Here is a 230,686-nt window from a genome sequence, read left to right as displayed (position 1 = left end):
CTCGCATCTTTCGATTCTGCCCGGAAAAGCGCTCGAGAGATGAGCACTTTCGCTGGGATTCTGGGATCACCGACAAACCATCGAAGGGATGAGCCACATGCTCCGCGGAATGGCGACGACCACCTACTACGCCGACGACCTCGAGGCCGCGTGCCGCTGGTACGCCGACCTGCTCGGCATCGAGCCCTACTACCGGGTGCCGGGCGGATACTACGAATTCCGGATCGGCGATCACCAGCACGAACTCGGCATCATCGCGCGCGCCTACGCACCGCCGTCGGCGAGTAACGCGCCCGGTGCGGGCGGCATCGTGTACTGGCACGTCGACGACCTCGATGGCACGGTCGCGCGGCTGCTGGAGATGGGCGCGACCGAATATCAGCCGATCACCGCGCAGGGCGACGGCGAAGGCTTCGTCACGGCGTCGGTGATCGATCCGTTCGGCAACCTGCTCGGCGTCATGACCAACCCGCACTACCTCGAGGTGGTCGCGAAAACCGGTGCGGTGTAACGGCTCAGTGCGGGAACCAGCGTTCGAGGACCTTGGCCACGCCGTCGTCGAGCACGCCATCGGCGACTTCGTCGGCCATGTCCCGGATTTCGGCGGGCGCGTTCGCCATCGCCACCGAATGCGCCGCCCAGCGCAACATCTCGCGGTCGTTGTGGCCGTCGCCGATGGCGAGCGTGGCCTCGGGCGGAACCCGCAGCGCGGTGCGCAGCCGTTCCAACGCCCAGCCCTTGGAGACGCCGCGCCGCGAGACCGTGAGCCACGGACCGAAATCGCCGTGCACCAGACTCGCGTCGGGCAGCTCGAATGTCGCGAGCAGTCCCACCATGTCCTCCAGCGAACCCTCCGGCCACCAGCCGTTCAGTCGGGGAGTCGGCGCACTGCTCAACTCCTCGTGATCGACCAGCAGGTATTCGCCGATGGAGAACTCACCGGGGCTCGTCCCGGTCGCCCATACCCCCACGTCGACCCGTTCCACCGCGAAGATCATCTCCGGGAACAGCTTTCGCAACGCCGCGACGGCCGGCGCGGGATCGAAGGACTGCACCGCGACAGGCTCACCGCGCGCGACATCGACGTGCACCGCACCGTTCGAACACAGCGCGTGCCCGTCGACCAGCCCCAGTTCCGCGAGCACCGGCTTGGTGGTCAACAAGGTCCGACCGGTGGTCACCACCACGTGCGCGCCCGCCGCGACCGCGGCCCCGACCGCGCCGACCACGCGCGCACTGATCGGCGACCCCGGTTCCAGCAGTGTGCCGTCCACGTCGAGAGCGATGAGGCGAGGCCCTCCCCCGAGAACATCCATCCGAATATTGTGCAACGCCATCTCCCGCGACGTCACCCGTACGAGCCGCTCACCACCTCGAACGTCGCTCCGAGACTCCGCTTTCCCTCGACACCGTTGTGCGGTGCGGCGCGTCCGCAAGCGGCTCACCGGGCGCTCACAACACGTCGCCGAGCGTCCGTCGCAAGCGATGCGAATACAGCGGTCGTGTCACATCGCGCTGCGTCGACCTCAAGCGGAACGGTTGCCGGGCACAGTAAGTGGTGGGCGATCCGGGGTGATCGCGGATACCTTCGCTGACATGACGACGGTCCATGGAGGCCAGCGGGTAAGCCTGCCCGGGGGATGTCGACCACGCCGAGTTGCGCGACCACCGTGACGTGCGAGGCTCGCGGCGGTTACTTGCCTCGCGCTCCTCCCATACCTCCGGCGCCCATCCCGCCGCCGGGGCTACCGCCGCCGATCTTTCCGCCTCCGCCCGCACCGCCACCGAGACCGCCGCTCGGTTTACCTCCGGGCGCGCCACCGGGTTTCACACTGTTGCCGCTCGCACCTCCCGGTGTGGCGCCCGCGCCGGGAGCACCGCCGCCGCGGCCGGACGGCCCGCCCGTGGCCGACTGGTTCGGCGCACCGCCGGGGGCTGCGCCGCCTCCGGACGCACCGGAGGTGGGGCCGCCGCCCGTGCCGTCGCCGGACCTGCCCGGCGTCGATCCGCCCGCGGCTCCTGTGCCGCCCGAAGGGGCACCACCCGAGGTTCCCGTTCCGTCGGTATCGGTGCCGCCGGCGTGATTGCCATCGGCGGCTCCCGGCCCGCCGGACTCCCCGCCGTGACCGCCACCACTGTCATCACCACCGCCGGTCCCACCGCCACCGGTCCCGCTGGAGGACGCGGAGCCTTTGTTCGACGCGCCCCCGGAACCCTCACCTCCGGGTGCACTGTCGACCGAATCAGCCTGTCCCGCTGATCCTTCCGAAGAATGCGCTGCCGACTGTCCGCCCGACTCCTTGTCCCGCGACGCGGGCAGCGACACCTCGGGCACCTTCGACTCGTGTTCGGATATCGGCTTTCCGGAGTTGGTGTGCCCCGATTCCTCCTCCGGCGGCTGCTGTTTCGGGAGGTGGAAGGGCAGTGGGTTGACGAAGGTTGCCGGGTTCGCGTAGAGCATGCCGTGTCGTACGAGGGTGCGGGGGTCCGGTCGGTGTCCGCCGCGCGACTCCTCGATCGACGGGCCCATGGGAACGAGCGGTTTCGCGGAGGCGACCAGTTGGTCGAGGCCCCCGAGCGAGCGAGGGGTTCGGGGCAGCGGGATGCCTTGGCGGACAAGGCGATCCAGGGTGCTGTCGCCGCTCGGGTCGTAGAGCGTGTTGTCGGCGAGGACATCGCCGCCGGGCAGGAACTCGAGGAACGGGGAAACCCCCTGCTCCATCGAGCCGCCGAATACCGTGACCGCCGACATGGCGAGCGCGGAGGCGACCGCGGCGCTGGAGAACACCGCGGTGCGGGGTGCGCGGCCCTCGGTTTCGGCGGGGGCGAAGATGCGGGCGGCGAAATGCGCCGCGCCCGCCGCGCTGCACTGGCCGGGATCGGCCGACATCACGACGGGCCTGCCGAGTTCGGTGAGGGTTTCCGCGACTTCGACGGGGCGTGCGGCGCCGCCGACGACGAGAACGCGGTCGATATCGGCGAATCCGCGTCCGCTGGCACGCACGCAGGACCGGACGAGGCCGAAGGATCTCCGGATGTGGGCGACTCGCAGATCCCTGATGTCGCGGGCGGGCAGTGCGGATGCCATACCGTCGGGTGCGAAGCTCCTGGCGTGCCTGGCGATGATCGCGCCGAGCGGGCGGCCGCCGTATTCGTGTGCGCGCATCGGCTTTCCGACGATCGGATGGTCGGTCCAGTCCGGTCCGACGCGCACCACGGTGACGTCGAGACTGTTGCCGCCGAGGTCGTAGACCAGCACGAATCCCGTATCCAGCGGCCCCTGTTCGAATTCCAGCCATTCGGCCGCGGCCACCGGTTCCGGCGCCAGCAGTATCTCGCGCGCGCCGGACAGGTCGAGTGCCTGCCGCAGCAGGGCGACCTGCTTGTCGGAGTAGACCGCGGGATAGGTGACGACAGCGCCCTCGGCAGGCCCCGCGGCGTCGCGGAGTCCACGGGCGACCGCCGCCACGAGGTTCGCGGGCGACCATACGCGTCCGCCGATCTCGACCGGCGCCGGATCGCGGCTCAGGTCCGCGAATTCCGTTCCCGCCATATCGAATCGCCGGTCCGCGTCGTATTCGCCGTCGTAGGTGAGCACCGTGCGCCGCGTGCGCACGGCAGGACGTAGCCGCCTGTCGTGTATCGCGGCGGATACGGAGTTCACCGAACCGATGCTGAAACCAAGCCCTGAAGTCATCGCTATCCCGTCAACGCACCGTGACCACGTCCGGCGCACGAAGGAGCAGGCGGGCCGCGGTCGTCTTCCAAACAGCGCGTACAGGTTAGCTGTTCGTTGGAGAATCCGGATAGGTAATCGACATGAATCCGCAGTACTGGACGGAAAGTCCCGATTATCCCTGGTAGATCACCCACAGAAACCGACCATTCGCCTCCGAAGGCCGGTAATCGCCTACGCGAAGCCCGATTCCGCTATCTGTCAGCGATCACATATGCGGAATCCGGACGGGCGATTCCGTAGACGCCGGCCGAATCGAAAAGCTGGACAGCACACACCAACCAGTCGGTAACTAACCGATTGCCAAATCCTGAATTCACGGCTGGCAACCTGCAGGCACACGAAAATCCCGACACCCGAGACGGGTACGACGACCACCGGCGAAACTCGAAGGCCGCGAAAACCGGCAAACGAGACGTATTCGGAGCCAAGGAATCCGGAAGAGGTGGAATGCGAAAGATATTGTCGAACTGGAGCTTTCGCGACTCAGACTTTCGCCAACAGTCGACGGAACCCACCGACCGGCTTCACCACCGCTGCCCCACCCGGACGAACCTCGGGCCGCCGCGCACGCACCAGCCGATCGAAATCCGCCGCACCACGGACGGGTTCGGCCAACCGCCCCGCATTGAAATCCTCCGCGAGCGCCCGTACCGTCTCCTGCGCACACGACTTGTTCGTCCCGATGAACCCGGTAGGCCCGCGCTTGATCCACCCCGTGACGTAACTTCCGGTCACCACCGCGCCATCGGCCCCGTCGAGCACCCGCCCACCCCGATTCGGAATGACACCGGCCCGATCGTCGAAGGGCAGATCCGGCAGCGGCGCCCCCCGATACCCCACCGAGGTCAAGACGAGTCCCGCATCGATGCGTTCGACCACACCGGTCGACCGCGCGACCACACGCCCGTCGCCGTCCGCCACCAGTTCGTTGCGCACCACATCGAGACCGGTCACCGCGTCCGCGCCGAGCACAGCGGTCGGCGAACAGAGGTAACGCAGCACGACCCGCTTGCGCGCACCGAAGGCCCGACCGGAAACCCCGCGCAGCAATTCGATCTTGCGCCGCACCTGATACGGCAGATCCCCATCGGACACCGACAGGTCGCCCGCCACGGCGATATCGATGTCCGCCCCGAGCAAGCCGACGAATTCCGGCACGGTGAAGGCGGATTCGGCGGGCCCGCGCCGACCGAGGATCACGACTTCCTCGATGGCGCTGTTGCGCAACGCATCCAGTGCGTAGGGCGCGATATCGGTGTCCGCGAGCACGCGCGGATCAGCGGTGAGGATGCGCGCCACGTCCAGCGCCACATTGCCGTTGCCGACCACGACCGCGCGACGGTGCGAGAGGTCGAAGACGTCACCGGCGTGCTCGGGATGCCCGTTGTACCAGGCGACGAAGTCGGTGGCCGAGACATTTCCGGCCGTGCCCTCCCCCGCGATGCCCAGTTTGCGATCCGAGGACGCGCCGACGGCGTAGATCACCGCGTGGAAGTGGTCGAGCAGATCCGCGTGCGAGAGATGCCGCCCCACTTCGACATTCAGGTACGAGCCGAATCCCGGCTGCGCCGAGATCACGTCGAACAGTTCGCGCACCCGTCGCGTCGCGGTGTGATCGGGAGCGACACCGTGCCTGGCCAGCCCGTAAGGCACCGGCAGCCGGTCGAAGACCGTCACCGCGACACCGGGTTGGGTGAGCAGTTCGTCGGCGGCGTACATCGCCGACGGCCCCGATCCGACGACGGCCACCCGCAGCGGCCCGCGCTCGGTGTGCACGCGCGCCGCGGGTACGGGAGGCGCCAGCAGGGGACGCGGGCGCGCGGTCCGGTAGAAATCGGCGTTGATCTCGATGAACGGCCGCTGTTCCGCGGTGAGCTTCGTCGCGGAGGTGATGGCGTCCACCGGGCAGGCGGTGGCGCACGCGCCGCAGTCCACGCACGCCCGCGGGTCGACGTAGAGCATCTCGGCGGTGGCGAAATCGGGTTCGTCCGGCGTGGGGTGGATGCAGTTGACCGGGCAGGCGTAGACGCAGGAGGCGTCGCTGCAGCAGGACTGGGTGACGACGTAGGGCATGCTCGATCCGTCGCTCAGGCTGCGCGGCCGCGCAGCGGCTCGGACCGGTACCTGGTGGTGTGTCCGTCGATGTCGAGCAGTTTCCAGACCCGGCGTGCGACCGGGTTCATCAGGCCGATGTTCTTGGCGAGGGTGCGCACGTCACCGAAGAAATCGGCGAATTCCCGCTTGGCCTGATCGCTTCCGTAGAACAGTTCCTTGCGGACGTGGTCCGGAATGTCGAATTCCTTCCAGAACGACCGCGGCGGCGTGTAGATCGACCGGCCGAGAATCCACATGACGAGCGGCATGGCCAGCGACAGCACGAATTTGTTCGCCGCGCTCTGTTCGGGCACGTGCTGTTGCAGGAATTCGTGGGCGAAGGAGATGTGCCGCGCTTCCTCCGCGACGTGGATGGCCATCACCCCGCGCATGATGGGGTGGACCTCCTCGCCGGAGCGCAGGATCGCCTTCTGGATGTGGTCGATCGGTTCCTCGCCCGCGAGCACCGCCATGAAGAACAGGTTCGGGAACAGTGCCGCGACGGGCGCGCCGAGGTATTTGAACTTGGAGACCAGCGGACCCATTCCCGGTACGTCGAGCCCGATCCGGTTCACCATTTCCTGGAACATCAGGGTGTGGTTGTGCTCCTCGATCATCTCGTGGGAGCAGTACCGGAATTCGGGCGAGCCGTTGGGCAGGCCGAAATTGTGCGTGACCATGCCGCTGATGAGAATGGATTCGAATTGCAGGCCGACCTTGGCGACATTGGCCTGGCGGTATTTGCCGATGGCGATCTTGCGGTCATCGGGAAGCGCCCGATACCACGGGTGGCGCCCGATGGCGTCACCGGAGATCGGGAGGATCCAGCGTTCGGGTCCGGCGTCGGGATCGAAATCGGGTGCGTCCCAGTCGATGTCGCCGAAGGGGTCGAAGTGCCTGTGGACGGACCCTTCCGACAGCAGCATGAGCTTGGACGCGTACTCCCGCGCCTTCGCCAGATCGGGATCGGTGGCGGACGTCACGGCTGCCGACATCGTCGTCACTGCCTCTCCTCGGGACCAATTACCTGTACCCAATGGTTACACCAACAGAGAGTTACGTCAACCCGGCCTAACCCTACCGGCCGCCGACACGGCGATGCCCGGTCGGAACCTCCCCCGACCGGGCATCGCGAACACTTCCCGCCTACTGCGCGGGCAACTCGGGGACCCGGGTGGCCCGCGCGTACACGGTCTCACCCTCCTCCAACTTCAGCGCCGCCGCGTCACCCCGAGTGACCTGCGCCGCGAACAGATCCCCCGTGGCGCCGTTGCGCAACTCGACGCGCACCTCGAAGCCGAGGTGCACGACCCGCTCCACCGTGGCGCGGGTGACGCCCGCCGATTCCGCGGTGCCCTCGCTCTCGGCCTGCGCCATCGCGGCCTCGCGCCCGACGCGGATGTCATGCGGGCGCACCAGATGACCGTTCAGCCTGGCGACATCGCCGAGGAAGGACATCACGAACTCGTTGGACGGCCGGTCGTAGACATCCTCCGGGCTGCCGAACTGTTCGATCCGGCCCTTGTTCATGACCGCGATCCGATCGGCGACATCGAGCGCCTCCTGCTGGTCGTGGGTCACCAGCACGGTCGTCACATGGACTTCCTCGTGCAACCGTCGCAGCCAGGTCCGCAGATCCGCGCGCACCTTCGCGTCCAGCGCGCCGAACGGCTCGTCCAGCAACAGCACCTGCGGGTCGACCGCCAGCGCGCGCGCCAACGCCATGCGCTGCCGCTGGCCGCCGGAGAGCTGGGCCGGATAGCGGTGCTGGAAGCCGTCGAGTCCGACGATGCCGAGCAGTTCGTCGACCCGCTTGGCGATCTCGGCCTTGGGCCGCTTGCGGATCTTGAGTCCGAAGGCGACATTGTCGCGCACCGTCATGTGCTTGAACGCGGCATAGTGCTGGAACACGAAGCCGATATCGCGCTTCTGCGGCGCCACCCTCGTCACGTCGCGGCCCGCGATCACCACCACGCCGGAATCCAGCGATTCCAGCCCGGCGATGGAGCGCAGCAGCGTCGACTTGCCCGAACCCGACGGCCCGAGCAGCGCGGTGAGCTCACCGGAGGGGATCTCCAGGGAGACGTCGTCGAGGGCGGCGAAGGAGCCGTAGTTCTTCTTCGCGTTGGTCACGGTGATCATTTGGCGGCCCGCTTGCGTTCGAGGACGGTCATGAGGAGCAGCACGACGACAGCCATACCCATCAGCAGGGTGGCCGCCGAATACGCGCCGAAGGTGTTGTGGTCGTTGATGTAGCGCCCGTGCACGAGCAGGGTGAGCGTCTGCGACTGGCCGGGCAGCGCCGAGGACACCATGATCACCGCGCCGAATTCGCCGAGCGAACGGGCGACGGTCAACACGACGCCGTAGGTCACGCCCCAGCGGATCGCGGGCAGCGTGATCCGCCAGAAGGTCTGCCAGCCCGACGCGCCGAGGGTGGCGGAGGCCTGTTCCTGGTCGTCGCCGATCTCGTGCAGCACCGGTTCCACCTCGCGGACCACGAACGGCAGGGTCACGAAGATGGTGGCGATCACCATGCCGGGCAGGCTGAAGATCACCTTGAACCCGAGGCTCTCGAGTCCGCCGAACCAGCCGCCCGCACCCCACAGCAGGATCAGCGCGACGCCGACCACCACCGGCGACACCGCGAACGGCAGGTCGACCACGCCCTGGAGCAGGTTGCGGCCGGGGAACTTCCCGCGCACCAGCGCCAGCGCGGTCACGATGCCGAACACCACGTTCACCGGGACCACGATCAAGACGATGAGCGTGGAGAGCTGGAACGCGGAGACGGCGGCGGGTGTGCTGATGGAATCGATGAACGCGCCGATGCCGTCCTCGAAGGTGCGCCACAGAATGATGATCAGCGGCAGGACCAACAGCACGAACAGGTAGGCGAGCGCGATCGTGCGCAGCGAGATGCGCGTCAGCGCGGACACTTTCATCGGGTCGCCTTCTCCTTCCGCGCGCTGCGGTCCGCGAGCAGGCGCAGCGCGAGCAGTGTGACGAACGCGATCGCGAGCAGCGCCACCGAGACCGCGGCGGCGTTCACGGGGCGATCGATCTCGATCTGCTTCTGAATGTATTGGGAGGCCATCTCGGTCTTGCGCGGAATCGCGCCGCCGATCAGCACCACCGAGCCGTACTCGCCGATGGCACGCGCGAAGGCGAGGCCGCCGCCGCTGATGATCGCGGGCGTCAGGGTCGGCAGGATGATGCGGCGGAACGTGGTCCAGTTGTTCGCGCCCAAGGAGATCGCGGCCTGCTCGACCTCGCGGTCCACCTCGATCAGCACCGGCTGCACCGAACGCACCACGAACGGCAGGGTGACGAAGGTCAGCGCGACCACAAGACCCGGCTGGGTGGCGTTGAGGTGGATGTCGACCGGGCTCTGCGGACCGTAGAGCGAGAGCAGCACGATGCTGGCGACGATGGTCGGCAGCGCGAACGGCAGGTCGATCAGCGCGTTGACGATGCTCTTGCCGGGGAACTCGTCACGCACGAGCACCCAGGCCACGAGTGTGCCCATCACCACATTGATCAGCGCGACCACCACCGAGACGAGCACGGTGATGCGCAGTGAATCCAGCGCGGCGGGTGCGGTGACCGCGTCCCAGAAGCCGGACCAGCCGTCCTCGAAGGAGGTCACGGTCAGCGCGGCCAGTGGGAGCAGCACGATGATGCTCAGCCACAGCACCGCGGTGGCGATGCCGAGCGGGCCGACCGAACCGCTCACGCGTAGCCAGGACGGCACCTGGAATCCGGTGCGGCCGTTGGTCGAAGTCGTCACGACGGGCGCGGAGGTCGCCGCGTCGGGGGAGGAACCGCTTGATTTCTCGAGTTCGACGGATCCGGGCGTGCGCTCGGCCTCGTCGGTGCTGCTGTCACTCACAGTCGTCCACTATCCCGTGTTAGGTGGTGACGCCGCCCCCGTCCCGAAGAAGGGGACGAGGGCGGACGCCGCCGAGAACTGCCAGGCCAGAGGCCGTTTCTCTTAGTTTGGTGGTGGCCGCTTACTTGGTGGCCTTGTCGTAGATCACCGCGACCGTGCCGGTGTTCGGCGCGAACAGCTCCTTGTCGACCGTCTTCCAGCCGCCGAGGTCGGCGATGGTCCACAACTTCTGCGGGGTCGGGAAGTCCTTGCTGAAATCGGCGGCGACCTTCGGGTCGACCGGGCGGAAGCCCGCCTCGGCCCACGCCTTCTGACCGGCCGGGGTGTAGAGGAAGTCGCGGAACGCGGCCGCCTTCTCCGGGGTCTTGCTGTTCTTGAGCACCGCGACCGGGTTCTCGATCTTGAAGGTGTGCGGCGGGATCACGTGCTCGATCTTGTCGCCGTTGCGCTCGGAGAACAGCGCCTCGTTCTCGTAGCTCAGCAGCACGTCACCGGTGCCCTGCAGGAAGGTCTCGGTGGCTTCGCGGCCCGACTTGGGCTGCACCTTGATGTGCGCGGGCGAGATGAGCTGGCCGAGGTAGTCGAGACCGGCCTGCGGGTTCTTGCCGCCGTCGGACTTCGTCGCGTACGGCGCGAGCAGATTCCACTTGGCCGAACCGGAGCTGAACGGGTTCGGTGTGACGACCTCGACGCCGGGCTTGAGCAGATCGTCCCAGTCCTTGATGCCCTTGGGGTTGCCGGGACGGACCACGATCGCCACGACCGAGCCGAACGGAATGCCCTTGTTGGCGTCGGCGTTCCAGCTCGCGTCGACCAGTCCGGCGTCGACGAGGCGGGTGATGTCGGGCTCGACCGAGAAGTTCACGATATCGGCCTCGGCGCCGTCCTTGACCTTGCGCGACTGGTCGCCCGAGGCGCCGTAGGAGCCGTTCACCACGACGTTCTTGCCCGCGTCGGTCTTGTTGAAGGCCGGGACGACCTTGTCGAAACCGGGCTTGGGCACGGCGTAGGCGTACAGGTTCAGGGTGCCGCCGCTGCCGTCGGCTACTTCGCCGCCCACGGTGTCACTGGCTCCGCCGCCGCATGCGGTGAGGGCTACCGCCGCGATCGCGGTGAGCGCCGCGGCGGTGTAGCGGCGGCGCCTGCTGAGCCAAGATGTGCGAGACATGGGGGTGGACCTTTCCTGCGGAGCGTCGTCGACGGGAATCGCCGACGACAGAGCTGAGGGAAATATCGGGTAGACCTACCGTGGAAGACGGCAGTCGGCGCGTCTGGGCCCGGTGGACCGTGGGAGATAGGACAGGTCTGCGGAAAAGGTGCACGCCAGTCTACGGGGCAGAAGGGCGCAGACGTGCCCGACAGATCAGCGACAGAGAATGTCGGCGACCGCGAGGTTACCGACAGCGATCAACGCCAATTCATGGCGGACCTGCGGAACGGCTCTCGAAGACACGGGCCGACTCTAGCAGAGCAACCGCACCGCCCTCGACTCGAAGAAAATAGTCGCCCGTAGCCGAGAATCGTCCCATGACCTGGGGCGCAGCCGACACTCCGAGTGCGAAACGCCGACCACCGGATGTGAAACCTCGGTGACCGCGACCGAAGCGCGGCGGGGCAGACCGGGATCGAACCACGGCCCGCGACTCGCGCGGGCGATAACAGACCGCGTCGTCCGGAAATTCTCCGGCATGCGAAGGAAAAAGCCCGACTGTCACACCGCGTCGCCGAATGGGTGGTCGCGCGGAACAGGACCGCGCGACACGGGCGAACGGGGGTACAGCCGGGCAGACTGCCGGTTCCGGGGTGGCGCGTGCGGACGCCACCCCGGAACCGGTCAGATGACCGCGCCGACGTCTTTGGCGACGAGGTTGTCCAGGGCGCGCTCGGCGACCGCGGCGATGGTCATCGACGGGTTGCAGGCGGCGGTGTTGCCGGGCATGAGGGCCCCGTCGAGGACGTAGAGGCCGCGCTGGCCGTGGACGCGGCCGTCGAGGTCGCAGACCGTCCCCATGCTCGCGCCGCCCAGCGGATGCCAGGTGGAGGGGAACAGGGCGTTGGTGTCGATCAGGTTGGTGCCGGGTCCGGCGATCTTCTGCACCGTCGGTCCGATGAACTTCTCCTGGATCTCGTGGTCGCCCTCGTGCGGCCAGTGCAGGACGGCGTCGTCGGCGGCGGCATCGTAGGCGAAGTTGCCGCGCCCGGTGCTCACGCCGTAGCCGACCAGCATGGTGCTCATCGGATCGACCTGCAGCGGCGGCAGCGAAGCCTGGATGACGGTGTGCGCCGCGTACGGGTCGCCGTCCCAGACCTTGCTGCCGTAGACGACCGGACCGCCCTGTTCGGTGCCGAAGCCCGCGGCCGGGTTGTGCCAGACGTAGATGCGGTCGGCGTTGGAACCCCAGCCCTGGCCGAGGCCGTCGGGCAGGTCGGGAATGAGCCCCTTGGCGCCCGCGCGCATGAGCAGGCGGGTCGTGTTCATGGTGCCCGCCGCCATCACCAGCGTGCCCGCGGTGATGATCTTGTTCTCCAGTACCGCGCCGGTGTTGTCGAGTACCTGCACGTTCACCGTCCAGCGCCCGTCGGCGGCGCGCTCCACATCGGTGACCTCGTGCAGCGTCTTCACCTGAACGAGTCCGGTGGCCTCGGCGGCGGCGATGTAGGTGACGTCGACGGTGTGCTTGCCGCCGTTGTTCACGCCCATGGCGCCGTCGCCGTTGGTGTAGGACGCCTTCATCTCACCGCGCAGCTCGGCGAGCGCGTAGTTCCAGTCGATGGGCATCGGGATCTTCGACAGCGGCAGCCCCTCCTGCTTGACCCGATCGGCGAACACCCTGGCCGCCTTGTACTGCGGGGCCGCGATCAGCTCGTCGGGAGCGGTCGCGAGGCCGAGCATCCGCGCCACCCTCGGGTAGTGCACCCGGTCCATCTTCGCCCAGTCGAGTTCCTGCGGGAAATGGGTGTTGAACACCGCCTCGTTGGGCTGCAGTGACATGCCCTGGTAGACCAACGACCCGCCGCCCACGCCCGAGGCGCACAGGGTGGTCATGTTCTCGCCGGGGATGGCTTCGATGAGTCCGGTGTAGCGGTCGAACAGCAGCGGCTGCCCGAACAGGTTCGGGCTGGACTTGTACCAGAGCAGCCGCTTGTCCAGCCCGGACGCGCGCGGGAAGGTGTCGGCATTGGGTCCCGTTGTCCAGCGCAGACCACGCTCGAGCACCAGGACGGGCACCCCGGCCTGTGCGAGCCGCAGGGCGGTCACTCCGCCGCCGAAGCCGGACCCGATGACGACGACGCGATGGTCCTCGCGGGTCAGGGGAACGCTGTTGACGCGAGCCGCGATACCGTTGGTGGAGCCGGTGGTGCGCGCACTCACCAGCAGCGCACCGGCCGCGGCGGCCCCGGTCAACAGTGACCGACGCGTGATTGATGGCATAACCAGACTTTCGTGACGAGGGATCGGCCGTGCCGACGTCCGCCGCCCCCTCGGCGCGGCACGTGTGGCGCCGGCGAACGTCCTACCGGACAGTAACGTCCGGTTGGTTCGGTAGTCTGCGCGATGACGGCGGTCACGTCAAGACCGTAGAGGTGATCATGGACACGTCGACATGGACCGATGACCAAGATAGCCAAAAGGTAACGAATCTCGCCAACCGACGAATAGCCGACCCGTAGCCCTATCGTTGAGTCAGCGCCTCGTAGGCACGGCCGGAGACCACTCCGGCCTGCGGGCCGCGCACAAGGGAAGGGATCGAATCCATGCCTGTGTGTACGACGCGTGACGGGGTGGAAATCTATTACAAGGATTGGGGTTCCGGACGCCCCGTGGTCTTCGTCCACGGTTGGCCGCTGAACGCCGACGCGTGGGACGACCAGCTGAAATACGTGGCCGACAACGGTTTCCGCGGGATCGCCCACGACCGGCGCGGCCACGGCCGCTCGGCGCAGCCGTGGGACGGCTACGACTTCGACACCTTCGCCGACGATCTCGACGACCTGCTCCGCACGCTCGACGTGCGCGACGCGACCCTGGTCGCGCACTCCATGGGCGGCGGCGAACTCGCCCGCTACATCGGTCGCCACGGCACCGAACGGGTGCGTTCCTCGGTGTTGCTCTCCGCCATTCCGCCACTCATGCTGAAGACCGACGACAACCCCGAAGGTGTTCCCGAGCAGGTGTTCTCCGATATCAAGGCGGGCATACTCAGCGAGCGCTCACAGTTCTGGCGCGACACCTCGGAAGGCTTCTTCAGCGCGAACCGGCCGGGAACCAAGGCGACGCAAGGCAATCGCGACGCGTTCTGGTTCATGGCCATGCACGAATCCGTCGAAGCGGGCATACGCTGCGTGGACGCGTTCGCCTACACCGATTTCACCGACGACCTGAAGAAGTTCGACATCCCCACGCTGGTGGTGCACGGCGACGACGATCAGATCGTGCCGATCGACGCGACCGCGCGCAAATCCGCCGCGCTCATCCCCGACGCCACCCTCACCGTCTACGAGGGCGGATCGCACGGCATCGCGCTCGTTCCCGGCGACAAGGAACGATTCAACAAGGATCTGCTCGCGTTCCTCCGCTCGTGACGAAGTCGCGCGGAAAGTTTGCCCAGACATTCGCTGAAAGATTGCCACTTCCGACCACAAGGGGCGTTTCATACCGTTTCGTCTGGTTCTGCGGGTGCGGTCGGTTGCCACAACCGACCGCACCGACGCCCCTCTCCCCGCCTCCCGCCCACCCGTGGGCGTAGTCCGAATCCGCCTCCGGTAGGAGTCGCGAACCACTCGCGGCACGATGTCGCGCACCGGTCCGCGCCGATACGCTCCCGGTGAGGACGCCGCCCTCCGGTCCGGAGGGGGGGACCGGAGTGCGTCGCGGCGTCGTGGACGAAAGACGCCGTGCTCGGCGGGATTCCGGAGGCGCCACCGATGGCAGAGACAACACCGAGTGCGGGGGTCACCTCGACGCGACTGCGCGCGCACGGAGTCACGGGCACATTGCTGCAAGCGGGCGATCCCGCCGCCACCGAAGCCGTGGTGTTCCTGCACGGTTCGCCCGGCAATGCCGGAGACTGGTCCGACTTCCTCGGCCCGACCGGCGAATTCGCCCGCGCGGTCGCCTTCGACATGCCGGGATTCGGCGACGCCCGCACCTTCGCGGGCTTCGACCACCGCGTCGAGGGCGACTACCGCGACTTCCTGATCCACGCGATGGACGAACTCGGACTCGCCCGCGTGCACCTGGTCGGCCACGATTTCGGCGTGCCGTGGGGGCTGGCGTGGGCCGCCGCCCGACCCGAGCGACTCGCCTCGCTCACCCTGATCAACGCGGGCGCGATGCAGGACTACCGCTGGCACATGTACGCCCGTGTCTGGCAGACGCCGCTACTCGGCGAGCTCACCCAGCGGATCAGCAACCGCCGGGGCATGCGCATACTGCTGCGCCGCGCGAATCCGCGTCTGCCGGTGGATTTCATCGACCGCATGTACGACAAGTACGACGCGCACACCCGCGCGACCGTCCTGTCCCTCTACCGCGCCGCCCGCGACCCCGAGGCGATGCTCACCGAATCGCTGGCGACCCTGCCGACCACGATCCCCACACTCGTGCTGTGGGGCGGCGACGATCCGTGGCTGCCCGCCCGGCACGCCGAACTCCAGTCGATGATCTGGCCCGACAGCCGGATCGAGGTGCTGCCCGGACTCGGCCACTGGTGTTTCGCCGACGATCCGCGCGCCGTGGCCGACCTGCTGCTGCCGTTCCTGCGCGCACAGGTCGGGCGGTCCGAACGGGCGGGCGGGAGCGGTCAGGCGCCGAGCGCGCCCGCCAGATAGAGCCAGGAGTCGTGCAGGTCGGTCTCGAACTGTCCCCAGGTGTGCGCGCCCTGCGGACGGTCGACGTGGACAGCGGGCACCCCGAGTTCGGCCAGTCGACCCGCGAACGCGCCGGTGCAGGAGTCGGCGATGGCCTCGACCGGCGGGAACGGCACGCCACCCTGGTCGATCGCACCGGGACGACCCGAGGCCGACGACAGGTACACGGTCTTGCCCGCCAGCGCGCCCGCGCGGGCGAACGCGTCGTGCGAGCGCCACACCTCCCCGCCGGGCACACCCCACATGTTCATGGGGTCGGCTCTGCCACGCACCAACTGAGCGGAGACCAGCGCGACGCCGAGAGGATCGGTGGACCACGGACACCCGCTGAAGGCGGCGACACCTCGGTAGCGATCGGGAGCCTGGATGGCCAGGTCGATCGCGGATCCGGCGCTCATCGACACGCCCGCGATCGCGTTGCGGCCCGTGGCGCCGAGCTCCGGGTCGAGCGCGGTGGGTAGTTCCGAGGTCAGGTAGGTCTGCCAGCGGTGGCGGCCGACGACCGGGTCGTCGGCGACCCAGTCGGTGTACATGCTGTACGCGCCGCCGATGGGCATCACCACGTTCACGTGCTTGTCGGCGAAGAACGCGGCGACATCGGTGTCGTCCCACCACGAGATGCCGTCCTCGCCGCCGCCGATGCCGGTGAGCAGGTACAACGTCGGCGCGGGTGCGCCCGCGGCCTTCAGCACCCGGTTGCGCACCACCCGGTCCATCGACGGCGAGTAGACGTCGATCAGATAGGCCGATCCGCCGAGCGGCGCTTCACCCACCACCTCGGGACCCTCCGTCCGCGCGGCCGCCGGACCGGGCGCGATGATGCCCGCGAGCACGAACAGCGCGGCGAGCGCGACGGAAAACCATGTACCCCTCACCTTTCCGGCATACCGCGTTCGCGCGCCGATGAAACACCCTTATCCGAATCGGCCCACACCGTGTGCGCCGGTGGAGGTCTCGCGCCGCGACGGGCAGACTGGGGCGCGGCACAAGGATTCTCGTCGCACCGAGGGGGACATCGCACCATGACCACCAGCCCGGACCGGCTCCGCACCCGGCTCCCCGGTATCAGCACGCGCGCCTGGGAACATCCGGCCGATCGCACCGCGTTGGTCGCGCTGCGGTCGCTGACCGGATTCGACACGGTGCTGCGGACCCTGTCCAGTCTGCTACAGGAACGCCAGCACCGGCTGCTGTACCTGGCGACGGCCGTGCGGGTGGACGAACGCCAGTTCCGCACCCTGCACCACCTGCGGCAGGACTGCGTCGAGATCCTGGACGCTCGTACCACACCGGAGATGTACGTCATCCAGAGCCCGACCGTGAACGCGCTCACCATCGGCATGGACACCCCGTTCATCGTGCTCACCACCGGACTCATCGAACTGATGGACACCGAGGAACTGCGGTTCGTGATCGGGCACGAGCTCGGGCACGCGCTGTCCGGACACGCGGTCTACCGGACCATGCTCATGCACCTGCTGCGCATCTCCGCCTCCGTCGGCTGGATGCCGGTCGGCGGATGGGCGTTGCGCGCGATCGTGGCCGCGCTCATGGAATGGAGCCGCAAATCCGAACTGTCCGGTGACCGGGCGGGTCTGCTGTGCGGCCAGGACGTCGACGCCTCGGTGCGAGTGCACATGAAGACCGCGGGCGGCGCGTGGGTACACGAGATGAACCACGGAGCGTTCCTGGCCCAGGCCGACGACTACGAGCGCTCCGGCGACCTGCGCGACGGCGTGCTCAAACTGCTGAACCTGGAATTGCAGTCACATCCGTTCTCGGTGCTGCGCGCGGCGGAGTTGCGGCGCTGGATCCAGTCCGGGGAGTACGAGCGCGTGCTCGGCGGCGACTACCCGCGCCGCGACCAGGATCGCAACGCGCGGATCGCCGACGAGGTGCGTGCGGCGGCGCGCACCTACAAACAGAATTTCGACGCCTCCGAGGACCCGCTGATCCGCACCGTCCGCGACCTCGGCCGCGACGTGGGTTCCGCGGTGACCGCTGTGGGTCACGAGGTCGGCGACACCGTCACCAAGATCGGCAAGCGCCTCAACGACTGGCGTACCGGAACTAGCGAGTGAGCAGCCAGGCCACCACGACGAGGAGCAGCAGGGCGAGCAGGGCGAGCTGAACGCGCGATCGTGGCATCAGCGCGCACCACTGCGCACAGGCTGACGCGGGTCGACCGCCGGACCGGCGACCACAGCGGCGGCATCGGCCAAGGGCGGCGTCTCGACCGCCGTCGCCCCGACCGTCATAGCGCCGACCGTCATAGCCCCGGCCGCCGACGCGGGCGCCGCGGCCTGTGCCCGATCCCGCCCGAGCAGCCGCATGACCTCGCGCAGCGTCCGGTCCAAGGCGACCGCGATCGCGAAACTGAGCGGCACCATGCCGACCAGCACCACGAAGAACTGCGGGATGAACGGCAAACCCGCCACCCACAGCTCGAAGCCGTCCCACCAACCCGCAATGCGATGCACAACCCCAGCCTAGTCTGTGTTCTGCCGCGCCCGACCACCCCGCAGCGCCCAACCACCCGCCGCAGCCGACGATCTGTCGCACCCAGCGATCCGCCGCACCCGGCCACCCGCCGCGCTCAGCCACCCTGCCGCACCCAGCCACCCGCCACACCCCGAAATCCGCCACACCCAGCCCCCGCCACGACCAGCAATCTGCCACATCCGGCCACCCGCCGCGCTCAGCGATCCTGCCGCCCAGCGATCCGCCACACCTCGAGATCCGCCGCACCCGGCCACCCGCCACACCCCGAAATCCGCCACACCCAGCCCCCGCCGCGACCAGCAATCTGCCGCATCCGGCCACCCGCCGCGCTCAGCGATCCTGCCGCCCAGCGATCCGCCACACCTCGAGATCCGCCGCACCCGGCCACCCGCCACACCCCGAAATCCGCCGCATCCGGACCCGCCGCGACCAGCGATCTGCCGCATCCGGCCACCCATGGCGACCGTCGATCGCGGCATCCGGCGACCCGCCGTATCGGACGCACCGCCTGCGGTGGACGGCAAGGCACCGGCAACCTCACTATTGAGCTATGGCGTCCGCAACCGATGACCTCACGATCGATGAGCCCGACGACCTCCCGGTGCCCACCGCGCTCACCGGCGCCACGCACGGCGCGTTCCCCCGCATCGATGACTACGCGTTCCTGTCCGACTGCGAGACCAGCTGCCTGGTGGCGAGCAACGGCGCGGTGGAGTGGATGTGTCTGCCCCGTCCCGACTCCCCCAGCGTCTTCGGTTCGATGCTCGACCGCAGCGCTGGCCATTTCCGCATCGGCCCCTACGGCACCAATGTGCCCGCCGCGCGCCGCTACCTGCCCGGCGGGATGATCCTCGAGACCACATGGCAGACCCCGACCGGCTGGCTGATCGTGCGCGACGCGCTGGTCCTCGGCCCGTGGCACAACAACGACCAGCGCAGCCGCACGCACCGGCGAACGCCGATGGACTGGGACGCCGAGCACATGCTGCTGCGCACCGTGAAATGCGTCAACGGCACCGTCGAACTCGAGATGAGCTGCGAACCCGCCTTCGACTACCATCGCGCGCCGACCCGCTGGGAGTACACCGGCAAGGTCTACGAGGAGGCCACCGCGGTGCGGCGCAACGACCCGGCCGCGGGCCCGACCCTGGTGCTCACCACCGACCTGCGGCTCGGTCTCGAAGGCCGCGAGGCCCGCGCGCGCACCCGCATGCAGGAGGGCGACGAGGTGTACGTGGCTCTGACCTGGTCGGAGTTGCCCGCGCCGAAAACCTTCGCCGACGCCGCGCAGAAGATGTGGGCCACCACCGAATGTTGGCGGCAGTGGATCACCCTCGGCAACTTCCCGGACCACCCGTGGCGCAACTACCTGCAGCGCAGCGCGCTCACCCTCAAGGGACTCACCTACAAACCCACCGGCGCGCTCATGGCGGCGGCCACCACGTCGCTGCCGGAAACCCCCGGCGGACAACGGAACTGGGATTACCGCTATACCTGGGTTCGCGATTCCAGCTTCGCGCTGTGGGGCCTGTACACCCTCGGCCTCGACCGCGAGGCCGACGACTTCTTCGCCTTCCTCAACGACGTCACCACCGACGACGACGGCGAAGCGGTGCCGTTGCAGGTGCTCTACGGCATCGGCGGGGAACGCGACCTCACCGAACTGGAACTGTCGCACCTGCGCGGCTACGACGGCGCGCGGCCGGTGCGCATCGGCAACGGCGCCTACAACCAGAACCAGCACGACATCTGGGGCACCATGCTCGACGCGGTGTACCTGCACGTGAAATCGCGCGGTCAGGTCCCGGAGACGCTGTGGCCGCTGCTGGAACGCCAGGTGCACGCCGCCATCGCCAACTGGCGCAATCCGGACCGCGGCATCTGGGAAGTACGCGGCGAACCGCAGCATTTCACCTCGTCGAAGGTGATGTGCTGGGTGGCGTTGGACCGCGGCGCGAAACTCGCGGAGATGCACGGACAATTCGAGCGGGCCACCGAGTGGTACACCGTCGCCGACGAGATCAAGGACGACATCCTCGCCAACGGCGTCGACTCGAGCGGCGTGTTCACCCAGACCTACGGCGGCGCCACCCTCGACGCCTCCCTGCTGCTGGTGCCGCTGGTGCGTTTCCTGCCCTCCGACGACCACCGGGTGCGGGCCACCGTGCTGTCCATCGCCGACCGGCTCACCGAACACGGCTTGGTCCTTCGATACCGCACCGAGACCACCGACGACGGCCTGACCGGCGCCGAGGGCACCTTCACCATCTGCTCGTTCTGGCTGGTGTCGGCGCTGGTCGAGATCGGCGAGGTGCGCCGGGCCAGGAACCTGTGCGAACGCCTGCTCGGCTACGCCAGCCCGCTGCGCCTCTACGCCGAGGAGATCGATTCACGCAGCGGAAGCCACCTCGGCAATTTCCCGCAGGCGTTCACCCATCTCGCGCTCATCAACGCCGTCACCCACGTGATCAGGGCCGAGGACTCCCGGTCGGCGGGCGAGTTCCAGCCCGCGCACACCCCGGCCACCCATCCGCGCTGACCACCACGCTCACACGCCGGTCGAGCTGAACACAGGGCTCACACGCCGATCAGCTGGTCGGCGCGATCGCGGACCCCACGCAGCGTGCCGAGGCGGCCGTCGAGTTCGGCGATGCGTTCCACGCGGCGGTCGCCGTACTTGCCGAACGCCTCCTCCGCGGCGCGCAGCGCGTCCTCGGCGGTGCGCATGGACTCGGTCGCGATCTCGGTGAAATGGTCGCGCAGCGCTCGCTGCACGGCGCGCAGCCGATTCCTCGACTCCTTGCTGACCTGGAAGATCACATCGTCCATCAACCGCGCCACCGCTACCTTGGCCTCGGCACGGCGCCGGACCTTGCGGTTCTTGCGGTCGTCCCACAGCGCGTTCACGCCGAGCAGCACGCCCGCGCCCGCCGAATACCAGTTCACCAGCGACATTCCGAGCAGGCTGGTGGCGAGGCCGACCATGAGGATGCCGCCGTAGGAGCCGCGCAGCGCGGACAGGAACTGCTGGGTCACACCGGCTTTGGCGCTGTCGAGCGGCTCCAGCGGGGCCACCGGCTCCAGCACGTCGCCCGGATTCTCCAGGCGCAGGTCCGGCAGCGGCGGCGTGCGGTTGTCGGCGGGGAACTTCGAGGCGACCTGATCGCACAGCTCGACCGAGCGGTAGTGCGCCATCACGAAATTCTCTTCCACCGCCTCGCAGATGCGGGCGTCGAGGTCGGCGCCGAACTCCTTCCAGCCGCGCGCCGGGTCGGTCTGGGTGATCTCGGCCTCGGCGTCGCGGACCAGGCTGCGCAGCCGGTGCCGCAGATCGTGCTCGATATCGGCCATGAGTTCGGTGCTGCCGTCGACGAGGGTCACCTGCCAGTTCGCGGTGCGCTGGCGCAGTTGCTCGGCCTGATCGCGCGCCGCGGCGAACTGCTGGGTGATCTGCGCCTTGCGCCGCGGATCGCGCAACGCCTCGGCCTCGCCGTGCAGCGTCACCGCCAGATGGTCGCTGACCAGCCGGATATCGCGGACAGCGGCCTCGATCGCCACCGAGTCCGCGCGGGCGACCACGTAGTCGCGCAGGTGATCCATCAACTGCGGCATGCCCGATTCGATATCGCGCTGGTAGCCGCCCGCCACCTGATTGCCCGCCGCGCGGCGGTGCAGCAGCGCGGAGACGGGAGCGACGGCGAAGCCGAGTCCCGCGGCGTCGAGCAGTTCCCGATCGCGCTGCTGCACATGGGCCCAGTGCGGGAACAGGTCGATCTTGTTCAGCACACAGATGACCGTCGGGCACAGATTGCGCACCCGTTCCAGATGGGCGATCTGGTCGCGGGTGAGTTCCGCGTGCGCGTCCACGACGTAGAGCACCGCGTCGGCGGCCGCGATCATCGACCATTTGACGTGTTCGTCGGCGGCCGCGCCGGGCGCGTCCATCACCACGATGCCGTCGGCGAGCAGCGGACTCGGCTCGGTGAACTCCACCCGGATCACGCCTTCGGCGCGCAGCGCGGGACCGGGATCGAGCGGGTCGACGGGCTGGCGCTCGGTGCGCCCGCCGCCGACGGCCTTGACCAGCGTCGCCGTCGAGCGCGGGCCGTATTCCACGATCACGGGCACGCTCACTGGACTGTCGGTAGCGCTGACCTGCGCGCCGACCAGCCCGTTGACGAGCGTGCTCATCCCGTTCTTCGGCTCGCCGATCACGACGAGGCGCACTCGCGGGTCGCCGACCCTGGCCTTGACCATGGTGAGGCGGCCGGTCAGATCGTCACGTCCTGCCGCTCCGGTCATCTCCCGCAGTTCGTCCAGGATTCCGATGAGCGGGGCCATCGCGTCCGGATGTTTGACCGTCACGGACTCCACCCCGGCTGCGGCAGACAAGCCTGCTCCTAACTCTCGTTCACTTTCCCGTGGGGCGACCGCCGCAACGGCGCGTCCTCCTCGCGTCGCCGCCCGGTCAGATCAGCGTGTGATCCAGTGTGCCGTGCGCGGTGTGGACGTCGTACAGCCCCCCGTGCGGCAGCAGGTCGGCGGACAGGCCCGCGGCCGAGGCCGTGGCCAGGTGGTCGGTGTCGAGTGTGACCGGAACAGCGATCGGGTGGTTGTGGTACCCGTGTGATGAATCCCACTGCTCACTGATCGGTTTGGTGCCCGCGGGCGGCTTGATCGGGGTGACCGGAGCCGGATTCGGCACCGAATAGGTCGGCGCGGGCACTTCGACGCTCGGCACGTCCACCGTGTTCGGCTGCGAGGGGACGTGATTCGGCACGGTGTGCGTCGGCTGCGACGGCACCGACACCGTCGGCACCTCGACGCTCGGCGCGTCGACGGGCGGGCGGGTGGTCGGCAGGTTGTGCGTGGTCGGAACTTCCCGCGTGCTCGGCACGTCGACACCGGTGCGCGGGGTGGTCACGTCGTGGTCGTCCGGCGTGCTCGGCTGGGTCGGGCGGGTGGTGACGGGCGCCTTCGTCACGGTGATGTCGGTATCGGTCGGCGTCTTGCCGTCGATGCCGGGAATCTTCGTCGGCGCCGAACCCGGAGTGCTCACCGTGTCCGAATCGGGAACGACGTGGCGGGTCGGCGGCGCGGCGGAACCGGGATCGAAAGTGGTCGGCGCCTTGGTGACCGGAGTCGCGGGGGTGCGCGGCAGATCAACGGTCTTGTCGATCGGGTCCGGCTTGACCGGAACGTGCGGCACGGGCTTGACCGGCGGGTGCTGCTGTTCGTACAGCACCGGCACCGCGGCGGCGGGCGCGGTCAGCGGCGATGGACCCGACGGCGGCGCGAGCACGTTCGCGATCGGCGAGGAAGCGGCCTCCGGCTGGATGGTGGTCTGCAGCGGCGTCGCGGCGACCACGGGCGCGGCCGCCGCCGCGGGCACGGCCAGCGCGGGAGCGACAGCGGGCGCCACCGGAGCCTGGGACATCGCGACCGGTGCGGGCGCGGGCGGCGCGGCGAAGGGCGAGGCCGCGGCGGGAGCGGCCGCCGCCGAGCCGAGCGGACCCGCGGCGCCGGGCACGCCACCCGTCGATGAACCCGATCCGAATGCGCCGGAACCGATTCCGTGCTGATCGCCTGCTTTCCCCCCGCCGGTGGTCGTCGACTTCGAATCCAGCCAGTCGGACAGATTGTCCAGCTGGTCACCGATATTCGAGCCCGCGGCGGTCTTGATGGTCAGACCGGCCGACGCCTCGATCTTCATCTCGGTGGTGAGGTACGCGCCGTTGGGACCGACGCCGAAATCGACCTCGAGTTCGGTGTAGAGCGAGGCGAAGGCGTCGACGCCGACGTAGACGCCGAAATCGTCGAATCCGTCGAACAGGTCGGCGGCATGGGCGCCGTCCATCGGCTGGGGCTGCGCCCACGGCGCGAAAGTCGAATGGCCGTAACCGAGTTGCGCGCTCGGGGACGCGTCCTCGTCCTGGGTGTCGGTGAGTTCGCCGACCCGCGACTTGTCCACCACGGCGGGATGCTTCGGCAGCCCGAACAGCGGTGAATTCGGGTCGGTCAAGAAATTGCCCGCCTCCGGCAGGCCGAAGCCGAGCCCGGGCGCGGGCGGCGGGGTGGGTGCGGCGTCGGACCACCATTGCGGCAGTTCCGCTTCCGGGGCCGCGGCGGACCAGCCCTGGGCGCCCGAATCGGGCGCGACGCCGAGGAAGCTGGGCGCGCCGGGGAAGAAGTCGGTGCCGTACGCGGCGGCGGTGTCGGCGGATTCGCCGCCGAGCGACAGTTCACGCGGCGCCTCGGCGGCGACGGTCAGCGGCGCTGCGCCGTGCGCGGGCCCCTCGTGGGCGGCCAGTGTGGTGCGTGACGGTGCGATCGGGACCGAATACGGTTCGGGATCGGGGAAGGTCACCACCGGGCTCGGTAGATCGGGTTCCGGATCGTTGTTGCCCGACCATCCGGTGTGCCAGCTGTCGAGGCGCTGATCACCGGGGTGGGATGGAACGCCGCCGCCGTTGGAGGCGACCAGCGCACCGCCGGTCACATAGGCGCCCGCGCGCGCGACCCGGGCGACCCCGTTCGCGACACGGAAGGCGGTGTCTCCCGACTGGTCGGGCGCGTCGGCGTCGTCCCCCTCGAAGGGCAGGTCACGGCCGTCGAAGGGCAACTCACTCGACATCCAAACTCCACATCTCGGATTCCAGCATCCTCACCGCGCCGGGACGACCGAGTGAAGATCACCCAACGATATTTCCGGCGAACCCAACTGTCACATTCTCGGGCAACCTTGCCATTTCCGACAGTCGAACGAAAGCCCTGACTTTTCGGGCAACCCGCTGCGTTCGTCCCGTCGCCCGTATGTCCTCACCTGGAAATATTCGGTGGACGGGACGTAGCGTCGCGAGCCACCGCACATCATCGCCGGTAAGTCTGAGAAAACGCTGACCATTATCCGAGAACATGCTGACCGCCACCGGACAGCATTACAAGATCACCCGAAGTGCCCGCGCTACTTCTTGTCCTTCGGCTTGTCGGCGGCGGCGTCGGAGGACAGCGCGGCGACGAAAGCTTCCTGCGGCACGTCCACCCGCCCGATCGTCTTCATGCGCTTCTTGCCCTCCTTCTGCTTCTCGAGCAGTTTGCGCTTACGGCTGATGTCACCGCCGTAGCACTTGGCGAGCACGTCCTTGCGGATGGCGCGGATGTTCTCGCGGGCGATGATCTTCGAACCGATCGCGGCCTGGATCGGCACCTCGAACTGCTGACGCGGAATCAGCTCGCGCAGTTTGGTGGTCATCTTGTGGCCGTATGCCTGCGCCGCGTCGCGGTGCACGATCGCGCTGAACGCGTCGACCGCCTCGCCCTGCAACAGGATGTCCACCTTCACCAGCTGCGACTCCTGCTCGCCCGCCTCCTCGTAGTCGAGCGAGGCGTAGCCGCGGGTGCGCGACTTCAGCGAATCGAAGAAGTCGAAGATGATCTCCGCCATCGGCATCGTGTAGCGCAGTTCGACGCGGGTCTCGGACAGGTAGTCCATGCCGCCGAGATCACCGCGCCGCGACTGGCACAACTCCATGATCGAGCCGATGAACTCGCTCGGGGAGATGATCGTGCACTTCACGATCGGCTCGAAGACGCTGCGGGTCTTGCCTTCCGGCCAGTACGACGGATTCGTGACGACGTGTTCGGCGCCGTCCTCCATCTCCACCCGGTAGACCACGTTGGGCGCGGTCGAGATCAGGTCGAGGTCGAACTCGCGTTGCAGCCGTTCGCGGGTGATCTCCATGTGCAGCAGACCGAGGAAGCCGCACCGGAACCCGAAGCCGAGCGCCACCGAGGTCTCCGGCGTGTAGGTGAGCGCGGCGTCGTTGAGCTGCAACTTCTCCAGCGCGTCCCGCAGGTCCGGGTAGTCGGAGCCGTCCACCGGGTACAGACCCGAATAGACCATCGGGCGAGGTTCGCGATAACCGGTCAGCGGTTCGGTCGCGCCGCCGCGCGCCGCCGTCACGGTGTCGCCGACCTTGGACTGGCGCACATCCTTCACACCGGTGATCAGATAGCCGACCTCGCCGACGCCGAGACCCCGCGTCGGCTTCGGCTCGGGCGAGACGATGCCGATCTCGAGCAGCTCGTGGGTCGCGCCGGTGGACATCATCTTGATCTTCTCGCGCGGGGTGAGTTTGCCGTCCACCACGCGCACGTAGGTCACCACGCCGCGATAGGTGTCGTAGACCGAGTCGAAGATCATGGCGCGCGCGGGCGCGTCGGCATCGCCCACCGGCTGCGGCACCGTCGAGATCACCTTGTCCAGCAGTTCCGGCACGCCGACACCGGTCTTGCCCGAGACCCGCAGCACCTCGTCGGGCTCGCAGCCGACCAGGCGCGCCAACTCCGCCGCGTACCGGTCGGGATCGGCGGCGGGCAGGTCGATCTTGTTCAGCACCGGGATGATCGTGAGGTCCTTCTCCATGGCCAGATACAGATTGGCCAGGGTCTGCGCCTCGATGCCCTGCGCGGCGTCGACCAGCAGCACCGCGCCCTCGCACGCCTCGAGCGCGCGCGACACCTCGTAGGTGAAGTCGACGTGACCGGGCGTGTCGATGAGGTGCATGACGTAGTCGACGCCGTCCACCTGCCACGGCAGCCGGACGTTCTGCGCCTTGATCGTGATGCCGCGCTCGCGTTCGATGTCCATCCGGTCCAGGTACTGGGCGCGCATCGCCCGTTCCTCGACCACACCGGTGAGCTGCAACATCCGGTCGGCCAGCGTCGACTTGCCGTGATCGATATGCGCGATGATGCAGAAGTTCCGGATCCGGGAGGGATCGGTGAACGTCGTGTCGGCGAAGCTGGCGGGCACTCCACTCCTCATGGGTATCGGCAAACTGCCGTCCATCGTCCCATGCGCGCCGGGCAAGGACGCCCCTCGGTGCCTCCGTCGGCCCGCCCGCCGCTGTCGCGAGGTCGCGAGGTCACCGCAGCGAGCCCGCGAAATCACCGCCGCGAACCCTGGCGGCCGCCACGCGGACCCGTAGCGCGACCTGCCGAAATCACGGCCACGTAACCCGGCGTCCGGTACGCGAGCATGTGGCGCGACCCGCTGAGAACACCGCGGCGCAACGGTGCGGAGGTCACCCGGATACGCGTCGCGACCTGCCGGATCGCGTCGCGCGTGTGAACTCGTGACTGCGCCGTTATCCTTCGATGATGGCCCGAACCTGGAACTCCATAGGCAAACAACTCGGCATCATCGCCAAAGAGCAGGGGCCGAAGGCCGTACGGCAGCAGGGGCCGAAATTCGTCGAGAAGCTGGTCGGCGGCCTGAGCGGACGGCGCGGCTCGAGTGCTCCCGGAGCTTCGGTGCGGCCGACCGCGTCGAAGCCGGTGCCGACTCGCGAACGCGCGCGCCAACTCGTGTACTGCCCGCAGCTGGACGGACGCGCCGATCCCGGTGAGATCGTGTGGACCTGGGTGCCCTACGAGGAGGACCCGAACAACGGCAAGGACCGACCGGTCCTGGTCGTCGGCCGCGACAAGCGCACCCTGCTCGGCCTCATGCTGTCCTCGAATCCGCGCCGCGCCGACGACCCCGACTGGATCGGGATCGGCAGCGGCAGCTGGGACCACGAGGGCAGGCCGAGCTGGGTCCGGCTGGATCGGGTGCTCGACGTCCCCGAGGACGGTATCCGGCGCGAGGGCGCGATCGTGGCGCGCAAGACCTTCGATCTGGTCGCGCACCGGCTCGTCGCCGAATACCAGTGGAGCTGACCGCCCTCAGGTGAGCATGTCGCGCGTGCGTCCGAAGAGGGCGCCGTAGACCAGCGCGCCGAGCGCGCCGCCGATCAGCGGGAACACCACGAACGCCCATACCTGTCCGCCCGCGCCCTGCTGATAGAAGGCCACGCCGAGACTGCGCGCCGGATTGACCGAGGTGTTGTCCACCGGGATCGAGATCAGGTGGATGACGGCCAGCGTCACACCGATGCTCAGCCCGGCCAGCGGCACGTCGGAGATCTGGTCGGTCGAGGCGAGCACGACGAACACCAGCAGCGCGGTCAGCATCACCTCGACGATGATCATCGCGGCCATGCCGTAGCCGTTCTGCACGACCACCTCGCCGAGCGGCCCCTTCTGCGCCGACGGACTGTGCGCGCCCCACCCGTTGGCGCCGAGTCCGTCGAGCTTGCGGTCATAGGAGGGCAAATTCTTGGCGACCGCGAAGAGCACGAGGCCCGCGAGGAATGCGCCGATCATCTGGGCGATCACGTAACCGGTCGCCACCACGGCCGAGATACGCCCGAGCAACAACTGCCCGAGCGTCACCGCCGGATTCACGTGACAGCCAGAAATCGGGCCGATCGAATACACCAGGAACATGAGGGTGAGGCCGAAGGCGAGCGCGACACCGAGCGCACCGACCCGCTCACCGGCCAGAACCGCAGTGCCGACACCACCCATCACCAGCACGAACGTGCCGAGCGCTTCGGCTCCCCACTTCTTGGCGTCGGGCACCGGTCCTGCCTCGGCGACCTCCTCGACAACTTCCTGAGCCGTGGGCGACATAGGCGCAGTCCCTTCGAGATCGGACCCCCGGCGGGGCCGTTGCGAAATTTCTGGGTACTGCTCAGAAGGCTACGAGTTCATATGGCAACCTCGCGGCAAAACACGCACTATGCCAGTCGTGTGATTTCCACTACGACCTCCAGATCCGTCGATCCGCCGCCGGAGAAGATCCCCTTCAACGGCGGCACATCGGCGTAGTCGCGCCCGACGCCGACCGACACGTGCTGTTCGTTGATGGCGATGTTGTTGGTCGGGTCGTACCCCCACCACGCGCCGGTCCACGCCTCGATCCAGGCGTGCGACTGCCCCGCCACCGTCGCGCCGATCTCCGCGCCGGGATGCGGATGCAGATAGCCCGACACGTAGCGGCTCGGAATGCCCATGCCGCGCAGCAGCACCAGCGTCAGATGCGCGTAGTCCTGGCACACGCCCTGCCGGTCGGCGAACGCCTGCACCGCCGAGGTGTGCACCGAGGTCGTGCCGGTGATGTATTCCATCTCCTGATGCACCCACTCGGCCACCCGCACCACCGCCTTCGCGGGCGGCACCCCCTTCGACAGCTGCTTGGCGACCGAGGCGAGTTTGCGGTCACGCGGCACATACTCGGTGGGCGCGAGCATCTCGTCGAAGCGATCCGCCAACCGCTCGTTGCGCAATTGCTCCCAGGACAGTTCCTCGGCGGGTCCGGCGAACGGTTCGGTCTCCACCACCGACGCGCCCGTCACCTCGAGTTCGGTATGCGGGGCGTGCAGGTCGAAGGCCGTCACCGCGGTGCCCCAGTAGTCGGTGTAGCGGTAGGAACGGGTCGCGGGCACCGTCTCGACCCGGTTCAGGATCACGTTCTGCCTGCTGTCCGCGCGCGGAGTGAGCCGCGCCTCGTTGAACGAGCGGGTCACCGGCGCGTCGTACACGTAGCCGGTGGTGTGCACCACCCTGATCCGCCAACTCATAGCTCGCCCTCCACCTGCACTCGGCTGTCCTGACTGCTGCGCAGGTCGGTCCACGCCACCCAGGGGGCCGCGTGGAAGTACTGCAACGCGATCGCCTCGCTGACCTCGCGGCAGGTGCGCTGCAACGACAACAGGCGATTCTGGAGGTCTTCGAGCAGCACGCCCGGCGGCAAAAACTCCAACTCGCTGCGCGCACGGCCGAGCAACCGCTGGGCCTCGTGCCGCGCGCCGACCCGGCTGCTCGGACGCTGATCCAACTCCGCGAGACAGTTCTCCGCGACCCGCACCGAATGGAAGACCGAACGCGGGAACAGCCGGTCCAGCAAGATGAACTCGGCGACCCGGTGCGCGTCCAGCGCGCCGCGGTGGGTGCGCAGATAGGTGTCGTGCGCGCCCGCCGAACGCAGCACCGTCACCCAGGCCGGTGACGACGTCCGGTCACCGGCGCGCGAGAGCAGCAGGCGCACGGTCATGTCCACGCGTTCGATGGAGCGGCCGAGCAGCAGGAAGCGGTAACCGTCGTCGCGGCTCAGCGTGGAATCCGACAGGCCGGCGAACATGGCGGCCCGGTCCTTGATGTAGTGGAAGAACTCGTGCGGGCCGACACTGCGCGCGGCCTTCTCGGTCGCCGCGAGGCCGATGTAGGTGGCGTTCAAGCACTCCCACATCTCGCTCGAGGTCACCTCGCGCGCGCCGCGGGCGTTCTCGCGGGCATTGGAGACCGAATCGATGATCGAACCGCCGTGCTCGTGGCTGAAGGCGACCAGGTCGGTCACCGACCACACGTCGAGTTCGCCCTCGGGCGGTTCGATGCCGAGGACCCGCAGCAGCACCCGCGAGGTGCGGTCGGGGTCGACGGTGGCGTCCTCGAGCAGTTGGTGCACCGCCACGTCGAGGATGCGGGCGGTGTCGTCGGCGCGCTCGACGTAGCGGCCGATCCAGTACAGCGATTCCGCGTTGCGGGCCAGCATCAGCGCACCTCACCCTCGATCGCGGGTCCATGCGCCCGGCGCCGCTCCTGACTCCGGCCCTGCCCCTCGCCCTTATCCCATCCGTGGCCCTGGTGCTGGTGCGGGCGCCTGCCGTGTACCAGGCCCAGGTCCTGCACCTCGTGCTGTGCCTGGTCCTCGTGCTGTGCCTGGTCCTGGTGCTGCCCGCGGCGCCGGCTATGGTCCTGGTGCCGGCCGTGGCCCTGGTGCTGGTCGTGTACCAGGCCCTGGCGCTGCACCTGATCCTGCACCTGCACTTGGCGCCGGTCCTGGCCTTGGTCTTGATGCTGACCTTCGCGCTGGTTATGGCCTTGGTGCTGGTGCAAGCGCAGGCCGTGTCCCTGGCCTTGGCGCCTACCTTGCCCCTGGCGTTGCTCCTGCTGTTGTTGCTGCTGCTGTTGATTCGCTTGTGCGGCGCTGAGATCGCGGCCGAGTTCGAAACCGTCGGACTGCGGCGGGTCGCTCACCAGTTCCTCGCCCGCGAGCTCGCGCTCCTCCGGGGAGGCGCGCCCGGTCAGCACCCAGGTGTCCTTGCTGCCGCCGCCCTGGCTGGAGTTGACGACGAGCGAACCCTCCGGCAGCGCGACACGGGTGAGACCGCCGGGCAGCACCCAGATGTCGTCGCCGTCGTTCACCGCGAACGGGCGCAGGTCGACGTGCCTCGGCACCAGCTCGTTGCCGATCTTGGTCGGCACCGTGGACAACTGCACCACCGGCTGGGCGATCCAACCGCGCGGATCGGCCTTCACCTTGCGCCGCACCGCGTCCAGTTCACGCTGGGAGGCGTCCGGCCCGATCACGATGCCGTAGCCGCCGGAACCCTCGACCGGCTTGATCACCAACTCCTCGATCCGGTCGAGCACCTCGTCGCGTTCGTCGTCCAGCCAGCAACGGTAGGTGTCGACGTTCGGCAGCACCGGCTTCTCGTTCAGGTAGTACTCGATGATGGTCGGCACATAGGTGTAGATCAGTTTGTCGTCGCCGACGCCGTTGCCGACCGCGTTGGAGATCACCACATTGCCCGCGCGCGCCGCGTTCAGCACACCCGCGATGCCGAGCACCGAATTCGGCTGGAAATGCATCGGATCAAGGAAGGTGTCATCGATGCGGCGGTAGATCACGTCGACCTGGCGTTCGCCCTCGGTGGTGCGCATGTAGACGAAGTTGTCGCGGCAGAACAGGTCACGGCCCTCGACCAGTTCCACGCCCATCTGCCTGGCCAGCAGCGAATGCTCGAAGTAGGCCGAGTTGTAGACCCCGGGTGTGAGCACCACCACGGTCGGGTCCGCCTCGTTCGGCGCGGCCGAGGCGCGCAGCGCGTTCAACAGGAAGGACGGATAGTCGCCGACCGCGCGCACCCGGTGGGAGAAGAACAAGTCGGGGAACACCCGCGCCATGGTGCGCCGGTTCTCCATGACGTAGGACACACCCGACGGCGAACGTAGATTGTCCTCCAGCACACGGAAATCGCCGCGCTCGTCCCGGATCAGGTCGATGCCCGCGACGTGGATGCGCACCCCGTTGGGCGGCACCAAACCCGCCGCCTCACGGTGGAAATGCTGGCACGAGGTGACCAGCCGCTTCGGGATGACCTGCTCGCGCAGGATGTTCTGCTCCCCGTAGACATCGGCCAGGAACAATTCCAGCGCGACCACACGCTGTTTGATCCCGCGTTCGAGCTTGTTCCACTCCGCGGCGGCGATCACCCTCGGCACCAGGTCGAGCGGGAACGGCCGCTCCTGACCCGACAGCGAGAACGTGATGCCCTGATCGATGAACGCCCGGTCCAGCGCGTCCGAGCGGCGCTCCAGATCCGCGACGTCGATCGGCGCGAGCGCGGCGAAAATCCCGCGGTAGGGCTGTCGCACCCGGCCCGAATGATCGAACATCTCATCGAACGCACCCGCGTATCGACCCGGCTTATAGCCCTCGAACAGGCCCGATGTCACTGCGCGGCGGTGTCCGTCGACCTGCCCGTTCGACCCCTTCGGGTTCGGTACGGTTGATCGGCCCGAACGCGGCGGGGAGGCGGAAGTCATGCAAAAATCGTGCAACACCCGCCTGCAATGGAGTGTGAGACACAGGTAAATTTCTTGCATCACCTGGACGGCACGCAACGAAAGTCCGGTTGACGCAACGGTTGGTTGTAAACGGTCGATTACCCCGGTCGCGGTACCGACCTCGCGGTGGTATCCGCGTCGATTTCGTCCGCCGGAGCACGACTGGTAGCCTTGACCTTCGGCGTGGCGTTATCGCGCGCGAAAGCTTAGTCAGAGTAATTCTGCCCGGCACATCACTCAGCGACAGGAACACGAGGAAACAGGCGTGGCCAATATCAAGTCCCAGATGAAGCGGATCCGCACCAACGAGGCGGCGCGCCTGCGCAACCAGTCGGTCAAGTCCGCTCTGCGCACCGCGATCCGCAGCTTCCGCGAGGCCGCCGAAGCGGGGGACAAGGAAACCGCCGTCAAGCGTCTCCGGTTCGCCAGCCGCAAGCTGGACAAGGCGGCCTCCAAGGGCGTCATCCACGCCAACCAGGCCGCGAACAAGAAGTCGGCCCTCTCACTGGCGCTCAACAAGATCTGATTCCGGTATCGGATGATCCGATACCGCGCGTTCGCACGCCGCCGTGGCCTCGAAGACCACGGCGGTTTGTTGTATCGAACGCAACAACTGCGGTGATGCCGCATCCCCTGACGAGTTCACCCGGCAGTAGCCGGCTTGTCGGTGCGGGCGGCTACGATTCCGCGCATGGTAACCGTGTACGCGAATCAGACTGTGGTCAGGGCCGAGGATCTTCCGGACGTCATCCGGGCGGCCGAGGTGTTGGGGTTCGGGCTGAAGATCGAGAATGTCCTGGTCCCCGACGAGGACGGCGGCTACTCACCGGAGTGGATCGTCACCCGGGAGGACGAGGTGCCCGCGTACGAGGAGTGGGACGGCCGGTACGAGGAAACCGAGGACGAGGACGGATTGGTGCTCACCGCGGCCGAGTGAGTCCGCGCGGCACAGATCCGGTCCCCTTCGACCAGTAATCGTCGCCGGCCGGGGATCCGTCGAACGGGCGGACCCCCGACCGGCGACATCCGCGACCGCAGCTGTCAGCGGTGCCCTTCGAAGCCGCGGTCCCTCGAAAAGCCACGACACTCGGCAGCCGCAGCCTCGACGACCAGGAACCGGCGTCAACGCGCCCCTTCGGATAACCGCGTCTGCGATGGCCGCAGCACTCCGATGGATGATGCCCTTGTCGAAGTAGCCGCGGCACCCGCAATCACTGCCCTCGGTCAACAGCAGTCTCGGTGACCGCGCCTCCGAGTCGGAGTCCATCGAGCAACGGCAGCCCTCGAGTGGTCACGCCCTCCAGTGACCACGGACCTTCAGCGACCGCAGCTCTCGAATACCCGCAGGCGGAGGTGACCGCCCTTCCGATCGGCAGATTGTTCGGGTGCCGCGATGCGGACGGTGGACTCGGCCCGGCGTGGATGTGCTCACGGTGACGCTGCCGTGCGGGCAGTCCGCGACGCCGGGGGACTGAGAGTCCCCCCGTGGGGTTGGTCGATCGGCTGCCACTCGGTGGCCGCAGCCTCAGTTCACGCAGGGCACGCTGTCGCCCGCGATGGCGGCGTCGAAAGGGTTTCCCGCGTCCGGAGTCGGAAGGTGCGAAGTCGGAGGCTTGGTACGCGCTGCGGTGGGGGCGGTCGTCGTCGCCGAGGATTGTGCGGGGGCCGAGCGCGCGGGCGCGACCGTGGGGGTCGCGGCGGCCGTCGCCGGAACCAGTCCGGGCGGGGGTGCGAAATCGGCGCCGAGCACCACCTTGATGCGGCCGGTCGTCACCGAGGACGAGGCGATCACCGGTAGTCCGCCCAGTGCCTGGGCGAGTCGGCCCGCGTCCACCGAACCGCCCGGGCCGTAGTAGACCGCACCGGCGTCGCGGTCGGCCGGTGACTGCCGGACCGTTCCCACCGGAAAACCGCGGGCGGTCAAGGCGCTCGACAGCGCGGACACCGAACCCGCCATTCCCGCGTCGACGATATCCACGACCACACTGGACTGCTGATACGCCGGGACGGTCGCGGACGGCTCGGATTCGCCGAAGGCCGCGCGCACCTCGCGCCGGATGGCGGCCGGGTCGACGATGTTCACGTCCTGGCCGTCGATCACGTCGTAGCGCAGCACCGGCAGGGTGCGGAACTCGACGGTCGGGTTGTCGGCCGAGCCGACGGTGCGCAGGAAATCGGTGACATTCCAGCCCTCGGACAGCACCACGTTGCGGTGGGCGACATCCATGAGCGCGGACAGTTTGCCCATATCCGTGAACGTGCCCGATCCGCGCAGTTCCAGTGCCACCGCGGTGAGGAACGCCTGCTGCCGGTGGGTTCGGTCGAGGTCGCCGTTGGTCAATCCGTGGCGCTGCCGCACGAAGGCCAACGCCTGCGCCGGGTCGAGACGCTGACGCCCCGCCGGGAAGTCCGCGCCGGAGAATTCCGAATCGAGCACCGGATTGTTCAGGCAGACCTCCACACCGTCGAGGGCTTTCGCCAGATCGTAGAAACCGGCGAGCGTGACCTCGGCGAACCGGTCGATGGGGACACCGGTCAGGGCACGCACCGCCTGGACAACCGAGGCGCGACCCGCCTCCCGCCCGGCGTGCTCCAACGTGACCGGGTCGGTGACGCCTCTGGCCTCCATCTGGCCCTGCACCGCGGCCTTCTTCAGACCGTAGGTCTCCTTGATCTTGACGTGCGAATAACCCGGGATACCCGAGACCGCCACATAGTCGTCGCGCGGAACGGATACCGCCGTGATCTTCGACATGTCGGCCGGAATGTGCACCAGGATCAGGGTATTGGCGTTGTAGCCGCCTTCGTCGCTGTCGCCCGCGTGCAGCTGGTCCAGGATCTCGGCGGGTAAATCCTTGCCGTCCCGGTCCTTTCGCGTGTCGAGGCCGATGAGCAGGATATTCATGTCGCCGTCGAGCGAATGCGGAGCGTCCGCGCCGATCGCGTCCGATCGCAGGAATCCGCCGTCGAAACCGTTCGCCGCCGCCCATCCCACCGCCACGCCCGCCAGCACCGCCGCCGACAGCATTCCGGCGAGTGTCCTGGTGATCGCACCCGCTACCCGACGCGTCCGCACCTCGCGTGGGCCAGCCCGCCGAGTGGACCTGTCCTCAGGCCGCTCGGCCGGAGCGAGACGCGGACTCGGCGTCGTGATGTCTTCGTCCATGGCCGACTTCCAGTGTGACACGCACCGGTAGCCGGACAGTTGCCATCACGAATGCCGATCCGGTGTCAGCTCGCGCCGTGCAGGTCAAGGATCCTGGACAACGCCTGTTCCAGCGCGAAGTTCGCATCCGCCGCGCCACCCTTCACATCGGCGTTGAGCGCCGCGACCACTTGGAGCGCGGCCCCGATGCCCGCCGGATTCCATCCCCTGGCCTGCGCCTGCGCCTTCTTCACCTTCCACGGCGGCATCCCGAGTTGCTGGGCCAGCTTGAACGGGTCGCCTCGACCGGCCGAACCCACCTTGGCGATGGTGTGCACCGAGTCCGCGAGCGCGTCGGCGAGCAGCACGTGCGGGACGCCTCGGTCGGTGGCCCACCGCAATGCTTCCATGGCCGCCGCCCTGTCGCCGACCACCGCGAGTTCGGCGACCTCGAATCCGGTGACCTCCGCCTTACCCGAGTAGTACCGCCGCACCGCCGCCACGTCGACCTTGCCCCCGGTGTCGGCCGCGAGTTGCGAACACGCCGCCGCCAACTCCCGCAGATCCGAACCCACCGACTCCAAGAGCACCTGCACCGCCTCACCCCCGACCCGCAACCCGGCCGCCCTGAACTCGGCGCGCACGAACTCGACCCGCTCCGCCGCCTTGCTCACCTTGGCGCAATCATGGGTGAACGCCCCGGCCTTCTGCAACGCGGGCGCCAACGCCTTCGCCCGCCCCCCACCCGAATGCACCACGACGAGCACCACCCCCTCCGGCGGATCGCTCACCGCCGCCGTGATGACCCCCACCGCCTCCTTGCCCGCCTCCGCCGCCGACTCGAGCACGATCACCCGATCCTCGGCGAACAACGAAGGACTCAACAACTCCGACAACTCCGCGGTACTCGCGTCCCCCGCCCGCAACCGATCCACCGGCACCGCATCCGGGTCGGGCGCCGTCGCCCGCACCCGCGCGACCACCCCCGACACCGCCCGATCGATCAGCAGCTCTTCCTCACCGAGCACCAGATGCACCGCAGGGACACGTTCGCTCACGGCAGCGATCCTACGATCCGTGTCCGACACCCGCGCCGACCACCACGGAAACCGTCCCGCCGCCTCGGTCCGCGACCGCCGGGCGCGGCGCGCGATGCGGGTTCGGTTGCGGCTGGTGACCGTGCGCGGGCCGGAGGCTGGGCCGAGGACCACGATGTCGCCGTGGTTGTCGGTTCTGAGCACCGTCGCGCCCAGTTGTTCGAGCTCGGTGAGGATGCCGGGGTGCGGATGGCGGAAGGGGTTGCCCGCGCCCGCCGAGACGATCGCCAGTCGCGGGGACACGGCGGCCAGGAATTCCCTTGTGGTAGTGCGTGACCCGTGATGCGGGACCTTCAGTATGTCGGCGCGTACGGCGGTCGGGTCGGCTCCGGTCAGGCGGCGTTGGGCGGACGCCTCGATATCGCCGGTCAGCAGGATCCGGCCCGCCACGGTGGTCGCGGCCACCACGACCGAGCGGTCGTTCGCTTCGACGCCGCCCTCGCCAGGTCGGTTGGATATCGCGGGTGCGAGGACCTCCAGTCTCAGTGCGCCGAGTTCGAGCAGGCGCCCTTCGGAGAGTTCCAGGATCGGAATGCCCGCTCGGTCGGCGACCGCACGGACCTGGGCCGCACCCTCGGCCTCCCCACGCCTGTCGCCGCCGCGCTCGTCCCCCGGTGCTCTACCGCGTCGTTCACCGCCACCATCGCCACTGCCTGCCTGCGCGTTGTAATCGGCGGGCCTGTCGGCGGTTGATGTGTGGTCGGGGGTGATGTCCAGTTCGTGTGGTGCGACAGCGATCGCCGCGACCGTGCGGTTTCGTAGTGCTCCGGTGAGTCCGGCTATGTGGTCGGCGTGCGGGTGGGTCAGTACCAGGAGGGGGATGCGGTCTACGCGGAGGCGATCGAGGCAGGCGTCGATCAAGCGCGGGTCGGGGCCGGTGTCTACGACGACGGCGGAGTTCGTGTCGGTCGACAGGGCGAGGGCGTCGCCTTGACCGACATCACAGGCCGCGAAAGCCCAGCCTCGGGGCGGCCAGCCGGGGTGCCAGAGGTGGACGGGGACCAGGATCGCCGCACATCCGAGGAGAGCGGTGACGGCGAGTCGGCGTATCGCCCGCACACGCAGACCCAGGACGAGCGCGATGGCCGATACGGCGGCCACGATGCCGCCGAGCGTGCCTCCGGGGACCGTCACCGAGGCGCCGGGGACGGTCGCGGAGTGTTCGGCGACCGTCAGCAGCCACCACAGGGGTGGGGCCGCCGCACGCAGGACGATCTCGGCGACGACGGGTGACAGCCATGCCGTGGCAGCGCCCGCCGCGCCTATGACGGTGACCGGCGCGACAGCCGGGGCTACGAGGATATTCGCAAGTACCGCGACAGGATTAACGCGGCCCGACAGTGCGACCAGTATCGGTGTCGTCACGACGAACGCAGCGGCCGAGACGGCGACCAGTTCGGCGGGCAGCCGCCACCACCCGTGTGCCCGCAACCGGTCCGACCAGCTCGGCGCGAGGAGGATCAGCCCGGCGGTGGCCACGACCGAGAGCGCGAACCCGGCGCTCACCGCGAGCTGCGGCTGCCATGCCAGCAGGCCGATCACCGCCGCGCACAATGCGGGCAATGCTTGTTTGCGCCGTCCGGTGACCAGTGCCAGCAAGGTGACGACACCCATCGCGCCTGCCCGCAGCACGCTGGGGTCGGGACGCGCGACGACCACGAACATGATCAGGGCCGCGCCCGCGGTGACGGCCGCCACCCGCGGACCGAGCCCGATCAGCCGGACCACGAACAACACGACGGTGAGCAGAATCGTGAAATTCGTTCCGCTGACCACCGTCAAGTGCTGGAGCCCTGCGGTCTCGAAATCCGTACGCACCGAATCCGACAGCGCGGAGGTGTCGCCGACCACCAGCGCGGGCAGCAGTCCGGCGGCACGGTCGGGCAGCGCCTCGGACGCCGCGGCGGCCAGGTGGGCACGCACCGATATCGCCGCGCGCTGCCACCACGGCAGGGCGCCGACCGCGCGCGGCGCTCCCGTCGCCCGCAAGGTCACCACCGTGAGGTCGCGGAACCGCGCGGGCTCCACCCTGGCGCGGAACGCGATCGCCCGACCGGGCGGCACCCGACTCCACGAATCGCCCTCACCGAGGATCACCACCGCTCCCCCGGCGCCGAACTCGGCCCCGCCCTGCTCGAAACTCACCAGCCCCGCCCGCACCACCCACATCCGCTGTCCGCCGAAAGTCCCACCGCGCACCGCCTTCGGATCATCGCTCGGCGTCACCACCACCGACACCGACTTCCCGATCGCGTCCCGCAGCGGATGCTCGGCCACCCGGTACTCCCGCCACGCGGCGGCCGAGGCGAACCCCGACGCCAACAGCAGCACCGCCGCCGCCACGCTGACCCAGCCGACCCACCCTCGCCGCCGCGCGGCCCACCACACTCCCGCAGCCAGGAATACCGATACACCGGCCAGCCCGACCCCCACCCGCCACCCGCCCGTGACCGCCGCGATGGTCACCATCCAGCAAGTGAGTGCCGCGGGGAACAACCGCGCATCCAGCAACTCGACACCGCCGTCGCGTTCGGCGCCCTCGATCCCGTCCCTCCACCGACGCGCACGCGCACCGATCCCACGCCCGATCCGGCTGTCGCCGAACGACTCTCGCCGCCCTGTGGCCCGCATTGTCACGCCACCACCAACCGGAGCAGATCCACAGGCGATCCAGGTCCCGCCGAGCTGATTCCAGGTGCAACTCGACGGCCCGATCCGCTGCCCGCCTTGTGTTCAGCCGAACATCTACCGGATCCGACAGCGCCGGAACGTGTCCCGCGCCTCGCCGATATCGGCATCGCGCACGACACGCTCTGCCTCGATATCGCCGCGCCGCGTTGACGTTGCGGCCGTCTGTCCGACCGATACACCGCCGGGCCGGTCGTACCTCGTTCCGGCACAAGAGGTGCGCAACCACGAGTGCCGCTCGACGACACCCCGCTCGGCCTACTAGTCCCCGGCCAGACCTGACCGCGCCGCACGCCGCGTCTGACCGCGACCGCCGACAGCCCGTGACCGTGGTCGACCGTCGGGTTCATACCGTCACCAGTTCGCGCAGGCGGGTCAGTCGGGCCGGGCCGATGCCGTCGATATCGCCGAGCTGTTCCACATCGGTGAAGCGTCCGTTGGTGGTGCGCCAGGCGACGATGGCGCGGGCGGTGACCGGACCTACACCGGGCAGGGCGTCCAGGTCGGATTCGGTGGCCTTGTTGAGGTCGACGCGGGCGGTGGGGCCTGCGGGGTGCGAGGCGCCCGAGGTGGTGGGTCGAGAGGCGGCGTTGATCGTGGTGCTGCCAAGTTGCGGGGTCGCGCGGTCTGGCACTGCCGGACCGACCAGGACTTGGTCACCGTCGCCGAGGCGCTGAGCCAGGTTCAGGCTGGTCAGGTCGGCGCCGTCGAGAGCGCCGCCCGCCGCCGTGATCGCGTCGGCCACGCGGGCGCCTGCGGGAAGGTGCTTCAGACCACCCGTGCGGACCAGACCCACCACACTCACCACAAGTTCCCCCGTCGCCGCGGGCGTCGCAGCGGGTACCGCGGCATCCGCGCCGTTTCGCGGGACGTCGGCGCGCGGCACATCGGCCCGACCGCTCGGCGCGGCCGCCGCCGAACTGGTGCGGACCGACGGCACCGGCGGAACAGCCTGCGCGACAGGCTGTTCACGAAACACCACAACCGCGGTGATGATCGCGGCGAGCAGACCCACCAGCGCCAAGGTGACCACGCCCCGTCGCCCCGGATCCCACCGTGCGCCATGAAACCGCTTCGGCACCAACCGCTCCCACCGCCGACCCGCGCCAGGACCGTCAGCGGACTCCCGCGGTGCGGACCCCCAACCCTCATCCTTCGCCGCATCATCCATCCACGCACGCGCCCTTTCGGACACTCCGGACCGACTGTCCGTCTCGCCGAACCGAGCCGATTCCACCGAGTCGCCATCGATATCGGCGCGCCCCCCGGCGTCTTCGCCCGCCGTGAATCGACCATCGGATCTCACGATCCGAGTCGCCCCCGGCGGCGCGCTGTCAGCATCCCGATCGCCGATCCCGAACTCACCAGGAAGGTGTCGACGGTCGTCCCCGGCGTTTCGGGTCGACTCCGCCGCCCCGTACTCGAAGTCACCTGTGTGGACGCGATCGACGTCTCCGATCCACGGCGGAATCGCGGGTTCGCCATGAGTGTCCGCTCCGTCGCGTCCGCTTTCCGGCGCCGCGTATCGAGGGTCGGCGCCGACGAATCGTGTCGGAGTGTCCGGCTCGTCCGGGATCGTCGCGGGCAGTTCATCGAGATCCCAGTTCCCGCCGGGGAGTACACCGATCGCCGGGCGGAACGAGGCGGGCGACACGTCCGGCGGCCCGGTGGTCTCCCCTCGGTCGACGCGCATATCGGCACGGCTGTGGCGTGGTGCTCGACGGTGTGTGTCGAGAGTCGTGACCGGTGACCTGCGGTGGTGCGCGATGGTCGGCGGCGTTCCGGTTCGGCCGTTACCGCTTTCCGAGGCCAGTACGCCCAGTCGGCGGCGGATGCGCTCGCGCTCGTCGTGTCGTGACATGGGGGCGACGCTAGGCGGGTCACGCGTCGAACCGGACAGCTCGACCTGGGCTTTCGGAATGCCTGTGGATATCGGGACACCTGTGGATGAATCCCGATACAGGCCGCCTACACGCGGCGCATGACGGAGACGACCTTGCCGAGGATGACCGCCTGGTCGCCGTCGATGACCTCGTAGGCGGGGTTGCGGGGTTCGAGGTGTACGTGGCCGTCGCGGCGGCGGTAGACCTTGACCGTGGCTTCACCGTCGATCATGGCGGCGACGATCTCCCCGGAGTGCGCCTCCTGTTGCCGACGGACCACGACGATGTCACCGTCGCAGATGGCGGCGTCGATCATGGAGTCGCCGCGCACGCGCAAGCCGAATACCGTACCGCGACCGACGAGTTCGCGCGGCAGGGTGAGGCTGTCGTCGGTGTGCTCCTCGGCGAGGATGGGCGTGCCCGCGGCGATGTCGCCGAGCACCGGAACGTCGACGGAGTCCGAGGAGTCCGCGCGCGGGGCGGAACTCTCCAGGAACATCCGCACGTCGATCGGGCGCGACACGGTGCCGCTGCGCCGCAGAAAGCCCTTCTCTTCCAGGCTTTTCAGGTGTTTGGAGACCGAGGAAGTCGACCGCAACCCGACCGCGTCACCGATCTCGCGGGTGCTCGGGGCATACCCGTGCCGAATCACCCACTCGCGGATCGTCACGAGAATGCGCTGCTGACGAGGCGGCAGCGTCGAGGTGTCGATATGCTCGTAGGCGTGGTCGTATCCGGTCACCCGGAAATGTTAGAGGCCAGGATGAATCCGCTCGCCACGAGGCACACCGGAGATTCCGCGAGGATGCGTGGACGGATACTCACACCGGCTTCGCGAAGCAGTTGGACAGTGGAAGTACCTCGTAGGGCGGGAAGAGCGGGATGCGGTGGTAACCGCTGCGTTCGTAGAACCGGACGGCTTCGGGTTGCAGGTGGCCGGTTTGCAGGATGAGTCGGGGGCGGCCCGCGGCGCGTGCGGCGTCTTCAGCGGCGGTGAGCAGCAGGGACGCCGCGCCGGAGCCGCGATGCGCGGGGCGCACGAACATGCGCTTCAGTTCGAGATCGTCACCGTTCCAGCGGAGGGTGGCGTGGCCTACCGGTTCGGCCGAGTACACGACGAAGGTGCGGTGCACGGTCGCCGGGTCGACGGCGTTGGGGGTGTTGCCCCGCAGGGATTCAGCCAGATAGGCGTAGCGCGGGCCGACTTCGGCGGCCATCTCGTCGCGCAGTGTCACCGCGTCGGGGTGGTCCCATTCGACGACGGTGACGCTCAGTGCGGGCCGGATCGGCGGACGCGCGGAACTCGTCATGATCGTGATGCTAATGATCACCTACGTGAGCGGCACCTGTTGCACTCGACACGATTCGAGCCTTTCCCGATCGGGACGCCCCGCTCACCCGGCGCCATCTGTCGGCAGATCGCAGCCTCCGGGCACCACGAGTACTCCGACCGCGCCGACGCCGAGGTGCACGCCGAGGGCCGGGCCGAATTCGGCGACGATGAGTTCGCGGATGTCGGGCAGTTGTTCGCGCAACTGGCCGCTGACGATGTCGGCCGCCTCGGGCGCGCCGAGATGCTGCACCGCGACGGCGGCGCCGTCGGTGCCCGCCGCCTCCACCGCTGCCGCGACCAGCCTGCCGTACGCCTTGGATCTGGTGCGGACCTTCTCGCGCAGTTCGAGGCGTCCTTCCACGATCTGCAACAGCGGTTTGGTGACCAGTTCGCTGCCGAAGAAGACCGCCGCGCTGCTCAGTCGACCGCCTTTGCGAAGCTGTTCGGTGCGGTTGACCAGGATGAAGGTGCGTGCTCGCCGCGCCGCTGTGACCGCGGCCTCGTAGACCGCGTCCAACGCGGCGCCCGCGCGGGCGCGGCGGGCGGCGGCCAGGGTCGGCAGTCCGGTCGCGAGTCCGGCGCCGAGAGAGTCGACGACGCGCACGCGGTCGGCGGCGTCCATGTCGCGCACCGCTTGGACGCCCGCTTCCCAGGTCGCGGACAGTTGCCTGGACAGGTGCACGGCGACCACGCCGTCGCCGCGGCTGCGTTCCAGCGCCTGTTCGTAGACTTCGCGCAGTTCGCCGGGGGACGCGGCGGAGGTGCTCACGGTGTCCGCGCTGTAATCGATCTCGATCGGATCGACGCCCTCGCGCACCGTGCGGTCGCCGACGAGCACGTGCAGCGGCGCGACGACGATGCCCCACTCGGCGGTGAGTTCGGCAGGCAGGCTCGAGGACGAATCGGTGACGACCACGACGGCCACGGACTACCGAACCTCCTGCAAGGTCTTCACCATCGCGGTTGCCACGGCGCTGTGTCCGGCCCAGCCCCAGTGGATGCCGTCGGGGTTGGCGTCGCCGGAGAAGATGTTGTCGCGCACCGCTTCCGCGAGGTCGACCAGCGGCACGCCGCTGCGCTGCGACCATGCGCGCAGCGCCCGCACCGCGGGTTCGCGTCCGCGATGCACGCGCCCGTATGCCTCGCAGTCGTGCACCGAGGGCAGTACGGCGACGAACGGCAGTTCGGGGCGCAGTTGCGCGAGCGCCGCCCGCGACTGTTCCAGGTAGTCGACGCTGACCTTCGGCGGCAACGCCACCGGACGCCCGAGTTTGGACAGCCGAGGTTGCAGCCAGTTGTAGGTGTTGCGCACGATCCGGCGCAGCCACGACGGGCGCACGTACCGGATGAGTTCGCGCAGCGCGGTCGGCAGCGGCGACGGCAGGGTGTCCATGCCGCCGACGGCGAAGACCACGGCGCCCGCGTTCGGCACCGTCGCCCACACCCTCGGATCGCCGATGAGCGCCCAGTAGCCATCGCGGCAGGTCCAGCCGATGCGACCGACCAGTTCCACGTCCCACTCCAGTTCCGCGCCGACCAGATTCGGCCAGATCCTCGGATGGTCGGCGGGCAGTCCGCCTTTCGGCCCGAAGTAGGACAGCGAATCGGCGATCACGAGCAATACCGGTCGCCCGGATTCCCGCCCGGTCGGCGCGGTCCGCTCCGCGGCGACAGGCGTGACGCTCTCCGCGCCCGATTCGGCCGCCTTCTCGGGAGCATCGTCCGGTACCGACCGGACGGCATCTTCAGTGGGCATCACTTCAGAGGACATCGGGAGCTACCTTCGCCGCTGCGTTCCACACATCGAGGCGCCAACCCGGCTGTTCGATGCCGGGACCGTGACTGCTCAACTGCACCCAACTGGTATTGGCCAGCCCACCGAGAATGGGCCAGTTCCGCGGCGGCAGATCCAGCAGCGCGGCCGTCAAGCCCGCGATCAGCCCGCCGTGCGCCACCAGGATGATAGTCCGGCCAGGCCAATCCTGCCGCCGCGCGAACAATTCCTGGACAACCGGCAGCGAACGCGCGCCGACCTCGAGTTTGCTCTCCCCGTTCGGCGGGCGATATTCGGCGTCGAGCCGCCACGCGACCCGCGCGCCCGGATAATCGGCGTCGACCTCGAGGTGGGTCAACCCCTCCCAGTCACCGAGGTGGGTCTCCCGCAGCCGCCGATCGAGGACCACCGGCACCTCGGTGTGCTCGGACAACGCCGCCGCGGTGTCGTGCGCGCGCTTGAGATCCGACGACACGATCGCTATCGCATTGCGCGAAACCAGTTCCCGTGCCGCCTCCTTCGCCTGCCGACGCCCGAGTTCGGTGAGATCGGTGTCGATCTGGCCCTGCATGCGATCCGCGGCATTCCATTCGGTCTGCCCGTGGCGCAACAGGATCAGTGTGCGCACGCTCGCGTACTTGTTCATCGTGCCTCCGTGGTGAACGAGCTGAGATATCCGGCGATCCGCTCATTCACTCGCGCGCGGATCGCCGATCCCGTCCACCGGGACCACCGGACAATCCTTCCAGAGCCGTTCCAGCGCATAGAAATTACGCTCGTCGTTGTGCTGGATGTGTACGACGACATCGACGTAGTCGAGCAACGCCCACCGGCCCTCGCGGGTGCCCTCGCGCCGCACCGGCTTGTGCCCGGCCTCGCGCAACCGCTCCTCGACATTGTCGACGATGGCGTTTACCTGGCGTTCGTTCGGCGCGGAGGCGATCACGAAGCAGTCGGTGATCACCAACTGTTCGGAGACGTCGAGCACTACGACGTCGGCAGCCAGCTTCTCGTCCGCGGCGCGCGCGGCGACCTGCGCGATCTCGACCGACTCGACAGATGCCGTCATTCAGTTACCTTCCGCTCTGCGGGCACGTAGAGGCGCCGCTTCGATATGTACTGCACCACGCCGTCCGGGACGAGGTACCACACCGGCCGGTTCTCGGCGGCGCGGCGACGGCATTCGCTCGACGAGATCGCCAAGGCCGGGATTTCGATCATGGTCACCGCGTCGCCGGGAAGATCGCGTAGATGTTCCCGCAGATGATCGGTGTTCAGCTCGTACCCCGGTCGACTCACCCCGACGAACTTCGCCAGTTCGAACAGTTCGGACCAATCCTGCCATGTCAGGATGTTGGCCAGCGCGTCCGCACCGGTGATGAAGTACAGCTCGGCGTCCGGATGCTTGGCCCGCGTCTCGCGCAGGGTGTCCACGGTGTAGGTGACCTTGCCTCGGTCGATGTCGGCGCGGCTGACCGAGAAGCGGGGATTGGACGCGGTCGCGATCACCGTCATCAGATAGCGGTCCTCGGCGGGGCTGACCTGCTTGTCCGCCTTCTGCCACGGCTGACCAGTCGGCACGAAGACGACCTCGTCGAGGTCGAACCGATGGGCCACTTCGCTGGCGGCGACCAGGTGGCCGTGATGGATGGGATCGAAGGTCCCGCCCATGACGCCCAGCTTGCGGCCGGACCGCCCTGTCTCTTGCATGAGTGTCGAGCTTAACCGGTGCCCCGCGGCGGCCACACGCGACGACGGCCCGCCACCGTTGTCACGGTGACGGGCCGTTCGCGGACACTCAGCTGGAGACGATGTCGCGGATGCCGGGCTTCAGCACCGAATCCAGCTTCGACCACGGCACGGTGATGACGATGTCGCCCGCGGCATGGCTGGCGATCTCACCGAGGTGGATCTCCATGCCGCCGGGGGTCGCCAACCACAGCCGGTAGTTGAACTCGGTGGCCTCGATGCCGCTCTTGAAGTAGGTGTCCCCCGCGCGGGTCTTCGGCACCTCGATCGCGGCCTGCTCGGCCAGCGCGTTCAGGCCCGCCTGGGTATCGGTGAACAGGTCGCGCAGGGTGATCGCCGCGCCGGTGTCGGCATTGGTCACATGCGATTCGTAGGCATTGTTGGGATGCGCGGCGCCCTCGCCGTAGGTGCTGACGACGAGCAGGCCGCTGACCACCCTGGTACCGATGTAGGTGACCTGACCGTGTCCGGGTTCGAGGGTGAAGGTGGTCTCCACCCGGTCGATCCAGGTCTGCGCGAGCGCCCGCATGGCGTTGTTGAACTCCGTGCGGGCGGCGTCGGACCCGCCGGTGACCTGCGGTACGTCGATCCGGTAGCCGGGTCCTTCCAAGCGCACCGACGCCGCGCTGAAACCGCCTGCGTGCTGCGGCGCCTGCGCGACCGGCTGGGCGCTCGCATTCGATTCCAACCCGGCCGCGCAGGCGGTCAGTGACGCGGTCATCATCCCGGCGATGGCCAGTGCGGCGGCGAACTTCCTCATGTCGAACTCCGAATACTCGATGTGCCGGGGCTTGTCCCCCTTGTGGAGTCCACGATGCGCGAGCGCGCCAAAGACATTCCAAACATCCGCCAATGGCGGCTTCACTGTTCGCGTGCCCGCATATTCGCCAGCTGCCGACGGGTGTGGGCCAGTTCCGCGGTTACTTCGTGACTCGGGTCGAGTCGCTCGAGTTCGGCGACCAGGTCGCGCAGTGCGGTGAGCGCGCGCTCCTCCCCCGATTCGGCGCCGCCCCAGAACTCGAGCCAGGCAGCCGAGCGGAGACAGCGCGCGCGGGCCGCCACGCGGTCGAGTTCGCCCCACAGGTCGGCCGCGCGCAGGTAGTCGACCCGAGCCTGATCGTCCTCCCCGCAGGCGTCCAGCGCCGAAGCCGCCGCGGCGGCCAGTTCGGCGCGCAACCGCACCTGCTCCGGCCGGTTCTCGATCAGTCGCGCGGCCTCGGCGAACTGCCGCGCCGCCTCACGATGACGCCCGACCATGGTCAGCGACTTGCCGTACTGGGAGCGCAATACGGCCATCTCGGTGCCGGGATAGGGTGCGGCGCCCGCCGCGATCGGCTGCTCGAACAGGGCGGCGGCCGCACCGTGACGACCGGCGCGGAAGTGGGCGCGGGCCGCGACGAAGGTCAGGTGGGTCGCGTCGGCGTCGGAGATACCGTCCCAGCGCGCCGCCGCCCGCAACGCCGCGTCGGCGAGTTCCTCCTCCCGCCCCGCCTGCCCCGATATGACCATGACCAGCTGCGATCCCAGTCGCGCCAGATGCTCGGCGGGCAGTGCGCGCGCACCGAGCGTCAGCGCCTCGCGCAACTGCCGCTCGGCGAGTTCGGGGTCGTCCAGCAAATGAATCGCGGCCTGTCGCGCGAGTTCCACGGCGGCCTCGGCCCGATCGGCGGCTGCGGTGTCAGACACGGCAGCCGGACCCGCCGCTGCCGAATCCGCGCGGGCATGCTTCGGCATCCTGACGCTGCCCGCCAGGTCGCGCGACGCCATGTCCGACGCTGGATCCGCACTCGGCGGACCCGCTGCCGAGCCCACATCCAGCGGGTCGAGTGAGCGCCCCCTCGGAGCAGGCGACGCAGCACTCACGTCGCCGTCAGCGGGCACCCCGCCCTCCGGCATTCTCCGCACCATGGCTGAGGATCGTCGACACCGCGCCCAACGATTTCCTTAAGGAATTCTTTCGGGCACGGCTCGGCGACAGCCCGATCGGCATACAACTTCGTTATCGCGCGGGCGCGCCGAAATGTGACAATCGGCCCGCCCGAACACCGCGAGGTGCGGAAATCGCTCAGGGACGTTTGGTTTTGGGCAGTTTGGCGACGATCGCGTCATAGGACTGATCGACGAGTTCACGGACCTCGTCATCGGGGACCGCGCCGCCGAGCCCGACCTTGTTCCAGCCGTAGCGACCGATATACGGCGATACCGAGACATCCTCGGGATACTGCGCGACCAGTTCGTCGGCTTCGAGGCGGGACGCGCCGCATTTCAACCCGACCGACTCGGGGCCGAGGAAAGCGAAGATCTTGTCGCCGACCTTGGCCACGACATCGCCCTCCCACGGCTCGTCGCGGCGCGCGCCCGGTTTGCTCAGGCAGTAGGCCAGCACCTCGGCGCCGTCCATATCCGTCTCCTCACACCGGCAGCAGTCGGGAGACCACTTCGGTCAACTGTCGGGCCGAACGGCATTCGTGCATTTCGATGACTTCGCGGTAGCGGTCGGCCGCCGAATCGCCCGAACCCCACTGGTTCAGCGGTTCCGGATTGAGCCAGTGCGCGTGCTTGGCGACCCCGACCAGCGACCGCAGCGTCGCCAGTTCCGGATCGCGGTAATTGGTGCGCGCGTCCCCGAGGATGAGCAGCGAACTGCGACTGGTGACGGCCTCGGGGAATTCGGTGACGAACGTGCTGAGCGCGTGGCCGTAATCGGAATGCCCGTCGTAGCCGACGACCTGGGATTCGGAGAAGATCTTGCTCATCGCGCTGTCGAGTTGGGTGTGCGGGTCGAAATACTTCGTGACCTCGTCGGTGCGGTCGACGAAGGCGAAGATGCGCACCCGCGAGAACTGTTCGCGCAGCGCGCTCACCAGCAGCAGCGTGAAATTGCTGAATCCGGCCACCGAACCCGACACGTCGCAGAGCAGTACGAGTTCCGGCCTGCCCGGCCGGGGTTTGCGGTTCACCAGATCGATCGGCACGCCGCCGGTCGACATGGATTTGCGCAGCGTCTTGCGCAGGTCGATCTCCCCACGCCGCGCGTGCCTGCGCCGCACCGCGAGTCGCGAGGCCAGAATGCGCGCCAGCCGCTGCGTGCCGCGGCGCAGTTCGACCAGTTCGCGTTCGGAGGCGCGCAGGAAGTCCACGTCCTCGGCCTGCCGCGCGACACCGTAGGTGGCGACGCGCTCGCGGCCGATGCGTTCGGCCACCCGCCTGCGCGTCTCGGCCTCGACGGTGGCACGGAACGCGTCGATGCGTCCGCGCGCGGCCCGGCGCGCGATCTCGGCATCGAATTCGCTGGTGTCAGGGCCAGCGGCGAGTCCTGCCAGGATCTTCGCCAGCAAGGTTTGCGGCTGCACCTCCTTGAGCGCCTGATACGCCGAGAAGGACGGTCCGCGCGCGGACTGGTACTGGCCGAGTTGTTCGACCAGTTGCGTTGCCAACTGTTCGAGAGCTTCGCTCGTGTCGTCCCTGGACAGCAGATCGGCCAGCAGGTCGCGCAACGCCTGGATGTCGACCTGGCCGGTGGGCGTGCGCGGGATCTCGATCTCCTCGGCTCCGGCCACGCGTTTCCCGATCGCGACCGGGAACCACAGGTCGAACAGGTCGTCGAAGGTCGCGCGGTGGGTGGTGCGGCGCAGCAGCGCGCACGCCAGTCCTTCCCGCAGCACCTCGCGGTCGAGCAGGTCGAGCACGGTGACGACCCGGCCCGCGTCCACCGTCTCCGAGGGGCCGACCGGGATGCCTCGGGTCCGCAATGCCTCCACGAATCCGACCAGGTGGCCCGGCAGTCCGTGCGGAGCGGCCGCGGACGCGAGGTCGCGGCCCGATCCGGCGGCCACGACTAGGCCAACTTCAGTTCGGCCAGCGCGCGCTGGTGATCACTCTGATGTTTCAGCACCACGCCGAGGGTGGCGCGAACGGTGTTGTCGTCGAGGTCGTGCATGCCGAGGGCGAGCAGGGTATTTCCCCAGTCGATGGATTCGGCCACCGAGGGCAGTTTCTTCAGCTGCATACCGCGCAGCACGTGCACGATCCGCACCAGTTGCGCCGCCACCGCCGCCGAGAGTTCGGGCACCCGGCTGGCCAGGATGCGGCGTTCGAGTTCCTCGTCGGGGAAATCCAGGTGCAGGTACAGACAGCGCCGCTTGAGCGCTTCGGACAGTTCGCGGGTGGCATTGGAGGTGAGCACCACGAACGGGCGGCGTTGCGCGACGATGGTGCCGAGTTCGGGCACGGTGACCGCGAAATCGCTGAGCACCTCGAGCAGCAGACCTTCGATCTCGACGTCGGCCTTGTCGGTCTCGTCGATGAGCAGCACGGTGGGATCGGTGCGGCGGATCGCGGTCAGCAGCGGCCTGGCGAGCAGGAATTCCTCGGTGAACACGTCGGCCTTGGTCTCGGCCCAGTCGTTCTCGCTCGACGCCTGGATGCGCAGGATCTGCTTGGCGTGATTCCACTCGTAGAGTGCGCGCGCCTCGTCGACGCCCTCGTAGCACTGCAAGCGCACCAGTTCCGCGCCCGCGGTCTGGGCGACGGCGCGGGCCAGCTCGGTCTTGCCGACGCCTGCCGGTCCTTCGATCAACAGCGGTTTGCCGAGCCGGTCGGCCAGGAACACCGAGGTGGCGGTGCCCTTGTCGGCGAGGTAGCCGGTGGTGGCCAGCCGCTCGATCACATCGTCGACCGAGCCGAAGATCGGCTCCTGGGTCGTGCTCTGCTGCGAAGCCACGTGGTGTCCTTCCCTAGGCGAACAAACGGGGGGATCCGTTGTCGAGGCGAGGACGAATTACCCTCGACCGACCGGTCCGTATCACACGGGACGGATCTGACCGTCGCCCCACACGATCCATTTTGTCGAAGTGAGTTCGGGAAGCGCCATGGGGCCTCGGGCATGCAGTTTCTGGGTGGAGATGCCGATCTCCGCGCCGAAACCGAACTGCTCGCCGTCGGTGAAGGCCGTCGAGGCGTTGACCATGACTGCGGCGGCGTCGACGCGTGCGGTGAATTCGCGGGCCGCGGCCAGGTCACCGGTGACGATGGCCTCGGTGTGCCCGGTGCCCCAGCGGTCGATGTGCGCGACGGCCGCGTCCAGATCATCGACCACCGCCAACGCGATGTCGAGGCTGAGATATTCATCACCCCAGTCCCGGTCGTCGGCCGGGGTGAGGCCGGGAAGGTCGCCGTGCACGGTGACGCCGTGCCGCTCCAGCGCCTCCATCAACCTCGGCACCGCCGTGGTGGCGATGGCGTCGTCGATCAGCACCGTCTCGGCCGCGTTGCACACGCTCGGCCTGCGGGTCTTGGCATTGATCAGGATCTGCTCGGCCATGTCGAGATCGGCGGCGGCATGCACGTAGACGTGGCAGTTGCCGGTGCCGGTCTCGATGGTCGGCACCGTGGCATCGCGGACCACCGCGTTGATCAGGCCCGCGCCGCCGCGCGGGATCACCACGTCGACCAGGCCGCGCGCCTGGATCAGGTGGGTCACGCTGGAACGGTCCGCACTCGGCAGCAACTGCACCGCGTCGGCCGGGATACCCTGCGCGACCAACGATTCCCGCAGCACCGCGACCAGCGCCGCGTTGGAATGCGCCGCCGAGGAGGAGCCGCGCAACAACGCGGCATTACCGGACTTGAGCGCGAGGCCGAAGGCGTCGACGGTGACGTTCGGGCGGGCCTCGTAGACCATGCCGACCACCCCGAGCGGCACCCTGACCTGCCGGATCTCCAGACCGTTCGGCAGTGTGGAACCCCGGACGACCGTGCCGATCGGATCGGGCAGGCTCGCCACCTGGCGCAGACCGGAGGCGATGCCGTCGACGCGGGCCTTGGTGAGACGCAGCCGATCGAGCAGCGCCTCCTCGGTGCCGGCGGCCTGCGCGACGCCGATGTCCTCGGCATTCGCGGCCAGCACCGTGTCGGCCGCCGCCAACAGCGCGTCGGCGGCGGCGTGCAGCGCCTCGTTCTTCTGCGCGGCCGTGAGCCGGGCGAGCGCCTTGGACGCGACGCGAGCCTTGCGCGCGGCCTCGTGCACCACCTCGCGGGTATCGACCTCGGTCGTCGTTCCTGCCGTCATACCAGTACAGCCTACTGATGCGCCGCACCGCGATTTCCACCGCCGTACCAGGTCGCGAGGACATGCCGGGGCGAACCGAGGCAGGCGTATCCCGACTGTCGCCCGCGATGTCGACAGCCCGAATCACCCCGCGACGCCGACCGCACGGGTTCGTGGCCCGGACAGGCGTCGAGTCGTTACCGTCGGCCGCTATGACCACAGGAAGCGACCTGCCTTCGATCGCCGTGCTCGGCAGTATCAATATGGACCTGGTCACCACCACCGACCGTCGTCCCGAACCGGGCGCGACCGTGCTGGGCACCGGATTCGCCACCGTGCCCGGCGGCAAGGGCGCCAATCAGGCCGTGGCCGCGAGTCGCGCGGGGGCGCGGGTGGAATTCCTCGGCGCGGTGGGCGATGACGTCTTCGCCCCCGAACTGCGGGGCACGCTGATCGCGGCGGGGGTCGGGGTGCGCGGGTTGCGCACCGTGCCGGGGCCCAGCGGTGTCGCGGCGATCGTGGTCGACGCGAGCGGTGAGAACAGCATCATCGTCGTCGGCGGCGCCAACGCGAGTTTCGCCGAGCCGACCGAGCGGGATCTCGCTATCGTCGCCGAGGCCGATATCCTGCTGTGCCAGTTGGAGATTCCGATCGCCACGGTGGCGCGGGCGGTCGCGCACGCGGCGGTGAACGGCACAACTGTGCTGCTCAACCCGTCGCCGGTGACGCGGCTCCCGGCGAATCTGTGGGCCGATGTCGATGTGGCCGTGGTCAATTCGGGCGAAGCACGCGAGCTCGGCGCCGCTCTGGACATCGTGCCGCACGTCGTGACCACCCTCGGCGGCGACGGCGCACGGTACCGGGGACCGGACGGGCAGGCGGCGTCGTGTCCGAGCCCTCGGGTCGAGGTGGTCGACACCACCGGCGCGGGCGACAGTTTCACCGGTGCGCTCGCCGCGTCCTGGCATCGCGGTACCGACTACGCGCTTGCCTACGCGTGTGCCGCCGGTGCGCTGGCAACCACCCGGCTCGGCGCGAGCGCGTCGATCCCCACGGCCGCCGCCATCGAATCCCTGCTCGACCAGCCGAGATTCGCACGGGAAACGCCGAAGAAACACTGAATATCCTTCGGCGATTCGCCCTCTCTTCAGCGGAAGCGCCTCCGCCCGCGAGCACACGGTGGTTCAATCACAGCGATGTGTGCTCTCGGATAGCTATATCCAGTGAAGGGAGTTCTGCGTGATTCCCACTGTCGCGGAGCAGGTGCAGTTTCGCGTCGACCGATTCCAGTACGGCAGGGTGGTCGGCGAATGGGGCGGCAGACATATCGCACACCGCGGGACGCCCGGCGCCGACGCCGTCCGACTCGACGGCACGGACTACCTGCGGATCGCCGACGACGAACGCATAGCGCACGCCATCTGCGCGTCCGTTACCGCCGCGCCGGGCGGTTCCGGCGAATCGGCGCTGGCACGCGCACTGGCCGACCATATGCGCGCACCCGCGGGCGTGCTGTGCCAATCGGGGTGGCAGGCGAATATCGGGCTGTTGCAGACCGTCGCCGACCCGCGCACACCGGTCTACATCGACAGCCTCGCGAACATGTCGCTGTGGGAGGGGGCGAAAGCGGCGGGCGCGCCGCTGCATCCGTTCCGCCACAACTTCCCCGGACATCTGCGCGAGGAGATCCGCACCTACGGTCCCGGCGTGATCGCCGTGGACGCCATGTACGGCGCCACCGGCAGCCGCAGCCCCCTGGCTCAGCTCTGCGATGTCGCCGAACAGACCGGAAGTCTGCTCGTGGTCGACGAATCGCACACCCTCGGCACCGACGGACCGCTCGGCGCGGGCGCGGTGGTCGCGCTCGGACTCGCCGAACGGGTGCCGTTCCGTACCGCGAGCCTGTCCAAGACTCTCGGCGGGCGCGCCGGAATCGTCTGCGTGAACGGCGTGGACTTCGTCGACTACTTCACCGTCGAGGCGTATCCTCGGGTGTTCTCCACACCGCCGCTGCGCCACGAGATCGCCGGACTCGCCGCGGCGCTCGAGATCGTGCGCGCCGACGACTGGCGGCGCGAGCGCCTACGCCAGATCGCCACTCGCGTTCGAGATGCCCTGAGCAGCATGGGATTCGATGTCGGCGCCGTGGCCGCACCGCTGGTCGCACTGCCCGGCGGACCCGATCAGCGCGCCTTGGCGATCCGCGATTTCCTGGCCGAGCGCGGCATATTCGCCAAAGCGCTCTGCCCGCCGATGACCCCGCGCCATCGCACGCTCGTGCGTTTCGCGCTGCACGCCGGACTCAGCGATATCGATGTGGAGCGCGTCGTGCTCGCCTGCGAACAGGTGCGCGACACCTTCGGCACGCTGCCGCCCGCCCCGGTCGCGGCGCGGCCCGATGTGTCCGCCACCGCCGCCGACACCGGGCGCTGAGCCCACGGCCCACACGGTGCCCTCAGCCCACACGGTGCCCTCAGCCCACACGACACCCTGCGCCGCCACCCACACGACGTGCTGAGCCCACGCCCGCGGCATGACCGCCCATGCCGTCGGCGAGTGCGAGCAGTCTGGCGCCAGCGTAGACGGAATCCTCGTTGTTGCCGCGGACGAGACCGCGGTCGCCGCGCGCTGCGTAGCGGAGAACAAGTGTCACGGTCGCAGCTCGATCACTGTCTTGCCGACACGGACCGGCGTGCCGAGACCCACAGTTCTTTGCACCACCACTTGCACGGCGTACCGAGGCCCCCCGCGACTCGCCCCGCGCCGAACACGCAGGCACGCGCTGTGAATTCGGCCGCGTATACCGTCCGGCACGCACCGGTACACCTATGGTTGACGACCATGCCAACCACTGCGGAGCGCATACCCGCCGACGGCGCGGAACAGGCCGTCGACCATATCGACGCCGACATGATCGCGCTGTCCTTCGTGGACAACGCGGGCATCACCAGGGTCAAGACGGTGCCTGCCGCGCGGTTGCGGCACGCGGCGCGCTTCGGTGTCGGCGTCTCCCCGTGTTTCGAGACCTTCACCTTCGACGACGCCATGGCGGTGGGCCGCTACCTGGGCGGACCCGACGGCGATCTGCGTATCGTGCCCGATCTCGGCGCGCTCACGGTGCTGGCCTGTCAGCCGGGGTGGGCGTTGGCGCCCGCCGACAAGTACACCCAGGACGGCGCGCGATTCGTGGGCTGTCAGCGTGGCTTCGCGGCGCGTCAGGTGGCGGCGGCGGGTGCGGCCGGGTTGCAGCTGTCGATGTCGTTCGAGACCGAATGGTCGCTGGGGCGGGGTGATACGGCGGGGTTCGTGCCTGCGTTCGAGGGGCCCGCCTACGGCATCCAACGCCTCGGACCGGTCGCCGACTACGCAAGGGACCTCGTCGCCGCGCTCACTCGACAAGGGCTGACGGTGGAGCAGTTCCATCCGGAATACGCACTGGCCCAACTGGAGATCTCCCTCGCGCCGGACGATCCCGTCGCGGCCGCCGACGCCGCGATCCTGCTGCGCCACACCATCCGCCAGGTCAGCGCGGCCGCCGGGTGGCGGGCCAGCTTCGCCCCTTCTGTCGATCCCGACGGCGCGGGTTCCGGTGCGCACCTGCACTTCTCGGTGCACGACGCGGACGGTTCGCTGTTCGCGGGCGGCGCCGGCCCCTACGGCATGCGTGCGCCGGGCGCGGCCTTTCTGGCGGGCGTGCTGCGTGAGCTGCCCGCGCTGGTCGCCGTCGGTGCGGGTAACCCGGCGAGTTTCCTGCGGATGCGGCCCTCGCGGTGGGCGGGGGTCTGGCAGTGTTGGGGTCGTGAAACCCGGGAAGCCGCACTGCGTTTCGTGACAGGGGTGCGCGGCACCGAGCAGTGGGCGGCCAATGCCGAGGTCAAATGTCTCGACGCGACCGGCAACCCGTACCTCATCGTCGGCGCGGTCATCGCCGCCGGACTGGCGGGCGTCGCGGAGAATCTGCCGCTTCCCGACGAAATCACGGGTGACCCAGCACATTTCGATGCCGCCGCCGCGGTGCCACGCCTGCCCGAGGACGCGGTGCAGGCCGCTCGGCGACTCGCCGACTCCCACGTCCTCGCCGCCGCGATGGGTCCGGAACTGCACGACGCGCTGCTCACCGTCCGCGACGCCGAGGCGCAGCGCTGCCGGGAAGCGACGCCGCACGAACTGGTCGAGTCGACGCTGTGGCGGTTCTGAGGTGATCACCGACGGCGTCGCACTGCTCGACCAGCACTGTCACGGCGTCCGCACCGAGGATCTCGATCGCGCGAACTTCGAGGCGAACCTCGGCGAGGGCAGGCGCGGACACATCGACTCGGCCCTCGGGCTCGCGGTGCGCCGATTCTGCGCACCCGTCCTCGACCTGGAAGCGCACGCGAGCGCCGACGACTACCTCGCCAGGCGCGCCGAACTCGGCTGGCGCGAGGCATCGACTCGACTGTTACGCGGCGCGGGCGTGACCACCTGGCTGATCGACTCCGGCTTCTGGCCCGAACCCGATGCGGCACAGCATGATACGACCTTATCGCGGGCGCGGAATTCGGGCAGACACCCGTTGCGCGACAACGCGGCCCCGATCACCGCGCCGCACACCGACAAACTGGCCGCGTTCGGTGCGCTCGCGGGCACGGTCGGGGAAGTGGTGCGCCTGGAACAGGTCGCCGAACAGGTCATCGCCGAACGCCGCCACTCCCCGCTGCTGTTCGCCGAGATCGAGAACACGCTGCGCGAACGCGCCAACGACGCCGTCGGATTCAAGACCGTGGCCGCCTACCGGTGCGGACTGCATTTCCCTTCGGTCGAGTTCCCGCCATCCACCATCCCCGCCGATCACCGCATCACGGATCCGGAACTCATCGGCTGGCTGGTCGGCCTCGGCGCGCGACTCGGCGCCGAACTCGGTCTGCCCCTGCAGATCCACACCGGGTTCGGCGATCCCGATCTGCGCCTCGACCACGCCGACCCGTTGCTGCTCACCGACTTCCTACGCGCCACCGCCGACACCGGACTCACCGTCGTCCTGCTGCACTGCTGGCCCTTCCACCGCAACGCCGCCTACCTGGCGCACCTGTTCGACCACGTGCACCTGGATCTCGGACTGACGATCCCGCACGTCGGCGCCCGCGCGGGCGCGGTGCTCGCCGAAACGCTGGAACTCGCGCCGTTCGGCGCGCTCGGCTACTCCTCCGACGGTTTCGCACTACCGGAGCTGCACTATCTCGCGGCGCTGCTGTGGCGCCGCGGACTCGGTCGACTGTTGGACGATTGGCTGGCCGAGGACCTGATCACCACCGTCGACGCCGAGGCGATGGTGACGGCGATCGCTTCGGGCAACGCGCGCCGGATCTACCCGGTCGATCGCGTGCGGGTAGCGGGATAGCCGGACGCGGGCGGCTTCGCGGATCCGCCCTACTCGCGTCACGATCCGCCGTACGGCCCGGGCAGGTGCCGACCGGGCGGGGCCGCGCTGCGGGCAACGCACCGAACCTACCCGGTCGATCGCGCGCGGGTAGCGGGACAGCCGACGCGGACGACCTCCCGAATCAGCCCTACTCGCGTCACGATCCGCCGTACGGCCCCGGCGGGGCGCGCCGCGGACAACACGCCGGACTTACCCGGTCGATCGCGCGCGGGTCGCGGGACAGCCAGACGCGGACGACCTCCCGAATCAGCCCTACTCGCGGTCACGGTCCACCGTACGGCCCGGACAGGTGCCGACCGGGCGGGGCGCGCTGCGGGCAACGCCCCGGACCTACCCAGTCGATCACGTGCGGGTCGCGGGACAGCCAGACGCGGACGACCTCGAGAATCCGCCTACTCGCGTCACGATCCGCCGTACGGCCCAGACAGGGCGCGCCGCGGACAACACGCCAGACCTACCCGGTCGATCGCGTGCGGGTCGCGGGACAGCCGACGCGAACGACCTCGGGAATCCGCGCTGCCTTCGTCACCGTCCGCTGCACGGTCCGGTGGCGGCCCGGGCGGAGCGGGTACGACACCGGACCACCGTGATCGGTCGCGAGGAGGGCACAGCGGACAGGCGGGGAGGGCGCACCGGCGGAATATTCGCGTGCGCGGAGGCGGGCGTCCTCTCTACCGTGATTCGAGTAGTACACCGAGAGGATCGAACAATGTTTCCCGTCGAGTTGTCCGGAACGCGGGCGCGGACGTTGATGTGGGCCGACGAGCACGAGATCGACCCCGCCGCGCTGCGGCAACTGCGCGCCATCGCACGACTCGACCGGGTGCACGGCGTGCGGGTGATGCCGGATGTACATGTCGGCAAGGGCACAACGGTCGGCTCGGTCATCGCGATGCGCGGCGCGGTGGCGCCCGCGGCGGTCGGGGTCGACATCGGCTGCGGGATGGAGAGCGTCAAGACCGACCTCACCGCCGCCGACCTGCCCGACGACCTGGTCTCGCTGCGCCACCGCATCGAGGCGGCGGTGCCGGTCGGATTCCAGGCGCACCGCGATCCGGTGGATGTCGCGAAGCTCGGCGCGCGTTTCGGCGCCTCGCACGGGGAACTCGCGCGCGGCGTCAACGACTGGCGGCGGTTCTGGAAGGAGTTCGGATCCCTGCACCCCGACGTCCAGAATCTGGAGAGCAAGGCAGGTAAGCAGATCGGTTCGCTCGGCGGCGGCAACCACTTCATCGAGGTGTGTCTCGACGAGCACGACGGCGTGTGGATCCTGCTGCATTCGGGCAGCCGCAACATCGGCAAGGAACTCGCCGAGCGCCACATCGCCGTGGCGCGCGCGCTGCCGCACAACCGCGACCTGGTCGACCGCGACCTGGCGGTATTCGTCGCGGACACCCCGGAGATGGCGGACTACCGCCGCGACCTGACCTGGGCGCAGGAGTACGCGGCGCGCAATCGGGCGGTAATGCTCGCCCTGGTCTGCGGCGCGGTCCAGGACGAGTTCGGTGAGCGCCAGGTGCGTTTCGAGGAGCCGATCTCCTGCCACCACAACTACGTGGCCGAGGAGACGATCGACGGCGCGCCGATGCTGGTCACCCGGAAGGGCGCGGTCCGCGCGGGCGACGGGGATCTCGCGCTGATCCCCGGTTCCATGGGCACCCGCTCGTATGTGGTGCGCGGCAAGGGCAACCCGGATTCGTACTGCTCGGCCTCGCACGGCGCGGGTCGGCGGATGAGCCGCGCCCAGGCCAAGCGCCAGTTCACCGTGGCCGATCTCATCGCCCAGACCGAAGGCGTCGAGTCGCGCAAGGACGCGGGCGTAGTCGACGAGATCCCGGCCGCGTACAAGGACATCGACGCGGTGATCGAGGCGCAGCGCGACCTGGTCGATGTCGTGGCGACGCTGCGTCAGGTGCTGTGCGTGAAGGGCTAAGGAGTGTGCGGGGCCGTGGTCGCAGCGGCCCCTGTACTCGGTCGCGCTTGGTCGATCCGGCCGCAGGTGGTCCGTGATGTCGGCGGGGTTCGCGGTGGTTGCCCGTCGAAGGCGCGATCCCCGCGCGGCTGTGCGGTGTCGGCGGGGCTCACTTCCCAGTGGGCGGTAGATCCTCGGCGCGGAAGCGACAGCCCGTCGATCCGACGATGACCGCGGCCTTCAAGGTGCCGAACTTGATCTCGTTACCGTCGTCCGGCGAGTGCAGCACGACGTCGTGGTCACCCGGCCGGTCGATACGCACGGTGAGGGTGGTCATGCCGTTGCGGGCGGCGATGTCGCGCGCGATGCGCAGCACTTCGCCCCACGCGGTTTCGGGAATGGGGGTGTCGGAGACGAAGCGATCGGTGGTCATCGACACACCCGTGGTCTCCAGGTAGGGAGAAGGGCATCCGAGTGTGCTCTGCTCACGATTGCTCCTGGTATACCAGTTCAACTCCGGTGCAATAGTTTTCGCCGCGTCGGTGATCTCGCGCACCACGGCCGCCAATTGTGCTTCACTGTCCACGACCGAAGGCAGCGCGCGCATCCGTTCCTCCGCGTGCGCGATCTCCTCGGCGCTCGGTTTGGTGTTGTACGGATCCTGCACACAGCCTCCACATGCACTCAGGATCGCCGCACCCAGCACTGCGGCCAGCGATCGCGTCATCACGTTCGTCATGTCAGCGCACCACCTGGTCGGGCAGGCCCGCCAGGATCACGGCCATGTTGTAGGTGGCGGTGCGCAATTCACCGTTGCCGCTCGGCCGCGGATATTCGCTGTGACCGTTGGCGTCCTCGCGGTGCACGCCGTCGCTCGTGGTCGCCTCGCGTGTCGAGATCTGCTCGAGACCGGTCGTCACCGGGTCGGGTCCGAAGACGCCGAAGCCGTCGGCCCATGCGATCGGGTCGTCGGGGGCGCGCATGACATAACCATGTCCCTGCGCCAAGCCGAGGTCGGGTTCGTCGTCGGCGTTGACCCCGGGCGAGCCGTAGAAGACCGCGTCGTCGACCGGGCCGTCGGGACCGAGTTGCTGCAATGCCAGTGCTGTCGTGTAGGAACCGTAGGAGTGCCCGAGGGCCGTGATGTGCGGATCGGTCTTGTTCGACGCGGCGTCGAGCCCTTCGTAGAAGCTCGCCAACTTGGGTGCGCCGTCCTCGGCGCGACCGGTACCGGCGGCGGAGGCGAGATCCGGCGGCGGCTCGTACCCGAGCCACGCGATCGTAGAAACCTTCTCGCCACCACGACCGACACGGTCCAATTGCTGCTCTGCCTCCTCCTGAAGTGCTTTGGCCTCCTTCGTCATCCCACTCATGGACTCCACCGTCGTGGACACCCCGGGCGCTGTGACCGAGATGTGGTCGGCGTTGTCGGGATCCCCGACGGCTATCGCGGCCATGCCGTTCTCGCCGGACCTCATATCGAGCATCAGCAGCCGGGCGCCCTTGTCGGGATCGTTCGGATTGAGGGGGTGGTCCTTCAAGATGGACTCGATCGTGTCCAGGTCCTTCAGTTTCGCCTCGACACGGGCGAGTTCGGCTTTGTCGGCCGAATTCGGGTCGGGGGAATTCGGATCGAGGTCGAGCGGGCCGTACTCGTTGTCCGCGAGGCGATCACGCAATTCGGTCTGCTGCCGGGTCAGGCGGGTGCGCTCGTCATCGATGAGATTCACATTGGCTTCGTGGCGGGCGCTGGACGGGATGCCGTCCCGGTTGCCGATCCATTCCGGATGCTGCTCGATGACCTCGTCGCGCTGGCGCTCGCCGAGCGCGTCCCAATATTCCTTGTACTGCTGCGGTGTCGCGTTCTCGGGCGGCGCGAGGACCGTCAAACCGCCCTGGGAGGCGCCCGCGGCGGCGGCCGCCGTGACATCGGTGGCGCCCTTGTCATCGATCGTTCCGTCGGCGGCCCTGTTGAGCACGTCGGCGGCATCGTCGACGATGTCGTCGGCCTGACGCATGACCGCGCGGGCGGCGTCGATCAGCTCCAGCCGGATCGCCTCCACCGAGGCGGGGTCGGGCGCGCCGGGCCGGTCGGCGATGGTGACATGTCCGGCATCCCAGACCTCGAGCCCGTTGGCCTCGGCGGTCCGATCGATGGTCTCCAGGGTCTGTTTGAGGTGTTTGACCGCTGCCCTGGTCTGGGTGGTCAGCTCGCGCACGGCGCCGAGGACCGCGGCCTCGTCGACCAGGCTGTCGGTGGTGACGGTGAAGCCGCGGCGCGCGGCGTCGGCGGCCGCGCCCTGCCACCCCGGGAGGGCGCCGATGTCGGTGAGTTGACGATGCACGTCCTGCACCGTGGTGATGCGCTGGGACAGCGACTGTTCGAGCAGTTCGAGCGCCAGTTCGTTCCACCAGCGTATGTCGGGTAGCAGCACCGTCGGATTCCCCCAATGAACAAGACGCGCTCGGACGGCAGTGGTACTGCGCGTCGCAGTGCACACTGTATCGTACGAGATCATCAGCGCCTGGCTGCTGGAACGGCACGCGAGGCCGACCCCGGGGGGCACCGTGGCAGAGTCTGTTTCCGTCGATCCACAGCAGTTGCGCACGGCCGCCGGTCGCCTCGACATCGTGTTCGAGGAGTCAGGGACGGCGTTGCGGGACACCGATCGAGTCATCGCCGAGTGCGGACCGGCATGGAAGGATCCCGCCGCGACCGCCTTCGGCCGGTTCACCACCTATCTGGAAGGACGCCGCACCCAGTTGCAGCAAAGTGTCGCGGGACTGTCGGAGTCGCTCGCGACCACGGCCACCGGTATGGAGACGCAGGACGGATCGTCGAGTTCGGCACTGTCCCAACTGACCTCGCGGTCCTCGAGCCTCGATCTGTGAGCTCGCCCGACCCGTTCGCGATGTCGCAGTCGCCGTAGTTTCGGCGGATGTCGGTCGGTTCGAGGCGGGCGCCTCGAATCCGCCGCGAAATTCGACCGATTTTGCCCGAAGTTCGGCCGGTGCCACAGCCGCCCCGAAACGTGCGCCATCGAGACCGCTACCCGATGGCGACCGAGAATTCGCCCCCACGACTTTGTCGGTGGGGTAGGGCACCATGGGGGCCATGACTTCGGCGAGTGAGACCTCCGTGATCGATACCGCCGCGCCCGACCTGCGGGAACGGGCGGAACACCTGCTGCGTGAGCTGGCGGGTCCATCGGCGCGGCTGCGCGAGGACCAGTGGGTCGCCATCGAGGCGCTCGTGGTGTCGCGGCGACGGGCGCTGGTGGTGCAGCGCACCGGGTGGGGCAAGTCGGCGGTGTATTTCATCGCCGCGAAACTGCTGCGCGGGGCGGGGCGCGGTCCCACCGTCATCGTGTCTCCGCTGTTGGCGCTGATGCGCAATCAGGTGGCCGCGGCCGACCGCGCGGGCGTCGTCGCGGCCACCATCAACTCCGGCAATGTCACCGAATGGGACGAGATCCACCGGCGGGTGGCCGCGGGTGCGGTGGATGTGCTGCTGGTCAGTCCGGAACGGCTGAACAATCCCGATTTCCGCGATCAGGTGCTGCCACGGCTGGCCGCCGACGCCGGACTCGTGGTGATCGACGAGGCGCACTGCGTCTCGGACTGGGGCCACGATTTCCGCCCCGACTACCGGCGCATCCGCACGCTGATCGCCGACCTCGGCGCCGACGTGCCGGTGCTTGCCACCACCGCGACCGCCAACGACCGGGTGGTCACCGATATCGCGGGCCAGATCGGCACCGACACCCTCGTGCTGCGCGGCACCCTCGACCGGGAATCGCTGCACCTGTCGGTGCTGCGCTTCGACGACGCCGTCGAACGCACCGCCTGGTTGCGCGATCATCTCTCCGACCTGCGCGGTTCCGGGATCATCTACACCCTCACCGTGGCCGCCGCCCACGATCTGGCCGACGTGCTCAACGAATGCGGCCACCACGTCGCCGCCTACACCGGCCAGACCGACCCGACCGAACGCGAGTCGCTCGAGGTGGCGCTGCTCGCCAACGAGGTGAAGGCACTGGTCGCCACCTCGGCGCTCGGCATGGGGTTCGACAAACCCGACCTGGGTTTCGTGGTGCACGTCGGTGCGCCGTCCTCGCCGATCTCCTACTACCAGCAGGTCGGGCGCGCCGGACGCGGCACCGATCGCGCCGAGGTGATCCTGCTGCCCGGCCCCGAGGACACCCGGATCTGGAGCTATTTCGCCTCCGTCGCCTTCCCGCGCGAACATATCGTGCGCACCGTCCTCGACGCGCTCGACTTCGATCGCCCCCTGTCCACCGCGGCGCTCGAGCCGCGCGTCGAGTTGAACCGCTCCCGCCTGGAGATGGTGTTGAAGGTGCTCGACGTCGACGGTGCGGTGCACCGGGTGCGCGGCGGGTGGATCACCACCGGTCAGCAATGGGTCTACGACGGCGAACGCTACGAGCGCTTGTCGGCGGCGCGCGAAGCCGAACAGCAGGCCATGCTCGACTACCAGGGCACCGCCGACTGCCGCATGAATTTCCTGCGCCGCCAACTCGACGACCCCGGCCTGCCCGACACCGAAGCCCCCGGCTGCGGCCGCTGCGACAACTGCACGGGCGTGCGCCCCGACGCGGGCGTCGACGCCGCCTCGCTCGCCGCCACCCGCGCCCGACTCGACCGTCCCGGCCTCGACCTGGCCCCGCGCAAACAGTGGCCCACCGGACTCGGCACTCTCGGAATCCCGCTGTCCGGCAAGATCACCCGTGGCCCGGAAACCGGCCGGGCCCTCGGCCGACTCACCGATCTCGGCTGGGGCCAACGCCTGCGCGCCCTCCTCGACGCCCCCGACGACCCCATCCCCGACCGGGTTTTCGACGCCTGCGTCGCGGTGTTGCGCGAGTGGAACTGGGCGCAGCGCCCGTCGGCCGTCCTCGCCCTGGAATCCCCCACCCACCCGGTCCTCACCGCCACCCTCGCCGCCCGCCTCGCCGAAGTGGGCCGCCTCACCGACCTCGGCACCCTCCCCCGCCGCCCCGACCGCCCGCCGGTCTCGGCCGCCAACTCCGCGCACCGCGTCGCGGCCCTGCACGACAGCTGGGAAATCCCCGACCTCTCCCCCGCCACCGGCCCCATCCTCCTGGTGGACTCCCTCACCGACACCGGTTGGACCTTCACCGTCGCCACCCACACCCTCCGCACCGCGGGCGCACCCCCCATCCTCCCCTTCGCCCTCGCCTCGGTGACCTGATCGTGTCCGGCGGGTGGGGCGGCCGGGAAAGGGATAGGGTCGGTCGGGTGGCAGGCAAGTCCGGGACGCCCGCGGTGGAATTGGATGTCGGGGAGCGTCGGGTGCGGATCTCCAATCCGGATCGGGTCTATTTTCCCGAGTCGGGTGCGACGAAACTCGACCTGGTCGAGTACTACCTGAATGTCGGGGACGGGATCGTCAACGCGTTGCGGGATCGGCCCTGCATGTTGCATCGGTTTCCGAAGGGGTTGGCCGGGGACAAGGTGCATCAGAAGCGGTTGCCCGCGGGGGCGCCCGACTGGGTGCCAACGGTGCGCGTGTTCTTTCCGCGCTACGGGCGGCATGCCGACGAATTGTGCGTCGGTGAATTGGCGGATGTTATTTGGGCGGTGCAGATGTCGACGGTGGAATTCCATCCGTGGAATTCTCGGCGCGCCGATACCGAGCGCCCCGACGAATGGCGTATCGATCTGGATCCGATGCCCGACTGTCCGTGGTCGCGGGTGCGGCGGGTGGCCGGTGTCGTGCACGAGGTGCTGGACGAATTCGGGGCGGTGGGCTGGCCGAAGACCTCGGGCGGCAAGGGGCTGCACGTCTACGTGCGTATCGCGCCGGATCACGGGTTCGCCGAGGTGCGAAGAGCCGCACTGGCTTTCGCGCACGAAGTGGAACGCCGCGCACCGGATGACGTGACCACGACGTGGTGGCGCAAGGACCGCGATCCGAAACTCCTGTTCGTCGACTACAACCAGAACGCGAGGGACCACACCATCGCCGCCGCCTACTCGGTGCGCGGAGTCCCCGCCGCGACGGTGTCCACCCCGGTGCGCTGGGACGAGATCCCGGATATCGATCCGCGCGATTTCACCATCGCCACCGTCCCCGCCCGCTACCGCGAACTCGGCGATCTGCACGCGGGCATCGATGACGCGGTCTTCGACATCACTCCCCTGATCGAACTCGCCGACCGGGAACGCCTCGAGGACCCGCCCGACGACGAGTGAGCACCTCCCCGACCACCCTCGCGGGGAGGCGATCGCGCGCAAGCAGTGCTTCGACAGGATCGCGGGCGCGGCGCCGTCGATCGGATGCGCCGACCGAGGCGACGGTCTCGCGGCCGGGCAGTTCGCGATCTCTGGGCAACCGCGCCGATGGCCGATCGTGCGATCCGAGATGCCTCACCTGGTGCGATCGGGTGTGGAGGGCGAATATCGATCCCCGTGATTCCACCTCCGAGTGCCGCCTGTGACGCATCGCTCACGTGGCCGCTCATATGACACATAAACAGCCTATGAGCTGGACTTATCGTGCTCGGCGGCGACCATTGCCGCATACGTGATGGAGGCGCGGTGAAAGGCGAAGGCGAGGTGGAGCGCCCGGTGCCGGACCTCGCGCCGGAATGGCGTACGGCGCGCGGTGTAAGTTCGCCCGTGACGGGTATCGGCCCGTTCGAGTCGTCGGGTGTGCGCCCGGTCGGCTTCGGTCGGTGTTCGGCGAGGAGGTCCGCGCGATGAGCGATCCAGTCGTACCTGTGGCGATCGGGCCGGACGGGGCCAATACCGTGCTGTTGGAGAAGGCCGTGGTCGAGGGCGGCGCCGTGGTCGGCGCGCGCGAGGAGGCCAAGGGGCTGATCTGGGTCGGCGGGCCGAACGATTTCCCGGCGGAGTTGCCCGCGTCCGTGGAGTGGGTACAGTTGCCGGCGGCCGGTGTCGAGGACTGGTTCGCCGCAGGCGTCGTCGAGCGCTTCCCCCATATCCGATTCACTTCCGCCGCAGGCGCTTTCGCGGCGAGTGTGGCCGAGCACGCGCTCACGCTGCTGTTGGCCGGGGTGCGGTATCTGCCGGAGCATCTGCGCGCGGACCGGTGGCGGCAGCAGGATTTCTTCCCGCACGTCGGTTCGCTGCGCGGCAAGACGGTGACGATCGTCGGCGCGGGCGGTATCGGCCGCGCGCTCATTCCGATGCTGACACCGCTCGGCGCGCACGTGATCGCGGTGAACCGCTCCGGGCGCCCGGTGACGGGCCACGGCATTCCGGACACCGTCGAAACCGTGTCCGCCGACCAACTGGGCAAGGTGTGGTCCCGCACCGATCACGTCGTGGTCGCCGCACCCGCGACGGCCGCGACCCACCACCTGATCGGGGCCGACGCGCTGTCCCGGTTGAAGCCGTCGTCCTGGGTGATCAATGTCGCACGCGGACCGCTCATCGACACCGACGCCCTGGTGGAGGCCCTGCGACGCGGCGCCATCGGCGGCGCGGGACTCGACGTCACCGACCCCGAACCGCTCCCGGACCGCCACCCGCTCTGGTCGCTGCCGAATGCCATTGTCACCCCGCACGATTCGAACCCTCCGCAACTGCGGCTCGCCGCCTTCGCCGACCACGTGGCGGAGAACGTGCGCCGCTTCGTCGCGGGCGAGGAACTGCTCGCCCCGATCGATCCCGCCCGAGGGTACTGACCGGCCGCGTCGGCGGGGCCTGCCGGTTGTCAACCCGGCTGTAACGCGGAGCTCTCGATCACTGTGGCACCCGGCCGACAGAACGGGCGACGCTTGGTCGAAAGAGGTTTCCGCACCGGCGAAATCGCATAGCGCCGGGTTCGGGTGGGCGCTGCTGCCGACAGCAGGCAGCCCCGCCTGATTCATCGACCACGCCGAGCCTTCGAAGGACACCGCGGGACAGATAATGTCGGATACACCGAACACATCGCTCGGCCCACGTCACTTCGACGCGCACGCAGAGATCTACGACCGAGGCCGACCACCGTATCCGCGAGCACTGTGGGCGCGCCTGCGGGAACTCGACCTGCTGCGTCCCGGAGTGCGCGTGATCGAATTGGGCGCGGGCACCGGACTGGCCACCGGCCCCATGCTGGCGGCGGGCGCGGCGGTGACCGCCGTCGAACCGGGCCGTGAGCTCGCCGATCGCCTCCGCGCGCGACACCCGCGAGCGACCCTGCTCCTCGACACCGCCGAGAATGTCCGGCTACCGACGTCGACATTCGATCTGGCCGTCGCCGCGACCTCGGTGCACTGGTTCGATCTGGACACCGTACTGCCCGAACTGCATCGCGCCCTGGTATCCGACGGCTGTTTCGCGGTGTGGCGCAATGCCTTCGGTGATCCGAACGTGCCGGTTACCCCGTTCAGGGAGCAGGTCGAGCGGATCGTCGCGCGCCGGGGTGAACGCGACAACCGGCCGGGACCGGGCGAACTCGACACCGACATGTGGGTGGATCGGCTCACCGACTCCGGTCACTTCGAAGCGACCCACATCGAGCACTTCCGCTGGTCGATCGACCTGGGAACCGACCGGATCCGCGACCTGTTCACCACCTTCAGCGACTGGCGGCCTGCCGAGGTCGATGAGGCCGCGTCGGCGGTGCGCGCTCTGGGCGGCGTGGTGACCGAGCACTACCTCACCCCGTTGATCGTATTGCGTCGCGCCTGAACACCCCTTCCATCAATGTGCCATTGACAACTGGCACATTGATAAATGATCCTTGGCTCATGACACGGTCAACGAAGACCACGGTCGGCGGCCCCTCACCGCGGGCCGTCCTCACCGCCACCGCAGCCGAGTACCTGCTGCGGCCGCTGAACTGCGCGGTTCCGCTCAATCCGCCGGGCGTGTGGTTCGCACGCACCCTCATCGCCGCGCTCATGGCGGCGGGCGGACCGGTGCCGTCGGGCACCTCGGTCACCGCGGTCCGGTCCGGTGCGGTGCGCGGGGAATGGGTGCGGGCGCGCGGCGTGGAATTCGGGCCGCGCGTCGTCTACTACATCCACGGCAGCGCGTACGTGCTCTGCTCGGCGCGCACCCATCGCGCGCTGGCGGCGCGGCTGTCGAAACACACCGGACTTCCGGTCTTCCTCACCGACTATCGGCTCGCGCCCGAACACCGCTTCCCCGCCGCGGCCGACGACGTCGAAGCCGGATACCGGTGGCTGCTCGACCGGGGCGTCGACGCGCGCGACATCGTCGTCGGATGTGATTCGGCGGGTGGACATCTCGCCCTCGACCTACTGATCGAGAACGGCCGCGCCGGACGACCGCAGCCCGCGGCGGTCGCCATGTTCTCTCCGCTGCTCGACCTCACCTTCGCGCTCGCCGCCGAACGGGAACGCCGCCGCCGCGATCCGCTGATCTCCGCGCGCGCCGCGGCACGCATGCCGCGCGAATACACCCGAGGCCTGCCCGCGGACACGCCGCGGCTGCGGCTGCGCGTCCCGGACGGCATCGACCTGCCGCCGATCCTCGTCCAAGCGGGCGGCGCGGAAATGCTGACCGCCGACGCCCGCGCGCTCACCGCCATGGTCAGGGCCGCGGGCGGCGCCTGCGAACTGGAGATCTGGCCCGGTCAAGTACACGTCTTCCAGGCGCTGCCGCTGCTGTCGCCGGAGGCCGATCCGGCACTCGAACGCGCCGCGGACTTCCTGCGCACGGCCATCGCCGCGCGCCCGGCGACAGAGAAGGTGAGCTGAGATGTTCGGACTCGACGCACTACTGCCCAGGGCCCGCCGCACCCACAACGCGCGCGCGGTGGTGACCGGCGCGGGCAGCGGTATCGGCCGCGCCTTCGCGATCCAACTCGCGGCCCGCGGCGGCACGGTGATCTGCGCCGACATCGATCAGGCGCGCGCCGAGCAGACCGTCGCGCTCATCGAGCGCGACCACCCCGGCGCCGCGCACGCCTTCCGCTGCGACGTCTCACGGCGCGAGGACGTGGAACTGCTCGCCCATGTCGCCGAGACCACCTTCGACGGCCCGGTCACCCTGCTCGTGAACAACGCGGGCGTCGGCATCGGCGGCAAACACGTCGGCGATATCGGCTTCGCGGACTGGGAGTGGGCGCTCGGCGTCAACCTGTGGGGTGTGGTGCACGGCTGCGAGATCTTCGCCCCGCAACTGCGCGCGGCCGGACGCGGCGGCATCATCAATGTCGCCTCCGCCGCCGGATTCGCGGCCGCGCCGTCGATGGCGGTCTACAACACCTCGAAGGCCGCGGTGGTCTCGCTGTCGGAGACCATGGCCGCGGAACTCGCAGGCACCGATGTCGCGGTGACCGTGCTGTGCCCGACCTTCGTCAAGACCGAGGTGGTCGGCGACGGTCGCATCACCGCCGGATCGCGGCAACTGGCCGAATTCCTCATGCGCTGGACCGGTTTCACCCCCGAACAGGTCGCCCGCACCACCCTCGACGCGCACGACCGCGGCAGACTCTACGTCCTGCCGCAACTGGACGCGCACGTGATCTGGCGGCTCAAGCGCTGGTTCCCCGCCCAGTACACCTTCGCCCTCGGCCTCCTGGATCGGCTGCTGCCGCAGGAGGATTCCACCACGAACGACCGCTCGGTCACCGACAAGACGGGAGTCTGACATGGCCATCGCCATGGACTTCGAGGACATGCTCCGCAAGATCAAGGATCGGCAGTGGGCGCTGGCCGATATCGACTGGGACGCGCCGGGCGCGGAGACCATCTCCCCCGAACTGCACGCCAAACTCGCGCCGTTCATGGCCGATCTCATGTGGATCGAGAATGTCGGCGCGCGGGGATTCGCGGCCATGGCGAAGAAGGCTCCGACCGAGACGCTGCGCGAGATCTACCGGTATTTCCACGCCGAGGAACAGAAGCACGCGAACGCCGAACTGGCGTTGATGCGGCGCTGGGGCATGCTCGACGGCGACGAGATCCCGCAGCCGAATATCAACGTGAAACTCGTCATCGACTTCCTGGACAAATACTCCGACGACATGTCGCTGTCGTTCCTCGGCACCGTGATCCCCATGCTCGAGGTGGCCTTGGACGGCGCGCTCGTGAAATTCATCATGGACGAGATCGAGGACCCGGTCTGCCAGGAGGTGTTCAAGCGCATCAACGCCGACGAATCCCGGCATCTGGCCGTGGATTTCGCGGTGATGGATGTGCTCGGTCACGCGGAGATGCGCAAATTGCTGATCGAACTGGTCGGCGGGTGGGTCAAGCCGACCTTCCTGATCGGCGTGCTCAGCTATGTGCCGCTGTTGAACAAGATGCGCGACAACATCGTGGCGATGGGCGTCGACGAGGAGAAGCTCTACAGCGCGCTGCGGCGTTACGGCAATGTCGGTGAGCGCAGCGAATTCGCCCGCAGGCTGCCCATGTACCAGATCGTGAAGACCCACGGCGGCTGGGTGATCGACCGAGGACACCCCTATCACCTGTTGGCCGACACGCTGGTGAAGATCACCGCGCGGATGCCGAAAGCGTTGCTGCGCAAGGACCCGACGTGGTCGAAGGCACTCACCTACGAGCCCGCGGCATGAGCGCGCCGGATCGGCCGCTCGACGTCGCGGTGATCGGCGCGGGCTTCGCGGGCATCGGCGCCGCCATTCGACTGAAGCAGCGCGGCATCGAGAATTTCCTGGTCTTCGAACGCGGTGACGCGTTGGGCGGCACCTGGCGCGACAACACCTATCCGGGCGCAGCCTGCGATATTCCCTCGCGCCTGTATTCCTACGGTTTCGCGCCGAATCCGGACTGGTCGCACACCTATTCCGACAGCGGCGAAATACTCGGCTACATCGAATCGATGGTCGAGCGCTTCGGGATCCGACCGCATATCCGCTTCCGCAGCACCGTCACCGGGATCGAATTCGACGAGACCGCCGGACTGTGGGACGTGCGAATCGCGGGAATCGCGGTGCGGGCACGCGCGGTGGTGCTCGCCTCGGGACCGCTGTCGGAGGCGAGCCTGCCGAAGATCCGCGGCATCGAGGACTACGCGGGACATGTGATCCACAGTGCCCGTTGGGATCACGACTACGACTTCACCGGCAAGCGGGTCGCGGTGGTCGGCACGGGTGCGAGCGCGGTGCAGATCATTCCGGAGCTGGTGGAGCGTGCGGCGTCGGTGAAGGTTTTCCAGCGCACACCGGGCTGGGTGCTGCCGCGCGTCAACCGCCGCACCGGCGCGCTCACCAGGCAGATCTACCGCCGGGTGCCTGCCACCCAGACCCTCGCGCGAACCCTGTGGTTCTACGGCCACGAGTCGGTGGCGCTCGGCGTGGTGTGGAATACGCCACTGACCAGGGTGGTCGAGTTGGTCGGCAAGGCGCAGTTGCGCAGGCAGGTGCGCGATCCGTGGTTGCGCCGCCAGCTCACCCCGGATTTCCGCGCCGGCTGCAAACGCCTGTTGATGACCGACGACTACTACCCGGCGTTGCAGAAGGACAACTGCACGCTGATCACCTGGCCGATCGCACGCCTCAGCGAACAGGGCATCCGCACCGCCGAAGGGATCGAGCACCGCGCCGACTGCATCGTGTTCGCCACCGGATTCGACGTCTCCAAGACCGGGACGCCGATTCCGGTGATCGGCCGCGACGGGCGGGTGCTCGCCGAGGAATGGTCGCGCGGCGCGTACGCGTACAAGAGCATCGCGGTGTCGGGCTATCCGAACCTGTTCCTCACCTTCGGCCCGAATTCCGGTCCCGGCCACAATTCGGCGCTGGTGTACATGGAGGCCCAGATCGAATACCTGGTCGACGCGATCGAGACGATCCTGGCCCGCGACCTGCGGGTGCTCGACGTGCGCCGCGACCGTCAGGACCGCCACAACGCCACCATCCAACGCAGGCTCGGCGCGACCACGTGGAATTCCGGCTGCCGCAGCTGGTACCTCACCGAGGACGGATTCAACGCCACCATGTTTCCGGGATTCGCGACCCAATACGTCGAACAACTGCGTACCTTCGACCTCGGGGACTACGAAACCGTGCCGTTCGACGCGAAAGTCGCTCTGGCGCGGTCCTGAACGACGAGCGCCCCCTGTCCTGCGACTACACTCGCCACGATCGAGTCGCCGGGCCGAGGGCGCCCCAGGGGTGAGGAGGTGAACGCGCAGGTGGAGTACCGGATCGATGATCTGGCTCGCGCCGCGGGCACCACCACGCGCAATGTGCGCGCCTATCAGGAACGCGGCCTGCTGCCGCCGCCGGTCGGCAAGGACGGGCGAGCCAGCATCTACGGCCGCGCCCACCTGGAACGTCTGCGCCTGATCGACGCGCTGCTGCAACGCGGATTCACCACCGCGCACATCGCCGACTTCATCACCAGCTGGGAAACCGGCAAGGACCTCACCGAGGTGCTCGGGCTGCAGGACGCCGTCACCGCGCCGTGGGCCGAGGAACAGACCTTCGAGGTGTCGCGCGAGTTGATCGGCACCGTCCTCGGTTCCGAGGACGACGCGCTGCTCGATCGCCTTGCCGAGATGAATCTGGTTCGCCTCGAAGGCGATACGGTCGTGTTCACCGACACCCCGCTGCTCGCCTCCTTCGCCGAACTGCACGAGTACGGCATGGAGTTGCCCACCCTCATCGAGATCTACGGTCAGGTCGCCGACCGCATGCACGATATCGCCGCGCTCATGATCGCGGCCGCGCGCGAACACATCGTCGACGCGCACGGTCCCGGCTGGCTGCCGGAGACGAGCGCCGAGATCGCCGACACCACGGCGATGCTGCACAAGATGCGCGAACTCGCCGTGACCTCGGTGCAGAGCACGCTGACGCGGTCGCTGGACGCCGCGTTGCGCCGCGAACTCGGTGATTACCTCGCCACCGCCGCCGAACGCGAACGCACCCGAGCGGACGCGCCGGAACGCACCGCCTGAATACGCGTCACGGCGTGAACGCGCCTCACCGCACCGCGTGCGGGGTGTTCAGGCGGCCGTCTTCCCGAATCCGGTGCGGCCGAGCAGTTCGTCGCGCCGGGCCAGGTGTTCGGGGCACAGGTACCGGATGCCGGGCCGGATGAAGGCCGGATCCAATCGCTGCGCGAACGTCAGGTTCTGCTCTCGCCAGCAGTCGCCGCACACCAACGTATTCATGGGGCACCTCATTCCGCTCGCATGACGCGTACCAATACTTTCCCAATTCCGCGCTCCCCCATCCACATAACGACTCAACCGTTATCTTTCTCGCGGCTCCCGAGTTTCCGGTCCGGCGTGTCGAGACCGTTCGGACACCGACTTCCGGCCCGCTTCCGCAGCCGGTTCGCGTATTCGTTTCGGGAATACGCAGCGCGATCGAGCTATTCGTTCGCAAGCTCGACTCGGCGACGCACCCCGCGTCGCATACCGACCGGTTACCAGCGAATACGACATGGATCCACCGGTATTGCACCGCATATACGGATTCGCGGCGCGTACTCCTACCCGTTCCCCGTCGCGCGGCTATTGTTCGGCACGGGTCGCCGCAGGCCCGTTCACGACCGCGTTCCGCGCGAGGGAGGCCCGCACCGTGCAGCCGATGAAACAGCCGCCGCTCCCGCTCGTCCGCACGGTCGAATTCCTGCGCGGCGCCCTGGCCGCGCTGCACCGCCGACTCGTGCCGGGACATATCGCGCTCATGGAGATGTTCACCGCGGGCTGGCTCGCCCAAGCCGTCGCCGCGGCCGCCGAGCTCGGCATCGCCGACGCGCTGGCCCGAGGGCCGCGCACCCTCGCCGAACTCGCCGTCGCGGTCGACGCCGACGAGGACGCGCTGCGTCGCCTGCTGTGCCTGCTCACCAGCCACGGCGTGTTCGCCGAGGACGCGAGGGGCCGCTACCGGTCGACCCCCGCCGCGCGGGCGCTGCGCACGGACTCCGAGGTCTCGCTGCGCGATGTCATCCTGTTCTTCGGCACCGACTTCCATCGCGGCCGCTGGACCCGGCTCGTGGACGCGGTCCGCACCGGCGCGCCGATCGGCGGCGCGTCCGCGTTCTTCGACCTCGTCGCCGAGGACCGCGCACTCGGCGCGAGTTTCGACCGCGCCATGACCAGCATCGGCGGACTGTCCACCGAAGCGCTGCTCGACGCCTACGATTTCGCTCGCTACGACACCATCGTCGACATCGGCGGCGGCGAAGGACGGTTCATCGCCGAGATCCTGCGCCGCGCACCCCGATCCCGAGGCATCCTGTTCGACATGCCCGAAGTGGTCGCGGGGGCACCCGAACGACTCGCCGAACTGGGCGTAGCCGACCGCTGTTCCATCGAGAGCGGCTCCTTCTTCGACGCCGTACCCACCGGCGGTGACCTCTACGTGCTCAAACACATCGTGCACGACTGGGATAGCGAACGCATCGCGACGATCCTGCGCGTCCTGCGCACGGCCATGCCGCCCACCGCCCGGCTGCTGCTCGTCGAACTGGTCCTGCCCCACCACAATCGACCGCACCCCGGCAAATACATCGATCTCGAGATGCTGATCAACACCGGAGGCCGGGAACGCGACGCCACCGAATACCGAGACCTGCTCGCCCGCTCCGGTTTCACCCTGCTGCGCCACATCGCCACGGTGGCACCGGACCAGCTACTGGAAGCCGCCCCGAACTGAGTCCGCACGGCGCCCTCGATCACCGCTTCGGTCAGGTGACGTCCAGGGCGCGCCTGCATCGGAGGATGGCGGCGGCGGCGATCTCGATGTCGGTGACGGTGGTGGCGGCGTCGCAGACGCTGACGCGCATGGCGCGATGGCCGTGCCACTCGGTTCCCGCGACCCAGCAGGTGCGATCGGCCTGGACGGCGGCGATGACGGCGTCGGTGGTCTCGTCGTCGTCGAACCGGACGAGGACCTGATTCAGGACGGTCGGAACGAGCACCCGCGCTCCCCCGGCGGCGAGCAGTGCGGCCATGCGCGTGGCGTGCGCGCACAGCGAGTCGACCAGGTCGGCGACCCCGCGGCGTCCGCGACCGGCCAGGATCGCCCAGACCTCGGCCCCGCGGGCCCGCTGCGACATCTGCAGGCCGAGATGAGCGGGTGCGCGTTCGGCGTCGGTGGACAGATACGCGGCGTGCGAGGCCACGGCGCGGCGCAGGTCCTCGGGGTCGCGGCAGATCGCGATCCCGGAATCGTAAGGGGCGTTGAGCCACTTGTGGGCGTCGGTGGCCCACGAGTCGGCCGACTCGACGCCCGCGACGAGATGCCGTTGTGTCTCGGAGGCGGCGGCCCACAGGCCGAACGCGCCGTCGACGTGTACCCAGCCACCCCGATCGCGCACAACGGGAATCAGCTGATCGAAAGGGTCGCTGTGACCGGTGTCGACATTGCCTGCTTGCAGCAGCACCACGGTGCGGTCGTCGACGGCGGGGAACCGGTCGACGAGGACCCGGCCGCGGTCATCGGTGGGCGCGCGCTCGATCTGGTCGGCGCCGAACCCGGCGGCACGCAACGCCTTGACCACCGAGGCGTGGATCTCCGCGGAGGCGACCACCCGCAGCGCGGGAGCCCCGGCCAGGCCGCGCCGCTCGACGCTCCATCCGGCGCGGTGCAACAGTGCGTCGCGGGCGGCCAGTATGCCGGTCAGATTGGCGATCGTCGCACCCGAACAGAACGCGGCGACGGCCGTGTCCGGCAACCCGAGCAGTTGGCAGGACCAGCGTGCGGCCAGTTCGTCCAGATGCGCCGCGACCGGCGACATCACCGGCAACGCGACATTCTGATCCCACGCGCCGACCAGCACCGCCGCGGCAGCCGCGACGGGGTCGGTACCGCCGTTGACGTAACCGAAGTAGCGGCCCGCGGTGGAGACCACCGTGGCCGGTGAACCGACCTCGTCCAGCATCGCCAAGACCTCGTGCGCGGGTACCGGCTCCCGCGCCAAGTCACGCGGGAACCTCGCCAGATCCGATACCGCTTGCCGGGTCGGGAACACACCGCGATCACGACAGCCGTCGATATAGGTCGCGGCTCGCCGCGCGGCATCGAGCACGAGGCGGGACTTCGCTGACTGAGGATCGCCGCCCCGCTGGTCGGTGCTCGGCGCTGGAGAAGACATGCCAACCAGTCTCGGCAGCCGACTCTCACGATCAAAGAGCCACTCGATATCCGCCGGCCTGCAACGCCGAGGTCAGCCGGTGAGCACCAGGGCTTGGGCGATCAGGGTGAGGTAGAGGGTCAGGATGAACAGCACGGCGGGGACGACCGGGTAGTCGGTGTCGGTGGATCGGCGGAAGGTGAGAGCGCAGGTCGCGGGGATCAGCAGCAGTGCCAGTGGTAGCCAGGCGATGAGGTTTCGGGGCGCGGGTTCTTGCCACGGGCGGATCAGGGCCGAGTCTGTGATGACGGCGACGGCCGCGCATACGAGTGCGGCGGCGGTACTCCCGTTCGCGCCAAGGCGGTTCGAGTAGTACATCTCGCCCGGTCGGTCTTCGCGCGAGGTCTTGCGGGCGAATTCGAACTGGAGGAATGAGCCCGCGAAGATCAGGGCGACCACGGCGGCCACCGGGCGGGCGGCGACCTCGCCCGTGTCGATGGCCGACAGCACGATATACGCCGTGACCAGCAGTTGGACCGGGTAGGTGACGGCCAGGTTCAGCAGGATGTCGGTGCGTACCGGCGCCGAAACGCGTTCCAGTGCCCACAGCAGCAGGCCGTAGCCGAGCACCGCGGCGATCGCCACCGCCGACACGGCAGAGAGCGTGCTGCTCGCCGCCACCGACACCACCGCGATCACGGCCATCGCGGCGCGCAGTTCGGTGGCGCTGACCGCACCGGTGACCAGCGGGCGGTCCGGGTTGTGCACGCGGTCGTAGTCGAGGTCCTTCTGCTCGTCCACCATGCGCAGATACAACAGCACGATCGCGACGACGGCGATGCGCATGGCGGTCGCGCCGGACGGCCGCCACGCGGTGTCCGGGGCGGTCACCAGGGCCGCGGTGGCCTCCAATGCCAGCACCCACAGGATTCCGTAGAGCAGGTAGTGCGGTTTGTACATGACCGCGGTGAAGCGCAGGACACGTCGGATCGAGTGCAGTGGACCGGTTTTCGCCGCGGGCGCGGTCACCGGATCCACCCGTCCCAACCGGTCAGGTCGGCGGCGGGTGTCCGGGCGGGCGCGGGCGGCATCGGGCCGGGAGTGAGATGCGCCACCGGGAGCATGGCGACCTGGGTGACCTCGTCGAACGGGATGCCGAGCAGGTCGGCGACCTCGCGCTCGTAGGCGAGATGAGCGGTGGTCATGGTCGAGCCGAGTCCTCGGGTCCGCAACGCCAACATCAGATTCCACACCGCCGGGTAGATCGAGCCGTAGAAGCTCGCGAGCCGCAGTGCTGATGGCTGGTCGGGCGGGCGACCAACCGAGCAGACCAGGATCAGCGCGGGCACCTCGTGCAGGCGCTCGGCGAGATACCGCCCCGAGGCCAGGTCGGCGCGCTGATCAGGACGCGGGGTCCGCGCCGCCAGATACGCCGCGAAACCCTTGCGGTAGTACTCCGCGATCCGCTCTTTGAGTTCGGGATCGATCACGACGACGAACCGCCACGGCTGCCGATTGGTGCCGCTGGGAGCGTGCACCGCGATCTCGAGGCAGTCCGACAGATCCTGCCGGTCCACCGGACGGGTCAGGTCGAGGCGACGCCGGAACGCGCGCGTGGTTGTGAGCAGGTCGGCGTCGGTCATCCAGCCGCTCCGGTGGCTGCGGCGGCGTCGGGCTCGGCGAATTCCAAGTCGATGCGGGCCGCTACCGCGTCCGCTTGGTGGATTTCGCAGCGGACCACCTTGGCGCCGAGGCCGGAATCGGTGATCTCGGCGCGGCATTCGGCGGGCAGATCCAGTTCGACGAAGGCGTCGAAAGTGCTTGCCACGCAGACCAGTCGGGTGGCGACGCCGACGGTCGCGAGTGCGGTCTGCCGCGCGGCCTCGATGAGCAGGCTGCCGGGGACGTGGTCGAGGCGGTGGTCGAACAGGGACGGATGCGACAGGTCGGCGACGACCGCGGCGCGGGTGCCCGCGCCGTCGGACATCGGCGGGCCGATCACGACATTGCGCGGGCTCTCGCGGCCGACTTCGACCGCCGCCGCGCGCGGGCCTGGCGCGGATTCCGCGATGTGGTCGCCGAGCCCGAGGCCGTCGCGGAATCCGGTGCGCAGCGCCGACCATTGCGCGGAGGTCATCCAGGAGAAGGAGCCGTCGACGGTGAGCATGTGGTGCTCGCCCCGGGAGATGTCGAGCACCATGTCCAGTCCGTGCAGTCGGTCGCCGCGGCGGTGTTTGCGCGGGACGGTGACCTTCATCACCAGGTCGGCGGGTAGGTCGCCGACCGTCCACGCGGCGGTTTCGGAGCCGGTGCCGTTGAAGGTGCGCACGATGAAAGCCGATTCGACGGGCACACCGTAGAACTCGTGGGTGAGGGCGATGGCGGCCTGGCGGGCGGCCTCCATCACCAGCAGCGGGTCGTATCGCGCGCCGAGCGGTCCCGCGTGGTCGCCGTAGTAGGCGTGCATCCTCGGCAGTTGCGCGCCGACGAGGAATTCGTCGGCGCCGACGGCGCCCAGCGAGGTGACGAACACCTCCGCGACCGAGCACCGGTGCGCGAGCTCGCGCGCGATTGTGCTCGCGTATGTTGCCGTCACGGCAGCGGTAGATGTCACGGCCGACCCTCCAACCAGTCGTTCACGGTGACGGGGCGCAGGGTTTGCGACTGCGTTCCGGTCCGCATCGGAAGTACATGGGACCCGAGCACGATCGCCGACCACGGGTCGATATCGATGTCTCGCGCCCAAGCGTCGTAGAGCAACCGCGCGCAGTCGTCGTCCGACCACGTACCGCCCGCGGCGCCGGTGTCGGACCGCAGCCGCGCCAACGCGTCCGCACGGTCGAAACCACGTTCCGGCGTACTCGCGTACAGGTCCTTCGCCAGTCGCGCGGCGTGCGCCACCGCGTCGGAACCGTGGTCGGCGGCCAGGATGCCGGTCCTGGTCCGCTCGTCGAAGTAGATGGCGAATTCGCGCAGCACGTCGGCGGGATCGTCGGGTGAGTGCACCAGATTCAGCAGGTAGCTGTGTCGGCCGAGCACGTACCGCAGGTGTTCGGGGCGGCGCTTGCGCGGATCGGTGGGGCCCTTGGCCTCGGTGAGCCGCACCGAGACCGGGATCCGGCCGTCCTCGCCGCGCACCAAAAGCACGAGCGCGTCGGAGATGCCGACCAGCAGATCGGCCAGGCGGCGGCGTTCGGGTGAGGCGATATTCCACGCGAAATACCACAACGCCCGGGCCAGATGCCGGTCGACGGGCACGCGGTACGCGCCGACGACGGGGAACCCATTGGCGCCGAGCCATTCCAGCGTCGGTTCGACCGCTCTGGCGACGATCGCGTCGGGTTTGAGCAGCAGCATCGCATGCCGTCGGGCGAATTCGGTTGCGTCGACGCCTGATTCGCGCAACTGGTCGACGGTTTCCAGCACGTAGGTATCGGTCCGGTACGCCTCGACCTTCGCGGGGGTCGGGGTCAGGCCGGTCAGCAGGGCGGATAGGTCGTCGGTCACGGGTGACCGCCGAGATCGCCTGCCGCGAGCACGTCCTCGATCGAGGGCAGCGGCAGGCCGAGGTAGCCCGACTCCAGGCAGTGGTCGAGCAGCAGGCGCAGGTAGTCCTTGCCGGTGGCGGGCGGCGGGGCGTCGAGCAGAGCGGTCGCCTGCGCGGTGTCGAAGGTCAGGCGGCGCTGGAAATAGCTGGTGTAGAGCGATCCGATGCGGCGATAGTACTCGGCTTCGATCGGCTCCAGATCGGCCTCGTCGAAACCCGCCGCGGGGACGAAGGTCGCGATGCGGAAGGACGGGTATTCGGCGAGCACGTCGGAGACCTCCCGCAGCGACAGGGTGTCGCGGCCGACCGCGTGCAGGGTGCGCCCGCGCGCGGCGGCGGGGTCGAGGACCGCGGCGGTGATCACATCGGCGACGTGATCCACCGGCGCCAACGACAGGGTCGCGTCGTAGCGGCCGGGCAGGGTCCGCAATTTGCCCTCGACCATGAGTTTCACGACGGTGTACAGGTTCTTGTACTCGCGGATCGTTCCGGTGCGCACGTCGCCGGTCACGATGCCGGGGCGCACGATCGTCCAGTCGAGGCCGCGCTCGCCCGCCGCGCGCACCAGCCCCTCGGCGCGAAACTTACTGTGCTCGTACTCGTTTCCGAACGACTGGCCTGCGTCCGCATCGTCCTCGGCGATGACGCCGCCGCGCATGCCGCAGACGTAGGCGGTACTCACGTGCACCAGCGGAACCCGCAACGCCAGCGCGAGTTCGATCGCGTTCGCCGCGCCGCCCACGTTCAGTTCCTCGTAGGCGCTCGGTGTCGCGTCGAAAGCGGTGGTCGCCGCGCAGTGCACGAGGACGCCGACCCGGCCCGCCAAATCCTCGGCATCACTCGCCGACAGGCCGAAACCGGGCAGGCGGATGTCACCGGTGACCGCCGTACCCGCATCGAGCACCGTTCCGTCGTTCCTGACGATGTCCGCGGTGCTGTGCAGGACCGCCGCCACCGGTCGGCCCGCCGCGAGCAGCCGGGCGACGACCTCGGCGCCGACGAGTCCGCTCGCACCGGTCACCAGGACCGTGTCCCGCGCGTTCACGAGCGCGCCCGCTCGGACAGGCTGCCCTCGACCAAGGCGATCACCTCGCCGACCCGCCGCACCCCGATCAACTGCTCCGGGCGGTACCGAGGCAGTCCGAAAGCGCGTTCCAGCGCGACCGTGAGCTCCATCAGGCGCAGCGATTCGAACTCCAGGTCCTCGATCAGGCGGTCGGTGTCGGCGAGAGTGGTCGGCGTCCGCGGAGCCATAGCGGTCACGAGACGACGCACCTTCGCGGCGATCACGTCCTCGGCGGCCACGTTCTCGGCACTCACAGTGCCTCCCCTTCGCGCAGATGCGGTTGCTGTCCTCCGGAGGCGAGCAGGTCGCGGGCTTCGTCCAGTGGCAGTTCGGAATTCAGGTAGCCGGCCAAACGCAGCCAGTCGTAGCCGATGGCCAGGGTGCGCCGCCACTGCTCGCGGGAGTCGAAGGAAGCCGGAAAACCCTGTGTGACATCGGATCCCGAGGCCAGGCGGCGTACGGCGGCGACGAGGTCGTCCAAGGTGGCGAGGCCCGCGGAGGTGTCGCCGCCGTCGGCGAGCAGCGTCGAGAAACGCACGCGACGGGCCGCCTCGAAGCCGGGTAGCACTCGCTCGTGGCAGGACGCGGGCAGCAACCGGGTGATGGTGTCGGTGGCGGCGACATCGGCGGGCAGCGGGTGCACGCCGAACGCCGACAACAGGACACGCACGGCCATGGCGAGCAATCGGTGCGCGGCGATATCGGCCACCGCGCCCTGACCGTCCTTGACCGCGCCCGCCAGATCCTCCCTGGCGTTCTCGAGCACGATATTCGACCACACCAGCGCCATCCCGCACTCGGTGAAACGGTCGGCGGGCAGCGAGGTGAGCGTCACGTCGCGCTCCTCGCGCGCCGCGCCGGTGAGTCCGAGCACCGGGGCGAGCGCGGCGGGCACGGGGGTGTACGGCCGCACCGGTTTGCACATGGCAAGCGCCGGGTCGATCACCGCACCGCCGCGCCTGCGCAGGCCGACGAATCCGAGCCGCACGAATTCGGCCAGATACCCGCCGATCCCGCGCTGCCGAGCGGTCACGTCGCGCACCGAATGCCGGAACACCACCGAACGCCACGCCGCGGCGGCGTCCTCGGACAGCGCGAAGACGTCGCGGTCCGCGCGCAGAACATGCACGCGTCCGCCGATGGACCAGGTGGTGACCTTGTCCCGCCGATCGAACAGCACCCGATGCGGATCGTCCTCGACGTCGATACCGAGTTCGGCGATCAATTCCCACAACTGATTCCAGACCGTCCGTGCGGCGAGCGCGCGAGCCTGGTCCCCGCCCAGTATCCCCGTGCCAGGCGGGGTGGAATCGCGCCCTGATCCGGCAGCGGCAAACGCGGTATCGGAACCATGCGTCGGCACGGTGCCGGACATCGAACCGGTCTCACCCACAACCGCATTGCCGACATCGGCCGAAGCTCTGGCGGCGAGACCGCTCGCGGCCGCAGTGTCGGGACCGCTCGCGGCCGCGGTGTCGGGACCGCTCGCGGCCGCGGTGTCGGCATCGCGTACGGGAGCGACAGGCACGGTGGCGAGCACGACGTCCCAGGTCGCGGGGTCTGCCAGGTCGCGGTAGCGGGGGACGATCGGGTTCGGGGCGGGGCGATCGAGTTGGCTCGGCAGCCATTTGGTTTCGAGGTAGGTTTCGCCCTGGCGGGCGGCCCAGGCTTTCACGGCTTGGGTGAGTCCGTCGCGCGCCCATTCGGCGGCCTCGGCGGTGGCGTCGAATGCCTTCAGCGCCACGGCGTATGTCAGAGCATGGGTGGCGCGTTCGGTCCACCAGTTCGCGATCAGTTCGGCGAAGTCCTCGTGCGGGAGGAGTGCGCGCAGGGATTCGACGTCCACCGTGCCGGGCCGCAGGACGGTCGCCCGCAGGAAGCGTTGACAGCGGTTGAGGAGGTCCTCGTCGGGGGCGGTCGCGACCTGTTCCAGTTGGCGCCGCAGTTGCGCCACCGAGCGGGTGCGCACCTCGACCCTGCGGCCGTCGACGAACAGCACCGTCGGCAGGGTCGGCAGATCGTCCGCGCCGGGCGCGACCGCGAGGAAGTCGATGTCGGAGCCCTCGTTGCCGAAGCCCTCGGCCAGTGAGCCTTCGAACAGCAGCGCCGAGTCGGCGGGGACGGTGACGGCCGCCATGGCTTTGTCCAGCAGGTCGCGCACGCGTTCCGGCGGGAGTCCGCTCGGGGTGTCGCCGTCGGCGCGGTGGGTGAGCGCGCCTTCGAGCGCGCCGTCGCGCAACAGCTGCCACATGTGCCGCCTGCGCGGTTTACCGCTGGAGGTGCGCCGGATGACGCCGCGCGGGCCGGTGACGATCTGCACCGTCTGCGCGGGGCCGAGTTCGCCGCGGATCACTTTGCGGGCCTGCGCGATCCATTCGCCGGGCGGCGCCTCGGCGAACAGCGCGACCCCGCCCGCGCCCGCCTCGGTGATCGCGACGGCGGCGAGTTTGCCCTTGGTCAGCCCGGTTTCCTGCGCCACACGGGATTCGATGTCCTCCATGAAGACCGAACGCCCGCGCACCTTCAGACTCGAACCCATCCGGCCGAGCACGAAGACCTCACCGCGATGAAGGAACCCGGCGTCACCGCTGTACAGCAGCCCGTCCACGATGCGGGTGGAAGAGCCTGCGTCACCGACGCCACCGGAAACACCGGGATCGACGGGAGCACGCGAATCACCTGCCGTGTCAGTGTCACTCGCGATACCGGAGGCACCCGACGCGGCGAGCTCGGGCGCGATGCCGAAATCAGCCGCCGCACCGGAGTCGCCCGCAGTGTCGGAACCACCCGTCGAACCCGCGGCGGCATAGCCCATCGCCACCGAATCACCGACGACGACGAGTTCGCCCAGGGTTCCGTCGGGCAGTTCCACACCGTCCTCGTCGACCACGCGGACCGTCGATTCGGGCGTCGAGAATCCGAGGCCGGTGATCCAGCCCGCACCCTCCACCCGGTGATCGTCATCGAGGATCGCTTCGGCGAGCACCGGAACCGGTTGCCCGAAGCGCAGATTCGGGTTGTCGATGCGCAGGGCGGTAACGGGGCGACCGAGTTCCGACGAAGTGACCATGAGCGTGGCCTCGGCCAGACCGTAGGCGAGGGTGTAGGCCGAGCGCGAGAAGCCGAGCGGCGCGGTGAGTTCGGCGAAGGACTGCAGGTCGGCGACCTCGACCGGTTCGGAGCCGACGGCGAGGGCGCGCCAGCCGGACAGGTCGAGGTCGGCGATGTCCTCGGGGCGCACCCGGTGCGCCACGTAGCCGAGCGCGAACGACGGCGAGGGCGAATGCTGGGCGTGCGACATGGCGCGCAGCCAGCGCGCCGGATCGCGCACGAACTGATCGGGGCGCATGAGGTACAGATCGCCCTGATTGGTGACGGTGGTCAGGAACGCGCCGACCAGGCCCATGTCGTGATAGAGCGGCAGCCAGGAGACCAGCGCCTCACCGTCGCGCCAGTCGATGAGCGCGGAGATCATCGCGATATTGTTGGCCAGATTCCGCCAACTCACCCGCACTCCGCGCGGTGTGCCGGTCGATCCCGACGTGAACTGCAACAGCGCGCACTCGTCCGGCGCGCCGAATTCGCGGGTCGCGGGCGCGGGCGGCAGGGTGCGCGCGTCGATCACCAGCGGTTCGTCGGTGCGGCCCGCACGCACGACGGCGTCGCGCACGAAGGACTCGAATTCCGGCGAGGTCACCACCAGGCGCGGATTCGCCTGTTCGACGATGCCCGCGATATGGGCCACGATCTGCGCGAGGTCGCCGAACATCGGCGGCGCGACGGGGGTGAACACGCCGCCGCAGGCCCACACCGCGTAGAACGCCGCCACGCACGGGAAACCGGTGGGCATGATCACGCACGCGCCGTCGCCGCTGTCGAGTCCGGCGGCGCGCATCACCTCGGCTATCGCCCAGGTCTGGTCGGCGATCTCGCGGTACTCGCGGAATTCCCAGCCGTCGTGCTCGTCGGCCAGGTGGACGCCGACGCCATGCGCCGGGTTCAGCAACCAATCGCGCACTGCCGCAACGTCTTTTGCGGCGAATATTCGGTCAGAATTCATCGTCCCGCCCTTCTTCGGACAGCACAGTAACGGTTCCGGCGGTCCCGTCCACCCGAATTCGCATACCGGTCCGTACTTTCTTCGTGACGTCCTTGATCTGCACCACCGTCGGCACCCCGAGTTCGCGCGCCACGATCGCCACGTGGGTCAGCGGGCTGCCGCGCTCGATGACCAAGGCCGACGCCGACGGCAGCGCGGCCACCCAGCCCGGGTCCGTGCGATAGGCGACGAGCACGCCGCCCGCCACATCGCGCGGTTCGGCAACCACCACCGCCGCGCCCTCGACCACCCCGGCGGCCGACGGCGTGCCCGCCAGCACGGTGCCCGCGGTCGCGGCAGGCGTGTCGGTGACCGGCACCCAGCCCTGCGCGGCCAGCGCGGCGGAGGCGAAGTCGGCGCCGTAGGTGATGAAGCGCGCGGGCGCGACCAGATCGGCGTCCTCGGATCGGCGCCCCTTACGGGCGGTGACCAGCGCACGCAGACCCGAGGTGTCCGCGCCCTCGTAGCAGCCGCGCAATTCGTGGACGGTGAGGGAGAACACGTCATCGAATTCGGCGAGCACCTCGCGCGCCACCAGATCGCGCGCCATTGCCCGGATCATCCGCTTCACCATCCCGAACGCTCTGGTCCGGCAGAACCGCAGCCGCTCCCGGTGCGCCGCGCAGCGCGAGACTTTGCCCCGCAACCGCTCGTAGATCCGGCGGCGCACCCCGCTCAGATGCTCATCGAGATACGCCTGCGCGTCGGCGCCGCCGTGCGCGGGCGCGGTGTCGGCGACCCGCCCGAGCGCGCTGCGCAGCATGACGAACAGGCTCGCCGGATCCTCGCGCAGATCGGGGGTCTCCAGTTTCAGCTCGTCCAAGCTCCGATAACCGTACTTGACGAGATAGTCGTCCACCGCGGCGAGGAATTCGGTACGGCCGGACTCCCGCAGCGCCGCGAGCACGCGTTCGGGCGCGGTGCTGTTGACCAGCGCGGTCAGCTCGGGATCGGCGTGCACCAGGCGGGCCAGTTCGGTCATCGCGCGCGCCGGTTCCGCGGACTCCACATCAGCGCCCGGCCCGACCACCGCGTACAGGAACCATTCGGGCGCCTTCGGCAGGAACAACTTGGTCAGCAGGTACATCAGGCCGGTGCAGGTCAGCAGGATGGCGTCGAGCACCATCAGCGGACCCCAGCGCCGCACCAGATCCCGGTCGACCGTGCGGTAGGCGGCATACGCCTGTTCCCCGGTCAGCGAGTCGTAGTCGAGCGCGTCGTACTCGTCGTAGACACGGTAGAACTCGGCGGCGAACTCCTCGACCATGGCGTCGATGCCGAACAGGCGACGCGCGTAGGTCACGGTGGTGACCGCGCGCGAACGCAACCGCGTCACCGGATCGGGAAAGGTGAACGGGCGCAGCGTCTTCGCCAGGTCGTCGGCCAGCGGCTCGGCCACGCCGAGCGCGGCCTCGAGCACCTTGCGGTTGAGCGGGTAGCCGGGCGCGATGCCGACCATCCGATACCAGTGCAGCAGGTTGTAGTACACGCGACCGTGGAAGTACCCGAGCAGTACCGGCGTCCACGCCTCGGTCTGGCGCACCTGCTCCGGCGGCACCCGCAGCGACCGCGCGTACCCGTGGTAGACGCGGCCGTAGATGTCGGCGGCCGTGGTGTAGGTCAGCGGAGAGGTGATGCCGCTGAAGCTCTCGATGATGTTCGAGTTGTCCCAGACGCGCAGCTCACCGTCCGGGACGGACTCCCCCGCGCCGCGCAGGTCGGCCTCGGGCGTCGGGTCCGGTGCGCAGGCCGCGACGGTGGTGACGGGCCTGCTCTGCAACAGCCAGAACCCGGTGTCGTCCACCGCCCACTCGATGTCCTGTGGCGCGCCGCGCTCGATCTCGACCTTACGGGCCAAGTCGGTGAGTTCCGCGATCTCCTCGGAGGTCAGCACCGCGCGCGCCCGCGCCTGCTCGTCGACCGCGCGGACCTCGCAGCCCTGCTGCCCGGACGGCGCGTAACTGCGGTCCTTGTCGCCGACGACGGTCTCCAGTATCGCGCCGGTCGCCGCGTCCACGACGGTCGAATCGGCGTCGACCGCGCCCGAGACCAGTCCCTCGCCGAGCCCGTACACGGCGCTGATCACGAACTCGCCGCGCCGCCCGGTGACCGGATTCGCCGTGAACACCACCCCGGCGGCGCGCGCGTCGACCAGGCGTTGCAGTACGACGGCGGGGGCGACGGCGCGCGGCAGGTCACGCGCGAAGGCGTAGCCGACGGCGCGGTCGGAGAACGCCGAGGCCCAGCAGTCGCGAATCCGGTCGGGGATCGCGGCGGCGGGCACGTTCAGGAAGGTGTCGAACTGGCCTGCGTAGGAATGATCGGCGCCGTCCTCGCCGCCCACCGACGACCGCACCGCGACCGCGACGTCACCGAGTTCGGCGCGGGCCCGCTCGACCACCTCGCGCACCGCGTCGGGCAGCGCGGCCGCCGCGATCCGCTCGCGCAACGCGGCCGCGGCCACGAGCGCGGCCGCCGGATCGGTGACGGCACGGAATTCGGCGATGGATTCGGCGAGTGCGTTGTCGTCGGCGAAACGGTCGAAGACCTCGACCCCGAGCGCCACCCACTCCGGAACCCGGAACCCGCCTCCGCGCAGCGCGTACAACCCGCGGGCCTTACCGCCCGCCGATGCGTCGATCTCCGCCTGGTCGGACCACGGACCAAGTACCTGCACGCCATCTCCCATCCACCCCGGTCACCACGGTCCCGACAGGGCCGCGCGGCTCGAAGGAGCCGCGCGAGAACCGGGTTTCATTCCGGTATATCCGATTACTCGTCGCGGCGTCGGTCCGCAACACTGCGATGCGGGTTCACAACTCCACATCGCATTCGTGGTGATTCCCGTTATGCTCGTCGCGTCTCGGTGAGCTCGGTGAGGATGTGATTCGGCGTGGGATGGACGTTCACTCCGGACGAATTCGCGCATGTCTGGCGAGAAACCGAAGTGGATCGGCACCCGTACCCGTTGCGTGTCCTCGAGACCCCGCGCACCGAGGACGCCGCCGAGAAGCTCCGCATCACTCTCGCCGAACGACTACCGCGCGGCGGTGACCCGGATCTGACGGCGTGTCTGCGCATACTCGCGCACCCGCACACCCGCATCGTCGCCATCGGCGGCGCGCACACCGCGGGCAGTGAGATCCGGCTGCTGGCCTGCACGGTGTTCGACCGTGCGGTGCTGGCTGTCCAGGAGCCGGGCAACCGCCCGGATTTCGGTGGCACGGTGCGTATTTCGATCGGACACAGCAACAAGCTCGGCGCTCGCGTCGCGGCGCTGCTGCCGAAAGCGCCCGCGGGTCGGTTCCCGGCGCGCGCCGCCGAAGCCGACGCGGTCCGCGACAGCGAGACCGTCGCGCGGATTCCGGCGGCCGCCCCGATCCGGCGACTGCTGCTGAAACCGCATACCGCGGAAGGACATATCCGCATCGAGACCAGGCTCGACCGGTCCGAGCCGACGCCGCCGATCCACTACACCTGGATCGACGTCGCGGGCGACGGCCGCTACCTCATCAAAGCCGGTGAGATGGTGCACGTGGTGCCCGCCTCGCCGGAACAGATCGGGGTGCAATTGCAGAAACGCATTCCGGCACAAGCCCACTGAACACCGCCGCGAGCGGCAGACAGTGATACCGCCGCGTGCGGGAGCCACTGAATACTGTCGCTAGCGGTCGTGCAGACCACTATTGCTTACCGCGGACAGACCTTCGGGATACGCTGAGGCGGACCGACCGATAACGGGGGTGCGCATGACTATCGAGAACAGCCGTGCCGATATCGCGCGGTTCAAGCAGGACGCGCAAACAGGCACCATCAAGTTCGATCCCGAAGCCGCGCGGCGCTGCGCGCAGGTGTACGAGAACCAGGCCGACCGGTTGCTCACCCTGCGCCAGAACCTCGAATCGGTGGCGGAGCTGGAAGGCTTCGGCGGATTCGTCTCCGCCCAGCAGTTGCAGGCCGGTTTCGCGCACAAGGCGCGCGACGCCGCCGCCCTGCTCGACCACTACATCGAAGCCGCCTACCGCATGAAGGAGGCATTCCTGATCAGCGCGGGGCTCTACGACGAGGCCGACGCCGCCAACGCCGCCGCCCTGCGTGCCGTCGAGTCGAGGGTGGTGCGCTCGTGACCGGGAACGATCCGAACTACATCAACGCGATGGAACATTTCGAGTCGATGACGCACGAGGAGATCTACGCCAAGGCCCAGCAGATCGACGCCGCCGCCGTGCTGCGCGCGTCGACGACCTGGCTCGAGGTGGCGGGCACGCTGGCCGCCACCTTCCCGATGGCGCGCGGCAACGCGGACCGGGTGATGAACGGCATGGCGTGGGAGGGCGCGGCGGCCGAGGCCGCGTATGCGAGCACCCGCAGTTTCGCCGCGTCGGTCGACGAGCTGTCTGCGGTACTCGGTCAGGTCGGCGCGCGGCTGGGCGCGGTCGCCGCGGCCGCCGAGGCGACCAAACTGGCGGTCGCGCCGCCCGGCGGTGTCGGGCCGATCGGCGCCATCGCGCAGTTGCTCGAGGCGGCGCACGTGATCGACGCCCAGATGCTGCGGGAGGCGCTGCGTCAGGAGGCGGTCATGGCGATGAACATGATCTACAAGCCCGCCTACACCGCGGCCGGTACGGCGGTGCCCGCGCTGCCCCCGAACCCGCAGTCGCCGACCGACGGCCGGTCCACCGCCACTCCGCAGCCCGGCTACCGGGAGCCGCAGCCGTACACGCCGCCCAGTGGTGATGGAGCACAGGGCATTCCGCGCGACGAACAGCCGCGCGTACCGGAGAACGCCGCACCCGCTCCACGCGCACAGGAGCCCGTCCCCGCGCCACCCACCACGCAAGCGCCACCCACCACGAGCCAGCCGCCGTCGACGACGCAGGCGCCGCCGACCACCCAGGCACCGCCCACTCCGCAGGCGCCGCCGACCACCGAAGCGCCACCCACGACCCAGGCGCCCCCGACCACACAGGCGCCGCCCACCACTCAAGCGCCACCACCACCGCCCCCGCCGACTCAGGAAGCGCCGCCGCCGCCATCCACCCAGGCGCCACCACCGCCTCCACCCGCACCGGCCGCCCAGCAGCCCGCGCCCGGCACACCGCTGCCCGATCCTGGCGGCCAACCCGGCGTCACCGGACCCGTCCCGGACAACCAGAGTCAGTCGGCGCCCGCCGAGTCCACGACGAATCAGCCGGGGGTCATGCCGCCGACCGGACGGTAGGTTCCACACCCGCGCGAAGAACCGCCACCGCGACTCGCGACGGTCGGCGGCACGGCACGGCCGACGTCATGCGCGAGCTGATCCGCGCTGTCGGGCCGCCTCCGCTCCAGCGAGAGCCGGCCCGGACACCGACGCTCGAGCGCGCGCCTTGTTCCGCGTGAACAGGACGGCACGGACGGCACGGACGGCACGGACGGCACGGACGGCACGGACGGCACGGACGGCACGGACGGCGAGCGTATGTGGACCTGCGCACGTCTTCTGGGCATCGTCGGATCGGGATCATCCGTGGCGGCGAGCTCGGTCCGGCGGGGACACGGAGGTGGCCGAATACCCGCGACGACCCGTGGCGGAGGAAACGGGCATTCGCGGTTCGACTCGGTCCCGGCGCCTTCGTCGGACACCATCGCGGCGCGCCGGGAGTCGGGCGGCTCGGCCTTGACCTGGAGCGCACTCCAAGTCATAGCGTGGTGGCACACGGATTCGTCGAAATATGAGGAGAGCACTCCATGGAGCTCGGCATTCACGTTCCGATCTTCGACATCGAGGGTGGCACAGGAGCCATCGCGAGCGAGCTGGCCAGGGTCGGCGCGGCGGCGGAGGCCGCGGGCGCCACGTGGCTGTCGTTCATGGACCACTATTTCCAGATCGAGCCGACCGGACTGCCCGCCGAGGCGAACATGCTCGAGGGGTACACGACGCTCGGGTTCCTGGCCGCGCACACCTCGAGCATCGAACTCGGCCTGCTCGTCACCGGCGTGACCTACCGGCATCCCGGCCTGCTGGCCAAGATCGTCACCACCCTCGACGTGCTCTCGGGCGGACGCGCCGCCCTCGGTATCGGCGCGGCCTGGTTCGAGCGCGAACACCTCGGCATGGGCGTGCCGTATCCGGCGATCTCCGAACGCTTCGAGCGGCTGGAGGAGGCGCTGCGGATCTGCGCGCAGATGTGGGATCCGCGGGACAACGGGCCGTTCGAAGGCAAGCACTACCAGCTGGCCGAGACCCTGTGTTCGCCGCAGCCGCTGCACCGGCCGACGGTAATGATCGGCGGCAGCGGTGAACGCAAGACCCTGCGACTGGTCGCGCAATACGGCGACGCCTGCAACCTGTTCGGCAGTTCCCCCGCCGACGTGGAGCACAAACTCGACGTCCTGCGCCGCCACTGCGACGATCTCGGCCGCGACTACGACACGATCCGCAAGACCATCCTGCCCAACAACCCGAGGCCGACCCCCGAGACCCGCGACGAATTCGTACGCGGCATGGCCGATTACGCGAAACTCGGCATCCACTCCGCCATCATCACCCCCACCACCGGTTCCCCCGCCGCGTGGATCGACGGCATGGCGCCCGCTGTCCCGCTGCTGGCCGAACTCGGCTGAGCCCGCGCGCTACCAGACTCGATAGGGCACGGTGGCGGTGTAGGCGTTGGTCCGATCCACGACCACCGTCAGCCGCAGCCGCCACTGCCCCGCGAGCGGTACCCGCACCGATTCGGCGCTGAAATAGTGGGGCCCGAATTCCACGGGCTCCACCCGCCGGAACGCGATATCGATCGGCCCCGCGTCGGCGTCCGCCCTGGTCAGCTGCCCGCTGACCCGCGCGGCGCCGATGGCGGCGCCGGAACCGTCGCGCAGTCGCACCGTGATCTCTTGATCGCCCGCGCCCGCCCCGTCGACCGAAACGTCGGCGCGGACCGGGCCGAGGTCGGCGACCATGGTGACCGGCGGGTCGTAACTGTCGCGCGCGGGCGTGACGCCGACCAGGATCGCGGTCACCGTGACCACCGCCACTTGCAGCGCCACCTCGACGCGCAGCAGCCGCGTGCCGTCGCCGGATCGCCGCACCGCGGCGCGCACCGCCACCGCGACACCGAGCACAGCGAACACCACCACCAGTTTCAGCAGCAGCAACCGACCCCACGACGTGGTCCACAGGGCCTGCACGGGCGTCACCGAACGCCACGTCTGGTAGGCGCCGGTCACCGCGAGCGCCACGATCGACGCCGCCGCGTACCGCCCGAATCGGGTCAGTATCCCGGCCCGATCCGGATGCCGTCGCAGCAGCAGCGCGACCAGTAGTCCGCCGATCCACACCGCCATCGCCGTCAGGTGAATCACCGTGGACACCACCGCGATCGGACGATCCGCACCCGCTGCGGCGTGCCCGGCGACCGCTGTGCTCACCACCACGACAACACCGCCGACCCCCCAGGACGCACCGCCGCCGACATCCCGCAACCGCTCACCGACGACAGCGATGATGCCCGCCGCGACCGCACGCACCAGCGCCGCCGCCCCAAGCGTCGACCCCGCCGCCTGCCACCACACCTCGGGATCACCCCACCCGGCGGCGCCCGCGAGCCGCGCGGGCACCGCGAGGAACGTGAGCACCGCCGTCACCGCGACCGTGACCGCCCCGACCCGGACCAGCCTGCCGAGCGCCGCCGCACGAATCCCCGCGGGCCACACCGACCGAGCGATCAACGGCGCGCCGACAGCGGCCGCGATCCCGAGATAACTCAACGCCGCCAGCAGGCGGATAACGGTGTCGACGGCGGCACGCAGCGGATCGGGCGGCGGCGCCGCGAGTGTGAGATCGGGCGGCACGCCCACCCCGAAGACGCTGGACCCGCTGACGGTATGCCCGTCGGCCGACAACACCACCCACCCGAGCAGATAGGTACCGCGCGGCAGATCCGGTGGCAGCCGCACAGCGACCGTCCGCCCCCCATCCGCCGTCGACACCTCCCCCGCGTCGACCCGAACCCCATCCCGATCGGTCACGGTCACCGCCCGCTCGGCAGCGGTAACCCCCTCGTCGAACGTCACGGTCACCCGCTCGGGCGCCACATCGACGCTCGCCCCGTACGCGGGCACCGTCCCCACCACCACCGCATGCGCCCCCGCAGGCCCCGCCACCCCCGCGAGAACCACGAAAACCCCCAGCACACACCCCAACACGCGCCTCACGTCGCGCACCCGCGCGATAACCCCCGAAGTCGCCGCCGAACCGAGAAACGCGCGGCCCGTCACCATCCCGCCAACCGCATACGGGTGACGCGTGCTCATCGACTCCGCGTGCCGCGGATCAGGGCCAGGCCCGCCAATACCAGTGCCGCCAATGCGGTGGCGGTGGCGGCGCGAACGCCCCAGTCGGTGCCGACGGATTCCGATCGGGCCGCGAGTCGCGGTTCTGCCGTCTCGTGGGAATGGCCTGAGTCGTTGACCTTTTCGGCTTGGACGCGGACGACGGGGGCCGGTTTTTCGGGGACGGAACCGTCGGTGCTGCGTTCGATCCAGGAGACCACCGTTCCGTCGCTGTAGGTCTGCAACGTCGGGAGCACGAGTTCGCGGGTGTTGGGGAGTGGGCCGAGGAGTAAGCGGAATTCGGCGAATTCACCGGGGGCGACCGCGATTCCGGGCTGGGCGGTGAAGGTCACCGAGGTGACGGTCTCGGCGACCTTGCCGCCGTGCCCGTTGTCGATCGGGGTGGGGAGCGCGATGCGGCGTTGCGCCACATCCCAACCGGGTGTGGTGGCGTTGCGGACCACCGCCAACGGCTGTTCGGCGGGCAGGTTCACTTCGAGTCGCACGGTACCCGCCGTGGCTGATTCGGTGGGCACGCGCAAAGTCACCACCGAGTACGCGCCGGGCGCGGCATCGGGAGCGGAGGCCGTCACATGCGCGGTCGCGGTCCCCCACCCGGTGAGAAACGCCACCGCGACCAAAGTGGTCGCCCACCGAAGTCCCGACCTCACGACTCAACCCCTTCGGCAGACGGCGCACGCCCACTCGCGATTTCCGCCACCACAGACTCGGACTCGGCTTCTCCGGGCTTTGCCGCCTCGGTCCCGACCACCACGACCCCGCGCGCGGCCGCGGGTACCCCGGACTTAGCCTCCGCTGCGCCTTCCCGCCCCTTCGGCGCTCGCCGCCCTGCCTGCGCCGCGTCGGTTCCAACCTCCGACGCACGGGTCCCGGCTTCGGCGTCCTCGGCGTTCGCCCCCGCTTCTCCGCTCGCCACGATCACCTCGCGTTCCCCCACTACGATCCCGGTCCCCGCCTGCACGGTGGAAGGTCCGGTCCGTGCCGCATCGTGCTCGATCTCCGACACCGTGCTTCCGTAGCCCGCGCTGTCGACCTCGGTCACGGTGTCCCGCACCTCGTAGTCCGCAGCCGCGGTGGCGAATCGCGCCGCGTCCAGAGTGTGTACGGCGACTCCGACGCGTGCGACGAGCACCGGACCCACGTGCTCGCCGATTCGGCGCAGCGCGGCTGTCACCGGCTCGGTCACGCCGATCACCGGCAGCGGCTCGTCCATGTGGTCGGTGATGGGATCGGTGTCGGGGGCTTCGGCGAGTGTCGTGGCGCGCACCGAGCCGAGGATTTCGGCGATCACCGCCGCGCCGGATCTGGGCCGCGCCAACCGCACGGGCAGCGTTCGCGCCGACCCGAACAGGGCGCGGGCGGCGGCGACCGAGATGTCCGAGGGTAGAACGAACGGCGCGGCGGCGTCCGGTGTGAGTCCGGGGTAGAGGGCGGGGTCGCGCTGCCCGGTTTCGGCGAGGCCGAGAAGGGCGCCGACGGTGACCGTGCTCGCGGGTGTCACCAGCGGAAAGCCGAGGCGCCCCAACCATTCGTCATCGAAGTACTTCGACAAGTATGACCGTCCCGAGTCCGGGGCGACGACCACGACCACTTGGTCGGCGTCGAGGGTCCGCGCGACCCGCAGCGCGGCGGCGATCGAGGTGCCCGAGGAGCCGCCGAGCAGCAGGCCCTCTTCGCGGGCGAGCCGGTGCAGCAGGGTCAGCGACTCGGTGTCGGGTATGCGCTCGAACCGGTCGACCACCTCGGGGTGGTAGGAGGACGGCCATTCGTCCTCCTCGGTCCGCGGGTGCAGGTAGTGCCCGACGGATTCGACATACCAGGCGCGCCCGTCGCCGCCGCCGTACACCGACGAGTCCGGGTCGGCCGCGATCACCGTGACCGCGCCGCCGGACACCTCTTTCAGGTATTCGCCCGCACCGGAGATGGTGCCGCCGGTGCCGACCCCGGCCACGTAGTGGGTGACCCGCCCGCCGGTCTGCGCCCAGACCTCGGGGCCCGTGGTGCGGTAGTGCGCCGACGGATTCGCCGGATTGTCGTATTGGCTCGCGAACCAGGCGCCCGGCGTCGCCTCGACCAACCGCAGAGCCACGCTGCGCAGATGTTCGGGATGCCCGATCGGACGGCCGCCGGGAGTCACGTGCACCTGCACGCCGTAGGCCCGCAGCAGTGCGATCTTCTCCGCGCTCGACTTGTCCGGCAGCACCACGATCACCCGGTACCCGCGGGCGACGGCGAGTGCGGCCAGCCCGATGCCGGTATTGCCGGAACTCGCCTCGACCACGGTGCCGCCCGCGCGCAGCGAACCGTCGGCCTCGGCCGCGTCAAGCATCGAGCGCGCCGCTCGATCCTTCACGCTGCCACCGGGATTCAGGTATTCCAGTTTCACGTAGACAGTCGCGGCGATGCCGTCGGTGACCCGATTCAATCGGACCAGCGGGGTTTCGCCGACGGCGCCGGCGAGTGAGTCGAAGCTCCCCGCGCGGTGCGGTTCGATGACGGTCATGCGGCAGCCTTTCCGGATTCGCCGAGCAGTCGCAGGATCGCCCGCCGCGACCGCAGATATTCGGGATGGTCGTGATCGCGCGGACGCGGCACGTCCACCGTGAGGTCGCGCAGCACCTTCCCCGGACGCGGGGAGAACACCACTACCCGGTCGGCGAGCCGCAGCGCCTCGTCGACATCGTGGGTGACGAGCACCGCGGTGAAACGGTCGCGCTCCCACAGTCGCGCGATCTCGGTCTGCAGGGTGGCTCGGGTGAGCGCGTCGAGTTTGCCGAGCGGTTCGTCCAGCAGGAACAGCCGAGGCCGATTGACCAGGGCGCGCGCCAACGCGACGCGCTGGGCCATGCCGCCGGACAGTTGCGCCGGATAGGTGTCGCGGAAGCCGTCGAGCCCGACCAGCGTCAACGCCTCCGACACGCGGTCCTCGTCGGCGGCGAGCGTGCCGCGCGCCTGCGGTCCCAGCGCCACATTCCCGTGCACGGTGCGCCACGGGAACAGCGTCGGATCCTGGAACATCAACGCGCGGTGCGGATCCGGGCCGGTGATGGACACCCCGTCGACGCGGATCGCACCGCGTGACGGCCGCTCCAACCCGGAAAGCAACCGCAGCAGCGTCGATTTGCCGCAACCCGAAGGCCCGAGCAGCGCCACGAACTCACCGGGCGCGATCCGCAGCGACACCTCGGTCAGCACCCGGAGGCGACCCAACTCCTGGGCTCGCGTCGGTATCGGCGCCGGTTTGCCGAGCAGTCGCTCCAACACCGTCCGCCCGCGCGCGCCCGCCACCTGGAACTGATGCGACACCCCGTCGATATCGACGGCGCTCCCTGATTCGCTCACCATCGCACGAGATCCTTCTCCCAGATCAGCACCCGGTTGCGGATGCGGAACAGCACGAGCATGAGGGTGCGGCACACCACGACCATCAGCACGATCGCCGCGTACATGCGCGGATAGGCCGCCCAGCCCTTGGTCCACTGGATGTACCAGCCGAGCCCGTTCTTCACCCCGAGCAGTTCCGCGACCGCGAGCGCGCCGAGCGACGCGCCGAGTCCCATGAACAGTCCGGTGAAGATGCTCGGCAACGCGCCGGGCACGGCCACCCGCCAGATCAGGAAGTTGCGTGACGCGCCCAGCGTCTGCGCCACATCGAAGTATCCGCGCCCGACCCCGGCGATTCCCGCCCTGGTGAGCACCGCCACCGGAAACCACACCCCGAACGCGACCATGAAGATACTGCCGCTGTAGGTCGTGGGAAACAGCACGAGAACCACCGGCAGCAGGGTCGCCGCAGGCACCGGACCCGCCGTCTGCAGCACCGGATTACCCCAGTACGAGGCCAGTTTCGACCAACCCATCGCGATGCCGGTGCTCAGACCGGCGACCGCGCCTATGCCGAACCCGATCAGCAGCAGCACCAGCGAATGCCAGGTACTGGACGCGAGGATGCCCGCCTCCTCGTAGAACACCAGCAGCATGTGCTGCGGCGAGGCGAAATGCGGCGGTTCCAGCCAGCCGGTCTTGGCGGTCGTGTACTCCCACACCAGCACCCACGCCCCGGTCACCGCGATCCACGGCGTGTGGTGGCGCAGCCGCAAGGTGACCTCGCGGCGTCGATACCCCCACACCGCCCACCCCGCCAGCGCCACCGTCCACGCGCTGCACAGCAGGCCGACCGCGAGCGGCGCGGCCGCCTGGAGTTCGTCGGGCAGCGCCAAGGTCACCAGGGCGGTCACTGCCCACAGCGCCCACGCCACGGCGAATCCGAGGGTCGGCGGATAGCGACGCGGCGCGGGCGCGACCCGTTCGCCTGCGGGCGCCACATCCGGCACGGTCGCGGTCACGCCGCTCACCAGGTCAGCGCGAGATCGGCGTACACCTTGTCGGCCAGCGCGTTCGGGTCGGTCTTGCGGTCCAGGTAACCGGTCCTGGCGAATTTCGCGATACCGGGGGTGATTTCGTCCTTCAGCCGGATCGCCGACGGGTTGTAGCCGTAGGTGTTGAGAATGGCCTCGACCACGGGCTGTTCGGCGGCGACGTACTTGTGCTCGACCTCGAGCGCGGCGGTCTGCGCGATATTGGCGCCCACCCACCTGCTGCCTTCGGCCCACGCCGTCACCAGCGACCTCGCCACGTCCGGGTCCTCGCGCAGCAGCCGCCCGTTGATCGCGGTGGCGCAGCAGTACAGCTGGCGGTTGGCGCCCTGCTGGTTGTTGGTGAGCTCCCTGGCCTTGCCCTTCAGCGTCGGCAGCAGACCGTTCGGGTCACTCGCCGCGATGGCCGCGACATCACCCCTGGTCAGCGCGTCGGCCAGCTGATCGGCGGGGAAAACCCGCCAGTCCACGTCCTCGCTGGGGTGCAGGCCCGCGTCGAGCAGATCGAGGGAGAAGAACGACATCGCCGAGTCCCCGATGGCACCGACGCCGATCGGCTTGCCGCGCAGTTCGGCGACCGAGGTGAGCGGACTGTCCTTGGTAACCACCAGCCGCAGACATCCTTCGTGCAGACCCGCCGCCAATTTCGCGTCGATGCCCTGTTCGATGGGTTTGAGCCAGGAGAAGAAGATCCCCGGCGCCGCGTCGAGTTTGCCCGCGCCGACAGCGTCCTTGATCTCGTCGCCGCCGGTCTTGATGATCTCGACGTCGAGCCCGTGCTTCTCGAAGATCTTCTGATGGTGCGCCACATACAGCGGGCCCTCGCATACCCCGCCGCCGTAGCCGATCTTCAAGGTGCGGTTAACATTTCCCGCTCCGGGAGTCCGGCGGGCGGTCAGCCAGGCGGCCAGGCCGCCGCCCGCCACCACCGCGGTGGCGATGCCCGCGCCCGCGAACAGCCTGCGCCGCGACAGCGCGGGCGATTCCGGTTCGACCGGGGTCGCGAGGTCCTCCTCGTCGTCGTGACTCGCGACCGCCGCGTTCGTCTCGTCCGCCTCTGGTTGCGGCTCGTCCTGCTGACCGTCTGTGCTCGACATCGGCTCTGCCTTCTCGTACCGGAGAAATGAGGCCGCGCGCCCACGTGAATCTTCTGCCGGTCCCCTCGGCTGCTCCTCGACCGTGGGCGCGCGTGCACCCAGATTCGCAAGCCGAACCCCGGGACGACAGGGTTGCGGTCAGCGCGATCGAATTCGGCGCGCGACTACACGCTGACGAGGTCGTCGGCGTGAATCACGGGCCGCTGCATGGTGTCCGGGAGTTCGGTGGTCGAGCGCCCGAGCATGCCGGACAGTTCGGCGCTGTCGTATTCGACCACCCCGCGCGCCACCACGGTGCCGTCGGGCGCCACCAGGTCCACCACGTCACCGCCGTGGAACCGGCCGCGCACACCGACGATGCCCGCCGCGAGCAGCGACCGGCGGCGGTGTGCGACCGCGCCCACCGCGCCATCGTCGATGAGGATCGCGCCGCGGCTGTCGGCGGCGTGGCGCACCCAGAACTTCCTGGCCGACAATCGAACCGGGCGCGCGGCGAACGCGGTGCCGACGGTGCCCGCGCTCAGTGCCGTCGCGGCGTCGGCGGCGGCCGCGAGCAGTACCGGGACGCCCGCGTCGGCGGCCAGGCGCGCGGCCGACAGTTTGGAGGCCATGCCGCCGGTGCCGAGCGCGCCGCCGCTGCCCGCGATCACCCCGTCGAGGTCGGCGCTGCTGCGCACCTCAGGAATGAAATTCGCCTGCCCCTTGCGTGGATCGCCGTCGTAGAGGCCCGCCACATCCGAGAGCAGGATCAACGCGTCCGCGCCGACCAGGTGCGCCACCAGCGCGGCGAGCCGGTCGTTGTCGCCGAAACGGATCTCCTCGGTGGCGACGGTGTCGTTCTCGTTCACCACCGCGACCGCGCCGAGCGAGCGCAGCCGGTCGAGGGTGCGCTGCGCGTTGCGGTGATGCTCGCGGCGGGAGAAATCGTCGGCACTGAGCAGCACCTGCCCGACCGTGCGCCCGTACCGGGCGAAGGACGTGCCCCACGCGTGCGCGAGCGCCAACTGCCCGACGCTCGCGGCGGCCTGCTTGGTCGCCAGATCCCTTGGCCGCACGGACAATCCGAGCGGCGCGAGCCCCGCGCCGATGGCGCCCGATGACACCACGACGACATCGGAGCCCGCCCGCATCCGCGCCTCGACCGCGTCGGCGAGCCGATCCAGTCGCGCGGTGTCGAGTCCGCCCTTCAGGCTGGTCAGCGCGGACGACCCGATCTTGACGACGACGCTGCGCGCGCCCGCCACCGCGGCACGGGCCGGACCGAGCTCGGCGGAAACCATATTGGTCGATGAATTCACCTGTGTCACAACACAACTCCCTGAACCACAACCGACAGGTAGATCGGGTCGGCAACCGACCCGGCTATTCCTCGTCCGCGCGCACCAGACCTCGGCGCACCCGCGAAGCATGTTTGCGCTCGGCGGCGCCGACCCGCTCGTTCTGCTCGAGCCGGACGTCGGTACCGCGACCGGTGGGCACCTGGTCCACACCGGCGGAGATCTGCGGCTCCCAGTCGAAGGTGACATCGCCGATGGTCACCGGCGCTCCCGGTTCGGCGCCCTGCTTCACCAACTCGGCTTCGACACCGAGGCGAGCCAGACGATCGGCGAGGTAGCCGACAGCCTCGTCGTTGTCGAACTGGGTCTGCCGCACCCACCGCTCCGGGCGGGTGCCGCGCACGATGAAACCACCCGGCTCCTGCGGATCGGCGATCACGCTGAAACCGGTCTCGTCCACCGCGATCGGACGGATCACCGGCCGCTTCGGCGCCTCCGGCGGATGGTCCTCCCGGTACCGCATCACCAGATCGGCCAACGCGAAACTCAACTCGCGCAGGCCCGCCCGGCTCACCGCCGAGATCTCGAACACCGGCCACCCGCGTTCGGCGAACTCCGGCGCGACCATCTCCGCCAGTTCGGCCGCGTCGGGCACATCGGTCTTGTTGAGGATCACCACGCGAGGGCGGTCCGCCAGATCGCCGAGACCGGCGTCACCGCGCAATGCGGGACGGTAGGCCGCGAGTTCGGCCTCGAGCGCGTCCACGTCGGTGACCGGGTCGCGGCCTGGCTCCAGGGTCGCGCAATCCACCACGTGGGCGAGCACCGCGCAGCGCTCCAGATGCCGCAGGAAGTCGAGGCCGAGACCTCGACCCTCGCTGGCGCCCGGAATCAGGCCGGGCACATCCGCGACGGTGAAAGTGGTGTCGCCGCTGAGGACCACGCCCAGATTCGGGACCAGCGTGGTGAACGGGTAGTCCGCGATCTTCGGCTTGGCCGCCGACAACACCGAAACCAGGGAGGACTTGCCCGCCGAGGGGAAGCCGACGAGACCGACATCGGCCACCGACTTCAGCTCGAGGACCAGATCCTTCTCCTCGCCCTCCTCGCCGAGCAGGGCGAATCCCGGAGCTTTGCGCGCTTTGGAGGCCAACGCGGCATTACCGAGTCCGCCGCGGCCACCGTGCGCGGCCGTGTACCGGTTGCCCGCGCCGACCAGATCCACCAGGATCTCGCCGTCCTTGTCGAGGACCACGGTGCCGTCGGGCACCTTCAACACCAGCGGACCGCCTTGTTTGCCGTCGCGGTGACCGCCCTCGCCGGGTTTGCCGCTGCCCGCCTTGGCATGCGGATGGAAGTGGAAGTCGAGCAGGGTGTGCACATTCGAGTCGACCTCGAGAATCACATCCCCGCCGTTGCCGCCGTTGCCGCCGTCGGGTCCGCCCAGCGGCTTGAACTTCTCGCGATGCACCGAGGCGCAGCCGTGGCCGCCCTTACCCGCGCGCACGTGAAGTACGACACGGTCGATGAATTTGGACATACGCCGAATCAACCTCCTTCTCGGTTCTGCGCTCCGCGGGGGGAAACACGAAAACGGGCCAGGGTGTTGCGACCCTGACCCGCTCTACGCTGTCGAAGTGGTGGGGCGGTCAGGCCCCGACCGGCTCCGCGGCGACGATATTGACGGTCTTGCGTCCACGCTTCACGCCGAACTCCACCGCGCCCGCCGCGAGGGCGAACAGGGTGTCGTCGCCACCGCGGCCGACGTTGACGCCGGGGTGGAAGTGGGTGCCGCGCTGACGAACCAGGATCTCACCCGCCTGGACGGCTTGGCCGCCGAAACGCTTGACGCCGAGTCGCTGCGCGTTGGAATCGCGACCGTTCCGCGAGCTGGACGCGCCCTTCTTGTGTGCCATGGCAGTTCTCCTCGGATGCTTACTTGATGCCGGTGACCTTGAGAACCGTCAGCGGCTGACGGTGACCCTGGCGCTTGTGGTAGCCGGTCTTGTTCTTGAACTTGTGGATGCGGATCTTCGGGCCCTTGGTGTGCTCGACGACCTCGGCGGCCACGGAAACCGCGGCCAGCGCGGCGGCATCGGTGGTCAGCTCGGACCCGTTCACGACGAGAACCGGGGCCAGCGCGACGGACGCGCCGGGCTCACCCTCGATCTTCTCGACCTTCACCAGGTCACCGACCGCGACCTTGTACTGCTTTCCGCCGGTCTTGACGATCGCGTACGTTGCCATCGGTCGGCTTCCTCCACTCGATGTCTACTCGTGCTCGTTCGCGCCGCGGGAGTGCGACGCGACCGTGCCGTAGCTGGTTTGCTGTCTTGGCTGGTTGCTGCGACTGGGGGCGTGAGGTGATGCCCATCGCCAGGCAGCGACCAACCGAGGTTACCAGACCCCGACACCACAACCCAATTCGCCCTTCGGCAACCATTCGGCGAACGCGCCGGTCGAGAGCCGATCCGCACCGAACGGTGTCGAATCGGGCATCTCGAACAGAGCGGGCCGAGCCGATTCGAGCCGAGGCGGCCGGACTCGGTCGCACCGAGCAAGCGGACCGGGTCGAGCCCGAGTGGCCCGGTCCGAACCGAGCAGCGCCACGCCTGACCGCACCGAGGTATCGGGCAAGGCCGAGTCGGGCACCGGGCAAGGCCGAGTCGGGCCGGGCGTGCGACCGAGTCGAGCACCGTCGGTCCGAACCGAGCGACGCGCCGGGCGGTCCGGGCCTACCGGACCACCGAGGACGTGTCAGTCGTCGACCGGCGGACCGGCGGGCCTGCCGACCGCGCGCCGCCGTGGCTTGCGCGCGAGCAGTTCCGTCGGCACCGGCTCGTCCGGGTCGAGCACCGGCGCGGACGGCTGGTCGTTGCCCGACACCACGAACACCGCGCCGCCGCTGTCGGCCGCGGGCGCCGCCGCCGACCTGGCCACTCGGCGTCGGCGAGCGGGCCGCCCCGGTTCGGGAGCGCCGTTCGTGCCCGAAGTCGCGGGATGCGTCGCGCCGGACCCGTTCTCCGTGGCCGTCTCCAACCCACGCGCCGTTGTCGTGTCCGAGTCGCGCGCCACCGGCGTCTCCGCGCCGCGTGCCACCGGCGTCTCCGCGCCGCGTGCCACAGCCGTCTCCGCGCCGTGTGCCACAGCCGTCTCCGCGCCGTGTGCCACAGCCGTCTCCGCGCGGCGGGCCACGGCCGTCTCGGCCCTGTCCGCCGCAGCCGACTTCGACCTGCGCGTCTCGGCTGTCTTGCGCCGGTCTCCTCGAGTCGCTTTCGCTGCGCGCCCCACAGGTGTCTCCGCCGCGGTGTCGACCGTGCGCACCTCCGAGACGACCGCGACCGACTGCTCGGCGCCGACCTCGGCGGAGACCCCGTCGCGGACGACGACAGCCTCGGCACCGGCACTCAGCGCATTCGCGGCGAACTCCGCGATCACGGCATCCTCGGCGGCGACGACCGCCTCGGCAACCGTCGTGGAACCTGTCACGACAACCTCGGCATCGCCTGCGGCGGAGCCGGATTCGGCGCCCGACGCCGCGGCGCCGACCTCGGCGTGCGCCGCCTCGGCCTCGCCCGCCTCGGCGATATCCCCTGTGTCCAGGTCGGATTCGTCTACATCGTCGTCGGAATGCTGATGCGCCGCCATCGCCAACGCGACCGGATGCGCGCGCTTGACGGCCGCGTCCTCCTCCGACACCTCCGGCACGGGTGCGGTGGCCACCGCGGGCGGTGTCGGCGCCGCGCCCTTGTCGCGACCGCGCCGCCTGCGCGAACCGGTCTCCTTGCGAGCTCCGCCGTCCTCGGACGCCGACGGCTCGACGGGATAGGTGTGCACGAGGATGCCGCGACCGTGGCAGTGCTCACAGGTGGTGGAGAACGCCTCGACCAGACCGGTGCCGAGCTTCTTGCGGGTCATCTGCACCAGACCCAGCGACGTCACCTCGGAGACCTGGTGCCGGGTGCGATCGCGACCAAGCGCCTCGGTGAGCCGACGCAGCACCAGATCCCGGTTGGACTCGAGCACCATGTCGATGAAGTCGACGACGATCATGCCGCCGATATCGCGCAACCGCATCTGGCGCACGATCTCCTCGGCCGCCTCCAGGTTGTTCCTGGTGACCGTCTCCTCGAGATTGCTGCCGCCGGAACCGGTGAACTTGCCGGTGTTGACGTCGATGACCGTCATGGCCTCGGTGCGGTCGATCACCAGGGTGCCGCCCGAGGGCAGCCAGACCTTGCGGTCGAGCGCCTTGGCCAGCTGCTCGTCGATCCGGTAGGTCTCGAAGACGTCGACCGAACCGGCGTCGTGCCGGGAGACCCGCGCGAGCAGGTCCGGCGCGACCGTGCCGATGTAGCGCTCGACCGTGCTCCACGCGCGCTCACCCTCGATGACCAGGCGCGAGAAGTCCTCGTTGAACAGGTCGCGGATGACCTTGACCAGCAGGTCCGGCTCCTCGTAGAGGGTCTTCGGCGCGCCGTTCTCCTTGGCGGCCTGCTCCTCGATGGTGCGCCAGGTGGCCTGGAGTCGCTCCACGTCGCGGGCCAGCTCGGCCTCGGCCACGCCCTCGGAGGCGGTGCGGATGATCACACCGGCGTCGGCGGGCACGATATCGCGCAGGATCTCCTTGAGACGCTTGCGCTCGGTATCGGGCAGCTTGCGGCTGATGCCGGTGGACGTGCCGCCCGGCACGTACACCAGGAATCGTCCGGCCAGACTGATCTGGGTGGTCAGCCGCGCGCCCTTGTGCCCGACCGGATCCTTGGAGACCTGGACCAGCACCTGGTCGCCCGGCTTGAGCGCCTGCTCGATCTTGCGCTCCCGGCCGCCGAGCCCGGCGGCCTCCCAGTTCACCTCACCGGCGTAGAGCACGCCGTTGCGGCCGCGGCCGATGTCGACGAAGGCCGCCTCCATGCTCGGCAGCACGTTCTGGACCCGGCCCAAGTACACGTTGCCGACCATCGAGGCCGACCCGGTGCTGGTCACGAAGTGCTCGACCAGGATGTTGTCCTCGAGCACCGCGACCTGGGTCGCGGTCGGATGATCCTGGAAGGTCTTCTCGCGCACCACCATCACCCGGTCGACGGACTCGCGCCGGGCGAGGAATTCCGACTCGGTGAGGATCGGCGGGCGACGGCGACCGGCCTCGCGACCGTCGCGGCGGCGCTGACGCTTGGCCTCGAGCCGGGTGGAGCCGGTGATGCCCTGCACCTCGTCGGCGTTGGCGGCGCGTCCTCGGCTCTTGTTCCTCGGCTCGCGCTCGTGCACGACGGTGTTCGGCGGGTCGTCCTCGGCGGCGGTTTCGGCGCCTTCGCCCTCACCGGCGACCTTGCGGCGACGTCGGCGACGGCGACGTCGGCTCGATCCCTCGGGCAGGCCGTCGCCGTCCTCGCCGTCGGTGTCGTCCGCGCCGTCGACGGATTCGGCGGCGACGTCCTCGGAGTCATCGACATCGTCGGCATCCGAGGATTCGGCGGCGTCGGTGTGATCCTCGTCGCCATCGGCGTCGGAATGCTGCTCGCCACGTCCGCGCCCGCGCCCGCGACGACCGCGCCGCCTTCGCCTCGGCTGACCGTCGGCGTCGCCGGATTGATCGGCGCCGCCGTCGTCGGTGTCGTCGTCACCGGTGTCGGACTCGTCCTCCACCTCGACCGGCGGCTCCTCGACGCGTCGCGCCTCCCGCTCGGCCCTGCGCTGTTTGCGGGTCTCCTCGATCGCCGCCGCGTCCGGCGGGAGGAACAGCGGCGCGGACACGGCCGCGGACTCGAACACCACCGGCGCGACCGCGACATCATCGGTGCGCTCGGCATGGGTGAACAGGCGCAACGGCTGCTGCGCCGCGGCGACCGAACCCGTCCCGCCCGGCTGCGCAACCTCGGGGGCGGAGAAGAGCAATCCCGCCCGCGAGCCCGGCGCGTCGGCCCGCGTCTCGACCGCCGATTCGGCGTCGACCGACTCGGTGGTCTCGACGGCGAAAGCATCGGCGCCACGGCGAGCGGCTTCCGTGCCGCCGTGAGCAGCCCCGGCGTCGCCACCGTGCGCGACCTCGGAACCACCGCCGCGAACGGCCTCGGAAGCACCGCTGTGCGCGGCTCCGGTGTCGACCGGGGCGGCCACCTCGGCCGCCCGGGTGGACGCCGAAGCGGCGGCGACATCACCCGCCGCCGGTTCCGCGCCTTCGGCGGTGTCGAGCGCGTCACGGACCGATTCCGCGACGGCACGGTCCACGTTCGACTGCGCGGAGCGCGCGTCGGCGCCCAATTCGGTGAGTTTGGCCAGGATTCGTTTGCTCGTCACTCCCAGCCGCTTGGCAAGCGCGTGAACTCGGATTCGCTCCGGCAATTGTTCGGCATCCTGTGCTGTTGTGTGCTGCGGCTCTTGATCGGCCACGAAGTCTCCTCGGGCCCCCGGGCGCGTCCCTCCCGGTACGGAGTGACGCGGCCAACGCGAGGGCGCTGTCCGTCCACCGCACGCCTGCGCGTGCGGTCCTATGGTCTCGCGCAGCGCGTCCGGTCGATACCCTGTTGTCTCGTCTCTCGGGACCGACCGGTCACGCGGCGCCTGGCTGTTGGCTGAACTCCACGGCCCGAGCGCTCATCCAGCGTGCCGACGCGGGCATCGACACCCGAGAACGGGCATCGACATCCGTGGCAGCGATGATCGGCATCCAACCGCGGTGTCATCCGGTTGCCTCGATCACCGATAGTTCGCGTACCTGCGCGAACAGTCGGAACCGTTGGTAACCAACCCCAGTATCCCACATCGCGCGCGCACGATTCGCCATCGGCGCTCGACCGCGAGGCGAGCGCGCCGGTCGCGGACCGGGAAACGCGGCGGCGCGACGAAGGGCGGCCCCGGTCGGATCGGCGCTGTTCAGGCCCGGCCGTTGGTACCGGAGTCGGCGGCCGATCAGGCCGGGAACTCGGGGAACCAGAGGGTGATCTCGCGCTTGGCGGACTCGGTGGAATCGGACCCGTGAACGAGGTTGTACTGGGTCTCGAGGCCGAAGTCACCGCGGATGCTGCCGGGGACGGCCTTCTCGACCGGATCGGTGCCGCCCGCGATCTGGCGGAAGGCGGCGATCGCGCGCGGCCCCTCGAGGATGGCGGCGACGACGGGACCCGAGGTGATGAACTCGATCAGGGAGCCGTAGAACGGCTTCTCGGCGTGTTCGGCGTAGTGCTCTCCGGCCAGCTGCTCCGACACCTGCTTCAGCTCGAGGGCGACGATCTTCAGCCCCTTGCGCTCGATCCGGGCCAGCACCTCGCCGACCAGGCCACGGGCCACGCCGTCCGGCTTGATGAGTACCAACGTCTGCTCAGTCACGGCGCACAGCCTATCGGGCGTCCCCGCCGGGTACCGAACCAGAGCGGCCGGGTCCGCGCGGACACGCCGCGCGCGCCGCCGCTACTCCGGTCGCGCGCGCTGACTGGGCAACATGCCCGCATCCATCCGCCGCCGCACATCGTGGCGCAGCACCAGGATGAATCCCCAGACCACGGCGAAGACGATGCCGATGATCCCGATCGACAGGTGGATGAACGCGCCGAGGATCACCAGGACCTGGAGTCCGAGGTTGAACGGCAGCGCCCAGGAACGGCGTTGGATGCCGGCGCCGAGCACCATGACCGTCGCCAGCGCCACCAGGTAGGTGCCGGAGAACCAGGTGATCCCGCCGCCCACGTCGGCGACCACCGGCAGGGCCAGCAGTACCACGATGGCCTCGAGGACCAGGGTGCCCGCCATCACACCGCGCAGCCCCTTCCAGGGATCGGGCGCGGCGGGGGCCTGCTCGGACTCGGGCCGTTCGGTCATGCTCGGACTCCTCTCCGCCGCGGCGGCGCTCACGCCGGGTCCTTGCCGAACAAGGCGCGGGCGGCGCCCGCGGTCGCCACCGACCCGGTCACCACGACTCCCGCGCCGGAGACCATCTCACCGCTGTCGCCAACCTCCTCGGCGATCGCGATGGCCGTCTCGATCGCGTCGGCCAAGGTCTGCGCGGTCACCACGCGCTCGTCGCCGAACCGCTGCACCGCCAGATCGGCCAGCGCGTCGACCTCGAGCGCGCGCGGGGCGCCGTTCGTGGTGACGACGATCTCGTCGAACACCGGCTCCAACGCCTCCAGCATGCCCGCCGCGTCCTTGTCGGCGAATACCGACACCACACCGACCAGCTTGCGGAAGTCGAATTCCGCGCTCACCGTCGCGGCCAGCGCTCGCGCGCCCGCCGGATTGTGCGCGGCGTCGATGAAGATCGTCGGCGCGTTGCGCATCCGCTCCATCCGCCCCGGACTCGTGACCGCCGCGAATCCGGCCCGCACGGCATCGATATCGAGCTGCCTCGACGCGCCCGCACCGAAGAACGCCTCCACCGCCGCCAGCGCGAGCACCGCGTTGTGCGCCTGATGCTCGCCGTGCAGCGGCAGGAAGATCTCGTCGTAGACCCCGCCGAGCCCCTGCAACTCCAACTGCTGGCCACCGACCGCGATCCGACGCGCCAGCACCCGGAACTCCGACCCCTCGCGCGCCACCGCCGCGTCGGCCGCCACCGCCCGGCGCAGCAGCACATCCATCGCCTCGGGCTGCTGTTCGGCGATCACGGCCACGGTGTCGCGCGGAATCAAACTCTCCGGCGCACGTTTGACGATCCCCGCCTTCTCCCCCGCGATGGAGGTCAGGTCGTCGCCGAGGTATTCGGTGTGATCGATCCCGACCGGTGTGATGACCGCGACCTGCCCGTCGATCACATTGGTGGCGTCCCATGACCCGCCCATCCCGGTCTCGATCACCGCGACATCGACCGGCGCCTCCGCGAAGGTGGCGTAGGCCATGGCGGTGAGCACCTCGAACTTGCTCATCCTCGGCCCGCCCGCCGCCGTCGACTGCCGGTCGATCATCTCCACGAACGGAAGCAGTTCGCGATAGATCTCGACGTACTTCGCCGGACTCACCGGCCGGTTATCGATGCTGATCCGCTCCGAGGCGAGCTGCAGGTGCGGACTGGAGATCCGGCCGGTGCGCCGGTGCAGCGCGGTCAGCAGCGCGTCGATCATGCGGACCACCGAGGTCTTGCCGTTGGTGCCCGCCACGTGGATCGCCGGATAGCCGTGCTGCGGCGAGCCGAGCAGGTCCATCAGCGCCGACATCCTGGTCAGCGACGGCTCGATCTTCGTCTCCGGCCAGCGCTGGTCGAGTTCGGCCTCGACCAGCGCCATCTCCGCCAGATCCACCGGCGACGGACCGGAACCGAGGCGGGTCGACCCGGTCTCGTCCTGGTACTGACGCTCCGGCTCGTCGTTCATCGGGCCGCCAGTTCCGCCAGCCTGACCCCGATCCGCTCGACCTCGGCCGCGGCCACGTCGCGGCGCGCCTTGATCTTGTCGACCACGTTCTCCGGCGCCTTGGCCAGGAACGCGTCGTTGCCGAGCTTCGCCGCGGTGCCCGCGAGTTCCTTCTCGGCCGCGGCCAGATCCTTCTCCAGGCGGCGGCGTTCGGCCTCCAGGTCGACGGAACCCTCGGTGTTCAGCCCTACCACGACGGTGGCGCCGCTGAGTCGCACCTCCAGCGAGGCGGTGCTCTCCTGGCCGGGCTCGAAATCGGTGAGGCGCGCCAGATTGGTGATCGCCGCGCGCAATTCGCCGAGTCCGGACGCGTCGAGACCGTCGAGGCGGGCACGCACCTTCTGCTTGTCGGCCAGACCCTGATCGCTGCGGAAGCGGCGGATCTCGGTGATCAACTGCTGAGCGTCGACCAGGCGGCGCTCGGAATCGGCGTCGGCGGGCACGCCCGATGGCTGCGGCCAGGTGGCGACGACCACCGACGCACCGCCGGTGAGCGCCTGCCACAGCGCTTCGGTGACGAACGGGATCACCGGGTGCAGCAGCCGCAGCACCGCGTCGAGCACGTTGCCGAGTACCACCCTGGTGGATTCGACCCGCGCGTCGTCGCCCGCGAACTGCACCTTCGCCAATTCCAGATACCAGTCGCACAGCTCGTCCCACGTGAAGTGGTACAGCGCCTCGCACGCCTTGCCGAACTCGTAGGCGTCGAAGGCCGAATCCACTTCGGCCAGAACAACTTCGAACCGGTCCAGGATCCAGCGGTCGGCGTCGGTGAGTGCGGCGCGGGCGGGCAGTTCGCCGGGGCGCGCGCCGTTCATCAGCGCGAACTTGGTCGCGTTGAACAGCTTGGTGACGAAGCTGCGCGAGGCCAGCGCGTGCGGTTCGCCCACGGACAGATCGCCGCCGGGCTGGGCGCCGCGCGCCAGCGTGAACCGCAGGGCGTCGGCGCCGAACTCCTTGATCCAGTCCAGCGGGTCGATGCCGTTGCCGCGCGATTTCGACATCTTCTTGCCGAACTGGTCGCGGATGAGCCCGTGCAGGAACACGTCGTGGAAGGGCACCTGCGGGGCGTCGGCGCGCTTGCCCGCGGTGATGGCGGAGTCCTCGGCCACGAACATGCCGAACATCATCATCCGCGCCACCCAGAAGAACAGGATGTCGTAGCCGGTGACGAGCACGTTCGTCGGATAGAACTTCTCGAGTTCGGTGGAGTTGTCGGGCCAGCCCATGGTGGAGAACGGCCACAGACCCGAGGAGAACCAGGTGTCGAGCACATCCGGGTCCTGCACCCAGCCCTCGGGCGCGGACTCGTCGGGGCCGACGCAGATCACCTCGCCCTCAGGGCCGTACCAGATCGGGATGCGGTGGCCCCACCACAGCTGGCGCGAGATGCACCAGTCGTGCATGTTGTCCACCCATTCGAACCAGCGCGGTTCCTGGCTCGGCGGGTGGATGACCACCTTGCCGTCGCGCACGGCGTCGCCCGCCGCCTTCGCCAGCGACTCCACCTTCACCCACCACTGCATGGACAGGCGCGGCTCGATCGGTTCACCGCTGCGCTCGGAATGTCCGACGCTGTGCACGTAGGGCCGCTTCTCGGCCACGACGCGACCCTCGCGCGCCAGCCGCTCCCGCACCGCGACCCTGGCCTCGAAACGGTCCATGCCGTCGAATTCGGTTCCGGTGCCGACGATTCGGCCGCGCTCGTCCATGATGGACGGCATCGGCAGATTGTGGCGCAGGCCGAGTTCGAAGTCGTTGGGGTCGTGCGCGGGTGTGATCTTCACCGCGCCGGTGCCGAATTCGGGATCGACGTAGTCGTCGGCCACGATCGGGATCTGCCGTCCGGTGATCGGATGCTCGATGGTGCCGCCGATCATCGAGCGGTAGCGGGGATCGTCCGGGTGCACGGCCACGGCGGTGTCGCCGAGCATCGTCTCCACCCGGGTCGTGGCCACGACCACGTGCGGTTGCGCGTCGTCGAGCGAGCCGTAGCGCAGGGAGACGAGTTCGCCGGGGATGTCCTCGAACTTCACCTCGATATCGGAGATCGCGGTGCGCAACACCGGCGACCAGTTCACCAATCGCTCGGCGCGATAGATGAGCCCGGCGTCGTAGAGGCGCTCGAACATGGTCTGCACCGCGCGCGACAGGCCATCGTCCATGGTGAACCGGTCGCGGCTCCAGTCGACGCCGTCGCCGAGCGCGCGCATCTGCCACTGGATGGTGCCGCCGGATTCGCGCTTCCAGTCCCAGACCTTGTCGATGAACAGTTCGCGGCCGAAATCCTCTTTGGTCTTGCCGTCGACGGCGAGCTGCTTCTCCACCACCGTCTGGGTGGCGATACCCGCGTGATCCATACCGGGCAGCCACAGCACCTCGTAACCCTGCAAACGCTTGCGCCGCGAGAGGGTGTCCATCAGGGTGTGATCGAGGGCGTGGCCCATGTGCAGACTGCCGGTGACGTTCGGCGGCGGCAGCACGATCGAGTAGGTGGGCTTGTCGGAGGAGGCGTCGGCCGTGAAGTACCCCGCGGCTACCCAGCGCTCGTACATCTCGGCCTCTACCTCGCCGGGGTTCCAGCTCTTGGGTAGGGCATCGGCACGATTACGCGAGTTGTCAGGGGCTGTGCTGGTCACCCCGGCATTCTAGTTGCGGGCGACCTCGGGCTCCCACGAGGCCCCGGCGCAAAAGGCCCGGCGCAAAAAAAGGCGGAGCCTTCGGTGGATGAGGGACACCGAACACTCCGCCTACACCTGTCAGCTTACCGGTGTTCGCGTGCGCGGCACCGAATCCATAAGCAATTCTCAGTTTCCGGCATGGCACTGCCTATCGTCGCTTCGCGGCGGCGGTGCGGCCGTCACCATGTCGGTCGGACACCCCCGATGCCGGTCCGGCGCGTCGCGCGCGAGTCATCACGGTAACCGACGAGCGCCACCGATGGGCGCCGAACCGCGCACGCGGCGGTTTCTCCCACCCGAAAGTAGTGAACGACGGATTTCCGCTGTGAATTCAGGGTTTTCCCGGTTGCCGAAACAGGCGCGACTCGGGACTCTGGGTAGGATGAGCCCCCCGTTGGACGCCGTACCCCTATATCCCGCCGAACCGCGACTTCCCGTGACCCCGCGCCGAATCCTGCGACCCGACGCCGTGCACGACCTGCGCGGCCGCCCCGTCGACGAACTGCGATACCCACCCACCGCCGCACTGATCTTCGCCGGAATCCCCGGCGCGGGCAAGAGCACCGCGCTGCACAAGTTCTTCGGCGCGAGCCCCGAGGACGAGGCGCCGCCGCGCACACCGCAAGGCGCGCTCGTCCTCGATTCCCACCACGCGCGAAATCGCTGGCGGCACAAGCTGGGCCGACTGCCGTACCCGCTGTGGCGCCCGATCGTGCACGTCGCGCACTACGCGGGCATACGCGAGGCGCTGCGCGAAGCGAGCGGGCCGGTCGTGATCCACGACTGCGCGACCTTCGGCTGGGCACGAACCATGATCGGACGCTGGGCCGAGAAGTACCACCGCGAAATGCACGTGGTCCTGCTCGACGTGCCCGCCGACGACGCGATGGCCGGGCAGCGCGCCCGCGGGCGGCGGGTGAACGGGGTGTCCTTCCGCCTGCACGTGCGCCGCTGGCATCGACTCGTCGGCGCGGTAGCCGTCGAAGCGCTCGCCGCGCGCTGCGCCTCGATCGTGATAGCCGACCGATCGACTGTCAACACCATCGGCGCCGTCACCTTCACCGCTGCGCCACCGGACCACAGCGCAACGGAACCACGTCGGGAACGGACGGTCGTCACAATGGAATCGGTTTCACGGCAGTTGGATTCAACGTCGGATACGGATCCGACGGACGGCGGGGCGAGCGCGCGGGACACCGCGTAACGCGGCGACCGGATCGCCCGCCCGCTCACGATCTCAGCGGTGTATTCAGCGGGCCAGCACGGTCAGCGCGCCGGGCGCCGCGCGCAAAACGGCGGGCAGGACGCCCGCCGGTTCGCCGTCGGCGGTGGCGGGGGCGCCCTCGGCGGTGAGGCGGACCTGTCGGGTGCGGTAGCGGCGGGTGGCCGGGTGGTCGATGCGCTTTCCCGCCGACAGGGCCGGGAGCAGTTTCAGCATCTCCCAGCGTGACACCTTGCCGACCACCGTCACGTCGAGGAAACCGTCGTCCATCTCGGCATCGGGACAGATCAGCATGCCGCCGCCGTAGGTGCGGGAATTGCCCACCGCGACCATGACGGCCTCGGTCTCGATCGCGGTGTCCCGCGCCGGGTTGTCCAGCGCGCCCGGCGCGAGGCCGGTCAGTTCGATCCGGTACGGCACGGCGAGTCCGCTCGCGAGTTCGGCCAGCGCGGCCAGGCTGTAGCGAGACGGGCCCTTCGGCCTGCGCATGGCGTTGGCGCGCAACGTGACCCGGGCGTCGAATCCGGTACCGGTGACGGTGGCGAACCACATCGGCTCGGCGCCGGTGGCTTCGATGCGGCCCAAGTCGACCACGCGGGTGCGGCCCGCGAGCACCAGATCGGTCGCGGCCGCCGGATCGTCGGTTGGCACGTCGAGCGCGCGGGCGAGGTCGTTGCCGGTGCCGCTCGGCACGATGCCCAGCGGCACACCGGTTCCCGCGACCGCCGCGAGCACCACGTTGATCAGGCCGTCGCCACCGACGCACACCACGGCGTCGGGCCGGTTACCCGGATCGGACAGCGAGTCGCGCACCAGCCGAACCGATTCCGCCGCCGACGGCGCGCGGATCTCGGTGACCTCGACACCGCGCTCGGACAGCCTTCCCACCGCGGCGGCGGCGCTGTCGTGACCACGGCCCGCGCCGGAGCGGCGGTTGGTGACCACGAGCGCCGATCGCACGGCGGTCACCGGATCAGCTTTCCGGGATTCATGATGCCGACCGGATCGAGTTCCCGCTTGACCGCGCGCAGCACCCGCACCCCGAGTTCGCCGATCTCGGCGGTCAGCCAGGGTCGGTGATCGGTGCCGACAGCGTGGTGGTGGGTGATGGTGGCGCCCGCCGCGACGATGGCGTCGCCTGCCGCGCGCTTGGCGATCCCCCACTGGGTCAGCGGATCGTCCGTCTGCTTGGCGACGACGGTGAAATACAACGACGCGCCCGTGGGATAGGTGTGCGAGATGTGGCACATCACCACCGGCGGCGTGCCTTGCCCGGACAGCGAATCGGTGAGCGCGGCCGTGACTTTCGCCTTCACCTCGGCGAGCGCGGACCAACTCGTCGCGGTCTCCAACGTCTCGCAGAGCACGCCGAGGTCGAGCAGCGCGTCCCGCAGGTACGGCGCCGCGAATCGTCCGTGCTCCCACTGCTCGGCGGGCGCGGACCCCAGCGCGGCGCCACCGGCCGCGAGCAGTAGCGCCTCCGCCTCGGCGACCCGTCTCTCGATATGCGCCCGCGTCCCTTCGAAGGTGGTGATCGCCAGACAGCCTTGGACCGAACCGCCACCGATATCGCCGGAACGCGCCAGGTTGAGCCCGGTTTCGGCCTCGTCGGACAGGCGGAGCACGGTCGGGGCGGCGCCCGCCTGCACCACCGCGCGCAGCGCCACGGCGCCGGTGGCGAAGTCGGGGAACGACCATGCCTGATGCACAACGGTTTCCGGGCGCGGACGCACGCGCACGGTGACCTCGGTGAGCACACCGAACGCGCCTTCGGAGCCGACGAACAGTTCGCGCAGATCGGGTCCCGCGGCCGAGGCCGGCGCGTGCCCCAGCTCCAGATCGCCACTCGGCGTGGCGATTCGCAGTCGCTGGACCATATCGTCGAACCGGCCGTAGCCCGCCGACGCCTGCCCCGAGGATCGCGTGGCGGCGAACCCGCCGATGCTGGCGAATTCGAAACTCTGCGGGAAGTGGCCGAGCGAGAGTCCGTGCGCGGCAAGCAGTTCCTCGGCACGCGGCCCGGTGACGCCCGCGCCGAAGGTGGCGGTGCCGCTCACCGGGTCGACCGCGTGCAGGCGGTCGAGGCGGCGCAGGTCGAGGGCGATCACGGTGGCGAAACGGCCGCGGTCGGGTTCGACGCCGCCGACCACGCTGGTGCCGCCGCCGAAGGGGACGACCGCGACGGCGTTGTCCGCGCAGTACGCCAGCACCGCGAGTACCTGCTCGTGATCGGCCGGGAACACCACGGCATCGGGCGCGTCCTGAAGGCCGTCCAGTCGGCGACGTAGCAGGTCGGGAGTGCTTTTTCCGCCCGCGCGTACCAGTCGGTCGTGATGGTCGGTCGAGACGTTGCCCACACCGACCACCGCGACCAGACCGTCTCGTTGAGCCGGCGTGAGCGCCGACTCGCGGAGCGGCACGTCGCCCTCATCGCGACGCACCACCGGATCACCGGAGATACCGAAGACCTGAGCGAGCAGACCACGGATCTGCGCCGAAAGTGGCTGGTGTCCAGCCGGAATTCCCCAGGCGTCCCACACCATACTCGCTGCGGGCGGCTGTGCGCCCTGGTTTTCGCGGGCGGGTGTATCGCCGTACCGGGTATCGACCATGCGTTACAGTTTGACATAGAGTGTCAAGAAGTAAGAACAATCTTGGTGAAACCCGGCGAATCGGGGCGCTCGCGTCCCACGCCATCGAGACCCGGCGGTGACCATGTCGAACCCAGCCACGGACGAACCCGACCTCTCGGCCACCGACCTGGCGATCTTCGACGCCGCACGGGCCTGCGTCGCGGAGTTCGGGGTGCGCAGGACCACGCTCACCGAGGTCGCAAGACGAGCCGGGGTGAGCAGGCCGACCGTCTACCGCCGCTGGCCCGACACCGGCGCGCTGATCGCCGAACTCCTGGTCCGCGAGTTGCGCGCGATCCTCGCCGACACCATGCCCGCCACGGGTGACGCGCGCGCCAGACTGGTGCGCGGCATCGTCACCGGAGCCGCGCACATCCGCTCGAACCCACTGTTCGGCAAGATCTTCCGCACCGACACCGACCTCATGCTCACCTACGTCTTCGGCAGACTCGGCCGCAACCAACGCACCCTCGTCGACCTGTTCGCCACCACCATCGCCGCGGGCCACACCGACGGCTCCATCCGCGCGGGCGACCCGACCCGCATGGCGACCATGCTCCTGCTCACCGCCCAGTCGGCGGTCCAATCCGCGGGCACCGTCGCGGACCTGCTCCCCGCCCCCGCCCTCGACATCGAACTCACCCATGCACTCGAGGGCTACCTGCGACCGGATCACCCGTGAACCCGCGGCACCACGAAACCGCAAGTCCTCGTAGCTCCCCCACGATCGGGAGCTGCGTCGACTCGCGTCCGCCACGCACCACCGCACCCGCTGCACCGTCGAGGCCCATCGCCTTCTCTCGTACTGGAAAGGACTTGTGATGAACCCGAACTCGGCGACCGGTGGCGATTCCGCGCCTGACACTTCTCGCAACTCGGCCGCCGATACGGCCCATGATTTAGTTCCCACCGAGGTCAAGCGCGCGACCCCCGCCTCGGCACTCGGCCCCGCACCGACCTCGCACTCCACCTCCGACGCGGCTCGCCATCTCTCTCTCGGCGCGGCCCCGAATTCCGCGGCCGACGCGGCCCATCGCCCAACGCCCGGCGCCACCGCGAACTCCACGCCCGACGCGACCGACCCCTCCGCACTCGACGCGGCCCGGCGCGACCGCGAATTGCGCGCCCTCGGTGACGCACCCGAGGTCGATGTGCTCGTGGTTGGCGGCGGCATCACCGGGGTCGGCGTCGCCCTGGACGCGGCGAGCCGCGGTCTGCGTACCGTGCTGGTCGAGCGACACGATCTGGCGTTCGGCACGAGTCGGTGGAGTTCGAAGCTCGTGCACGGCGGGCTGCGCTATCTGGCGAGCGGACGCGTCGGTATCGCGCACGAGAGCGCGGTGGAGCGCGGCATCATGATCGCGCGCACCGCACCGCATCTGGTGCGCCCACTTCCGCAGGTGGTGCCGCTGCTACCCGGACTCGGGCGCGCCGAACGCACGCTGATCCGCGCCGGATTCCGCGCGGGCGACCTGCTGCGGCGCGGGGCGGGCACCCCGGCGTCGCTGCTGCCGAGGTCGCGTCGGGTGACCGCCGCCGAGGCGCTGCGCCTGACCCCCACCGTGCGCCGCGCCGGGCTGAGTGGCGCCCTGCTGGCCTGGGACGGTCAACTCGTCGACGACGCAAGACTGGTCGTGACCGTGGCGCGCACCGCCGCCGCACACGGCGCGAGCATCCTCACTCGCGTCGAGGCGCTCGAGGTGACGGGCGACGCGGCCGTGCTGCGCGACACCCGCACCGGCGAGACCATGTCGCTGCGCGCGCGGGCGGTGGTGAACGCGACGGGCGTGTGGGCCGACCAGGTCGACCCGAGCATCGAGTTGCGCCCCTCGCGCGGTACGCATCTGGTGTTCGACGCCGCCGCGTTCGGCGCGACGACCGCCGCGTTGACGGTTCCGGTGCCGGGCAGCGTCGGCCGTTTCATCTTCGCCCTGCCCGCCCCGCACGGTCGGATGTACCTCGGCCTCACCGACGAGGACGCGCCTGGCCCGGTCCCCGACGAACCCGCCGCCACCGACACCGAGATCGACTTCCTCCTCGACACCGTCAACACCGTCCTACGAGAACCATTGACCCGCAAGGACATCCGAGGGTCCTTCGCGGGCCTGCGCCCCCTGCTGCGCACCGAGGCGGGCGACACCGCCGACATCTCCCGCGAGCACGCGATCCTGCACGCCCCCACCGGCGTGATCACCGTCGTCGGCGGCAAACTCACCACCTACCGCCGCATGGCCGAGGACGCGGTCGACGCCGCCGTCCGCGCCGCGAACCTCCCCGCCCGCCCGTGCGCCACCCGCCGAATTCCATTGGTAGGCGCGGTCTCCGGGGCAGCCAGGGACCGCGTAGACGCACCGCCGATCCTCATCGAACGCTACGGTTCCCAAGCGGGCGCCATCCACGACGCCACCCGCACCGACCCCACGCTCGCCGAGCCGGTCGCCCCCGGAATCGACGTCACCGCCGCCGAATTCGCCTACGCGATCACCCACGAGGGCGCCCTCGCCCCCGAAGACCTCCTCGACCGCCGCACCCGAATCGGCCTCGTCCCCGCCGACCGCGAAGCCGCCCTCCCCGCCGCCAGAGCGGCCTTCGCCACCGCGAGCGCCATCGACCGTAACTAACCGACCGGGCCGGGCTCGACGCCGCGATTCGAACGCCCCTCCTTCCGAGTACTCGAATCCATCGAACCGCGATCTCATCGGCGCGAACGACAGATGTCGACCGAGACGAATACCCGTTTCACCGAGACGGCGCGAGGATCTTCCCGCCGCGGCGATCGGCCGCGCGCACACCCCGATGCATGGCGCCCCGCGGGAACTCGCGTGTGTACGACGCCGAGTCCCCGGCCTCGACGGTTCCCGATCGGGCGTTGACTACGCACGTTCCGGCATACGAAGCCCGTCGAACGTCATCCGACCGACGGCACTCCCGCTTCCGACGCCACCCGGCTGCGTTCGATGAGCCCCTCCAAATCGCGTTCACCCGCACGGGTCTGCGCTCCCGCGGCGAGCGCCGCTTCCGTGCGGCGCCGGGCGTCGGGGCCGGTGAACAGCGGCAACAGCAGTTCAGCCGTGCGCGCTCCCGCCGATTCGGGTCGCGGTGCGGCGGCGTCGACGGCCGCGCGGGCGGCGGCGACGGCGGACGGAGGCTGGGCGGCGATGCGGTGGGCGAGGTCGTCGACGAACTCGTCGAGTTCGGCGGCCGGGAGCGCGCGGTCGATCCAGCCGTAGCGTTCGGCGGTGGCCGCGTCGTAGCGCCCGCCACCGAGGATGACTTCGAGCGCGCGGGAACGCCCGAGCAGCGGCGGCAGCAGTTCGGTGCCGCCGCTGCCGGGGAAGATGCCGAGACTCACCTCGGGCTGCCCGAACCACGCGTTCTCGAGCGCCGCGTAGCGCAGGTCGAGGTGCAGCAGGAATTCCGCGCCGCCGCCCCTCGACCTTCCGGTGATCTTGGCGATGGTGACCTGCGACAGGTCGCGGTAGCGCTGGAACAGGTCGAGTCCGGGGCCAGCGAGGTATGCCTCGAGCGCGGCCTGTTCGGTGATGAGACGCATATCACCGTGGGCGAGGAAGTATTCGGGGTTCGCGCTCTGGAACACGACCACGCGGGTGTCGGCGTCGGCGACCAGGTCGCCGTGCAGCCGGTCCAGGTCGGCGACGAGGACCTCGTCGACGAGGTTGACGGGCGGGTGGTCGATGGTGACGAAGGCGACGCCGCGTTCGCGGCGAACGGCCAGCGCGGCATACCGGTCCGACATGGGCACACTCCTGAGTTCTGTTGTAGAACTCAGAATCTAGCTGACTTCTACAACAGAACTCAACGGTTAGAATGCGAACCATGGAGTGGACATCGGTCGACCTGGACAATTGCCCCGTGGTCCGGGCACTCGACGTGGTCGGCAGCCGATGGACCCTGCTCGTGCTGCGCGAGATGTTCAACGGCGTGCACCGCTTCGAGGACATCCAGCAACACCTCGGCGTCTCCACATCGGTACTCAGCCGCCGCCTGGCCGAAATGGCCGAGCACGGACTGGTCGACCGGATCCCCTACCGCGACGAAGGCCGCCGCGAACGCAGCGAATACCGGCCGACCCCCATCGCCTGGGAGCTGTACCCGGTGGTCGTCGGCCTCATGCAATGGGGCGACCGCCACCTCACCGGCCCGAACCGCCCCACCGTTCAGCTCGTGCAGACCAGCACCGGCAAACCCGTAGTCGCCGCACTCGTCACCGCCGACGCCACCACCTGCACCCCCGCCGACCTCACCGTCCTCACCTCGGAACCGGACAAATGAGATCAGCCCGCGCGGCCCCCACCGCCACCCGCGTCGCAGTGTCGACGCACCACCCGAACCACCACACCCACCACGAAACCGCACCGATCAGATCAGCCAGCGCGGCCCCCACCGCCACCTGCGGCCCGCAGTGCCGACGCCACCACCTGACCTCCGCCGATCCACCGCGCCCGGAACCGGATCGAATGAGATCAGCCAGCCCGGCCCCACCGCCACCCGCGGCGCGCAGTGTCAACGCCACCACCCGAACCGCCGATCCACCGCGCCCACCCCGCGACCGGACCGATCAGATCGGTCAGCGGCCCGCACCGCCACCCGCGGCCCGCAGTGCCGACGCCATCACCTGCACCCCACCGATCCACCGCGCTCGCCCCGGAACTGGACCGATGAGATCAGCCGGCGCGGCCCGCACCGCCACCCGCAGTGTCGACGCGACCACCCGCAGCCCCGCCGATCCACCACGCTCACCCCGCAACCGGACCGATCAGGTCAGCCAACGCGGCCCGCATCGCAACGCGCGGTGCGCAGTCCAGACCGGCATCGATCTCCGCCGCACGGATCGCCCGCAGCTCCGGAGTCAGCACCGCCACCGGAATCACCCGGAACCCGAGCCGTTCGTAATACGGCCCGTTCCATGGCACCGCGCTGAATGTGGTCAGCGTCATGTCCAGCATCCCGCGCCCGACTGCCCACCGGGCGGCGTATTCGATCAGCCGCACCCCGATCCGCCGCCCGGCGAACGCGCGACGCACCGAAACCTGCTCGACGTGCGCGCTCCCGTCAACGATGCCGAGCACCAGATAACCGACCGGCCGGTCGTCCTCGTCCACCCAGACCCAGGCCCGTCCCGCGTCCGCGAATTCGCGCAACCGGGCCAGCGAGGGCGGTTCGTCCTCGGCGATGTCGAGCATCCCGATCTCGGCGAACAGTTCGCCCGCATCGTTCTCGATGTCCTGGAGTTCCGGCAGATCGGCCTCGACGGCCGCACGGATCGTCATCGCCGCAGTATTGCCCGTTCACCCCGCCGGTGTCGCCACAATTCCGTCGATCAACACCCGCAGCGACCAGCGCGCGCGAGCCGCATCGTCTTCGGACGGCTCGGCGTGGCGCGCGGCGGTGACGGCATCGGTCGCGCCACGATCGGCCACGGCGGCCACGAGATGCAGATACAGCAGGTCGACGGCCCACGCGCCGGTGCGCGAATCCACCCCGGCCTCGGCGAGCAGCGCTCGCATCCGGTCGAGCAGCCGCGACCGCACGGTCTCGGTGGGAGCCGATCCGAGGGCTACCAGCGCCAGACCCTGATGGCGCCCGATCGCGACCATGGCATCTTCGATCAGCGTGACGAGCCGCGCACGCCAGTCCTCGCCATCGGGTTCGGGCACCGCGTCGATCACGTCGTCGAGCATGGCGACCATCAGATCGTCGCGATTGGCGACGTAGACGTATAAAGACGCCGCGCCGGTGTCGAGTTCCTGGGCGACTCGCCGCATGGTCAGCGCCGCCGCGCCGTCGGTGTCGAGAATGCGCAACCCCGTCTCGACGATCACCGCGCGGCTGAGCGGCGCCTTGGCGGGTCTGGTCCTGCGGCTGACCGGCGCGGCGCTCATAGTCGCTCACCGGCTCGGGCCGCGGTGGCATCGGGGCTCGTGGATCGCTCACTGCACAGTGCCATGGCCCGAGAGTACGCAGATGCGAACGTCGTTTGACACGAACCGCGTTCGACGGGTCCGCGCGCTCGCACCCCGGCGACTCACAGGTCGGGCGGTCGACGCCGCACTATGCTGGACGCCGACCATGCGCGGGAAGGAGGCCGAGTGCCAACGAGCCCCTCGACCGTCGGCATCGCGCCGGGTGACGGCCTGATCGCGCGCTTCGGCGCGGTCGTGGTCTATCTCGCGGGCGAAACCGCCTCCACCGAACGCATTCTCGGCGCCATCGAGGCCGTCGCCGACACCGACCATCCCGGCGCGGCGATCGCGCAGCGGCTGGCCGCCGTCGTCTTCGCGGGCGGCTCCGAACCACCGCCGTTCGGCGTGCTCGCCCCCACCTCCGACGGCACCGTCATCCTCCTGCGCGGTCCGGTGATCGCCGAGATCCGCGGCGCGGAGGGCGTCCGCCGAATTTCGGGGGCGCGCGCGTTCACCTGGGTCGACGAGATCGTGCGCGAACCGGTGCGCAGCATCGCCATCGGCGCCGACACCGGCGCCGAACTGACCGTGCACCCACGCACCGACCTGCGCGCGGGCGTGGTCCCCGGCGGCGGATTCGAATACCGGGTGGCGCGCCGGTCGGTGAAGTCGAGCCGCGTGCGCACCGAGGAACCGCAGGCGACGAGCGCGGACCCGCCCGAGTCGACGCAGACCGCACCCGCCGGATTCGAGATGCTCGAGGAGTACGCCGAACCCGCGCCGCGCGCCGCCGAGCACGCTCCCACCGGCCACACTCCCGCCGCGCATCGCGCGACCGCCGAGTTGGAACGCGCGCCGACCGAACGCTCCGGTCCGCCGCGCACCGCCGCCAGACCCGCCCATCCGCGTCGGATCTCCGAGGACGACGCGGTCGGCACCAAGGCCATGTCCCAGCCCTGGTCGTACACCCCCGCCTCCGCGCATTCCATCCCCCTGCACAAGGACGTGCCGCCCGACGAGTCCCGAACCCGCCCGGCCCGCCCGAACACCTCCGGCGACGGTTCCAGCGCACCCGGCGCCCTCGTCCACGAGGACACCGCATACCCCTTGGACCGTCCGTATGTGATCGGGCGCGCGCCTACCGGCGACGAATCGGTCCGCAATGCCGTCGCCACCCCGCTCGAGGTGCCGCGCGACCGCCACGTCTCCCGAATCCACGCCTTCGTCACGGTGGAACGCGGCAAGGTCTACGTCCGCGACGCAGGCACCCCCGCGGGCACCTACATCGCCGCGCCCGGCGCGGATTCCTGGACCCGCATCGGCACCGCGACCACCGAACTCGCGCCGGGCTGGAGCATCCGCATCGGGGAGAAGGTCCTGATCACCTATCGCGGCACGGCCCCGCCCTCGTGACCGCTCACGAACACGTCCCCATGCCCACTCGCGACCGCATCCCACGACCACTCGCGGCCTCGTCCCCATAACCGCTCGCGACACCGTCCTCGTGACCGCTCACGGTCGCGCTCCCATCACCACTCGCGACCGCGTCCCCACGACCACCCGCGACCGCGTCCCCACGACCACCTGCGGCCTCGTCCCCGTCACCACTCGCGACCCCGTCCCATGACCACTCGCAGTCGCGTCCTGTGACACGCGACACCGTCGCCGCCGAGCGCGCGGGCATACGATGCGAGATCACGCGCCGGACTCGCGGTGCGCCCGCCGGGTTGAGAGGACACTGGGGTTATGCATCGCAACGGGCCGACCCGCGACATCGATGAATCCGCGCTGAGCGTCACCGCCCCGAAACAGCGGGCCGCGGGCGTCACCGCGGTGGCCGTCGCGTTGAAGCGCTCCGTCGAGGAGATGGGCGTGGTACGCACCGCGCGCACCATGGCCCGGCTCAACCAGGTGCACGGCTTCGACTGTCCCGGCTGCGCGTGGCCCGAACCCAGCGGCCACCGCCGCCCCGCCGAATTCTGCGAGAACGGAGCGAAGGCGGTCGCCGAAGAGGCGACGCTGCGCACCGTCACCCCCGAATTCTTCGCCGAACACTCGGTGGCGGAGCTGGCGACCCGGTCGGGCTACTGGCTCGGACAGCAGGGCCGCCTCACCCACCCGATGGTGTTGCGGCCCGGCGCCACCCACTACACCCCGATCGCGTGGGACGACGCCTACCGCCTGATCGCCGACGAACTGCGCGGACTCGACACCCCCGATCGCGCGCTCTTCTACACCTCGGGCCGCACCGCCAACGAGACCGCCTTCCTCTACCAGCTGCTCGTGCGTTCCTACGGCACCAACAACCTGCCCGATTGCAGCAATATGTGCCACGAGTCCTCGGGCACCGCGCTCACCGGGTCCATCGGCATCGGCAAGGGTTCGGTGACGATCGACGATTTCGCCGCCGCCGACCTGATCATCGTGGCGGGCCAGAACCCCGGCACCAACCATCCGCGCATGCTCAGCGCGCTGGCCGGCGCCAAGGCCGCGGGCGCGCGCGTCGTCGCGGTGAATCCGCTCCCGGAGACCGGACTGCTCGGTTTCCGCGACCCCCAGACCGTCAAGGGCCTCACCACCGGCGTCGACATCGCCGACGACTTCCTCCAGATCCGCCTCGGCGGCGACATGGCGCTGTTCCGCGGCCTCGGCAAGCTGCTGTTCGAGGCCGAGGACCGCGCCCCCGGCACCGTCGTCGACCGTGACTTCGTCGACAACCACTGCGCGGGCTCGGCCGACTACGAGACGCAGACCCGCGCGGTCGACATGGACACGGTGATCGAGGCGACGGGCCTGTCGCGCACCGAGATCGAACGCACCGCCGACCTGTTCGCCGCCGCCGACCGCATCATCATCTGCTGGGCCATGGGCCTGACCCAGCAGCGGCACGGCGTCGCCACCATCGAAGAGGCCACCAACCTGCTGCTGCTGCGCGGCATGATCGGCAAGCCCGGCGCGGGCGTGTGCCCGGTGCGCGGACATTCGAACGTGCAGGGCGACCGCACCATGGGCATCTGGGAACGGATGCCGGACTCTTTCCTCGACGCCATCGACCGCGAATTCGGCATCTCGAGCCCGCGCACCCACGGCCACGACACCGTGGCGGCCATCCGCGCCATGCGCGACGGCGACGCCTCGGTATTCGTCGGCATGGGCGGCAATTTCGTGTCCGCCACCCCCGACACCGAGGTCACCGAGGCGGCGTTGCGGAGCTGCGCGCTCACCGTGCAGATCTCCACCAAACTCAACCGCAGCCACGTCGTGCACGGGCGAACCGCACTCATTCTGCCGACCCTGGGACGCACCGACAAGGACATCAGAGCCGGTGTGCGCCAACAGGTATCGGTGGAGGACTCGATGTCGATGGTGCATCTGTCCACCGGCCGACTAGACCCGGTGAGCGAGGAGTTGCGCAGCGAGGTCGCGATCGTCTGCGAACTCGCGCTCGCGCTGTTCGGTCCCGACCACCAGGTCCCGTGGGCCCGCTTCCGCGACGACTACGACACCATCCGCGACGCCATCGCCGCCGTGGTCCCCGGCTGCGCCGACTACAACCGGCGGGTGCGCGAACGCAACGGATTCGTGCTGCCGCACCCGCCGCGCGACGCCCGCGAATTCCGAACCGGCACGGGCAAGGCGAATTTCGCACTGAACGAACTGAGCTGGGTGCCGGTGCCGCCGGGTCGGCTGATCCTGCAGAGTCTGCGCAGCCACGACCAGTACAACACCACCATCTACGGCCTCGACGACCGCTACCGCGGCGTGCACGGCGGTCGCCGGGTGATCCTGATGAATGTCGCCGACATCGCCGAACTCGGTTACGCCGACGGCGATCTGGTCGACATCGTGTCGGAGTGGACCGACGGGGTGGCGCGCCGGGTCCAGGGTTTCCGCGTGGTCGCCTACCCGACGCCGCGCGGCAACGCCGCCGCCTACTACCCCGAGACCAACCCTCTCGTCCCTCTCGATCACGTTGCCGCACGGTCCAATACACCCGTCTCCAAGGCGGTGACGATCCGCCTGGAACCACATACGCACACCGCGGCCGAGCCACTTGCGAACACAGCGGCCGAACCGCAGGCGCACACCACCGCCGAACCGACCACGACGGCACCGCACACGGACACCACGGACCAACCCGGCACGCACACAACGGTCGAACCGCAGCGGAACACGGCGACCGCACCGGACACGGCGGCGACCTCGTGACCGGGCGAGCACCGCGATGAGCCGGGTGACCGCGCGCCGACCAACCGTGCGCATCTCCGCACACGGCGAGATCAGCCGACCCGACACCCTCGCCGTGGAGGAACCCCTCGAAATCCGGCTGGACGGACGCTCACTCACGGTGACCATGCGCACCCCCGGCGCCGATATCGACCTCGTGCACGGATTCCTGTTGAGCGAGAACATCATCGGCGCCGCCGACGATATCGTCAGCGCCCGGTACTGCGCGGGCGTCGACGCCGAAGGACGCAACACCTACAACGTGCTCGACATCGCCCTGCGGGTCCCCGCCGCGCCGCGCCCGCGCGCCTTCCTGACCACCGGCGCCTGCGGCCTGTGCGGCAAGACCGCACTCGACGAAGTACGCACCAGAACCCGCTACCCGCTCCCCGAGGACGGCCCACGCGTCAGCGCCGCCGCCCTGTCGGGCATGCCCGACACCCTGCGCGCCCGCCAGTCGGTCTTCGACGCCACCGGCGGACTGCACGCCGCGGGCCTGTTCACCCCGGACGGCACGGCGCTCGCGGTACGCGAGGACATCGGCCGACACAACGCCGTGGACAAGGTGATCGGCTGGGCACTGCGCGAAAACCGCATCCCCGCATCCGATCTCGTCCTCATCGTCAGCGGCCGAGCCTCCTTCGAACTGGTCCAGAAGGCCGTGATGGCAGGCATCCCCGCCCTCGGCGCCGTCTCGGCCCCCAGCTCCCTCGCCGTCGATCTCGCACAGGAGGCAGGCGCAACCCTGATCGGCTTCCTACGCGGCGACACCATGAACGTCTACGCGGGCACGCACCGCGTGACCGTCACCGAACCCGCAACCGCCAACCACGGCTGACCACCCGGTTCCGCCCGCGACCGACTGGATTCGCGCCCGCTCTCCGAGCCGCCGCGCTCGCGCCCCCTTCGGCGCACTCCCGACCCCGGAATCCTGATTTCGGCGCGTGCACCGAGCCACCGACCCATTGCACCCGGGTGAATCCGCGCACTACCGTGAACACACCGGTCCATCCATCGGCGCGGGAACGGAGCGAACCATGCGATTGTCGCTGGAAGGCGATTCGGGCGGCGTCCGGGTCCGCATGCGATTGGACCAGCACCGGCGGCGTTGGCTCGCGGTCCGAATCATATTGGGAATTCTGGCGTTCCAGGGCATCGCGATCGGCCTGTGGGCGGTGTTCGCGCCGCATTCCTGGTATACGAGTTTCCCCGGGCTCTTCGGCATGCACTGGGTCGGCCTCGACGGGCCGTTCAACCATCACTTGGCCGCCGATGTCGGCGCGTTCTTCCTCGCGCTGGGCGCGGTATCACTGTTCGCGCTGTTCCAGGGCGGCGGGGCAACGGCGCAAGCCGCGGGTGTCGGCTGGTCGGTGATGGCGCTGCCGCATCTGATCTACCATCTCGGGCATCGTCCCGCCGAGATGGGCACCGCGAGCTTCGTCCTGAGCCTGATCGCGGCGGCCGCACTGCTGGTGCTCGGCATCGCCCTGCTGATAGTCACGCCGCGCGGGCCGCGGGTCGCAGATCCCGACCCCCTCGAGTTCCGCTTCCCGCGCCGCAAGATCTCGCGTTAGGCCGCGAGCGAGGGATTCCAGCTCCATCCGCCGACGGCGGTGAGATGTTCGAGCGCGCGGCGCACGGCGGGGGCGCAGAGTTCCGCGTCGCGCGGCCCGAGCCACGCCATTTCCGCGATCTCCGCGGCGGGACCGGGTGTGCCGCGTCCCGCCGCCCGGAAGCAGTGCATGACCACGAGGGTGCCCGGGCGACCGTGGGCCGGAGCCGTGATGGTCACCTCGGGCGTGATGCCCTCCTCGTCGATGTCGACGCCGACTTCCTCGCGTACCTCGCGCACCAGCGCCGCGGCCAGGGTCTCCCCCGGCTCGGGTTTGCCGCCGGGTAGGTAGAAGGCATCGCGACCCTCGGTGCGGACCGCGAGCACCCTGCCGTTCTCGACACACATCCAAGCCACCGACGTGAGCGTGGGTTGCGCGGTGGCCCGTTGCGAGGTCATGGTCGCAAACGGTACCCGGCCCTCAGGCTTCCAGCGCTTCGAGCAGTGCGGCCCGCTGCCGGGCGCCGAGTCCGCCGATCCGCCGGTCTTCGGGAATCTCCGCCTGATCCATCAGCTTGGCGGCCTTCACGGGGCCGACACCGGGCAGGGCCTTGATGACGGCGGCGACTTTGGTCTTCTTGACCAGATCGTCGGACTCGGCCTTCTTCAGCAGATCCGCCACCGAAACCTTGCCCGCCTTCACCTTGCCGATCAGTTCGGAGCGCGCTTTGCGCACCGCGGCCGCTTTGGCCAACGCCTCGGTGCGTTGTTCGGCGGTCATCGTGGGCAGTGCCATGTCTCCTCCGCTTTCACTCGTCACTCGAACATCTGGTTGACCGGACCGAGTAAACAGCACCGCGCCGACAGCACCCGAACGACACACCGGGTGAAGGTAGCGATGAGTTTTCCGACGCCACGCCGTCATCACGTGAGCAGCGGTCGCCCGGAGCGGGCGAAACGGACGAAAGGCATCGGGCCATGGATTTATCGGTCACCCGTTTCCCACCATAGCCGGTGGCTGCGAAGTAGCCCATGTCCGGCCGATCGGTATTCGGCCCGTAACACGGCGGACCCGAGTTACGACAAGTATCAACAGAACGAGTCCTCCCGCGGGGGCAAGGGGTTCAACGGCGAACCCCGGGGGATCAACGGCGATCCCGCTGCCGGATCCGATTCGGATCCGCGGCCCCCGCGCGGTGGGCGAACCACGCACACCCGACCTGCCACACTGCTACGCTCCGAACTAGAACATGTTTCAATTCGTCAGGAGTTCGCGATGGCAGAGATCCGCGATGTCGTTGAGCAGTACGTCAAGCTGGTCGGAACGGGGCCGACGGAGGACATCGTGGCCCTGTACGCGCCGGACGCCGTCGTCGAGGATCCCATCGGCACCGAGCCGCGCCGCGGCCACGACGCCATCCGCGAGTTCTACGACGTCCTCGCCGACCTCGAACGCGAGACCGAACTGCGGCCCGACAGCGTGCGCATCGCGGGCAGGCACGCCGCGTTCATGTTCGTGCTCGTCACGAAGTTCGGCGATCAGCGCCTCACGATCAGCCCGATCGACGCCATGGAATTCGACGACGACGGCCGCATCACCAGCATGAAGGCGTACTGGGGTCAGGACGACATCGTCAGCGAAACCGCCTGACACAGCGACGTTTTCGACTATCTCGCGCGACTCAGGTGAGCACCGCTGCGGCGAGATCGGGAACCCGCTCGAAACCCGAGCCGACACCGGCGACCTCGAGCACCCGATCCACGCACCGCGGCCCGGTCACCAACCGCAAGGTCCGTCCGGCCTCGCCGAGCAGCGCGCACGCCTGCACCAGCACGTGCAGCCCGGCGACGCCGAAGAACAGCACCCTCGACAGGTCGACGACAACGATCGGCACACCGGAATCCACCGCGCCGAGCAGCGCGCCCCGCAGAATGTCGGCGGTGCAGACGTCGACCTCGCCCGCCACGGCGCACAGCGCCACGGTGTCGCTGGGAGCGGTGACCGAGACGTGAATCCGATCGGCGAGATCCGCGCGTGCGTCCGAATCGGTGAACTGAGTTGAGCTGAGGATCGACATGAGGACCCCGGTCCTGTCGAACGCGGAACCGGTGGACCGTATCCGCGAAGTATGGGGTGTTCCGGCGGTAGACGAATGCGGAACCGGGCTGGTCGCTCAACCCTCACCAATGGTTACCCATTCAAGGGTTCCCGCACACCTACCGATTTCGAGATACTCGTCACTCGGTGCACACGCGGCCCGGTCCGTCCACGAGGGGACGTACCGGGCCGAGAGGGATCGGAGGGCGGATCAGGCCGACTTGTCGCGGCGCTCCGTGCGCTGGGCCTTGCGCGGCACGATGGTCGGCAGCACGTTCTCGGTCACCGTATCGGCGTTCACGACCACCTTGGCGACATCGTCGCGGCTCGGGATGTCGTACATCACCGGAAGCAGGACTTCCTCCATGATGGCACGCAGACCGCGGGCGCCGGTGCCGCGCAGGATCGCCTGATCCGCGATGGCCTCCAGGGCGTCCTGGGTGAACTCGAGTTCGACCGCGTCCATCTCGAAAAGCCTGATGTACTGCTTGACCAGGGCGTTCTTCGGCTCGGACAGAATCTTGACCAGCGATTCCTTGTCCAGATTGGTGACCGAGGCCACCACGGGGAGACGGCCGATGAACTCGGGGATCAGACCGAATTTGATCAGATCCTCCGGCATGACCTCGGCGAAGTGATCGGTGGTGTCGATCTCGGCCTTCGAACGCACCTCAGCGCCGAAGCCGATGCCGCGGTGGCCGGTGCGGTCGGAGATGATCTTCTCCAGGCCCGCGAACGCGCCCGCCACGATGAACAACACGTTCGTGGTGTCGATCTGGATGAATTCCTGGTGCGGATGCTTGCGCCCGCCCTGCGGCGGCACACTCGCCTGGGTGCCCTCCAGGATCTTCAGCAGCGCCTGCTGCACGCCCTCGCCGGACACGTCGCGGGTGATCGAAGGGTTCTCGCTCTTGCGGGCGATCTTGTCGACCTCATCGATGTAGATGATGCCGGTCTCGGCGCGCTTCACGTCGTAGTCCGCAGCTTGGATGAGCTTGAGCAGGATGTTCTCCACATCCTCACCCACATAGCCCGCCTCGGTGAGCGCGGTGGCGTCGGCGATCGCGAACGGGACGTTGAGCATCTTGGCCAGCGTCTGCGCGAGATAGGTCTTGCCGCAGCCGGTGGGGCCGAGCATGAGGATGTTCGACTTGGTCAGTTCGACCGTCTCACCGCGGCTGTCGCGGCCCTTGTCACCGGCCTGGATACGCTTGTAGTGGTTGTAGACGGCCACGGCGAGCGTGCGCTTGGCGGTGTCCTGCCCGATGACGTAGTTCTCCAGGAAGTCGCGGATCTCGGCGGGCTTGGGCAGCTCATCGAGCTTGACCTCGCTCGACTCGGCCAGCTCCTCCTCGATGATCTCGTTGCATAGATCGATGCACTCGTCGCAGATGTACACCCCGGGTCCCGCAATGAGCTTCTTGACCTGCTTCTGGCTCTTTCCACAGAACGAGCACTTGAGCAGATCGCCGCCATCTCCGATGCGCGCCATCTCGTGGGTCCCTACTTCCTTGTCCGCGTGCAACCGTCCATCCAGGCCGCAGGCAATCCGCCGCACCCGGGTGTATTCACGAACACTTCGAGCTTGTCGGGCGGATCGAGCTACGCCGTCAACCGGGAGCAAAGGTTCCTGAGTCGACCGTACCCGGTGTGGTCGATGGAGGTCGACAACTCGAGCATGTTTCTCACCCGCGTTGTGCGAGTTCTCACCACGAAGCAACGTTCCATGGTGAGAGGTTGGTTCGGAAGTCCGGCCTTCGGCGCGTCGTGCGGGCCGCGCGACGTGCTGTCCGGCCGGATCTCCCTGACATCAAGCAATTTAGAAGTTTCCGACGCATTTCGCGAACGGAATCGCTACTTACTTCTGCGCGCTCAGTTTGCGGTAACCGAACACCTGATCGATGATGCCGTATTCCTTGGCCTCCTCGGCCGTCAGAATCTTGTCGCGATCGGTGTCCTTGCGCACGTCGTCGGCGCTCTTGCCGGTGTGGCTGGCCAACGTGCTCTCCATGAGCCTGCGCATGCGCTCGATCTCGGCCGCCTGGATCTCCAGATCCGACACCTGGCCCTGGATACCCGACAACGCGGGCTGGTGGATCAGCACGCGCGCGTTCGGCAGGCAGGCGCGCTTGCCCGGCGCACCGGCGGCCAGCAGGATCGCGGCGGCGGACGCGGCCTGGCCGAGGCAGACCGTGACCACGTCGGCGCGGACGTACTGCATGGTGTCGTAGATCGCCATCAGCGCGGTGAACGAGCCACCGGGCGAGTTGATGTACATGGTGATGTCGCGATCGGGATCCTGCGACTCCAGCACGAGCAGCTGCGCCATGATGTCGTTGGCGGAGATGTCGTCGACCTGGTTGCCGAGGAAGATGATGCGCTCCTCGAACAGCTTGTTGTACGGGTCGGACGTCTTGACGCCGTAGGTGGTCTGCTCGGTGAACTGCGGCAGGATGTAGCGCGAGTGCGGGCCGAGCGGCGCCGCGCCGGCGAGGCCGGCTCCTTGGTCGATCGGATTGACCATCTTCGTCTCCAAAGTCTATGTGGGTGAACGGTTTCGCGCGCGATCGGCGGAACGGGCCGAACCGGCTAGCTACCGGTGCCGTTCGCCTGGTTCGCGTGGCTCACCACGTGGTCGATGAAGCCGTATTCCAGCGCCTGCGGCGCGGTGAACCAGCGGTCGCGATCGGCGTCGGCGGTGACCTGCTCGACGGATTTGCCCGTGTGCAGCGCCTGGAGCTCGTTCAGCTCACGCTTGGTGTGGGCGAACTGCTCGGCCATGATCGCGATGTCGGCCGCCGAACCGCCGATGCCCGCCGATGGCTGGTGCATCATGATCCTGGCGTGCGGCAGCGCGTAACGCTTTCCCTTGGTGCCCGCGGTCAGCAGGAACTGCCCCATCGAGGCCGCCAGACCCATGCCGACGGTGCGGATGTCGCACTCCGCGAACTGCATGGTGTCGTAGATGGCCATGCCCGCGGTCACCGAACCGCCGGGCGAGTTGATGTAGAGCGAGATGTCGCGGGTCGGATCCTCCGCCGTCAGCAACAGGATCTGGGCGCACAGCTTGTTGGCGATGTCGTCGTCGACCTGGGTGCCGAGGAAGATGATGCGCTCACGCAGCAGGCGCTCGTAGACCGAATCACTGAGGTTGAGGCCAGCAGTGGGGGAACTCATGACGACCCCTGCCTTGTTCATTGTCACGGATACCTGCCTTCTCTTCTCACCGGCTCGTCGTTGCAAGCTTCTAGCTCTACAGCATTGAAAGCTACACAGCGGCGACACGCTGTCGGGCGCACCACGGGCGTTCGCCTCACAGCCTGACTCTCGCTGTCACAAACAGTAACGAAGCAGGGCGGCGCCGAACTCCCGGCACCGCCCTTCTTCGCTCACAGCGCAAATTCACTCGAACGCACTCGCGCTGCGTGCGAGGACGCGCTTCGCCGGCCGATCGCCGACGGCGTCCTCGCTGGGAAATCCCTCGAATCCCGCGGCGGCGCGATCACTGCGCGGCGTCGGCCTCGTCGGCTTGCGCCTCGATCACGACGTCGTCGGCGGCCTCGACATCGGCGGACTCGGAATCGTCCTTACCGCCGAACATCTCGGTGGTGTCGACGACCGCACCCGTGGAGTCGGTGACCTTGACCTGCCCGACCACACCGGCCAGCGCCTTGCCGCGGCGCACGTCGGCGAAGATCGCGCCGAGCTGGCCCGCCTGCTGCACCTGCTGGATGAACTGCTCGGGCGCCATCCCGTAGCGCTGCGACTGGAACAGGATGCGCTCGGTCAGTTCCTCCTGCCCGACCTGGGTGTTCTCCGCCTCGGCGACCGCGTCCAGCAGCAGCTGGGTCTTGACCGACTTCTCGGCGGACTCCTTGGTGTCCTTGTCGAACTCCTCGCGGCTGCTGCCCTGCGCCTCGAGCGCCTCGGCGAGCTTGGCCTCGTCGTGGTCGAATCCGTGCACGGCGTCGTGGGTGACGGCGTCGATCTCGGCCTGCACCACGGCCTCGGGCAGCGGCACCTCGACCTGCTCGAGCAGGGTCTCGAGCACCTTGTCGCGGATCGAGCCCGCCTGCTCGACCTTCTTGACCCGCTCGACGCGGCCCTTCAGGTCTTCCTTCAGCTCGTCGAGGGTGTCGAACTCCGAAGCCAGCTGGGCGAATTCGTCGTCGGCCTCGGGCAGCTCGCGCTCTTTGACGTTCTGCACGGTGACCGTGATGACCGCGTCCTTGCCCGCGTGCTCACCGGCCACGAGCTCGGAGGTGAACTCCTTGGACTCACCCGCCGACAGGCCGACCAGCGCCTCGTCCAGACCGGCGATGAGCTGACCCGAACCCACCTCGTGCGACAGGCCAGTGGTGGACGCCTCGCGAACCTCTTCGCCGTCGACGGTCGCGGACAGGTCGATGGAGACGAAGTCGCCGTCCTGCACGGCGCGCTCGACGCCGGTCAGCGTGCCGAAGCGCTGCCGCAGCGACTGGAGCTGGGCGTCGATATCGGAGTCCTCGATGGTGAAGGCGTCGACGGTGACCTCGATGCCGCCGAAGTCCGGCAGCGTGATCTCCGGGCGCACGTCGACCTCGGCGGTGAACGCCAGCTCCTGGCCGTCCTCGATCTTGGTGATCTCGATCTCGGGCTGGCCGATGACCTTCACCTCGGAGGTGGTGACAGCCTCGCTGTAGCGACCGGGCAGCGCGTCGTTGACGACCTGCTCGAGGATCGCGCCGCGGCCGAGACGGGCTTCGAGGAGCCTGGCGGGCGCCTTTCCGGGGCGGAAGCCCGGAATGCGGACCTGCTGCGCGAGCGCCTTGTAGGCGCGGTCGAAGTCCGGCTTCAGTTCCTCGAAGGGCACCTCGACATTGATCCTGACCCTTGTCGGGCTCAGCTGCTCGACGGTGCTCTTCACGGACATGCTCCTTGTTCGTCGTTCGGTTCGGTGTTCGTGCTGGTCATCGGTGTTGTCGCCGATCGCGGGGCGAGGCGAGACGCCGCTACGTGCCGACCGGGCGGCGGGCGCCGTCGCTCACGACCGGCCCGCACACCCTGATGTACGCATCCCGACCAGGGTAGTTGAACGGTTCCGCGGCCCCGCAATCGGACGGGTGCTGACCGCCGTCAGTTCCCGATCGCGACCGTGTCGGTCACGAAGACCAGCGTCTCGTTCGGCTTGATGCCGTTGCCGCCTTTGCCGTAGCCGAGTTCGGGCGGGATGATCAGCAGGCGGCGGGTGCCCTGCTGCACACCATCGAGTCCCTGCTCCCAGCCGGGGATGACCTGTCCGGCGCCGAGGGTCAGCGGGAAGGGCTTGCCGCGATCGAAGGAACTGTCCAGCTTCTTCCCGTCCGACCAGGTGACCAGCGAATAGTTCATGGTCAGCTGCTGTCCGGCCGCCGCGCCCGGCCCGCTTCCCGCGACCAGGTCCTTCGACACGAGCTGCTTGGGCGGATCACAGTTGTCGGGCAACTTGATCTGCGGGTTCGCCCCGAAGCCGCCGGTCACCTTGATGTCATCGGCGGTGCATTCGCGCCCGTGCGTCTTGGTCGGCGCGCCGACACCGGCGCTCGCGCTCGCGGCAGGCTTGGCGCTCGAGCCCGCCGCCGACCCCGAATCGTCGTCCGAACCGCACGCGCCGAGCGTGAACGCGGCCGTGAGAAGGGCGACGACTCCGATGAACCTGCCGAGTTTTCGCATGCGGCGCACCTTAGGCCACCGACACCCGCCGCCCCCAACCCGCCCCGCACCCGCTCGGTTGAAATAGCGGAACACGCTGTCGGCTGCCGAGTCCGCCCACGACGTATGCCGCGACACTGCGCCGCACGGCCGCGGCATACACACGACGATTGCCGAACACGTCGCGGGCGCGATCGAGTCCCGCGCCGGACCGCTCGCCGCTCGGTAGGCTTGGCCCCGCATTCTCCATTCGATGTCGGTCGCGGCCATGGTCGATCGCGATCACACCGTGGCCGCACCGCACGCGCACAGCGATTCGGGCGCGGCGGCGTTCCCAGACATGAAGTTCACGTGCGTGCGGAGTTCCCACGCATGACGATCCGGATTCCCGGGTAGGGCGATCCGGGCGACGGATGTCCCCAGTGTGAGGAGAGTCGGCAGATGACGCGGACAGCGAGCGCCGGGGGCGACACCTCGGCCGACAATATCGACAGCGGCGGCGGGCGCACCGTCGCACCCGAACCCTATGTCCTCGCCGATGTCGAGGGCCCGCTCGACCGGGCGGAACTGACGGCACTGGACGCGTGGTGGCGCGCGGCGAACTATCTGGCGGTCGGCCAGATCTACCTGATGGCGAATCCGCTGGTGCGCGAACCGCTGCGGGCCGAGCACGTGAAACCGCGCCTGCTCGGCCATTTCGGCACCGTGCCCGGCCTGAATCTGGTGTGGGCGCACGCCAATCGCGCGATCCGCCGCCGCGACCTGAACGCCGTCTTCGTCGCGGGTCCCGGCCACGGCGGCCCCGGCCCCAACGCCTGCGCCTGGTTGGAAGGCACCTATTCCGAGCTGTACAGCCATATCCCGCGCGACGGTCTCGGCATGGCGGCCATGTTCGCGCAGTTCTCCTTCCCCGGCGGCGTCCCGAGTCACTGCGCGCCGGAGACGCCCGGCTCCTTCCACGAGGGCGGTGAACTGGGCTATTCGCTCCTGCACGCCTACGGCGCGGCGCTGGACAATCCCGATCTCACCGTCTTCTGCGTGGTCGGCGACGGCGAGGCCGAAACCGGCCCGCTCGCGGGCAGTTGGCACGCCAACAAATTCATCAGCCCCCGCCGCGACGGCGCCGTGCTGCCGATCCTGGCGCTCAACGAGTACAAGATCGCCAATCCGACCCTGCTCGCCCGCATCCCCGAAGCCGACCTGATCTCGCTGCTGCGCGGCTACGGCCACGAGCCGATCGTGGTGGCGGGCGATGATCCGGCTCGCGTCCACCAGGCGATGGCGTCGGCGGTGGACACCTCCCTCGATCGAATCGCCGACATCCAGCGAGCCGCCCGCGCCGGCGACGCGCACGAGCACCCGCGCTGGCCGATGATCGTGCTGCGCACGCCGAAGGGCTGGACCTGTCCGCCCTACGTCGACGGCGTCCGAGTCGAAGGCACCTTCCGCGCGCACCAGGTCCCGCTGCCCGCCGCGCGCGGCGACGACGAGCACCGCGCCGTCCTCGAACAGTGGCTGCGCTCCTACCGCCCCGAGCAGCTGTTCGACGAATCCGGAGCTCCCGTACCGGAATTGATCGACCTGGTGCCCGCGCAGGCCCGGCGGATGAGCGCGAATCCGGTCGCCAACGGCGGCTCGCTCGTGCGCGACCTTCGCCTCCCCGACTGGCGCGACCAAGGCGTCGAGGTCTCCTCCCCCGGAGCGACCGACCACGAGGCGACCCGCGTGCTCGGCCGGTGGCTGCGCGAGGTCACCAGGAACAATCCGGACAACTTCCTCACCTTCGCCCCCGACGAACTCGCCAGCAACCGACTCCAGGACATCCTCGAGGTCACCGGCCGCGACTGGCAGGCCGACATCGACCCGCGCGACGTCGGACTCGACCGGCAGGGCCGCGTCATCGAGGTGCTGTCCGAGCACATGTGCCAGGGCTTGCTGGAGGGCTATCTGCTCACCGGCAGGCACGGCGTGTTCACCTGCTACGAGGCGTTCGTCCACATCGTCGACGCGATGTTCAACCAGCACGCCAAATGGCTCGACGCGAGCGCGAACGTGCCGTGGCGACGGCCGATCCCGAGCCTGAACTACCTGCTGTCCTCGCATGTGTGGCGCCAGGACCACAACGGGTTCACCCATCAGGACCCCGGCTTCCTCGACGTGGTGCTCAACAAGAAGCCCGAGATCGTGCGCGTCTACCTGCCACCGGACGCCAACACCCTGCTCTGCGTCTACGACCACTGCCTGCGGTCGCGGCACTACGTGAACGTGGTGGTCGCGGGCAAACAGCCGCAGCCGGACTGGCTTTCGGTGGACGACGCGCAAGTGCACTGCGCGCGCGGCGTCGGCATCTGGGAGTGGGCGGGCAACAACGACGCGATCGGCACGGCGCCCGACGTGGTACTGGCCTGCGCGGGCGACGTGCCGACGCTGGAAACCCTTGCCGCGGCGGCTATCCTGCGCGACCGCCTGCCCGAGTTGCGGGTGCGCGTGGTCAACGTGGTCGATCTCATGCGGCTCGTGCCGTCCGACGAACATCCGCACGGCCTGCCCGACAGCGAGTTCGACACCCTGTTCACCCGCGAGCGCCCGGTGATCTTCGCCTTCCACGGCTACCCCTGGCTGATCCACCGCCTGACCTATCGGCGCGCCAACCATGCCGAGATGCACGTGCGCGGCTACAAGGAGAAGGGTACGACCACCACGCCTTTCGACATGGTCATGCTCAACGACCTCGACCGCTACCACCTGGTCATGGATGTGGTCGACCGGGTGCCCGGCCTGCGCGAGAAGGCCGCGGGCCTGCGTCAGGAGATGGTGGACGCGCGGTGGAACGCGCGGGCGTGGACCCGCCGCAACGGCGCGGACATCCCGGCCGTCGCCGACTGGCGTTGGCCCGATCCGGCGCGCGGCTGACCACACCGGTGAGCTGCGCCATACGGTATACAACGGTCCGGTAACCCCGCACCGACCGTCGGGTCGCACTGATAAACTGCCGTGCTTCAAGGACTTTGGTGTCTACCGAGATCGAGGGGGCCGAACCCAGTGCGACCCGACGAGGCACGAGGTGCGGAGGCCGGGGTGTACAACGCGGCCGCGGCGGGTGAGTTCGGAATGCCGGAAGGGGCGGCGCGCAGACTGGCGCAAGCCTGCGACACACTCGTCGCGGGCCTGCGGCAGGCACGGGTCGCAGGCGCCGAACTCACCGAGGTGTCCGGCTTCGCCGAATTGCCGTCGGGCAAGGCGCTGGCACGCGGATTCGGCGGCAAGGGCGCGCAATACCGCGAGGCGCTCACCGGATTGCAGGAGGCGGCATTGCGCCTGAAGGCGGGATATCTCGCAGCGGCCGCCCTGTTCGAAGAGGCCGACGCCGCCAATCGCGCGGCCATGCGCCTGGCCGCCGACGAATTGGATGACCGACTATGAAGCCGGACCGGCCCGAGCGCACCGACCCGCCGTACGTGCCCGACCGCGAGGCGTTCGACGCCTACACCCACGCCGAGATCTGGCATTCGGTGCGCGAGGCGCTCGACCCGGCGGCGCTCGGTCGCACCGCCGAGGGCTGGCAGGCGGGCGCGGCGGCGCTCGAGCAGATGTTCGAGACCTTCGCCGCGGCGGTGCGGCAGGAGTTCGCGGAATGGCACGGCCGGGCCGCCGACTCGGCGCGGGAGTCCACCGAGGCGTTCGTGCGCTCGGGCGCCGACGCGCAGCAGGTGTGCACAGCGGTGCACCGGCTGATGGAGGTGAACTCCTCGGCGGCGCAGACCGTCCGCGACGCGATCCCGCCGCCGCCCGCGCCGTACGTCCCCGACCCGGATCCGGTGCGCGAGGCGGTCGACGGCGGACCGCGCAAGATGGCGAGCGACATCGCCGCGGCGAACACGCTCGCCGACGCACAAGACACGCTGACCTTCCTCTACAACTCGACATTGGTGGCCTCCGGCGACGCCGTCCCCGGCTTCGACGTGCGGGCTCGAGGAGAGTTCGCGCCGTGAGATGGGTCATGAGTCCGGACGAGTTCACCTATGCCTGGTCCGTCGAAACCGGACTCGACCGTCGCCCCTACCCGATCAACATGGCCCATCGCGGCACCGTGCGCAGCGCCAACGACTGGGACAAACTCGCGCTCGCCGAACGGTTCCGGCGCAATCGCGATCCCGACCTCACCGGCGCACTCACGCTGTGCGCGCGCGGCGACGTCACCACCATCACCGTCTCGGGTGACCGCTACGCCGCCGACGGCAGACCCGAGGAACCGATCCTCGCCTTCGGCGCCGCGCACCTGGTGTGGGGAACGGTGCTGATCGCCGGTCCGTGCGATGTCACGGTGATCGCCTGTCACGCGCGGCGGGTCCCGCGACATCTGGTGGAGGCCATCGGTTCCGCCCCCGCGGGCAGGCTGTCGGCCATGCGCGAGCCGCGCGAGGCCGTCCTGCGAGGCGATCCGCCGGACTGGGACCGATCCGAGGAGGCCGAGCGCGCCGCGGTCTTCCGCCGCACCCTGCACCGACCGATCGACGCGCGCGGCTTCATCACCGTGACGGTCGCGCCCGACGATCCGATGTCACCGCCGACGCGACACCGCACCTGGCTCGATTTCACCGACGACGGCCGCTATCTGCTGTCCACGAGCACCGATCTGAGCCTGACCCCCGTCACGGACTCCGCCTTCGACGCCCAACTCAAGCGTTTGGCCGCGATCCGATGACGCTCTCGAACAAAATTACCGGTCGGTAGCGGATGTGATCAGTGCGGTCGAATTTCACCGCGGCGCCCACCTCGGGGTCGCGCGGGCGGCGATCATCGGATCTGGTATGCGCATTGCCTATGGCCTGGCGAGAATCGCGCTGAGCAGGTCCGGAACCGCTCGAGCGCATACCAGGCGAACGCTATTCCATGAACAAGTCGTGACCTCGGATCGAACTTGCCGGTGGCGTGTCGTCCGCGCCACGCCGAGATCGGTGCCCCTCGTCGCTATTCCACAGTTTCGCAGGCGGCGGTACATCGACTATGAATGGCATGTGCCGTTCCCACGTGTGATCACTTGCCAAACCTCGAACCTGCCCCGGCGGGAGTCGAGGTGACGATAGAGCATCCCATTGAGGACGATGTCAGTCTGCTGGCGCGGCGGGTCGAGAAGGCCCGAGGCAGGCTGGCCTACCAGTTCGACCCCGCGCTCACCCAGGCGCTGTCCGAAGACGAACTGCACGCCGAACGTGACCTCGCCGAGAAGATCCGCGGACAGGATCGCGCACAGCGCTGGAAACAAGCGCAGGCCGCCGCCGGAGCCGCCGATCGAGCCCGGCAGACCACCGAAGAGATCGAGAAGGCAGACATCAGAGATCTACTTGTCGCGCGGAAAGCGATAGCCGCGCAGCGGCGGGAATCGAGTCCGCACGCCAAACTGGCATCGCTGTATCGGCACCGCTCCTGGTCGCTGCGCGCGCTCGCGGGCGTGGTCGGCGCGGGCATGCTCTGGTCGGCGGTCAACGTCCAGCAGAACATCGCCCCCAGCGGCCCGTCGGATCCGCTGTACTGGTTCAGCTACCTCATCGAGGCGATGATCAGCGTCTGCTTGATCATCATCATGATCGGCACCAACAAGGTCTCGGAATGGGGTGTCAACGACAACCGCGGTCAGGTCGTCGCCGCCGAAATCGCGCTGCTCGCCCTCACCGTCGGCCTGAACACCTACCCGTACGTGCGCGGCGCGGACTGGTTCGACGCGGGCGTGCACGCCGTCGCGCCGGTCATGATCGGCGTTGCGCTGCTCATCCACGACGCGGCGAGCGCCCGATACGGCCTCGCCATCACCCGCGCCACCGATCAGGTGCGCGATCTGCCCGACCCGGCCGAGGTCATCCGCAGCAGACTGCCCGACCTCGCCTCCTACCGTCCGATGGCCGCGGAACTCGGCACTCCGCAAGCCGTCGTGATCGAGGCCGAACCCGAACCCGACTACGAACCCGCGGTCGAGTACGTCGAAGAGGAGATCGAGGACGAAGAGGCCGAAGTCGACGAATCCGAGGCGCTCACCGAGGTTCTGTACGCCGAAGACGAGGAACCCGAGGACGAGGCGCCCCAGCCCGTGGTCAAGGCCCCCAAGCCCGTTGCCCAGGCTCCCAAGCCCGCCGTGGCGCGCTCGACGAACGGCACCGCGGCCAAGGCGGCCGAATCGACTCCGCCCGCCGTCAAGCCCGCGGCCGTCAAGCCCGCCCCGGTGACCAAGCCCGCCGCTGTCGCGAAGCCCGTCACACCGCCCGTCAAGCCCGCGCCGCCCGCCCCCGCCAAGCCCGTGGTCGCCAAGGCCCCCGCGCAGCCCGAACCGACCGCGGCACCGGTCGTCGCGAAGCCCGCGCCGCCCGCCGAGGTCGCCAAGCCCGCTGTCGCGGCCGTCGCCGAACCACAGCCGGTGCAGGCGGTCCCCGCGCCCGCCGAGAAGCCTGCCGCGAAACCGGCCGCCGCCAAGACGGGCATCAGGAAGGTCGTCCCCGGAAAGGGCCGCACCGCCGCCGATTCCCGCCCGGCGGCCAAGAACGGCAAGGAAACCCCGGCCGTTCCCGCGAAGCCGGACCTCCAGGTCGTCCCGGCCCCCGACCCCATCCACGACACCGGCCAGTTCCGCATCGCCGAACTCCTCGAACAGGAACTCGCCGAACTCCAAGCCGAACGCCGCCGCGCCCGTACCAGCAGGCAGCGCTGAACATCCCCCCTCGAAGGGCCCGTACTCACAAGAGCACGGGCCCTTTTCGATGAACTCTGGTCTGTGTGATCCGAGCGGCAATGCGCGGTTCCCGGAGCCCGGCCGAGCGGCGAATCCTCGGTGGTGAGCAACCGGAGTGCGCCGTGTACAGTCCGCGATGTGCGCACGGCCGGAAGATCGCCACCGTGCGCGCGGAAAGCGGCTGAGCCGCCGAACAATTCGGAAGCGGTCCGGGGGGTCTTGTGTTACGTGGCGGGGAAGTCTTCGCGGGTTACACCGTGGAGAGACTGCTCGGCAGGGGCGGCATGGGGGCGGTGTACCTGGCACGGCATCCGCGACTGCCCCGGCTGGTCGCACTCAAGCTGCTCAACCGAGATCTGTACTCCGACAACGAGATCCGAGCTAGATTCGAACGCGAAGCCGACTTGGCCGCGCGACTGGACCACCCGAACATCGTGACGGTCTTCGATCGCGGCGTCGACGACGAACAGCTGTGGATCGCCATGCAGTACATCGACGGCGTTGACGCCTCATCCCTCGACCCGTCCGCGCTACCCCCGCAGCGCGGCGCACAGATCGTAGCGGAGACCGCGACAGCCCTCGACTACGCACACGCCATGGGCGTCCTGCACCGGGACGTGAAGCCCGCCAACATCATGCTCGCCCGCGGCGTAGGCATGGAACGAGTCCTACTCACCGACTTCGGTATCGCCCGCCCACGCGAGGACACCGCACACCTCACTCGAACCGGCACTTTCACCGCCACCCTCACCTACGCCTCCCCCGAACAGCTCACCGGCGCCTACATGGACCACCGCACCGACCAATACTCCCTGGCGTGCACCCTGTTCTGGCTCCTCACCGGCAAATCCCCCTTCGACTCGTCCCACCCGGCCCTCATCATCGACGGACACCTGCGCAAACCACCCCCACCGATCACCGCCTTCCGCCCCGGCCTACCCGCCGAACTCGACGCGATCCTCGCGCGCGCCATGGCCAAACGCAGCGAAGACCGATTCGCCACCTGCGCCGAATTCGCGAACCTGGCGTGGGCGGCGCTGAACGGCCGCCCGACGCCGAGCCTCCCCGTGATCACCCCCTCCTCCCCCACTCTCGTCCAGCCGTTCGCTCCCGCCCCGTCCGCACCGCGCGTCCCGGTCACCCCCGGCCCGCAGCCGAACATGTCGCGCGCGTACCCGCCACCGATGCGCCCCATCCCCGCGCCCCCACGACGCCGTCGACGCATCGTTCCCCTGACCCCGCTGGTGATCGTGCTGGTCGTCCTGGTGGGTTTCGGCGTCTGGGTGTGGCGTGACGATTCCTCGATTCTCGCCGAAGCCACTGGCCGCACCCCGGAACTCCGCGCACTGGCCGCCGTTTCCGCCGCGTTCCCCGACATGCTGCCGACCGACCCTCGCGAGGAGGGGAAAGGGTACCGGAACGCGACCTGCCGACCCCGCACCGAAGACCTGCGCCTCGAAACCAACGCCGAGGCGGCCTTCAATGGCTGGATGGCGCGCTGGTACTGCTTCACCACGGGCAGCAAGGCGCTGAACTACACCTTCTACGTCTACAGATCCCAGAACGACGCCACAACGGCGGTCGGAGAGTTCGCACTACGCGCGAAGTTGTTGGACACGGCCACATTCGGCAATCGCAAAGACCGACGTCTCACGTTCACCAAGGTGGTCAACGGCACCCTCCGGTACCCGAAGATCGTCTCCACCTTCACCGACCCGTCCCGAGCCACATGGGTCATGACCTTCGACTACAACGGCCCCGAACCGATCCAAGACCTGATCGACGAGGTAGCCCGCGCACCACTGACCTGAAGCCCGCTCATCGCGAGCGCGCCTATCCCGAGCTACCAGGGGCGATTTCGACCGAGCTGCCGAAAGGTAGGCGACGCCCTCTGACCTGGGCCGGAGGGGTCGAATTACTGTCGGGGTGACAGGATTTGAACCTGCGACCCTCCGCTCCCAAAGCGGATGCGCTACCAAGCTGCGCTACACCCCGTGCCCTCGCTCGGCGGCGAGGAGAATTCTTGTGTGGAGCGGGTGACGGGAATCGAACCCGCACCATCAGCTTGGAAGGCTGAGGTTCTACCATTGAACTACACCCGCAGGCATACGACACCGATGGGATCGCCACGATGTCGTGTGCGCACCGACTGTACCGAATCAACCGTCGAAAAAGCCAATCGCCGGGAGCGGGCGGGGCTGCGGTGCGGGTCACCGAGGGGTGGTGGGACCGGTTCTCGTCACGTCGGTGTCGGGTCATTCGGCCGAGGGGGGTGCCGTCGCGGCGATGCGCGACTACGATCAGGCCGGTGGAGGACGGATTCGCGCAGGTTCGGGCACACTTCTGGCGTGTCGGCGCGCGACTCTCCAGCGAACCGGAATTGATGTGTAACGCCCGTGCCCCCGGAACGATCACACATCCGATCGCCACTGGACCGGTATCGAAAACTCGTTGTAAAACGTCGTTTTTCAGTGCCGAGTGGCTTGCTAGGATCCTTTTTGCCGGACGGGGGTATCTGGAAAGGGGGCGGTGAACGTGCACCGAGCGTGGTGGACCCAACCGCATAGCAGTAGTGATCGGGGTGATGCCGGCTCTCGCGCGTGCGCGGGGCACCCGGTTACCGACATCGACACCCCGAGGTGAGCGCGATGTCCGCCGACACCGAGCCACCTGTCAGCGCGATGGCGCGCGCCTGGGCGCGTGCGGTCTGCGCGGAACCGGGCTCGCACACGACTCCGCAACAGCTGGAACCGGTCCTCATCGAGATCGTGCAGTCCCTGCTGGAACTCGCCCGGTTCGAACCTTTCCCGGTCACCTCGGCCAAGCAGCTCGGCGCCCGGCTCGCCGAACCGCCGTTCGAACGAACCCGCATGCTGGCGCAGGCCAGCAGATGGCTACTCGGCTTCCCCTCGGGCAGGCCGGGCTCCCTCGTGGCCACCCGCTGGCCGTTCATCGCCAGCCACGCCATCGACAGCTACGCCCAGGCCCTGCAGGAACGCGCGCTCGCCCAGCAGGAGCAGAGCATGACGGCGAAGGTCTCGCTGCGCGTCCAGGAGATCGCCGCGCTGCAGCACCGCCTGCGCCACGAGGCCACCCACGACGCGCTCACCGACCTCGCCAACCGCACGCTGTTGCAGGACCGGGTGCGCCGCATGGCGCTCGACCCGAACTGCCACGTCGGCCTGCTGCTCATCGACCTCGACCGCTTCAAGCAGATCAACGACGGGTTCGGGCACGCCGTCGGCGACGAGGTCCTGGTCGAACTGGCCAACCGGCTGCGCGAGGTCTGCCCGCCCGACACGGTGATCTGCCGCTACGGCGGTGACGAATTCGTGCTCGCGGTGAACCGGGATCAGCATTCGCTGGCCGAGATCTGCCGTCACATCCATCAGGCGCTGCGCGACCCGGTGTGGTCGACGGCTGGTCCGGTGCCGGTGTCGGCGAGCGTCGGCACCGCGCACAATCCGCCTGGCGCGCCGTGCGATTTCACGGATCTGCTGCGGCGCGCGGATCGCGACATGTACTCCATCAAGACCGGCAACCGGTTCGTCTACACCGATTCCGACGGCCCGGAGATCGACGCCGCCGTCGCCGGTTGAAGAGCACGGCGCGGGCCCTCGTCGGGCCCGAGCGCGGCGTCCAGGGGGCAGTACGGCGTCAGCCGGATTGACAGCCGGGGCACCAGAACAGATTCCGCCCCTCCATGACCGCGTGCGCCACCGTCGCGCCGCAGACCCGGCAGGCGGCGCCCTGCCTGCGGTAGACGTAGGTCCGCGGGCGATCCGGCGCGTAGGACGGTTCGCCGTGGTCGTGTTCGGGGCGAACCACGTGCATGCGGCCGGTCGCGACACCGACCGGCATCAGCTCCACCAGATCCGCCCAGATCGCCTGCCACTGTTCGGCGCCGAGCGCGGCGCCTTCCCGGTACGGCGAGATACCGTGCCGGAACAGCACTTCGGCCCGGTACACGTTGCCGACGCCCGCGATCACCGACTGGTCCATCAGCAGCGCGCCGATCGACCTGCGCGAGCGGGCGATTCGGCGCAGCGGGCGGTCGGGGTCGGCGTCGGGGCGCAGCGGGTCGGCGCCGAGGCGTTCGGCGAGCGCGTCCACCTCGGGAGGGGTCAGCACCTCGCAGGCGCTCGGCCCGCGCAGGTCGGTGCCGAAACCCGAACCAGCGCCGACCATTCGCATCCTGACCTGGCCGATCGGCTCCCCCATCGGCAGTTCGGAATCGTAGAACTTGCCGTAGAGGCCGAGGTGGACGTGCACGACCGCCCCCGACTCGTAGTGGTGCAGCAGATGTTTCCCGTGCGCTTCCGAGCGGGTCAGCACCTGTCCGTCGACCAGTGCGGCCCCGTCGGCGAACCGTCCCTGCGGACTCGACACCCGCACCACCGCGCCCGCGAAACGCTCCTGGTGCCGGCGGGCGAGCCGGTGCAGCGTATGCCCTTCGGGCATCTACGCCTGCCTACTTCACGCGGTGGCGGGCGCCACGCCGGTCTTCTCGTACTCGGCGAGGATGTCGATGCGGCGCTGATGGCGCTCCTCGCCGGACCACGCCGTCGCCACGAACGCGTCGACGATGGCGAGCGCTTCCTCGGTGCTGTGCATCCGGCCGCCGATTCCGATGAGCTGAGCGTTGTTGTGTTCGCGCGCGAGACGGGCGGTCTCGACGCTCCAGGCAAGCGCGCAGCGAGCGCCGGGCACCTTGTTGGCGGCGATCTGCTCACCGTTGCCGCTGCCGCCGAACACCAGGCCGAGGCTGCCCGGGTCGGCGACGGTGCGGCGCGCGGCGTCGATGCAGAACGCGGGGTAGTCGTCGAGTGCGTCGTATTCGAGGGCGCCGCAGTCGACGACCTCGTGGCCCGCCTGCTCCAGATGGGCCTTGACGTGATTCTTCAGTTCGAAACCGGCATGGTCGGCACCCAGGTATACGCGCATGGCAGCGATTGTGTCAGGCCCGCCGCGAGCGGCGACGGCGGGGGAATGGACGACGGCGGGCAAATGAATAGAGTTCATGGCATGCAGTCCGACGAACAAGGTCAACCATCGACCTCGCTGACGAAATCCGATGGCGAAGCGAGCGGTTCGACCTCGGTGTCGAACCTCACCGGATGGGATCCGTCGAGCGGACCGCCCGGATGGGTTCCCGGGTATCAGTCACCGGCCACCGCGAACGGACCGCGACCGCCGCGATACGCGATCCAGCAGACGCGCGGGCTCGGACCGTTCGGGATGCCTGCCCGGCACGCGCTCGAGATACCGCTGCTCACCGTGATCGTGGTGCTGACCGCCCTGTTCTTCGTCTTGGGACTGCTGATGACGGTGGTCGGCTGGATTCCGCTGCAACTGTCGGCGCCGCTGCTGCTCGCGCCGCTGATCCTGGTGTTGCAGCGCGGTCTGTTGTACGCGCAGTTGCGCACCGGTGGCATCAAGATCACCCCGACCCAGTTCCCTGACGCGCATCGCATGGTCGTGGAGGCCGCGGCGCGCTTCGGGATGGCCAATACCCCGGACGCCTTCGTGGTGCTCGGCAACGGGGCGATCAACGCGTTCGCCTCGGGGCACGGCTTCCGCCGGTTCGTGGCGGTCAACAGCGATCTGTTCGAAATCGGCGGCGCGGCACGCGATCCCGACGCGCTGGCCTTCATCATCGGCCACGAGGTCGGGCACATCGCCGCCGGGCACACCTCGTACTGGCGGTGGCTCGGCATGTATGTGGTGCCGTACCTGCCGATTCTGGGCGGATCGTTGCAGCGCGCCCAGGAGTACACCGCCGACAACCACGGCTACTGCTACAACCACGAGGGCGCGCCCGGCGCGATGCGCACCCTGGCGGGCGGCAAATATCTGAACACGTTGGTCGGGTTCGACGAGATGGCCGACCGGGCGCCGGTGGAACGCGGATTCTTCGTCTGGCTCTACAACGGCCTGGTCAGCCACCCGGTATTGACCTGGCGGATGTGGGCGCTGCGCGACCGCAGCAAGCACGGCAATCTGCTCTGGCGGCCGAATCCGCGGGTCACGCCGCAACCCGGATTCCCGCCGCCGGGCGGCACCTATCCCCCGTACCAGCCGATCGGTGGATATCCACAGCTCACCGGTGGATATCCACAGCATGCGGGCGGGTACGCGCCACCGGTCGCCGGGCAGTCATCGAGCGGCTATCCACAGCCGAGCGGCGGTTATCCACCACAGTCCGGCGGGTACGCGCAACCGACCGGCCCCTACCCGACCGACGGCTATCCACAGCAACCCACCGAACATCAGGGCTGGGGCAGACCGAACCCGGGCGACACCCACTCGCCCTAACCGCCGTCAGGACCGCAGGACGCCACACCGCCGCCACAACCTCGAGCCGGGGCAGCGCGATGACACCGTCCTCGAGCACCGGACGCTTCGGCCGGGCCGACGGCTGCTTGTCGCCATGTCGCCAAGTACCCACCGCCGCGACCCTGAACAACGCGATGGCGGCCGCACCACACCGGGACGGTCGAGTCGGGCCACTGCCACCCCGTGCACCCATGGCCACATGCCGTCCGCAACCTCGACTCGTGGGCATTATGAGGACCGCCCGCACTGAACCGGGGCGGTGTGGCGACGACCGACGCCACACCGCCCGCGGATTCAGTCGAAGGACGGGTTCTCGGTCCTGGTCCGCTTCAACTCGAAGAAGTGCGGGTACGAGGCGAGCGCGACGACGCCGTCCCATACCGTGCCCGCTTCCTCACCGCGCGGAATCCGCGACAACACCGGACCGAAGAACGCGATCCCGTTGACGTGGATGGTCGGCGTGCCGACGTCCTCGCCCACCTTGTCCATCCCCGCGTGGTGGCTCTCGCGCAGCGCGGCGTCGTATTCGGTGCTGTTCGCGGCCTCGGCCAGTTCGGCCGGGAGTCCGACCTCGGCGAGCGAGTCGGCGATGACCGCGGCCAGCGACGCGGCGCGATCGGGGCGCTCGTATTCGTCCTTGCGGTCGTGGATGCGGGTACCCATGGCGGTGTAGAGCGGCGACAGGATCTTGTCGCCGTGAGCCTGTGCCGCGGCGATGGCGACCCGGACGGGCCCCCAGCCGACGGCCATCAATTCCTGGTATTGCGGCGGCAGGTCGCGGCCCTCGTTGAGGACGGCGAGGCTCATGACGTGGAAGCGGGCGTCGATATCGCGGACCTTCTCGACCTCCAGGATCCAGCGGGAGGTGATCCAGCACCACGGGCACAGCGGGTCGAACCAGAAGTCGGCGACGTTCTTCTCGGCCGTTTCGGTCACGGTTCGTTCCTCTCGATCTTTCGCGAAAGCTGAATTGCGGCGGCGGGTAGCGCGGCCGCTATCGGGAGCAACCACATCGGTCCGGTATTCGTTCCCGATTCGCGGGCGCGAGGATCGGCTGACAGTAGGCTCGGGGCAGGAATCCGTTATCCACCCGAGAAGGAGTCCGCAATGACCTCGCAGCGTCGTTTTGTCATCGTCGGTGGCGGCCTGGCCGCGGCCAAACTCGCGGAAGCTCTGCGGGACAACGATTTCGACGGCACCGTCACCGTGATCGGCGCCGAGGAGCACCTGCCATACGAGCGACCTCCGCTGTCCAAGGAACATCTGCTCGGCAAGAAATCCCTGCCGGAATTCACCGTGCAGCCGGGTCAGTGGTACCGCGATCACCACATCGATCTGCGATTGGGCACCGAGGTGACCGCGATCGATCGCGCCGCCGCCACCGTGACCCTGCCCGACGGCTCCACCCTGGCCTACGACAAGTTGGCGCTGGCCACGGGCTCGAGCCCGAAGCGCCCGCCGCTGCCGGGCGCGGACGCGCCCAACGTGTACACGCTGCGCACCATCGGCGACTCCGACACCATGATCGAGCTGTTCGGGCAGAATCGCAGCCTCGCGGTGATCGGCGCGGGCTGGATCGGTCTCGAGGTCGCCGCGGCGGCGCGGGGGGCCGGATTGCGGGTCACGGTCGTCGAATCCGCCGAGCAGCCGCTGCTCGGCGCGCTCGGACCGGAGATGGGCGCGGTCTTCGCCGACCTGCACCGGGCCAACGATGTCGACCTGCGGCTCGGCGCGCAGGTCGAGGAGATCACCACCCGCGACACCGGCGAGGCGGTGCTCGCGATCGGTCTGCGGCTCGGCGACGGCAGCACGGTGACCGCGGACGCGGTGCTGGTCGCGGTCGGCGCACGGCCGAATGTCGAACTCGCCGAGGCGGCGGGTCTGGAGGTCGATGGCGGTGTGCTGGTCGACGAATCGCTGGCGACGAGCGATCCGGATATCGTCGCCGTCGGCGATATCGCCGCGCAGCGCCATCCGGTTCTCGGCCGCCGCATCCGCGTCGAGCACTGGGCCAATGCCCTCAATCAGCCCGCGGTGGCGGCGGCGACCATGCTCGGCAAGCCCGCGGTCTACGACCGACTGCCCTACTTCTTCACCGATCAGTACGACCTCGGCATGGAGTACACGGGCTACGCGGCGGCAGGCGAGTACGACCGGGTCGTGGTGCGCGGCGATCGCGACGCCCGCGAGTTCGTCGCGTTCTGGCTCGACGCCGACAATCTGGTCATGGCCGGGATGAACGTCAACATCTGGGATGTCACCGACCGGATCAAGGAACTCGTCGCGGCGGGCGAACCGGTGGACCCGGCGAAGTTGGCCGACACCTCGTCCCAACTGTGATGCAGGTCACTCCACGGATACGACAAGTGCGTACGACCGGCTCCGACCTACCCTCGAGAGCGCCACAAGGGCGCGCCGACCGGCAAGGAGCCGAATCATGAAGTACATGCTGTTGAAGACCTACGGTGCGACCGCGGCCTGCGATCTGCCGATCAACGAATGGGCGCCCGAGGACATCGTGGCGCACATCGAATTCCAGAAGGCGCTCGGCGCCCAACTCGCCGCGAGCGGCGAACTCGTCGACGCCCAGGGCCTTGCCGGACCGGAGGAGGCGCGGGTGGTGAGCTCCGACGGACGCTCCGCCCCGGTCGTCACCGACGGCCCCTTCCCCGAGACGAAGGAATTCCTGGCGGGCTACTGGATGATCGACGTCGACAGCCCCGAACGCGCGCTCGAGATCGCCGCGCTCGCCTCGGCCGCCCCCGGTCCCGGCGGCGCACCCATCCGCGAATACATCGAGGTGCGCGCGGTCATGAGCGCGCCCGCCACGTAACAGCGCTCGCAGTGCACGTGACCGAGAGCACCGAGGACCTGCTGCGCACGCTCGCGCCGCAGGTCCTCGGCACGCTGGTGCACCGATTCGGCGATTTCGACACCGCCGAGGACGCGCTCCAGGAGGCCTTGCTCGCCGCCGCGACCCGGTGGCCCGAAGACGGCGTGCCGCAGAATCCGCGCGGCTGGCTGATCCAGGTCGCGCAGCGGCGCATGGCCGACGCGGTGCGCGCCGAGGTCGCCCGGAGGCGACGTGAGCACACGGTCTTCGACCGCGAGGTGTCCGATACCGAGGCCGTCGACCGCGACGACACCCTGTCGCTGTATTTCCTGTGCTGCCATCCGGCGCTGTCGACGGCGAGTTCGGTGGCGCTCACGCTGCGCGCGGTCGGCGGACTGACCACCGCCGAGATCGCGCGCGCCTTCCTGCTGCCGGAAGCGACCATGGCGCAACGCATTGCCCGCGCCAAGAAACGCCTCGGCGCATTGGAACGCCCGTTCGCCGAACCGTCGTCAGGCGAGGAGAACCGGTGGCGGGACCGACTCGACCCGGTACTGCGCGTGCTCTACCTGATCTTCACCGAAGGACACACCAGTTCGACCGGACCGGATCTGCACCGCACCGACCTGTCCGGCGAGGCGATCCGCCTGACCCGCGCCGTGCACCGACTGCTGCCCGACGATCCCGAGGTCGGCGGACTGCTCGCGTTGATGCTGCTCACCGATGCCCGCCGCGCCGCGCGCACCGGAGCGCACGGCGAACTGATCCCGCTCGCCGAACAGGACCGGCGACTGTGGGATCGCGCCCTCATCACCGAGGGCGTTCGACTCGCCACCGCGACCCTCGCGCACGGACTGCACGGCCCCTACCAGGTCCAAGCCGCCATCGCGGCCCTGCACGGCCAGGCAACCCGCGCCGAGGACACCGACTGGCCGTCGATCCTGCGCCTGTACGAGGTACTGGAACGCCTCGCGGGCAGTCCCCTGGTGACCCTCAATCGCGCGGTGGCCGTGGCCATGACGCACGGACCCGACGCCGGTCTCGCCCTCGCCGACACGGTAGCAGCGGATCTCGCCGACAACCACCGACTCGACGCGGTGCGCGGCCACCTGCACGAGATGGCGGGCGACCACACCGCGGCCAGCACCGCCTACACCCGCGCCGCCGCTCGCACCACGAGCACGCCCGAACGCGACTACCTCACCCTGCGCGCCGCGCGACTGCGCGCCGAACACCCCGGCGCGACCGCATGACCCGTCGATCGACACCGCGGCGGCGAAGGGCAGACTGCACACTGTGACAGACAAGACCAGCGCGGGCATCCTGCTGTTCCGCCGTCGGCCGGACGACGGCCTCGAAGTCCTGATCGGGCACATGGGCGGACCGTATTTCGCGAAGAAGGACGACGGCGCGTGGTCGATTCCCAAGGGCGAGTACATCGCCGAGGAAGAGGACGCGCGGGCGGCGGCGAGCCGGGAGTTCACCGAGGAACTCGGCCTGCCGGCGCCCGAGGGGGAATGGCTGCCGCTGGGCGAGGTCACCTACAGCGGCGGCGGAGGCCGCAAGACCGTGATCGTGTGGGCCGTCGAGGGCGAACTCGACCCGGATCAGGTGGTGCCGGGCACCTTCGAGATGGAATGGCCGCCGCGTTCGGGCCGGATGGCCGAATTCCCGGAGATCGACCGCGCCGCCTGGTTCGACCTCGACACCGCGCACGACAAACTCGGCAAGGGTCAGCGGCCGTTCCTGGACCGCCTCGCCGCACAGCTCGTGTCCTGAATCGGTTCGACGCGACCACGACCGTCGGGCACCGTGAGCACGACTCGGCGCGCCGTCGTCAGCTCCACGCCCGCCCGGTGACCAGTTCGTACGCCTCGACATATTTGCCTCGGGTCGCCGCGACGATATCGGCGGGGATCTCCGGTCCCGGCGGTTCCTTGTCCCAACCGGTCCCGGCGGCCCAGTCGCGCACGAACTGCTTGTCGAAGGAAGGCTGCGCGCGGCCTGGCTCCCACCGGTCGGCGGGCCAGAATCGCGAGGAGTCCGAGGTGAGCACCTCGTCGCCGAGGGTGAATACCTCGCCGTCCCAACCGAATTCGACCTTGGTGTCGGCGATGATCACCCCGTTGCGCGCCGCGTGCTCGGCGCCGCGCCGATACAGGTCGAGAGTGGTGTCGCGCAGCAGTTCGGCGACCTCGCGCCCCTCCTGAGCCACCACGTCCTCGAAGGTCATGGGCAGATCGTGACCTCGCGCGGCCTTGGTGGTCGGGGTGAAGATCGGCTCGGGCAGGCGGTCGCCGTCGCGCAGCCCTGGCGGCAGCGCGATTCCCGAGACGGCGCCGGTGTCGCGGTACTCGGTGAGACCGCCGCCCGTCAGGTATCCGCGGGCGATGCATTCGACCTGGATCATCTTCAACGGCTTGACCCGAACTCCGCGTCCCGCGAACTCCTCGGGCACATCGGTGGTGGAGAGCACGTGATTCGGGATGTCGGCGAGGAATTCGAACCACCAGTTGGACAACTGGGTGAGCAGCACACCCTTGTCCGGAATCGGCGTCGGCAGCACCACGTCGTAGACCGACACCCGATCCGAGGCGACGAGTACCAGCGAATCGCCGTCCTCGTACAGATCGCGCACCTTGCCCGCGTGCACATGCTTCAAGATCGAGCCTCCGAATCCGTCGCCGAGAAATATCCGCCGCACGGCAACGATACCGGCGCGACCCGCACGACCTCGCGACAGTGCGGCGCGACCCGAACGCGTCGTAGGGTTGGGCGGAAAAGTCCCGCGCGCGCCGCCACGCGGCGGCAGCCGACGCACAGCCACGTGGCGGCGGCCGACGCACATCGGCACACGCGCCGTTCTTCGACCACGAAGGAGCCTCATGTCCGCACCCAACCTGACTCGCGAACAGGCGATCGAACGCGCCGCGACGGTGCTGGTCGAGAACTACCGCATCGAACTCGACCTGACCGACGGGTCGGGCGAACCGGGTGAACAGACCTTCTTCTCCCGCAGCACGGTCACCTTCACGGCCACGCCGGGAACGAGCACCTTCATCGACATCGTCGCCCGCGGGGTCCGTTCGGCCGTCCTCAACGGCGCCGCGATCGACGTGTCCGACTACGACGAGTCCACCGGGATCACCCTCGCCGACCTCGCCGAACACAACGAGCTCGTCGTCGAGGCCGACTGCGAGTACTCGCACACCGGCGAGGGCCTGCACCGGTTCGTCGACCCCACCGACGACGCGGTCTACCTGTACTCGCAGTTCGAAACCGCCGACGCCAAGCGCATGTTCGCCTGCTTCGACCAGCCCGACCTGAAGGCCACCTTCGATATCGCGGTCACCGCCGCGCCGTCGTGGAAGGTGATCTCCAACGGCGCGACGGTGCAGAACGTGCGCCCCGAACCCGGCCGCCACGTGTTCCGCACCACCCCGCGCATGAGCACCTACCTGGTCGCGCTGATCGCGGGCCCGTACGCGGAATGGACCGACGCCTACACCGACGAGCACGGCGACATCCCGCTCGGCATCTACTGCCGCGCCTCGCTGGCCGGACACATGGACGCCGAACGGCTGTTCACCGAGACCAAGCAGGGCTTCGGCTTCTACCACGAGAAGTTCGGCGTCCCCTACGCCTTCGGCAAGTACGACCAGCTGTTCGTGCCGGAATTCAACGCGGGCGCGATGGAGAACGCGGGCGCGGTGACCTTCCTGGAGGACTACGTCTTCCGTTCCAAGGTCACGCGGGCCTCCTACGAGCGCCGCGCCGAGACCGTGCTGCACGAGATGGCGCACATGTGGTTCGGCGACCTGGTCACCATGAAGTGGTGGGACGACCTGTGGCTCAACGAGTCGTTCGCGACCTTCGCCTCGGTGCTGTGCCAGTCCGAGGCCACCGAATACACCAACGCGTGGACCACCTTCGCGAATGTGGAGAAGTCCTGGGCCTACCGCCAGGACCAGCTGCCATCCACCCATCCCATCGCCGCCGACATCCCGGACCTGGCGGCCGTTGAAGTCAACTTCGACGGCATCACCTACGCCAAGGGCGCCTCGGTGCTCAAGCAGCTGGTCGCCTACGTCGGACTCGAACCGTTCCTCGCGGGCCTGCGCGCGTACTTCACCGACCACGCCTACGGCAACGCGACCTTCGACGACCTGCTCACCGCGCTGGAGAAATCCTCGGGACGCGACCTGTCGACCTGGGGCGCGCAGTGGCTCAAGACCACCGGCCTCAACATCCTTCGACCGGATTTCGAGGTCGACGCGAGCGGCCGGTTCGCCCGCTTCGCCGTGGTGCAGGAAGGCGCGCACCCCGGCGCGGGTGAACACCGCGTGCACCGCCTCGCCATCGGCGTCTACGCCGAACGCGACGGGAAACTGGTACGCACCGAACGGATCGAACTCGATCTCGACGCCGCCGACCGCACCGAGGTGCCCGAGTTGGTCGGCGTCGAGCGCGGCCAGTTCGTGCTGATCAACGACGACGACCTCACCTACTGCTCGGTCCGGCTCGACCCGGATTCGCTCGACGTGGTGCTGCGCCGCATCCACGAGATCGAGGAACCGCTGCCGCGCACCCTGGTGTGGTCGGCGGCCTGGGAGATGACCAGGCAGGCCGAGATGCGGGCCCGCGATTTCGTCGCCCTCGTGCAGCGCGGCATCGGCGCCGAATCCGAGATCGGCGTGGTGCAGCGTCTGCTGATGCAGGCCAACACCGCCATCGGCAGCTACGCCGACCCGACGTGGGCGGCCGAGGTCGGCTGGCCCGAATTCGCCGACCGCCTGCTCGAACTGGCACGCGGGGCCGAAGGCGGATCGGACCATCAGCTCGCCTTCGTCAACGCCCTGACCGGCGCGAAGCTCGCGCCCCGGCACACCGAGGCGCTGCGCGGGCTGCTCGACGGAGAGGGCGTCGGCCTGGACGGACTCGATGTCGACACCGACCTGCGCTGGCGGGTCGTCTCCGCGCTCGCGGCGGCGGGCGAGATCGACGGCGAAACCGTCGACACTCCCGTCATCGACGAGGAACTGGCCAAGGACCCGACCGCAGCGGGCAAGCGGCAGGCGGCCGCCGCCGCGACGGCCCGCCCGCTCGCCGAGGTCAAGGAACAGGCGTGGGCGCGGGTCATGGACGACGACACCGTGCCGAACATCACCGCGCGCTCGATCGTCGGCGGCTTCGCCCCGGCGGGCCAAGGTGAGCTGCTCGGCTCCTACGTCGACCGGTATTTCTCCGATATCCCCGGTGTGTGGGAGCGGCGTTCCAGCGAGGTCGCCCAGACCGTGGTCGTCGGGCTCTACCCGTCGTGGGCCATCACGGACGAGGCGGTCGCCGTGGCCGATCGGTTCCTCGCCGCCGACCATCCGCCCGCACTGCGCAGGCTGGTCAGCGAGGGTAAGTCCGGGATCGAACGGTCACTGCGGGCGCGCGCCTTCGACGCCGAGTGAAGCACGGGTGCGGCGGGCCGAACCCATCGGTCCGCCGCGCCCGGACACGCGAAAGGGGCGGAACGGTCCCACTGGACCGGCCCGCCCCGATGAGCACAGGTGTGCGGGGTGTCAGCGCCCGATCGCGGCGGCCATGACGCGGATCGCGGAAACCAGTCCGTCGATCATCTCGCCCTGGCGGAACGAACTCAGCGCGGCGGTGACACCGAGCTGGCACACCCGGTCGTTGGCGCGATCGGCGACCGCGCTGCCGGAGCGGACCTCGATGGCCTTCTCGTTCGGCGAGACCGCGATGAGCACCGAATGCGCGGCGTCGGGCGTGGCGGGGAAGATCGCGTCCGCGCCCGCCGCCGGGTCGGCGCCGAGGTCGCCGATGTAGACGGTGAAACGCACCTTGGTGGCCCTGGTGGCCTCGATGAGCACGTTGTCCACCGCGAGGCGTTCGTCATCGCTGAACGGCGCCTCCTTGAAGACATCGCCCGCCTCGTGCACACCCGAGACCCGACCGCTGCTGGTGAGCGCGTATCCGTGCGGCAGGTCGGATTCGACCACCGCGGGCCACTTAGAACTTGCCACTTGCCCGGCCTCCGATCAGGTCCGCTTCGATGGCGGCGTGGCCGCCGTGCCCGTCTCCGCCATGGTGACCGTGCCCGATCACCTCGTCGGTGGCACTCCACAGGACCGGCGGCTGTGTCCACTTCTGACCGAGGTCGAAGTGGGTCGGCTTCTCACCGGCGAACGGCTTGCCGAGGTAGGACAATCCGGCGATGGCGCCGTAGACCACCAGCGGGATGCCGCCGAAAATCAGCACTGTCTCGAGAATGCTCACGGACCAACGGTATCCGATGGGCTGTAGTAGATCATCCGCTACCCGCTCAGACCAGCCACGCCGCCGAATCCGGTGGCAGCTGTCCGTCGATCAGGTCCGCGCTGGCCAGCAGCAATTCACCGGGCGGCAGCGGAATCGGCGCGCCGGTGGCGTTGAGCGCGCAGATCAGTCCGCCGGGCCGCCGGAACGCCAGACACCCCTTCGGACTGCCGTACCACTCCACGCTCGCCCCGGAGAACTCGGCGCGGTTGGCGCGCATCTCGATCGCCATCCGGTACAGCGACACCGTCGAGCCGACCTCCTCGAGCTGCGACTCCACCGTCAGCTTCGCCCACTCCGGCGGCGCGGGCAGCCACGAACTCGCGGCCGAGGTGAAACCGAACGGCGGGAGTTCGCCCTCCCACGGCAAGGGCACTCGACAGCCGTCGCGGCCGCGATCGGTGTGCCCCGACCGCTCCCAGACCGGGTCCTGCAGCGCCTCCTCGGGCAGATCGTCCACATTCGGCAGGCCGAGCTCGGCGCCGTTGTAGACGAAAACCGCACCGGGCAGCGCCAATTCGACCATCATCATGGCCTTGGCGCGGGCCACTCCGAGCACGCCGCCGCCGTAGCGGGTGACCTCGCGCTCGATGTCGTGATTGGACAGGGTCCAGGTCGGCGACGCGCCCACCGGGGCCACCGCGGCCAGCGAATTGTCGACGGCGTGCCGCACCGCCTCGGCGTCGAACGCGGTCTCGGCGAGTCGGAAGTTGAAGGCCATGTGCAGTTCGTCGGGCCGGACGTATTCGCCGAAGCGAGTGTTGTCGTCGACCCAGACCTCGCCGATGGACACCGCGTGCGGATACTCGTCGAGCACCTTGCGGAAACGGCGGTGGATCTCGTGCACGCCGGGATTGTTGAAGCGCGGATCGTCGTCGTCGTGCACCAGCATCTTGGTGGAGACGTTCGCCATATCCGGCAGTCCCGGCGGCTTGGCCATGCCGTGCGCCACGTCGATGCGGAACCCGTCGACCCCGCGGTCGAGCCAGAATCGCAGCGTCTGTTCGAAATCCGCGACGACCTCCGGATTCTCCCAGTTCAGGTCCGGTTGTTCGGGCGCGAAGATGTGCAGGTACCACTGCCCCGGCGTGCCGTCGGGTTCGGTGATCCGCGTCCACGCCGGGCCGCCGAAGATGCTCGGCCAGTTGTTGGGCGGTTCGCTGCCGTCGGGTCCTCGGCCGTCGCGGAAGATGTAGCGGGCGCGTTCACCGCTGCCCGGCGCCGCGGCGAGCGCGTCGACGAACCACCGATGACGGTCGCTGGTGTGGTTGGGCACCAGGTCCATGGTGATCTTGATGCCGCGCCGGTGCGCCGCCGCGATCAGCGCGTCCATCGCCGCCATCCCGCCGAACAGCGGATCGATGTCGCGAGGATCGGACACGTCGTAGCCGCCGTCGGCCATCGGGGAGCGCATCACGGGGCAGATCCACAGTGCGTCGATGCCGAGCAACTCCAGGTAGCCCAACTTCTCCTTGATGCCGCCGAGGTCGCCGACGCCGTCGCCGTCGGAATCCGCGAAGGATCGGGGGTAGACCTGGTAGAACACGGCCGAACGCCACCACGGCGGCGCTTGGCCGTCAACCGGCGCCGCATTGTCCTCGGCCGGCGCAGCGCCGTCCGCCGACGCGGCTGATGTTTCCGTCACATCCGCAATAGTGCCAAACATTTTCGCGGACTTCCGCCGTGCAACGCCATGTTAAAAATCCCCCGCAAACCGCGCGAGCGTCCGCGAAGGCCCGAGACACCCGCTCCGACACCGGAGCCCGAGCTCACGAACCGAACCGAACGGTGCGGCAGCGAATTTAGGGCTAATATGTGATCGAGGACTCAGAACGGGGAATTGACCAGGGAATTCGCCGCCATCTCCATGTAGTCGAGCAGCGCCTTGCGATGGTCGTCGTCGAGGACTTCGGGCTCGATCTCGGCGATGCCGAGGCGCATGCACCGCAACCACGCGTCGCGTTCGATCGGACCGACCTTGAACGGCATGTGCCGCATCCGCAGCCGCGGATGTCCGCGCTCGTCGGAGTAGGTGCGCGGACCGCCCCAATACTGTTCGAGGAACATGCGCAGCCGCCGTTCGGCCGGGCCGAGATCCTGCTCGGGGTAGAGCGGGCGCAGCACCTCGTCGGCGGCCACCTCGCGGTAGAACGCGGCGACGATGCGCCGGAAGGTCTCCGCGCCGCCGACCGCCTCGTAGAACGATGTCGCCGTCTGCTCGCCCGTACTCATCTGATCCTCTCGATCGTCCGTGCCCGCCGCCGTGCGTGTGCCCACCCGCCGTCAGTGCTCACCCGCAGTCAGTGCTCACCGCCGTCCATTGTGCTCACGTCCATTGTGCTCACCGCCGTCCATTGTGCCCGCCGCGACCGACACCTCCGCGCCCGCGTATCCTCGGAACTCGGTCCGGTCTTCGCCCCGGTCGCGGCGGCATCGGAGCGACACGTGGCCCCGACGCGGCGCTTCAGCGGCAGTTAACCGAACATTGTGCGAAATCACCGTGCAATCGGGCGGTTTCCATGGTCAACTGGGGAGCAGTCCCAGCGGAGGTACCCATGAAGCAGCGGCATGGCCGATCACACGAGGCCAGGGCACACCGACAACTCCAGCCCGCCGACGTCCACAATCGTGGGTCGGGGGCCATTCCGCTGCATATCTTGTCCGACCATCATCCCGGGGCCCATCGCCCCGGCGAGACCGCCCATCCCGGTCCGCGCCTGACCGCCGTTCCTTCCGAGACCATCAACTGGTTGAAGCGCCGGGTGTTGCTTCTCAACGCCACCTACGAGCCGCTCACCGCACTGTCCGCGCGCCGCGCGATCGTCCTGCTGATCTGCGACAAGGCAGACGCGGTCCATCACAACGACGAAGGCCCGATCGTCCATTCCGCGGCCGCCGAGGTCGCGATTCCTTCGGTCATCCGATTACGCAACTACGTCCACGTCCCCTATCGCGCGCGCGTGCCGATGACCCGCGCCGCCCTCATGCATCGCGATCGCTACCGCTGCGGCTACTGCGGCGGCAAGGCCGAGACCATCGACCACGTCATTCCGCGCAGTCGCGGCGGCGAGCATTCCTGGGAGAACTGCGTCGCCAGCTGCGCACCCTGCAACCATCGCAAAGCCGACAAACTGCTCAGTGAACTGGGCTGGACGCTGCGCGCACCGCTGGTGTCACCGAAAGGTCCGCACTGGCGACTGCTGTCGACCACCGCCGAACTCGACCCGATCTGGCTGCAGTACCTCGGCGAGGGCGCGGCCTGAGCCTCAGGTGTACTCCATCACGAAGGTCGCCCAGGTACCGGCGGCCAGCGCCTCGAACACGTGGGGCGCGTCACCCGGATAGGTGAGGTAGTCCCCCGGCCCGAGTTCCACCGGGGCCTCGCTCGGTCCCGCCAGCGCGCGCCCGGCGGCGAGCAGGACGTGTTCGACCACGCCGGGGCCGTGCGGATCGGATTCGCGGACGCGCCCGGGTTCGGCCACGATCCGGAACACGTCCCGGCGGGTATTCGGCGGTCCGGCCGCGAGCAGGGTTGCGCTGTAGTCGGAGTGTTCGGCCGCGACGACCGGGCCTTCGCCCGCGCGAATGACCCGTACGGCGGGACGCGGCGGTTCGAGCAGTCCGGAAAACGGCATGTCGAGTGCGACGCACAGCGCCCACAGGGTTTCCAGGCTCGGATTCCCGCTGCCCGACTCCAGTTGGGACAGTGTCGATTTCGCGATGCCCGCGCGCTGGGCGACCTCGGTGAGCGACAGCCCGGCCCTGGTGCGTTCGCGACGCAGCGAGGCGGCGATCACCGCCTGCGGCGCCGCGCCCCTCTCCTGCCGATCCATGCTCCGCTCCCGTCGATTTCCGAACCGCTCAACAGGAAACCATATTGACGGATACCGCCGCCCGTGTTCACCATAGACTACATGCGTTCGATATGGCGAACACTCGACCGGTCCACCCGCGCGGGCATCGCGGCGGTACTCGCGGCCGTCACGATGATCGGCATCTCCTACGGCGCCACCGCGATCGGCTACGGATTCCCGCTCTGGCTGCCCGTGGCACTCGGTGTCGTCGTTCTCGCTGGCGGAGCGGAATTCCTGTTCCTCGGCATCCTCGCCGCGGGCGGCAACCCGTTCGCCGCCGTCGCGGCCGGACTGATCGTCAACGCCAGGCACCTGCCCTACGGACTGTCCCTGCCCGCGGTCACCGGCAGCGGGCCACGTCGCCTGCTCGGCACGCACGTGATGAACGACGAGTCCGTCGCCGTCGCCCTCGCCCAACCCGACCTCGCGCGCAAACGAGCCGCCTACTGGTGCTGCGGTATCGGCGTCATGGTCGCGTGGCCGCTCGGCGCCACACTCGGCGCGATCCTCGGCAGCGTGATCCCCGACATCGACGCCTTCGGCCTGGACGCGGTCTTTCCCGCCGTCCTCATCGCCCTGGTGGTCCCGGCGCTGCGCGAACGCGACACCCGAGGACCGGTGGCGCTTGGCGTAGCGATAGCCCTTGTCGGCGCACCCTTCCTACCAGTGGGTTTGCCGGTGCTGTGCGCGTTGGCCGGACTTCTGGTCGCCGCGCGATGGCCGAGTTCGGCGACGCGGCAGAACCCGCGAGAGCCGAGTTCCCGGCCGGAGTCGGCCGCAGCGCAGCCCTCGGCCCCCGAAACACCGGCGGACAGCGACGCACCGGCCCACCGCGACCCACCGCTGGACCCCGAAACGCCCGCAGGCCTCGACGCAGCCGGGCTCGCCCGCACCGCGCCGCTCGGATATGCCGACTCCCGATGCGGGGATCACGGCGCCGCGCGCTGTCGAGCATCGTCGTGATGCTGGCTCTCGCGGTGGCAGCGCTCGGCGCCGGGACCTTCGCCTTCCGATGGGCCGGGCCCGCGCTGCGCAACCGCATCCGCTTTCCCGACCGCGCCGTCCGACTCCTCGAAATCGGGGCGGTGGTCCTGCTCGCCGCACTCGCGGCCGTCACCACGCTGCCGCTGGGCAGCGGACGAATCGGACCCGCGCTACCCGCCGGCGTTCTCGTCGCCGGACTACTCGCCTGGCGGCGGGCGCCCCTACCGATCGTGATCGCCGCCGCGGCGGCGACAACCGCCCTCATCCGGCTGTTCGGCGAGAACTGACGGCGGCGGGCTCACCTCGTGGGCAGCGGATCGCACCGTCGACGGTCGACGTGCGCATCCTCGCCGATGCGGTATCGGCCGGCTTCGGGGGACGATGGAGGTCCCGCTGCGGATTGCCGTCGCTGGAATCGGCGCGCGACACGCCTGTTCCACCGCGAGGTCAGTTCGGAGTGAGTGGGATCGCGCCGCCGCGGCGACGGGCGACCGAACCGTAGCGGGCGTCCAGGCGCAGCCAGGTGTTGGTAGCGCGGACGCGGACGATTTCGGTGGGCGGAATGCGGCGGGCCTCGGTCTTGTCACCGGAGTGCGGGATGAAATCCATCGCGGTCAGGGCGAAGACCACGCGCATGGGCACCTGCACCGAGATCCGATCCGCCGAGGCCGTCAGAACGGTCTGATCCAGCAGGGATGCGGGGGGACCGTGCGAGCTGCCGTGCTCCCTGGCCAGTTCGGCGCCGCGTTCGGCCAACTCGACCAGCGACCGTGCGGGCACGTCATCGATATGGGTGAAACCGTCGGTAGGCGGAAGGGCGCCGCGCCAGGCCGAATCCATCGAATATCCCAGATCGATCGGACTGCCCGAGCTCAGTCCGGCCAACACCGTATCCGCGGCCACGGTCACGTCGTCGACACCGAGTTCGGCCAGCACGGTGCGCACCGCGAGCGCCTCGAATCCCGTGCTCACCCAAGCCGAGACATACCGCTCACCGCGCCTGCGCAGCCGCACCACCGCGGCGACGTCCAAGCGCAGCGCCCGCGTGAGGAAGGTGGCCAGATTCTCGCGTTCGGCCGGGTCGGCGACATGCAACACCCGCTGCCCGGTCACCACGGCGACACCCGCGCCGCGCCCGCCGCCGTTGTCGCCCTCCGCAGACCTACCGAATTCAATGGCCCCGTCATCCCTTTCGCCCCGGCGCCCCTTGCCGAAGCCGACCCGGACATCCTTTTCGCCCCCTGCACCCTCGCGTTCACAGATGGCGACCACTCTCGGCGCGCATGCCGAACCCGGCCGCCTTGTCGACCCTCGGCACTTTCGGCTGCGGTACCCCGCCGGCTTTCCTTGCGAGTTGAACAGGGCGACCGCTCTCCCGTTGAGGCTGCCACGAGTCGGGCCCAGTCAGCCTGGTCGCGGCAGGCTACTTCCATCGAACCGGGCACAGCGGTGTTCCGCACGACGAATCCGTCAGCGTCATCGGCGAATCCGGCTCAATCCATCCACTCCGTGAGGTAATCCCGCTCCGGGCCGGTGAGTCGGCGCAGGCGCTGGGTCGGCATGTCGAAGGCCGCGATCTGGGTGGAGGCGGTCACCGCGGGCGGTGAATCCAGCGCGGCGCCGTTCGCGCGCACCTCGTAGCCGATGGTGAAATCGACCGCGCGCAGCTGCTCGATCCACATCGCGATATCGAGCGGGGTGTCCTCGTGTCGCAACTGGCCGCGGTAGCGCACCCGCAGGTCGGTGAGGACACAGCCCTCACGCAGCGAGGTCGTCGGGCTGCCGTCGAAGAGCCACGGAATCCGCGCCTCCTCGAGCAAGGTCACCATCCTGGCGTGGTTGACGTGCTGGAACACGTCCATATCCGACCACCGGACCTCGACCTTGGCGTGAAAACGCTTGGGCAGCACGACAGCGCTCCCGTTGGCCTTCCCGTTCACAGAGTTCGTCACCGTGGTTCCTCCGATCGGGCGTCGCCCGCTCACCGCCGAGACGACTGCCGCGTCGCAGCCGCACGTTCGGTGAATCGTGACACCGGACTAGATCAACTCCGACCTGTCCCGCCGCGGGTGCGCACCCGGTGGCGGGACCGATCCGCGGCACTCAGTATCGCAATCTCCGAAACACCGACGGTCACGGGGCACGCGGCAGCCGGAATTCGGCGCGTACGAGATACGGCACTGCCCGCGATATCCCTGGAACCGTAACATGATTCGGCCGGACGCGCCGCGCACGCGCCCGGCCGTAACTCACTCAGCGTTCGGACTGCGCCCCGACACCGCTGACCATGCTGCGCACCTGACGCGCCGCCACCGACAGCGTTGCCAGATCGTGGGTGCCGGATTCGAACAGTTCCGACAGCGCCGCACGCGCGCGACCGAGCCTGGACTGGTTCTTGGACTCCCAGTACGCGATCTTCTCGTCGGCGGTCTCCTCGGGATCGCCCGCGGAGAGCACGTCGAGGGTGAGCGAGCGCAGTGAGCTGTACATGTCGTCGCGCAGCGCCAACCTGGCCAGCGCATGCCACCGGTCGCCGCGCTCGAGGTGGGTGACGGCCTCGAGCAGCCAGTCGATCTTGAGGTGGTCGTTGAGCGCGTAGTACAGCGAGCCGACCTCGTCACCGTCGCGGTCGGTGATATCCGCGATATCGAGCACGTCGAGCAGCGAGAACTGATTCAACAGGCCGAAGACCTCGGTGGCCAGATCGGCGGGCGCGCCGCGGGCGATGAGCTCGCCCGCGTGGTCGGTGAGCGTCGAGACGTGGTGCACGCGCAACCAGCCCGGCACCTTCGGCGCCAGTTCGCGCACGCCCCGGCTGTAGCGATTGATCTCCGCGCCCACCGCGATCGGCTGCGGGCGGTTGCTCAACAGCCAGCGTGAGGCGCGGTCGAGGGTGCGCTTGGTCTCGAGTTCCAGCGCGTCGCGGACCGAGGTTGAGGTGTCGGCCGCCCTGATCCTGGTCCAGATGTCGTTCAGGCCGAAGATCTGGCCCGCCGCCGCGAAGGCGCGCACGGCGTCGGTGGTGGTGGCGCCGACCTCCTCGTTCAGCCGGTGCGCGTAGCTGATCCCGCCGTGGTCGACCATCTCGTTGACGATCATCGTGGTGACGATCTCCCGGCGCAGCCGGTGCTTCTTGATCGCCGCGCCGAATCTGGTCCGCATCGCCGCGGGGAAGTACTCGGGAAGCCGGTTGGCGAAATACGAGGTATCGGGCAGTTCCGACGCGAGCAGATCCGCTTTGAGCGACAACTTCACGTGCGCCATCAGGTTGGCGAGTTCCGGTGAGGCCAGGCCGGTGCCCTCTTCCTGTCTGCGCTTGATCTCCGCGTTGGAGGGCAGCGCCTCCAGTTCGCGATCGAGTCCGCGACGCTGCTCCAGATCCTCGATCACCCGCTTGGTGACGCTGAGCATGCGCGGCGCCTCGTAGCGCGAGATGCCCATCAGGAAGTTCTGGGAAACGTTGTCGCGCAGCACCATCTGCGCGACATCGTCGGTCATCGAGGCGAGCAGCGGATTGCGCTCCGGTTCCGGCAGCAGACCGCTCGACACCACGCCGTCGAGCAGCACCTTGATGTTGACCTCGTGGTCGGAGCAGTCCACACCGGCGGAGTTGTCGAGGGCATCGGTGTTCATCTTGCCGCCGCGGCGGCAGAACTCGATGCGTCCCAGCGCCGTCGCGCCGAGGTTGCCGCCCTCGCCGATCACCTTGACCCGCAACTGGTTACCGTCGACCCGCACCGGATCGTTGGATTTGTCGCCGACCTCGGCATTGGTTTCCGTCGACGCCTTGACGTAGGTGCCGATGCCGCCGTTCCAGAGCAGCCCCACCGGGGCGAGCAGGATGGCGCGCACCAGGTCGGGCGGCGAGAGCGACTGCACATCGTCGGCGAGGCCGAGCGCGGCGCGCGCCTGCGGGCTGATCGGCACCGCCTTGACCGTGCGATCCCACACGCCGCCGCCCGCGCTGATCAGCGCGGTGTCGTAGTCGGCCCAGGAGGAGCGCGCCAGCCCGAACATCCGCTGCCGCTCGGCGTAGGAGCGCGCGGCGTCGGGATTCGGGTCGAGGAAGATGTGCCGGTGGTCGAAGGCCGCGACCAGCCGGATGTGCTCGGAGAGCAGCATGCCGTTGCCGAAGACGTCACCGCTCATGTCGCCGACGCCGACCACGGTGAAATCCTGGGTCTGGGTGTCGATGTTCATCTCGGCGAAGTGGCGCTTGACGCTCTCCCACGCGCCCTTGGCGGTGATGCCCATCGCCTTGTGGTCATAGCCCGCCGATCCGCCCGAGGCGAAGGCGTCGCCGAGCCAGAAGCCGTAGCGCTGCGCGACCTCGTTGGCGATGTCGGAGAAGGTGGCGGTGCCCTTGTCGGCGGCGACCACCAGGTAGGTGTCGTCACCGTCGCGGCGCACCACCCGCGCGGGCGGCAGCACGGCACCGGTGACCCTGTCCACATTGTCGGTGAGGTCGAGCAGGCCGGAGATGAACGTGCGGTAGCAGGCCACGCCCTCCGCGCTCAGCGCCTGCCGGTCGGCGCCGGGATCGCCGGTCGCGGCGGGCGGCTGCTTGACCACGAATCCGCCCTTGGCGCCGACCGGGACGATCACCGCGTTCTTGACCGCCTGCGCCTTGACCAGGCCGAGGATCTCGGTGCGGAAATCCTCCAGGCGATCCGACCAGCGCAGGCCGCCGCGGGCCACCGAACCGAAGCGCAGGTGCACGCCCTCCACCCGAGGCGAGTAGACGAAGATCTCGAATTGCGGTCTCGGCTTGCGCAATTCGCTGATCTCGCGGGGTTCCACCTTCATCGAGATGTGCTCGCGCACCGCGCCATCGGCGTCGGTGACGTAGTAGTTGGTGCGCAGGGTCGCCTTGATCAGCCCGAGCATGGCGCGCAGGATGCGGTCGGCGTCGAGGCTGACCACCTCGTCGATGCGCGCGCGCACCTGCGCCTCGAGGTCCTCGGCGTGTTCGGCGGAACAGGTATCCGGATCGAAACGCGCGGTGAACAGGTCGACGAACAGACGTGCCACATCGGGATAGGTGAGCAGGACACGCGCGATATTGGCCTGGCTGTAGGGGAAGTCGGCCTGCTGGAGATATTTCGCATAGGTGCGCAGGATCGCGACCGCGCGCCATGGCAGCCTGGCCCGCAGGACGAGTTCGTTGAGCCCGTCGGCTTCGGCGCGGCCGTGCCACATGGCCTCGAAGGCGTCGGTGAAGCGTTCACGCAGGCCGCGGACCTCGGCTTCCAGCGCGTCCGCGCGGGCCGACGATTCGAGCAGTTCGGCGTCGAGATCGCGGTCGAGCGCGCTGCGCAGCAGTTCGGGACGCGCGAGCAGGCCGAAATCGTAGATCCAGCGCTCGACGGCCGGTTCACCGGAGACCGCGGGTTCGAGCATGATCTGGTATGGCCGCTCGTCGACCACCTCGACGCCGAGGCTCTGCAAGACCGGCAGTACCTGACTCAACGAGATGCCGGTGCCCGCGATGTAGAGGCTGAAGCGCCACGACCCCGGGTCCGAACCGGACTTGCGGTACAGGTTCTGCACGATCGAACCGTCGGAGAGCCGTTCCAGGCGTCTGATGTCGCCCAATGCGCGCGCGGGCGCGAAATCCTGTTTGTAGCCCTCGGGGAAGGCTTCGGCATAACGGTGGACGATCGCGGGCGCGATCGCCGACGCGGTGTTGAGTTGATCGTTGAGGTGGTCGTCCCAGGTATTGCTCGCCTCGGCGAGCAGGCGCTGGATCCTGATGCGGTTGGTCTCGGTGGTGTCGGCGGGCGCAGGCGTCTCCCGCGTGCCGCTGTCGGGCAGCCGCACCGTGAAGTAGACGCTCGCCAGCTCGCTCTCGCTGACCCGCGCCGAGTAGTCGATGGAGACGCCGCCCAGTTCGCGCACCAGGATGTCCTGCATCTCGAGGCGCACCCGCGTGGTGTAGCGATCACGCGGCAGGTAGACCAGGCAGGCGACGAATCTGCCGTAGCCGTCGGCGCGCATGAACAGCTTCACCTGGCGGCGCAGTCCGACATTGAGCACCGCGTTCGCGGTCCGGCGCATGGTCTCGGCGTCGGAGGAGAACAGTTCGGTGCGCGGGAAGGACTGGATGACCTCGAGCATGGCCTGCCCCGAGAAAGATTCCAGGTCGAAGCCGCTCTGCTCGATGGCCGCGTGCACGTGGCGCTCGATCACCGGGATGTCGAGCACGTTCTCGTGCACCGCGGTGACGGTGAACACCCCGATGAACAGGTGGTCGCCGACGACCGCGCCGGATTCGTCGAAGTCGGCGACGCCGATGAAGTACGGGTAGACCGAGCGGTGCACGGTGGCCGGGACCAGGCCCTGGGTGAGCATCAGCAGCGGGCGGTCGCCGTCGTGCACGGGCACGCGGAAGTCGGTGCCGACATCGGGCCGCAGCACCCCGAGGCAGGTGCCGGGCAGCGCGTTGGACGTGGTCTGGTCCCGGTTGCCTTCGAGGCGGTAGCGCGCGTAGCCGAGCACGGTGAAGTTGCCGCTGCCGAGCCAGCGCAGCAGGTCGGCGGTATCGCGCAGGTCGGTCTCGCCGAACGGAGCCGACTCCGATTTCGCGGCCTGCTCGAGGTGGTCGGCGAGGTTTCGCTGCACCGCCCGCATCGCGTCGGTATCGCTGTTGACCTGCCGCACGTCGGTGACCACGATCGGCATCGTCTGCTCGATCCGCGTCAGGAGTTCACCGGTGGTCGATGGATGCAGTTGCAGGTGCATCCAGGACTCGCGCACCCCGGTGACGGCGTTGTTGCCGTCCACCTCGTGCGGCGCCGCGTGCACCAGCCGAGATTCCGCGTCGCGCTCGACCTCGAAGATGGGGTGGATGACCTCGCTGATGCTGACACCCATCCGCGTCAGGGAGGAGGTCACCGATTCGACCAACAGGCCCATATCGTCGGTCACCAGCTGAACAGCCGGACCTAGGCCGGTACCGTCATCGGGCTGATAAACACGCACCAGTGTTCGTCCGACCGGCCGCGCTGTCGCCAGTTCCAGATGCCGCCGGAAGATCTGGGTGATCCCGGTGATCGCGCAGTCCACATCGCCCGCGTCGACGTGGCGGAAATACGCCTCTTCGAGAGTCGCCAGATCGCCGCGCAGTGACTGCGGCAATCCGGCGGCCCACGCCGCACTGGACAATTCGGACGAGACCGTCATTTTTCGCCAACTCCTCGGATTCGGTTCCGTAACAAAGTGACGCCGGTCCGAGAGTAGCTGCGCGTCGGAGACCAAAGGGTGAAATCCCTTTGAATCCCAGGGTGTTCACCACGATTTCGATATTCGCCGCAGGATTGCCGAGTGGCTCGACTCGGCACAGCTCTCGATCGGATCCGGCAACCGTCATGACGGCGCGTCGGAAGTGGGAACCACCCTGTGTTCGGACAGCGCCTGCGCATGCACGTAACCCACCCTATCGAGTACCGACGGGTAGTGAAGGATGTCGAGGCATCCTTCGGCGGCGAGTCCGAGCAACCCCCTCGCGCCGCGGTTCCGCGCGGAACCGCGGCGTTCGGCGGGGCCGACACGCACCCGTGCCGCCCCCGCCGTCCACGCACTCAGTCGCGGGTCAGCTTGCGATGCGTAACCCGGTGCGGGCGAGCCGCTTCCGGCCCGAGCCGCTCGATCTTGTTCGCCTCGTACGCCTCGAAGTTGCCCTCGAACCAGAACCACTTGGCCTCGTTGTCCACATCGCCCTCCCAGGCCAGGATGTGGGTGCAGGTGCGGTCGAGGAACCAGCGGTCGTGGGAGATGACAACGGCGCAGCCAGGGAACTGTTCGAGCGCGTTCTCCAGCGATCCGAGGGTTTCGACATCGAGGTCGTTGGTCGGTTCGTCGAGCAGGATCAGGTTGCCGCCCTGCTTGAGCGTCAACGCCAGATTCAGCCGGTTGCGCTCACCGCCGGAGAGCACGCCCGCGGGCTTCTGCTGGTCGGGGCCCTTGAACCCGAACGCGCTCACGTAGGCGCGCGATGGCATCTCCTGATTGCCGACCTCGATGAAGTCGAGCCCGTCGGAGACCACCTGCCAGACGTTCTTCTTCGGGTCGATGCCTGCGCGATTCTGGTCGACATAGCTCAGCTTGACCGTCTCGCCGACCTTGACCTCGCCGCTGTCGGCCTGCTCGAGCCCGACGATGGTCTTGAACAGCGTGGTCTTGCCGACGCCGTTCGGGCCGATCACACCGACGATGCCGTTGCGCGGCAACGTGAACGACAGATCCTTGATGAGCTGACGATCGCCGAATCCCTTGTCCAGGTTCGAGACCTCGACGACCACATTGCCGAGCCGGGGACCGGCCGGGATCTGGATCTCCTCGAAATCCAACTTCCGGTGCTTCTCGGCCTCGGCCGCCATCTCCTCGTACCGACCGAGACGCGCCTTGTTCTTGGCCTGACGAGCCTTGGCGCCGGAACGCACCCAGGCCAGCTCCTCCTTGAGGCGCTTCTGGAGTTTCTGGTCCTTCTTGCCCTGGACCTCGAGCCGCTCGGCCTTCTTCTCCAGGTAGGTGGAGTAGTTGCCCTCGTAGGGGTAGGCGCGGCCGCGGTCGAGCTCCAGGATCCAGCCCGCGACATTGTCGAGGAAGTACCGGTCGTGGGTGACCGCGAGCACGGCGCCCTGGTACTGCGCGAGATGCTGTTCGAGCCAGTTCACCGACTCGGCGTCGAGATGGTTGGTCGGCTCGTCGAGCAGCAACAGGTCGGGCTTGCTGAGCAGCAGCTTGCACAGCGCGACACGGCGGCGCTCACCACCGGAGAGTTTGGTGACCGGCTCCTCGGGCGGCGGGCAGCGCAGCGCGTCCATGGCCTGCTCGAGCTGGGAGTCGATATCCCAGGCATCGGCGTGGTCCAGATCCTCCTGGAGTTTACCCATCTCGTCCATGAGCTCGTCGGAGTAGTCGGTGGCCATCAGCTCGGCGATCTCGTTGAAGCGATCGAGCTTCACCTTGATCTCGCCGAGGCCTTCCTCGACATTGCCGCGGACCGTCTTCTCCTCGTTCAGCGGCGGCTCCTGCTGCAGGATGCCCACCGTCGCCCCCGGCGCCAGGAATGCCTCACCGTTGTTCGGCTGGTCCAGTCCGGCCATGATCTTCAGCACGCTGGATTTACCCGCGCCGTTCGGGCCGACGACACCGATCTTGGCGCCGGGAAGGAAGTTCAAGGTGACATCGTCGAGCACGACCTTGTCACCGTGCGCCTTGCGAACCTTCTTCATCTGATAAATGAACTCAGCCATAAACGGAAGCCTATCGGTCTGGGGAACGGTGGACTCGGGCAGCGCCACCCGCCGCGCCCGGGTCGATTCCGACCGGGCGCGTGAGTGCCTACGGGCCGTATCGGCCCTGTTCACCGAATGCTTTCGCGGGCGAACTCAGGCGCGTACGGACTCCGGTTCAGCGCTCCGGGTCGATGCGGAAGGCACGGTCGCTGCGGTGTCCCCCAGGCCATGGCCGACGCGCGCATCGTCTTCAGCGCTCGATCCGGCACCAGTATTCCGTATGACGCCGCCCGACTCCGAAGCGGTCTCCGATGCGCGCACGATCCGCGCGGTGCACCGCGTCAGATCCGGGCCGACAGCGCTGGCCCGCATCTCCAGATCGCGGCGCTCCACCCCGTCCTTGGTGCGGTATTCGTGCGAACGCAACTGCCCGTAGACCACAACGGGATCGCCGCGCTTGATCGAGGCGTCGACCCCGATGACCAGCCTGCGCCAGCAGCTCACCGTGAGGAAGAGTGTTCCATTGTCGACCCATTCACCACTGGCCTGGTCGTACCGGCGGGAGTTGCTCGCCACCCGGAAGGTGAGCACCTGTTCGCCGGTGTGCAGATCCCGTTTGGTCGGGTGAGTGACCACAGTGCCGATCACGGTTGCCATCGCTTCGTACATGATTGCGCCCCTTCGCATCCTGACCGGGAATCCCGGCGCTGTCCGCCCCGCTCGGCGAGGCCCTTTCAGCCTGCATCGGCGAACGCGGACGCGGCATGCGCGCAGCGTGAATGTGGAGAACTTCCCCGAATGTGAACAACGGCCGATTCGGTCCAGACCGGCCGCGCCGAACCGGGCACCTCGAATCACAGGGCGGTGACCTCGGTATTGGCGCTGCACAACACGACCACCGGCCGCTCCCCCGGCGGGGGCACATAGGCGCCGCTGTGGATCGCGGCCAGCGCCGTCGCGCCCGTCGGCTCGACCACGATGCGGAACTCTCGCCACAGGTAGTCGCGCGCCACCCCGACCGCGTCGTCGCTGACCAGCAGCGACCGCACACCGTGGTGACGCGCCGTCGCGAGCGTCACCCCGCCGATCCGATCGACCTCGAGCACATCCGGCCGCGGCGCGCCCGCCTGCGGATCGAGCCCGAGCGCGGTGTGCATGGCGGGCAGCCCGACCGGCTCGACCCCGATGACCCGCTGCCGACTCCCCAGCGCGGCCGCCGCACCCGCCACCAGCGCACCGCCGCCCACCGCGATCAGCACCGGTGGCCTGCCGCGTACCTGTTCCTCCAACTCCAGGGCCACCGCACCCGCACCCGCGACGACCGCGGGCAGATCCTCGGCGTGTAACTGCGTCGAACCGCGCTCCACCGCCAATTCGCCCGCGTACCGGTACGCCTCGGTGTAGGTCGCGCCGTGCCACAGCACCTCCGCGCCGTGCGACCACATCGCCGCCACCTTGTGATGCGGCGCCGATTCCGGCACAACCACCGTGCAGCCGATGCCGAGGCGCGCGGTCGCCACGGCCGCGGCGATCCCGGCGTTGCCGCCCGAGGCGATCACGACGCGTTCGGTGACCACGGCCGAGCCGAGCAGCGTGTTGTAGCTGCCGCGCACCTTGAAAGTGCCGCCGTACTGCAGATATTCGAGTTTCAGCGTGACTGGCACCGGGCCGTTCGGCCCCGCCACCGAGGTGTGGAACACCGGGGTCTCGCGCACCCGCCCCGAAACCCGCCTGCGCGCCGCCCGCACATCCGTGCGCGTCACCCGCCCGGTCGCGCCGAATTCGTCGGCACCGGAATCGACCGCGCCGCGTTCACTCACCACGCGACCCGCCCGCTCAAGACGATTCCACGCGGCACACACCGCGTCCGGCGCCACCGCGGCGAGCCGCGACAACATTCCGGCGGCGAACCGCGACAACATTCCCGCGGCGAACCGCGACAACATTCCCGCGGCGAACCGCGACAACATTCCCGCGGCGAATCGCGACAACGGCACCGCGGCGAGCCGCCACAGCCTGCCCGCGGCGAACCGCGACAGCCTCCCCGCGGCAAGCCTCGACAACGGCTCGGTGGACGCCATGGGAACCGCCGCGTTCGGCGCCGGTGCCTGGTTCAGATACAGCCAAAATTCCGCTCACTCACGATCGACCGCACGTCGTATCCGGGTCTCGGCATCCATCGTGCCCGAGGTCGACCCGATCCGCTCAACACCCGACGATCCGGGCGCGCCCACCTGTAGTTTGCCCGCAATTCACTTGCGTACCTCACGATCTCGTTTCGCGAGTTCGGCGTACATGGCGTTGTGCGCCGAGAGTTCGGCGTCGTTGTCGCGGTCGGCGGCCCGGTCGGTGCGCTTGGCCAGTCTGGCGTCGCTGCGCGACCACTGCACCAGCAGCGCGAGCATCACAACGACCAGCGGTATCTCACCGCTTGCCCAGGCGAAGCTGCCGCCGGTGCGCTGGTCGGCGAGCAGGTCGCTGTGCCAATCCAATCCGAGTCCGCGGAAGAACCAGCCGCCCATCACCGTGGTCATACTCATCAGCGCGATGCCGAAGAATGCGTGGAAAGGCAACGAGCCGAAGACCATCGCGAGTTTGGTGAGCGGCTCGACCTGGCGGGGCTTCGGATCGATGCCGATCACCACCCAGTAGAACAGGTAGCCGCTGAGCAGGAAGTGGATGTTCATCAGCAGGTGGGCGGCGTGCGAATCCACGAAGGAGTCGTAGATTCCGCCCATGTACAGCGCGTAGAAGCCGCCGACGAAGATCACCGAGGCGACGATCGGATGGGTCAGCACTCGCGACACCGGATTGTGCACCGCCGCCAGAATCCATTCCCGCGGTCCCGGCGGTGCGTCGCGGCCCGAGGGCGGCAGGGCGCGCAACGCCAGCGTGACCGCGCCGCCGAGGGCGAGCAGGATCGGCGCGAGCATCGACAGCGCCATGTGCTGGCCCATGTGCACGCTGAACATCGCGGGCGAATACCGGCCGATGCCGGATGAGGTCGCGAGCAGCAGCACCGCGCAGCCGGACAGCCACGCCAGGGTTCGGCCGACCGGCCAGCTGTCGCCGCGAGCGCGCAGTCGCCGCACCCCGAGCAGGTACAGCACCGCGAGCACGATCGCGGCGGTGCCGAAGATCAGGTCGAAACGCCAATCGACGAGCAGCCGCGTGGCGGTCGGCGGTCCGGCGAGGTCGTAACCGAGTTCGACCTCGGCCGGTGTCGGAATCGAGCGCGGCGCGGGCGGCGGCGTGCGGCCGAGCCCGACCGCGAGCCCCATGGTGGCCGCGAAGATCAGCGCCTCGACACCGCCGAACCTGATGAGCGCCCCGCGACTGCGCGGGTCGGCGGCCAGCGCGGGCAATGCGGCGCGCCGTTGCAGGAATCCGACGCATCCGAGTATCAGCAGCGCCGCGGCTTTCGCCAGCACCAGACGGCCGTAGGTGGTGTCGAACAACTCGTCCGCGGGCACTCGCACCCACGAATTGATCACACCGCTGACCCCGATCACGACGAACGCGACCGTCGCGACCAGCGAGAATCGGCGCGCCGCGAGTCCGGTGTGCGCACCGCCGCGCATCGCGTAGGCGAGTACCGCGAACAATCCGCCCACCCAGACCGCCGCCGCGACCAGGTGCAGGATCAGGCTGTTGGTGGCGACATCGTGCGAACCGCCCGAGGACGAATGCCCGGTCAGCGCCAGCGGCATCATGGTGACGACGGACGCGCCGAACAGCACCGGCGTCCACCGCCAGCGCAGCGCGATCCGGCATCCGACGGCGACGATCAGCGCGAATACGGCGGTGGTCCGCCACGCCTCGGCCAGGTCGATCTGATCGATCGCCCGCCACAGCTGTTCCGGCCGCAATACATCGCCTACCGGTTGCCCCGTGGTGTCCGACACGGTGAGCGGCACCAGCAGCGCCGCGCAACACGCCCAGGCCACCGCGAAATACGAGGCGCGCCGCACCGCCCGATAGCCGCCGACATCGAGCAGGCCGCCCGGTTGCGGCGGCGCGAGGAAGGCCGCGAACAGCAGCGCGCCGACCGTGAGCGCGGCCGACAGATCGGCGAGCGCGCGCAGCGCGGGCAGGCCGTAGGTGGTCAGCGGCCCCGGATCAGGAATACCGAGCAGACTCAACGCGTGCGCCGCCGACAGCCCGACCACCAGCGCCGCGACCACGGCCGCCACCCCGCCTGCGATGGCCATCAGCACCGCGAAGTTTCCCGCCGCTCCCCGCCGCGCCACCGCCCCTGGATCTCCCGAGTCCGGCTCACCCGCTCCCACGGCTTCCCGGTCTTCCACAGCCTCCCGGTCTTCCACAGCCTCCCGGTTTGGCACGGCTTCCCGGTTTGGCACAGCCTCCCGGTTTTCCACAGTCCCTGAACCGGCCGCATCCGACGTGCGGTTCTCGGTGGACGGGTCCTGCGATGACATACGACTCAGCGTAGTTCCAGCGACGACACGCGGACCCGCCGGGGATATCGCGTGGCCCCGACGGGCGCGGAAGGGTTAATCTGATGCGTGAGCCGACACGCGCGGTCGGCGAGCCCTGACGTTCAACCGAGGTGCCATCACGTTGCTGACGCAGAGAACCTAGCCACCTGGACGGTCGCTATACTCGCCTGTGCTGGACAGCACGGCCGATGTCGGCCAAGGTGGAACGCGTTGCCTCCGTAGCTCAGTTGGATAGAGCAAGGGCCTTCTAATCCCTAGGTCGCAGGTTCGATTCCTGCCGGGGGCGCAACCATTGGATTCGGGACGGACTCCCGGTCATGAGCCGGATTACCCATACCACCACGCTCTCAAACCCCTCGAATACATCAATCTTCGGCGCCCGTGCGCGCGCGGAGTTCGCAACCAGCGACACACCGACACGGAGTCACACTGCGGCAGAACCGACGACATTCATCGGCGGCACCCTCGACCGCGCATCAGCACTCGCGCCATAAGTCTTGGCGGACACCGAGCGGGCAAGATGGTCCCGAGCGACGCGACGGCGGCGGGCAGCGGGCAGCGGGCAGCGAACCAATATTTGAACGCACCGCAATTTCCTAGAGAATCTCCAGAACACCCGGATGAACGATAACTCACCGTCTAGAGCACGACCGATCCCATTACCGCACGTCGCCAATACAATCCCACACACCGAATATCGAGTCGACAAGCGAAGTATCGACCGAATTCGAGGCAGCAGCGATGCAATGCAGGGAACGGAATCCCTTCGAAAATAGACGACGACCGGACCGGGAATCCGCGAAACAGCAGCAGCGATCCACAAACGCACGGAAACCGTAAATCGTTGGCGCACATCCGCGATTCACTGCCCACACCGACGCCCACGCCCGACAGCACAGGCGCGCACGAGAACTCGCACCACTCAACCAGGCCACTGACCAGCAATTTGCAGAGATCCCACGCGAGGAGCGTCGATACCCTCGGCAGAGAACGTAACTCTCCGATCCCCCTGATACGCAACGCTTCACACCGCAAGCACGAGATAGTTCATTCGTCAACTGATCTTGATCGATAGTTATGGAAGTGTCCGAATCGGCGATCCGGGATATCGAAACGGTCACGACCGGACCGGCGCGGGAATCTCCACTCCCACACCGTCGTTGACGGGTACAGAAAGGCCGATCAGGTCGACTTCCGTACCGAAAGTCGGTATATCCGGGGCTCGATGGTTGAAAATCCCCCAATCTGGACGGATTTCCCCCCGATGGGCGGCGAATACTCATACAGTGCGGTAACTCGATCCCAGCAATACCTCAGCGGCACTCGGCGACGGGCGTTCCGTCCGTCGCGCGCGAACGGTCGTGGCGCGCATTCCGGGCACTGATGGCAACGGCTTTTGCGATGCGGAGCAGGCGATGACAGTCACCATCCAGCAAATGGACGAGTCGGAGCGTAGGACCGGATCGGACGGTCACCCTCGGCAGCTCGGCGATCTGCTCAACGCCGCGGCGGCCGGGGATCGGCACGCGTTCACCGAGTTCTACCGTGCGACCAACCACCGGGTGTTCGGGCTCGCGGTGCGGATCGTGCGCAGTCCGTCGATGGCGGAGGAGATCACGCAGGAGGTGTATCTGCAGGCGTGGAGCAATGCCGACCGCTACGACGGTTCGAGGTCGGCGCCGATGACCTGGCTGATGATGCTCACCCACCGGCGCGCGGTGGATCTGGTGCGGTCCGAGCAGGCCAGTTCCGATCGGGACTCCGCGTACGGCACCGCCGATTTCCGACCGGGGCACGACACCGTGACCGAGCAGGTCGACACCCGTTTCGACCATCAGTCGGTGCGAGATCACCTCGGCAGGCTCACCGCGTTGGAGCGCGAATCGATCGCGTTGGCCTTCTACGGCGACCGCACCTATCGCGAGGTCGCCGACCTGCTCGGCATTCCGTTGCCGACGGTGAAGAGTCGCATCCGTTGCGGTCTGAAGCATTTGGAGCACGGACTGCGCAGCGATCTGAATGACTGGTCCAACCAGTTGACCAATTGACCTGAGCGGCGCACACTGATGATGTGGAATTCACCGCCGTCACCAGGACAGCCGTCTCCGATGTCGTCTTCGGCCAGTTGGTCGACGCGATCCTGACCGGCCGCATCGCCCCCGAGGGCGCGCTGCCGGGGGAACGGGAACTGGCCGAGACCTTCGAGGTCAATCGGCACGCCGTGCGCGAGGCCGTCAAGCGACTCCAGCAGAGCGGTCTGGTGCGAGTCAGCCAGGGCGGCAAGACTCGGGTTCTGGACTGGCGGACCAGCGCGGGGTTGGACATCCTGTCCGCGCTGGCGAGGTCGGGCGCCGTACCCGCGCAACGGATTCTGCGCGACATCGCGGTCATGCGCCGCTCCATCGCCTCGGACGCCGCGCGACTGTGCGCCGAGCACGCCGACGCCGCGCAACGCGCCGCCGTCCTGGCCGCGGCCGCCGACTACCCGGAGGCGACCGCGGACTTCGACACGGTGGTCGCGGGCGATATCGCCTACTGGGTGACCATCCTCGACGGCTCCGGCAACCTGGCCTACCGCCTCGGGCTCAACACACTGGTCGCGGGCTATGTGGGCATCGGCATGGAACGGATCGCCGAGCTCGGCCTCGGCAAGGAGTACGTGGATCCCGAGGCGCATCGGCAACTCGCCGAAGCCATCGTCGTCGGCGACGCCGACACGGCCTACGACCTGGCCTGCACCCTGCTGAGCGGGTTGGTCGACGCGCAGACCGAACCGAACGAGTGACCCGATGTTCGACCTGATCGCCCACGCCATCCCCGTGTTCGTGCTGTGCCTGGCATTGGAGGCCGCCTCCTTCCACTTCCTGCCCGACGACGACCGCCTCGGCTACCGGTTCCGCGACGCGCGCACCAGCGTGCTCATGGGACTCGGCAACGTGGTGGTCGATCTCGGCTGGAAACTCGTGCTCGTGGCCGTCTACGCCGCCGCGTACCTGGTCGCGCCCGTGCACCTGCCCGCCGATCAGCCGCTGACCTGGGTCGCGCTGTTCTTCGCCGACGAGATCGCCTTCTACTGGTACCACCGGACCCACCACACCGTGCGGGTGCTGTGGGCCAGTCACGTCGTGCACCATTCGAGCGAGTTCTACAACCTGTCCACCGCACTGCGCCAGCCGTGGACGCCGTTCACCGCGCTGCCCTACTGGCTTCCGCTCGCGCTGCTGGGTTTTCCGCCGTGGATGATCTTGCTCCAGCAGTCGATCAGTCTGCTGTACCAGTTCTTCATCCACACCGAACGGGTCGGGAAGCTTTGGCGGCCTATCGAATTCGTCTTCAACACGCCCTCACATCACCGCGTGCACCACGGGTCGAACACCGAGTATCTCGACACCAACTACGGTGGCATCCTCATTGTCTGGGATCGACTGTTCGGCACGTTCCGGCCGGAAACGACGCCGGTGCGCTACGGGCTCACCAAGAACATCGCCACCTACAACCCGATCCGGGTCGCGACCCACGAATTCGCCGCGATCTGGCGGGATCTGCGCGCCGCGCCGAACTGGCGGGTCATGGCGGGCCATGTGTTGCGCGGACCGGGCTGGACGCCCGACACCGCGCCGCGCTGAGCGGGTCAGGCACGGGCGCGGCGCCGGGTCAGCACGCCGACGGCCCATCCGATCGCGAACATCACCAGCAGGATCAGCCACATGGGGGCGGTGATATCGATCAACAGGATCTCGATGGAGACCTTCGCTCGATTCTCTATGACGAACAACACCGCGAGGATCGTCAGGCCGACGGCGAGCCACTGGGTCGCCGAGACCCGCGCCAGCACGGAGCGCTTCTTCGTGTCGCTCATATCACTCCCTTCGGTGCGGTTGCGCGTTCATCGTCGGTCGCCGTGCGAGGATCGACATCACCCCGTGCGGGTGATCCGCCGATCACGGGCAATCTGACGTACGCTCGCCGGACACCTCCGGTTTGCCTGACGTGTGCCGAGTACGGCATCGTTGCGGAGTTCGCAGAGAGGTTCGCTGGGAAATCTGGTCGGTACATCCGATTCGAGCGCGAGTCGGACGGTTACGGCGGGAGTCACGGGTGCACGCACACACATCACACGCAGGCCCGAAACAAGCGTCGGTGGCGTCGCCGCGCGCCGACACGCACCGCGACGACCTCGACGGGCTGCGCGGCATCGCGATCGCGCTCGTCGTCGGCTTCCACATCTGGATGGGTCGCGTCTCGGGCGGCGTCGACGTCTTCCTCGTGCTGTCGGGATTCTTCTTCACCGGCATGCTGCTGCGCCGGGTCGACGCCACCGACACCGTGGGGGTCGGGCAGACCTTGCGCCGCACCGCGCGCCGACTGCTGCCGACGCTGTTCGTCGTGCTGGCCGCCGTACTCGTGATCACCGCGTTCACCCGCCCCTACACCCAGTGGGGCGACATCTCCGCGCAGACCCTCGCCTCCGCGCTCTACTACCAGAACTGGTACCTGGCCGACGCCGAACTCAGCTACGCCGCCCCCGATCCGTCGGTGAGTCCGCTGCAACACCTCTGGTCGATGGCCATTCAGGGCCAGTTCTACGTGGCGATACTGCTGCTCGTCGCGCTGTGGGCGGTACTGACCCGCAGGCTGCGGCCGTTCCCGCGACGCGCGAGTCTGCTGTTGGCGATCGCGGCGCTCGGCGGCCTGTCGTTCTGGTACGCGGCAGCCGGGTCCGATCGGCACCAGGCGTGGAACTACTACGACAGCGCGGCGCGCGCCTGGGAGTTGCTGGCGGGCGCGGCGCTCGCGGTGATCATCGGAGGGCTTCGACTACCGACGCCGATCCGGTGGGCCCTCGGCGCCTTCGGGTCGGCCGCGGTGCTGTCCTGCGGATTGCTGATCGACGGCGCGAATCTGTTCCCCGGTCCGGCCGCGCTGTTCCCGGTGTCGGCGGCGCTCGCGGTGATCCTCGCGGGAGCGGGCGCGGGCAGGTTGCCGTGGCCGAACCGGCTGCTCGCGAGCCGCGTGTGCACCGAACTCGGCAGCCTGGCCTACGCGCTGTATCTGTGGCATTGGCCTCTGCTCATCTTCTATCTGGCCCAGAACGGCAAGATCGCCCCTGGACTCAGCGGTGGCGTGCTGATCATCGGCTGTTCGCTGGTGCTGGCCGTGCTCACCAGGCAACTGGTGGAAGCGCCGCTGCGGTTGCGCCGCGAGGTCGCCGACCTCGGATCGGCGCGGTATCGGCGCGCGGTCGGCGTGGCCGTCGTCGGAGTCGGCGCCGCCGTATTCGTGGCCGCCTTCGGCTGGCAGATGCTGTTGCGGGCAAATCCGCCGCATCCGCCGCGGGAATTGGACGCCGCGCGGTATCCGGGTGCGGCGACGCTGCTCGACGAGGGCATCGCGCAGGTGCAGGCCACCATGCGCCCCACCGTCTTCGAAGCGGCCGCCGACGCGCCCGCGCCCACCTACGACGGGTGCATCACGCCCAATCGCGAGGTCAGGGTCTGCACCTACGGCGACGCCGAGGCCCAACGCGCCGTCGCGGTGGTCGGCGGTTCGCATTCCGAACACTGGCTGCCCGCCTTCGAACTGCTCGCCCGCGAACACGGATTCCGCGTGGTCACCTACCTGAAGGAGGGCTGTCCGATGACGCTGTCGGACCAACCCTCCTACGCCGAGTTCCCGTTCCCGGAATGCCGCGAGTGGACCGAGGAGGTGCTCGACCGGCTCGCCGAGACCAGGCCGGACTGGGTGTTCACCACCGCGACCCGCTATCGCATGCACGCCGACGGCGACGAGGTGCCGCCCGAATTCCTCGACGTGTGGTCGGCGCTGTCGGATCGCGGCCTGCGGGTACTCGCCATCCGCGACACCCCTCGGCTGCGCCGCGACGGCGTGCTCTACCGGGCCGCGGACTGTCTTGCCCATCGCGGGACGGCCTTCACCTGCGGCATGCCGCGCGATGCCGCGCTCGACCCGATCGATCCGGCCGTCGAACCCGCCTCCGCGTACCCGAACGTCTTCCCGTTCGACATGTCCGACGCCATCTGCCGACCCGACCGCTGCCGCGTTGTCGAGGGCAATATCCTCATCTACCGCGACGAACATCACCTCACCGCCAGCTACGCGCGGTCACTGGCGCCCGAATTCGGCAAACGGTTGGGCGCGCTGACCCAATGGTGGTGACACGGGAGCGACGACTTCGCGCGACGGGGGAATGGCCCGGCTCGCGGTGGGTAATGTCGATCGAGTGAGCGTGTGGTTGGGTCGGAACTTCCGCCGAGTGGGTCATATCGACAGGGCGATCAGCGGTGCGGTGGCAGAGCTACCTGCCACCGCCGCCGACGCGGTAATCCTTCGCCTGACCCACACGGCCGACTACGGACTGTTGTGGACCGGCATCGCGGCGGCGCTGGCCACCCGACCCGGATCGACCCGTCGCGCCGCGCTGCGCGGCATGGTCGCGCTCGGCGGGGCGAGTTTCGTGGTCAACGTGATCCTCAAATCGCTGGTGGCGCGGCGCCGACCGGCCGCGGAACTGCTTCCGGTGTACCGGCGGCTGGTGAACCAGCCAACGTCCTCGTCGTTCCCGTCCGGGCACAGCGCGGCCGCGGTGGCCTTCGCGACGGCGGTCGCGCTCGAGACACCGCGCACCGGACTCGTCCTGGCGCCGCTGGCCGCGACCGTCGCCTATTCGCGCGTGCACACCGGGGTGCACTGGGCCTCCGACGTTGCGGTCGGCGCGACGGTGGGCGGCGCCGTCGCGATGGCGACCCGGCGCTGGTGGCCGGTGCGCGAATCCGATGAGGCGAAGGCAAGGATCGTGCGCGAGGTCCCGATGTTGGCGGAGGGCAAAGGGCTTGTGCTGCTGGTGAATCCGGTTTCCGGCGCGCCGGGCTACGACCCGACCGAAGATGTCGCCGCCGCGCTGCCCGCCGCGACCGTGTTGGTCACCGAACCGGGCCGCGACTGCGTGGACCAGTTGGAACAGGCCATCGCCGAACGCACCGACGCACCGGCGGCCGTCGGCGCGGCGGGCGGTGACGGCACCATCGCCGCCGCGGCCGCCGTCGCTCTGCGCAACAACCTGCCGTTGGTGGTCATCCCCACCGGCACGCTCAACCATTTCGCCCGCGACCTCGGCGTCTACGACCTGCTCGAGGTGGTCGACGCCACCGGCGCGGGCGAAGCGGTCGGCGTCGACATCGCCGGTCTCGAGCTGAGCGGCGCGGACGGCGCGCGCACCTACCACTGGATCAATACCGCCAGCCTCGGCGCGTATCCGGACCTGGTGCGGCGGCGGGAGAAGTGGCAGGACCGCTGGGGCAAGTGGCCCGCGTTCGCGGCGGCGCTCGTGGTCACCCTGCGCCGCTCCGAACCGATCCGGGTGCGCCTCAACCAGCAGTGGCACGACGTATGGTTCGTCTTCGTCGGCAACGGGGTCTACCACCCGCACGGCGCGGTGCCCGCGTTCCGCTCCCGCATCGACGACGGCCTGCTGGATGTGCGCTGGCTGCGGGCCGACCTGAAATTCTCCCGGACCAGGGCGGTGGCGGCGCTGCTGCTCGCGGCCTTCGGGCGCAGCAAGGTCTACAGCGAGCAGCAGGTCCACGAATTGATCGTGCAACTGGACGAACCGGAGGCCGTGGCGGCCGACGGCGAGGTGCTCGGCGAGGCAACCAACCTGCGGTTCTCGGTCGCCGGGCAGGTCGCGACCTACCGTCGCGACGAGGAAAATCCGCGCTGGGCGACCCGCGCGCGCCCGCATCACCGCAGGTCGCTCGCCGAGTGGTGGGACCGACGCCGCGGCGCCGACGACCGATCGGTCGGCCTGTAATACCCTGCCGTGGTTCGGTTCCCGAGCCCTACACTTGTCACGTGCGCGTGCTCCGTTCGATCGCCCTGTCCCTGTTCGCCCTGTCGGCGCTGTTCGGCGGCGCGGCCTGCACGGTCGATGGGCCGGGCAGCAAAGCCGACTGCCATATCGACGGGTGCACCATCACCTTCCAGCGCGGAGTCGACGCCAAGGCAGGCGTGCTCGGCATCGAGGCGAAACTGGTGGCGGTGAACGGCAATATCGTCACCCTCGAGGTGGCGGGCAAGCAGGTGAGCGTTCCCGTCGGAGAGACCCAGCCCGCCGACGGGATGAACGTGACCGTCACCGAGGTCACCGAGGACCAGGTCGTGGTACGGATCGCGACCGGCGTAACGACCAACTGACTCGCTCAGTCCTTCTCGGGCCGACCGAGTGTGGTGCGATCGATGCGCGGATCCTCGGGGACTTCGTAGCGACGCAGATACAGGCTCGAGAAGGCTTGCACGGTGGCCGTGACCGGAATCGCGAGCAGCGCGCCGATCGCGCCGAGCAGCGCGCCCCCGCCGAGGACGGCGAGCAGGGCGACCGCCGGATTCACGTCGACGGTGCGCGCGGTGAGTCGCGGTTGCAGGATGTAGTCCTGGAACACCTGGTAGATCACCACGAACAGCAGAATCCACACCGCGTCGATCGGCTGCACGGTGAGCGCCACCAGGATCGGTAGGACGCCCGCCACATAGGTACCGACGGTCGGCACGAACGAGGCGATCACGCCGAACCACACCCCGAGCGCCAGCGCGTCCGGGATGTCGAGGATCGCGAGGAACACGCCGTGGGCGATGGCGGAGATCACCGCGAGCACCGCGCGACTGTAGAGATAGCCGCCGGTCTTCTCGACCGCGAGATCCCATGCGCTCAACACGGCGTCGTGGCTGCGCGGCGGCAGCAGTGCGCAGATCGAGCGGCGCATCCGCGGGCCGTACGCCGTGAAATAGATGCTGAACAAGGCGATCAGCAGGAAACGGAACAGGCCGCCGAGGATCGTGTTCGACAGACCCCACGCATGATCGGCCGCCCGCTCGGCGTAGCCGCTGATCACATCGGAATCCTTCAACAGCCGGTCCCGCAGCTGGGTCACCGTGAAGTCCTGGCCGAAGGTGCGGTTGATCCAGTCCACCGACTCCTCGGTCAGCCGCGGCGTCTCCCCCACCACATTGTCGACGGTCTCCACCAGCAGCGTCCCGAGGGCGGCGCTGAATCCGATCAGACAGCCGAACAGCACGATGAACACGCCCGCCGTGGCGAGGCCGCGGGGCATGCCGCGCGCCGCGAGACTGTCGACCGCCGGTTCCATGGCCAGCGAGACGAAGAACGCCACAAGCACCACCACGAACAACCCGAGCAGCCGGTGCACCGCCCAGCTGCCGAGCTGGTATACCCCCAACAGCGCGAAGGCCAGGATCATGGCTCGCGGCAACCACACGGGCATCAGCCCCACCCGCCCACCGCCGCCCGAATCCGAGCCTTTCGCCGCCTCCCCACCCGTATCCGAGTCCGCCACGAACCCAGTGTCGCCCACCGTTCAGCGAATTCGCGGCTACGACTCACAGCGGGTCAGCCCGCCACGTCGACCCCGTATCCGCGCGCCAACTCCGCCAACCCGGTCGGATAGCCCTGGCCGACCGCGCGCACGCGCCAGGCATCGCCGCGCAGGTAGATCTCGGTCAACAGCAGCGTGCGTTCGTCCGTCGCCGCGTCCAGCGTCGCCCGGATCACCGGGGCGCAGGCACCGCCCGGCGCGATCTCGATCTCGATCGCGCCGACCTCACCGAATGTCGTGTCGTCGCCGTCGAGCGCGGCGGCGATGACGACCCGTCGGCAGTGTTCGGGCAGCCGATCCAGAGACAGTGCCACCGACTGCTCGCTGGGACCCTCGACCGATAAACCCGCTCCCGCTGTCTCCGGCTGGTTGTAGAAGACGAAGTCCGCGTCGCCCGTGACCTTTTCGTCGCCGTCGAGGAGGAAGGCAATCACATCCGCCGTCCGCACACAGTCCTGGCGCCAGGATGCGCGCACGGTCCACACCCCGCCGTGTTCGGCGACCGGTAAATCGATCACCTGCCCTCGCACCAGTACCGACGCCGCCGCGGATTCACTCACCACAGGCGCGAGGTCCACCACAGGCGTGAGGCCCACCGGAGGCGCGACATCCACCACAGGCACGACATCTACTACCTGCGCGACGTCCGCGACCGAGCCCAGCAGTTCCATACCGTGCACGGGCAGTCCGAGTTCGACCGCTATCGCGAGTCGCCGGTCGGAATCGGCGCCGTCGAGGGCAAGTACATCGGTGACACTCGCCGACATGTTCACGGCTACCGCGCCGCCGAGTTCGGCGATTCGCGCTCGCGCGGACGCGGCGTCCGGGTGGGAGCCGCCGAGTACCAGTACCCGGCGGCCCACTAACGGACCTTCGGCGGGGCCGGTGGATCGGGTCCGGGACGGGCGTGCGGCTCTGCGGCGCTGGTCGGTCTTGGGACGACCGGGCTGTATGTCGGCCAACAGGGTGAGGAAGGTCGTCTCGGTGACGACCGGAGTTCCGTGATCGCGGGCTCGCTGCCATTTGGTGCTCGCGCTGTCGGGTTGGTTGCAGACGAGGACGCTGGTCAAGCCGCTGACGGCGCCGGTGACGTCGAGGCCAGCGGATTCGGCGCGGGCCACGAGGTCTTCTCGTTCGGCGACGGTCTCGCCGGTGAAGGCGACCTTCATGCCCTGCGTGAGTCGCCCGCCCGGCTCGTACCGCCCCGGATAGTCGTAGCGGCAGGGCGATTTCGGGCCGCGGCGTTCGACGGGCCACCGGTTTCGGGGGCGCTCGTCCGGCGCGCACCGCAGTGTCGGCAGTGTGATGCCGAGTCGCGCCGCATCCGCTGTTAGCCCGCCTAATACGCCGACCAGGACGCGGGCGTCGTCGAGTGCGTCGTGGGCGCGGGCTTGCGGCACGCCGTAATACGTTGCGAGAGTGCCGAGTTTGCAGTCGGGCGTGGGCGGGGAGACGCGGCGCGCGAGAGCGAGGGTGCACAGACGTCTGCGGACAGGGAGCGCTCCGCCGGACAGGTCGAACTCGCGGGCGAGGAATCCGTAGTCGAATTCGGCGTTGTGCGCGACCATGATTCGATCGGCGAGCAGTTCGGACAGCTGGTCGCGCACCTGGTCGAAGACGGGAGCGCCCCGCAGCACCTCACGGGTCAAGCCGTGAATGTGCACCGGACCCGGATCGCATCCCGGATCGAGCAGGGTGTGGAATTCGCCGACCACCCGCCCGGCGGCATCGAGGGTCAATGCCGCGACCGACAACACCCGGTGTTCGGTGGCCCGCAGCCCGGTCGTTTCCACGTCAACGACGGTGAACGACGCCGCATCGGCGTCGGTGTTCGTCGCATCCACACTCGTATTCCCCAGCACGAGGAACGAATCGTAGACGCAACCGAATTCGTTGCGGCGCAGAAGAGTACAAATCCGCCGAACCAACATCGGAAACCGATCGGTCGGCTTCATTGGGAAGCGGCTGCATCCGCACGCGAATGCTCCCGACGAATTCGACCTGCGTTCGCGTCGTGACACGCGATCAGTCCTGTACGGCCAGAGCCTGCCTTATCGTCAATCTGCCGCCGGTCTGCATGAGCGAGCGGCGGTAGATCTTCTCCCCGACCAGCACGATCCCGTAGGCGGCCGCCGCCATCAACGCGAGCGCGACCAGCGGTTCCCACCACGCGGCGCTGCCTTCGGCGAGCCTGCTTGGCATCGCCACGATGGAGACGACGGGCACGTAGGAGGCCACCACCCGCCCGGTTCCGGTCAGGAAGATGCCCGCGAACAGCACGAGCATGACGATGATCGACAGCGGTGTGGTGGTGGCCTGCAGATCCTCGCTGCGGGTGGCCAGCGATCCGGCCACCGCCCACAGAGCGGCCAGCGCGAGAAAGCCGACGACGAAGAACACGATGAACCACCCACCGGCGCCGCCGATCCTGGCGACCTGATCGCCACGCCCGGTGGCGGCCAATCCGAGCAGGCCCGCGCCGACGAACAGCACCAACTGCGCCAACGCCATCGCCGTATTGCCCGCGATCTTGCCGATCAGCAACTGCCGCAACGGAATCGCACTGGCCAGGATCTCCACGATCCGGTTCTGCTTCTCCTCGACCACGCTCTGCGCGATGGACAACCCGAACAGGATCGAGGACAGGTAGAACAGCAGCGCGAACACGAACGCCACCACCCGCGCGAGGCCCGCGTCGACCGAGTTGTGCTCGAGCACGTCGTAGGTCACGCCGCCGCCGCGACCCAGCTGTTCGAGCGAGACTCCGGCGGCTGCCGCGTTGCGCTCGATCGTGACCTGCCCGGCGGCGGCGCCGAGATAGGTTTCGGCGTGGGTGTTCTCGGAATCCTTGCCGATCAGCCGCCAGCCCGACGGTGCGGACACCAGTCCGACATCGACCTTCTCCTCGCGCACCCACCGCTGGACTTCCGCGGTGTCGGCGGCGGCGCGCGCGGTGAAGGTGACCTTCTCGTCGGCGGCTTCCGCGAGTCGGTTCGCGACGGCGACGACCTGGTCGGCATCGGCGCCCGCCGTCGCGAGGGTGACGGTCTCCGCGCGACCGGTGAGCAATCCGCTGAGCAGCAGGGATGCGACGATCGCGATGATCGTGACCAGGGTGGAGATCAGGAAGTTGCGGTCGCGCAGTTTCACCGCGACCTCACGCTCGGCGACGACGCGCCACACCCCGCGCGGCGCGGACCCCGTGTCGCTCACGCGGTCACCTCACGGTAGATATCGGCGACGGACTGTCGCACTTCGGCGAGTTCGCGCACCGATCCTCGGTCCAGCGCGGCCCGCAGCAGTGCGTCGGGATCGGTGTCGACGAGTTCGAGCAGCGCGGTGTTCTCCCGCGTCTCCAGCACCCGGACACCGGCATGTTCGGCGAGCCAGCCCGCGTCGCCGCCGAGTACCAGCCGATATCGGGTGCGCCCGCTCGCCCGTAGCCGGGCCACCGAACCCGCGCCGACGACCCGGCCCGAGGACAGGATCACCAGGTCGTCGCAGAGCCGTTCGACCAGGTCGAGCTGGTGGGAGGAGAACAGCACGGGCACGCCGCGCTCGGCGTAGTCGCGCAGCAGGTCGGCCATGGCGTCGACGGCGCCGGGGTCGAGTCCGGAGAACGGTTCGTCGAGCACGAGCAGGACCGGTTCGGATATCACGGCGGCGGCGATCTGCACGCGCTGCTGATTGCCCAGCGACAGGGATTCGAGTTTGTCCTTGCCGCGATCGGCGAGGTCGAAGCGGGCGAGCAGTTCCCGCGCGCGTTCGCGGGCGCTCGCAGCGGTGCGGCCGCGCAGTCGCGCGAGGTAGACCAACTGGTCGAGGACAGGCTGCTTGGGATAGAGCCCGCGTTCCTCGGGCATGTAGCCGAAGGCGCGCCGGTCGGCCTCGGTCACCGGGCGTTCGCGCCAATTCACTTGTCCGGCGTGCAGCGCGAGCACGCCCATGATCATGCGCATGGTCGTGGTCTTGCCCGCGCCGTTGCCGCCGACGAATCCGGTGAGCGCGCCGGGCGCCACCGTGAACGACACATCGTCCACGGCCGTGTGCTCCCCGAAGCGGCGCGTCAGATTCGCGACTTCCAGCATCGGCTTCCCCTCTGGTCGGTGCGTCCCCACCCTACCGACGCGGCTGCGGTGCGAGCCGAATCGCGCGGCCGCCGGGGAGATTGTAAGGTAAAGTAATGGTAATGCGGGGTTAAGCGTTAGTCTGTCGGGGTGAACGTAGAGGTGACACCGCTGCCCGGAATCGGTGTACGCAAGGACTTTTCGTTGAAGCAGGAACGTCGTCGTATCGGGGTGGTAGACCACCGCGACGGAACGATCGACCTGATCTTCACCAAGGACTCCGATCCCGATACCACCGTGGCGATCCCGCTGTCGGCGAACGAGGCCAGAGCGCTGGCCAACCTGCTCGGCGCACCGCAGCTGGTGGCGCAATTGCGCGAAGAACACCGGGACATCGAAGGCGTCAACACCAGGACGCTGCCGATCCTGCCCGGCGCACCCTACGACGGACGAACCCTGGGAGACACCGAAATGCGCACCCGAACCAGCGTTTCCATCGTCGCGGTCATGCGCGCCGGACAGGTACACGCCTCCCCCGGACCGGACTTCCTGTTCACCGCGGGCGACCTACTCGTGGTCGTCGGCACCGGAGCGGGCCTCGAGTCGGCCGCCGAACTACTCGGCGACGGCTGAACCCATGGCAGTGGACGGAACCGCCCTGGCGTTGATCCAACTGGGCGGGGTATTTTTCGGCCTCGGCGTCCTCGGCCGCGTCGCGGCCAAGATCGGACTTTCCCCGATCCCGCTGTACCTGATCGGCGGACTCGTCTTCGGCAAGGGCGGCATCGTCGAACTGCACGAGGTGGACGAATTCATCCACCTCGCCAGCGAGATCGGCGTGGTGCTGCTCCTGCTGCTGCTCGGACTCGAATACACCGCGTCCGAACTGGTCACCGGCATGCGAAGATCCTGGCCCGCCGGACTGCTCGACATCGCCCTGAACGCCACACCGGGCGTGATCGTGGCGCTCATGCTCGGTCTCGGATTCACCGGCGCCATCGCGCTCGCTGGCGTCACCTACATCTCCTCCTCGGGCATCGTCGCGAAAGTCCTCAACGACCTCGGCAGGCTCGGCAACCGGGAAACCCCGGTCATCCTGTCCATCCTGGTCTTCGAGGACCTCGCGATGGCCGCGTACCTGCCCACGCTCACCGCGGTGGTCGCGGGCGTCAGCTTCGCCGCCGGACTCACCACCCTGGCCATCGCACTCGTCGCCGTGACCGCCGTCCTGGTGGTGGCGCTGCGCTACGGACGCTACGTCTCCGCCGTGGTCGCCAGCGACGACCGCGAGATCTTCCTGCTCAAACTGCTCGGCGCCGCGCTGCTGGTGGCCGGACTCGCCTCCGCGGTGCAGGTCTCCGCCGCCGTCGGCGCGTTCCTGCTCGGCATCGCCATCTCCGACTCCACCGCGCACAACGCGACCAAGATCCTCGAACCGCTACGCGACCTGTTCGCCGCCATGTTCTTCGTCCTGTTCGGACTGAGCACCGACCCGAAGAGCATCCCGCCCGTCCTCGCGTGGGCGGTCCTGCTCGCGGTGGTCACCACGGCCACCAAGATCGCCACCGGATGGTGGGCGGCCGAACGCGCGGGCGCGAGTCCGCTCGGTCGGGCCAGAGCGGGCACCGCGCTGGTGGCGCGCGGTGAATTCTCGATCGTCATCGCCGGTCTCGCCGTCACCGCGGGCGCGCTGCCCGGTGAATTCGCCGCGCTGGCCACCACCTACGTGCTGCTGATGGCCGTACTCGGGCCGATCGCGGCCCGGGTGGTCGAACCCGTCACGCGGCTGTTCCTCGACCGGACCGCCAAGGCGAAACCGAGCCGCGAACCCGTCTCCGAATGACGGCGCGTGCGGTGTGCGGTAGGTCATAGTCTGCTCGGGCCTGCGCGCGCGATGAATCTCGTGCGCCCGGCCCGTCGACTTCACCGAACCCACCGCCGCACCGGCGGACACCGGACACGAGGAGAAATCCGATGCGCAAGATCACCGCGGGCCTGTTCATCTCGGTCGACGGAGTCATCCAAGACCCGCAGGACTGGCACTTCCCGTACTTCAACGACGAAATGGGAGCGGCGGTCACCGCGCAACTCGGCGCCGCCGACACCCTGCTGCTCGGCCGCGTCACCTACGACAGCTTCGCGGGCGCGTGGCCCGAACGCGAGAACGCGGGCGGACCGGACGCCGCCATGGGCAAAGCGCTCGGCGACGCGCGCAAGATCGTGGTCTCGCACCGGGAACTGGAATTCACCTGGCGCAACTCCGAACAGCTGCGCGGCGACCTGATCGAAGCCACCGTCGCGCTCAAACAAGAACCGGGCGCGACCGATGTCGCCATGAGCGGATCGCCGTCGATCGTGCGGCAACTGCTCGCGGCGGGCGTGCTCGACGAACTGCACCTGCTGGTGCATCCGATCGCCGTCGGCAAAGGCGAACGACTGTTCGACGACACCCTCATCCCGCTGCGCCTGCTCTCCTCGCAGACCTTCACCACCGGCGTGGTGCACCTCGTCTACGGACCCGGCGAACAGCTCAGCGGCGGCTACGACGAGGCCAAAGTCCACATCGCGCGGGACTGACGAGCCTCACCCGGCGGCGATGGTCGTGATCAGCGTGCGATTGGCGCTGGTCACGGTGGTGATCAACTGAGTGAAGGTGGTCGCCTGCGAACCCGGCATCTGCTGGGTCAACTTGACCCGCCACTGTGGCTCGCCTGCCGCCGCCTCCGTGCGCGTGATCTCCACGCAATAGAGGGTGCCCAACGGGATCTGATTGATGCCGCGCTGAATCTGCTCGGCGGGCGGAACCGCGGAATCCTCCGCCACCACCGCCCGCGCCGCGAACCCCGAACGCTGCACGTAATAGGCGCGCTCGAACGCGAGAATCGCCGAAGGACCGTCCGTGGTGCCGCCCGGATCGGTGCCCGACACGATATCCGGCGTGCGCCGCTGCTCACATCCAGGAGTCGCGATGACGGCAGGCTCCCCCGACTTCGACGGCGGCGACTGCACAGACGGCGCCACCCTTGACGGAACCGCGGCCGTCGGCCGTTTCTGATTGTCCGAACCGCTCATCGCGATGATCACCACCGCGACCAGCGCCACCACGATGCCGACACCCACCAGCGCGCCGACCATCCGATTCTGCCCGCCGCCCGAATCCGAGGCGCTCGCGTTGCGCGGCCGACGCAGACCGAGACCGGGATTGCCGCCCGTCCGGTCCACGATCGAAGGCACCCGCACCGGCTCATCGGGAACGTCCTCGTCCTCCTCGACCACCTGCGTCGACCGCAACGGACGCACCTGCGCCTGCACCGGTTCCGGAACGGTCCGCTCCGCGCGAGGGTACTGCTCGAGCCACTGCTCCCAGCGACCCGAATGCTCGCTCTCCCCCGCCGCATCCGACAGCGGCGGATCCAGCATCGGAAACAGTTGCACCGGAGGAAGATCCACCCTCGGTTCCGCTCGGTCGGCGGAGTCATCGGCCGAATCCACGCTCCCGGCTGGCGCGTCACTCGCCGCCCACGCGGCCTGCTTGTCGAAGAAGGAGGCGTCCGAGTCCGTGGACGGCGGAATCGAACCGTCGTCGGACCACCACGGCGAGATCTCGTCCCGGTCCCGCCCCGACCGCTGGTCGTGATCGAATCCTGAACTCGCCGAGGAGTATTCGACGTGCTCCGAATCGTCGGTGTCGGCCGGTCGACCGTTCTCGCTCCACGGCGCGAAGTCGGTCAGCTCGTGCCGGGATTCCGAATCCTCTTGCGACCAAAGCGGTTCGCGTCCCGACGGCTCACCGTCACTGGACGGCCCATGGTCCCACCGCGAGTCCACGTCGTCCGACGGTTCACCGCTCGACCGAGATTCACCGTCACCCGACCCGCCGTTCCACCGCGACTCACCGTTCGACCCCGGCGCACTCGCACCTGCCGCACCGTCCCACCGGGACTCACCATCATCCGGCGTCCCGTCGTCCGATTGCGGCGCACCATCGCCTGAAGACTCACCGGCCCGACGCGACTCACCGTCCTCCGGCGACTCACCGGCCCACTGCGACTCCTTGTCACGCCACCGCTCATCACCGTCGTCCAACGCCACCCGGTCACCTCCGTCACGCCCCCGCACCGACTCCTCGACCGTCCCTATCGGCTCATCGTCATCGCGCGACTCGACTTCCCGCGACGGCACACCGCCGGCGTCGGAGGGCGTCGCCACACTCACGTTGGACAGCGGAACGGACTCGTCGTCGGATATCGATGAACTGTCACCACCACGCCCGGGTTCGCTCTCATGCGACGGCGATCCGTCGTCCGGCGACGATGTCCCCTCCGACACCTGTCGCGACGACGAATCCTCCTCGCCCCGCGATGTCACCGATTCCCCGACGTCCTCGGAACCCGGCAGAACTTGCTCCCCGACGAGTGACGGCGATTCGGCCTCACTCCTCGGCAGTTCAGCTTCTTCCACCTCGACCCCAGCATGCATCGCCGCGGATAGACCCGTTCGCGACACCGGAACCTCGGCCGCGGACCGCGGCAATGCCTCATCGGCGTTCGACAGGGCTACCGACTCGAGCGATGCAACATCGTTCGAGAATGCCGGCGCATCCGTAGGCGGCGACGCATCTGTCTGCGACGCTGCGACATCGGAAGACGAAAGCTCGGTTCCCTCCTCGGCGCCGGACGCTGGCACATCGTCGCTCTCGCTCGCTTCGAACGGCAGATCGCGATCATGAAGATCCCTGCCGTGCGCGTGCCGATCGGAGACCTGACGGCCGTCTTCTGACGGCGGCGTGTTCTCGCTCGCCCGAGACGGAGTGGAGGCGTTCTCGGTCTCCGTATCCGAGTCATCCGGTGGTGGTATCGCCGCGGTCGCGGTTCGTACGGGGGCAGACTCCTCCGGGTCAACGGCGGGCGTTGCCGAGGCGAGGTTCTCCATGTCGCGTGCGGAGATCTTGTCCGCCGGAGCCAGGTCCGAGTCGGCCTGCGAGACGAATTCGGGCGCAGGCTCTGACATCCGCCGCACCTCGAGCGATGGCTTCTCCCCATCGAGATCCGGGGACCGCGACAGTGTGAATCCGTCAGCTGGGGTCATTTCATCGGCCGATGTCACCTCACCGGGCGGTGTTGCTCCACCAAGCACTACCGCTTCATGGGTTGGTTCACTGGTCAGGATCGCTGAATCGTCGTCGGGCCACGCAGATCCCCGCACCGCGTCCGGGTCGACAGGCGAAGCGTCAACGCGCAGTGCCTTCGGCTCAGCGGCGGTCGTCTGTGGGTCGGCGGTCGCATCGAGCGCGGACACCGAAGACGAATCCGAACTACCCGAATCCGAAGGCCGCGCTACCTGTCCCGACACCGTATCCGGGTCGACAGGCAAAACATCGATGCTCGCTGTCGGCGCCCCGTCGACGGTCACCTGAGGGTCGGAAGTTACTTCGAGCGCGGACACCGGAGACGAATCCGGATCACCCGAATCCGAAGGCCGCACTGCCGATCCCGATACCCTGTCCGGGTCGACAGGCAAAGCGTCCGCGCTCGCTGTCGGCACCTCGCCGACGGTCACCTGTCGATCGGAAATCCCATCGAGCGCAGACACCGAAGAGGAATCCGAACTACCCGAATTCGGAGGCTGCACTGCCGATCCCGACACCCTGTCCGGATCGGTAGAAGCGTCGACACTCGGCGTCGACACCCCATCGACGGTCACCTGTCGATCGGAAGCCACATCGAGCGCGGATGGCAGAGGCGAATCCGAACTGCCCGCATCCGGCGACCGCACTGCCGGCCCCGACACCGTGTCCAGGTCGACAGGCAAAACGTCAGTACTCGAAGTCGACACCTCGCCAACGGTCACCTGTCGATCGGAAATCCCATCGAGCGCAGACGCCGGAGACGAATCCGAACTGCCCGCATCCGGCGACCGCACTGCCGGCCCCGACACCGTGTCCAGGTCGACAGGCAGAGTGTCGGTGCTTGCTGTCGGCATCTCGCCGACGGTCACCTGCCGGTCGGAAATCGCATCGAGCGCAGACGCCGGAGACGAATCCGAATTACCCGAATCCGGCGACCGCACTGCCGGTCCCGACACCGTGTCCAGGTCGACAGGCAAAACGTCGGTACCCGGCGGCGACACCTCGCCGACGATCACCTGCCGGTCGGAAGTCCCGTCGAGCTCGGATACCGAACCGTCTCGATCCTGTACTGGCTGAACGGCATTCGGCGGTTCGGAGGTGCCGATGGCGACCTGATCGGACGGTTCGCTCTCCCCGTCGGGTGGCGCATCCGCCCCGGTTCCCACCGAGGGCAGCTCGTTGGACCGCATCCACGACGGCCACAGTTCGCTGCTAGCCGTCGGTCCGATATCGGCGGGCTGCGCCGCTGCCGGGTCCGTTCGCCGCGATGACGGCTCGCGAGCGGCATCCCGCCCGAATTCGGATTCCTCGGCCTCGGGAGATGTCTCGTCCCGCGCATCACACAGCGACTCGCTCGCATCGATCCACGGCGGCAGAACGATATCGCCGGTTGTCGACTGCCGTGATCCGGTGGTGGTCGGCGCCGTGGACGACGCCGCACCGTCGTGCGATCCACCCTGTTCACCGGCGCCTCCCGGCACTCGTTGCCCGGCGTCCGCTTCGGAAGCGTCGGACCACAACGCGGGTACCGGCGTCCACTGACCGTCGTCCGGCGAGGTCGCGCTCCGGTCGGCCCCGCCGCGCGCCGCCGCCCATCCGCCCGCACCGTCGGTGGACAGCTCGAATTCGGCTGCGACGGAACGCCCCCGGTAGTGCCGCGCGCCCGTGGAATCGGTCCAGCCCGTCCCATCGTCGACTTCGTCGACCGCCCGCCACGAGCCGTCGACCATCTCGTCGTCGAAGTAGGCTTCGTCGTCCCACCAGTCGTCCGCATCGATCGCGGCGATGTCCCGATCGGCGGGCGGGTCGTCCGCGCGGAAGGACGATTCACGAACGGACCTGTCGAAATCGGAATCGAACGGCAGTCGTATCGACCCGGTGGAGGATTCGACATCGATCGCGGGAAAGACATCGGTAGGCGGCTCGTCGTCATCGACACCACTCGTCGCGGGCTCGGTGGAATCCGCAGAAGTCCCATCGGAGCGCGCCATCGCGGCGGTGCGAGCCTGCGTGTCACCCCTCCGCATGAAAGCACCACTCGGCCATTCGAACACGTCGGTATCCGCCTCATCCGCCGTCGACCCCGATCCGGCAGTCGCAGCCGTCGGCGAAGGCCGAGCAGTCCCGTGCCGAAGCCCCGAGTCAGGCCAAGCGGCCGAACCGGGCGAAGTGGCGGAGTCAGGTTCGTTTTTCGAGCCGGGCCCGGCAACCGAGCTGGGCCCGGTAACAGAACCGGGTGCAGCAACCGAACCGGACACGGCAACGGAGCCTGGCGAAATCGCTGAGCCAGGCGCGTTATCCGAGCCAGGCCCGGCAATCGAGCCGGATGCGACACCCGAGCCAGGTGCGGCAACCGAGCCGCGCGCCGTCACCGAGCCAGGCGCAGTAACTGAACCAGGTGCAATATCTGGGTCAGGAGCGACAGCAAAACTAGGCCCGGTAACCAAGCCAGACGCAACATCCGAGCCAGACGCGACAGCTGAGCCCGACTCAGCAACCGAACCAGACGCGGCAACCGAACCAGGCGAGGTCGCTACGCCCCGTGCGATATCCGAGCCCGGCGCAGCAACCGAACCAGACGCGACAGCCGAACCAGACGCATTATCCGAGCCAGGCGCATTATCCGAACCAGGTGCGGTAGCCAGCTCGGATGCGGTAGCCGAACCAGACGCGGCAACTGAGCCTGGCGAGGTCGCTGCGCCCGGCGCGATATCCGAGCCCGGCGTGGCAACCGAGCTATACGCGACCTCCGAGCCAGGCGCAGTGGCCGAACCGGGCGCGATATCCGAGCCACGCGTATCGGCAGAGCCTGGTGCGCGGCCCGAACCACGCGAGGTAGCCCTGCCCCACGCGGCTACCGAACCAGGCGGGGCAGCCGAGCCTGACACGACGGCCGACTCAGGCACGACATCCGAACCGGACGCAACATCCGAGCCAGACGCAGTATCCGAGCTGGACACGGTGGCCGAACCACGCGGGACAACCGAATCGGACGCAACATCCGAACCACACGCATCCGCTGAACCCGGTGCCAGACCCGAACCACGCGAAATAGCCCTGCCACGCGCGGCCACCGAACCAGGCGGGGCAGCCGAGCCTGACACGACGGCCGAGTCAGGCACGACATCCGAACCGGACGCAGTATCCGAGCTGGACACGGTGGCCGAACCACGCGGGACAACCGAACTGGACGCAACATCCGAACCACGCGCATCCGCTGAACCCGGTGCCAGACCCGAACCACGCGAAATAGCCCTGCCCCGGGCGGCCATCGAACCGGGTGGGGCAGCCGAGCCTGGCACGATATCCGAACCGGACGTGACATCCGAGCCAGAAGCTGTATCCGAGCTGGACAGGGTTGCTGAACCCGGCGCGACGACCGAATCGGACGCAACATCCGAGCCACGCATATCGGCTGAGCCTGGTGCCAGACCTGAACCACGCGAAATAGCCGTGCCCCCCGCGGCCATCGAACCGGGTGGGGCAGCCGAGTCAGGCGCGACGGCCGGGCCGGGCGCAATGGCCGAGCCGGGCGCGACGGCCGAGCCGGGCGCGACGGCCGAGCTGGAAGCGGTAACCCGGCGCGATGGGGAATCGTCGCCCGAAGGGGTTCGCGATTCGGGACCGCTCGGACCGGACCTCGGCATCCTGGCGTCGGGCCTTGTCGAAGGCATCGGCGTGACCGACTCGTCGGTAGGCGGCAGGTCCCGATCGGGCGGCTCGCCGATCATGAACGGCGTGTCCCGCTCGTCGCCCGACGCACGCACGGGAGCAGTGGTGTCCGATCGCTCTGCGAACGATTGCGATGTAGGCGTATCCCGCTGCACCGCAGAGGTTTTCGATTCCGGCGCACCATCAGTTCGGGCGATCTCCCCCAACGGCGACTCGGGCAGGCTGAAAGGCATATCCACCACGTCGGCACGTGATGCCTGGGCGGCATCGCGCCGAGCTTCCCGCTCGATCTCCTCCGCAACCCCACGTCGCGCCGCCTTCGCGGCTTCCGTATCCGTCTCACGCCGGGCAGCGCTCTCTCCGCCCGCACGCTCCCCGGCGGCGCGCCGATCCACCTCGCGCTGCGTCGCCTTCGCTGACGCCGCGCCCCGATTCACCTCTTCGGTCCCCGCACGTCGGGTTGTCTTCTCCCCCGCCGCGAGTGGACCTGCGTTCGGCTGCCGATCGGGATCGGTGTCGGGGCGTGCGCGTTTGCGTGGTGGAGGCGGCTGGTTCGGATTCGGGGTGCGGGGGGTGCGCAGCGGTGGGGGCGCCACGACCGCGGGGGACGGGCGTGGGATGTCGGCGGTGAACTCGTCGGGGCGCGGTTGGACGCGACGAGGGGAGCTCCGCTTGCGCTTCGGTTTTCGCGCGGGTTGGCGGAGCATGGGCAGGCCCGTGTCGAACGGGTTCTGCTGCCCTTGTTGTCCGGAATCAGACGAAGTCATCGCCGAAATCGCCGATGACCGCCGCGGGTACGGTGACCGGCTCGAGGTCGATGCCCGCGGGCACCGTCACACCGAGCTGGCCGTCACGCGGTTTGTGCTCCTGATCCTGCGCTCCCCCTTGCGGCGGCATCGCGACACCGCCGGTGGCGGGGCCGTGCTGCGTGGGTTCGGGTACGGCGGCGCGCGGCACCGAAGCGCCGCTGCCGCCCGATCCGCCGCCGGTGGACGGCGGGACGCTCGCGCCACCGCTGAAGGGCGGCTGCGGCATCGGCGCCGGTTTCGGGTCGACCGGGGTCGGGTCGTTCTGGGAGGAGGACGGCGAATGGCCGTTGCGGCTGCCGCCGGGCGAGGACTGTCCGGTGCCGCCGAAATCGAACTGCCCGCCACCGGGTTTGGAGCCCGCGCCGTTGGTGTTGCCGTCGCCGGTGGTGCTGCCTGGGTGGATGAGTTCGGGGATCGCCTTGTCGATGACCTTGTCCACGGAGGCCGCGACGGTGTCCATGGCGTGGGTGCCGACCTCGACGAACTTGTCGATGAGGTGGGTGCCGATGTCGACGCCCGCGGTGATCGCCGCGGTGCCGACCTGCACGCCCGCCGAGATCAACTGCTGCTGCAACTGGAATTGCGCGGCGAGCACCGGATCGAGCTGTTGTCCGTTGGCGACGGGCACGCTCGCGCCCGGCGTGTACTGGACGGGTCCGTCGGTCGAGCTCGGGTAGCTCGTTCGGCCGGTGCCGCCGGGGTCGAGGGCGGCAGGCGAGGACACGGTGAGCGGGCCCATCGCGTCGAGGCGCCGGGTGTGGTCGTTCATCTCCGAGCGGGTGGACTCGACGGTGTCGATGGCGTCGCGCAGGGCTTGCGCGCCGCGTTCGATCACCGCGTCGGTGTCCGGCGACGCGGTGGCCACGCCGAGGATGCGGCGGGCGTCGCGGCGGAAGTCGGCGATGATCTCGTCGACCTTCTGCGCGCCGCGCGAGGATGTGGTCTGCGCGTCGGAGAGCACCTCGAGGTAGGCCGGTCCGCGGTCGGAGATCTCGCCGAGTTCGGTCTGCGTGGTGCGCAGCGAGGGCACGGCGAGGTCGGCGGCGTTGGAACTCCACGTCGATTCGAGGGCGTAGAGGCCCTGGCGATGCGGTTCCTCGGTGTCGGCGGCGCGGTTCGAGGCCGCCGACAGCGCGGCGGTGACTGTCTCGTCGGGTGTGCCGACGCCGGTGCCGAGGGAGGCGCGCAGGCTCAGGATCGGTTCGAGCAGCGCGGCCACGATGGGCGGGTCGACATTGGGGTCGAGGGATCGGGCGGAGGTGGCGTCCTGGGAGTTGCCGCTCCTGCGAAGCCTTTTCACAATTGCTCCCCTGTCTTGCCAAGCGCGCCCGCGGTGCCCGCGTCGACGTCCTGGGCGGCGGCGCTGTAATCACGCAGCACCTGCCCGTAGGCCGCGACGAGTTGCCCCGCGGTCGACAGCGCCTGGGAGTGTTCGGCGACGGCGGCGGTGAATCGCGCCGCGAATTCGGCGCCGACCAACCCCAGATCGGTGGCCAGCCGCTCGGTGTGCACGGCTTCGGCCGCGACCGCCGCGGCCGAGGCGAGCTGTTGCGACACGGTATCCGCCGTCGTGGTGTAGGCGGTCATCGCCGCCGGGTCGAGCTTCAGCGCGTCCATTGTTCCCCCTCACGGAAACCCAATAATTCGATGTCGCGGCATGATTCGACACAGCGAGAGTACCCGTGCCGACCCCCATCGCGCTTCCGTTCTCCCGACACCGCTCCGGTTTTCCCAGCTCGACCGGCGCGGTTTCGGCGCGACACGAGTGCGTCACCGTGCGCGCCGACGGTGCGCGGCGGCCGTGCGGTACGGCGGGCGTCGAGGTCAGTCGAGTACGGAGGACGCTCGCGTGAGCGCGGCGAGATATTGCGCACAGCCAGGACCGTGGCCCGCGTGTTCGGACAGCACGAACGAGACCCGTGCGAAATCCATGACCGATGGCTGACTGTCGCAGTCCCGATGCTCGTTCGCCCACTGTTCGTGGGCATTCGACTGGTACACGGCGGTACCTCCCTTCGCGTGCACACCGCCGCCGAGGTCGAGGTGTCGCCGTGCCCGGCGTCGGGGTGTTCTCCGAGTGTGACGGCGCGCACGGCCGGGCAACAGGGCGAAAAGGTGTGGAATAGGCTAAGTGTGGGTAATACAACTGCTTCGCACCGATACGTCACCGTCTTCGTGAGGCGCGGATCTCGTTGTCGCCGACGACTTCTCGCGGCCGACGGCTTCTCGGGGCCGCGAGGTTCTCGGAGCCGCGAGCGATTCCAGCCGTGACCAATTTCTCAGGACCGCGCGCACACCGTTCGCGCCGCGAGGCGATCGGCGAGGGCGGTGAGCGTATCGGAACAACCCGCGTCGACGGTCAGAGCGGCCAGCTCGTCGGCCCGGGTGCGACCGCGATTCACGATCGCGACCGGCTTCCCGTTCCTCGCGCAGTGCCGGGCGAAGCGCAGACCCGACATCACGGTGAGCGACGACCCCGCGACCAGCAACAGATCGGCCGCGTCGACCAGCGCGAAGGCTTCGGCGACCCGTGCGCGCGGCACGTTCTCCCCGAAGTACACGATGTCGGGTTTGAGCAGCCCCCCGCAGGATTCGCAGTCGACCATGCGGAAGTCGGCGGTGTCGTCGACGATCGCGTCGGCGTCCGGAGCGACCTCGACGCCGGTGACCGCGACGCGCGTGCCGAATCCGGGATTGGCGGCCTCGAGCCGGTCGGCCAGCGACATGCGGGATACCAGCGCGGCGCAGTTCAGGCAACGCACCCGCGCGTAACTTCCGTGCAGGTCGAGGACGCGGCGGTGGCCTGCTTTGGTGTGCAACAGGTCGACGTTCTGGGTGATGAGTCCGGTGACGACGCCCATGCGTTCCAGCCGCGCCAGCGCGCGGTGTCCCGGATTGGGTCGCGCGGCGTCCATATGCCGCCAGCCGATGTGGTTGCGCGCCCAGTACCGCTGCCGGAAGACCGGGTCGCCGACGAACTGCTGATAGGTCATCGGGGTGCGCGGCGGCGAGTCGGGGCCTCGATAGTCGGGGATGCCGCTGTCGGTGGACAGGCCGGCGCCGGTGAGCACGGCGACCCGACGCCCGTCGACCAGCGCGAACAGCCGCGCGATATCAGGTTCCGCCATCTCCGACATGGTTTCAGGGTACGGCGCTGAATCACGCGCGCGTGGCGGCGCTCACATCGACCGCACACCTTGCGCAACCATGCCCATTCCAACCGGTACGAATTGAGCATTGTGCGCAACATCAACAGCCAAGGTTGCACACATAGCGCCACGGTAACAGGATGGATGACAAATAGTGCTCAACTAGCCGAGGACCCCACCGGGCCCGAGGCGGATGGGTGGTTTCGCATGACCGAGCTCGCCGATCGCGAACTGATTCGAACCCCCTACGACCTGGCCGACCGCTACCGCGTCGGCTCCGGCCCCGTCGTTCTGACCGGCGTGCAGGCGATCGCGCGCCAACTCGTGGAACAGCATGTGCGCGATCTGCGCGCCGGACACCGCGTCGGCACCTTCGTCTCCGGATACCAGGGCAGTCCACTCGGCGGCGTCGACCGGATGCTGGCCGCGATGCCCGAGGTGCTCTCCGAACACGACATCGCCTTCGTCCCCGGACTCAACGAGGAACTGGCCGCGACCTCGGTGTGGGGCAGCCAAGCCGAACTGCCCGCCGAATCCGCGACCCACGACGGCGTGGTCGGCGTCTGGTACGGCAAGGGCCCAGGACTCGACCGCGCCACCGACGCGCTACGCCACGCCGCCATCTACGGCGTGCATCCGCGCGGCGGCGTACTGCTGCTCGTCGGTGACGATCCCGCCTCGAAGTCGTCGACGGTCCCCGCGGTGAGCGAGCGTTCGCTGGCGGCGATGAACATTCCGGTGCTGTTCCCCCGCAATGCCCGCGAGATCATCACGCTGGGTCTGCACGGGGTGGCGCTGTCACGGGTCAGCGGCTGCCCCGTCGCGCTGAAGATCGTGGCCGATGTGGCCGACGGCGCGTGGACCGTCGACTCCTCGGTATCCGACATCGATATCGTGGTCCCCGAGATCGACTGGGAGGGAAGACCGTTCACGTACCGTCAGCGTCCGATGGCGGCGCCGGTGGACAGCGTGATCGCCGAGGCCGACCTCTACGGCCCGCGCTGGCGCCTCGTCCAGGCATACGGCGAACGCAACGAAGTCGACGTGGTCGAGGTCGACCCGCCGGGCGCGACCATCGGGATCGCCGCCGCGGGAACCACCTTCGACGCCGTCCGCCAAGCCCTGCTCGACCTCGGCGCGGACGACGCCGCACTGCGGCAGGCGGGCGTTCGACTGCTCCGCATCGGCATGCCCTTCCCCCTGACGCCCCGCCGGATCAGGGATTTCGCCGCCGGACTCGAACGGCTGATCGTCGTCGAGGACAAGACGGCATTCATCGAGACGCAGATCCGCGACATCCTCTACGGTGTCGCGTCACCGCCGCGGATCCTCGGCAAATCCGATGCCGAGGGCAGGCCGCTGTTCCCGAAAGCAGGCGAACTCGACACCGGGCGCGTCGTCGGTCCGCTGCGCCGCGCGCTCGGCGACGCGCTGGAGACGAAACGTCCGCTGCCACCGCCGCTGCCGTTGGCCGCGCTGTCGGCCAAGCGCACCGCCTACTTCTGCAGCGGCTGCCCGCACAACCGGTCGACCGCCGTACCGGAGGGTTCGCTCGCGGGGGGCGGCATCGGCTGCCACACCCTGGTCACCATGTCAGGGCGCACCGACAGCGCGGTGCTCGGCCTCACCCAGATGGGCGGGGAAGGCGCGCAGTGGATCGGGCAGGCGCCGTTCACGCGGATACCGCACCTGTTCCAGAACATCGGCGACGGAACGTATTTCCACTCCGGGCAGTTGGCGGTGCAGGCGTGCGTCGCGGCCGGGGTGAACATCACCTTCAAACTCCTGTACAACGACGTCGTCGCGATGACCGGCGCGCAGGACGCCGAAGGCGCGCTCGCGGTGCCCGCGCTCACCCGCAAACTCACCGTCGAGGGCGTCGCGCGGATCGTGGTGTGCGCCGACGACCCGTCGCGCTACCGCAAACGCGACCTGGCCGCGGGCACCGTGCTGTGGCATCGCGACCGACTCGACGAAGCCCAGCGCATGCTGCGCGAGATACCCGGCGTCACCGTGCTGATCTACGACCAGCACTGCGCCGCCGACGCGCGCCGCCGACGCAAGCGCGGCACCCTGCCGGTCCGCCGCACCAGGGTGGTCGTCAACGAGGCCGTCTGCGAGGGCTGCGGCGACTGCGGGGTCAAGAGCAACTGCCTGTCGGTGCAGCCCGTCGACACCGAGTTCGGGCCGAAGACCCGCATCGACCAGACCTCGTGCAACACCGACTACAGCTGCCTGGACGGCGACTGCCCGTCCTTCGTCACCGTCGAACTGCCCGAATCGGGCGCGACGACCCGACGCGCGGCGCCCCGCTCCCCCGCGCCGCCCGTACTGCCCGAACCCGATCGGCCCGCGCCCGCGCGGACGCAGAACGTGTTCCTCGCCGGAATCGGCGGCACCGGCATCGTCACGGTGAATCAGGTGCTCGCCACGGCGGCGCTGCGCGCGGGGTACGAGGTCGCGAGCCTCGACCAGACCGGGCTGAGCCAGAAGGCAGGCCCCGTCGTCTCCCACCTGCGGTTCGCGGCGGGACCGCTGGAACCGACGCACCGGCTGACACCGGGCTCGGCCGACTGCCTGATCGCCTTCGACCTGCTCGTCGCCACCGACAACCGCAACCTCGGCTACGGGTCGGCGCACCGCACCCTCGCGGTCGCCTCGACCAGCCGGACGCCGACCGGTGACATGGTCTACGACCGCGACATCGCCTACCCGGACACCGACGACCTGCTGGCCAGACTCGACGGCGTCGCGCACACCCTGCGCTCCTTCGACGCGCTCGCCGCCGCCGACACCCTGTTCGGCAATACGGCCGCCGCGAATTTCCTACTCGTCGGCGCCGCACTGCAACTCGGCGGTCTGCGGCTGCCCGCCGCCGCGGTCGAGGAGGCCATCGAGATCAACGGCGTCGCGGTGGCCGCCAATATCGCCGCGTTCCGGTGGGGTCGCGCCGCGGTGGCGCGGCCGAAGGAATTCGCCGCGGCGACCACCCGGCCGGGCCGCGGGCACACCGAGATTCCCGTGCCCGCCGACCTGTTCGCCGACTTCGACGCGACCGGCGAAACCCGCCGCAGGGTCGAGGTGCGCGCCCGCGAACTGATCGGCTTCCAAGGGGTGCGAACGGCCCGTGCCTACCTCGACACCGTCGACCGGGTGCACCGCGCCGAACGCGCCGTCACCGACCGCACCGAGTTCAGCGCGGCGGTGGCCTCGGGGCTCTACAAGTTCACCGCCTACAAGGACGAATACGAGGTCGCCCGCCGCTTGGTCGACCCCGATTTCCTCGCCGAGGTGGCCGAGCAGGTGCCCGGCGGCGAACGACTCACCTACCGCCTGCACCCGCCGTTCCTGCGCGCGCTCGGCCTGCGCCACAAGGTCGGCATCACCCCGCGCGGCCATATCGCGCTGCGCATCCTGGCGAAAGGCAAGAAGCTGCGCGGCACCGCCTTCGACCCCTTCGGCCACACCCACGTCCGCCGGGTGGAACGGGCGCTTCTCGCCCACTACACCGGGATGGTGCTCGCGCTCGCCGAGGAACTCGACGCCGAGGGATACGACCGCGCGGTGCGCGCGGCGAACCTGCCCGATGTGGTGCGCGGCTACGAACAGATCAAACTGGCCGCCGTATCCCGCTATTGCGACGATCTCCGCGAGCTCGGGATCGATCCGCCGCCCCTCTGAGCAGGTTCGCCGCACGGACAGCCGCCGGCTCGGCGTCAGCGGCAGATGGCGGCGACGGCGGAGTTCAGCACGGCGAGTCCTCGGGTGAGTTCGTCGTCGGTGATGGTCAGCGGCGGTAGGAGTTTGACGACTTCGTCCTCGGAGCCGGAGGTTTCCACCAGCAGTCCGTTCTCGAAGGCGAGGCGGCAGACCTTGGCGGCGCGCGAGGCGTCCTCGAAGACGAGGCCGCGCACGAGTCCGCGTCCGCGCGTGGAGAGTCCGGCGTGGCCGCTCGCGAGGTCGGCCAGCGCCGCGCGCACCCGCTCCCCCTTGGCCAGGGTCGCGGCCTGCAGCGCGCCGTCGGACCAGTAGTGCTCGAGGGCGACCCGCGCGGTGACGAAGGCGGCGTTGTTGCCGCGGAAGGTGCCGTTGTGTTCGCCGGGCGCCCACTGGTCGAGGTCGGGGCGCAGCAGCACGAGCGCCATCGGGAGGCCGTATCCACTGATCGACTTGGACAGGGTCACGATGTCGGGGGTGATGCCCGCGGTCTCGAAGGAGAAGAACGGCCCGGTCCGGCCGCAGCCCATCTGCACGTCGTCGACGATCAGCAGGATGCCTCGGGTGGCGCACACTTCGGCGAGTTCGCGCAGCCACCGGTCGCGCGCGACATTGACCCCGCCCTCGCCCTGGACGGTCTCGACGATCACCGCCGCGGGTTTGTCCAGGCCGGAGGAGCTGTCGTCGAGCGCGCGGCGCATCCAGCGCAGTTCGCTCTCGTCACCTAGGTAGCCGTCGTAGGGCATGGGCGCGACGTGCGTCAGCGGCACCCCTGCCCCGGCGCGCTTGGCGGCGTTCCCGGTGACCGCCAGCGCGCCGAGCGACATGCCGTGGAAGGCGTTGGTGAAATTGAGCACGATTTGCCTGCCGGTCACCTTGCGCGCGAGTTTCAGGGCCGCTTCGACCGCGTTGGCTCCGGTGGGGCCGGGGAATTGCACCTTGTAGTCGAGTCCGCGCGGGAGCAGGACCAGATCGCGCAGGGTCTCGAGCAGCCTGCGTTTGGCCACGGTCGACATATCGAGTCCGTGCGTGATGCCGTCGCCCGCGAGGTATTCCAGCAGCGCGCGTTTGAGCACCGGATTGTTGTGTCCGTAGTTCAAGGAACCTGCACCGGCGAAGAAATCCAGGTATTCGCGTCCGTGTTCGTCGCGCAGCACGCTGCCGGTGGCGGTGTCGAACACGGTCGGCCAGGATCGGCAGTAGCCGCGAACATTCGATTCGAGTGCTTCGAAAACGCTCGGCTCGACCACGGTCATCGGTATCCTTCCGGTCGCGCGAATGCGACGCTGCCCACTTCGCACGGCGGGATCGACCAATGTGAAGTGATTGCGTTTCTAACACTGTGATGTGGTCCGCGTGGCACTTTTCACCGAATCGACCGGAATCCTCCCGCCGAACTCGGTGCGCCACTAAAGTTGACTCCTTGTGCACGGCAGTGGGGGAGAGGCGAGGCGTCCGAACGCGGCCGCACGGGCATGGCGAACCACCCGCGTCTACCGCCGCCTCGCCATCGCGGGCTTCCGACGCCAGACCCAATACCTGGCCGCCATGCTGGCCGGACTCTTCACCAACTGCGTCTTCGGCCTCGTCCGCGCCGCCGTCATGCTCGCCGCCGTGCGCGCCGCGGGCGACTTCGGCGGCTACGACGAAGGCTCCATCGGCGCCTACGTGTGGCTGTCGCAGGCGCTGCTCGGCGCGACGCAGTTCATGGGACCGCCACTGGAATTGGTGGACCGCGTCAAGAACGGCGACATCGCCATCGACTTCCTGCGCCCGATCGACATCCAACTCGGTTATCTGTCCGCCGATCTCGGCCGCGCCGCCTGCACCCTGATCCCGCGCGGGATACCGAGTGTCGTCTTCGGTTATCTCACCTTCGGACTGGAACTACCGAACACCGCGAGCCCCTATCTTCTCGGGGCGCTCGCGCTGTTACTCGCGGTGGCGCTGTCGTTCCTGTCGTTATTCGCGGTCGGCCTGATCGGGTTCTGGGTGGTGGAAACCCGTGGCATCCGAGTGCTTTACCAGATTTGCGGCACGTTTCTGGCCGGGCTGTTCGTGCCGGTGCATATGTTCCCGGACTGGCTGCGCGCCCTCGCGCACGCCACACCGTTTCCCTCGATCCTGCAGGCCCCGATCGATGTTCTCTCCGGTCGCGTCCTCGGGCTCGACGCGCTGACGATCGTTGCCACACAGGCGATATGGGTCGTGCTGATCGGCATAGCGGGCCGGATGCTGCTGGCGGCGGGGCGCCGCAGGCTGGAGGTACAGGGTGGCTGACCTACCCCTACCCGCGGGGACCTGGCTCACCCCCTACGTCGCGGTGCTGCGTTCGCGGATGCGCGCCCAGCGGGCCTACCGATTATCCTTCGCCAGTGAGGTTTTCAGCGCCTTCCTGATCGGTCTCGTCGAATTCGCCGAAGTCTGGGTCATCTTCCACAAGGTGAAGGTGCTCGGTGGTCTCGACCTCGAGGGCGCCCTGCTGCTGTTCGGGCTGAGCAACACCACCTTCGCCCTCGCGCAGGTGGTGGCGGGCCACCTCGACACCCTGCCGAACATGATCCGCATGGGCACCCTCGACGCCTTCCACCTGCGCCCGCAACCGCTGCTGCTGCAACTGATCACCAGCGACATCTCGCTGCGCCGCTTCGCCCGCGCCGCCGTCGCCATCGCGGTGCTCGGAATCGGCCTCGCCCGCAACGACATCGCGTGGAGCCCGGCCACCTTCGCGCTGCTCACCATCACCCTGATCGGCGGCATCGCACTGTTCACCGGACTGTTCGTCGCCGCAGCGGGCTTGCAGTTCTTCCTGATCGACGGCGCGGAACTGACCAACAGCTTCACCTACGGCGGCTCCTTCGCCGCGATGCAGCCCGCCTCGGTCTTCCCTACGCCGCTGAAAATTCTGTTCGGACTGGCCATTCCGGTCTCGTTCACCGCGTACCTGCCCACCATCGCACTGCTCGGGCTGCCCGGCCCACCGCTGTTGCCGTCCTGGCTGGCCTGGTTGACCCCGGTTGCCACGCTGTGGGTCTGGGCACTCGCACTCTGTCTGTGGCGCACGGGCACTCGGCACTATCAGGGAGGCGGCGGATAAGCGTGGCGGCCAGTGACTTATCGGACGCGATCATCGACATCCACGATCTGACGCGACAATTCACGCTCTACCGAGGCACCGGGAGCCGATGGCGCCGCAAGCGCGACGTCATCACCGCGGTGGACCGGATGACCTTCCGAATCGAACGCGGCGAAGCAGTCGGCTACATCGGCGCCAACGGCGCGGGCAAATCGACCACGATCAAAATGCTCACCGGCATCCTGGTGCCGACCTCGGGGACGGTGCGCACCTGCGGACTCGAACCGGTGCGCCAGCGGCGTCGGCTCGCCTCCCGCATCGGCGTCGTCTTCGGGCAGCGCTCCCAACTGTGGTGGGACCTGCCGTTGCGCGAATCGTTCTCGATCCTGGCGGCGATCCACCGCCTGGAGCCCGACATCACCCGAAAGCGCACCTACGAACTGGTCGAACAACTGGAGATGGCCGAGACCCTGGACACCCCGGTCCGGCAGTTGTCGCTCGGGCAGCGCATGCGCGCCGAGGTCGCCGCCGCGCTGCTGCACTCCCCGGAACTGGTGATCCTCGACGAGCCGACCATCGGACTCGACGTGCTCTCCAAACAGCGGCTGCGCGAATTCCTGCGCGCCGAACGCGTCGACCGCGGCACGACCCTGCTGCTCACCACCCACGACATGGGCGATATCGAACGGCTCTGCGATCGGGTGCTCGTCGTCGACCACGGCCGCCTCGTCTACGACGGTTCCCTGCCCGGCCTCGGCGCGACGGTGGGCGCGCGGCGGGTGCTCGTGGTGGATCTGGCCGAGCCGACCCCCGATCTGACCGATCTGCCGTGCGCCGCGCAATTCCTGGCCAGCGAAGGCGACGGCATGCGGCAGCGATTGGCATTCGACGCCGAACAGACGACCGCAGCGCGACTACTCGCGGCGGTGTCCGACCGCGCCGTCGTGCGCGATCTGTCCATCGAAGAGCCCGAAATCGAGGACGTCGTCCGTCGCATATACGAATCCGCCCGTTGAATTGTTCAACGGGCGGATCGCTGTCCGGGTCGAGCCGATGTCCGGCGGGAGAATTTCAGGGCTCGCGAGGTCCCTGGTCGAGCCGGAAGGGCGGATATTCGTCACGCAGCAGTCCGGCGTACGCCGACACCCGCAGCATCCACCGATTCGCCCCGACGGAGAAATCGAACAGCCCCTTCGGATAAGCGCCGGTGAAAAGTAGCGCGACCACCGCGATGAGCGCGAGCACCGCGAGCAGCGACGGCCACGACACCGCGTAGTCCTCCGACACGTAGTTGTAGCCGCCGACGAACACCATGACCACCAGGTAGTGCGGAATCGCCAACAACCACGACTTGACCAGCACGAGTCCGCGATGCAGCCGCTCCGGGTAGTCGACCTCGAGGTCGGCGGGATAGTCGGGATCGGCCCCGAGTCGGAACGGCGGGTACTTGTCGGTGCCCAGCGGCGACCACGCGTAGAAGCCGACCCGCCAACCCCACCGCAGCACCCCGACCGAATAGTCGAACAGCCCGCGCGGATAGCGGCCCGTGAACAAGATCGCGAAGAACGCGATCACCGTGACCACGATCCATCCGATGTGCAGGAAGAACAGCACGATGTAATGTGGGATGGCCAACAACCATTTCACCAGCCACAGCCACCTGGACAATCCAGGATCCAGGTCTCCGCGGACGCGGATCGGATTCACGGGGGCGGCGGGCTTGTCGAGTTCCATTTCCATGATCGACGCTCCTTTCGAGCTTCGATGCGGCGGCGAGCCGTTTATGCGATACCGAAATTGTCCCGTAACGGGCGAACGCCGCGACCACGATCCGATACCGACACGCCAACGAATTCGTGGTCCGCGCACGGCGAATTCCTCGTCGTGTCATGGAAATGCGGACGGCTCGACTCCCGACCTTTCTCGGTGCACAGCCGTGCGCCGAGCACGACCGCCGATCAGCCCGGCGCGGCGCCGCCCGCCGAATACAAGCTCACCTCGCCGTCCTCGCCGAGGAAGGCGTTGACCAGCATGACCCGGTTCGCCTCCGACTCGGCGAGCTCGGGCGCCTCGGTGGTGACCGAGATCTGCGGGATCGACGCCCAGTTCACCACGTAACGTTCGGGCGGGCCGTCGTCGTCGGACAGCCGCGCCAACCGGAACACCGATACGGTCCTGCGCACGATGAGATTTCGCACCACCTCGGCGATTCGCTCGGGGTCTTCCAGCGCGAAGAGAAAGCCGAACCCGAGTTCCGGCGATGACACGTAAGCAGGCACGAATATCGAGGCTAGTCCATGGACACCGCACCCGCAGCGCGGTCACCCGGCGCGATTGCCGAACGTGTGCGGGAGGATCGATCACCGCGCGCGCCGCGAATTCCGCTCCGCGCGGGCGCGAATCGGGGTGTCAAGCCGCGTTCGGGTGACCGATCCGTAACGGCGGATAACGATTTCCGGAATCTGTCGCTTTTCTTACACCTTATGGTTGCGACCCGTCCACGGTCGCGCTTTCCTGAAGTGGTCCCGTTTCTCGGGCGCCCACTTCAACGCATCGCCGCGGATTTCCCGGTTCCTTCGCCGTGCGTGGTGGACCCGACCGCGGGGGGCGTCCGCGCTTCGGGTCCGCCGGAATCTTCTCCGGCTCATCCACGATCGGGTCGTCAACAGGGAGCGGATATGACTACCGAATACCTCGGCAGCCGTATCGGCATCGGCGCGCTGCCGCCGTGCTCGGCGCTGCTGCGCGCCTTCGGGGAATCCGTCGACCGCCCCGAGCATTCGATTCTCGAGGTGGCCCGCGAGCTCGCCGAATGCCATGAACGTCGGTATCGCGCTGTGCTGGCCGCGCGCGCGCCGGGTGCGTCGAGTGGGGTGATCGCCGCCGGTGCGCGCTTGCTCGACGACATCGACCGGCGGCGGGGGGAACTCGTCGGGCGTATCGATCGGTGGGTCGCGGCCAATATCGCGCATCGTGCTGGTGCTTCGTTGCATACCGAGACGCTGGGGGCGGTGATCGATCGGCTTGCTTCGAAATGGATTGTGGCGCAACGGGCTCTGGGGGCGAAGGCGATGAGTGAGCGGCCGCCGGGGCTGGAGGGGGAGGCGCATCTGCATTGGACTCGGCTGGCGGAACTGGCTGATGGGTATCAGGATCTGATCACCGATGTGATCGAGCATCGGAGGCGGCTGCCGGTTTGGTGAGTTGGGGGTTTTGCCGGTGGTGGGTGGCGTCTAGGTGGTTGGCCTGGGAGCCACCCGACCCGGGCTGGCCTGGGAGCCACCCGACCCGGGCTGGCCTGAGTGCCACCCGACCCGGGTTCGCCTGAGTGCCACCCGACCCGGGTTCGCCTGAGTGCCACCCGACCCGGGTTCGCCTGAGTGCCACCCGACCCGGGCTGGCCTGAGTGCCACCCGACCCGGGTTCGCCTGAGTGCCACCCGACCCGGGCTGGCCTGAGTGCCACCCGACCCGGGCTGGCCTGAGTGCCACCCGACCCGGGCTGGCCTGAGTGCCACCCGACCCGGGCTGGCCTGAGTGCCACCCGACCCGGGCTGGCCTGAGTGCCACCCGACCCGGGTTCGCCTGAGTGCCACCCGACCCGGGCTGGGCTGGAACGTGGGGGACTTTCACAGCGGCTCTTCGCAATGGTGTGCCCGCGCGCTGTGTTTATTGGCGTCGACTTCGTCGCCGCGGGTTCGCGGCCCCTCAGTCGCTCGTCGGGCTCGCTCCCGACGGGGCTGGGTTGGTCGGGATGTTGCGGGTTTGGGTGTACCCGTCGGGGCTGGGTGGGGCTTGGAAGGAGACGCTTGTCGGGATACCGGCTGGCGCGGCTTCGGGTGTGAGGTGGGCCCGAACTGTTGCTCGTCGGGGTCAGGGGCGCTCGTTGGTTTCGGTGTCGACTACCTCGGCGTCGACGTATGGGGGCGCGGTGGGGGTGGCGCCGGGGGTGGCGGGCGCATCCTCGGGGGCGGCGACGTGATCGGGGTCGGGCGCTCGGTCCGCTTGGGCGTCCTGGCGGGCCGCGGCCGCTGCCTCGTTCATTTCTATGGCGTCGGTGATCCACTCGCCGATCTCGCGGGTGACCTCGGCGACGGTTCCGGCGATGATATTCGCAATATTGCCGACATGCCGGGCGCCGGAGGACGTTAATTCCTGAATCAAATCCTTGTTGCTTTCGAATTTTCCGATCATTACACGCCCACTTCGGTCGCCTTCCGCTGTCGCATCACGATAACACCGGGGGCCGGGTCCATCCTGAGCGCAGCGGGCAGGAACGAGGCGAGTCGGGAGCGATGCAGTGCGGGGGGCAAGGCCAGTTTGACGATCTTCGCCCATACCGAGCCGATCTGTTTGCCGAGCGGGCCGGTGTTGTAGGGCAGGCCGTACTCGCGGCACAGTTCTCGCACCTCGGGCGCCATTTCCGGGTACCGGTTGGCGGGTAGGTCGGGGAACAGGTGGTGTTCGATCTGGTGCGACAGGTTGCCGGACATGATGTGGAACAGCCTGCTGCCGGTGATGTTCGCCGAACCGAGCATCTGGCGCACATACCATTCGCCTCGGGTCTCCTCGGCGGTCTCCTCCTCGGTGAACGTCTGTACGCCAGAGGGGAAGTGACCGCAGAAGATGATCGAGTACGCCCAGATATTGCGCACCACGTTCGCGGTGGCGTTCCCGGCCAGCGTGCTCAGGAACAGCGGACCCGACAGCAGCGGGAACACCACGTAGTCCTTGAGCACCTGCCTGCCCGCCTTGCGCCACTGCCCCGCGAGCAACCGCTTCACCTCGGGCCATGACCGCTTGCCGCGCACGATGTTCTCGACTTCGAGGTCATGCAGCATCACGCCCCACTCGAACAGCATCATCAACCCGAAGGCGAACACCGGATTGCCGAGTCGCGCCGGATTCCACTCCTGCGCCTCGTCGATGCGCAGCACGCCGTAACCGATGTCGCGGTCGCGGCCGTGGATGTTGGTGTAGGTGTGGTGCATGTAGTTGTGCGAATGCCGCCACTGATCGGCCGGGCAGACCGTATCCCATTCGAACTCACGGGAATTCAGGTCCGGTTCGCGCATCCAGTCGTACTGGCCGTGCATGACGTTGTGGCCGATCTCCATGTTGTCCAGGATCTTCGACACACTCAGCGCGGCCACCGCGGCCAGCCAGACCGGCGGCAGGAACCCCAGGTACATCAGGCCGCGGCCCGCGATCTCGAAACCGCGCTGCGCCTTGATGATCGAGTAGATGTATTCGCGGTCGCGCTCGCCCAGATCGGCGACGACGCGGTCGCGCAATTCGTCCAGAGCCTTGCCGAGCGCTTCGACCTGGTCCGGGCTCAGGACCAGCGGGCCGTCCGCGGTTTCGGTGAGTATGGTCATCGGTTTCACTCCCCTGTGTCGTTGGGTCGTTTCGGATTGCGGCTAGATGGCGATGTCGACGTCGCCCACGGGTGCGTTCACGCACAGCTGGATGGGCTGGTCGGGATCGCTGTCGGTCTCCCCGGTGCGCAGGTCGCGGGTGCACCCGCTGCGGCGAACCGCGGTGCAGGAGAAGCAGATCCCCATGCGGCAGCCGTGTTCGGGGGTCAGCCCGGCGGATTCGGCCTGGTCGAGCAGACTCGCCCCGGAATTGTCCGCGCTGACACCGCTTTCGGTGAAGCGCACGGTGCCGTGCGCGTCCTCGGCGGTAGTCGGTGCGAGCGCGACGGTGAACTCCTCGGCGTGCAGGCGATCCGACAGACCGTCGGCCTCGAAGATCGCGCGCACCGCCGCCATCAGCGGGGCAGGTCCGCAGACGTAGGTCTGCGCGTCGGCGAAGCGCGGGGCGACGCGCTCGAGTTCTTCGCGGTCGAAGTGCCCGCCGCCGCTGATCTCGGTGCAGGCGCCCGGCGCCGCGGTGGCGTCGACCGCGCGGCGACCGGGGTAGCGCAGTTCCACGCGGAACCCGGGGCGGGTCCGCGCGATGGCATCCAATTCCGCGCGATGCGGCACCAGCACAGGCGATTTCGCGTAGTGCAGGAACACCAGGTCGCCCGGATACCCTTCGGCGGCGAGGGTGCGCATCATCGACAGCACGGGCGTGATGCCGCTGCCCGCGCTGATCAACACGATGCGCTCGGGTCGCGGTTCCGGTAGCCGGAAGACGCCGTCGGCGGGCGCCAGGTCGACCACCATGCCCGCGGTCGCGTGGCGGTGCAGGTACTGCGAGACGAGTCCGCCGCTGTGCGCCTTGACCGTCAACTCGATCCGCCGCGCACGGCCGTTCTCCGGGTTGACCGGCGAATAGCACCTGGTGTGGCGCACGCCGTCGATGACGACGCCGATACGGACGTACTGTCCCGCGGCGTGCCCGCGCCAGTGCCTGGTCGGGCGCAGCGTGAGGGTGACCGAGCCGGGGGTCGAGCGGCCGACGTGAACGATCTCAGCGCGCATCCGCCGCGCGGTCAAGGTGGGGCTGACCAGCTCGAGGTAGCGGTCCAGCGGATGCGGCGTGGTCAGGGTCTGCACCAGGTCGATGAGATCCACCATCAGGTTCTCCGTGCCTCTTGTCGGGCGGCGGCGCGAACATTTCAGTGCACGCCTGTACACTCAACCAGTGTGACCTATGAACGGTGCCCGGTGTCAACCGACATACCGTGTGACCCGACTAACATCCACGGAGAAGGCGAATGGTGAACGAATGTATGCTCACCGTGATGACCGAGCAGGCACAGACGCGAAACGAGCGCAAGGAGCGGACCCGACAGGCTCTCCTCGACGGCACGCTCGCGCTCGCGGCCGACCGCGGCTTCGCCGCGCTCAGCCTGCGTGAGATCGCCCGCTCGGCCGGTATCGTGCCCACCGCCTTCTATCGGCATTTCGCCTCGCTGGAAGACCTCGGCGCCACCCTCGTCGACGACGGCGTCACCGCGCTGCGCCTCGCCCTGCGTGAGGTACGTCGCAATTCCGACGCGGGCCTCGCCGAAACCGTGCGGTTCGTCTTCGGCCAGGTCGCGGAGCGGCGCGAACTGTTCGGCTTCCTCATCCGCGAACGCCACGGCGGCTCGACGGCGCTGCGCGGCGCCATCGCGCTGGAGACACAGCTGATCGTGCGCGAACTCGTCGCCGACCTGTCGCGCCTGCGCGCCCTCGACGCCTGGAGTCCGCGCGATCTGGAAATCGCCGCCGACCTGCTGGTCTCCACCGTCGCCGACGGCATCGCCGCCTACGTCGCCGCCGCGCCCCGCGAAACCATTTCGATCATCGACCGCACGGTCATGCAGATGCGCCTGATCGCACTCGGCATCGGGGCGTGGACCCCGCGGCAACGCTGATATCCGCACCATCGGGCCGCCCGCGAGGCGGCTCGACACGTCAACACCCACGGAGAGGTCCTCGCATGCCGCGTGGCACAGTCACCGAAGTAGTCGAACTGGAGAACGGCGATACCGCCGCATCCCTTGTCGTCGAGTCCGGTGTATTCGGCAACGGCGATCCCGTCGTAGTGCTGCGCGAGGGCGTCCCCGTCGCCGAGACCAGCATCTACCCGGTCGGCGGGCATTCGCGCTACCGCACCTCGCTGAACGAGTCGCACGCCCTGGTGAAAGGCGTCCTCTGCCGAATCGGCGACACCATCGAAGGCGCGCGCTGAAATCCTCGGAACGAACCGGACTGCCGAACGTGGCCTTCTCGACTCGGGCCGCTCGACAGACCTCGCGCCCGGCGGCACGCTCGGATACCACGCCCTCCGGTCGGGCGCAATCCGCTGTCAGCCTGAGGTTTTCGCGCCCGGTCCACGCACCGGCAGCAGTACCGCCAGGCCCGCGCCGAGTACCAGCAGCAGACCGATCAAGCCCGCCCGGTCGGAATCGAAGGCCCACACGAAGAATCCGAACAGCGCGGGCGCGAGGAATGACACCGCGCGGCCGGTGGTGGTGTAGAGGCCGAACAGCTGACCTTCGCGGCCGGGCGGGGCGAGCCGGGCCAGGAAGGACCGCGCGCTGGCCTGCGCGGGCCCCACCGACACGGTCAACAGCAGGCCGATGATCCAGAACATCAAGGGTCCGGACACGAACAGCAGCACCACACCCCAGAACAGCATCGACGCCAGTGACACCACGATCACCGCCTTCGGCCCGACCCGGTCGTCGAAACGGCCCGCGACCAGCGCGCCGATCGCCGCCACCACGTTCGCGGCGATGCCGAACAGCAGGATGTCGGCGTCGGCGATGCCGTACACCCGCACGGCGAGTACCGCGCCGAAGGTGAACACGCCCGCGAGTCCGTCGCGAAAGACCGCGCTGGCCACCAGGAATCCCACCGTGCGACGATCGGCCGCCCACAGTTCCCGCACATCGCGCCACAGCACCCGGTACGAGCCGAGGAATCCGGCGCTCGACGCGCCGGGATCGGCGTCGGTACGTGGTATTTCGGGCACGGCGAACAGGACGGGCAGCGCGAAGGCGGCGAACCAGACCGCGGCGAGCAGGGCAACCAGACGGATGTTCAAGCCGCCTTCGATGGGCACACCGAACAGTCCGCGCTCGTCGCCGTCACCGGCGATGAATCCGAAGTAGCAGAAGAGCAGCAGGAAGATGCCACCGAAATAACCCATGGCCCAACCGAATCCGGAGACCCGACCGACTGTTTCGGGCGTGGAGACCTGCCGCAGCATCGCGTTGTACGGCACGCCCGCGAGTTCGAACACCGCCGACCCGAAGGCAAGCAGCACCAGCCCGAGCCACAGATAGTGGTAATCGTCACGCACGAAGAACAGCCCGCACATGGACGCGACGGTGAGTCCGGTGAGCAACACCAGCGCGCGTTTACGGCGCGCGGCGGCGTCGAAGTACTGCCCCGCGACCGGTGCGGTGAGCGCGACGAGCACGCCCGCGATGGCGATGGCCCACCCGAGCCAGGCGCTCGCGCTGACGCCGCCCGGCAGGTCCTCGCCGACCTTGTCGGTGAGATAGACCGAGAAGACGAAGGTGAGGACGACGGCCTGGAAGGCGGAAGATCCCCAGTCCCACAGTCCCCATGCCACGATCTGGCGGCGCCCGGCGGCCTGTCCGATGGTCGCTTCGGCGTCGTTCACCTCGGTCATGTGGCGCAGCCTAACCGGCGACGGGCCGACGCCGCGCGGGTCGACACGAGGTCGGCGGGCCGCTATGCACCTAGTTGCATAGTACCGCGTGTTATGGATAACCTGTCGCCATGGCACTCGAGCACGCGCTACTGGTATCGCTGAGCGAACGCGCGGGCTCGGGCTACGAACTGGCGCGCCGGTTCGACAAATCCATCGGCTACTTCTGGAGTGCCACCCACCAGCAGATCTACCGCGTCCTCAAACGCATGGACGAGGCGGGCTGGCTCGATCGCGAAACCGTGACCCAGGACGGCAAACCCGACAAGAAGGTCTACTCGGTCAATGCCGAAGGCCGCGCCGAACTCTCGCGCTGGATCGCCGAACCCACCGAGTCCGACATCCCGCGCAGCGACCTCGGCGTCAAGATCCGCGCCGCCGTGCACGGCGACCTCGACGCGCTGCTCACCGAAGTCGCCCACCACCGCGACCAGCACGCTCGACGCCTCGAGGTGTTCCGCCTCATCGAGAAAAACGACTTCCCCGTGCCGGATCAGCTCACCGGCACGGCACTGCACCAGTACCTGGTCCTGCGCGGCGGCATCCGCGTCGAATCCGGATTCGTCGACTGGTGCACGGAAATCCTGCACACACTACGACCGGATGCGACGGCACCGCACCCGGAGTGACGGAGAACCCGGATGAGTTCCTATCCCCGCCTTTTCGAACCGCTCGACCTCGGCTTCACCACCCTGCGCAACCGCGTGGTGATGGGTTCCATGCACACCGGCCTCGAAGACCGCGCCTGGGACACCAACAAACTGGCGGCCTATTTCGCCGAACGCGCCCGCGGCGGTGTAGGACTCGTCATCACCGGTGGCTACGCGCCCAACCGCACCGGCTGGCTGTTGCCCTTCGGCGCCAAACTCACCACCAAGGCCGAGGCGTACCGACATCGCGCCATCACCAGGGCCGTGCACGAGGCAGGCGGGAAGATCGCCATCCAGATCCTGCACGCGGGCCGCTATTCGTATATGCCCGGCAGTGTTTCGGCCTCGGCCATCAAGGCGCCCATCAACCCGTTCCGACCCAGGTCGCTGTCCGCGAAGGGTGTCGAGCGAACCATCGACGACTATGCGCGCTGTGCCGCGCTGGCGAAACTCGCGGGCTACGACGGCTGCGAGATCATGGGCGGCGAAGGCTATTTCATCAACCAGTTCCTCGCGCCGCGCACCAACAAGCGCACCGACGACTGGGGTGGGACACCGGCCAAACGCCGCCGCCTCGCGGTGGAGATCGTGCGGCGGGTCCGAGCCGCGGTCGGCCCCGAGTTCATCATCGTCTTCCGGTTGTCCATGGCCGAACTCGTGGAGAACGGCCAGACCTTCGAGGAAATCCGCACGCTGGCACGCGAACTCGAAGCCGCGGGCGTGCACATCCTCAACACCGATATCGGCTGGCACGAGGCCAGGGTGCCGACCATCGTCACCTCGGTGCCGCGCGCGGCGTTCGTGGAATTCACCGCCGAGATCACCCGCGCGGTCGGCATCCCGGTGTGCGCCTCCAATCGGATCAACATGCCCGAGATCGCCGAGGAGATCCTGACCCGCGGCGACGCCCAATTGATCTCACTGGCCAGGCCGCTGCTCGCCGACCCGGAATGGGTGAACAAGGCCGCCATGGACCGCGTCGACGAGATCAACACCTGCATCGCCTGCAACCAGGCCTGCCTCGATCACGCGTTCGCCCGCAAAACCGTGTCCTGCCTGCTGAATCCGCGCGCCGGGCACGAAACCGAACTGATCCTGTCCCCCACCCGCCGCGCCAAACGGATCGCGGTTGTCGGCGCAGGCCCCGCCGGGCTGTCCGCCGCCGTCAACCTCGCCGAACGCGGCCACCGCGTCGACCTCTTCGAAGCCGACGACAAGATCGGCGGACAGTTCGACATCGCGCGCCGCATCCCCGGCAAGGAGGAATTCGACGAATCCCTGCGCTATTACACTCGCATGCTCGAGATCACCGGCGTCACCGTCCGACTCGGCACGCGAGTCGGCGCGGACGAACTCATCGCGGGCGGCTACGACGAGGTGGTCCTCGCCACCGGCGTGAAACCCCGCGTACCCGACATCCCCGGCATCGACCATCCGATGGTGCTGTCCTACGCCGAACTCGTGCGCGAGGGCCGACCCGTCGGCAAGCGGGTCGCGGTCATCGGCGCGGGCGGAATCGGTTACGACATCAGCGAATTCCTGACCGTGGAAGGCCATCCCACGCTGAAGCCGGACGAGTGGAAACAGGAATGGGGCATCGACGCCGACGACGAGCAGGTCCGCGGCCAACTCGCGGTCCCCCGCCCCGCCCCCGCGGCCCGCGAAGTCGTACTGCTACAACGCAAGTCGACCCCGTTCGGCAAGGACCTCGGCAAGACCACGGGCTGGGTGCATCGTGCCGCCGTCCAGGCCAAGGGCGTCGAACAACTCGGCGGAGTCAACTACGAGCGCATCGACGACCACGGACTGCACATCAGCTTCGGCGCCGCACACGAACGACCACAACTGATCCCGGTCGACAACGTGATCGTCTGCGCGGGCCAGGAATCGGTCCGTGACCTCGAACAACCCCTACGAGCCGCAGGCATGGACCCGCACCTCATCGGCGGCGCCGACCTCGCCGCCGAACTCGACGCCAAACGCGCCATCGACCAGGGCACCCGCCTTGCCGCACGCCTCTGAAACCACGCGGTGCCCACCACGGCACGAGTGCTTCCCGACGTGCGAACAGGACGAGCGGATCGCGGCCGTGCCCGATGCCTCGGCGGCATCGCGTAGCCTCGCAGCGTGAGTTTGCCTGCCCCCACTTCGGACAATCGCGCGGTGGTCACCGGCGCGTCCTCCGGTATCGGAACCGCCCTCGCCGCCGAACTCGCGGCGCGCGGATATTCGCTGATCCTCGTCGCGCGCCGCGGTGAGCTGCTCGCCGACCTGGCGCGGCGGCTCACCGAGCGGCACGGGATCACCGCCGAGGTGCGCGCGGTCGACCTGTCCGACCGCGACCAGCGCCGACCGCTCGCCCAGGAACTGGCCGACCGCGATATCGCGATCCTGTGCAACAACGCGGGCGTGGCGACCTTCGGCGCCGTCGCCGACCTCGACCCCGACTTCGAACGCGCGGTGATGGAACTCAACGCCGTCGCCGTCCACGACCTGAGCCTGGCCGCACTGCCCGGCATGATCGCGCGCGGCGCGGGCGGCATCCTCGTCACCGGCTCGGCGGCGGGCAACATGCCCATCCCCAACAACACCACCTACGCCGCGTCCAAAGCGTTCGCCAACAGCTTCGCCGAATCGCTGCGCGGCGAACTGCGCGGCAAAGGCGTGCACGTCACCCTGCTCGCCCCCGGCCCCGTGCGCACCGACAACCCGGAGCAGACCGAAGCGTTCGTCGCCGACAACAAGGTGCCCGAATTCATCTGGGTCTCCGCCGAACACACCGCGAAACTCTCCCTGGACGCACTCGCGCGCAACAAGATGCGCGTGGTCCCCGGCCTGCTCGGCAAGGGCATGAGCGTCGCGGGCCAATACGCCCCACGCGCCCTGTCCGCACCGATCGCGGGCGCGCTGTACCGACGACTCGGCAACTGAGGCCCCGTCAGGCGCCGGACGCGCGTACGGTCCCGACGACACGGCCCGAATCCCGCGGCTGGTCAGACCCGCACCGCACGGGCCGCGGCCTCGGCGGCGCGCACCGCCTCGAACGCGTCGACCCGACCGTAGCCGTACCACCGACTGTGACCGTCGGCCTCGTACTCGCCGCCCTCGGGATCGATGCGCTCACACACCTCCCTGAGCACCTGCTTCACACGTTCGGAACTCAGCTCGGGACCCACCGACAGCATCAACGCCACCACACCCGCGACACCGGGGCACGCACTGGAGGTGCCGCCGAAACTGTTGGTGAAGTTGCCCGCGAGGTCACCGTCGGCGGCGCGGCCGGTGTTGTAGCCGTCGCGACCGTGCCGGTCCACGGTCCAGATGCCCTTGGTGAGCGGAGCCGGATGGCCGAACGGCGCGTGACCGAGATCATTGCTCGGGAACGCGCACCACACGGCTTTGCCGAAATCGCTGTAGACACTGCGCTTTCCGGTGTCGTTGCAGGCCGCGACCGCGATCACCTTCGGGTAGCTCGCGTACCCGTCGTTGTCGACCGACTCGTTCCCGTTCCCCGCCGCGAACACCACAACGCACCCGCGACCGCCGCGCCCCTTGGTCACCGCGTACTCGATCGCGAGGCGAGTGCTGGCAGGCAAGGCGACCACCCTGGTGTGTGCCGGGTCGTTCGGTCGGAACCAGGCGCCGTCGGTGGGACCCCAACTGCACGAGACCACATCGGCGCCGTGATCGGCCGCCCACCGGAATGCCTGCGCCTCGGCCTGCGATCCGAGCCCCGAGGCCAACCGGATCGGCAGCAGCTTCGCCTCCGGCGCGACCCCCGACGCCCCCACCGCACCGGCGGCGCACGCCACCCCGGCGCATGCGGTGCCGTGATTGTCGCCGTCGTCGGGCCCGGTGCCGAAACTGTCCTTCGGCCGCGGATCATCGGTGCCCGAGGTCACATCACGCGGCGCGACGACCTTGCCCGCGAATTCCGGATGATCGATGTCGACACCGTCGTCCACGATCGCGATCGTGATGCCCCTCCCGCGCGTGACCGCATGCGCCGCTTCGACATTGGCACTCGCATCGATGGCCTTCCCGTCGACCACGGTCCGCTTCAGATGCCACTGCTGATCGAAGATCGCCTTGTGCGAACGCGGCCGGATCAATTCCGGATGGCTGAACCGCACATCCTCGCGCTCCAGCAGCGCGTTCGCGATATCGAACACCCGCTGCCCCGTGCCCTCGGGCGCCGCCGCGAAATACGCGTTCTCCGCGTACTCCACCCGCTCGCGCACCTCGAGCCCCGCCCCGACGAGCACCGCACGACAGTCCGCCGGTTCCGCGTCGTCGATGAACTTCACGAACACGTTCTCGGTGTACAGCACCGGCTCATCCGATCCCGGGTCAACCAGCACATGCCCCGCGAATCGAATCTCCGGCGCCTGTTCGAGCTCCCGCTTCCGCTCGGCCACCGACAGATCCGGCGGCAGCCGATAAACCTCGATCCCCGCCTCCGGATACCCCACCACCAACCGAGCATCCTCGAACTCAGCCCCCAACGGCGTCCGCACCGCCCCCGACCGCCGCGCCACCCCCCGCCCCGAATACGTCCGCACCACAATCAGATCCGAACTGGGCACCAATTCGAACCCCGGCTCATCCACGGTCCCGAACTTCACGGTAGGCACCGCGACTCCCTCCATCCGCCACACCAACGTCCCCAGAATGTAACCACCACCCCACCCACCTCGCACGACGACCCGCAGGCAAGCCGTCTGCCACACGCGCCGATACCTCGCAGGCGCCGCTCACCTCCGACGGCGCGTCCCGAAGAGGCTGCGGCTGATCTCGCGTCCCGCCGCACTCGCCGCCGAGCGCAGGAAACTCTTCACCGCGGGATTCCTCATGATGCGTTCGGCGGCCGAATCCTGTTCCGGCGCAGTGTCCGATCGCCCGGGCGGCGGCGGAGCATGATCGGGCGGCGCGGCGGCTTCGATTTTCGCGGTGAGGATTTCGTAGGCCGATTCGCGATCGATGGTTCGCGCGTACTTTCCCGCGAGCGGGCTGGAGAGTGCGGCCGACTTGATCGCTTCGGTTCCTATGGTGTCCATGAGAGAGCGGGGCGGGCGAATCCTGGTCCACGCTACCGGAGTCGGCGCACCGGTCTCGGACAGTACGGTGACGACGGCCTCACCGGTGCCGAGCGAGGTGAGCGCTTCTTCGAGGTCGTATACCGACGTCTTCGGGAAGGTGCGAACGGTTTTCGTGAGCGCTTTCTGATCGTCGGGGGTGAAGGCGCGCAGCGCGTGCTGAATGCGCGCACCGAGTTGGGACAACACCGGATTCGGTATGTCGGTGGGGAGCTGGGTGCAGAAGAAGACACCGACGCCTTTGGAGCGGATCAGTTTCACGGTCTGCTCGACTTGATCGAGGAACGCTTTGGACGCGTCGGCGAACAGCAGGTGCGCCTCGTCGAAGATGAACACGAGTTTCGGAGTATCGACGTCACCGACCTCGGGCAAGGTCTGGAACAGGTCGGCGAGCACCCACATGAGGAACGTGGAGAACATCACCGGCCGCGCCGCCTGCGCGCCGAGTTCGAACAGCGTGATCACGCCGTGCCCGCCAACGGTGCGCACCAGATCGGCCGGGTCGAGTTCGGGTTCCCCGAAGAAGGTCTCCCCGCCGTCGGCTTCCAGATTGACCAGCGCGCGCAGGATCACCCCCGCCGTCGCCGCCGACACGCCGCCGATCCCTTTCAGATCCGCCTTGCCTTCGGCGCTGGTGAGATGGGTGATGACGGCGCGCAGATCCTTCAGATCCAGCAGGGCGAGTCCGTTGCGATCGGCCCAGTGGAAGATCAGCCCGAGCGTGGATTCCTGAGTCTCGTTGAGTCCGAGCACCTTACCGAGCAGCACCGGACCGAACGCGGTGACTGTGGCACGAATCGGCACCCCGATGCCATCGGTGCCGAGCGAGACGAACTCGGTGGGGAAACCCGACGGCGCCCAGTCCGGCGCACCGGTCTTGGCGGCGCGCGCGGCGATCTCGTCCCCCGCCTCGCCCGCTCGCGCCAGACCCGACAGGTCACCTTTGACATCGGCCAGCACCACGGGCACCCCCGCGTGCGATAGCTGTTCGGCGATGCCCTGCAATGTCTTCGTCTTGCCGGTGCCGGTCGCCCCCGCGACCAATCCGTGGCGGTTCACCGTGCGCAGCGGTATGCGCACCGCCGCGCCCGGGTCCACCTGCCCGTCCACGACCACCGTCCCGAGTTCCAGCGCGGCACCCTGCGCCAGGTAACCCGCGGCGATCTGCCGGGCGACCGATGTATCGACATTGTCGGCGGCGGCTTCGGCCACGGCCTGCTGCTGAGCGGCCACCCCCGCGGCCTCGGCGGTGCGTTCGGCACGAGCCGCGGCGCCGCCCGCCGCCGCGACCGCCGCACCGCCGATACCCGAGGCCGCGGCCGCCTCCTGTGCGAGCAGTTCCCGCTCGGCGGCCTCGGCCGCGGCCTGCGCCCGCGCCGCCACCCGCGCTGCCTCCTCGGCCGCCGCACGAGCCGCCGCGACCCGCTCCCGTGGTGTCTGCGCCGCATCGCTGCGCGAAGGGTCGTTCATCGCACATCCTCCGTCCGGTCTGACTCCCGCGCGCGGGATTTGCCGACGTACCGAAAACGCTGTGCCGAACTCTGCGGAAAGCCTATCCCCGCCGTCGCGCGTTCGACGGTGTACCGGTCCGGTGACGCCCGGCGACAACTGCCACGTGCGGCAAATGACACACAGTAAGGTTGCCGGGGTGTCGGACAAATTTGTGGTGTGGATGGATTGCGAGATGACCGGGCTTCGCCTCGACAGCGACAAACTGATCGAGGTGGCCGCGCTCGTCACCGACAGTGATCTCAATATCCTGGGTGACGGCGTGGATATCGTGATCCACGCCGATGACGAGGCGTTGGCCGCCATGCCCGCGGTGGTCACCGAGATGCACGCGCGCTCCGGACTCACCGAAGAGGTGCGCCGCTCCACGGTCACGCTGGCCGAGGCCGAGGAGCAGGTCCTCGACTACATCCGCCAATTCGCGCCGACGCCGGGAACCGTTCCGTTGGCGGGTAATTCGATCGCCACCGACCGCGGGTTCATCGCCAGGGACATGCCTGCCCTCGACGGTCATCTGCACTACCGCATGATCGATGTGAGTTCGATCAAGGAACTGTGTCGCCGCTGGTATCCGCGCATCTATTTCGGACAGCCGGAAAAGGGGCTGACCCATCGCGCGCTGGCCGATATCAAGGAATCCATCCGCGAACTCGAGTACTACCGACGCACCGCGTTCGTGACGGCGCCGGGCCCGTCTACCACCGAGATCGCCGCCGTGGCGACCGAACTGAGCGGCGCGAACGCGCAGAACAGCGCCGCGCGGAGCGCCGATTAGGGCACGGAGGGGGTGACAGGCTAGTATCGAGCGCGCCGGTGTTGTTGCGGCGATGGTGAGTGTAGTTCAGTTGGTAGAGCACCAGGTTGTGATCCTGGCTGTCGCGGGTTCGAGTCCCGTCACTCACCCTCAGAGGCCCAGGTCGCGGGAGTATCCCGGACCTGGGCCTCACTTGTCGTTCGAACCTTCAGCGAGTTTTCGTGGCGATCGGTAGGGGTCTCATCGCACTTCCCGTGCGCTCCATCTTGTCGACCGTCATCATCCACCCCCAGCCCGACTGTGCTGTGAAACGCATCTTGTCCTGATTGCGGTACAGATGGCCTGGCACCTCGTAGACTGCGATCACCGTGGCGAAGGCGTGTCGCCCGGACCACACCGGTCGAACAGAAAGACATCGAGTTCGTGATGCGTTCCGCGGCCATCGCCGCTTTCGTCGGAGCTTCCCTGCTCACCCCGACCACCGCCCTCGCGGCCACCGCGAGCCCCGTCGTCGACTCCGGCTCGGCAGCGAGCACCGGCTTCTGGACGGGCTCCGCGGGCGGCGCGACCACCACCGGGTCCGGCGAGTCCGGCTCGGCGGGCGGCCTGGAACGGCTCCTGTTCGGCGGGCCGCTGTTGTGCGCGGCGATCGGCAGCGCGTTGAACGCCAACCTCACCTGCCCGGGCACAGCGGGCCCCAACATCCCCTGACCTCGCCGACGACAAAGGCTCCCCGCGTCTTACGCGAGGAGCCTTTCGTCTGTTCGGGTCAGCGAGCGTCCGCGTTGCCCGCCTTCCATTCCGCCCACGGGATATTCCAGTCGCCGAGGCCGTCGACACCGGACAGCGTGCCGCCCACCGTGTTCTTCACGATGGTGATGTCACCGCGCTTGGCGTTCTGGAACACCCACTGCGCGTTCGCCGGACTCAGATTCAGGCAGCCGTGGCTGGTGTTGCTGTACCCCTGCGCCCCCACCGACCACGGGGCCGAATGGAAGAAGATGCCACTGTAGGAGAGGCGCGTCGCGAAATCCACCGGGGTCTTGTAGCCGTCCGGGGAGTTCACCGCCACACCGTAGGTCGAGGAGTCCATGATGATCTTCTCGTGCTTGTCGGCCACGATGTAGATGCCGTTGTCGGTGGGCGTGTTGCTCTTGCCCATCGAGGTCGGCATCGTCTTGATGACCTGACCGTTCTGCTCGACGACCACCTGCTTGGTGTTGTCGTCGGCGGTGAAGATCGTGGCGTCGCCGATCGTGAAGAACGAATGCAGGTTGTCCTGGCCGTAGAGACCGTTGCCGAGATCCTTGCCGTAGACGTTCACATCGATGGTGACCTTGGTGCCCGACTTCCAGAAATTCTCCGGCCGCCACCGCACCTCACGGTTGTTCACCCAGTAGAACGCGCCTTCCACCGGCGGATCGGTGGTGATCTTGATCGCGTCCTGGGCGGCTTTACGGTTGGGGATGTTCTCGTCGAACTGCACCGCGACCGGCTGGCCGATGCCGACCACTTCCCCCTCACCCGGAATCAGGTACGGGTGCGTCTGGTTGCCCGGCGAGCTCGTGGTGAACCGCAGCGCGGTTGAGTTCGCGCCGCCGAGTCCGATCGCGTCGGCGGTCAGGGTGTAGGTCTTGCCGTAACCGAGCAGTTCGGCGGTCTCCCACGTGCGACCGTCCTGCGCCAGCTTCCCCGAAATCGGACGGTTCTCCGCGTTGAGCATCCGCACGTTCGTGAACTGGCCGTCCTCGACCTGGAACGTCATCGGCATACCGGGCGAGACGCCCATATCGCCGTCCTTGACCGGGGACAACAGCTTGGGCTTGATCAATTCGGTGATCGGGTTGCGGTCGATCGGCACGGCCGCCGCGGCGGTACTCTCCGTCGCCGACGAACAGGCCGAAAGCCCGAATGCGAGCACCGCGAGCAGTGCCACCGGTCCGAGAAGCTTGTGCATCGACCGACGATGTCTGCCTCGACCAACGCTCATATTCAACCCCGTTTCAAGTCACGACGCCTCCAACGCGAGACGCCGATGGCTTCGGATCCAACCGAAAATGCGCTCAACCCACCGCGCCGGCGGGACCGGTCGAGACCACGTCCATCATTCTGCCGGCCCTCGAGCACCCGATCCAATGCAAGACCGGCCGCCCACACAGGCTCCATCGGATAGATCACCCCGGTGGCGGCCGGTGTTAACACCCGAGCGGCCCGATGTGAACATCGCCGCACACCCGCGCACCACCGCCCTCATCAGGCGATTTCACTTCTGCACCCTCCGCCTGTTACTGTTTGTCCCGCACCGGAACACGGTGCGACGCGCCATTAGCTCAATTGGCAGAGCAGCTGACTCTTAATCAGCGGGTTCGGGGTTCGAGTCCCTGATGGCGCACTCAAAATACCAGGTCAGAGCCGGTTTCAGGGTTGTATCAACTCGCCTACACCGGACCTTTACCAAAGCTATACCAGGGTTCATCGCCAAGCGTCGCCGCCAACCGCGCGCAATCCTTTCCCAGATCCAGGACCGCCGACAAGTCCGGCATTACCAACGCCTCTGCCTGTGGTCCGAACAACGTTGAGGGGCAACGCTTCCGCTACGCTTGTGCTGATCGCCTGCCCGGGGGCAGGGCGAGGAGGGTCCGTTCGGATGAGTCCGGAAATTCATGACCGCGACGAGCGCAGTCACATCGATCGCGCCGTCGGTGAATCGCGACCAGATGTGGCGGTCGCGGACCTCATCGCGCGGCTTGCCCGCTTTACCGATATCAGCGGCAACGCCGAACGGGTTGAAATCGAAGCGACATTCGGAGAGGACCGCCTCGATGACTGAACCAGGCATCGCGGTCGCCGCCACGCCGGTGTTGCCCACCGAGCCCCCGTTGGAGGTCGAGCACGGTTTCGATGCCCAGCCATTGAGGTCCGCCGCTGTCCGTCGGTCCACCTCAAGCGCCTGACCCGCGGAGCGATACGCGTACGCAGGAGCCCGATAAGCCCGCCTCCTGAGGCAAATGTTTCGCATAGGTCACAGCGACCTTGCAGCTGATCCGATGAGCACGGAACGATCGCACATCCATAACAGGTCGGTGACCTAATGACCCCACCTGTCACAATCCGGACAGCAAATCCGACGCATTCACCCTCGAATCGCTGCTGTCACGGAAAAATTTGTGTGACCTACGCCACAAGATGTTTAGCAGCAAACCTCCTGCATACATCCATGATTTCGCGGACGGCCAGGGCTTTCCAAGATCACCAACACCTCGGGTTCGCAATTCGTTAACCTTGTGTTCATCTTCCGTGACCATTCTGCAATCAGGTCGCGAACAGACCTGAGGTTTGGTTGGACCGAGGAGTTACCTACTCGTACTCGGAAAGACGACCGAAGTCCGCAAGGACGACCACCGGTCGCCGAGTATATCCGGCAAACGGATTCTCGATCTTCCGCCTGACGTCCACCGCACGCGTGGAGGAGTTCCGCATCGAGCGGAACGGATGCGCACAGCGCACGCAGGCACCGCCGTTTCCATCGGCGCGGTGTCCGGGGACCTACCCGTGTCCCCCACAACCACATCCGACAAAAGCACATCTGCTCGCACGGTGTGCGCCCACCCGGCGCCCGCCTCGGATTCGCGCTGCCTCGTAAGCGAATTCGTCCGGAAACTCGAAGAAGGAATACCGCAATGCTAGAACGACGCCTATCCCGCATTCGTCGCACCACCCTGCGCGAAGGGTTCACCTTCGCCGTGGCAGCGGCCGGAATCGTGGCCGTGGCGGCATCGTCGGCCGCGTCGATGGCCGATGACAGCGTCTCCACTCGCATTGCCATCGTCGCCGACGAGCAGCCGGTGGCCGCGCAGGCCGTGGCCGCGCCGCAGGCCGAGGCGCTTCCCGCGCCGCCCGCTCCCGAGCCCGCGCCCGTCGCCGAGCCGGTTCCCGCCCCCATGCCCGCA

Annotated in this window: 186 protein-coding genes, 5 tRNA genes and 3 pseudogenes (2 of these 194 cut by a window edge); 79 read left to right on the top strand and 115 right to left on the bottom strand. The window is 68.8% G+C overall.

Annotated elements, in window-relative coordinates; translation table 11 throughout:
* On the bottom strand, positions 1-7 hold the start of the coding sequence (locus IT779_RS13095) for a helix-turn-helix transcriptional regulator (RefSeq protein WP_196149526.1). 935 nt of this gene lie to the left of the window's left edge; 7 of the gene's 942 nt are visible here — the first part of the coding sequence; the start codon lies at positions 5-7; the stop codon falls past the left edge of the window.
* A 90-nt stretch (positions 8-97) separates the two neighbouring features.
* Between IT779_RS13095 and IT779_RS13090 the strand changes: the two genes are divergently transcribed.
* The gene (locus tag IT779_RS13090) at positions 98-511 is read left to right on the top strand and encodes a VOC family protein (protein ID WP_196149680.1); all 414 of its coding nucleotides are present in this window, start codon (positions 98-100) and stop codon (positions 509-511) included.
* Positions 512-515: 4 nt separating this feature from the next.
* Here IT779_RS13090 and IT779_RS13085 read toward each other — a convergent pair whose 3' ends face one another.
* The 10 genes from IT779_RS13085 to IT779_RS13045 form a co-directional block, all read right to left on the bottom strand.
* Positions 516-1,316 (bottom strand): HAD family hydrolase, encoded by an 801-nt coding sequence (locus tag IT779_RS13085; RefSeq protein WP_196149525.1) that lies wholly within the window; start codon positions 1,314-1,316, stop codon positions 516-518.
* A gap of 377 nt (positions 1,317-1,693) precedes the next feature.
* Entirely contained in the window at positions 1,694-3,664 is a 1,971-nt protein-coding gene (locus tag IT779_RS38510) for an Hsp70 family protein (protein ID WP_196149524.1), read from the bottom strand.
* A 558-nt stretch (positions 3,665-4,222) separates the two neighbouring features.
* Positions 4,223-5,812, bottom strand: a complete 1,590-nt coding sequence (locus IT779_RS13075; protein ID WP_196149523.1) for an FAD-dependent oxidoreductase — start codon at positions 5,810-5,812, stop codon at positions 4,223-4,225.
* A 14-nt stretch (positions 5,813-5,826) separates the two neighbouring features.
* On the bottom strand, positions 5,827-6,828 hold the full coding sequence (locus tag IT779_RS13070) for an AurF N-oxygenase family protein (RefSeq protein ID WP_196149679.1): 1,002 nt from the start codon (positions 6,826-6,828) through the stop codon (positions 5,827-5,829).
* A gap of 151 nt (positions 6,829-6,979) precedes the next feature.
* A complete protein-coding gene (locus tag IT779_RS13065; protein ID WP_196149522.1) occupies positions 6,980-7,975 on the bottom strand; it encodes a sulfate/molybdate ABC transporter ATP-binding protein in 996 nt (331 codons plus the stop codon).
* Positions 7,972-8,778 (bottom strand): sulfate ABC transporter permease subunit CysW, encoded by an 807-nt coding sequence (cysW, locus tag IT779_RS13060; protein ID WP_196149521.1) that lies wholly within the window; start codon positions 8,776-8,778, stop codon positions 7,972-7,974. Before cysW ends, IT779_RS13065 begins: the two co-directional genes overlap by 4 nt.
* Positions 8,775-9,623, bottom strand: a complete 849-nt coding sequence (cysT, locus tag IT779_RS13055) for a sulfate ABC transporter permease subunit CysT (protein WP_196149678.1) — start codon at positions 9,621-9,623, stop codon at positions 8,775-8,777. The genes cysW and cysT overlap by 4 nt, the downstream gene beginning before the upstream one ends.
* A 223-nt stretch (positions 9,624-9,846) precedes the next feature.
* Positions 9,847-10,893 carry a sulfate ABC transporter substrate-binding protein gene (locus tag IT779_RS13050; RefSeq protein ID WP_196149520.1) on the bottom strand — a complete coding sequence of 349 codons (1,047 nt, stop codon included), beginning with the start codon at positions 10,891-10,893 and terminating at the stop codon, positions 9,847-9,849.
* Positions 10,894-11,088: 195 nt separating this feature from the next.
* Positions 11,089-11,178, bottom strand: a complete 90-nt coding sequence (locus tag IT779_RS38785; RefSeq protein WP_332838779.1) for an Ms4533A family Cys-rich leader peptide — start codon at positions 11,176-11,178, stop codon at positions 11,089-11,091.
* A gap of 381 nt (positions 11,179-11,559) precedes the next feature.
* The gene (locus tag IT779_RS13045) at positions 11,560-13,158 is read right to left on the bottom strand and encodes a GMC oxidoreductase (RefSeq protein ID WP_196149519.1); all 1,599 of its coding nucleotides are present in this window, start codon (positions 13,156-13,158) and stop codon (positions 11,560-11,562) included.
* 323 nt (positions 13,159-13,481) lie between these two features.
* Between IT779_RS13045 and IT779_RS13040 the strand changes: the two genes are divergently transcribed.
* Positions 13,482-14,309, top strand: coding sequence for an alpha/beta fold hydrolase (locus IT779_RS13040; protein ID WP_196149518.1), 828 nt, complete (start codon positions 13,482-13,484; stop codon positions 14,307-14,309).
* A 342-nt stretch (positions 14,310-14,651) separates the two neighbouring features.
* Positions 14,652-15,557 (top strand): alpha/beta fold hydrolase, encoded by a 906-nt coding sequence (locus tag IT779_RS13035; protein ID WP_196149517.1) that lies wholly within the window; start codon positions 14,652-14,654, stop codon positions 15,555-15,557.
* Here the strand turns inward: IT779_RS13035 and IT779_RS13030 are convergent.
* Positions 15,530-16,471 carry an alpha/beta hydrolase gene (locus IT779_RS13030; RefSeq protein ID WP_196149516.1) on the bottom strand — a complete coding sequence of 314 codons (942 nt, stop codon included), beginning with the start codon at positions 16,469-16,471 and terminating at the stop codon, positions 15,530-15,532. The genes IT779_RS13035 and IT779_RS13030 overlap by 28 nt on opposite strands.
* Before the next feature lie 147 nt (positions 16,472-16,618).
* Between IT779_RS13030 and IT779_RS13025 the strand changes: the two genes are divergently transcribed.
* Positions 16,619-17,677, top strand: coding sequence for a M48 family metallopeptidase (locus tag IT779_RS13025; protein WP_196149515.1), 1,059 nt, complete (start codon positions 16,619-16,621; stop codon positions 17,675-17,677).
* A gap of 66 nt (positions 17,678-17,743) precedes the next feature.
* On the opposite strand, the gene IT779_RS13020 is transcribed toward IT779_RS13025, so the two are convergent.
* Complete coding sequence (locus tag IT779_RS13020; RefSeq protein WP_196149514.1) at positions 17,744-18,076, bottom strand: hypothetical protein; 333 nt, start codon at positions 18,074-18,076, stop codon at positions 17,744-17,746.
* A gap of 572 nt (positions 18,077-18,648) precedes the next feature.
* Here IT779_RS13020 and IT779_RS13015 point away from each other — a divergent pair.
* Positions 18,649-20,637: a glycoside hydrolase family 15 protein gene (locus tag IT779_RS13015; RefSeq protein WP_196149513.1), complete on the top strand. Its 1,989-nt coding sequence runs from the start codon at positions 18,649-18,651 to the stop codon at positions 20,635-20,637.
* Between the two features lie 38 nt (positions 20,638-20,675).
* On the opposite strand, the gene IT779_RS13010 is transcribed toward IT779_RS13015, so the two are convergent.
* The 3 genes from IT779_RS13010 to lepA form a co-directional block, all read right to left on the bottom strand.
* The gene (locus tag IT779_RS13010) at positions 20,676-22,490 is read right to left on the bottom strand and encodes a dynamin family protein (protein ID WP_196149512.1); all 1,815 of its coding nucleotides are present in this window, start codon (positions 22,488-22,490) and stop codon (positions 20,676-20,678) included.
* Between the two features lie 76 nt (positions 22,491-22,566).
* Positions 22,567-24,732 carry a hypothetical protein gene (locus IT779_RS13005; RefSeq protein ID WP_196149511.1) on the bottom strand — a complete coding sequence of 722 codons (2,166 nt, stop codon included), beginning with the start codon at positions 24,730-24,732 and terminating at the stop codon, positions 22,567-22,569.
* Positions 24,733-25,062: 330 nt separating this feature from the next.
* Positions 25,063-26,949 (bottom strand): translation elongation factor 4, encoded by a 1,887-nt coding sequence (gene lepA, locus IT779_RS13000; RefSeq protein ID WP_269781576.1) that lies wholly within the window; start codon positions 26,947-26,949, stop codon positions 25,063-25,065.
* A 311-nt stretch (positions 26,950-27,260) separates the two neighbouring features.
* On the opposite strand from lepA, the gene IT779_RS12995 reads away from it, so the two are divergent.
* Positions 27,261-27,821 (top strand): type II toxin-antitoxin system PemK/MazF family toxin, encoded by a 561-nt coding sequence (locus IT779_RS12995; RefSeq protein WP_196149509.1) that lies wholly within the window; start codon positions 27,261-27,263, stop codon positions 27,819-27,821.
* A 6-nt stretch (positions 27,822-27,827) separates the two neighbouring features.
* Here the strand turns inward: IT779_RS12995 and IT779_RS12990 are convergent, their stop codons facing one another.
* From IT779_RS12990 to IT779_RS12975, 4 genes and pseudogenes are all read right to left on the bottom strand, one after another.
* Entirely contained in the window at positions 27,828-28,616 is a 789-nt protein-coding gene (locus IT779_RS12990) for an aquaporin (RefSeq protein WP_196149508.1), read from the bottom strand.
* A gap of 107 nt (positions 28,617-28,723) precedes the next feature.
* Positions 28,724-29,566, bottom strand: a complete 843-nt coding sequence (locus IT779_RS12985; RefSeq protein ID WP_196149507.1) for a transglutaminase family protein — start codon at positions 29,564-29,566, stop codon at positions 28,724-28,726.
* Positions 29,563-30,537 carry an alpha-E domain-containing protein gene (locus tag IT779_RS12980; protein WP_196149506.1) on the bottom strand — a complete coding sequence of 325 codons (975 nt, stop codon included), beginning with the start codon at positions 30,535-30,537 and terminating at the stop codon, positions 29,563-29,565. Before IT779_RS12980 ends, IT779_RS12985 begins: the two co-directional genes overlap by 4 nt.
* A 371-nt stretch (positions 30,538-30,908) precedes the next feature.
* Positions 30,909-32,594 (bottom strand): annotated as a pseudogene (locus IT779_RS12975) (circularly permuted type 2 ATP-grasp protein); the annotation flags it as partial.
* Positions 32,595-32,880: 286 nt separating this feature from the next.
* Here IT779_RS12975 and rpsT point away from each other — a divergent pair.
* Complete coding sequence (gene rpsT, locus IT779_RS12970) at positions 32,881-33,141, top strand: 30S ribosomal protein S20 (protein WP_196149505.1); 261 nt, start codon at positions 32,881-32,883, stop codon at positions 33,139-33,141.
* Positions 33,142-33,306: 165 nt separating this feature from the next.
* Positions 33,307-33,552 (top strand): hypothetical protein, encoded by a 246-nt coding sequence (locus tag IT779_RS12965; RefSeq protein ID WP_196149504.1) that lies wholly within the window; start codon positions 33,307-33,309, stop codon positions 33,550-33,552.
* A 588-nt stretch (positions 33,553-34,140) separates the two neighbouring features.
* Here IT779_RS12965 and IT779_RS12960 read toward each other — a convergent pair.
* From IT779_RS12960 to IT779_RS12885, 17 genes and pseudogenes are all read right to left on the bottom strand, one after another.
* Positions 34,141-35,781: an LCP family protein gene (locus IT779_RS12960; RefSeq protein WP_196149503.1), complete on the bottom strand. Its 1,641-nt coding sequence runs from the start codon at positions 35,779-35,781 to the stop codon at positions 34,141-34,143.
* Positions 35,782-35,846: 65 nt separating this feature from the next.
* Positions 35,847-36,818, bottom strand: a complete 972-nt coding sequence (gene holA / locus IT779_RS37720) for a DNA polymerase III subunit delta (RefSeq protein WP_332838788.1) — start codon at positions 36,816-36,818, stop codon at positions 35,847-35,849.
* Positions 36,819-37,082: 264 nt separating this feature from the next.
* Positions 37,083-39,026: pseudogene (locus tag IT779_RS37715) on the bottom strand (ComEC/Rec2 family competence protein); the annotation flags it as partial.
* Positions 39,027-39,891: 865 nt separating this feature from the next.
* A complete protein-coding gene (locus IT779_RS12950) occupies positions 39,892-40,578 on the bottom strand; it encodes a helix-hairpin-helix domain-containing protein (protein ID WP_332838778.1) in 687 nt (228 codons plus the stop codon).
* A 935-nt stretch (positions 40,579-41,513) separates the two neighbouring features.
* The gene (gene lexA / locus IT779_RS12945) at positions 41,514-42,170 is read right to left on the bottom strand and encodes a transcriptional repressor LexA (RefSeq protein WP_196149500.1); all 657 of its coding nucleotides are present in this window, start codon (positions 42,168-42,170) and stop codon (positions 41,514-41,516) included.
* A gap of 79 nt (positions 42,171-42,249) precedes the next feature.
* Positions 42,250-42,738 (bottom strand): GNAT family N-acetyltransferase, encoded by a 489-nt coding sequence (locus IT779_RS12940; protein ID WP_196149499.1) that lies wholly within the window; start codon positions 42,736-42,738, stop codon positions 42,250-42,252.
* 84 nt (positions 42,739-42,822) lie between these two features.
* A complete protein-coding gene (locus IT779_RS12935; protein ID WP_196149498.1) occupies positions 42,823-43,686 on the bottom strand; it encodes a DegV family protein in 864 nt (287 codons plus the stop codon).
* Between the two features lie 3 nt (positions 43,687-43,689).
* Entirely contained in the window at positions 43,690-44,517 is an 828-nt protein-coding gene (octT, locus tag IT779_RS12930; protein ID WP_232541672.1) for a diglucosylglycerate octanoyltransferase, read from the bottom strand.
* Between the two features lie 4 nt (positions 44,518-44,521).
* On the bottom strand, positions 44,522-45,181 hold the full coding sequence (locus IT779_RS12925; protein WP_196149497.1) for a histidine phosphatase family protein: 660 nt from the start codon (positions 45,179-45,181) through the stop codon (positions 44,522-44,524).
* 42 nt (positions 45,182-45,223) lie between these two features.
* Complete coding sequence (gene rsfS / locus IT779_RS12920; protein ID WP_196149496.1) at positions 45,224-45,604, bottom strand: ribosome silencing factor; 381 nt, start codon at positions 45,602-45,604, stop codon at positions 45,224-45,226.
* Positions 45,601-46,245 (bottom strand): nicotinate-nucleotide adenylyltransferase, encoded by a 645-nt coding sequence (nadD, locus tag IT779_RS12915; RefSeq protein WP_232541671.1) that lies wholly within the window; start codon positions 46,243-46,245, stop codon positions 45,601-45,603. The genes rsfS and nadD overlap by 4 nt, the downstream gene beginning before the upstream one ends.
* An 88-nt stretch (positions 46,246-46,333) precedes the next feature.
* Positions 46,334-47,044 (bottom strand): RsiV family protein, encoded by a 711-nt coding sequence (locus tag IT779_RS12910; protein ID WP_196149495.1) that lies wholly within the window; start codon positions 47,042-47,044, stop codon positions 46,334-46,336.
* 101 nt (positions 47,045-47,145) lie between these two features.
* Positions 47,146-47,970, bottom strand: a complete 825-nt coding sequence (locus tag IT779_RS12905) for a hypothetical protein (RefSeq protein ID WP_196149494.1) — start codon at positions 47,968-47,970, stop codon at positions 47,146-47,148.
* Positions 47,971-48,349: 379 nt separating this feature from the next.
* Positions 48,350-48,685 (bottom strand): MmcQ/YjbR family DNA-binding protein, encoded by a 336-nt coding sequence (locus IT779_RS12900; protein ID WP_196149493.1) that lies wholly within the window; start codon positions 48,683-48,685, stop codon positions 48,350-48,352.
* A gap of 10 nt (positions 48,686-48,695) precedes the next feature.
* Positions 48,696-50,120: a vWA domain-containing protein gene (locus IT779_RS12895; RefSeq protein ID WP_196149492.1), complete on the bottom strand. Its 1,425-nt coding sequence runs from the start codon at positions 50,118-50,120 to the stop codon at positions 48,696-48,698.
* 2 nt (positions 50,121-50,122) lie between these two features.
* Positions 50,123-51,007 (bottom strand): AAA family ATPase, encoded by an 885-nt coding sequence (locus IT779_RS12890; protein ID WP_196149491.1) that lies wholly within the window; start codon positions 51,005-51,007, stop codon positions 50,123-50,125.
* Positions 51,008-51,088: 81 nt separating this feature from the next.
* Positions 51,089-52,354: a glutamate-5-semialdehyde dehydrogenase gene (locus IT779_RS12885; RefSeq protein WP_196149490.1), complete on the bottom strand. Its 1,266-nt coding sequence runs from the start codon at positions 52,352-52,354 to the stop codon at positions 51,089-51,091.
* Between the two features lie 191 nt (positions 52,355-52,545).
* Here IT779_RS12885 and IT779_RS12880 point away from each other — a divergent pair, with 191 nt between their 5' ends.
* The 5 genes from IT779_RS12880 (at position 52,546) to IT779_RS12860 (ending at position 59,688) form a co-directional block, all read left to right on the top strand.
* Positions 52,546-53,454: a ribokinase gene (locus tag IT779_RS12880; protein ID WP_196149489.1), complete on the top strand. Its 909-nt coding sequence runs from the start codon at positions 52,546-52,548 to the stop codon at positions 53,452-53,454.
* A 118-nt stretch (positions 53,455-53,572) separates the two neighbouring features.
* The gene (locus IT779_RS12875; RefSeq protein WP_196149488.1) at positions 53,573-54,766 is read left to right on the top strand and encodes an aminotransferase class I/II-fold pyridoxal phosphate-dependent enzyme; all 1,194 of its coding nucleotides are present in this window, start codon (positions 53,573-53,575) and stop codon (positions 54,764-54,766) included.
* A gap of 408 nt (positions 54,767-55,174) precedes the next feature.
* Complete coding sequence (locus IT779_RS12870; RefSeq protein WP_196149487.1) at positions 55,175-56,530, top strand: type I glutamate--ammonia ligase; 1,356 nt, start codon at positions 55,175-55,177, stop codon at positions 56,528-56,530.
* A 1-nt stretch (position 56,531) separates the two neighbouring features.
* Positions 56,532-57,713, top strand: coding sequence for an amidohydrolase family protein (locus IT779_RS12865; RefSeq protein ID WP_196149486.1), 1,182 nt, complete (start codon positions 56,532-56,534; stop codon positions 57,711-57,713).
* A gap of 751 nt (positions 57,714-58,464) precedes the next feature.
* Positions 58,465-59,688, top strand: a complete 1,224-nt coding sequence (locus IT779_RS12860) for an RtcB family protein (RefSeq protein WP_196149485.1) — start codon at positions 58,465-58,467, stop codon at positions 59,686-59,688.
* Positions 59,689-59,836: 148 nt separating this feature from the next.
* Here the strand turns inward: IT779_RS12860 and IT779_RS12855 are convergent, their stop codons facing one another.
* Both IT779_RS12855 and IT779_RS12850 read right to left on the bottom strand, forming a co-directional pair.
* Positions 59,837-60,334 (bottom strand): LppA family lipoprotein, encoded by a 498-nt coding sequence (locus IT779_RS12855; protein WP_332838777.1) that lies wholly within the window; start codon positions 60,332-60,334, stop codon positions 59,837-59,839.
* Between the two features lie 73 nt (positions 60,335-60,407).
* Positions 60,408-62,102, bottom strand: coding sequence for an alpha/beta hydrolase (locus tag IT779_RS12850; protein WP_196149483.1), 1,695 nt, complete (start codon positions 62,100-62,102; stop codon positions 60,408-60,410).
* Positions 62,103-62,235: 133 nt separating this feature from the next.
* On the opposite strand from IT779_RS12850, the gene IT779_RS12845 reads away from it, so the two are divergent.
* The 10 genes from IT779_RS12845 to IT779_RS12800 all read left to right on the top strand — a co-directional run bounded on the left by IT779_RS12845 (position 62,236) and on the right by IT779_RS12800 (position 73,557).
* Entirely contained in the window at positions 62,236-62,559 is a 324-nt protein-coding gene (locus IT779_RS12845; RefSeq protein WP_196149482.1) for a WXG100 family type VII secretion target, read from the top strand.
* Positions 62,560-62,782: 223 nt separating this feature from the next.
* Entirely contained in the window at positions 62,783-64,900 is a 2,118-nt protein-coding gene (locus tag IT779_RS12840; protein ID WP_196149481.1) for a RecQ family ATP-dependent DNA helicase, read from the top strand.
* Positions 64,901-64,947: 47 nt separating this feature from the next.
* Entirely contained in the window at positions 64,948-65,904 is a 957-nt protein-coding gene (gene ligD, locus IT779_RS12835; RefSeq protein ID WP_196149480.1) for a non-homologous end-joining DNA ligase, read from the top strand.
* A 506-nt stretch (positions 65,905-66,410) separates the two neighbouring features.
* Positions 66,411-67,361 carry a D-isomer specific 2-hydroxyacid dehydrogenase family protein gene (locus IT779_RS12830; RefSeq protein ID WP_196149479.1) on the top strand — a complete coding sequence of 317 codons (951 nt, stop codon included), beginning with the start codon at positions 66,411-66,413 and terminating at the stop codon, positions 67,359-67,361.
* A 226-nt stretch (positions 67,362-67,587) separates the two neighbouring features.
* Positions 67,588-68,352 carry a class I SAM-dependent methyltransferase gene (locus IT779_RS12825; protein ID WP_196149478.1) on the top strand — a complete coding sequence of 255 codons (765 nt, stop codon included), beginning with the start codon at positions 67,588-67,590 and terminating at the stop codon, positions 68,350-68,352.
* 59 nt (positions 68,353-68,411) lie between these two features.
* Positions 68,412-69,386, top strand: a complete 975-nt coding sequence (locus tag IT779_RS12820; protein WP_196149477.1) for an alpha/beta hydrolase — start codon at positions 68,412-68,414, stop codon at positions 69,384-69,386.
* Between the two features lies 1 nt (position 69,387).
* Positions 69,388-70,281, top strand: coding sequence for an SDR family NAD(P)-dependent oxidoreductase (locus tag IT779_RS12815; protein ID WP_196149476.1), 894 nt, complete (start codon positions 69,388-69,390; stop codon positions 70,279-70,281).
* Between the two features lies 1 nt (position 70,282).
* Positions 70,283-71,209: a ferritin-like domain-containing protein gene (locus tag IT779_RS12810; protein ID WP_198428426.1), complete on the top strand. Its 927-nt coding sequence runs from the start codon at positions 70,283-70,285 to the stop codon at positions 71,207-71,209.
* The gene (locus tag IT779_RS12805) at positions 71,206-72,699 is read left to right on the top strand and encodes a flavin-containing monooxygenase (RefSeq protein WP_196149475.1); all 1,494 of its coding nucleotides are present in this window, start codon (positions 71,206-71,208) and stop codon (positions 72,697-72,699) included. Before IT779_RS12810 ends, IT779_RS12805 begins: the two co-directional genes overlap by 4 nt.
* 78 nt (positions 72,700-72,777) lie before the next feature.
* On the top strand, positions 72,778-73,557 hold the full coding sequence (locus IT779_RS12800; RefSeq protein ID WP_332838776.1) for a MerR family transcriptional regulator: 780 nt from the start codon (positions 72,778-72,780) through the stop codon (positions 73,555-73,557).
* A gap of 48 nt (positions 73,558-73,605) precedes the next feature.
* Here the strand turns inward: IT779_RS12800 and IT779_RS12795 are convergent, their stop codons facing one another.
* On the bottom strand, positions 73,606-73,773 hold the full coding sequence (locus IT779_RS12795) for a hypothetical protein (RefSeq protein ID WP_196149474.1): 168 nt from the start codon (positions 73,771-73,773) through the stop codon (positions 73,606-73,608).
* 421 nt (positions 73,774-74,194) lie between these two features.
* Here IT779_RS12795 and IT779_RS12790 point away from each other — a divergent pair, with 421 nt between their 5' ends.
* A complete protein-coding gene (locus IT779_RS12790) occupies positions 74,195-75,265 on the top strand; it encodes a methyltransferase (RefSeq protein WP_196149473.1) in 1,071 nt (356 codons plus the stop codon).
* Between the two features lie 31 nt (positions 75,266-75,296).
* Here the strand turns inward: IT779_RS12790 and IT779_RS12785 are convergent, their stop codons facing one another.
* The 9 genes from IT779_RS12785 to IT779_RS12740 all read right to left on the bottom strand — a co-directional run bounded on the left by IT779_RS12785 (position 75,297) and on the right by IT779_RS12740 (position 88,074).
* The gene (locus IT779_RS12785; protein ID WP_196149472.1) at positions 75,297-76,706 is read right to left on the bottom strand and encodes a pyridoxal phosphate-dependent decarboxylase family protein; all 1,410 of its coding nucleotides are present in this window, start codon (positions 76,704-76,706) and stop codon (positions 75,297-75,299) included.
* A 72-nt stretch (positions 76,707-76,778) separates the two neighbouring features.
* A complete protein-coding gene (locus IT779_RS12780) occupies positions 76,779-77,714 on the bottom strand; it encodes a hypothetical protein (protein WP_196149471.1) in 936 nt (311 codons plus the stop codon).
* The gene (locus tag IT779_RS12775) at positions 77,711-78,328 is read right to left on the bottom strand and encodes a nitroreductase family protein (RefSeq protein ID WP_196149470.1); all 618 of its coding nucleotides are present in this window, start codon (positions 78,326-78,328) and stop codon (positions 77,711-77,713) included. The genes IT779_RS12780 and IT779_RS12775 overlap by 4 nt, the downstream gene beginning before the upstream one ends.
* Positions 78,325-79,299 (bottom strand): ScbA/BarX family gamma-butyrolactone biosynthesis protein, encoded by a 975-nt coding sequence (locus IT779_RS12770; RefSeq protein ID WP_196149469.1) that lies wholly within the window; start codon positions 79,297-79,299, stop codon positions 78,325-78,327. Before IT779_RS12770 ends, IT779_RS12775 begins: the two co-directional genes overlap by 4 nt.
* Entirely contained in the window at positions 79,296-80,192 is an 897-nt protein-coding gene (locus tag IT779_RS12765; RefSeq protein ID WP_196149468.1) for a nucleoside-diphosphate kinase, read from the bottom strand. Before IT779_RS12765 ends, IT779_RS12770 begins: the two co-directional genes overlap by 4 nt.
* Positions 80,189-81,277 (bottom strand): SDR family oxidoreductase, encoded by a 1,089-nt coding sequence (locus IT779_RS12760; RefSeq protein WP_196149467.1) that lies wholly within the window; start codon positions 81,275-81,277, stop codon positions 80,189-80,191. The genes IT779_RS12765 and IT779_RS12760 overlap by 4 nt, the downstream gene beginning before the upstream one ends.
* Complete coding sequence (locus tag IT779_RS12755; RefSeq protein WP_332838775.1) at positions 81,274-81,552, bottom strand: acyl carrier protein; 279 nt, start codon at positions 81,550-81,552, stop codon at positions 81,274-81,276. The genes IT779_RS12760 and IT779_RS12755 overlap by 4 nt, the downstream gene beginning before the upstream one ends.
* Positions 81,549-85,358 carry an AMP-binding protein gene (locus IT779_RS37710; RefSeq protein WP_232541670.1) on the bottom strand — a complete coding sequence of 1,270 codons (3,810 nt, stop codon included), beginning with the start codon at positions 85,356-85,358 and terminating at the stop codon, positions 81,549-81,551. Before IT779_RS37710 ends, IT779_RS12755 begins: the two co-directional genes overlap by 4 nt.
* Positions 85,348-88,074 carry a phosphoenolpyruvate synthase gene (locus IT779_RS12740; RefSeq protein WP_332838774.1) on the bottom strand — a complete coding sequence of 909 codons (2,727 nt, stop codon included), beginning with the start codon at positions 88,072-88,074 and terminating at the stop codon, positions 85,348-85,350. Before IT779_RS12740 ends, IT779_RS37710 begins: the two co-directional genes overlap by 11 nt.
* A 216-nt stretch (positions 88,075-88,290) precedes the next feature.
* On the opposite strand from IT779_RS12740, the gene IT779_RS12735 reads away from it, so the two are divergent.
* From IT779_RS12735 to IT779_RS12720, 4 genes are all read left to right on the top strand, one after another.
* Positions 88,291-89,001 carry an ESX secretion-associated protein EspG gene (locus IT779_RS12735; protein WP_196149465.1) on the top strand — a complete coding sequence of 237 codons (711 nt, stop codon included), beginning with the start codon at positions 88,291-88,293 and terminating at the stop codon, positions 88,999-89,001.
* A gap of 145 nt (positions 89,002-89,146) precedes the next feature.
* Complete coding sequence (locus IT779_RS12730; RefSeq protein WP_196149464.1) at positions 89,147-89,524, top strand: hypothetical protein; 378 nt, start codon at positions 89,147-89,149, stop codon at positions 89,522-89,524.
* On the top strand, positions 89,521-90,618 hold the full coding sequence (locus IT779_RS12725; protein WP_196149463.1) for a hypothetical protein: 1,098 nt from the start codon (positions 89,521-89,523) through the stop codon (positions 90,616-90,618). The genes IT779_RS12730 and IT779_RS12725 overlap by 4 nt, the downstream gene beginning before the upstream one ends.
* Positions 90,619-91,127: 509 nt before the next feature.
* Complete coding sequence (locus IT779_RS12720; RefSeq protein ID WP_196149462.1) at positions 91,128-92,003, top strand: LLM class F420-dependent oxidoreductase; 876 nt, start codon at positions 91,128-91,130, stop codon at positions 92,001-92,003.
* A gap of 9 nt (positions 92,004-92,012) precedes the next feature.
* Here the strand turns inward: IT779_RS12720 and IT779_RS12715 are convergent, their stop codons facing one another.
* The 15 genes from IT779_RS12715 to IT779_RS12645 all read right to left on the bottom strand — a co-directional run bounded on the left by IT779_RS12715 (position 92,013) and on the right by IT779_RS12645 (position 112,461).
* The gene (locus IT779_RS12715) at positions 92,013-93,593 is read right to left on the bottom strand and encodes a copper resistance CopC/CopD family protein (RefSeq protein ID WP_196149461.1); all 1,581 of its coding nucleotides are present in this window, start codon (positions 93,591-93,593) and stop codon (positions 92,013-92,015) included.
* 95 nt (positions 93,594-93,688) lie between these two features.
* Entirely contained in the window at positions 93,689-94,381 is a 693-nt protein-coding gene (locus IT779_RS12710; protein ID WP_196149460.1) for a YcnI family protein, read from the bottom strand.
* Positions 94,378-96,234: a PLP-dependent cysteine synthase family protein gene (locus IT779_RS12705; protein WP_198428424.1), complete on the bottom strand. Its 1,857-nt coding sequence runs from the start codon at positions 96,232-96,234 to the stop codon at positions 94,378-94,380. Before IT779_RS12705 ends, IT779_RS12710 begins: the two co-directional genes overlap by 4 nt.
* The gene (locus tag IT779_RS12700) at positions 96,231-97,076 is read right to left on the bottom strand and encodes an ABC transporter ATP-binding protein (RefSeq protein WP_196149459.1); all 846 of its coding nucleotides are present in this window, start codon (positions 97,074-97,076) and stop codon (positions 96,231-96,233) included. Before IT779_RS12700 ends, IT779_RS12705 begins: the two co-directional genes overlap by 4 nt.
* Positions 97,070-98,077, bottom strand: coding sequence for an ABC transporter permease (locus IT779_RS38780; protein ID WP_196149458.1), 1,008 nt, complete (start codon positions 98,075-98,077; stop codon positions 97,070-97,072). Before IT779_RS38780 ends, IT779_RS12700 begins: the two co-directional genes overlap by 7 nt.
* A gap of 5 nt (positions 98,078-98,082) precedes the next feature.
* A complete protein-coding gene (locus IT779_RS12690) occupies positions 98,083-99,204 on the bottom strand; it encodes an ABC transporter substrate-binding protein (RefSeq protein ID WP_196149457.1) in 1,122 nt (373 codons plus the stop codon).
* A 164-nt stretch (positions 99,205-99,368) separates the two neighbouring features.
* Positions 99,369-100,484, bottom strand: coding sequence for a glutamate 5-kinase (gene proB / locus IT779_RS12685; RefSeq protein WP_196149672.1), 1,116 nt, complete (start codon positions 100,482-100,484; stop codon positions 99,369-99,371).
* Between the two features lie 82 nt (positions 100,485-100,566).
* Positions 100,567-102,021 carry a GTPase ObgE gene (obgE, locus tag IT779_RS12680; RefSeq protein ID WP_196149456.1) on the bottom strand — a complete coding sequence of 485 codons (1,455 nt, stop codon included), beginning with the start codon at positions 102,019-102,021 and terminating at the stop codon, positions 100,567-100,569.
* A gap of 109 nt (positions 102,022-102,130) precedes the next feature.
* On the bottom strand, positions 102,131-102,397 hold the full coding sequence (gene rpmA, locus IT779_RS12675) for a 50S ribosomal protein L27 (RefSeq protein ID WP_196149455.1): 267 nt from the start codon (positions 102,395-102,397) through the stop codon (positions 102,131-102,133).
* Positions 102,398-102,416: 19 nt separating this feature from the next.
* Positions 102,417-102,728, bottom strand: a complete 312-nt coding sequence (gene rplU / locus IT779_RS12670) for a 50S ribosomal protein L21 (RefSeq protein ID WP_196149454.1) — start codon at positions 102,726-102,728, stop codon at positions 102,417-102,419.
* A 510-nt stretch (positions 102,729-103,238) separates the two neighbouring features.
* The gene (locus tag IT779_RS12665) at positions 103,239-106,871 is read right to left on the bottom strand and encodes a translation initiation factor IF-2 N-terminal domain-containing protein (RefSeq protein WP_196149453.1); all 3,633 of its coding nucleotides are present in this window, start codon (positions 106,869-106,871) and stop codon (positions 103,239-103,241) included.
* A 519-nt stretch (positions 106,872-107,390) separates the two neighbouring features.
* A complete protein-coding gene (gene ndk / locus IT779_RS12660) occupies positions 107,391-107,807 on the bottom strand; it encodes a nucleoside-diphosphate kinase (protein WP_196149452.1) in 417 nt (138 codons plus the stop codon).
* Positions 107,808-107,888: 81 nt separating this feature from the next.
* Positions 107,889-108,296, bottom strand: a complete 408-nt coding sequence (locus IT779_RS12655; protein WP_196149451.1) for a DUF4233 domain-containing protein — start codon at positions 108,294-108,296, stop codon at positions 107,889-107,891.
* 29 nt (positions 108,297-108,325) lie between these two features.
* Positions 108,326-109,783: a bifunctional tetrahydrofolate synthase/dihydrofolate synthase gene (folC, locus tag IT779_RS12650; RefSeq protein ID WP_196149450.1), complete on the bottom strand. Its 1,458-nt coding sequence runs from the start codon at positions 109,781-109,783 to the stop codon at positions 108,326-108,328.
* Positions 109,780-112,461, bottom strand: coding sequence for a valine--tRNA ligase (locus IT779_RS12645; RefSeq protein ID WP_196149449.1), 2,682 nt, complete (start codon positions 112,459-112,461; stop codon positions 109,780-109,782). Before IT779_RS12645 ends, folC begins: the two co-directional genes overlap by 4 nt.
* A 424-nt stretch (positions 112,462-112,885) precedes the next feature.
* Between IT779_RS12645 and IT779_RS12640 the strand changes: the two genes are divergently transcribed.
* Positions 112,886-113,707: an AAA family ATPase gene (locus IT779_RS12640; protein WP_196149448.1), complete on the top strand. Its 822-nt coding sequence runs from the start codon at positions 112,886-112,888 to the stop codon at positions 113,705-113,707.
* Positions 113,708-113,752: 45 nt separating this feature from the next.
* On the opposite strand, the gene IT779_RS12635 is transcribed toward IT779_RS12640, so the two are convergent.
* The gene (locus tag IT779_RS12635) at positions 113,753-114,694 is read right to left on the bottom strand and encodes a diacylglycerol kinase family protein (protein ID WP_196149447.1); all 942 of its coding nucleotides are present in this window, start codon (positions 114,692-114,694) and stop codon (positions 113,753-113,755) included.
* Positions 114,691-116,268 carry an FAD-binding oxidoreductase gene (locus IT779_RS12630; RefSeq protein WP_196149671.1) on the bottom strand — a complete coding sequence of 526 codons (1,578 nt, stop codon included), beginning with the start codon at positions 116,266-116,268 and terminating at the stop codon, positions 114,691-114,693. Before IT779_RS12630 ends, IT779_RS12635 begins: the two co-directional genes overlap by 4 nt.
* Positions 116,269-116,440: 172 nt before the next feature.
* Between IT779_RS12630 and IT779_RS12625 the strand changes: the two genes are divergently transcribed.
* Positions 116,441-117,040, top strand: a complete 600-nt coding sequence (locus IT779_RS12625; RefSeq protein WP_196149446.1) for a TetR/AcrR family transcriptional regulator — start codon at positions 116,441-116,443, stop codon at positions 117,038-117,040.
* Positions 117,041-117,179: 139 nt separating this feature from the next.
* Positions 117,180-118,979: a glycerol-3-phosphate dehydrogenase/oxidase gene (locus tag IT779_RS12620; protein WP_196149445.1), complete on the top strand. Its 1,800-nt coding sequence runs from the start codon at positions 117,180-117,182 to the stop codon at positions 118,977-118,979.
* Positions 118,980-119,266: 287 nt separating this feature from the next.
* Here the strand turns inward: IT779_RS12620 and IT779_RS12615 are convergent, their stop codons facing one another.
* The gene (locus IT779_RS12615; protein ID WP_196149444.1) at positions 119,267-120,115 is read right to left on the bottom strand and encodes an enoyl-CoA hydratase/isomerase family protein; all 849 of its coding nucleotides are present in this window, start codon (positions 120,113-120,115) and stop codon (positions 119,267-119,269) included.
* Between the two features lie 80 nt (positions 120,116-120,195).
* On the opposite strand from IT779_RS12615, the gene IT779_RS12610 reads away from it, so the two are divergent.
* Positions 120,196-120,651: a winged helix-turn-helix transcriptional regulator gene (locus IT779_RS12610; RefSeq protein WP_196149443.1), complete on the top strand. Its 456-nt coding sequence runs from the start codon at positions 120,196-120,198 to the stop codon at positions 120,649-120,651.
* Positions 120,652-121,115: 464 nt separating this feature from the next.
* On the opposite strand, the gene IT779_RS12605 is transcribed toward IT779_RS12610, so the two are convergent.
* Together IT779_RS12605 and IT779_RS12600 are read right to left on the bottom strand one after the other, a co-directional pair.
* On the bottom strand, positions 121,116-121,649 hold the full coding sequence (locus IT779_RS12605) for a GNAT family N-acetyltransferase (RefSeq protein WP_196149442.1): 534 nt from the start codon (positions 121,647-121,649) through the stop codon (positions 121,116-121,118).
* Positions 121,650-121,667: 18 nt separating this feature from the next.
* The gene (locus IT779_RS12600) at positions 121,668-122,261 is read right to left on the bottom strand and encodes a TetR/AcrR family transcriptional regulator (RefSeq protein WP_196149441.1); all 594 of its coding nucleotides are present in this window, start codon (positions 122,259-122,261) and stop codon (positions 121,668-121,670) included.
* A gap of 207 nt (positions 122,262-122,468) precedes the next feature.
* On the opposite strand from IT779_RS12600, the gene IT779_RS38775 reads away from it, so the two are divergent.
* The 4 genes from IT779_RS38775 (at position 122,469) to IT779_RS12580 (ending at position 128,083) form a co-directional block, all read left to right on the top strand.
* Complete coding sequence (locus tag IT779_RS38775; RefSeq protein ID WP_196149440.1) at positions 122,469-123,695, top strand: FHA domain-containing protein; 1,227 nt, start codon at positions 122,469-122,471, stop codon at positions 123,693-123,695.
* A 333-nt stretch (positions 123,696-124,028) separates the two neighbouring features.
* The gene (locus tag IT779_RS12590; RefSeq protein ID WP_196149439.1) at positions 124,029-126,491 is read left to right on the top strand and encodes an FdhF/YdeP family oxidoreductase; all 2,463 of its coding nucleotides are present in this window, start codon (positions 124,029-124,031) and stop codon (positions 126,489-126,491) included.
* Positions 126,492-126,507: 16 nt separating this feature from the next.
* Positions 126,508-127,347: a formate dehydrogenase accessory sulfurtransferase FdhD gene (fdhD, locus tag IT779_RS12585; protein WP_196149438.1), complete on the top strand. Its 840-nt coding sequence runs from the start codon at positions 126,508-126,510 to the stop codon at positions 127,345-127,347.
* A gap of 199 nt (positions 127,348-127,546) precedes the next feature.
* On the top strand, positions 127,547-128,083 hold the full coding sequence (locus IT779_RS12580) for a hypothetical protein (protein ID WP_232541669.1): 537 nt from the start codon (positions 127,547-127,549) through the stop codon (positions 128,081-128,083).
* Here the strand turns inward: IT779_RS12580 and IT779_RS12575 are convergent.
* Positions 128,080-128,520 (bottom strand): NUDIX hydrolase, encoded by a 441-nt coding sequence (locus tag IT779_RS12575; protein WP_196149437.1) that lies wholly within the window; start codon positions 128,518-128,520, stop codon positions 128,080-128,082. The two genes, IT779_RS12580 and IT779_RS12575, sit on opposite strands and share 4 nt — an antisense overlap.
* Before the next feature lie 22 nt (positions 128,521-128,542).
* The gene (gene mihF / locus IT779_RS12570) at positions 128,543-128,857 is read right to left on the bottom strand and encodes an integration host factor, actinobacterial type (RefSeq protein ID WP_196149436.1); all 315 of its coding nucleotides are present in this window, start codon (positions 128,855-128,857) and stop codon (positions 128,543-128,545) included.
* 480 nt (positions 128,858-129,337) lie between these two features.
* Here mihF and IT779_RS12565 point away from each other — a divergent pair, with 480 nt between their 5' ends.
* On the top strand, positions 129,338-129,712 hold the full coding sequence (locus IT779_RS12565; RefSeq protein WP_196149435.1) for a nuclear transport factor 2 family protein: 375 nt from the start codon (positions 129,338-129,340) through the stop codon (positions 129,710-129,712).
* Between the two features lie 31 nt (positions 129,713-129,743).
* Here IT779_RS12565 and IT779_RS12560 read toward each other — a convergent pair whose 3' ends face one another.
* From IT779_RS12560 to IT779_RS12535, 6 genes are all read right to left on the bottom strand, one after another.
* A complete protein-coding gene (locus tag IT779_RS12560; protein WP_196149434.1) occupies positions 129,744-130,139 on the bottom strand; it encodes an STAS domain-containing protein in 396 nt (131 codons plus the stop codon).
* Between the two features lie 231 nt (positions 130,140-130,370).
* Positions 130,371-131,651, bottom strand: coding sequence for an ATP-dependent Clp protease ATP-binding subunit ClpX (gene clpX / locus IT779_RS12555; RefSeq protein ID WP_196149433.1), 1,281 nt, complete (start codon positions 131,649-131,651; stop codon positions 130,371-130,373).
* Positions 131,652-132,017: 366 nt separating this feature from the next.
* The gene (locus IT779_RS12550; protein ID WP_196149432.1) at positions 132,018-132,683 is read right to left on the bottom strand and encodes an ATP-dependent Clp protease proteolytic subunit; all 666 of its coding nucleotides are present in this window, start codon (positions 132,681-132,683) and stop codon (positions 132,018-132,020) included.
* 65 nt (positions 132,684-132,748) lie between these two features.
* Positions 132,749-133,336: an ATP-dependent Clp protease proteolytic subunit gene (locus tag IT779_RS12545; RefSeq protein ID WP_196149669.1), complete on the bottom strand. Its 588-nt coding sequence runs from the start codon at positions 133,334-133,336 to the stop codon at positions 132,749-132,751.
* A 325-nt stretch (positions 133,337-133,661) separates the two neighbouring features.
* On the bottom strand, positions 133,662-135,071 hold the full coding sequence (gene tig, locus IT779_RS12540; protein WP_196149431.1) for a trigger factor: 1,410 nt from the start codon (positions 135,069-135,071) through the stop codon (positions 133,662-133,664).
* Positions 135,072-135,274: 203 nt separating this feature from the next.
* Positions 135,275-135,850 carry an FKBP-type peptidyl-prolyl cis-trans isomerase gene (locus IT779_RS12535; RefSeq protein WP_196149430.1) on the bottom strand — a complete coding sequence of 192 codons (576 nt, stop codon included), beginning with the start codon at positions 135,848-135,850 and terminating at the stop codon, positions 135,275-135,277.
* Between the two features lie 420 nt (positions 135,851-136,270).
* Between IT779_RS12535 and IT779_RS12530 the strand changes: the two genes are divergently transcribed.
* The 6 genes from IT779_RS12530 (at position 136,271) to IT779_RS12505 (ending at position 144,361) form a co-directional block, all read left to right on the top strand.
* Positions 136,271-138,742, top strand: coding sequence for a phosphoketolase family protein (locus IT779_RS12530; RefSeq protein WP_196149429.1), 2,472 nt, complete (start codon positions 136,271-136,273; stop codon positions 138,740-138,742).
* A 165-nt stretch (positions 138,743-138,907) separates the two neighbouring features.
* A complete protein-coding gene (locus IT779_RS12525) occupies positions 138,908-139,252 on the top strand; it encodes a hypothetical protein (RefSeq protein ID WP_196149428.1) in 345 nt (114 codons plus the stop codon).
* A complete protein-coding gene (locus IT779_RS12520) occupies positions 139,249-139,821 on the top strand; it encodes a hypothetical protein (RefSeq protein ID WP_196149427.1) in 573 nt (190 codons plus the stop codon). The genes IT779_RS12525 and IT779_RS12520 overlap by 4 nt, the downstream gene beginning before the upstream one ends.
* Positions 139,818-140,534 carry an ESX secretion-associated protein EspG gene (locus IT779_RS12515; RefSeq protein ID WP_196149426.1) on the top strand — a complete coding sequence of 239 codons (717 nt, stop codon included), beginning with the start codon at positions 139,818-139,820 and terminating at the stop codon, positions 140,532-140,534. Before IT779_RS12520 ends, IT779_RS12515 begins: the two co-directional genes overlap by 4 nt.
* A 372-nt stretch (positions 140,535-140,906) precedes the next feature.
* Entirely contained in the window at positions 140,907-142,529 is a 1,623-nt protein-coding gene (locus tag IT779_RS12510) for a hypothetical protein (protein WP_196149425.1), read from the top strand.
* Positions 142,530-142,807: 278 nt separating this feature from the next.
* A complete protein-coding gene (locus IT779_RS12505; protein ID WP_332838773.1) occupies positions 142,808-144,361 on the top strand; it encodes a serine/threonine-protein kinase in 1,554 nt (517 codons plus the stop codon).
* A gap of 110 nt (positions 144,362-144,471) precedes the next feature.
* Here IT779_RS12505 and IT779_RS12500 read toward each other — a convergent pair.
* Positions 144,472-144,545: transfer RNA gene (locus tag IT779_RS12500), tRNA-Pro, on the bottom strand.
* A gap of 33 nt (positions 144,546-144,578) precedes the next feature.
* Positions 144,579-144,652 (bottom strand) — tRNA-Gly (locus tag IT779_RS12495).
* Between the two features lie 546 nt (positions 144,653-145,198).
* On the opposite strand from IT779_RS12495, the gene IT779_RS12490 reads away from it, so the two are divergent.
* Entirely contained in the window at positions 145,199-146,149 is a 951-nt protein-coding gene (locus IT779_RS12490) for a GGDEF domain-containing protein (protein WP_196149423.1), read from the top strand.
* Positions 146,150-146,207: 58 nt separating this feature from the next.
* On the opposite strand, the gene IT779_RS12485 is transcribed toward IT779_RS12490, so the two are convergent.
* Both IT779_RS12485 and IT779_RS12480 read right to left on the bottom strand, forming a co-directional pair.
* Positions 146,208-147,011, bottom strand: a complete 804-nt coding sequence (locus tag IT779_RS12485) for an Fpg/Nei family DNA glycosylase (RefSeq protein ID WP_196149422.1) — start codon at positions 147,009-147,011, stop codon at positions 146,208-146,210.
* A gap of 15 nt (positions 147,012-147,026) precedes the next feature.
* Complete coding sequence (locus IT779_RS12480; protein WP_196149421.1) at positions 147,027-147,494, bottom strand: ribose-5-phosphate isomerase; 468 nt, start codon at positions 147,492-147,494, stop codon at positions 147,027-147,029.
* Positions 147,495-147,575: 81 nt separating this feature from the next.
* Here IT779_RS12480 and IT779_RS12475 point away from each other — a divergent pair.
* Positions 147,576-148,637: pseudogene (locus IT779_RS12475) on the top strand (M48 family metallopeptidase); the annotation flags it as partial.
* Positions 148,638-149,180: 543 nt separating this feature from the next.
* Here the strand turns inward: IT779_RS12475 and IT779_RS12470 are convergent.
* Positions 149,181-149,822, bottom strand: coding sequence for a mycothiol-dependent nitroreductase Rv2466c family protein (locus IT779_RS12470; RefSeq protein WP_196149420.1), 642 nt, complete (start codon positions 149,820-149,822; stop codon positions 149,181-149,183).
* Positions 149,823-149,993: 171 nt separating this feature from the next.
* Here IT779_RS12470 and IT779_RS12465 point away from each other — a divergent pair, with 171 nt between their 5' ends.
* The 4 genes from IT779_RS12465 (at position 149,994) to IT779_RS12450 (ending at position 153,498) form a co-directional block, all read left to right on the top strand.
* A complete protein-coding gene (locus IT779_RS12465; RefSeq protein ID WP_196149419.1) occupies positions 149,994-151,226 on the top strand; it encodes an NAD(P)/FAD-dependent oxidoreductase in 1,233 nt (410 codons plus the stop codon).
* 97 nt (positions 151,227-151,323) lie between these two features.
* Positions 151,324-151,719 carry a YciI family protein gene (locus tag IT779_RS12460; protein ID WP_196149418.1) on the top strand — a complete coding sequence of 132 codons (396 nt, stop codon included), beginning with the start codon at positions 151,324-151,326 and terminating at the stop codon, positions 151,717-151,719.
* 11 nt (positions 151,720-151,730) lie between these two features.
* Positions 151,731-152,972 carry an RNA polymerase sigma factor gene (locus IT779_RS12455; protein ID WP_196149417.1) on the top strand — a complete coding sequence of 414 codons (1,242 nt, stop codon included), beginning with the start codon at positions 151,731-151,733 and terminating at the stop codon, positions 152,970-152,972.
* 43 nt (positions 152,973-153,015) lie between these two features.
* Positions 153,016-153,498 carry an NUDIX domain-containing protein gene (locus IT779_RS12450; RefSeq protein WP_196149416.1) on the top strand — a complete coding sequence of 161 codons (483 nt, stop codon included), beginning with the start codon at positions 153,016-153,018 and terminating at the stop codon, positions 153,496-153,498.
* A gap of 58 nt (positions 153,499-153,556) precedes the next feature.
* Here IT779_RS12450 and IT779_RS12445 read toward each other — a convergent pair whose 3' ends face one another.
* On the bottom strand, positions 153,557-154,381 hold the full coding sequence (locus tag IT779_RS12445) for a phosphoribosylaminoimidazolesuccinocarboxamide synthase (protein WP_196149415.1): 825 nt from the start codon (positions 154,379-154,381) through the stop codon (positions 153,557-153,559).
* A 223-nt stretch (positions 154,382-154,604) separates the two neighbouring features.
* Between IT779_RS12445 and pepN the strand changes: the two genes are divergently transcribed.
* The gene (gene pepN, locus IT779_RS12440; RefSeq protein ID WP_196149414.1) at positions 154,605-157,178 is read left to right on the top strand and encodes an aminopeptidase N; all 2,574 of its coding nucleotides are present in this window, start codon (positions 154,605-154,607) and stop codon (positions 157,176-157,178) included.
* Between the two features lie 111 nt (positions 157,179-157,289).
* On the opposite strand, the gene IT779_RS12435 is transcribed toward pepN, so the two are convergent.
* From IT779_RS12435 to IT779_RS12420, 4 genes are all read right to left on the bottom strand, one after another.
* Positions 157,290-157,754, bottom strand: a complete 465-nt coding sequence (locus IT779_RS12435) for a DUF5130 domain-containing protein (RefSeq protein ID WP_332838772.1) — start codon at positions 157,752-157,754, stop codon at positions 157,290-157,292.
* Positions 157,741-158,007 carry an aa3-type cytochrome oxidase subunit CtaJ gene (gene ctaJ, locus IT779_RS12430; protein ID WP_196149413.1) on the bottom strand — a complete coding sequence of 89 codons (267 nt, stop codon included), beginning with the start codon at positions 158,005-158,007 and terminating at the stop codon, positions 157,741-157,743. Before ctaJ ends, IT779_RS12435 begins: the two co-directional genes overlap by 14 nt.
* A gap of 46 nt (positions 158,008-158,053) precedes the next feature.
* Positions 158,054-159,712: a glycoside hydrolase family 13 protein gene (locus tag IT779_RS12425; protein ID WP_196149412.1), complete on the bottom strand. Its 1,659-nt coding sequence runs from the start codon at positions 159,710-159,712 to the stop codon at positions 158,054-158,056.
* 161 nt (positions 159,713-159,873) lie between these two features.
* Positions 159,874-160,278, bottom strand: coding sequence for a globin (locus IT779_RS12420; protein WP_196149411.1), 405 nt, complete (start codon positions 160,276-160,278; stop codon positions 159,874-159,876).
* 323 nt (positions 160,279-160,601) lie between these two features.
* On the opposite strand from IT779_RS12420, the gene IT779_RS12415 reads away from it, so the two are divergent.
* Entirely contained in the window at positions 160,602-161,309 is a 708-nt protein-coding gene (locus tag IT779_RS12415; protein WP_196149410.1) for an HNH endonuclease, read from the top strand.
* 3 nt (positions 161,310-161,312) lie between these two features.
* Here the strand turns inward: IT779_RS12415 and IT779_RS12410 are convergent, their stop codons facing one another.
* Positions 161,313-161,879: a helix-turn-helix domain-containing protein gene (locus IT779_RS12410; RefSeq protein WP_196149409.1), complete on the bottom strand. Its 567-nt coding sequence runs from the start codon at positions 161,877-161,879 to the stop codon at positions 161,313-161,315.
* Positions 161,880-161,960: 81 nt separating this feature from the next.
* Here IT779_RS12410 and IT779_RS12405 point away from each other — a divergent pair, with 81 nt between their 5' ends.
* Both IT779_RS12405 and IT779_RS12400 read left to right on the top strand, forming a co-directional pair.
* Positions 161,961-162,863, top strand: coding sequence for an AzlC family ABC transporter permease (locus IT779_RS12405; protein WP_196149408.1), 903 nt, complete (start codon positions 161,961-161,963; stop codon positions 162,861-162,863).
* On the top strand, positions 162,863-163,171 hold the full coding sequence (locus IT779_RS12400; protein ID WP_198428422.1) for an AzlD domain-containing protein: 309 nt from the start codon (positions 162,863-162,865) through the stop codon (positions 163,169-163,171). Before IT779_RS12405 ends, IT779_RS12400 begins: the two co-directional genes overlap by 1 nt.
* Positions 163,172-163,331: 160 nt before the next feature.
* On the opposite strand, the gene IT779_RS12395 is transcribed toward IT779_RS12400, so the two are convergent.
* From IT779_RS12395 to IT779_RS12365, 7 genes are all read right to left on the bottom strand, one after another.
* Entirely contained in the window at positions 163,332-164,000 is a 669-nt protein-coding gene (locus IT779_RS12395; protein ID WP_332838771.1) for a hypothetical protein, read from the bottom strand.
* A gap of 377 nt (positions 164,001-164,377) precedes the next feature.
* Entirely contained in the window at positions 164,378-164,836 is a 459-nt protein-coding gene (locus IT779_RS12390) for an acyl-CoA thioesterase (RefSeq protein WP_332838770.1), read from the bottom strand.
* Between the two features lie 301 nt (positions 164,837-165,137).
* On the bottom strand, positions 165,138-170,066 hold the full coding sequence (locus IT779_RS12385) for an NAD-glutamate dehydrogenase (protein ID WP_196149406.1): 4,929 nt from the start codon (positions 170,064-170,066) through the stop codon (positions 165,138-165,140).
* Between the two features lie 398 nt (positions 170,067-170,464).
* A complete protein-coding gene (ettA, locus tag IT779_RS12380; RefSeq protein ID WP_196149405.1) occupies positions 170,465-172,141 on the bottom strand; it encodes an energy-dependent translational throttle protein EttA in 1,677 nt (558 codons plus the stop codon).
* Positions 172,142-172,276: 135 nt separating this feature from the next.
* Entirely contained in the window at positions 172,277-172,792 is a 516-nt protein-coding gene (locus IT779_RS12375; protein WP_196149404.1) for a single-stranded DNA-binding protein, read from the bottom strand.
* Positions 172,793-172,977: 185 nt separating this feature from the next.
* The gene (locus IT779_RS12370; RefSeq protein WP_232541668.1) at positions 172,978-174,204 is read right to left on the bottom strand and encodes a pyridoxal-phosphate dependent enzyme; all 1,227 of its coding nucleotides are present in this window, start codon (positions 174,202-174,204) and stop codon (positions 172,978-172,980) included.
* Positions 174,205-174,375: 171 nt separating this feature from the next.
* Positions 174,376-176,334, bottom strand: a complete 1,959-nt coding sequence (locus IT779_RS12365) for a cytochrome c oxidase assembly protein (RefSeq protein ID WP_196149663.1) — start codon at positions 176,332-176,334, stop codon at positions 174,376-174,378.
* Between the two features lie 461 nt (positions 176,335-176,795).
* Between IT779_RS12365 and IT779_RS12360 the strand changes: the two genes are divergently transcribed.
* The 4 genes from IT779_RS12360 (at position 176,796) to IT779_RS12345 (ending at position 180,209) form a co-directional block, all read left to right on the top strand.
* A tRNA-Arg gene (locus IT779_RS12360) sits at positions 176,796-176,869 on the top strand.
* A gap of 1,129 nt (positions 176,870-177,998) precedes the next feature.
* Positions 177,999-178,631 (top strand): sigma-70 family RNA polymerase sigma factor, encoded by a 633-nt coding sequence (locus IT779_RS12355; RefSeq protein WP_196149403.1) that lies wholly within the window; start codon positions 177,999-178,001, stop codon positions 178,629-178,631.
* 23 nt (positions 178,632-178,654) lie between these two features.
* Positions 178,655-179,368, top strand: coding sequence for a FadR/GntR family transcriptional regulator (locus tag IT779_RS38770; protein ID WP_196149402.1), 714 nt, complete (start codon positions 178,655-178,657; stop codon positions 179,366-179,368).
* Between the two features lie 4 nt (positions 179,369-179,372).
* Entirely contained in the window at positions 179,373-180,209 is an 837-nt protein-coding gene (locus IT779_RS12345; protein WP_196149401.1) for a sterol desaturase family protein, read from the top strand.
* A gap of 5 nt (positions 180,210-180,214) precedes the next feature.
* Here the strand turns inward: IT779_RS12345 and IT779_RS12340 are convergent, their stop codons facing one another.
* Positions 180,215-180,442, bottom strand: coding sequence for a hypothetical protein (locus tag IT779_RS12340; protein WP_196149400.1), 228 nt, complete (start codon positions 180,440-180,442; stop codon positions 180,215-180,217).
* Positions 180,443-180,723: 281 nt separating this feature from the next.
* Between IT779_RS12340 and IT779_RS12335 the strand changes: the two genes are divergently transcribed.
* The 3 genes from IT779_RS12335 (at position 180,724) to IT779_RS12325 (ending at position 184,794) form a co-directional block, all read left to right on the top strand.
* The gene (locus IT779_RS12335; RefSeq protein WP_332838769.1) at positions 180,724-182,760 is read left to right on the top strand and encodes an acyltransferase family protein; all 2,037 of its coding nucleotides are present in this window, start codon (positions 180,724-180,726) and stop codon (positions 182,758-182,760) included.
* A gap of 64 nt (positions 182,761-182,824) precedes the next feature.
* Positions 182,825-184,411: a bifunctional phosphatase PAP2/diacylglycerol kinase family protein gene (locus tag IT779_RS12330; RefSeq protein WP_332838768.1), complete on the top strand. Its 1,587-nt coding sequence runs from the start codon at positions 182,825-182,827 to the stop codon at positions 184,409-184,411.
* Positions 184,412-184,452: 41 nt separating this feature from the next.
* Positions 184,453-184,794 (top strand): hypothetical protein, encoded by a 342-nt coding sequence (locus tag IT779_RS12325; RefSeq protein WP_196149397.1) that lies wholly within the window; start codon positions 184,453-184,455, stop codon positions 184,792-184,794.
* A gap of 5 nt (positions 184,795-184,799) precedes the next feature.
* On the opposite strand, the gene IT779_RS12320 is transcribed toward IT779_RS12325, so the two are convergent.
* From IT779_RS12320 to IT779_RS12305, 4 genes are all read right to left on the bottom strand, one after another.
* Positions 184,800-185,951: an AI-2E family transporter gene (locus IT779_RS12320; RefSeq protein ID WP_332838767.1), complete on the bottom strand. Its 1,152-nt coding sequence runs from the start codon at positions 185,949-185,951 to the stop codon at positions 184,800-184,802.
* A 53-nt stretch (positions 185,952-186,004) separates the two neighbouring features.
* Entirely contained in the window at positions 186,005-187,834 is a 1,830-nt protein-coding gene (locus tag IT779_RS12315) for an exonuclease domain-containing protein (RefSeq protein ID WP_332838766.1), read from the bottom strand.
* Positions 187,835-188,015: 181 nt separating this feature from the next.
* The gene (locus IT779_RS12310) at positions 188,016-189,203 is read right to left on the bottom strand and encodes an ABC transporter permease (protein WP_196149395.1); all 1,188 of its coding nucleotides are present in this window, start codon (positions 189,201-189,203) and stop codon (positions 188,016-188,018) included.
* Complete coding sequence (locus tag IT779_RS12305) at positions 189,200-190,078, bottom strand: ABC transporter ATP-binding protein (RefSeq protein ID WP_196149394.1); 879 nt, start codon at positions 190,076-190,078, stop codon at positions 189,200-189,202. Before IT779_RS12305 ends, IT779_RS12310 begins: the two co-directional genes overlap by 4 nt.
* 129 nt (positions 190,079-190,207) lie before the next feature.
* Here IT779_RS12305 and IT779_RS12300 point away from each other — a divergent pair, with 129 nt between their 5' ends.
* The 3 genes from IT779_RS12300 (at position 190,208) to IT779_RS12290 (ending at position 192,634) form a co-directional block, all read left to right on the top strand.
* Positions 190,208-190,690, top strand: coding sequence for a cation:proton antiporter regulatory subunit (locus tag IT779_RS12300; RefSeq protein ID WP_196149393.1), 483 nt, complete (start codon positions 190,208-190,210; stop codon positions 190,688-190,690).
* 10 nt (positions 190,691-190,700) lie between these two features.
* A complete protein-coding gene (locus IT779_RS12295) occupies positions 190,701-191,900 on the top strand; it encodes a cation:proton antiporter (RefSeq protein WP_196149661.1) in 1,200 nt (399 codons plus the stop codon).
* 131 nt (positions 191,901-192,031) lie between these two features.
* Entirely contained in the window at positions 192,032-192,634 is a 603-nt protein-coding gene (locus IT779_RS12290) for a dihydrofolate reductase family protein (RefSeq protein WP_196149392.1), read from the top strand.
* Between the two features lie 6 nt (positions 192,635-192,640).
* Here the strand turns inward: IT779_RS12290 and IT779_RS12285 are convergent, their stop codons facing one another.
* The 5 genes from IT779_RS12285 to IT779_RS12265 form a co-directional block, all read right to left on the bottom strand.
* Positions 192,641-197,239 (bottom strand): hypothetical protein, encoded by a 4,599-nt coding sequence (locus IT779_RS12285; protein WP_196149391.1) that lies wholly within the window; start codon positions 197,237-197,239, stop codon positions 192,641-192,643.
* 2,371 nt (positions 197,240-199,610) lie between these two features.
* The gene (locus IT779_RS12280; protein ID WP_332838765.1) at positions 199,611-200,966 is read right to left on the bottom strand and encodes a hypothetical protein; all 1,356 of its coding nucleotides are present in this window, start codon (positions 200,964-200,966) and stop codon (positions 199,611-199,613) included.
* Positions 200,963-201,283, bottom strand: coding sequence for a hypothetical protein (locus tag IT779_RS12275; RefSeq protein ID WP_196149390.1), 321 nt, complete (start codon positions 201,281-201,283; stop codon positions 200,963-200,965). The genes IT779_RS12280 and IT779_RS12275 overlap by 4 nt, the downstream gene beginning before the upstream one ends.
* Before the next feature lie 207 nt (positions 201,284-201,490).
* Positions 201,491-201,667, bottom strand: a complete 177-nt coding sequence (locus IT779_RS12270; RefSeq protein ID WP_196149689.1) for a hypothetical protein — start codon at positions 201,665-201,667, stop codon at positions 201,491-201,493.
* Between the two features lie 278 nt (positions 201,668-201,945).
* Complete coding sequence (locus IT779_RS12265; RefSeq protein WP_196149389.1) at positions 201,946-202,803, bottom strand: NAD-dependent protein deacetylase; 858 nt, start codon at positions 202,801-202,803, stop codon at positions 201,946-201,948.
* Positions 202,804-203,022: 219 nt separating this feature from the next.
* On the opposite strand from IT779_RS12265, the gene IT779_RS12260 reads away from it, so the two are divergent.
* Positions 203,023-206,496: an indolepyruvate ferredoxin oxidoreductase family protein gene (locus IT779_RS12260; RefSeq protein WP_196149388.1), complete on the top strand. Its 3,474-nt coding sequence runs from the start codon at positions 203,023-203,025 to the stop codon at positions 206,494-206,496.
* A 35-nt stretch (positions 206,497-206,531) separates the two neighbouring features.
* On the opposite strand, the gene ectB is transcribed toward IT779_RS12260, so the two are convergent.
* Positions 206,532-207,788 (bottom strand): diaminobutyrate--2-oxoglutarate transaminase, encoded by a 1,257-nt coding sequence (gene ectB, locus IT779_RS12255; RefSeq protein ID WP_196149387.1) that lies wholly within the window; start codon positions 207,786-207,788, stop codon positions 206,532-206,534.
* A 169-nt stretch (positions 207,789-207,957) separates the two neighbouring features.
* Between ectB and IT779_RS12250 the strand changes: the two genes are divergently transcribed.
* The 3 genes from IT779_RS12250 to IT779_RS12240 all read left to right on the top strand — a co-directional run bounded on the left by IT779_RS12250 (position 207,958) and on the right by IT779_RS12240 (position 210,624).
* Positions 207,958-208,812 (top strand): ABC transporter permease, encoded by an 855-nt coding sequence (locus IT779_RS12250; protein ID WP_332838764.1) that lies wholly within the window; start codon positions 207,958-207,960, stop codon positions 208,810-208,812.
* Complete coding sequence (locus tag IT779_RS12245) at positions 208,805-209,629, top strand: ABC transporter permease (protein WP_332838763.1); 825 nt, start codon at positions 208,805-208,807, stop codon at positions 209,627-209,629. Before IT779_RS12250 ends, IT779_RS12245 begins: the two co-directional genes overlap by 8 nt.
* Positions 209,630-209,757: 128 nt before the next feature.
* The gene (locus tag IT779_RS12240) at positions 209,758-210,624 is read left to right on the top strand and encodes an ABC transporter ATP-binding protein (protein ID WP_232541714.1); all 867 of its coding nucleotides are present in this window, start codon (positions 209,758-209,760) and stop codon (positions 210,622-210,624) included.
* A gap of 55 nt (positions 210,625-210,679) precedes the next feature.
* On the opposite strand, the gene IT779_RS12235 is transcribed toward IT779_RS12240, so the two are convergent.
* Positions 210,680-211,348 (bottom strand): DUF4389 domain-containing protein, encoded by a 669-nt coding sequence (locus IT779_RS12235; RefSeq protein WP_232541667.1) that lies wholly within the window; start codon positions 211,346-211,348, stop codon positions 210,680-210,682.
* A gap of 218 nt (positions 211,349-211,566) precedes the next feature.
* The gene (locus IT779_RS12230; protein ID WP_196149385.1) at positions 211,567-211,887 is read right to left on the bottom strand and encodes a hypothetical protein; all 321 of its coding nucleotides are present in this window, start codon (positions 211,885-211,887) and stop codon (positions 211,567-211,569) included.
* 18 nt (positions 211,888-211,905) lie between these two features.
* Here IT779_RS12230 and IT779_RS37695 point away from each other — a divergent pair, with 18 nt between their 5' ends.
* Positions 211,906-212,811: a DUF4254 domain-containing protein gene (locus tag IT779_RS37695; RefSeq protein WP_232541666.1), complete on the top strand. Its 906-nt coding sequence runs from the start codon at positions 211,906-211,908 to the stop codon at positions 212,809-212,811.
* A gap of 669 nt (positions 212,812-213,480) precedes the next feature.
* Here IT779_RS37695 and IT779_RS12220 read toward each other — a convergent pair.
* From IT779_RS12220 to IT779_RS12210, 3 genes are read right to left on the bottom strand one after another with little or no spacing between them, the layout of a single operon-like run.
* Positions 213,481-213,801 carry a hypothetical protein gene (locus tag IT779_RS12220; protein WP_196149384.1) on the bottom strand — a complete coding sequence of 107 codons (321 nt, stop codon included), beginning with the start codon at positions 213,799-213,801 and terminating at the stop codon, positions 213,481-213,483.
* Positions 213,801-214,985, bottom strand: coding sequence for a fatty acid desaturase family protein (locus IT779_RS12215; RefSeq protein ID WP_196149383.1), 1,185 nt, complete (start codon positions 214,983-214,985; stop codon positions 213,801-213,803). Before IT779_RS12215 ends, IT779_RS12220 begins: the two co-directional genes overlap by 1 nt.
* Before the next feature lie 42 nt (positions 214,986-215,027).
* On the bottom strand, positions 215,028-216,134 hold the full coding sequence (locus IT779_RS12210; protein ID WP_196149382.1) for a ferredoxin reductase: 1,107 nt from the start codon (positions 216,132-216,134) through the stop codon (positions 215,028-215,030).
* 167 nt (positions 216,135-216,301) lie between these two features.
* On the opposite strand from IT779_RS12210, the gene IT779_RS12205 reads away from it, so the two are divergent.
* Positions 216,302-216,919 (top strand): TetR family transcriptional regulator, encoded by a 618-nt coding sequence (locus IT779_RS12205; RefSeq protein WP_232541665.1) that lies wholly within the window; start codon positions 216,302-216,304, stop codon positions 216,917-216,919.
* Positions 216,920-216,984: 65 nt separating this feature from the next.
* Positions 216,985-217,236, top strand: coding sequence for a hypothetical protein (locus tag IT779_RS12200; protein WP_196149380.1), 252 nt, complete (start codon positions 216,985-216,987; stop codon positions 217,234-217,236).
* Between the two features lie 117 nt (positions 217,237-217,353).
* On the opposite strand, the gene IT779_RS12195 is transcribed toward IT779_RS12200, so the two are convergent.
* On the bottom strand, positions 217,354-218,688 hold the full coding sequence (locus tag IT779_RS12195; RefSeq protein ID WP_196149379.1) for an MFS transporter: 1,335 nt from the start codon (positions 218,686-218,688) through the stop codon (positions 217,354-217,356).
* Between the two features lie 110 nt (positions 218,689-218,798).
* On the opposite strand from IT779_RS12195, the gene IT779_RS12190 reads away from it, so the two are divergent.
* From IT779_RS12190 to cmrA, 3 genes are all read left to right on the top strand, one after another.
* The gene (locus IT779_RS12190) at positions 218,799-219,356 is read left to right on the top strand and encodes a PadR family transcriptional regulator (RefSeq protein ID WP_196149378.1); all 558 of its coding nucleotides are present in this window, start codon (positions 218,799-218,801) and stop codon (positions 219,354-219,356) included.
* Between the two features lie 12 nt (positions 219,357-219,368).
* On the top strand, positions 219,369-221,399 hold the full coding sequence (locus tag IT779_RS12185; protein WP_196149377.1) for an NADPH-dependent 2,4-dienoyl-CoA reductase: 2,031 nt from the start codon (positions 219,369-219,371) through the stop codon (positions 221,397-221,399).
* Between the two features lie 105 nt (positions 221,400-221,504).
* The gene (gene cmrA / locus IT779_RS12180; RefSeq protein WP_196149376.1) at positions 221,505-222,308 is read left to right on the top strand and encodes a mycolate reductase; all 804 of its coding nucleotides are present in this window, start codon (positions 221,505-221,507) and stop codon (positions 222,306-222,308) included.
* Positions 222,309-222,370: 62 nt separating this feature from the next.
* On the opposite strand, the gene IT779_RS12175 is transcribed toward cmrA, so the two are convergent.
* A complete protein-coding gene (locus IT779_RS12175) occupies positions 222,371-224,011 on the bottom strand; it encodes a S8 family peptidase (protein WP_198428420.1) in 1,641 nt (546 codons plus the stop codon).
* 120 nt (positions 224,012-224,131) lie between these two features.
* Positions 224,132-225,943, bottom strand: a complete 1,812-nt coding sequence (locus IT779_RS12170) for a helicase HerA-like domain-containing protein (RefSeq protein ID WP_196149374.1) — start codon at positions 225,941-225,943, stop codon at positions 224,132-224,134.
* A 178-nt stretch (positions 225,944-226,121) separates the two neighbouring features.
* Between IT779_RS12170 and orn the strand changes: the two genes are divergently transcribed.
* From orn to IT779_RS12155, 3 genes are all read left to right on the top strand, one after another.
* Positions 226,122-226,757, top strand: coding sequence for an oligoribonuclease (gene orn, locus IT779_RS12165; protein WP_196149373.1), 636 nt, complete (start codon positions 226,122-226,124; stop codon positions 226,755-226,757).
* Between the two features lie 55 nt (positions 226,758-226,812).
* A tRNA-His gene (locus tag IT779_RS12160) sits at positions 226,813-226,885 on the top strand.
* 277 nt (positions 226,886-227,162) lie between these two features.
* Positions 227,163-227,447: a hypothetical protein gene (locus tag IT779_RS12155; protein WP_196149372.1), complete on the top strand. Its 285-nt coding sequence runs from the start codon at positions 227,163-227,165 to the stop codon at positions 227,445-227,447.
* Between the two features lie 58 nt (positions 227,448-227,505).
* On the opposite strand, the gene IT779_RS12150 is transcribed toward IT779_RS12155, so the two are convergent.
* Positions 227,506-228,726, bottom strand: coding sequence for a L,D-transpeptidase (locus IT779_RS12150; RefSeq protein WP_196149371.1), 1,221 nt, complete (start codon positions 228,724-228,726; stop codon positions 227,506-227,508).
* 329 nt (positions 228,727-229,055) lie between these two features.
* Here IT779_RS12150 and IT779_RS12145 point away from each other — a divergent pair.
* The 3 genes from IT779_RS12145 to IT779_RS12135 form a co-directional block, all read left to right on the top strand.
* A tRNA-Lys gene (locus IT779_RS12145) sits at positions 229,056-229,128 on the top strand.
* Positions 229,129-229,383: 255 nt separating this feature from the next.
* Positions 229,384-229,566 carry a hypothetical protein gene (locus IT779_RS12140; RefSeq protein ID WP_196149370.1) on the top strand — a complete coding sequence of 61 codons (183 nt, stop codon included), beginning with the start codon at positions 229,384-229,386 and terminating at the stop codon, positions 229,564-229,566.
* Between the two features lie 850 nt (positions 229,567-230,416).
* Positions 230,417-230,686, top strand: the 5' end (the start) of a protein-coding gene (locus tag IT779_RS12135) for a transglycosylase SLT domain-containing protein (protein WP_196149369.1). 345 nt of this gene lie beyond the right edge of the window; 270 of the gene's 615 nt are visible here — the first part of the coding sequence; its start codon is at positions 230,417-230,419; its stop codon lies beyond the right edge, outside the window.

The organism is Nocardia bovistercoris (assembly GCF_015674855.1).
Lineage (GTDB): Bacteria > Actinomycetota > Actinomycetes > Mycobacteriales > Mycobacteriaceae > Nocardia > Nocardia bovistercoris.
This window is presented reverse-complemented; position numbering and strand designations above follow the sequence as displayed.

Bases quoted from the DNA above. Each gene is read 5' to 3' on its own strand.
- IT779_RS12625 (WP_196149446.1), top strand. From the start codon at position 116,441: ATGTCGAACCCAGCCACGGACGAACCCGACCTCTCGGCCACCGACCTG.
- IT779_RS12785 (WP_196149472.1), bottom strand. From the start codon at position 76,706: ATGTCTTCTCCAGCGCCGAGCACCGACCAGCGGGGCGGCGATCCTCAG.
- IT779_RS12600 (WP_196149441.1), bottom strand. From the start codon at position 122,261: ATGAGCGCCGCGCCGGTCAGCCGCAGGACCAGACCCGCCAAGGCGCCG.
- pepN (WP_196149414.1), top strand. From the start codon at position 154,605: ATGTCCGCACCCAACCTGACTCGCGAACAGGCGATCGAACGCGCCGCG.
- IT779_RS12520 (WP_196149427.1), top strand. From the start codon at position 139,249: ATGAAGCCGGACCGGCCCGAGCGCACCGACCCGCCGTACGTGCCCGAC.
- IT779_RS13075 (WP_196149523.1), bottom strand. From the start codon at position 5,812: ATGCCCTACGTCGTCACCCAGTCCTGCTGCAGCGACGCCTCCTGCGTC.
- IT779_RS13040 (WP_196149518.1), top strand. From the start codon at position 13,482: ATGCCTGTGTGTACGACGCGTGACGGGGTGGAAATCTATTACAAGGAT.
- IT779_RS12400 (WP_198428422.1), top strand. From the start codon at position 162,863: ATGCTGGCTCTCGCGGTGGCAGCGCTCGGCGCCGGGACCTTCGCCTTC.
- IT779_RS12490 (WP_196149423.1), top strand. From the start codon at position 145,199: ATGTCCGCCGACACCGAGCCACCTGTCAGCGCGATGGCGCGCGCCTGG.
- ectB (WP_196149387.1), bottom strand. From the start codon at position 207,788: ATGACCGTGGTCGAGCCGAGCGTTTTCGAAGCACTCGAATCGAATGTT.
- IT779_RS12565 (WP_196149435.1), top strand. From the start codon at position 129,338: ATGGCAGAGATCCGCGATGTCGTTGAGCAGTACGTCAAGCTGGTCGGA.
- cysW (WP_196149521.1), bottom strand. From the start codon at position 8,778: ATGAAAGTGTCCGCGCTGACGCGCATCTCGCTGCGCACGATCGCGCTC.
- IT779_RS12990 (WP_196149508.1), bottom strand. From the start codon at position 28,616: ATGTCGCCCACGGCTCAGGAAGTTGTCGAGGAGGTCGCCGAGGCAGGA.
- IT779_RS12150 (WP_196149371.1), bottom strand. From the start codon at position 228,726: ATGAGCGTTGGTCGAGGCAGACATCGTCGGTCGATGCACAAGCTTCTC.
- IT779_RS12870 (WP_196149487.1), top strand. From the start codon at position 55,175: ATGCCAACCACTGCGGAGCGCATACCCGCCGACGGCGCGGAACAGGCC.
- IT779_RS12655 (WP_196149451.1), bottom strand. From the start codon at position 108,296: ATGACCGAACGGCCCGAGTCCGAGCAGGCCCCCGCCGCGCCCGATCCC.
- IT779_RS13085 (WP_196149525.1), bottom strand. From the start codon at position 1,316: ATGGATGTTCTCGGGGGAGGGCCTCGCCTCATCGCTCTCGACGTGGAC.
- IT779_RS12155 (WP_196149372.1), top strand. From the start codon at position 227,163: ATGCGTTCCGCGGCCATCGCCGCTTTCGTCGGAGCTTCCCTGCTCACC.
- rplU (WP_196149454.1), bottom strand. From the start codon at position 102,728: ATGGCAACGTACGCGATCGTCAAGACCGGCGGAAAGCAGTACAAGGTC.
- IT779_RS12775 (WP_196149470.1), bottom strand. From the start codon at position 78,328: ATGACCGACGCCGACCTGCTCACAACCACGCGCGCGTTCCGGCGTCGC.
- IT779_RS12375 (WP_196149404.1), bottom strand. From the start codon at position 172,792: ATGTACGAAGCGATGGCAACCGTGATCGGCACTGTGGTCACTCACCCG.
- IT779_RS12590 (WP_196149439.1), top strand. From the start codon at position 124,029: ATGCATCGCAACGGGCCGACCCGCGACATCGATGAATCCGCGCTGAGC.
- tig (WP_196149431.1), bottom strand. From the start codon at position 135,071: ATGTCCGTGAAGAGCACCGTCGAGCAGCTGAGCCCGACAAGGGTCAGG.
- IT779_RS12610 (WP_196149443.1), top strand. From the start codon at position 120,196: ATGGAGTGGACATCGGTCGACCTGGACAATTGCCCCGTGGTCCGGGCA.
- IT779_RS12790 (WP_196149473.1), top strand. From the start codon at position 74,195: ATGAAACAGCCGCCGCTCCCGCTCGTCCGCACGGTCGAATTCCTGCGC.
- IT779_RS12910 (WP_196149495.1), bottom strand. From the start codon at position 47,044: ATGAGGAAGTTCGCCGCCGCACTGGCCATCGCCGGGATGATGACCGCG.
- IT779_RS13045 (WP_196149519.1), bottom strand. From the start codon at position 13,158: ATGCCATCAATCACGCGTCGGTCACTGTTGACCGGGGCCGCCGCGGCC.
- IT779_RS12535 (WP_196149430.1), bottom strand. From the start codon at position 135,850: ATGCGAAAACTCGGCAGGTTCATCGGAGTCGTCGCCCTTCTCACGGCC.
- IT779_RS12615 (WP_196149444.1), bottom strand. From the start codon at position 120,115: ATGTCGGACCGGTATGCCGCGCTGGCCGTTCGCCGCGAACGCGGCGTC.
- IT779_RS12480 (WP_196149421.1), bottom strand. From the start codon at position 147,494: ATGCGCGTATACCTGGGTGCCGACCATGCCGGTTTCGAACTGAAGAAT.
- IT779_RS12365 (WP_196149663.1), bottom strand. From the start codon at position 176,334: ATGGCCATCGCAGGCGGGGTGGCGGCCGTGGTCGCGGCGCTGGTGGTC.
- IT779_RS12805 (WP_196149475.1), top strand. From the start codon at position 71,206: ATGAGCGCGCCGGATCGGCCGCTCGACGTCGCGGTGATCGGCGCGGGC.
- IT779_RS12700 (WP_196149459.1), bottom strand. From the start codon at position 97,076: ATGGTGAGCGAATCAGGGAGCGCCGTCGATATCGACGGGGTGTCGCAT.
- lepA (WP_269781576.1), bottom strand. From the start codon at position 26,949: ATGGACGGCAGTTTGCCGATACCCATGAGGAGTGGAGTGCCCGCCAGC.
- ettA (WP_196149405.1), bottom strand. From the start codon at position 172,141: ATGGCTGAGTTCATTTATCAGATGAAGAAGGTTCGCAAGGCGCACGGT.
- IT779_RS12195 (WP_196149379.1), bottom strand. From the start codon at position 218,688: ATGACCGAGGTGAACGACGCCGAAGCGACCATCGGACAGGCCGCCGGG.
- IT779_RS13005 (WP_196149511.1), bottom strand. From the start codon at position 24,732: ATGTCGAGTGAGTTGCCCTTCGACGGCCGTGACCTGCCCTTCGAGGGG.
- IT779_RS12410 (WP_196149409.1), bottom strand. From the start codon at position 161,879: ATGGATCGGCAGGAGAGGGGCGCGGCGCCGCAGGCGGTGATCGCCGCC.
- IT779_RS12275 (WP_196149390.1), bottom strand. From the start codon at position 201,283: ATGGACGCGCTGAAGCTCGACCCGGCGGCGATGACCGCCTACACCACG.
- IT779_RS12995 (WP_196149509.1), top strand. From the start codon at position 27,261: ATGGCCCGAACCTGGAACTCCATAGGCAAACAACTCGGCATCATCGCC.
- nadD (WP_232541671.1), bottom strand. From the start codon at position 46,245: ATGCAAGAGACAGGGCGGTCCGGCCGCAAGCTGGGCGTCATGGGCGGG.
- IT779_RS12265 (WP_196149389.1), bottom strand. From the start codon at position 202,803: ATGTCGGAGATGGCGGAACCTGATATCGCGCGGCTGTTCGCGCTGGTC.
- IT779_RS12290 (WP_196149392.1), top strand. From the start codon at position 192,032: ATGCGCAAGATCACCGCGGGCCTGTTCATCTCGGTCGACGGAGTCATC.
- IT779_RS12810 (WP_198428426.1), top strand. From the start codon at position 70,283: ATGGCCATCGCCATGGACTTCGAGGACATGCTCCGCAAGATCAAGGAT.
- IT779_RS13070 (WP_196149679.1), bottom strand. From the start codon at position 6,828: ATGTCGGCAGCCGTGACGTCCGCCACCGATCCCGATCTGGCGAAGGCG.
- IT779_RS13015 (WP_196149513.1), top strand. From the start codon at position 18,649: ATGGCGTCCGCAACCGATGACCTCACGATCGATGAGCCCGACGACCTC.
- IT779_RS12965 (WP_196149504.1), top strand. From the start codon at position 33,307: ATGGTAACCGTGTACGCGAATCAGACTGTGGTCAGGGCCGAGGATCTT.
- IT779_RS12385 (WP_196149406.1), bottom strand. From the start codon at position 170,066: ATGACGGTCTCGTCCGAATTGTCCAGTGCGGCGTGGGCCGCCGGATTG.
- IT779_RS12170 (WP_196149374.1), bottom strand. From the start codon at position 225,943: ATGAACGACCCTTCGCGCAGCGATGCGGCGCAGACACCACGGGAGCGG.
- IT779_RS12820 (WP_196149477.1), top strand. From the start codon at position 68,412: ATGACACGGTCAACGAAGACCACGGTCGGCGGCCCCTCACCGCGGGCC.
- IT779_RS12795 (WP_196149474.1), bottom strand. From the start codon at position 73,773: ATGAATACGTTGGTGTGCGGCGACTGCTGGCGAGAGCAGAACCTGACG.
- clpX (WP_196149433.1), bottom strand. From the start codon at position 131,651: ATGGCGCGCATCGGAGATGGCGGCGATCTGCTCAAGTGCTCGTTCTGT.
- IT779_RS12260 (WP_196149388.1), top strand. From the start codon at position 203,023: ATGACCGAGCTCGCCGATCGCGAACTGATTCGAACCCCCTACGACCTG.
- IT779_RS12560 (WP_196149434.1), bottom strand. From the start codon at position 130,139: ATGTCGATCCTCAGCTCAACTCAGTTCACCGATTCGGACGCACGCGCG.
- IT779_RS12240 (WP_232541714.1), top strand. From the start codon at position 209,758: ATGACCTTCCGAATCGAACGCGGCGAAGCAGTCGGCTACATCGGCGCC.
- IT779_RS12140 (WP_196149370.1), top strand. From the start codon at position 229,384: ATGAGTCCGGAAATTCATGACCGCGACGAGCGCAGTCACATCGATCGC.
- IT779_RS13025 (WP_196149515.1), top strand. From the start codon at position 16,619: ATGACCACCAGCCCGGACCGGCTCCGCACCCGGCTCCCCGGTATCAGC.
- IT779_RS12340 (WP_196149400.1), bottom strand. From the start codon at position 180,442: ATGAGCGACACGAAGAAGCGCTCCGTGCTGGCGCGGGTCTCGGCGACC.
- folC (WP_196149450.1), bottom strand. From the start codon at position 109,783: ATGAACGACGAGCCGGAGCGTCAGTACCAGGACGAGACCGGGTCGACC.
- IT779_RS12860 (WP_196149485.1), top strand. From the start codon at position 58,465: ATGTTTCCCGTCGAGTTGTCCGGAACGCGGGCGCGGACGTTGATGTGG.
- obgE (WP_196149456.1), bottom strand. From the start codon at position 102,021: ATGTCCAAATTCATCGACCGTGTCGTACTTCACGTGCGCGCGGGTAAG.
- fdhD (WP_196149438.1), top strand. From the start codon at position 126,508: ATGAGCCGGGTGACCGCGCGCCGACCAACCGTGCGCATCTCCGCACAC.
- IT779_RS12415 (WP_196149410.1), top strand. From the start codon at position 160,602: ATGAAGCAGCGGCATGGCCGATCACACGAGGCCAGGGCACACCGACAA.
- octT (WP_232541672.1), bottom strand. From the start codon at position 44,517: ATGCCCACTGAAGATGCCGTCCGGTCGGTACCGGACGATGCTCCCGAG.
- IT779_RS12940 (WP_196149499.1), bottom strand. From the start codon at position 42,738: ATGACGAGTTCCGCGCGTCCGCCGATCCGGCCCGCACTGAGCGTCACC.
- IT779_RS12485 (WP_196149422.1), bottom strand. From the start codon at position 147,011: ATGCCCGAAGGGCATACGCTGCACCGGCTCGCCCGCCGGCACCAGGAG.
- IT779_RS12220 (WP_196149384.1), bottom strand. From the start codon at position 213,801: ATGATCGGAAAATTCGAAAGCAACAAGGATTTGATTCAGGAATTAACG.
- IT779_RS12840 (WP_196149481.1), top strand. From the start codon at position 62,783: ATGACTTCGGCGAGTGAGACCTCCGTGATCGATACCGCCGCGCCCGAC.
- IT779_RS12985 (WP_196149507.1), bottom strand. From the start codon at position 29,566: ATGAGTTGGCGGATCAGGGTGGTGCACACCACCGGCTACGTGTACGAC.
- IT779_RS12305 (WP_196149394.1), bottom strand. From the start codon at position 190,078: ATGCTGGAAGTCGCGAATCTGACGCGCCGCTTCGGGGAGCACACGGCC.
- IT779_RS12205 (WP_232541665.1), top strand. From the start codon at position 216,302: ATGACCGAGCAGGCACAGACGCGAAACGAGCGCAAGGAGCGGACCCGA.
- IT779_RS12580 (WP_232541669.1), top strand. From the start codon at position 127,547: ATGCGATTGTCGCTGGAAGGCGATTCGGGCGGCGTCCGGGTCCGCATG.
- IT779_RS13090 (WP_196149680.1), top strand. From the start codon at position 98: ATGCTCCGCGGAATGGCGACGACCACCTACTACGCCGACGACCTCGAG.
- IT779_RS12545 (WP_196149669.1), bottom strand. From the start codon at position 133,336: ATGAGTTCCCCCACTGCTGGCCTCAACCTCAGTGATTCGGTCTACGAG.
- IT779_RS12465 (WP_196149419.1), top strand. From the start codon at position 149,994: ATGACCTCGCAGCGTCGTTTTGTCATCGTCGGTGGCGGCCTGGCCGCG.
- IT779_RS12960 (WP_196149503.1), bottom strand. From the start codon at position 35,781: ATGGACGAAGACATCACGACGCCGAGTCCGCGTCTCGCTCCGGCCGAG.
- IT779_RS12730 (WP_196149464.1), top strand. From the start codon at position 89,147: ATGACTATCGAGAACAGCCGTGCCGATATCGCGCGGTTCAAGCAGGAC.
- IT779_RS12530 (WP_196149429.1), top strand. From the start codon at position 136,271: ATGACGCGGACAGCGAGCGCCGGGGGCGACACCTCGGCCGACAATATC.
- IT779_RS12885 (WP_196149490.1), bottom strand. From the start codon at position 52,354: ATGACGGCAGGAACGACGACCGAGGTCGATACCCGCGAGGTGGTGCAC.
- IT779_RS12185 (WP_196149377.1), top strand. From the start codon at position 219,369: ATGAGTTCCTATCCCCGCCTTTTCGAACCGCTCGACCTCGGCTTCACC.
- IT779_RS12620 (WP_196149445.1), top strand. From the start codon at position 117,180: ATGAACCCGAACTCGGCGACCGGTGGCGATTCCGCGCCTGACACTTCT.
- IT779_RS12550 (WP_196149432.1), bottom strand. From the start codon at position 132,683: ATGGTCAATCCGATCGACCAAGGAGCCGGCCTCGCCGGCGCGGCGCCG.
- IT779_RS12355 (WP_196149403.1), top strand. From the start codon at position 177,999: ATGACAGTCACCATCCAGCAAATGGACGAGTCGGAGCGTAGGACCGGA.
- IT779_RS12980 (WP_196149506.1), bottom strand. From the start codon at position 30,537: ATGCTGGCCCGCAACGCGGAATCGCTGTACTGGATCGGCCGCTACGTC.
- IT779_RS12235 (WP_232541667.1), bottom strand. From the start codon at position 211,348: ATGGAAATGGAACTCGACAAGCCCGCCGCCCCCGTGAATCCGATCCGC.
- IT779_RS12630 (WP_196149671.1), bottom strand. From the start codon at position 116,268: ATGGTGTGGGACGCCTGGGGAATTCCGGCTGGACACCAGCCACTTTCG.
- IT779_RS13065 (WP_196149522.1), bottom strand. From the start codon at position 7,975: ATGATCACCGTGACCAACGCGAAGAAGAACTACGGCTCCTTCGCCGCC.
- IT779_RS12345 (WP_196149401.1), top strand. From the start codon at position 179,373: ATGTTCGACCTGATCGCCCACGCCATCCCCGTGTTCGTGCTGTGCCTG.
- IT779_RS12720 (WP_196149462.1), top strand. From the start codon at position 91,128: ATGGAGCTCGGCATTCACGTTCCGATCTTCGACATCGAGGGTGGCACA.
- IT779_RS12830 (WP_196149479.1), top strand. From the start codon at position 66,411: ATGAGCGATCCAGTCGTACCTGTGGCGATCGGGCCGGACGGGGCCAAT.
- IT779_RS12605 (WP_196149442.1), bottom strand. From the start codon at position 121,649: ATGACGATCCGTGCGGCCGTCGAGGCCGATCTGCCGGAACTCCAGGAC.
- IT779_RS13035 (WP_196149517.1), top strand. From the start codon at position 14,652: ATGGCAGAGACAACACCGAGTGCGGGGGTCACCTCGACGCGACTGCGC.
- IT779_RS12190 (WP_196149378.1), top strand. From the start codon at position 218,799: ATGGCACTCGAGCACGCGCTACTGGTATCGCTGAGCGAACGCGCGGGC.
- proB (WP_196149672.1), bottom strand. From the start codon at position 100,484: ATGGTTTCCGCCGAGCTCGGTCCGGCCCGTGCCGCGGTGGCGGGCGCG.
- IT779_RS12690 (WP_196149457.1), bottom strand. From the start codon at position 99,204: ATGTCGAGCACAGACGGTCAGCAGGACGAGCCGCAACCAGAGGCGGAC.
- IT779_RS12210 (WP_196149382.1), bottom strand. From the start codon at position 216,134: ATGGTGGATCTCATCGACCTGGTGCAGACCCTGACCACGCCGCATCCG.
- IT779_RS12425 (WP_196149412.1), bottom strand. From the start codon at position 159,712: ATGTTTGGCACTATTGCGGATGTGACGGAAACATCAGCCGCGTCGGCG.
- IT779_RS12900 (WP_196149493.1), bottom strand. From the start codon at position 48,685: ATGGACGGCGCCGAGGTGCTGGCCTACTGCCTGAGCAAACCGGGCGCG.
- IT779_RS12575 (WP_196149437.1), bottom strand. From the start codon at position 128,520: ATGACCTCGCAACGGGCCACCGCGCAACCCACGCTCACGTCGGTGGCT.
- IT779_RS37710 (WP_232541670.1), bottom strand. From the start codon at position 85,358: ATGAATTCTGACCGAATATTCGCCGCAAAAGACGTTGCGGCAGTGCGC.
- IT779_RS12815 (WP_196149476.1), top strand. From the start codon at position 69,388: ATGTTCGGACTCGACGCACTACTGCCCAGGGCCCGCCGCACCCACAAC.
- IT779_RS12370 (WP_232541668.1), bottom strand. From the start codon at position 174,204: ATGGCGTCCACCGAGCCGTTGTCGAGGCTTGCCGCGGGGAGGCTGTCG.
- IT779_RS12200 (WP_196149380.1), top strand. From the start codon at position 216,985: ATGCCGCGTGGCACAGTCACCGAAGTAGTCGAACTGGAGAACGGCGAT.
- IT779_RS12420 (WP_196149411.1), bottom strand. From the start codon at position 160,278: ATGAGTACGGGCGAGCAGACGGCGACATCGTTCTACGAGGCGGTCGGC.
- IT779_RS12405 (WP_196149408.1), top strand. From the start codon at position 161,961: ATGCGTTCGATATGGCGAACACTCGACCGGTCCACCCGCGCGGGCATC.
- IT779_RS12705 (WP_198428424.1), bottom strand. From the start codon at position 96,234: ATGACCGTCATCGAACCGCACCGCGCGGGGAGCTTCGACTCACTCGCC.
- IT779_RS12640 (WP_196149448.1), top strand. From the start codon at position 112,886: ATGAGCCCCCCGTTGGACGCCGTACCCCTATATCCCGCCGAACCGCGA.
- rsfS (WP_196149496.1), bottom strand. From the start codon at position 45,604: ATGACGGCATCTGTCGAGTCGGTCGAGATCGCGCAGGTCGCCGCGCGC.
- IT779_RS12925 (WP_196149497.1), bottom strand. From the start codon at position 45,181: ATGAACAAGTACGCGAGCGTGCGCACACTGATCCTGTTGCGCCACGGG.
- IT779_RS12825 (WP_196149478.1), top strand. From the start codon at position 67,588: ATGTCGGATACACCGAACACATCGCTCGGCCCACGTCACTTCGACGCG.
- rpmA (WP_196149455.1), bottom strand. From the start codon at position 102,397: ATGGCACACAAGAAGGGCGCGTCCAGCTCGCGGAACGGTCGCGATTCC.
- IT779_RS37695 (WP_232541666.1), top strand. From the start codon at position 211,906: ATGGACACCGCACCCGCAGCGCGGTCACCCGGCGCGATTGCCGAACGT.
- IT779_RS13050 (WP_196149520.1), bottom strand. From the start codon at position 10,893: ATGTCTCGCACATCTTGGCTCAGCAGGCGCCGCCGCTACACCGCCGCG.
- mihF (WP_196149436.1), bottom strand. From the start codon at position 128,857: ATGGCACTGCCCACGATGACCGCCGAACAACGCACCGAGGCGTTGGCC.
- IT779_RS12460 (WP_196149418.1), top strand. From the start codon at position 151,324: ATGAAGTACATGCTGTTGAAGACCTACGGTGCGACCGCGGCCTGCGAT.
- IT779_RS12880 (WP_196149489.1), top strand. From the start codon at position 52,546: ATGACCACAGGAAGCGACCTGCCTTCGATCGCCGTGCTCGGCAGTATC.
- IT779_RS12215 (WP_196149383.1), bottom strand. From the start codon at position 214,985: ATGACCATACTCACCGAAACCGCGGACGGCCCGCTGGTCCTGAGCCCG.